General features: G+C 71.5%; 209 protein-coding genes, 5 tRNA genes and 6 pseudogenes (2 of these 220 running past the window's edge). 81 read left to right on the forward strand and 139 right to left on the reverse strand.

The window, feature by feature from the left end:
- On the forward strand, positions 1–1,459 hold the 3' portion of the coding sequence (locus ACN28F_RS16195) for a glycosyltransferase family 2 protein (protein ID WP_421358506.1). It extends 122 nt beyond the left edge of the window; 1,459 of the gene's 1,581 nt are visible here — the last part of the coding sequence; the start codon falls outside the window, past its left edge; the stop codon is at positions 1,457–1,459.
- A gap of 5 nt (positions 1,460–1,464) precedes the next feature.
- Here ACN28F_RS16195 and ACN28F_RS16200 read toward each other — a convergent pair whose 3' ends face one another.
- Positions 1,465–2,118 (reverse strand): hypothetical protein, encoded by a 654-nt coding sequence (locus tag ACN28F_RS16200; RefSeq protein WP_289208775.1) that lies wholly within the window; start codon positions 2,116–2,118, stop codon positions 1,465–1,467.
- Positions 2,115–2,732, reverse strand: coding sequence for a SigE family RNA polymerase sigma factor (locus ACN28F_RS16205; RefSeq protein WP_289208776.1), 618 nt, complete (start codon positions 2,730–2,732; stop codon positions 2,115–2,117). Before ACN28F_RS16205 ends, ACN28F_RS16200 begins: the two co-directional genes overlap by 4 nt.
- Before the next feature lie 238 nt (positions 2,733–2,970).
- Between ACN28F_RS16205 and ACN28F_RS16210 the strand changes: the two genes are divergently transcribed.
- Positions 2,971–4,080: a glycosyltransferase family 2 protein gene (locus ACN28F_RS16210; protein ID WP_289208777.1), complete on the forward strand. Its 1,110-nt coding sequence runs from the start codon at positions 2,971–2,973 to the stop codon at positions 4,078–4,080.
- Complete coding sequence (locus ACN28F_RS16215; RefSeq protein ID WP_289208778.1) at positions 4,077–6,074, forward strand: glycosyltransferase; 1,998 nt, start codon at positions 4,077–4,079, stop codon at positions 6,072–6,074. The genes ACN28F_RS16210 and ACN28F_RS16215 overlap by 4 nt, the downstream gene beginning before the upstream one ends.
- Here the strand turns inward: ACN28F_RS16215 and ACN28F_RS16220 are convergent.
- From ACN28F_RS16220 to ACN28F_RS16235, 4 genes are all read right to left on the reverse strand, one after another.
- Complete coding sequence (locus ACN28F_RS16220; protein WP_421358508.1) at positions 5,998–6,687, reverse strand: DUF5825 family protein; 690 nt, start codon at positions 6,685–6,687, stop codon at positions 5,998–6,000. The two genes, ACN28F_RS16215 and ACN28F_RS16220, sit on opposite strands and share 77 nt — an antisense overlap.
- Before the next feature lie 30 nt (positions 6,688–6,717).
- Entirely contained in the window at positions 6,718–8,688 is a 1,971-nt protein-coding gene (locus ACN28F_RS16225; protein ID WP_289208780.1) for a RiPP maturation radical SAM C-methyltransferase, read from the reverse strand.
- 308 nt (positions 8,689–8,996) lie between these two features.
- Positions 8,997–10,838: an alpha/beta fold hydrolase gene (locus ACN28F_RS16230; RefSeq protein WP_289208781.1), complete on the reverse strand. Its 1,842-nt coding sequence runs from the start codon at positions 10,836–10,838 to the stop codon at positions 8,997–8,999.
- Positions 10,835–12,163, reverse strand: a complete 1,329-nt coding sequence (locus ACN28F_RS16235) for an MFS transporter (protein ID WP_421358509.1) — start codon at positions 12,161–12,163, stop codon at positions 10,835–10,837. The genes ACN28F_RS16230 and ACN28F_RS16235 overlap by 4 nt, the downstream gene beginning before the upstream one ends.
- Before the next feature lie 393 nt (positions 12,164–12,556).
- Here ACN28F_RS16235 and ACN28F_RS16240 point away from each other — a divergent pair, with 393 nt between their 5' ends.
- From ACN28F_RS16240 to ACN28F_RS16250, 3 genes are all read left to right on the forward strand, one after another.
- The gene (locus ACN28F_RS16240) at positions 12,557–13,240 is read left to right on the forward strand and encodes a class I SAM-dependent methyltransferase (protein ID WP_289208783.1); all 684 of its coding nucleotides are present in this window, start codon (positions 12,557–12,559) and stop codon (positions 13,238–13,240) included.
- 10 nt (positions 13,241–13,250) lie between these two features.
- Entirely contained in the window at positions 13,251–14,051 is an 801-nt protein-coding gene (locus ACN28F_RS16245; RefSeq protein WP_289208784.1) for an endonuclease/exonuclease/phosphatase family protein, read from the forward strand.
- A 64-nt stretch (positions 14,052–14,115) separates the two neighbouring features.
- On the forward strand, positions 14,116–14,847 hold the full coding sequence (locus ACN28F_RS16250) for a GNAT family N-acetyltransferase (RefSeq protein WP_289208785.1): 732 nt from the start codon (positions 14,116–14,118) through the stop codon (positions 14,845–14,847).
- Here the strand turns inward: ACN28F_RS16250 and ACN28F_RS16255 are convergent, their stop codons facing one another.
- From ACN28F_RS16255 to ACN28F_RS16280, 6 genes are all read right to left on the reverse strand, one after another.
- The gene (locus ACN28F_RS16255; RefSeq protein WP_421358510.1) at positions 14,848–16,272 is read right to left on the reverse strand and encodes an ATP-binding protein; all 1,425 of its coding nucleotides are present in this window, start codon (positions 16,270–16,272) and stop codon (positions 14,848–14,850) included.
- A 241-nt stretch (positions 16,273–16,513) separates the two neighbouring features.
- Positions 16,514–16,954, reverse strand: a complete 441-nt coding sequence (locus ACN28F_RS16260) for a PIN domain-containing protein (RefSeq protein WP_421358512.1) — start codon at positions 16,952–16,954, stop codon at positions 16,514–16,516.
- Entirely contained in the window at positions 16,951–17,865 is a 915-nt protein-coding gene (locus ACN28F_RS16265) for a hypothetical protein (protein WP_421358514.1), read from the reverse strand. The genes ACN28F_RS16260 and ACN28F_RS16265 overlap by 4 nt, the downstream gene beginning before the upstream one ends.
- Before the next feature lie 360 nt (positions 17,866–18,225).
- The gene (locus ACN28F_RS16270) at positions 18,226–18,558 is read right to left on the reverse strand and encodes a hypothetical protein (RefSeq protein ID WP_289208789.1); all 333 of its coding nucleotides are present in this window, start codon (positions 18,556–18,558) and stop codon (positions 18,226–18,228) included.
- Positions 18,559–18,563: 5 nt separating this feature from the next.
- A complete protein-coding gene (locus ACN28F_RS16275) occupies positions 18,564–18,800 on the reverse strand; it encodes a hypothetical protein (RefSeq protein ID WP_289208790.1) in 237 nt (78 codons plus the stop codon).
- Positions 18,797–19,159: a hypothetical protein gene (locus tag ACN28F_RS16280; RefSeq protein WP_289208791.1), complete on the reverse strand. Its 363-nt coding sequence runs from the start codon at positions 19,157–19,159 to the stop codon at positions 18,797–18,799. Before ACN28F_RS16280 ends, ACN28F_RS16275 begins: the two co-directional genes overlap by 4 nt.
- Positions 19,160–19,481: 322 nt before the next feature.
- On the opposite strand from ACN28F_RS16280, the gene ACN28F_RS16285 reads away from it, so the two are divergent.
- The 4 genes from ACN28F_RS16285 (at position 19,482) to ACN28F_RS16300 (ending at position 22,413) form a co-directional block, all read left to right on the forward strand.
- Positions 19,482–20,798: a helix-turn-helix transcriptional regulator gene (locus ACN28F_RS16285; protein WP_289208792.1), complete on the forward strand. Its 1,317-nt coding sequence runs from the start codon at positions 19,482–19,484 to the stop codon at positions 20,796–20,798.
- Positions 20,798–21,334, forward strand: a complete 537-nt coding sequence (locus ACN28F_RS16290) for a GNAT family N-acetyltransferase (protein ID WP_289208793.1) — start codon at positions 20,798–20,800, stop codon at positions 21,332–21,334. Before ACN28F_RS16285 ends, ACN28F_RS16290 begins: the two co-directional genes overlap by 1 nt.
- A gap of 480 nt (positions 21,335–21,814) precedes the next feature.
- Positions 21,815–22,018 (forward strand): CopG family ribbon-helix-helix protein, encoded by a 204-nt coding sequence (locus tag ACN28F_RS16295; protein ID WP_421358517.1) that lies wholly within the window; start codon positions 21,815–21,817, stop codon positions 22,016–22,018.
- On the forward strand, positions 22,015–22,413 hold the full coding sequence (locus tag ACN28F_RS16300) for a type II toxin-antitoxin system death-on-curing family toxin (protein WP_289208795.1): 399 nt from the start codon (positions 22,015–22,017) through the stop codon (positions 22,411–22,413). The genes ACN28F_RS16295 and ACN28F_RS16300 overlap by 4 nt, the downstream gene beginning before the upstream one ends.
- Here the strand turns inward: ACN28F_RS16300 and ACN28F_RS16305 are convergent.
- Both ACN28F_RS16305 and ACN28F_RS16310 read right to left on the reverse strand, forming a co-directional pair.
- On the reverse strand, positions 22,403–26,470 hold the full coding sequence (locus tag ACN28F_RS16305; protein ID WP_421358519.1) for a trypsin-like peptidase domain-containing protein: 4,068 nt from the start codon (positions 26,468–26,470) through the stop codon (positions 22,403–22,405). The genes ACN28F_RS16300 and ACN28F_RS16305 overlap by 11 nt on opposite strands.
- Before the next feature lie 17 nt (positions 26,471–26,487).
- Positions 26,488–26,817: a CU044_2847 family protein gene (locus ACN28F_RS16310; RefSeq protein ID WP_289208797.1), complete on the reverse strand. Its 330-nt coding sequence runs from the start codon at positions 26,815–26,817 to the stop codon at positions 26,488–26,490.
- A 154-nt stretch (positions 26,818–26,971) separates the two neighbouring features.
- Here ACN28F_RS16310 and ACN28F_RS16315 point away from each other — a divergent pair, with 154 nt between their 5' ends.
- Together ACN28F_RS16315 and ACN28F_RS16320 are read left to right on the forward strand one after the other, a co-directional pair.
- Complete coding sequence (locus ACN28F_RS16315; protein WP_289208798.1) at positions 26,972–27,883, forward strand: hypothetical protein; 912 nt, start codon at positions 26,972–26,974, stop codon at positions 27,881–27,883.
- Positions 27,880–31,206 carry an ATP-binding protein gene (locus tag ACN28F_RS16320; RefSeq protein ID WP_421358521.1) on the forward strand — a complete coding sequence of 1,109 codons (3,327 nt, stop codon included), beginning with the start codon at positions 27,880–27,882 and terminating at the stop codon, positions 31,204–31,206. Before ACN28F_RS16315 ends, ACN28F_RS16320 begins: the two co-directional genes overlap by 4 nt.
- Before the next feature lie 152 nt (positions 31,207–31,358).
- Here ACN28F_RS16320 and ACN28F_RS16325 read toward each other — a convergent pair whose 3' ends face one another.
- From ACN28F_RS16325 to ACN28F_RS16365, 9 genes are all read right to left on the reverse strand, one after another.
- Positions 31,359–32,366, reverse strand: coding sequence for a trypsin-like serine peptidase (locus ACN28F_RS16325; protein ID WP_289208800.1), 1,008 nt, complete (start codon positions 32,364–32,366; stop codon positions 31,359–31,361).
- A 349-nt stretch (positions 32,367–32,715) separates the two neighbouring features.
- A complete protein-coding gene (locus ACN28F_RS16330) occupies positions 32,716–33,216 on the reverse strand; it encodes a VOC family protein (RefSeq protein ID WP_289208801.1) in 501 nt (166 codons plus the stop codon).
- A 28-nt stretch (positions 33,217–33,244) separates the two neighbouring features.
- Positions 33,245–33,649: a hypothetical protein gene (locus ACN28F_RS16335; RefSeq protein ID WP_421358524.1), complete on the reverse strand. Its 405-nt coding sequence runs from the start codon at positions 33,647–33,649 to the stop codon at positions 33,245–33,247.
- Positions 33,650–33,697: 48 nt separating this feature from the next.
- Positions 33,698–34,111, reverse strand: coding sequence for an HPF/RaiA family ribosome-associated protein (locus tag ACN28F_RS16340; RefSeq protein ID WP_289208803.1), 414 nt, complete (start codon positions 34,109–34,111; stop codon positions 33,698–33,700).
- 226 nt (positions 34,112–34,337) lie between these two features.
- The gene (locus ACN28F_RS16345) at positions 34,338–35,171 is read right to left on the reverse strand and encodes a hypothetical protein (protein ID WP_289208804.1); all 834 of its coding nucleotides are present in this window, start codon (positions 35,169–35,171) and stop codon (positions 34,338–34,340) included.
- Positions 35,168–35,695: a hypothetical protein gene (locus tag ACN28F_RS16350; protein ID WP_421358526.1), complete on the reverse strand. Its 528-nt coding sequence runs from the start codon at positions 35,693–35,695 to the stop codon at positions 35,168–35,170. Before ACN28F_RS16350 ends, ACN28F_RS16345 begins: the two co-directional genes overlap by 4 nt.
- Positions 35,696–35,731: 36 nt before the next feature.
- On the reverse strand, positions 35,732–36,346 hold the full coding sequence (locus ACN28F_RS16355) for a hypothetical protein (protein WP_421358528.1): 615 nt from the start codon (positions 36,344–36,346) through the stop codon (positions 35,732–35,734).
- Positions 36,347–36,362: 16 nt separating this feature from the next.
- Complete coding sequence (locus tag ACN28F_RS16360; RefSeq protein ID WP_421358530.1) at positions 36,363–37,568, reverse strand: hypothetical protein; 1,206 nt, start codon at positions 37,566–37,568, stop codon at positions 36,363–36,365.
- Positions 37,568–38,071, reverse strand: coding sequence for a hypothetical protein (locus tag ACN28F_RS16365; protein ID WP_289208808.1), 504 nt, complete (start codon positions 38,069–38,071; stop codon positions 37,568–37,570). The genes ACN28F_RS16360 and ACN28F_RS16365 overlap by 1 nt, the downstream gene beginning before the upstream one ends.
- A 225-nt stretch (positions 38,072–38,296) precedes the next feature.
- Here ACN28F_RS16365 and ACN28F_RS16370 point away from each other — a divergent pair, with 225 nt between their 5' ends.
- Both ACN28F_RS16370 and ACN28F_RS16375 read left to right on the forward strand, forming a co-directional pair.
- The gene (locus ACN28F_RS16370) at positions 38,297–39,736 is read left to right on the forward strand and encodes an acyl-CoA synthetase (RefSeq protein WP_289210778.1); all 1,440 of its coding nucleotides are present in this window, start codon (positions 38,297–38,299) and stop codon (positions 39,734–39,736) included.
- Between the two features lie 273 nt (positions 39,737–40,009).
- Positions 40,010–41,323 (forward strand): hypothetical protein, encoded by a 1,314-nt coding sequence (locus tag ACN28F_RS16375; RefSeq protein ID WP_421358531.1) that lies wholly within the window; start codon positions 40,010–40,012, stop codon positions 41,321–41,323.
- A 126-nt stretch (positions 41,324–41,449) separates the two neighbouring features.
- On the opposite strand, the gene ACN28F_RS16380 is transcribed toward ACN28F_RS16375, so the two are convergent.
- Positions 41,450–42,022 (reverse strand): hypothetical protein, encoded by a 573-nt coding sequence (locus ACN28F_RS16380; RefSeq protein ID WP_289208810.1) that lies wholly within the window; start codon positions 42,020–42,022, stop codon positions 41,450–41,452.
- A gap of 216 nt (positions 42,023–42,238) precedes the next feature.
- Between ACN28F_RS16380 and ACN28F_RS16385 the strand changes: the two genes are divergently transcribed.
- A complete protein-coding gene (locus tag ACN28F_RS16385) occupies positions 42,239–43,135 on the forward strand; it encodes a hypothetical protein (RefSeq protein WP_289208811.1) in 897 nt (298 codons plus the stop codon).
- Here ACN28F_RS16385 and ACN28F_RS16390 read toward each other — a convergent pair.
- Entirely contained in the window at positions 43,129–46,284 is a 3,156-nt protein-coding gene (locus tag ACN28F_RS16390) for a BTAD domain-containing putative transcriptional regulator (RefSeq protein WP_421358533.1), read from the reverse strand. The genes ACN28F_RS16385 and ACN28F_RS16390 overlap by 7 nt on opposite strands.
- A gap of 233 nt (positions 46,285–46,517) precedes the next feature.
- Here ACN28F_RS16390 and ACN28F_RS16395 point away from each other — a divergent pair, with 233 nt between their 5' ends.
- Positions 46,518–47,099 (forward strand): calcium-binding protein, encoded by a 582-nt coding sequence (locus ACN28F_RS16395; RefSeq protein WP_289208813.1) that lies wholly within the window; start codon positions 46,518–46,520, stop codon positions 47,097–47,099.
- Between the two features lie 45 nt (positions 47,100–47,144).
- On the opposite strand, the gene ACN28F_RS16400 is transcribed toward ACN28F_RS16395, so the two are convergent.
- The 6 genes from ACN28F_RS16400 to gyrB form a co-directional block, all read right to left on the reverse strand.
- Positions 47,145–47,217 (reverse strand) — tRNA-Ala (locus tag ACN28F_RS16400).
- Positions 47,218–47,281: 64 nt separating this feature from the next.
- On the reverse strand, positions 47,282–47,410 hold the full coding sequence (locus ACN28F_RS16405) for a DLW-39 family protein (protein ID WP_282224574.1): 129 nt from the start codon (positions 47,408–47,410) through the stop codon (positions 47,282–47,284).
- A 34-nt stretch (positions 47,411–47,444) separates the two neighbouring features.
- Positions 47,445–47,518, reverse strand: a tRNA-Ile gene (locus ACN28F_RS16410).
- Between the two features lie 171 nt (positions 47,519–47,689).
- Complete coding sequence (locus tag ACN28F_RS16415; protein WP_289208814.1) at positions 47,690–48,700, reverse strand: DUF3566 domain-containing protein; 1,011 nt, start codon at positions 48,698–48,700, stop codon at positions 47,690–47,692.
- Between the two features lie 3 nt (positions 48,701–48,703).
- A complete protein-coding gene (gene gyrA / locus ACN28F_RS16420) occupies positions 48,704–52,507 on the reverse strand; it encodes an intein-containing DNA gyrase subunit A (RefSeq protein WP_353850498.1) in 3,804 nt (1,267 codons plus the stop codon).
- A 122-nt stretch (positions 52,508–52,629) separates the two neighbouring features.
- The gene (gene gyrB / locus ACN28F_RS16425; RefSeq protein WP_289208815.1) at positions 52,630–54,573 is read right to left on the reverse strand and encodes a DNA topoisomerase (ATP-hydrolyzing) subunit B; all 1,944 of its coding nucleotides are present in this window, start codon (positions 54,571–54,573) and stop codon (positions 52,630–52,632) included.
- A 546-nt stretch (positions 54,574–55,119) separates the two neighbouring features.
- Here gyrB and ACN28F_RS16430 point away from each other — a divergent pair.
- Entirely contained in the window at positions 55,120–55,680 is a 561-nt protein-coding gene (locus ACN28F_RS16430; RefSeq protein WP_282224571.1) for a hypothetical protein, read from the forward strand.
- A gap of 69 nt (positions 55,681–55,749) precedes the next feature.
- On the opposite strand, the gene ACN28F_RS16435 is transcribed toward ACN28F_RS16430, so the two are convergent.
- The 5 genes from ACN28F_RS16435 to dnaA all read right to left on the reverse strand — a co-directional run bounded on the left by ACN28F_RS16435 (position 55,750) and on the right by dnaA (position 62,167).
- A complete protein-coding gene (locus ACN28F_RS16435) occupies positions 55,750–56,418 on the reverse strand; it encodes a DUF721 domain-containing protein (protein ID WP_289208816.1) in 669 nt (222 codons plus the stop codon).
- Positions 56,408–57,556, reverse strand: coding sequence for a DNA replication/repair protein RecF (gene recF / locus ACN28F_RS16440; RefSeq protein WP_289208817.1), 1,149 nt, complete (start codon positions 57,554–57,556; stop codon positions 56,408–56,410). The genes ACN28F_RS16435 and recF overlap by 11 nt, the downstream gene beginning before the upstream one ends.
- A gap of 7 nt (positions 57,557–57,563) precedes the next feature.
- Positions 57,564–58,439, reverse strand: coding sequence for a phosphogluconate dehydrogenase (NAD(+)-dependent, decarboxylating) (gnd, locus tag ACN28F_RS16445; RefSeq protein ID WP_289208818.1), 876 nt, complete (start codon positions 58,437–58,439; stop codon positions 57,564–57,566).
- A gap of 73 nt (positions 58,440–58,512) precedes the next feature.
- On the reverse strand, positions 58,513–59,646 hold the full coding sequence (gene dnaN / locus ACN28F_RS16450) for a DNA polymerase III subunit beta (protein WP_289208819.1): 1,134 nt from the start codon (positions 59,644–59,646) through the stop codon (positions 58,513–58,515).
- 691 nt (positions 59,647–60,337) lie between these two features.
- On the reverse strand, positions 60,338–62,167 hold the full coding sequence (dnaA, locus tag ACN28F_RS16455; protein WP_289208820.1) for a chromosomal replication initiator protein DnaA: 1,830 nt from the start codon (positions 62,165–62,167) through the stop codon (positions 60,338–60,340).
- A gap of 641 nt (positions 62,168–62,808) precedes the next feature.
- Here dnaA and rpmH point away from each other — a divergent pair.
- The 9 genes and pseudogenes from rpmH to ACN28F_RS16500 all read left to right on the forward strand — a co-directional run bounded on the left by rpmH (position 62,809) and on the right by ACN28F_RS16500 (position 70,627).
- Positions 62,809–62,946 carry a 50S ribosomal protein L34 gene (gene rpmH, locus ACN28F_RS16460; protein WP_282224565.1) on the forward strand — a complete coding sequence of 46 codons (138 nt, stop codon included), beginning with the start codon at positions 62,809–62,811 and terminating at the stop codon, positions 62,944–62,946.
- A gap of 34 nt (positions 62,947–62,980) precedes the next feature.
- A pseudogene (gene rnpA / locus ACN28F_RS16465) lies at positions 62,981–63,361 on the forward strand (ribonuclease P protein component); the annotation flags it as partial.
- A 92-nt stretch (positions 63,362–63,453) separates the two neighbouring features.
- On the forward strand, positions 63,454–63,744 hold the full coding sequence (gene yidD, locus ACN28F_RS16470; protein WP_421358539.1) for a membrane protein insertion efficiency factor YidD: 291 nt from the start codon (positions 63,454–63,456) through the stop codon (positions 63,742–63,744).
- The gene (gene yidC / locus ACN28F_RS16475) at positions 63,741–64,799 is read left to right on the forward strand and encodes a membrane protein insertase YidC (protein WP_289208822.1); all 1,059 of its coding nucleotides are present in this window, start codon (positions 63,741–63,743) and stop codon (positions 64,797–64,799) included. The genes yidD and yidC overlap by 4 nt, the downstream gene beginning before the upstream one ends.
- 184 nt (positions 64,800–64,983) lie before the next feature.
- Positions 64,984–65,598, forward strand: a complete 615-nt coding sequence (locus tag ACN28F_RS16480; protein WP_289208823.1) for a protein jag — start codon at positions 64,984–64,986, stop codon at positions 65,596–65,598.
- A gap of 61 nt (positions 65,599–65,659) precedes the next feature.
- Positions 65,660–66,364 (forward strand): annotated as a pseudogene (rsmG, locus tag ACN28F_RS16485) (16S rRNA (guanine(527)-N(7))-methyltransferase RsmG); the annotation flags it as partial.
- A gap of 428 nt (positions 66,365–66,792) precedes the next feature.
- On the forward strand, positions 66,793–68,001 hold the full coding sequence (locus tag ACN28F_RS16490) for a ParA family protein (RefSeq protein ID WP_289210780.1): 1,209 nt from the start codon (positions 66,793–66,795) through the stop codon (positions 67,999–68,001).
- A 27-nt stretch (positions 68,002–68,028) separates the two neighbouring features.
- On the forward strand, positions 68,029–69,084 hold the full coding sequence (locus ACN28F_RS16495; protein ID WP_289208824.1) for a ParB/RepB/Spo0J family partition protein: 1,056 nt from the start codon (positions 68,029–68,031) through the stop codon (positions 69,082–69,084).
- A 586-nt stretch (positions 69,085–69,670) separates the two neighbouring features.
- On the forward strand, positions 69,671–70,627 hold the full coding sequence (locus ACN28F_RS16500) for a hypothetical protein (RefSeq protein ID WP_421361418.1): 957 nt from the start codon (positions 69,671–69,673) through the stop codon (positions 70,625–70,627).
- On the opposite strand, the gene ACN28F_RS16505 is transcribed toward ACN28F_RS16500, so the two are convergent.
- Complete coding sequence (locus ACN28F_RS16505; protein WP_289208825.1) at positions 70,586–71,563, reverse strand: D-alanine--D-alanine ligase family protein; 978 nt, start codon at positions 71,561–71,563, stop codon at positions 70,586–70,588. The two genes, ACN28F_RS16500 and ACN28F_RS16505, sit on opposite strands and share 42 nt — an antisense overlap.
- Before the next feature lie 7 nt (positions 71,564–71,570).
- Positions 71,571–72,884, reverse strand: coding sequence for a PLP-dependent aminotransferase family protein (locus ACN28F_RS16510; protein ID WP_289208826.1), 1,314 nt, complete (start codon positions 72,882–72,884; stop codon positions 71,571–71,573).
- 293 nt (positions 72,885–73,177) lie between these two features.
- On the opposite strand from ACN28F_RS16510, the gene ACN28F_RS16515 reads away from it, so the two are divergent.
- Positions 73,178–73,837: a GNAT family N-acetyltransferase gene (locus ACN28F_RS16515; protein ID WP_289208827.1), complete on the forward strand. Its 660-nt coding sequence runs from the start codon at positions 73,178–73,180 to the stop codon at positions 73,835–73,837.
- A 52-nt stretch (positions 73,838–73,889) separates the two neighbouring features.
- Here the strand turns inward: ACN28F_RS16515 and ACN28F_RS16520 are convergent, their stop codons facing one another.
- From ACN28F_RS16520 to ACN28F_RS16555, 8 genes are all read right to left on the reverse strand, one after another.
- Positions 73,890–75,047, reverse strand: coding sequence for an N-acetylmuramoyl-L-alanine amidase (locus ACN28F_RS16520; protein WP_421358542.1), 1,158 nt, complete (start codon positions 75,045–75,047; stop codon positions 73,890–73,892).
- Positions 75,048–75,259: 212 nt separating this feature from the next.
- Positions 75,260–75,583, reverse strand: coding sequence for a thioredoxin (trxA, locus tag ACN28F_RS16525; protein WP_282224556.1), 324 nt, complete (start codon positions 75,581–75,583; stop codon positions 75,260–75,262).
- Positions 75,584–75,619: 36 nt separating this feature from the next.
- Positions 75,620–76,576: a thioredoxin-disulfide reductase gene (gene trxB / locus ACN28F_RS16530; RefSeq protein WP_421358544.1), complete on the reverse strand. Its 957-nt coding sequence runs from the start codon at positions 76,574–76,576 to the stop codon at positions 75,620–75,622.
- 116 nt (positions 76,577–76,692) lie between these two features.
- Positions 76,693–77,676 carry a hypothetical protein gene (locus ACN28F_RS16535; RefSeq protein ID WP_421358546.1) on the reverse strand — a complete coding sequence of 328 codons (984 nt, stop codon included), beginning with the start codon at positions 77,674–77,676 and terminating at the stop codon, positions 76,693–76,695.
- On the reverse strand, positions 77,673–78,368 hold the full coding sequence (gene sigM / locus ACN28F_RS16540; RefSeq protein WP_289208832.1) for an RNA polymerase sigma factor SigM: 696 nt from the start codon (positions 78,366–78,368) through the stop codon (positions 77,673–77,675). Before sigM ends, ACN28F_RS16535 begins: the two co-directional genes overlap by 4 nt.
- Positions 78,365–79,903 carry a protein kinase family protein gene (locus ACN28F_RS16545; RefSeq protein WP_421358548.1) on the reverse strand — a complete coding sequence of 513 codons (1,539 nt, stop codon included), beginning with the start codon at positions 79,901–79,903 and terminating at the stop codon, positions 78,365–78,367. Before ACN28F_RS16545 ends, sigM begins: the two co-directional genes overlap by 4 nt.
- Positions 79,904–80,381: 478 nt before the next feature.
- Complete coding sequence (gene murJ, locus ACN28F_RS16550) at positions 80,382–82,199, reverse strand: murein biosynthesis integral membrane protein MurJ (RefSeq protein WP_289208834.1); 1,818 nt, start codon at positions 82,197–82,199, stop codon at positions 80,382–80,384.
- A 55-nt stretch (positions 82,200–82,254) separates the two neighbouring features.
- On the reverse strand, positions 82,255–83,268 hold the full coding sequence (locus ACN28F_RS16555; RefSeq protein ID WP_421358550.1) for a hypothetical protein: 1,014 nt from the start codon (positions 83,266–83,268) through the stop codon (positions 82,255–82,257).
- A 59-nt stretch (positions 83,269–83,327) separates the two neighbouring features.
- Between ACN28F_RS16555 and ACN28F_RS16560 the strand changes: the two genes are divergently transcribed.
- Both ACN28F_RS16560 and ACN28F_RS16565 read left to right on the forward strand, forming a co-directional pair.
- A complete protein-coding gene (locus ACN28F_RS16560) occupies positions 83,328–84,827 on the forward strand; it encodes a CCA tRNA nucleotidyltransferase (RefSeq protein ID WP_289208836.1) in 1,500 nt (499 codons plus the stop codon).
- Positions 84,828–84,868: 41 nt separating this feature from the next.
- Positions 84,869–85,501, forward strand: coding sequence for a hypothetical protein (locus ACN28F_RS16565; RefSeq protein ID WP_421358552.1), 633 nt, complete (start codon positions 84,869–84,871; stop codon positions 85,499–85,501).
- A gap of 67 nt (positions 85,502–85,568) precedes the next feature.
- On the opposite strand, the gene ACN28F_RS16570 is transcribed toward ACN28F_RS16565, so the two are convergent.
- Positions 85,569–87,107, reverse strand: a complete 1,539-nt coding sequence (locus ACN28F_RS16570; RefSeq protein ID WP_289208838.1) for a flotillin family protein — start codon at positions 87,105–87,107, stop codon at positions 85,569–85,571.
- A gap of 62 nt (positions 87,108–87,169) precedes the next feature.
- Entirely contained in the window at positions 87,170–87,694 is a 525-nt protein-coding gene (locus tag ACN28F_RS16575) for an NfeD family protein (RefSeq protein WP_289208839.1), read from the reverse strand.
- A 192-nt stretch (positions 87,695–87,886) separates the two neighbouring features.
- Here ACN28F_RS16575 and ACN28F_RS16580 point away from each other — a divergent pair, with 192 nt between their 5' ends.
- Genes ACN28F_RS16580 through ACN28F_RS16590 form a run of 3 tightly spaced genes read left to right on the forward strand, consistent with a single transcriptional unit; the run spans position 87,887 to position 91,393 of the window.
- Positions 87,887–89,062: a glycosyltransferase family 4 protein gene (locus ACN28F_RS16580; RefSeq protein ID WP_421358554.1), complete on the forward strand. Its 1,176-nt coding sequence runs from the start codon at positions 87,887–87,889 to the stop codon at positions 89,060–89,062.
- Positions 89,063–89,097: 35 nt separating this feature from the next.
- A complete protein-coding gene (locus tag ACN28F_RS16585; protein WP_289208841.1) occupies positions 89,098–90,420 on the forward strand; it encodes an O-antigen ligase family protein in 1,323 nt (440 codons plus the stop codon).
- The gene (locus ACN28F_RS16590) at positions 90,389–91,393 is read left to right on the forward strand and encodes a sulfotransferase (protein WP_289208842.1); all 1,005 of its coding nucleotides are present in this window, start codon (positions 90,389–90,391) and stop codon (positions 91,391–91,393) included. The genes ACN28F_RS16585 and ACN28F_RS16590 overlap by 32 nt, the downstream gene beginning before the upstream one ends.
- Here the strand turns inward: ACN28F_RS16590 and ACN28F_RS16595 are convergent.
- Entirely contained in the window at positions 91,329–92,735 is a 1,407-nt protein-coding gene (locus tag ACN28F_RS16595) for a lipopolysaccharide biosynthesis protein (RefSeq protein ID WP_289208843.1), read from the reverse strand. The genes ACN28F_RS16590 and ACN28F_RS16595 overlap by 65 nt on opposite strands.
- The gene (locus ACN28F_RS16600) at positions 92,725–93,453 is read right to left on the reverse strand and encodes a class I SAM-dependent methyltransferase (protein WP_289208844.1); all 729 of its coding nucleotides are present in this window, start codon (positions 93,451–93,453) and stop codon (positions 92,725–92,727) included. The genes ACN28F_RS16595 and ACN28F_RS16600 overlap by 11 nt, the downstream gene beginning before the upstream one ends.
- 126 nt (positions 93,454–93,579) lie before the next feature.
- Here ACN28F_RS16600 and ACN28F_RS16605 point away from each other — a divergent pair, with 126 nt between their 5' ends.
- Together ACN28F_RS16605 and ACN28F_RS16610 are read left to right on the forward strand one after the other, a co-directional pair.
- On the forward strand, positions 93,580–94,164 hold the full coding sequence (locus ACN28F_RS16605; protein ID WP_289208845.1) for a GNAT family N-acetyltransferase: 585 nt from the start codon (positions 93,580–93,582) through the stop codon (positions 94,162–94,164).
- A 7-nt stretch (positions 94,165–94,171) separates the two neighbouring features.
- Complete coding sequence (locus ACN28F_RS16610) at positions 94,172–94,654, forward strand: methylated-DNA--[protein]-cysteine S-methyltransferase (protein WP_289208846.1); 483 nt, start codon at positions 94,172–94,174, stop codon at positions 94,652–94,654.
- A 138-nt stretch (positions 94,655–94,792) separates the two neighbouring features.
- Here ACN28F_RS16610 and ACN28F_RS16615 read toward each other — a convergent pair whose 3' ends face one another.
- Together ACN28F_RS16615 and ACN28F_RS16620 are read right to left on the reverse strand one after the other, a co-directional pair.
- The gene (locus ACN28F_RS16615; RefSeq protein ID WP_289210782.1) at positions 94,793–95,872 is read right to left on the reverse strand and encodes an inositol-3-phosphate synthase; all 1,080 of its coding nucleotides are present in this window, start codon (positions 95,870–95,872) and stop codon (positions 94,793–94,795) included.
- 23 nt (positions 95,873–95,895) lie between these two features.
- Positions 95,896–96,564, reverse strand: coding sequence for a PadR family transcriptional regulator (locus ACN28F_RS16620; protein WP_289208847.1), 669 nt, complete (start codon positions 96,562–96,564; stop codon positions 95,896–95,898).
- Between the two features lie 176 nt (positions 96,565–96,740).
- Here ACN28F_RS16620 and ACN28F_RS16625 point away from each other — a divergent pair, with 176 nt between their 5' ends.
- The 3 genes from ACN28F_RS16625 (at position 96,741) to ACN28F_RS16635 (ending at position 102,135) form a co-directional block, all read left to right on the forward strand.
- Positions 96,741–97,199, forward strand: coding sequence for a DUF5318 domain-containing protein (locus ACN28F_RS16625; protein ID WP_289208848.1), 459 nt, complete (start codon positions 96,741–96,743; stop codon positions 97,197–97,199).
- A 194-nt stretch (positions 97,200–97,393) separates the two neighbouring features.
- On the forward strand, positions 97,394–100,357 hold the full coding sequence (locus ACN28F_RS16630) for a transglycosylase domain-containing protein (RefSeq protein WP_421358557.1): 2,964 nt from the start codon (positions 97,394–97,396) through the stop codon (positions 100,355–100,357).
- Between the two features lie 149 nt (positions 100,358–100,506).
- Positions 100,507–102,135 carry a glycosyltransferase family 87 protein gene (locus ACN28F_RS16635; RefSeq protein WP_289208850.1) on the forward strand — a complete coding sequence of 543 codons (1,629 nt, stop codon included), beginning with the start codon at positions 100,507–100,509 and terminating at the stop codon, positions 102,133–102,135.
- Here the strand turns inward: ACN28F_RS16635 and ACN28F_RS16640 are convergent.
- Complete coding sequence (locus ACN28F_RS16640) at positions 102,070–104,127, reverse strand: hypothetical protein (protein ID WP_421358559.1); 2,058 nt, start codon at positions 104,125–104,127, stop codon at positions 102,070–102,072. The genes ACN28F_RS16635 and ACN28F_RS16640 overlap by 66 nt on opposite strands.
- Complete coding sequence (locus ACN28F_RS16645) at positions 104,124–104,915, reverse strand: deoxyribonuclease IV (protein ID WP_421358561.1); 792 nt, start codon at positions 104,913–104,915, stop codon at positions 104,124–104,126. Before ACN28F_RS16645 ends, ACN28F_RS16640 begins: the two co-directional genes overlap by 4 nt.
- A gap of 147 nt (positions 104,916–105,062) precedes the next feature.
- On the opposite strand from ACN28F_RS16645, the gene ACN28F_RS16650 reads away from it, so the two are divergent.
- From ACN28F_RS16650 to rplI, 5 genes are all read left to right on the forward strand, one after another.
- The gene (locus tag ACN28F_RS16650) at positions 105,063–105,245 is read left to right on the forward strand and encodes a hypothetical protein (RefSeq protein WP_289208853.1); all 183 of its coding nucleotides are present in this window, start codon (positions 105,063–105,065) and stop codon (positions 105,243–105,245) included.
- 321 nt (positions 105,246–105,566) lie between these two features.
- On the forward strand, positions 105,567–105,857 hold the full coding sequence (gene rpsF / locus ACN28F_RS16655) for a 30S ribosomal protein S6 (protein WP_289210783.1): 291 nt from the start codon (positions 105,567–105,569) through the stop codon (positions 105,855–105,857).
- 101 nt (positions 105,858–105,958) lie between these two features.
- Complete coding sequence (locus ACN28F_RS16660; RefSeq protein ID WP_282224533.1) at positions 105,959–106,474, forward strand: single-stranded DNA-binding protein; 516 nt, start codon at positions 105,959–105,961, stop codon at positions 106,472–106,474.
- A gap of 43 nt (positions 106,475–106,517) precedes the next feature.
- Entirely contained in the window at positions 106,518–106,757 is a 240-nt protein-coding gene (rpsR, locus tag ACN28F_RS16665) for a 30S ribosomal protein S18 (protein WP_091551811.1), read from the forward strand.
- A 14-nt stretch (positions 106,758–106,771) separates the two neighbouring features.
- Positions 106,772–107,221 carry a 50S ribosomal protein L9 gene (gene rplI / locus ACN28F_RS16670; RefSeq protein ID WP_289208854.1) on the forward strand — a complete coding sequence of 150 codons (450 nt, stop codon included), beginning with the start codon at positions 106,772–106,774 and terminating at the stop codon, positions 107,219–107,221.
- A gap of 65 nt (positions 107,222–107,286) precedes the next feature.
- Here rplI and ACN28F_RS16675 read toward each other — a convergent pair whose 3' ends face one another.
- On the reverse strand, positions 107,287–108,477 hold the full coding sequence (locus ACN28F_RS16675; RefSeq protein WP_421361421.1) for a hypothetical protein: 1,191 nt from the start codon (positions 108,475–108,477) through the stop codon (positions 107,287–107,289).
- Between the two features lie 144 nt (positions 108,478–108,621).
- Complete coding sequence (locus ACN28F_RS16680; RefSeq protein WP_421358564.1) at positions 108,622–110,529, reverse strand: hypothetical protein; 1,908 nt, start codon at positions 110,527–110,529, stop codon at positions 108,622–108,624.
- 614 nt (positions 110,530–111,143) lie between these two features.
- Between ACN28F_RS16680 and dnaB the strand changes: the two genes are divergently transcribed.
- On the forward strand, positions 111,144–113,432 hold the full coding sequence (gene dnaB, locus ACN28F_RS16685) for a replicative DNA helicase (RefSeq protein WP_289208857.1): 2,289 nt from the start codon (positions 111,144–111,146) through the stop codon (positions 113,430–113,432).
- A 33-nt stretch (positions 113,433–113,465) separates the two neighbouring features.
- On the opposite strand, the gene ACN28F_RS16690 is transcribed toward dnaB, so the two are convergent.
- The 6 genes from ACN28F_RS16690 to ACN28F_RS16715 form a co-directional block, all read right to left on the reverse strand.
- Positions 113,466–113,849 (reverse strand): zf-TFIIB domain-containing protein, encoded by a 384-nt coding sequence (locus ACN28F_RS16690; RefSeq protein ID WP_289210784.1) that lies wholly within the window; start codon positions 113,847–113,849, stop codon positions 113,466–113,468.
- A gap of 22 nt (positions 113,850–113,871) precedes the next feature.
- Complete coding sequence (locus ACN28F_RS16695) at positions 113,872–114,504, reverse strand: phosphoribosyltransferase (protein WP_289208858.1); 633 nt, start codon at positions 114,502–114,504, stop codon at positions 113,872–113,874.
- A gap of 90 nt (positions 114,505–114,594) precedes the next feature.
- On the reverse strand, positions 114,595–114,966 hold the full coding sequence (locus ACN28F_RS16700) for a fluoride efflux transporter FluC (protein WP_421358567.1): 372 nt from the start codon (positions 114,964–114,966) through the stop codon (positions 114,595–114,597).
- Entirely contained in the window at positions 114,963–115,388 is a 426-nt protein-coding gene (locus tag ACN28F_RS16705; RefSeq protein WP_289208860.1) for a fluoride efflux transporter FluC, read from the reverse strand. The genes ACN28F_RS16700 and ACN28F_RS16705 overlap by 4 nt, the downstream gene beginning before the upstream one ends.
- Complete coding sequence (locus tag ACN28F_RS16710; RefSeq protein ID WP_421358569.1) at positions 115,385–116,806, reverse strand: glycosyltransferase 87 family protein; 1,422 nt, start codon at positions 116,804–116,806, stop codon at positions 115,385–115,387. The genes ACN28F_RS16705 and ACN28F_RS16710 overlap by 4 nt, the downstream gene beginning before the upstream one ends.
- Positions 116,807–116,827: 21 nt before the next feature.
- Positions 116,828–119,362 carry a putative bifunctional diguanylate cyclase/phosphodiesterase gene (locus ACN28F_RS16715; protein WP_289208862.1) on the reverse strand — a complete coding sequence of 845 codons (2,535 nt, stop codon included), beginning with the start codon at positions 119,360–119,362 and terminating at the stop codon, positions 116,828–116,830.
- A 471-nt stretch (positions 119,363–119,833) separates the two neighbouring features.
- Here ACN28F_RS16715 and moaC point away from each other — a divergent pair, with 471 nt between their 5' ends.
- Genes moaC through ACN28F_RS16735 form a run of 4 tightly spaced genes read left to right on the forward strand, consistent with a single transcriptional unit; the run spans position 119,834 to position 122,511 of the window.
- On the forward strand, positions 119,834–120,325 hold the full coding sequence (moaC, locus tag ACN28F_RS16720; protein ID WP_282224523.1) for a cyclic pyranopterin monophosphate synthase MoaC: 492 nt from the start codon (positions 119,834–119,836) through the stop codon (positions 120,323–120,325).
- On the forward strand, positions 120,322–120,804 hold the full coding sequence (locus ACN28F_RS16725) for a MogA/MoaB family molybdenum cofactor biosynthesis protein (RefSeq protein WP_289208863.1): 483 nt from the start codon (positions 120,322–120,324) through the stop codon (positions 120,802–120,804). Before moaC ends, ACN28F_RS16725 begins: the two co-directional genes overlap by 4 nt.
- Positions 120,805–120,859: 55 nt before the next feature.
- Positions 120,860–122,083 (forward strand): molybdopterin molybdotransferase MoeA, encoded by a 1,224-nt coding sequence (locus ACN28F_RS16730; protein WP_421361423.1) that lies wholly within the window; start codon positions 120,860–120,862, stop codon positions 122,081–122,083.
- Positions 122,080–122,511: a molybdenum cofactor biosynthesis protein MoaE gene (locus ACN28F_RS16735; RefSeq protein ID WP_289208864.1), complete on the forward strand. Its 432-nt coding sequence runs from the start codon at positions 122,080–122,082 to the stop codon at positions 122,509–122,511. The genes ACN28F_RS16730 and ACN28F_RS16735 overlap by 4 nt, the downstream gene beginning before the upstream one ends.
- A gap of 45 nt (positions 122,512–122,556) precedes the next feature.
- Here the strand turns inward: ACN28F_RS16735 and ACN28F_RS16740 are convergent, their stop codons facing one another.
- The 5 genes from ACN28F_RS16740 to ACN28F_RS16760 all read right to left on the reverse strand — a co-directional run bounded on the left by ACN28F_RS16740 (position 122,557) and on the right by ACN28F_RS16760 (position 128,295).
- Complete coding sequence (locus tag ACN28F_RS16740; protein ID WP_421358572.1) at positions 122,557–124,050, reverse strand: glycosyltransferase 87 family protein; 1,494 nt, start codon at positions 124,048–124,050, stop codon at positions 122,557–122,559.
- 263 nt (positions 124,051–124,313) lie between these two features.
- The gene (locus ACN28F_RS16745; RefSeq protein WP_421358574.1) at positions 124,314–124,862 is read right to left on the reverse strand and encodes a DoxX family membrane protein; all 549 of its coding nucleotides are present in this window, start codon (positions 124,860–124,862) and stop codon (positions 124,314–124,316) included.
- Between the two features lie 78 nt (positions 124,863–124,940).
- Positions 124,941–126,245 (reverse strand): ATP-binding protein, encoded by a 1,305-nt coding sequence (locus ACN28F_RS16750; protein WP_289208867.1) that lies wholly within the window; start codon positions 126,243–126,245, stop codon positions 124,941–124,943.
- 133 nt (positions 126,246–126,378) lie between these two features.
- Complete coding sequence (locus tag ACN28F_RS16755; protein WP_421358576.1) at positions 126,379–127,215, reverse strand: LppU/SCO3897 family protein; 837 nt, start codon at positions 127,213–127,215, stop codon at positions 126,379–126,381.
- Between the two features lie 117 nt (positions 127,216–127,332).
- Entirely contained in the window at positions 127,333–128,295 is a 963-nt protein-coding gene (locus ACN28F_RS16760; protein WP_421358578.1) for an LppU/SCO3897 family protein, read from the reverse strand.
- 156 nt (positions 128,296–128,451) lie between these two features.
- Here ACN28F_RS16760 and ACN28F_RS16765 point away from each other — a divergent pair, with 156 nt between their 5' ends.
- Positions 128,452–129,453, forward strand: a complete 1,002-nt coding sequence (locus ACN28F_RS16765) for an EamA family transporter (RefSeq protein ID WP_289208870.1) — start codon at positions 128,452–128,454, stop codon at positions 129,451–129,453.
- On the opposite strand, the gene ACN28F_RS16770 is transcribed toward ACN28F_RS16765, so the two are convergent.
- The 7 genes and pseudogenes from ACN28F_RS16770 to ACN28F_RS16800 all read right to left on the reverse strand — a co-directional run bounded on the left by ACN28F_RS16770 (position 129,392) and on the right by ACN28F_RS16800 (position 137,471).
- Positions 129,392–130,483, reverse strand: a complete 1,092-nt coding sequence (locus ACN28F_RS16770; protein WP_421358580.1) for a hypothetical protein — start codon at positions 130,481–130,483, stop codon at positions 129,392–129,394. The two genes, ACN28F_RS16765 and ACN28F_RS16770, sit on opposite strands and share 62 nt — an antisense overlap.
- Positions 130,484–130,562: 79 nt before the next feature.
- Positions 130,563–132,347, reverse strand: a pseudogene (locus tag ACN28F_RS16775) (ATP-dependent helicase); the annotation flags it as partial.
- A 74-nt stretch (positions 132,348–132,421) separates the two neighbouring features.
- Positions 132,422–133,814: pseudogene (locus ACN28F_RS16780) on the reverse strand (endonuclease Q family protein); the annotation flags it as partial.
- Positions 133,815–133,883: 69 nt separating this feature from the next.
- Positions 133,884–135,176, reverse strand: a complete 1,293-nt coding sequence (locus tag ACN28F_RS16785) for a metallophosphoesterase (RefSeq protein WP_289208873.1) — start codon at positions 135,174–135,176, stop codon at positions 133,884–133,886.
- Between the two features lie 15 nt (positions 135,177–135,191).
- Positions 135,192–135,440: a MoaD/ThiS family protein gene (locus ACN28F_RS16790; protein WP_289208874.1), complete on the reverse strand. Its 249-nt coding sequence runs from the start codon at positions 135,438–135,440 to the stop codon at positions 135,192–135,194.
- A 2-nt stretch (positions 135,441–135,442) separates the two neighbouring features.
- On the reverse strand, positions 135,443–136,477 hold the full coding sequence (gene moaA, locus ACN28F_RS16795) for a GTP 3',8-cyclase MoaA (RefSeq protein WP_289208875.1): 1,035 nt from the start codon (positions 136,475–136,477) through the stop codon (positions 135,443–135,445).
- Between the two features lie 100 nt (positions 136,478–136,577).
- The gene (locus ACN28F_RS16800; protein WP_289208876.1) at positions 136,578–137,471 is read right to left on the reverse strand and encodes a fructosamine kinase family protein; all 894 of its coding nucleotides are present in this window, start codon (positions 137,469–137,471) and stop codon (positions 136,578–136,580) included.
- Positions 137,472–137,684: 213 nt separating this feature from the next.
- Between ACN28F_RS16800 and ACN28F_RS16805 the strand changes: the two genes are divergently transcribed.
- Positions 137,685–138,794, forward strand: coding sequence for a DUF4192 domain-containing protein (locus ACN28F_RS16805; RefSeq protein ID WP_289208877.1), 1,110 nt, complete (start codon positions 137,685–137,687; stop codon positions 138,792–138,794).
- A 136-nt stretch (positions 138,795–138,930) separates the two neighbouring features.
- Here ACN28F_RS16805 and ACN28F_RS16810 read toward each other — a convergent pair whose 3' ends face one another.
- Both ACN28F_RS16810 and fdhD read right to left on the reverse strand, forming a co-directional pair.
- Positions 138,931–139,449, reverse strand: coding sequence for a hypothetical protein (locus tag ACN28F_RS16810; protein WP_289208878.1), 519 nt, complete (start codon positions 139,447–139,449; stop codon positions 138,931–138,933).
- Between the two features lie 106 nt (positions 139,450–139,555).
- Entirely contained in the window at positions 139,556–140,437 is an 882-nt protein-coding gene (gene fdhD, locus ACN28F_RS16815) for a formate dehydrogenase accessory sulfurtransferase FdhD (RefSeq protein WP_289208879.1), read from the reverse strand.
- A 271-nt stretch (positions 140,438–140,708) separates the two neighbouring features.
- Here fdhD and ACN28F_RS16820 point away from each other — a divergent pair, with 271 nt between their 5' ends.
- Entirely contained in the window at positions 140,709–141,065 is a 357-nt protein-coding gene (locus ACN28F_RS16820; protein WP_289208880.1) for a hypothetical protein, read from the forward strand.
- A gap of 54 nt (positions 141,066–141,119) precedes the next feature.
- Positions 141,120–141,371, forward strand: coding sequence for a hypothetical protein (locus ACN28F_RS16825; protein WP_289208881.1), 252 nt, complete (start codon positions 141,120–141,122; stop codon positions 141,369–141,371).
- 30 nt (positions 141,372–141,401) lie between these two features.
- Here ACN28F_RS16825 and ACN28F_RS16830 read toward each other — a convergent pair whose 3' ends face one another.
- Genes ACN28F_RS16830 through ACN28F_RS16850 form a run of 5 tightly spaced genes read right to left on the reverse strand, consistent with a single transcriptional unit; the run spans position 141,402 to position 144,303 of the window.
- Positions 141,402–141,818, reverse strand: a complete 417-nt coding sequence (locus tag ACN28F_RS16830) for a hypothetical protein (RefSeq protein WP_421358584.1) — start codon at positions 141,816–141,818, stop codon at positions 141,402–141,404.
- Positions 141,818–142,102 (reverse strand): hypothetical protein, encoded by a 285-nt coding sequence (locus tag ACN28F_RS16835; protein ID WP_421358586.1) that lies wholly within the window; start codon positions 142,100–142,102, stop codon positions 141,818–141,820. The genes ACN28F_RS16830 and ACN28F_RS16835 overlap by 1 nt, the downstream gene beginning before the upstream one ends.
- A gap of 39 nt (positions 142,103–142,141) precedes the next feature.
- The gene (locus ACN28F_RS16840) at positions 142,142–142,495 is read right to left on the reverse strand and encodes a VOC family protein (protein ID WP_289208884.1); all 354 of its coding nucleotides are present in this window, start codon (positions 142,493–142,495) and stop codon (positions 142,142–142,144) included.
- 51 nt (positions 142,496–142,546) lie between these two features.
- Positions 142,547–143,020 carry a hypothetical protein gene (locus tag ACN28F_RS16845; RefSeq protein WP_289208885.1) on the reverse strand — a complete coding sequence of 158 codons (474 nt, stop codon included), beginning with the start codon at positions 143,018–143,020 and terminating at the stop codon, positions 142,547–142,549.
- Positions 143,017–144,303: a molybdopterin-dependent oxidoreductase gene (locus tag ACN28F_RS16850; protein ID WP_421358589.1), complete on the reverse strand. Its 1,287-nt coding sequence runs from the start codon at positions 144,301–144,303 to the stop codon at positions 143,017–143,019. Before ACN28F_RS16850 ends, ACN28F_RS16845 begins: the two co-directional genes overlap by 4 nt.
- 149 nt (positions 144,304–144,452) lie before the next feature.
- On the opposite strand from ACN28F_RS16850, the gene ACN28F_RS16855 reads away from it, so the two are divergent.
- Positions 144,453–145,517 carry an NAD-dependent epimerase/dehydratase family protein gene (locus ACN28F_RS16855; protein ID WP_289208887.1) on the forward strand — a complete coding sequence of 355 codons (1,065 nt, stop codon included), beginning with the start codon at positions 144,453–144,455 and terminating at the stop codon, positions 145,515–145,517.
- 15 nt (positions 145,518–145,532) lie between these two features.
- On the opposite strand, the gene ACN28F_RS16860 is transcribed toward ACN28F_RS16855, so the two are convergent.
- On the reverse strand, positions 145,533–146,921 hold the full coding sequence (locus tag ACN28F_RS16860; RefSeq protein ID WP_421358591.1) for a hypothetical protein: 1,389 nt from the start codon (positions 146,919–146,921) through the stop codon (positions 145,533–145,535).
- Positions 146,922–147,066: 145 nt separating this feature from the next.
- On the opposite strand from ACN28F_RS16860, the gene ACN28F_RS16865 reads away from it, so the two are divergent.
- From ACN28F_RS16865 to mobA, 5 genes are all read left to right on the forward strand, one after another.
- A complete protein-coding gene (locus ACN28F_RS16865; protein WP_421358593.1) occupies positions 147,067–147,741 on the forward strand; it encodes a glycosyltransferase family 2 protein in 675 nt (224 codons plus the stop codon).
- The gene (locus ACN28F_RS16870; RefSeq protein ID WP_289208890.1) at positions 147,738–148,439 is read left to right on the forward strand and encodes a TIGR04282 family arsenosugar biosynthesis glycosyltransferase; all 702 of its coding nucleotides are present in this window, start codon (positions 147,738–147,740) and stop codon (positions 148,437–148,439) included. The genes ACN28F_RS16865 and ACN28F_RS16870 overlap by 4 nt, the downstream gene beginning before the upstream one ends.
- Positions 148,436–149,101 (forward strand): class I SAM-dependent methyltransferase, encoded by a 666-nt coding sequence (locus ACN28F_RS16875; protein ID WP_421358595.1) that lies wholly within the window; start codon positions 148,436–148,438, stop codon positions 149,099–149,101. Before ACN28F_RS16870 ends, ACN28F_RS16875 begins: the two co-directional genes overlap by 4 nt.
- Positions 149,102–149,416: 315 nt before the next feature.
- A complete protein-coding gene (locus ACN28F_RS16880; protein ID WP_421358597.1) occupies positions 149,417–150,982 on the forward strand; it encodes a DUF1996 domain-containing protein in 1,566 nt (521 codons plus the stop codon).
- Between the two features lie 70 nt (positions 150,983–151,052).
- Positions 151,053–151,673 (forward strand): molybdenum cofactor guanylyltransferase, encoded by a 621-nt coding sequence (gene mobA, locus ACN28F_RS16885; protein ID WP_421358599.1) that lies wholly within the window; start codon positions 151,053–151,055, stop codon positions 151,671–151,673.
- Between the two features lie 3 nt (positions 151,674–151,676).
- Here mobA and ACN28F_RS16890 read toward each other — a convergent pair whose 3' ends face one another.
- Both ACN28F_RS16890 and ACN28F_RS16895 read right to left on the reverse strand, forming a co-directional pair.
- Complete coding sequence (locus ACN28F_RS16890; protein ID WP_289208893.1) at positions 151,677–151,904, reverse strand: winged helix-turn-helix domain-containing protein; 228 nt, start codon at positions 151,902–151,904, stop codon at positions 151,677–151,679.
- A gap of 27 nt (positions 151,905–151,931) precedes the next feature.
- Positions 151,932–152,285 carry a helix-turn-helix transcriptional regulator gene (locus ACN28F_RS16895; protein ID WP_289208894.1) on the reverse strand — a complete coding sequence of 118 codons (354 nt, stop codon included), beginning with the start codon at positions 152,283–152,285 and terminating at the stop codon, positions 151,932–151,934.
- A gap of 98 nt (positions 152,286–152,383) precedes the next feature.
- Between ACN28F_RS16895 and ACN28F_RS16900 the strand changes: the two genes are divergently transcribed.
- Entirely contained in the window at positions 152,384–152,686 is a 303-nt protein-coding gene (locus tag ACN28F_RS16900; RefSeq protein WP_289208895.1) for a DUF6457 domain-containing protein, read from the forward strand.
- Here ACN28F_RS16900 and ACN28F_RS16905 read toward each other — a convergent pair.
- Entirely contained in the window at positions 152,664–154,934 is a 2,271-nt protein-coding gene (locus ACN28F_RS16905) for an FdhF/YdeP family oxidoreductase (RefSeq protein WP_289208896.1), read from the reverse strand. The two genes, ACN28F_RS16900 and ACN28F_RS16905, sit on opposite strands and share 23 nt — an antisense overlap.
- 168 nt (positions 154,935–155,102) lie before the next feature.
- Here ACN28F_RS16905 and ACN28F_RS16910 point away from each other — a divergent pair, with 168 nt between their 5' ends.
- Positions 155,103–156,221, forward strand: a complete 1,119-nt coding sequence (locus ACN28F_RS16910) for a T3SS (YopN, CesT) and YbjN peptide-binding chaperone 1 (protein ID WP_421358602.1) — start codon at positions 155,103–155,105, stop codon at positions 156,219–156,221.
- 69 nt (positions 156,222–156,290) lie between these two features.
- Here the strand turns inward: ACN28F_RS16910 and ACN28F_RS16915 are convergent, their stop codons facing one another.
- Positions 156,291–156,758: an Lrp/AsnC family transcriptional regulator gene (locus ACN28F_RS16915; protein ID WP_282229482.1), complete on the reverse strand. Its 468-nt coding sequence runs from the start codon at positions 156,756–156,758 to the stop codon at positions 156,291–156,293.
- Positions 156,759–156,826: 68 nt separating this feature from the next.
- Here ACN28F_RS16915 and ddaH point away from each other — a divergent pair, with 68 nt between their 5' ends.
- Positions 156,827–157,657 carry a dimethylargininase gene (gene ddaH / locus ACN28F_RS16920; protein WP_421358604.1) on the forward strand — a complete coding sequence of 277 codons (831 nt, stop codon included), beginning with the start codon at positions 156,827–156,829 and terminating at the stop codon, positions 157,655–157,657.
- A gap of 70 nt (positions 157,658–157,727) precedes the next feature.
- Here the strand turns inward: ddaH and ACN28F_RS16925 are convergent, their stop codons facing one another.
- Positions 157,728–158,933 (reverse strand): ABC transporter substrate-binding protein, encoded by a 1,206-nt coding sequence (locus tag ACN28F_RS16925; RefSeq protein ID WP_289208898.1) that lies wholly within the window; start codon positions 158,931–158,933, stop codon positions 157,728–157,730.
- 244 nt (positions 158,934–159,177) lie between these two features.
- Here ACN28F_RS16925 and ACN28F_RS16930 point away from each other — a divergent pair, with 244 nt between their 5' ends.
- On the forward strand, positions 159,178–159,807 hold the full coding sequence (locus ACN28F_RS16930) for a bacterial proteasome activator family protein (protein ID WP_289208899.1): 630 nt from the start codon (positions 159,178–159,180) through the stop codon (positions 159,805–159,807).
- A gap of 38 nt (positions 159,808–159,845) precedes the next feature.
- Here ACN28F_RS16930 and ACN28F_RS16935 read toward each other — a convergent pair whose 3' ends face one another.
- The 3 genes and pseudogenes from ACN28F_RS16935 to ACN28F_RS16945 form a co-directional block, all read right to left on the reverse strand.
- A complete protein-coding gene (locus ACN28F_RS16935) occupies positions 159,846–160,676 on the reverse strand; it encodes an HAD family hydrolase (protein WP_289208900.1) in 831 nt (276 codons plus the stop codon).
- A 4-nt stretch (positions 160,677–160,680) separates the two neighbouring features.
- Positions 160,681–161,496: pseudogene (locus ACN28F_RS16940) on the reverse strand (HAD family hydrolase); the annotation flags it as partial.
- Positions 161,497–161,925: 429 nt separating this feature from the next.
- Positions 161,926–162,288, reverse strand: a complete 363-nt coding sequence (locus ACN28F_RS16945; protein ID WP_289208901.1) for a DivIVA domain-containing protein — start codon at positions 162,286–162,288, stop codon at positions 161,926–161,928.
- 408 nt (positions 162,289–162,696) lie between these two features.
- Here ACN28F_RS16945 and ACN28F_RS16950 point away from each other — a divergent pair, with 408 nt between their 5' ends.
- Complete coding sequence (locus ACN28F_RS16950; protein WP_289208902.1) at positions 162,697–162,915, forward strand: winged helix-turn-helix domain-containing protein; 219 nt, start codon at positions 162,697–162,699, stop codon at positions 162,913–162,915.
- Positions 162,916–163,011: 96 nt separating this feature from the next.
- On the opposite strand, the gene ACN28F_RS16955 is transcribed toward ACN28F_RS16950, so the two are convergent.
- Positions 163,012–163,938: an alpha/beta hydrolase gene (locus tag ACN28F_RS16955; protein ID WP_289210789.1), complete on the reverse strand. Its 927-nt coding sequence runs from the start codon at positions 163,936–163,938 to the stop codon at positions 163,012–163,014.
- Positions 163,939–163,976: 38 nt separating this feature from the next.
- Complete coding sequence (serS, locus tag ACN28F_RS16960; RefSeq protein WP_421358607.1) at positions 163,977–165,242, reverse strand: serine--tRNA ligase; 1,266 nt, start codon at positions 165,240–165,242, stop codon at positions 163,977–163,979.
- A 135-nt stretch (positions 165,243–165,377) separates the two neighbouring features.
- Between serS and ACN28F_RS16965 the strand changes: the two genes are divergently transcribed.
- From ACN28F_RS16965 to ACN28F_RS16975, 3 genes are all read left to right on the forward strand, one after another.
- Positions 165,378–165,809 (forward strand): OsmC family protein, encoded by a 432-nt coding sequence (locus ACN28F_RS16965; RefSeq protein WP_289208904.1) that lies wholly within the window; start codon positions 165,378–165,380, stop codon positions 165,807–165,809.
- Positions 165,810–165,887: 78 nt separating this feature from the next.
- Positions 165,888–166,241, forward strand: a complete 354-nt coding sequence (locus ACN28F_RS16970; protein WP_282224484.1) for a metallopeptidase family protein — start codon at positions 165,888–165,890, stop codon at positions 166,239–166,241.
- A gap of 128 nt (positions 166,242–166,369) precedes the next feature.
- Positions 166,370–167,062, forward strand: a complete 693-nt coding sequence (locus tag ACN28F_RS16975; RefSeq protein WP_282224483.1) for an AIM24 family protein — start codon at positions 166,370–166,372, stop codon at positions 167,060–167,062.
- Between the two features lie 41 nt (positions 167,063–167,103).
- Here the strand turns inward: ACN28F_RS16975 and pheA are convergent, their stop codons facing one another.
- The 4 genes from pheA to ACN28F_RS16995 form a co-directional block, all read right to left on the reverse strand.
- Positions 167,104–168,060, reverse strand: a complete 957-nt coding sequence (gene pheA, locus ACN28F_RS16980; RefSeq protein ID WP_289208905.1) for a prephenate dehydratase — start codon at positions 168,058–168,060, stop codon at positions 167,104–167,106.
- Between the two features lie 10 nt (positions 168,061–168,070).
- Positions 168,071–168,670: a hypothetical protein gene (locus ACN28F_RS16985; RefSeq protein ID WP_421358610.1), complete on the reverse strand. Its 600-nt coding sequence runs from the start codon at positions 168,668–168,670 to the stop codon at positions 168,071–168,073.
- A 129-nt stretch (positions 168,671–168,799) separates the two neighbouring features.
- Entirely contained in the window at positions 168,800–169,282 is a 483-nt protein-coding gene (locus ACN28F_RS16990; RefSeq protein ID WP_289208907.1) for a hypothetical protein, read from the reverse strand.
- A gap of 176 nt (positions 169,283–169,458) precedes the next feature.
- Positions 169,459–170,211 carry a hypothetical protein gene (locus ACN28F_RS16995; protein ID WP_289208908.1) on the reverse strand — a complete coding sequence of 251 codons (753 nt, stop codon included), beginning with the start codon at positions 170,209–170,211 and terminating at the stop codon, positions 169,459–169,461.
- A 167-nt stretch (positions 170,212–170,378) separates the two neighbouring features.
- Between ACN28F_RS16995 and ACN28F_RS17000 the strand changes: the two genes are divergently transcribed.
- Positions 170,379–171,587 (forward strand): arginine deiminase, encoded by a 1,209-nt coding sequence (locus tag ACN28F_RS17000; RefSeq protein WP_289208909.1) that lies wholly within the window; start codon positions 170,379–170,381, stop codon positions 171,585–171,587.
- A 55-nt stretch (positions 171,588–171,642) separates the two neighbouring features.
- On the opposite strand, the gene ACN28F_RS17005 is transcribed toward ACN28F_RS17000, so the two are convergent.
- The 20 genes from ACN28F_RS17005 to ACN28F_RS17100 form a co-directional block, all read right to left on the reverse strand.
- Entirely contained in the window at positions 171,643–172,524 is an 882-nt protein-coding gene (locus ACN28F_RS17005; RefSeq protein WP_421358613.1) for a DUF5926 family protein, read from the reverse strand.
- Between the two features lie 35 nt (positions 172,525–172,559).
- On the reverse strand, positions 172,560–172,970 hold the full coding sequence (locus ACN28F_RS17010; protein WP_289208911.1) for an ATP-binding protein: 411 nt from the start codon (positions 172,968–172,970) through the stop codon (positions 172,560–172,562).
- Between the two features lie 12 nt (positions 172,971–172,982).
- Positions 172,983–174,443: a PAS domain-containing sensor histidine kinase gene (locus ACN28F_RS17015; RefSeq protein ID WP_289208912.1), complete on the reverse strand. Its 1,461-nt coding sequence runs from the start codon at positions 174,441–174,443 to the stop codon at positions 172,983–172,985.
- Between the two features lie 125 nt (positions 174,444–174,568).
- On the reverse strand, positions 174,569–174,904 hold the full coding sequence (locus tag ACN28F_RS17020) for a rhodanese-like domain-containing protein (protein ID WP_289208913.1): 336 nt from the start codon (positions 174,902–174,904) through the stop codon (positions 174,569–174,571).
- A 9-nt stretch (positions 174,905–174,913) separates the two neighbouring features.
- On the reverse strand, positions 174,914–176,164 hold the full coding sequence (locus ACN28F_RS17025) for an LCP family protein (RefSeq protein ID WP_421358615.1): 1,251 nt from the start codon (positions 176,162–176,164) through the stop codon (positions 174,914–174,916).
- 133 nt (positions 176,165–176,297) lie between these two features.
- Positions 176,298–177,458 (reverse strand): LCP family protein, encoded by a 1,161-nt coding sequence (locus tag ACN28F_RS17030; protein WP_289208915.1) that lies wholly within the window; start codon positions 177,456–177,458, stop codon positions 176,298–176,300.
- Between the two features lie 96 nt (positions 177,459–177,554).
- The gene (locus ACN28F_RS17035) at positions 177,555–178,532 is read right to left on the reverse strand and encodes an NAD-dependent epimerase/dehydratase family protein (protein WP_421358618.1); all 978 of its coding nucleotides are present in this window, start codon (positions 178,530–178,532) and stop codon (positions 177,555–177,557) included.
- Between the two features lie 38 nt (positions 178,533–178,570).
- Positions 178,571–179,245 carry a flavin reductase family protein gene (locus tag ACN28F_RS17040; RefSeq protein WP_421358620.1) on the reverse strand — a complete coding sequence of 225 codons (675 nt, stop codon included), beginning with the start codon at positions 179,243–179,245 and terminating at the stop codon, positions 178,571–178,573.
- On the reverse strand, positions 179,157–180,854 hold the full coding sequence (locus ACN28F_RS17045; RefSeq protein WP_421358622.1) for an ABC transporter permease: 1,698 nt from the start codon (positions 180,852–180,854) through the stop codon (positions 179,157–179,159). The genes ACN28F_RS17040 and ACN28F_RS17045 overlap by 89 nt, the downstream gene beginning before the upstream one ends.
- Positions 180,845–181,630: an ABC transporter ATP-binding protein gene (locus ACN28F_RS17050; protein ID WP_289208919.1), complete on the reverse strand. Its 786-nt coding sequence runs from the start codon at positions 181,628–181,630 to the stop codon at positions 180,845–180,847. The genes ACN28F_RS17045 and ACN28F_RS17050 overlap by 10 nt, the downstream gene beginning before the upstream one ends.
- A 79-nt stretch (positions 181,631–181,709) precedes the next feature.
- Positions 181,710–183,353 carry a cation acetate symporter gene (locus ACN28F_RS17055; protein WP_421358624.1) on the reverse strand — a complete coding sequence of 548 codons (1,644 nt, stop codon included), beginning with the start codon at positions 183,351–183,353 and terminating at the stop codon, positions 181,710–181,712.
- Between the two features lie 9 nt (positions 183,354–183,362).
- Positions 183,363–183,782, reverse strand: a complete 420-nt coding sequence (locus ACN28F_RS17060; protein WP_421358626.1) for a hypothetical protein — start codon at positions 183,780–183,782, stop codon at positions 183,363–183,365.
- A 159-nt stretch (positions 183,783–183,941) separates the two neighbouring features.
- Positions 183,942–184,015 (reverse strand) — tRNA-Phe (locus ACN28F_RS17065).
- A gap of 107 nt (positions 184,016–184,122) precedes the next feature.
- A tRNA-Asp gene (locus tag ACN28F_RS17070) sits at positions 184,123–184,196 on the reverse strand.
- A 34-nt stretch (positions 184,197–184,230) separates the two neighbouring features.
- A tRNA-Glu gene (locus ACN28F_RS17075) sits at positions 184,231–184,303 on the reverse strand.
- A gap of 124 nt (positions 184,304–184,427) precedes the next feature.
- The gene (locus ACN28F_RS17080; protein WP_421358628.1) at positions 184,428–185,285 is read right to left on the reverse strand and encodes a polysaccharide deacetylase family protein; all 858 of its coding nucleotides are present in this window, start codon (positions 185,283–185,285) and stop codon (positions 184,428–184,430) included.
- A 147-nt stretch (positions 185,286–185,432) separates the two neighbouring features.
- On the reverse strand, positions 185,433–186,476 hold the full coding sequence (locus tag ACN28F_RS17085; protein WP_421358630.1) for a MerR family transcriptional regulator: 1,044 nt from the start codon (positions 186,474–186,476) through the stop codon (positions 185,433–185,435).
- Positions 186,466–187,050, reverse strand: coding sequence for an isopentenyl-diphosphate Delta-isomerase (gene idi / locus ACN28F_RS17090; protein WP_289208924.1), 585 nt, complete (start codon positions 187,048–187,050; stop codon positions 186,466–186,468). The genes ACN28F_RS17085 and idi overlap by 11 nt, the downstream gene beginning before the upstream one ends.
- A complete protein-coding gene (gene crtI / locus ACN28F_RS17095) occupies positions 187,050–188,567 on the reverse strand; it encodes a phytoene desaturase family protein (protein WP_289208925.1) in 1,518 nt (505 codons plus the stop codon). The genes idi and crtI overlap by 1 nt, the downstream gene beginning before the upstream one ends.
- A gap of 33 nt (positions 188,568–188,600) precedes the next feature.
- Positions 188,601–189,842 (reverse strand): polyprenyl synthetase family protein, encoded by a 1,242-nt coding sequence (locus ACN28F_RS17100; protein ID WP_421358633.1) that lies wholly within the window; start codon positions 189,840–189,842, stop codon positions 188,601–188,603.
- A 79-nt stretch (positions 189,843–189,921) separates the two neighbouring features.
- Here ACN28F_RS17100 and ACN28F_RS17105 point away from each other — a divergent pair, with 79 nt between their 5' ends.
- Genes ACN28F_RS17105 through ACN28F_RS17120 form a run of 4 tightly spaced genes read left to right on the forward strand, consistent with a single transcriptional unit; the run spans position 189,922 to position 194,920 of the window.
- Positions 189,922–190,902, forward strand: coding sequence for a phytoene/squalene synthase family protein (locus ACN28F_RS17105; protein ID WP_289208926.1), 981 nt, complete (start codon positions 189,922–189,924; stop codon positions 190,900–190,902).
- A gap of 2 nt (positions 190,903–190,904) precedes the next feature.
- On the forward strand, positions 190,905–192,221 hold the full coding sequence (locus ACN28F_RS17110) for a cryptochrome/photolyase family protein (RefSeq protein WP_421358635.1): 1,317 nt from the start codon (positions 190,905–190,907) through the stop codon (positions 192,219–192,221).
- Positions 192,222–192,271: 50 nt separating this feature from the next.
- A complete protein-coding gene (locus tag ACN28F_RS17115) occupies positions 192,272–193,636 on the forward strand; it encodes a dihydrolipoyl dehydrogenase family protein (RefSeq protein WP_289208928.1) in 1,365 nt (454 codons plus the stop codon).
- A gap of 48 nt (positions 193,637–193,684) precedes the next feature.
- The gene (locus ACN28F_RS17120) at positions 193,685–194,920 is read left to right on the forward strand and encodes a glycoside hydrolase family 1 protein (RefSeq protein ID WP_289208929.1); all 1,236 of its coding nucleotides are present in this window, start codon (positions 193,685–193,687) and stop codon (positions 194,918–194,920) included.
- Positions 194,921–194,963: 43 nt separating this feature from the next.
- Here the strand turns inward: ACN28F_RS17120 and ACN28F_RS17125 are convergent, their stop codons facing one another.
- Positions 194,964–195,233 (reverse strand): hypothetical protein, encoded by a 270-nt coding sequence (locus ACN28F_RS17125; RefSeq protein ID WP_281552277.1) that lies wholly within the window; start codon positions 195,231–195,233, stop codon positions 194,964–194,966.
- Positions 195,234–195,255: 22 nt separating this feature from the next.
- The gene (locus ACN28F_RS17130; RefSeq protein ID WP_289208930.1) at positions 195,256–195,546 is read right to left on the reverse strand and encodes a hypothetical protein; all 291 of its coding nucleotides are present in this window, start codon (positions 195,544–195,546) and stop codon (positions 195,256–195,258) included.
- A 253-nt stretch (positions 195,547–195,799) separates the two neighbouring features.
- Between ACN28F_RS17130 and ACN28F_RS17135 the strand changes: the two genes are divergently transcribed.
- Together ACN28F_RS17135 and ACN28F_RS17140 are read left to right on the forward strand one after the other, a co-directional pair.
- Positions 195,800–196,564, forward strand: coding sequence for a helix-turn-helix domain-containing protein (locus ACN28F_RS17135; protein WP_282233120.1), 765 nt, complete (start codon positions 195,800–195,802; stop codon positions 196,562–196,564).
- Positions 196,564–196,749: a DUF397 domain-containing protein gene (locus ACN28F_RS17140; protein WP_278174709.1), complete on the forward strand. Its 186-nt coding sequence runs from the start codon at positions 196,564–196,566 to the stop codon at positions 196,747–196,749. The genes ACN28F_RS17135 and ACN28F_RS17140 overlap by 1 nt, the downstream gene beginning before the upstream one ends.
- Before the next feature lie 523 nt (positions 196,750–197,272).
- Here ACN28F_RS17140 and ACN28F_RS17145 read toward each other — a convergent pair.
- On the reverse strand, positions 197,273–198,463 hold the full coding sequence (locus ACN28F_RS17145) for a hypothetical protein (RefSeq protein ID WP_289208931.1): 1,191 nt from the start codon (positions 198,461–198,463) through the stop codon (positions 197,273–197,275).
- 262 nt (positions 198,464–198,725) lie between these two features.
- Complete coding sequence (locus ACN28F_RS17150) at positions 198,726–199,262, reverse strand: DUF6985 domain-containing protein (RefSeq protein WP_421358638.1); 537 nt, start codon at positions 199,260–199,262, stop codon at positions 198,726–198,728.
- Positions 199,263–199,709: 447 nt separating this feature from the next.
- Here ACN28F_RS17150 and ACN28F_RS17155 point away from each other — a divergent pair, with 447 nt between their 5' ends.
- Together ACN28F_RS17155 and ACN28F_RS17160 are read left to right on the forward strand one after the other, a co-directional pair.
- The gene (locus ACN28F_RS17155) at positions 199,710–200,150 is read left to right on the forward strand and encodes a DoxX family protein (RefSeq protein ID WP_289208933.1); all 441 of its coding nucleotides are present in this window, start codon (positions 199,710–199,712) and stop codon (positions 200,148–200,150) included.
- Between the two features lie 239 nt (positions 200,151–200,389).
- On the forward strand, positions 200,390–201,241 hold the full coding sequence (locus ACN28F_RS17160; protein ID WP_421358640.1) for a Rieske 2Fe-2S domain-containing protein: 852 nt from the start codon (positions 200,390–200,392) through the stop codon (positions 201,239–201,241).
- 33 nt (positions 201,242–201,274) lie between these two features.
- On the opposite strand, the gene ACN28F_RS17165 is transcribed toward ACN28F_RS17160, so the two are convergent.
- The 4 genes from ACN28F_RS17165 to ACN28F_RS17180 are packed head-to-tail and all read right to left on the reverse strand — an operon-like array spanning position 201,275 to position 205,880.
- Positions 201,275–202,612, reverse strand: a complete 1,338-nt coding sequence (locus tag ACN28F_RS17165) for a sensor histidine kinase (RefSeq protein ID WP_289208935.1) — start codon at positions 202,610–202,612, stop codon at positions 201,275–201,277.
- On the reverse strand, positions 202,612–203,295 hold the full coding sequence (locus ACN28F_RS17170) for a response regulator transcription factor (RefSeq protein WP_421358642.1): 684 nt from the start codon (positions 203,293–203,295) through the stop codon (positions 202,612–202,614). Before ACN28F_RS17170 ends, ACN28F_RS17165 begins: the two co-directional genes overlap by 1 nt.
- Positions 203,296–203,349: 54 nt before the next feature.
- Positions 203,350–204,801, reverse strand: a complete 1,452-nt coding sequence (locus ACN28F_RS17175) for a cytochrome P450 (RefSeq protein WP_421358644.1) — start codon at positions 204,799–204,801, stop codon at positions 203,350–203,352.
- Complete coding sequence (locus tag ACN28F_RS17180) at positions 204,798–205,880, reverse strand: alpha-hydroxy acid oxidase (protein ID WP_289208938.1); 1,083 nt, start codon at positions 205,878–205,880, stop codon at positions 204,798–204,800. Before ACN28F_RS17180 ends, ACN28F_RS17175 begins: the two co-directional genes overlap by 4 nt.
- 269 nt (positions 205,881–206,149) lie before the next feature.
- Here ACN28F_RS17180 and ACN28F_RS17185 point away from each other — a divergent pair, with 269 nt between their 5' ends.
- A complete protein-coding gene (locus tag ACN28F_RS17185; RefSeq protein ID WP_421358646.1) occupies positions 206,150–207,709 on the forward strand; it encodes a class I adenylate-forming enzyme family protein in 1,560 nt (519 codons plus the stop codon).
- Here the strand turns inward: ACN28F_RS17185 and ACN28F_RS17190 are convergent.
- The 12 genes and pseudogenes from ACN28F_RS17190 to ACN28F_RS17245 all read right to left on the reverse strand — a co-directional run bounded on the left by ACN28F_RS17190 (position 207,697) and on the right by ACN28F_RS17245 (position 217,250).
- Positions 207,697–208,896: a LysM peptidoglycan-binding domain-containing protein gene (locus ACN28F_RS17190; protein WP_421358648.1), complete on the reverse strand. Its 1,200-nt coding sequence runs from the start codon at positions 208,894–208,896 to the stop codon at positions 207,697–207,699. The genes ACN28F_RS17185 and ACN28F_RS17190 overlap by 13 nt on opposite strands.
- Positions 208,897–208,926: 30 nt before the next feature.
- Positions 208,927–209,358, reverse strand: coding sequence for a pilus assembly protein TadG-related protein (locus ACN28F_RS17195; protein WP_289208941.1), 432 nt, complete (start codon positions 209,356–209,358; stop codon positions 208,927–208,929).
- Positions 209,355–209,840 (reverse strand): TadE/TadG family type IV pilus assembly protein, encoded by a 486-nt coding sequence (locus ACN28F_RS17200; RefSeq protein WP_289210791.1) that lies wholly within the window; start codon positions 209,838–209,840, stop codon positions 209,355–209,357. Before ACN28F_RS17200 ends, ACN28F_RS17195 begins: the two co-directional genes overlap by 4 nt.
- A 9-nt stretch (positions 209,841–209,849) precedes the next feature.
- Positions 209,850–210,266: a TadE/TadG family type IV pilus assembly protein gene (locus ACN28F_RS17205; RefSeq protein ID WP_289210792.1), complete on the reverse strand. Its 417-nt coding sequence runs from the start codon at positions 210,264–210,266 to the stop codon at positions 209,850–209,852.
- A 56-nt stretch (positions 210,267–210,322) separates the two neighbouring features.
- Positions 210,323–210,583 carry a hypothetical protein gene (locus tag ACN28F_RS17210; protein ID WP_289208942.1) on the reverse strand — a complete coding sequence of 87 codons (261 nt, stop codon included), beginning with the start codon at positions 210,581–210,583 and terminating at the stop codon, positions 210,323–210,325.
- Between the two features lie 40 nt (positions 210,584–210,623).
- The gene (locus tag ACN28F_RS17215) at positions 210,624–211,493 is read right to left on the reverse strand and encodes a type II secretion system F family protein (RefSeq protein ID WP_421361426.1); all 870 of its coding nucleotides are present in this window, start codon (positions 211,491–211,493) and stop codon (positions 210,624–210,626) included.
- A 14-nt stretch (positions 211,494–211,507) separates the two neighbouring features.
- Positions 211,508–212,416 carry a type II secretion system F family protein gene (locus ACN28F_RS17220; protein WP_289208943.1) on the reverse strand — a complete coding sequence of 303 codons (909 nt, stop codon included), beginning with the start codon at positions 212,414–212,416 and terminating at the stop codon, positions 211,508–211,510.
- Positions 212,413–213,911: pseudogene (locus tag ACN28F_RS17225) on the reverse strand (CpaF family protein); the annotation flags it as partial. The pseudogene ACN28F_RS17225 and the gene ACN28F_RS17220, both read right to left, overlap by 4 nt.
- 473 nt (positions 213,912–214,384) lie before the next feature.
- Positions 214,385–215,185: a ParA family protein gene (locus tag ACN28F_RS17230; RefSeq protein ID WP_289208944.1), complete on the reverse strand. Its 801-nt coding sequence runs from the start codon at positions 215,183–215,185 to the stop codon at positions 214,385–214,387.
- 3 nt (positions 215,186–215,188) lie between these two features.
- Positions 215,189–215,839, reverse strand: coding sequence for an SAF domain-containing protein (locus ACN28F_RS17235; RefSeq protein ID WP_421358651.1), 651 nt, complete (start codon positions 215,837–215,839; stop codon positions 215,189–215,191).
- Entirely contained in the window at positions 215,836–216,795 is a 960-nt protein-coding gene (locus ACN28F_RS17240) for a hypothetical protein (protein ID WP_421358653.1), read from the reverse strand. Before ACN28F_RS17240 ends, ACN28F_RS17235 begins: the two co-directional genes overlap by 4 nt.
- Complete coding sequence (locus ACN28F_RS17245) at positions 216,789–217,250, reverse strand: hypothetical protein (protein WP_421361428.1); 462 nt, start codon at positions 217,248–217,250, stop codon at positions 216,789–216,791. Before ACN28F_RS17245 ends, ACN28F_RS17240 begins: the two co-directional genes overlap by 7 nt.
- Positions 217,251–217,916: 666 nt before the next feature.
- On the opposite strand from ACN28F_RS17245, the gene ACN28F_RS17250 reads away from it, so the two are divergent.
- Complete coding sequence (locus tag ACN28F_RS17250) at positions 217,917–218,648, forward strand: prepilin peptidase (RefSeq protein WP_289208948.1); 732 nt, start codon at positions 217,917–217,919, stop codon at positions 218,646–218,648.
- A complete protein-coding gene (locus tag ACN28F_RS17255; protein WP_289208949.1) occupies positions 218,645–219,154 on the forward strand; it encodes a class I SAM-dependent methyltransferase in 510 nt (169 codons plus the stop codon). The genes ACN28F_RS17250 and ACN28F_RS17255 overlap by 4 nt, the downstream gene beginning before the upstream one ends.
- Positions 219,155–219,215: 61 nt before the next feature.
- Here the strand turns inward: ACN28F_RS17255 and ACN28F_RS17260 are convergent, their stop codons facing one another.
- Entirely contained in the window at positions 219,216–220,727 is a 1,512-nt protein-coding gene (locus ACN28F_RS17260) for a hypothetical protein (RefSeq protein ID WP_421358655.1), read from the reverse strand.
- A gap of 385 nt (positions 220,728–221,112) precedes the next feature.
- On the opposite strand from ACN28F_RS17260, the gene ACN28F_RS17265 reads away from it, so the two are divergent.
- From ACN28F_RS17265 to ACN28F_RS17275, 3 genes are all read left to right on the forward strand, one after another.
- Positions 221,113–222,507 carry a nitronate monooxygenase gene (locus ACN28F_RS17265; protein ID WP_421361430.1) on the forward strand — a complete coding sequence of 465 codons (1,395 nt, stop codon included), beginning with the start codon at positions 221,113–221,115 and terminating at the stop codon, positions 222,505–222,507.
- A gap of 55 nt (positions 222,508–222,562) precedes the next feature.
- Complete coding sequence (locus ACN28F_RS17270; protein ID WP_421358657.1) at positions 222,563–223,471, forward strand: DUF2993 domain-containing protein; 909 nt, start codon at positions 222,563–222,565, stop codon at positions 223,469–223,471.
- Between the two features lie 191 nt (positions 223,472–223,662).
- Positions 223,663–225,669: an AAA family ATPase gene (locus ACN28F_RS17275; protein WP_289208952.1), complete on the forward strand. Its 2,007-nt coding sequence runs from the start codon at positions 223,663–223,665 to the stop codon at positions 225,667–225,669.
- A gap of 26 nt (positions 225,670–225,695) precedes the next feature.
- On the opposite strand, the gene ACN28F_RS17280 is transcribed toward ACN28F_RS17275, so the two are convergent.
- Both ACN28F_RS17280 and ACN28F_RS17285 read right to left on the reverse strand, forming a co-directional pair.
- Positions 225,696–227,735 (reverse strand): AAA family ATPase, encoded by a 2,040-nt coding sequence (locus ACN28F_RS17280; RefSeq protein ID WP_421358659.1) that lies wholly within the window; start codon positions 227,733–227,735, stop codon positions 225,696–225,698.
- Between the two features lie 91 nt (positions 227,736–227,826).
- Positions 227,827–228,405 (reverse strand): hypothetical protein, encoded by a 579-nt coding sequence (locus ACN28F_RS17285; protein ID WP_289208954.1) that lies wholly within the window; start codon positions 228,403–228,405, stop codon positions 227,827–227,829.
- Positions 228,406–228,587: 182 nt separating this feature from the next.
- Here ACN28F_RS17285 and ACN28F_RS17290 point away from each other — a divergent pair, with 182 nt between their 5' ends.
- A protein-coding gene (locus ACN28F_RS17290; protein WP_421358661.1) for an ATP-dependent RecD-like DNA helicase crosses the window boundary here: on the forward strand, positions 228,588–229,777 show its 5' portion. It continues 1,060 nt past the right edge of the window; only the first 1,190 of its 2,250 coding nucleotides appear in the window; it begins with the start codon at positions 228,588–228,590; its stop codon lies beyond the right edge, outside the window.

Here is a 229,777-nt window from a genome sequence, read left to right on the forward strand (position 1 = left end):
CGACGGGTCCACCGACGCGTCGGGCGAGATCGCGCAGGACTACGCCCGGCGGTCGACCGGGGTGCGCTACGTCCGGCAGTCCAACGCCGGGCTCGGCGCGGCCCGAAACCATGGGGTACGCCTGGCCACCGGCGACTACCTGGGGTTTCTCGACTCCGACGATCTCTATCCGGACGACGGACTGGACCACCTGATCGCCGTCGCCACTGCGGCGCAGGCACCGATCGCCGTCGGTGACATGCACGGTTTCCCGCCACGACCCAGCCCGCCGTGGCGCGCCGAGATCGTCGGGGCGTCCCGGGTGATCGAATCCGTCGCGCAGGCACCCCTGCTGGTCGGCAACCCGTCGGCCTGCAACAAGGTGTTCGCCCGGGACTTCGTCGCCGACGTCGGTGCCACCTTCACCGAAGGCAGCGCCTTCGAGGACGTCCTGTTCACCCTGCCGCTGCTGCTGCGCGCTCCGCGTACCGTGCTCAGCCCCCAGCTGGTCTACCTGTACCGCCAGCGCGGCAACGGCTCCTCGATCATGGACAGCCGGTTCCAGCCGGCCAAGATCCTGCAACACCTGACGATCATCGAACGACTCGTCGCCGACCTCGACGGCGTCGACCCGGCGAGCCTGCCGGCGGTGCGCCGGTGGGTCGCGTACATGCAGCTCAGCTACGCCCGCCGGGCCGCCGTGAACCTCGACGACGCGCAGCTGGCCGACTTCACCCGCCGGATGTCGACACTGCTCGCCGACATCGCCGTCCCGGTAGCCGCCGAGTTCGTCGGGGATCCGGCCGCCGGGCTGCGGGCGGTCGCGCTCTACGAAGGACAACCCGATGCGGTACGCCGACCGCGCCACGACGGCCCGGTCCGGCTGCACGGCGGACAGCTGCACCTCGACCATCCCCACTTCGACCGTTACCGGGAGCTGCTGCGGGTGCCCCGGCCCACGGTCGCGGTGCACCGCGTCCGCCGAGGCGACCCGGTAACCGGCGAGTCCGTCCGGCTGACCGGCCACTGCGCCCTGCCCGGTCCCGGCGGCGCACCCGGCAGGGTGCGCGACGACCTGCTGCTGGAGGTGGGCGACACCCGGCTACGGCTGCCGCTGGTGGTCGCCGACGGTGACCCCGACCGGCTGCGCTGGCAGGTCGACCTGCCGCTCGACGGGCTGCCCCGGGGGCGCTACGCGCTGCGCGTGGTGGCCCGCGACGGCGGTGCCGAGCTGGTCCTGCCGCCGGCGGGTGGGACACCGGGCACCCGGGCCGCGCTCACCACCCGGGGCCGGGCGGTGTGGGTCGCGCCCGGCCGCCGTGGCCTGCGGCTGGTGGTCACCGACCCGCTGGTCACCGCAGCAGCGACCCCGGCCCGGTGGACCCGACTGGCCCGGCACCGGGCCGAACGTGCGGCCCGGCAGGGCGTGCGGGCCGCGCGGCACGGCCGGCAACACCTGCGTCGGCTCACCGGACGCTGAGCCGGTCATCCGGCCAGGGCGGTGGCCATCTGGTCCAGGGTTCGGATGACCGCCGGCACGGAGCCGGGATCCGGCAGGCTCAGCGTGGCGACCGTGTCGCCGTGGCGGACCGCCAGGAAGTAGGAGACGGTCGGCGCGGACTGCGGATGGTCGATGCGGCCCCGGACCAGCAACGCAGCCTCCCGCTCGGGGTCGAGCAGCTCGAACGTGATGGTGCCGGGCCCGAACCGGTACGTCGGGCAGGTCCGTACCACCTGCTCGGCGTCGGCGATCGCCCGCGCCGCCCAGTCCGGCTGGAACACCTCGACGACGGCGAGCGCCAGCCCGGTGGCGGTCGGGTGGTGGTAGCGCCGTTGCGCGGCGGCTACCCGGTGCAACTGCGCGGGATAGTCCGCGTCGCGGTAGGTCGGGCAGTCGTCCTGGGCCCAGGGCCAGCGGGGCACCCCGAGCTGTCGTGGCTGGTACGACCAGCCGGGACCGAGCGCGGTGGGGGCGACGAACCAGGTGTCGCGTACCGCCGGGGTGGTGGTGCCGCCGGCGGCCCCTGCGGCCGGCGCGGAGCCGGCACCCGACGCGGCCCCGCTGTCCGGCGTCGCGCATCCGGTGATCAGCAGGGTGGCCACCAGCACCGCCCCGACGAGCCGGGCCGGCGGTGTCACGACTCCTCGACCAGCAGGTCGGCGCGGCTGTCACCGAGCAGCTCCCGCAGCCGGGCGAGGGACCGTCGGCTCTGGGTCTTGACCACCGACACCGACACGCCCAACGTCTCCGCCACCGTCTCCACGCTCTGGTCCTCCCAGTAGCGCAGCACCACGATCGCCCGATCGCGTGGCGGCAGGCAGCCGAGCGCGTCGATCATGGTGAGCCGCAGTGCGGGCTGCTCCGGCCGGGCCGGGTCACTGTCGAGCGCCGGCCCGGGCACCACCAGTTCCTGACCGCTGAGCCGGCGACGGTGGTCCAGCACCACCCGCAGCAACACCTTGCGGCTGTAGGCGTCGATGTTGTCGGCCCGCACCACCCGCGACCACGCCGCGTACATCTTCGCCAGGGCGGTCTGGGTGAAATCCTGTGCCAGATGCCAGTCCCGGCACATCAGGTAGGCGGTCCGACGCAGCCGGGGCGCGGCCGCCTCGGCGAACGCCACGAACTCCTCGTCCGAGGCGTCGGCCGACGTACCCGCCGACGACCGGACCCGGGCCGCCGCTTGGTCCACGGCCGGCCGTGGCTTGCCCACCAGCGGCGCCGGCAGCGTCACCTCAACCGCGCCGTACACACTGCACCCTCATGCCTGGGCACCCCTCCCCGGTGTGGTTCCTCGGTGTCCGCCCCCGCAGACATAGACGTCGCACCGTCGGAAGAAGGTGACAGGCCTAGGGTTCTGCCTGACGTTCACTCTCCGCTCGCTGCCTGTTAGCTTTGCGATAGGGCCCCCTTCCCCTGCCCGGCGGATGCTGTCCGCCCACCGGCCGACTCCTGCGCCGGACCGACGGTATGGAAGGCGAGCTTCTCCGATGGCCCTGTTGAGCCTGATCATCCCGGTCTACCGGGTCGAGAAGTACCTCGCCGCCTGCCTCGACTCGATCCTCGACCAGCAGTGCGACGAGGTGGAGATCGTCGCCGTCGACGACGCCTCCGACGACCGGTCGGGCGCGATCCTGGCCGAGTACGCGCAGCGCCACCGGCAGATCACGGTGGTCACGATGGACCGCAACTCGGGGCTGGGCGCCGCCCGCAACGCCGGGATCGCCCACGCCAGCGGGCGCTACGTCTGGTGTGTCGACAGTGACGACTGGCTGCCGGCCGGGTCGCTCGCGGCGGTGGTCGAACGGCTCCGCCGGACCGACCCGGAGATCCTGATCACCGGGTACGCGCGGGTGTACCCCGACGGCCGGGCCGAGGAGCACCCGGTCACCGACATCGCGCCGGGGCGGCAGTTGCCGGCGGTCTTCTCCTTCGCCGACGAGCCGGGTCTGCTCGACGTCCTGTGGATCGCCTGCAACAAGATCGTCGATCGGGAGTGGCTGGCCGGGACCGGCATCACCTTCCAGTCCGGCTGGTACGAGGACGTGTCGTCCGTGATCCCGCTGATGGTCGCCGCCGACCGGATCGCCGTACTGGACCGGGACTGCTACGCGTACCGGCAGCACCACGACGGCGCGATCACCCGTACCGTCAGTGACCGCCACTTCGAGGTGTTCGACCAGTGGCAGCGGGTCTTCACCTACCTCGACTCCGACCCTGGCCGGGCCGCACCGGTCCGGTCGTTGATCTTCGGCCGGATGATCTGGCACTGCCTGCAGGTGCTCGGCCACCCGCACCGGGTGCCCCGGTCCAGCCGGCGGCGCTACTTCCGCGGCACCGCCGCGCTGTACCGCCGGTACCGGCCCGGCGGCGCCTACCCGGTGCCGGGCGGCGCCAACGAGGCGGTCAAGCACCGGCTCGTCGCGGCGAACGCCTATCCTCTGTACGAACTGCTGATGGCCTGCTGGCTGGTGCGGAAACGGCTGTTCGGCTCCCCTGCCCGGGGGATGGCCGCCGCCACGCGACCACGACCTGCGGCGATGACCGGTGCCGGGGCCGGAGCCGGTGGCGGGCAGAACCGGGAGGAGACCCTCAGGTGACACGTGGTGCCGGATCCGACACCAGCGGGCCGGCCGGCGTCGAGGTCACCTGGCGACTACGCGGGCTCGCCCCGCCGCGTCCCGCCGAGCGGCTCGGCCGCGCCGTGGGCCTGCGGGTGCTGCGCGTACCCGGGACCGGGCAGGCCCTCGTCGTCGCCGGCACCGTGGACCGGCTCCGCGACCTGACCCACCATCCGGCCGCCGGCTCGCCGGTACGGTCGGTGACCGTGGTCGTCGCCTGGTGGCGGTCCCCCCGGGTCGGCTGGGGCGGTACGGTCGGCATGCTGCCGCGACTGCGCCGGCACCGGGTGGGGCTGCCCCGGCTGCGTCGGGGCGCGGCCACCGTCCGGCTCGCCGTCGCCGCCCCGGTGGCGCTGCGCGATGCCGTACGGTCGGCGCTGAACGCCCTGGACGGTGCCCGGCCGATGCCGGCCCCCGGCAGCCCGGACGTCACCGGCGTCGTCCCCGCCCGCAGCGGCGGCAGGGCCGGTGGCCGCAGCGGCGGTGGGCCGGCGTTCCTGTCGGCGACCGCGACCGTCACCACCGGTGAACTCACCGCCCGTGACGAGATCCGCGCCCACGACCTGGTCGTCACGCCGGCAGCGGTGGCGCCCCGACCCGACGACGCCGGCACCGTGCTGGCTGGCACCGTGCTGGCCGGTAGCGGACACCGCGTCACCGTCACCGAGGGTGCGCCGATGGTGCTCGTCGACGCCACCCGGATCAACCCACGGGGCCGACCAGTGACGGCGTACCGGTCTTCGGCGCCCGAGGCCACCCTGGAGTTCGCCCGGGGCGGCCGGTCGGCGGCCCGGTTCCGCGCCGACCCGGCCACCGGGCCGGCCGGTGGCCGCACCCTGCAGGGGGCGTTGACCGGGCCCGGCCTGGACGCGACCGCGCTCGCCGCGCTGCGCCAGGTCCGCGCGGTGCACTGCCGACTGGTGCCGGGCGAACACCCGGCGCAGACCGCCGGGCTGCTGGTGCAGATCGCCGCCACCGGGGTGCTGCTGCACGCCCCGGTGCTGCCACCGGCCGTCGCCGACCTGCTCGACCCGGACCTGCGGGCACTGGTGAGCACACCGCCGCCGACCCCCGACCACGACGACCCGGCCGGCACCGCGCTGGCCGTCGAGGCGCGCAGCGTACGGCAGCGCCGGGCCGCGCTGCGCGGGCACGCCGCCGGGCTGCGGCTACCCGCCCTGGCCACCGGCGGGCTGCCGGTACTCGGCCAGCCACCCTCGGTCAGCGCGATCCTGGTCACCCGCCGGGCGGAGCTGGTGCCGGTGGCGCTGGCCGCGATCGCCGCGCAGACCTACCCGGAGTTGGAGATCGTCCTCGGGCTGCACGGCATCGACCTGCCCGAGCCGGCCCGGCGGATGCTGTCCGACTGCGGCCGCCCGTTCGAGGTGGTCCGACTGCCGGCCAGCGCCGACTTCGGCGCGGCGCTCGGCGCGGTGACCCGGCGCGCCCGGGGCACCCTGGTCACCAAGTTCGACGACGACGACAGCTACGGCGTCGAACACGTCTGGGACCTGGTCCTGGCCCGGCACTACTCCGGCGCGGTGCTGGTCGGCAAGGGTGCCGAACTCGTCCACCTGGAACGTGAAGGGGTCACCCTGCGCCGCAGCTCCGGGGTGCCCGAAGCGTACGGCGACGTGGTGGCCGGCGGCACGATGCTGCTCGCCAAGGGCGATCTGGAGGCCGTCGGCGGGTGGCGCCCGGTGCCCCGCTCGGTCGACCTCGGCCTGATCGAGCGGCTGCGCGCGGCGGGGGCGAGCGTCTACCGCACCCACCCGCTCGGCTACCTGTACCACCGCCGACCCACCGGGCACACCTGGGATCCGGGCGAGGCGTACTTCGTGGACAGTGCGTACGCCCGCTGGCCCGGGGTGCCGCCGGACGCGATGGCCGACCCGGTCAGATCACCATCGACGGCAGCGGCCAGCGACGCAGCCGGTGCGGCAGCCACACCAACTGGTCCCCCACCTTCGTGACCAGGCCCTCCTCCCCGAACTCGCGGGCGATGTCGATGTCCACGCCGGTGACCGGTGCGCCGTCGACCAGTTGCGCCAACACGGCAAGGTAGGCCGGGTCGTCGATGGTCAGCAGGTTCAGCTGACCGGTGCGCCGGTCCCGTACCTGCACGAAACCCGGGCCCTGGCGGTAGGTGCACTTGTCGAAGTAGAAGGCGTCCCGCCAGGCGGTGGTGGCCGCCGCCGACGTCGCGGCGTCGGCCCCGACCAACTCGACGGCGACCGGCGGGCGCAGGTGCCCGTACACCCGCCACAGGTCGTCGTCGCCGCCGGGCAGCCGCACCGACCAGTCGATCTCGATGGCGTGGCTGGTCGCCTCCCGGACCAGCACGAGTCGGCGTACCGCGTCGGCCGCCGCCGCCGGATCGGCCACGGTGAGATCGACGACGCCGGGCAGGACGAGCTTGCGGACACCGTCGGCGTGCCAGTCGGCGACGGCGTCACCGACCGGCCCGGTCACTTCGGCCGGGCCGAGGTCGATGCCGGGGATGTCGGCCACCGCCGGATCGTGGTCGCGGTGCCGCCGTACGGTGATCGGCCGGGACGGCCCGGCGGCGACGGGGGTGGTGGTCAACGGGCTGCTCCTGTCAGATGGCGGTTCCGGTCAGACGGCGGTGAGCGCGGGCACGGGCTCCGGCGCGGCGTTACCGGCGGCCCCGACGGCGTCGGCGGACGCTGCCTCTTCCTGCGCGGCGGCCCGCTCCTGATGCAGGTGGTCGATCCGGATCAGCTCCTGGTTCATCGCCCTGGGGGCGATCTGGATGAACTGGTCCGCGTCGGCGAAGACGATGCCGAGTTCCCGCCAGCGGGCCAGCAGTGCGGCGACGGCCGGCTCCGGTACGTCGATGCGCCGGGCCAGTGAGGCGACGCTGTGCGGCTGGTCCAGTTGGCGGAACGCGGCGATCTCGGCCGGGTCGGTCAGCCGCAGTACGTGCCAGTCGAAGTGCCGGCGCTGGCTGACCAGCACGATCTCGTCGCCGAGGTCGTGGTGGGTGAGTCGGCTGCGGGCGTACTCGTGCTGCCAGTGGGTGACGGCCCGGTCCAGCTCGTCGCCGACGTCGTCGCCGATGCCCTGGGTCGGGGTGTCGAAAATGTATGCGAGGTCCATCAGCTCGGATTCGGGCAGGTCGTAGATGAGCCGGTACTGGGCGGCCGGGCGCAGGTCGGTGAAGCCGAGCGCCGGGTTGACGAAGTACGGGCTGAACCGTTCGATGGCGATCCGGGTGCTGCCGTCGGCCGGGCACAGGTGGTGCAGGGCCGGCATCTGCTCGATGATCGACCGGTAGTCGGCGTCGGTTTCGCCGGGGAAGCCGTACAGGTAGTTCCAGGCGATGGTGATGCCGCTGGTCTCGGCGTCGCGCAGCATCCGCACGTTGAGGCAGCCGGTCACCCCCTTGTCCATGATCTTGAGTACCCGGCTGTTCAGGTTCTCGATGCCGGGCTGCACGCTGACCAGGCCGGCGTCGGCCAGCGCCTGCACCTGCGGGCCGCGCATGTTCGACTTGATCTCGTACTGCAGCCGCAGGTCGTAGCCGGACTCGGCCAGTCGGGGCAGCAGCGAGGTCACGTAGCTCATGTCGAGGATGTTGTCGACGACGAACATGTCCAGCACCTGGTGCCGCTGCACCAGGTCGATGATCTCGTCGTAGAACCGCCCCGGATGCTTGCTGCGGAACTGCATGAACGACCCGTTGAGGCCGCAGAAGGTGCAGTGGTGCTTCTCGCCCCACCAGCAGCCCCGGGCGCCTTCGACGACCAGCCGGGGTTCGACCCAGTGGTTGGCCCGGGAGCTGGCCAGCCGCTCGAAGTAGCCGGTGTAGTCGGGGCTGACGATCTCGGCGGGGGGCAGCGGGGCGGTGCTCATCGGGTTGGCCACGTGCCGTCCGGCGGCGTCGGCCCAGCAGAGACCTTCGATCCCGGCCAGGTCGGGCCGACTGTCGGTGTCGATGCCTGTGTCGGTGTCGCGCAGGGCGGTCAGCAGCTTCGGGAACGCCGCCTCGCCTTCGCCGCGTACCACGTAGTCGATGAAGGAGAAGTTGCGGTGCATCGCCGCGCCCTGCTCGCCGTCGCAGTTGGCGCCGCCGAGCACGGTACGGATCCGCGGGTCGAGCCGCTTGACCGCCCGCGCGGTGGCCAGGGCGGCGGCGTTCTGCTGGAACGTCGAGGTGAACCCGACGATGTCCGGCTGCCGCTCGACGATCCGGGCGGCCACCTCGGCGACGAACTCGGGCACCGTACGGTGCAGCTCCAGGTTGCGGGTGAGGTCCCGTTCGGACATCTGGCCCTGCACCCGGGTGACGAACTCGTCGACCCGCCACTGCGGATCGTCGTAGAGCGCGGAGGAGAAGACCCAGTCGCCGCAGCCGGAGAAGTAGGTGAACAGCGAATAGTAGTAGTAGTCGCTCAGGCCGAACTCGGTGCGCTCGACCACCCAGTCGACGAAGTCGAGGTTGGCGTGCATCACGTCGACCTGCGCGTCCGGCACCTTCTGGCGGACGCTGTTGGTGAGGATGCCCAACGCCAGCGACGGGACATCGATCGATGACCACGGCATGTTGACCAGCAGGATCCGCATGTGCCCTTCTTCTCCTCGTCGGACTTGTTTCGATCGCACCAAGGTGTGGTGGGACTCGCGTGCGGTGGGACTCGCTCGCGCAGTGGATGGAGGCGGTCGGTCGCGCCGGCAGACAGCGGTGGTCCGCCCGCCTCCACCCCGTACGGCCGGATCAGAACTTGATCTTGACCGTGACCGTGACCTGGACGCCCGCGCTGCGAAGCTGGTCGCGGTTGCCGTTGATCGGGTCGTTCTCGACAACGTTCTTCCGCATGCCGTTCACCTCCTCTCCGATCGACGATGGACCTGTCAACGTGCGGAAACGCGGGTCAACCGACCGGCCTGGCCATCGCAAGCGCGACCGGGGTCCCCTCCTCCTGCACGCCGTCGAAGTGCCGCTGCATGAACAGCAGCACGGTCTGCGTCAACGCGAGATGGCTGTGCGCGTCGAAGTCGTCGTGCCCGGCCCGCCGCCGGACCACCTGGTGCGGCACCCGCCGCGCCGCGAGCAGACCCGCGTACCGCTCCACCGGCTCCGGCGGGCAGCGCACGTCGTCGCTGGAGACAGCGAGCAGCACCGGCGCCCGGACCTGGTCGACGTAGGTCACCGGGGACGACCGGGCGTACGCCTGCGGCACCTGCTGCGGGCTGCCGCCAAACAACGTCACGTCCAGCGCCTGGACCGCCGGCGAGGCGGCGTGGAACGCGGCGACGTAGTCGGCGACCGGGCTGATCGCCACCCCCAACCGCCACAGCTGCGGCTGCACACCGAGGGCCAGCAGCGTCAGGTAGCCGCCCCACGACGTACCCCACAGGGCGACCCGGCCGGACTCGATCGCGCCGGCCGCGACCAGGTGTTCGCGGACCGCCGCGAGGTCGGCGATCTGGGTCAGCCCGACCCCGTCGCTGAAGTCGTTGCGCCACGCCGAGCCGTACCCGCTGGACCCCCGGTAGTTGACCCGCACCACCGCGCATCCGGTGCTGGCCAGCACCTCCACCAGCGGGTCGTACGCGTCCCGGGCGTGCTGGGACGGCCCACCATGGACCAGGAAGACGGCCGGATGGGTGGCACGACCGTCGTTCGGCACGGTCAGCAGGACGTGGATCCGTCCGCCCGGACCCGGCACCCACAGCTCCTGGCGGGTGTTGTCGTCGACCGGCACCGCCGCCGCGGCCGGATCCGACTGCGCGCCGCTGTCCGGCAACCGCACCCCGCTGTCCGGCAACCGCACCCCGCTCGCCGACCGCAGCTGAGGGGGCGTCAGCGAATCCGTCCAGATATAGACGAGCTCGCCGTCGGGCCAGACCGCCGCGTCGAGCACGCTGCCCGCCGGGGTCGGCGACACCACACTGGTACGGGCGGTGAGGTCCGCCTCGTGCAGCACCGTCCGCGCGTACCGGTCCTGCCGGATCAGGATCCGCCGACCGTCCGGGAACCAGCTCGCGGTGATCTCGGTGTCGTACCAGCACCATTCGTACGTGGTCAGTCCGCCGTCGGCGGTCCAGGTCGCCGGGAAGTAGCGTCCGTCGGACTCGACCACCAGCAGCAACCGCGCCTCGCCTCCGCCGGGCGCGAAGCCCAGCGCCCAGACCCGCCGACTGGTGCGGCCGGCGATCCGGCTGACCGGCGTACCGTCGCGGTCCAGGACGGTGACCGCGTCGGGGGCCGCCGCGTCGGTGCCGACCACGGCGAGGTCACCGGCCGGATCCAGGTCGACCAGGTACGCGTACCCGTCGATCCGGGTCACCTCGGTGATCCGGCCGTGCGGCTGGCGGCGGTGCAGCGTCAGACCGTCGTCGTCGGCGAGCCCGACCAGGGCCGTCCCGTCGTCGGCCATCGCGATGCCCGCGTGCCGGGCGGGCGCCACCCCGGGCAGCGCCGGCGTCGTGGCGAAGCTGGTGGTGGGGCCGTCGGGAAAATCGGTGGTACGCCAGACACCGACCCCGGCCAGGTCGTCGTCGAACCACCACACCGTTTCACCGGCCGGGTCGAGCGCAGCCCGGATCGTGCCGGTCGGCCGGTCGGTCAGCTGCGTCAGGGCACCGGCCCGGCGGTCCCAGGCGAAGATCTGGCACCGCCCGTCGGCGTCACCGACGTACACCAGCCGGTGCGGTGCGTGTTCGGCGACGACCGGCAGCGCCGGGTAGAACAGCCGGTACTCGCGACTCATCGACGTGCCTCCTCGACCTGTGACTCCGGCTTGGGCTCTGCCTCGGACTCTGGGCCCGACGACGGCTCGGGCCCGGGGGGCGGTTCGCTCCCGTCCTCGCCCTCTTCCGTGCCGGCACGCAGATGCCGCAGGCTGGCGGTGGTGTAGACGGCCAGCAGGGCCAGCAGGGCGGCGAACACCAGCGCCACGGCCGACGGGCTGTACCACGCCACCAGCAGCCCGGCGAGCAGCGGCGCCGGGGTCTGCAGCACCTCCCCGGCGGTGCCCATCACGGTGCCGACCCGGCCCTGCAGCTCGTCCGGGGTCAACGCGATGACCCGGGACTGGAAGATCACCCCGAGCAGCGGGCTGAGCAGGAACACCAGGCCGAACAGCAGGCCGTACGTCCAGGCCTGCCGAGCCTGTGACATGGCGACGACCAGGGCCACCATCGCCCATGACGAGACGACGATGACGGTCATCGGTCGGACCCGGGCGAACACGGCCGGCGCTGCCAACGCGCCGGTGAGGCCGCCGATGCTGGCGACGGCGAGAATGAGCCCGATCGACGCGGCCGGAGCGCCCTGCTGGCCAGAAGTCAGAATTGCGTAGTAGATCAGTGCGCCGAAAGTGAAGTTGATGGCGGCGGCCCAGATGGTGACGAATCTCAAGAATGGCTGCTGCCAGACGAAACGCAACCCGTTCCGCAGATCAGCGAGAAATGACGTACGTTCCGCGCGCACCGGTGTGAGGTCGGTACGAATTGCCGACACCAGACAGGCGGAGACGACGTAGGAAACCGCATCCACCAGAAATGGCACCCATCGCCCGAGCTGGTAGAGCGCACCGCCGATCACCGGCCCGACGACCTGTACGGCGTGATTGCGCGCCTCCAGCCGGGACAGGGCCAGCTTGTCGTCGGCAGGGAGGACCCGCCGGATGGACCCGGCACCGGCGGCCTCGTACCCGCTCTGTGCGACGCCTTCCACGAACGCCGCACCGGCCAGCAATGCCAGGGTGACCGCGCCGACGGCGACCCCGGCGAACAGAGTCGCCATCACCACGGCCGCCACCACCAACGAAACGACCATCATCTGCTTGCGTGGCAGCCGGTCGGCCAGGACGCCGGCCACCGGAGCGGCGGCCAGCCGGCCGGCCAGCGCGAGCGCGCCGACGAGTCCGGCGGCTGCCGGCGACCCGGTGACCGCCAGCGTCACCAACGGGAACACGATCCCCGATGTCTGAGATCCCAGTTGATCGACCGCACCAGCGATCCAGTACAGACGGAAATCTCTTCTTCGCGTTGCTTCAGCTGCCGTCACATTCGGCGTCGAGGACGCGTGCATCAGATAGACCAAATCATCGGCGTCAGTGTCCCAGATCGTTGATTGAGACTTTCCCTACGAACGCTGATCAGGCGCATTCAATCGACTGGCCGCCCCCGATGTGGCCGTGCACAGAGGCTAACAGCGACACCAGCCCAAAGCAAGCATGTAAATACGTTGAGCCACCGGACAGCAGTTCACCAGGTGATTCAATCTGAACTTATGGTCATTCATCCTGAGAATCGATGCTAAGCCGCAGGACCGACTATTACGGAACGTCCCATACACAACAACGACGCGCGGCCATCTTTACCCGCCAAGTAGCCGATGTCAGTCGCAAGACCGGCATCGGTAATATTGTAGGGACAAGACGGTTGTCTACCGTAAGTCGGATTCTGCCCGGGAGGGGAGCAGTTGACCACCGAACGCATCCCCGACCAGCAGCCACTATGGGATGCCTGGCATGCCTCGGGCAGGTCCACCGGGCGGTACGCCGGCCATCAGCGGCTGCGACAGACCTTCACCGAGCGAATGACCCGGCTGCCGGCCGCGCGACGGGTACTCGACGTCGGCTGCGGACAGGGCCACGACATGCTGGCCATGGCGGCGGCCGGCTGGCACGTGACCGGCGTCGATCTCTCGCCGGAAGCGATCCGGTTGGCGCGGGCCCGCGTACCTGAGCAGTCAGGCCAGCCGGACGCGGCGGCGACCGAACTCCACGTACACGACATCGCTGCGGGCCTCCCGTTCGCCACCGGCCGCTTCGACGGGGTCTACTCGCACCTCGCGCTGCACTACTTCACCGAGCGGACCACCCAGCACGTGTTCGATGAGATCGGCAGGGTGCTGCGGCCCGACGGCGTCCTGGCCTTCTGCGTCAAGTCGACCGCCGACCCCAACTACGGCAAGGGCGAGCAGTTCGGTCCTCGGATCTTCAGCGTCGACGGCCATGTCCGGCATTTCTTCGACGAGGAGTACACCCGTAAGTTGCTCACCGGCTGGCGCATCGAGATGCTGGACCACTACGACGGCAGGTTCGAGTCCGGCCGGTCCAGTGCTTTCATAGGTGTCGTCGCGACACGGGCCGACGCCGGTTGACGCCAGCGCGATGCGGATCGTCAGTGTGAACACCTGGGGCGGGGCATTGGCCGACGAACTGCTGCCCTGGCTGGCCGACTGCGCGGCGGACGTCGCCTGCCTGCAGGAGGTGACCCGGACGCCGGGCCTGACCGGCTGGACCCGTTTCGACGACGGCGACCGCGCCCTGCCGCAGCGCGCGAACCTGTTCGACGACGTGCGCGCCGTACTGCCCCGCCACCAGGCGTTCTTCCTGACCAGTGACTCCGGGCCGGTGACCGACGGGACGGGTGCCCGGCACCGGCAGGACTTCGGCGTGGCGACGATGACCGCCGAGCGGCTGCCCGTCGTCGGTGTCGACTCCGCCTTCGTGCACGGGGAGTTCATCGCCCATGGCAAGTGGACCGTCGCGGACCGTCCACGGGTGGCGCTCGCTGTCGGGACAGTCGGCCGCGCCGACGGTCGGCGGGTCTGGGTGGTGCAGGTGCACGGGCTACGTGATCCGGCGGGCAAGGCGGACACCCCGGCACGTCGGGCCCAGGCGGTACGGCTGGCCGAGCTGGTCCAGCGGGTACGCGACCCGAACGATCTGGTGGTGGTGTGCGGAGACTTCAACCTGCTGCCCGACAGCGCGACGTTCGACGTACTGGGTGATATCGGACTGACCGAGCTGGTCGGCGCGGCGGACACCCGTACGTCGCATTATCCGAAGCCGGTCCGGCACGCGAGCTATCTGCTCGTCTCCGACGTCGCCGCCGTCGAACGGTTCGAAATCGTGCGTCAGCCGGAAGTCTCCGACCACCGCGCCCTGCTCCTCGACCTGCGGGGCTGACCTCGTCGGACGCCGGCTGTTCCCGCCCCGGTATGACCGCCCTGACGGTGGGTACCCATCGGTCATGGTAGGCACCTCCAATACCCTGTCGCGGTCCCGCGCCGAGGTGACGAGGTCGGGTCGCAGCGAAGCCGCCGTGCGGCCGGCCGGGTACGCCGATCTGCCCGTCACGGCCCGTACGCATGTGGAGTTCCTGCCGGTCGGGCTGTTTCCGTCGCTCGGGGCAGGCTTCGTCCGCCGCTGGCACCGCACCTACCTCGACTCCCGGCACGGTGTCGGCTACGTGGTCACCGACCCGACGACACCACACGGTGACGTTGTCGGATTCCTGCTGGGCACCACCGACCAGGCCGCGCACATGGCGGCACTGTTCGCCGATCGGCGGGCGCTGGCCGCACTGTCGGTAGCCGGTGCTGGTGCCTTGGTCCGCCGCCCACGGCTGGCCAGTCAGCTGGCTTCCCGGGCCGTTCCCTGGGCCCGCCAGATCGCGCAGCGCCGGTCCGGCCAGCCGGCTCCAGCAGCCGGGCCGGCCGACAATCCGCAGGTCGCGGTAATGGTCGCGGTGGCGGTGCAGCCGCAGTGGCGGGGCAGCGGAATCGGGGCGGAACTCGTCCGCCGGTTCGTCGAGGACGCCCGGCGCGCCGGGGCGGCGGAGGCCGAGCTGGTCACCCCGGTCGGGTCGGCCGGGGCGACGGGCTTCTACGAACGGCTCGGCTGGGAGCTCGGGCCGTGCTGGCACACCCGCGACGGTGACCAGCTTCAGGCGTACCGTCAGCGCCTTGACGCCGACAACTGATCAGCCGCCGGCCGGTTGCCAGGCGGCGAGCAGGTCGATGGGCTGGTAGAGCACGTCGAGCCCACGGCAGGACGCGCCGCTGCGGGAGACGGCGACGGTCGGCACCGGCTCGTCGGTCAGTGCTGCCCGGTGCCGGAACAGCGCGGACAGGTCGTGCCCGTCGAACGGCGCCTGGTCATGCCATTTGATCGAGCCGACGAAGTACAACTCGCGGGCGATCGGTGCCCGGTCGGCACCGACGATGTCGATCTCGACGTCGTTCGATCTGGTCCAGTACGCCCCGATGGCGGGTGCCGCCGGCAGCGAGTCGTCGGGCAGCAGCCGGGCGAGTGCGTCGCGGATCAGCGGCTCGACCGCCCGGCCCCGCCAGCTCGGGAAGCTCGTCCGGATGCGAGTCAGGGTCAGGTCACCCCGGCCGCGTTCGATTTCCGGCATCGCGGCGGCGAGAAACCGCAGCCAGAAGCGCAGGTACGGGTCGACGATCCGGTAGCGGCGGTCCTTCGACGGGCGGGTGGACAGCGGTAGTTCACCGGTGACGAGCCGCTTGACCTGCAGGGTTTCCAGGGATCGGTGCAGCGACGTAGCTGACATTTCGCCGGCCGTACGGGCGATGTTGGTGAACGTCCGCTCGCCGGAGCCGATCGCGGTCAGCACCTTGCGGGCCTGGAGCTGGGCGGGGAACTCGGCGGCGAGTGACCGTTCCGCGGAGACCAGCAGCGCCGATGTCGGGTCGGCCAGCGCCGCGCCGAGGAAGTCCCAGAGGCTGGCGCCGGGCGGCCATTCGGCGGCGACCAGCGGCAGCCCACCGGTGATCAGGGCGGCGTCGATCGCGTCGGCGGGTGGCAGGTCGAGCATGGTGGCAAGGTCGGCCGGGTTGAGCGGGCCGAGCACCATCTCGCGGCCACGCTGGTGGAACGGCCGACGGTAGTCGTTGAGCGCCTCCATCATCGCCAGGTCGGAGCCGATGAGGACGAGCAGCACCGGCTTGCGGGACAGCAGCCGGTCCCAGGCCCGCTGCAGGATGCCTTCGAACTGCTGCTCGGGATCCATCAGATAGGGCACTTCGTCGAGGACGACGACGCTGGGAGTGTCGTCGGGTAGCGCCGCTGCCAGCAGCCGGAACGTGGCGTCCCAGTCCGACGGGTTGGCGGCGGCGATCAGGTCCCGGCCGGGCAGGGTGGATTCGGCTGCGTCGGCGACGAGTTGCCGCAGCTCGGTGGCGGTGCCGGCACCGGCGGCGGTGAAGTAGAGGTACGGCACCTGCGCGTCGTCGACGAACCGCTCGACCAGGCGGGACTTGCCGACCCGCCGCCGCCCTCGGATGAGCAGGCAGCGGCCGGGCCGGTCGTCCCGGGCCGAGGCGATGCGGTCCAGCTCGGCGGCGAGGGTGCCGAGTTCCCGGGTACGCCCGACGAAGCCCGCCACGCTAACTCCCATGTTAGTAACACTGATGTTAGTAACATCCAGGCTAGCTCAAACGTGAGGTGATGCGCCACCACCGCGAGGACTGCAATATTCGGCTCAGCTACTGCAAAACTTGCCTGTACGACTAATATTGCAGAAGGCAGCGAAATTTCGCAGCAGGGAGCGGTGGCTAAAACGAACAAGTCTCACAGTCCTTGCTGACCCTGCCACACCCCACACAGACCGTCCGGAGATTGCGACCTCACAAATCAGGGTGAATGAGTCTCAGGTCAGGGAAAGATTTCGAGATCGTCCCGAAGTCGCTCAGGTTGTTCGTGGCGACCGGCAGTTGCGGACGAAGCGCCAGGGCACACGCAGCGGTCCAAAGGTCGTTCGTGCCGCCCTTCTGTAGATGCCCGGAGAGCTTCGCGTGCATCTCTGCCCAAAGCTCTACGACCTGGTAGGTGTAGGGAACCACGACAAAGGACTTGAGCCGGCTGCGCAGGTCCTCTATGCGACGAGCACCCCACCGTCGACGGTGGGCGTTGGCGAGCAGCTCACCGTACGTAGCGAAACTCACGGCTTGCTCGTGACCTGCAGTGAGGCTAATGAACGCCCTGCCATGATCGGCCCCCATCAGCCAATAGCTCACAACGTCCGTGTCAATGAGCAGTGGCCCATTGGGGACGTCCTCCGGCCTCATTCGGCGAGAGCCGCGAGGAATGCGGCTCGCTCATCGTCCGTCAAATCGGTCATCCCTAGCTCGGCCGCGTTGACCCAGCCGTCCGTTCCTTGTGCTGTCTGGAGTCCAGCAAAGGTCTGGGGCTCCCAGAACGAGTCAACGTCAAGCTCCAGTTGGGTGCTTCGGGAGACTGCGCGCAGGTCGACGCTGGTAGCCTGCGCTGTCCGAGGGTGGTAACGCACGTAGCCCTCAAGATTCGCGCGGGAGCGCAGTGCCTCCTGAATCTGGTCAGCAAGCTCGGAGGAGAAGTTGACTGCTACAGCGTCGCCGCTGGCAAGACGCAACCGAGCGGTGTGGCTTTCGAAATCTGCCTCGAAAAGCACCCCGGTCAGGGTCTCATCCCTGCTCGTGGGCACCCGGTCACCGATGCGCTGCAGGCGTTCCCGAACTGCAGCATCGATAGTCGCTTGGCGTGAAGCCTGTCCCGTCGACATCGGGGAGTCATCGATCAAGGTCATCGCTGTGTTTCGGTCGCCGATCCCTAGATCTGCGGCTAACCGAGCGACCGCGGCGGCCAGCTCCGCGTCTGTTTCCGGGCCACCGCCGGTGATCACGGCTAGCAGCCGATCAAAAGCAAGAGAACTCAGGTCCGCGACGGAGATAGGCAGCTCGTCGTCGTTTGGCTCTGCCGCTTCCGGCAAGGCGAAGACTCCGACAAAGCTTCCGCTCTGGATATCTACCATGCGGAGTCGCGCCGCGCTTTCGATAGCCTGGACGTGCCGACCGGTCCCACGCCGGGCCTTTCCGAGGACCAAGTACGCCGCGTGGGCTATGGCACGTTCAAGACCAAGAATCATGCGGGCGACGTCGGCCGCCGCGACGCGGCCGGGCTGGGCGTTGACGCCTTCCAGCTTCGCCCGGACGATCCTCATGAGCCGCGACTCCTACATCTGATCCCTGTCGTCGAGGACCTGGTGCCTCGCCATGCAGTCTAGAAGGAACCACGCAGGGTCGTGGTCCCCTGACCGGCCGACGACAGACCTTGATTCGCCGGTCGGCTGGGGCAGCCGCCACAGGGCGGCAGGTGACTCGACCGGCCGGCGCTGGTTCGTCACCGTCGACGATCTGACGCTGCGGCGGCACTCGGATCACGAGCCGCCGCTGGCGGCGTACCGCCGGTTAGAGACCCGCGCTCGGCGCGGCGGGTGACTTGCGCGTGGGGGGTGGCAGATGCTGCGTGACTATCTGGAGCCGATGACCGGCGACGGCGCTGCCGGTTGAGACCGGCCGACTCATCTGACGGTTCGTCGGGCCTGTTCGGCTCGCCACAGCAGTTCGCCCTGCTCGGCGGCTGCCTCGTTGGCGGCGATCCATTCGTCGATCTCGGCCCGGTGGTCGGCGTAGTAGCGCAGCGCGACGTCGACGCTGTGCCGGGTCAGCCCGGTGCTGGCCATCATCTCGGTGACCAGCTCGTCGCCGTCCAGCTCCGGGGATGCGGCCTTGATGGCGTGCCGCGCGGCGATGACCTCCCACACGTCGGGGCCGCCGGCCAGCGCGGCCCGCTGCCCGGCCGGCCCGTCGCGCACCAGGATGCCGGGGTACGTCGCGCCGTCGTACAAGCTCATGGGAGCTACTCCTCCTCGTCGGTAGGAAGTGCGGGTCCGTCGTCGGTGACTCCGTCGGGGAGCCGGCCGGCGGCGGCAAGCCGCTCGTACGCCCAGCGCCAGTCGTCGCAGCGGCTCCGCAGGCAGGACACGCAGACCTTGAGCGTCGGCGAGTCGGTATGGGCGGCCAGCATGTCCCGGTAGACGGCGACGAGGTCTTCACGGACCGGCACCGCCTCCCCGACGGACGGCCCGCTGCTCACCGTGCGCCCGCGTAGTAGTGGTGCTGGCCGTTGGCCTGCCGCTGCGGGTCGAACCGGGCCTCGAACTGCTCGGTCTGCCATTCGCGCAGCGCGTTGCGCACCCGGTCGGCTTCGGTCCAGGCCATCCGCAGCTCACGGCGCAGCTCGTCGACCTCGTCGGCGACCCGTTCCAGGTAGCCGTACACCTCGTCCGGGTCGAGGCCGCCGCGCCAGCGGCGCGGCAGGAACCGCATGGCGCGCACCGCCGGCCCGGTCAGCCGCGATCGCCGTACGCCGTTGCGTCCGCTGTTGCTCTGGTAGTCGCCGCCGGTCGCCGCCGTCAGCCGGTGCCGTACGGTCGCCGCGTTGCGCCTGAACACGTCGTGCCTCCTTGGGGGAAAGAATCGTGGAGAGGCGCCGGGGCGGGCGGGATCACGCCAACCGAGTTTGCAGACCTGGGAGCCGCGTTGCCGGGCACCCGCCCCGGGCCGTGCCACCACAATGCCGGGCGCACGCGGCTCGCCGGCAGATGCATTTCTGTAGCATTCCTGGTGCACTTCTGTTGCATCGCTCGCTGACCTGCGAAAACAGGTGTACGTCAACCTACCCGCATCGCCGTGGAATTTCCACGCCAAGTCCAGCGGAAGAGTTATCCACAGCCCATTGCATTGATCTTGTAAATCTGTGTGTACTACGTGCACCGTGGACATTGGTCCGACGCGACGGGAGGGCGTCCAGGTGACGGCACGGCGGCACGACCTGGTCAGGCAGCGCAGGACGGCAGGCTTCAGCCAGGAAGGACTGGCCAGGCTCCTACAGGTCGATCGCACGACGATCGCCCGGTGGGAGCGCGGTGACACAGATCCACACCCAGCGGTACGGGCACGACTCGCCGAAGCCCTTGACCTGCCAATTGATCAGCTCGACGCACTGTTCAGCGCCGAGCCGACGAATCTCGCTCTGGACAGCACCGATTCCGGCGGTACGGTGGCATTTGGGGATACCGATGGAGGTGATCTTGTGAACCGCCGTGCTTTCGCGATCAATACTGCTCTCGCCGGCCTCGGCATCGCCACACCGCTGCGCGACTGGATCACATCGCCGCAGGTGCCGCAGCACCTCGGCATGGAGCACATGCAGCAGGTCTCCGAGACGATCCTGGCCTTCCGGCGTGCCGACGCGGCGGTCGGCGGCGACAGCCTGTGCGACGTCGCTATCGCCATGCACCGCCGCCTCACCCGCTGGGAGCGCGAGGCGAGCTACAGCCGCCAGGTCGGCGAGGCCCTGCAGGACTGCCTCGGTGATCTGGAGGTCCAGACCGGCTGGCTCGCCCTGGATGCCGAGCGACGTCAGGAGTCCCGCCACTACCTGCACGAAGCCTTTGTCCGCGCCCGGCTCCGCGACGATCCTCGACTTGAGGTGCGTGCGCTGCAGCAGCTCTCGATGCTGGTGCGGGATGCCAATCCATCGGAGTCGTTGCGCTTCGCTGACGCGGCCCAGCGGATCGCCGCACCCTGGGCCACGCCTCGCTTGAAGACCCTGCTTCACCTGCGCGCGACGCTGGCCCACGCCAAGGCCGGCGACGCATCCGGCTTCGGACGCGAGCTGGTCAAGGCCAAGACCCAGTTCGACCGAGGGACGGCAGTCGATGACCCGCCATATCTCCAGTTCGTCAACACGTTGGAGATGACTGGTATCGAGGGCGCCGGTCATCTCGCCCTCAACCGACCAGACCGTGCATCCAGCCTCTTCGCTGAAGGTCTCGTGGATCCCGATCCCCTCTTCCGACGGAACCTCGTCCTTACCAGGGTTGACGTCGCAGATGCCCTGTACCAGCAGGGCGATTACGTCGAAGCCGGCAGAGTTGCGAACGACGTCGTGCCTGCCGTCGCCTCGATTGAATCTCGGCGGACGCGGAAGCGACTGGCGTCCCTGCGTGCCGACCTCGGGCAGACGGCTCCACACGTGCCGGCGGCTCGTGACTTCATCGAGGCGTACGACGCCGCAAAGGTCGCCTGATGGCGGTCGACGGTCTCAAGCTCGACGTCTACGACGCCGACCAAGCGAAGGCGATCCTCGACGACCTGGTCGGCGTCTACATCGAGATCTACGACGAGCCAGCCGACGCGTTCCACGGCGAGGACCGCTACCGCAGGCAGATCAACGGTCACATGACGCTGCCCGGCTGGAAGCTCGTCACCGGCAGGGTCGGCAACGAACTCGTCGGCTACGCCTACGGCTTTCCGCTCTCATCGGACCGCTGGTGGACCGGGCTGCTCACGCCCGTACCGGACGGCTTCACCTCAGAGGACGGGCGGCGCACCTTCGCGATCAGCGAGCTCATGGTCCGTAAGTCCTGGCGGCGACAGGGCGTTGCACGCGCACTGCACGACGAGTTGCTCGGCAACCGGGAAGAGTCGAGAGCCACCCTGCTCGCCGATCCGAAGAACGCCCCGGCGCAGGCCGCGTACGCCTCCTGGGGCTGGCGCACCGTCGCCCAGCTCCGACCGGGTTGGGAGAACTCCCCCATCTACGACGTCCTCATCCGCCCGTAGCGCGAGTAGGCCGCCCCACCACGACCGTCTGCTCACTCTCGGGCAGAACGCTGCCGACCAAGTGCGATCAGGGTGATCAGCACGGCTGCCGTGCCGCCGAATACGACGCCGACCCAGCCCGGAAGGTCGGCCAGTCTGCCAACCGCGTACCCCAGGCCGGCACCAGTCAGACCGGACAGCGCGACCGCCGACCAGCCCACCGCGTTCAACTGGACCCGACGGACCGGACGTGATGCACGTCGGCGAGCCCTCCACCGCGACGTAGGGCGATACTCGCTGTATCGACGTCGCATGAAGACCTCAACAGCGGTGCGTGAGAAGCGGTCATCGGTCTCGCCCATCCTGACATGGCAGTCCAGGGTCGGCGAGGTGAGGCCTACGCACCCTAAAACGGACTCGTGAGGTATCTGAGCCTCACCTCGACGAAGACACGTACCGGCTGCGGGTCCAAGTGGCGCTTGAGAGTCGTATGGTTTTCCTATGGTTACCACAGTCAACCTGCCGGACGATCTGCACGCGAGGCTCAAGCAGATCGCTGAGACCGAGCACCGGTCGGCCAACGCCACCATCGTCGTCGCCATCGAGGAGTACGTCGCGAGGCACAGCAAGCGGTCCAAGGTGCGTGGGTTGGCCGCAGATGTGGCCGAGCGCCACCGCGAGCTGCTCGACCGACTGACCCAGTGACCGCCTACCTCGACGTCGAAGACCTGCTGGAGATCGGCTCGATCGTCTTCGGCACGCCAGCCAAGGTCCGCGACTACGGACTGCTCGCCTCCGCCGCCGCCCGACCGAGCACGATCGTCTTCGGGCAGGAGGCCTACCCCGACCTCGCAGGAAAAGCAGCCAGCCTGCTGCACTCGATCTGCGGCAACCACGCACTCGTCGACGGCGACAAACGCCTGGCGTGGGCCGCCGCACTGGTCTTCATCAACCTCGACACCGGGACGCCGATCCCGGACGTCGACGTCGACCGCGCCGAGGCATTCATGCTCGCAGTTGCCGACGGCAGCCTGCACGAGGTCGACGCGATCGCAGCGGAGCTGCGACGGCTTGGGGTCCTCGACACACTCAGCTCGTGATCGTGAGCGCCAGCAGGCCCTGGTCCAGCCCGATCAGTAGCGTGTCGTCGACGGTGCAGCATGCCAACGCCGGATGGAGCACCGGAATCGTGCGTACCGCGCGAGCGGTCGGTACGTCCCAGACCCGGACGGTGCGGTCGTGGCTGGTCGAGGCGAGCAGGTCACGCCCACCCACCCGGACCAGACTCAGCCCGGTCACCGGCCCCGTGTGCCCGGTCAGCCAGTGGATCGGCTGACCCCGCTCGGCGTCCCACAACCGGATCGTGTGGTCCGCGCTGGCCGATGCCAGCGCCGGACGGCCGGCGACCACGAGCCCGCAGAGTGCGTTCACCGCGTCCTGATGCCCCTGCTGCGACCAGAGCTGCGTGCCGTCGGTGTCCCAGAGCATGATGGTGCCGCTCTTGTCTGCGGAGGCGAGCAGCTCGCCGGCCGGCCCGGCGACCGTGGCCAGCGTCGTCACCCAGGCCAGGGTCACGTGCCCGAGCAACACCCGGCGCACCTCGCCCGAGTACGGACGCCACAGCCGGACAGTCTGGTCGTCGCCGGCAGAGGCCACCAACAGCTCCGCGTCGTGCTGCACCGGGCAGACGGCGGCGACGCGCTCGTAGTGGCCGTTCATCTCCCCCTGCAGTGTCCCGTCCCACGCGTCCCACAGCTTGACGACTCGATCGTCGCCAGCGGTCAGGATGCGCGGCTCCTCCTCGTCGGGTACGACACACAGCGCATTGACCGGGCCGTCCGACGCGCGGAACTCGCGCTGTTGGGCACCGGTGACCGCATCCCAGATCCGTACCTGCCCGTCCAATCCGGCGGATGCGACCAGCCGGCCCTCGGCGCCCGGCACCGGGCACACCGCGGTCACCGCCCCGATCCGGTCGTGCTCGGCGACCGCCCCCGGCGGTCCGCCGCCCGGATCCCACAGTCGCACGGTCCCATCGTCGCCGGCGGTGGCGAGCATCCGGTTGTTCGCCGTCGGCAGCTCGCAGACCGCTCGGATCCAGCTGGCATGCCCGCGTAAGCTCGGTCGGGGAATCCAGGTCTGCTGCGGGGCGCCGGTCGGCACCTCCCACATCCGGATCAGTCCGTCCTCACCAGTCGAGACCAGCAGGCAGCCGTCGCTGACATCTACTGTGCACAGATCGGTCAGCGGGCCTCCGGTTCGCAGAACCTGGACGCATGCCCCGGTCACGGGATCCCAGATCCGCACTGTGCCGTCGTAGCCGGCCGAGGCGAGCAGGGTACGGCCGGGGGTACGCACCGCGTACAGAGTGTTGACCCAGCCGAGGTGACCGGTGAGGACTTCAATCGGCTCCCCACCGGTCGCTGGGTCCCACAGCCGCACCGTGCCGTCGTAGCCGGTGGAGGCGAGCAACTGTCGGTCCCCGACGGGCACGTGGGTCACCGCCGTCACCCAACCGGTGTGCCCGCTCAGCACATGGCCTGGTCTGCCCGTGTCCGGATCCCACAACCGCACCGTCCGGTCGTCACCGGCGGAGGCGAGCAGGTCACCGTCGGGCATTGGGATCGCGCAGATGTTGCGTACCCAGTCGCCGTGGCCACGCAGCTCGTGCCGGCGGTGCCCGGCACGCGGATCCCACAGCCCGATGGTGCCGTCGTGACTGGCCGTGGCGAGCAGCACCTCACCGGTGGCGAGGCGCACCGCGCAGACGCTGTGGATCGTGTCGTCGTGGCCGGTGAACGCCTGCTCGGCCTGGTTGGTCAGCGGGTCCCAGAGTCGCACTGTGCCGTCGTCGCCGGCCGAGGCGAGCAGCCGACGCCCGTCGATGACGATCGCCGCGACGTCGTAGACGGCCTCGGAGTGTCCGTCGAGGATGCTGCGTTCCTGCCGGGGCGGGGTGTGCGCCCAGCCTGCCCGGTACGGGGCGGCCGCCGCCGTGATCCCGTTGTCCAGGCCGTCGAGCCGGTCGACGACGGAGAACAACGCGGCCCGCTCAGCCGGCGCGGCTGCCACCGCCAGCGGGGTCCGTTGCAGGAGCCGGGCACGGGTGACGGCGAGTGGCGCCTCGGCCGCGTCCGCCACCGTGAGCAACCGGTCCAGGTGGGCGTGCAGCAGATAGTCGTCGTCGGTGAGCAGGTCGTCGACCGCGCCGGCGCCGGCCGCGTGCTGCGGCAGCGACCGCAGCAGGTAGTCGAACGCGGTGGCCCATCCGGTAGCTCGCGCGGCGGCGGTCCAGATCGCCAGCAGCCGGGCGTGGTCGTCACGCCGCGAGGCCTGCGCGTCCCGATCGGCCAGCAGCGCGTCGTTGAGCGCCTGGTGGAACAGCCGGTACACGGGCTGAGCGCCGCCGCCGGTTTCGACGAGGAAGTTCGCCGCCGAGGTACGCGCGAAATCGGCGAGTTCCGGCTCGGTGACCGCCCCGCCGAGGGCTTCGATCGCGGACTGCCACAACGTCAGTGGCAGTCCCGGCGTCTCGGCGTACGCCAGGGCGGTCAGCGCCAGCCGGGCCGATGTCCGGCCGGCGGTCGGCAGCCCGGCCAGATAGGTGTCCAGGGCGTGCGCCACGGTAGCGGTGAACGACACCTCGTCCGGGTCGATCGCGGTGTTGTCGCGCAGTGCGTGAGCGCGGGCGACCAGGCCGGCGACCAGGAAGTTTCCCTTGGCGAGGGCGGCGATGCGGCGGGCGAGCGGCGCGGCGACGGGCGAATCGGCGTACGGGTTGCCTGGTCGTTCGGCACCGATCAGTTGCAGCGTCGCCTGGGCGTAGTCGGCCAGGTCGGATTCGGCGAAGTACTCCGGCGCGTCCAGGTCGACGAGTTCCGCGTTGCCGCCGAAGCGGCTGATCAGGTCACCGTGGTCGTCAGAGCGCCGGGTGCCGATCACGATGCGCAGGCCGCGAGGTCCACAGTCACGGGCCAGGGGCATCAGGACGTCGTCGATGACCATGCGGGCCTGCGCCGGGTCGGTAGCCTCGTCGAGTGCGTCGATGACCAGGGTGAACCGGGCCGGCCGGTGGGCCAGCTGATCGCGTACCACAGGCATCAGATCAGCTGGTACGCCTGGCAGCTCGACGGCGACGGCACGGGCGATCTCGGCGGCGACTTCGAGAGCGGTCTTGCCCTTCACGTGCACCGCGCATGAGACCGCACCGACCGGAGCTCGGACGGCCACGTCGGTGTCGGCCAGCTCCCGGCTGATCTGCTGGTCGGCGGTGGTGACGATCCGCCCGAGTACGGCTGACTTGCCGACTCCCGGTGACCCGGTGACGATCAACGGCCGGCTGACCGGTTCGGCGCTGTCGATCCAGTCGACGATGCGGTGCAGGGCGGCGGCCCGGCCGCGGAACCGCGCGCCGCCCTCGGTGTCGACCGCGACCCCGCGCGCCCTGGGCAGCCAGTGCCGGCCTGCCTCGCCGTCGGTGGCCAGGGCCCATCCCCAGGCGGCGAGGGCGGCGTCGTCCGCGTCGGCGGCCCGCCAGGCGGACAGAGTCGCCAGCTTCATGTCCGGTAGCTGCTGGTCGGCGTAGTGCAGGGTCACGGCCTGGCCGCCGCCCTGGGCGTCGGCGGTGACGACGACGCCGACCACCGCCTGGTACTCGGATGACCAGACCGCACCGCCGCTGAACCCTTTGCTCAGCTGGGTGGCCGGCGAGGTGTGGATCATGACGCGGCCCCACCCACCAGGCTGGCCGACACTACCTTCGGCATGGCAGCCGCCGACCACGTGCGTCGGGAACCCGTACGTCCAGTAAGGACTTCCCGCCAGCGGCTTGGCGGGCAGACAACGAAGTCGGGCCGGGGTCACCGATGCCGGTACCGGCTCCACGAGTTCAAGCATGACCAGGTCGACCTTGGCATCCCGCATTCCGTCGTGCAGGCAGCTGCCGATCCGGCGGCGGTCGAACCAGGTGACCTTCTCGGCCAGTGGAAACGAGATCCAGAGGTCGTCGTGCAGCTGCCCGTCGTTGCCGAACGCGACATGGTGGCAGGTCAGCACCAGGTTGCTCTCCACAACGACGCCGGTACCGACGGGGGTGTCCTGGTGCTGCCCACGGTGCAGGGCGACCAGCCAGGAGCAGTCGTCGGGTCCTGCGGTCACCAGCCGATCCGTCCCGGTCAGCGCCGCATCGTGGTGCCGGCGTCCGGCGGCCCACCCGGATACCAGCTGAGGGTGACTTCGAAATTCCCTTCAGCCGCTGCCTTGGCGACCACCCAGTTGGTCGTGCCGGTCGCCTTGATGCCGAACTTCACCTCGACGGCATCCGGAGAGACAGCTTTGACCTGGTCCAACAACACGCTGGCGGCGGCGATGGCAGGTGCGGCGGACTCCCGTACCCAGCCAACGACGTCGCCGACCCCGGCCGGCTGAAAACCCACCGGCGGATCGATCTCGACCATCGCTACCGTCTTGTCGTCGACCTGGTAGCGGACCACTTCGGACTGCACCGCACACCTCCGCTGCCCGACAGAAACGGGCATAAGTCCGCAGCCCGCGCTTTGCGGGCCGCCACCCGGGTTGCACCGACCAGCCATGCTGCCTCTCACCGACGAGATTTGGCAACGGTTCTATTCATGATCACTTTCCGGCCACTGCGAACAGGTGTTTCAGGCGACCTCCTGCCCTGCGACATTGAAGATCCACTCATGGCGGAGTGTCAGCTATCTGCACCGGCCGGACGGACCTTGCGCCGGTCCGGCGGTATCGGCAGAATCGGCCAGTGCCCAGGCCACCCCCGGCCCGACACCTCATCTTCCCGGCCACCCCGAGCTATTGATCATCGCCATGTCGATGCGACCGCTCACGCCCCTTGAGGAGCACCGCATGTCGGAGAAGGAACTCACCCTCGTCGAGCGGTGCGTACTCATCAACCTGATGGTCAAGGCCGCTCCGCTGCAGCAGAGCTACCTCATCAACGTCGCGGGCGTCACCGGGCTCAAGGCGACCCATCGCCGCGCCCTGGAAGCCCTTGGGCTGATCGAGGTGACGGAGAAGCCGATCACCCTGCACCTGACCGACAGCGGGTGGGAGGCGGCCAAGGCGGAGTTGAGCAAGGACGAGCCACCGAAGGGTGCCGGTACCGCCGGTGCGACGCTCTACACGGTGCTCGACTTCGTTCGCCGGCTGATCGACCACTCGGGCGTACGAGCGGACGACCTGTTCCGGATGCAGTTCAAGCCCAACGAGATCGCCTCCACCATCGACCCGGCAGAGCCGGTCGCGTCTCCGGCCAGCGGCAGCGAAGCGAGCCAGGTCGACGTGGCCACGCGGATCCGGCGGGCGTACCACGAGCTTGTCGACCAGCCCGGCGACTACGTCATGCTGGCCGCGCTGCGGGCCGCGCTCGCCGATCTGCCGGGCGATGATCTCGACGCCGCGCTGATCAAGCTCAACCAGGACCCCGACGTTGACCTGATCCCGGAATCCAACCAGAAGTCACTCACGCCACAGAACCGTGCTGCAGCAGTAAGCATCGGCAACCAGGACAAGCACCTCATCGCCATCTCGTCATGATCACGGAACAGGAACGGCGCGCCCTCGCCGCGCTCCGGTTCAACTGGGCGCCCACCCCGGACGATGTCTGGAAGCCAGCCCCGTTTCACGTCGACGGGCTGCACCACGAAATCGTCCAGCTGGTGATGGAGAGCTTTGCCGAAGCCCACCACACGATCGACTCCAGCCCGGTGGGACTGGCGATCCTGGGGCAGCGCGGCACCGGCAAGACGCACCTGCTCGGCGAGGTGCGCCACCGCGTGCAAGGAGCCGGAGGCTTCTTTTTCCTGGTAAGCCTGCTGGAGGCTAGCGCCTTCTGGCGCAGCGCGGCGCTGTCGATGATAGATGGTTTTGCTCGGCCGCTGCCCGACGGTACGACCCAGGTACGCGGCTTCCTTCTCCGGCTGGCAGACAAGATCAAGGCGCCGAGAGCCGTCCGCCGGGCCATCACCGGCGATAGTGAACTCACCCGGCATGCCCTTGACGCCTTCGTCGATCAGATTCGCAAGGCCGACCGTCATATCGGCACTGAGTGCCAGGACACGGCACGGGCGCTGGTCCTGTTCGGCTCAGACATCGGCACTGCGCAGGATGTCGGCCACGACTTCCTCTGCTCGAACGACGAGGAGGAAGTCGGCGCTCGGACCGACTGGGGTATGCGGCGCCACCGGCGGGCGCCACAGGAAGTGGTTCGCGACACGTCCCGACTGTTGGCGATGGTTGGTCCGACAGTCGTCGCGGTCGATCAGATCGATCTGCTCGTCGCGCAGTCGGTCAAGTCGACCAGCCTCGAGACCCGTGGTGAGGTCGACTGGCAGGCTTCGCTGCTCTTGGAGCAGGCGGCAACCGGGTTGATGTCACTACGGGAAACAATGCGTCGCTCACTGTCAATTGTCTCCTGCCTGCCGCACACCTGGCAGAGCATCAAGGAGCAGGCCACCGACACCGTGCAGGACCGGTTCCGGGAGGCGGTGCGGCTCAAGGAGATCCCGTCGCCGGAGATCGGCCGAGAGTTGGTGGAGAAGCGGTTCGGCCTGGTCTTCGACGAGCTGGGCTTCACCCCGCCGTACCCGACGTGGCCGATTCATCCGTCCGCCTTCACTGAGGTCGTCCAGTTCACGCCGCGCGAACTGCTCCGTCGGATCGACACCCACGTGCGCTCCTGTCTGGCCGACGGGCAGGTGCGCGAGCTTACCCATCTGCTGCATGCGCGGTCCGGAGACAACGGCCCGGCCAAGAGGTCCGATGCCGTTCCCACACCCGATCGGTCCGACAAGTCCGAGGTGCGGGACGACACGCAGCCGGTGCCGGCCGAGTCCGACGAGCTCGCCAAGATCGACATCAGCTACGCCGAGTTGATCGAGTCAGCCGAGACCGTGAGCGCGGTGCAGCAGTCCAGCGAGGACCTGAGGGTGCCGGCGCTGCTACAGGCCGGGTTGACCGCGTGGATCGCCGCCCAGGGCGGATCGGCCGATGAGTTCAGCCTCGACCCGCTACCGTTCAGCGGCAAACCGGCCCTGCACGCCCGGTTGCGGCGGACGCTCGACGAGGAGACCGAGGACGAAGAGCACTGGTCGTTCCGGGCCGTCTGCGCCCCGCACCACATCGCGGCGCTCAACCGGATCCGCAACGCCATGACCACCGCCGGGTTGACCGAAGGGGTCACCAAGCGGCGACTCTTCCTGCTCCGCAGCGCGGGCTGGTCCGCCGGTGCACGTACCCGGGAACTGCTCGACGCGTTCACCAGAGCCGGCGGGCGGACGCTTCCCTTCCCCACCGCGGACATCAGGCGCCTTGCCGCCCTGGAACAGCTGATCCAGCAGTACGGATTGGAACGACTACGGCCTTGGTTCGCCTCCCGGCAGCCGGCCTCCACCGTCGCTTTCCTGCGCGACGCGCTCGATGGCGGCGCCGACGCCAACAGGGAAAGCCATGCCGACAGTCACGACACGACGGCACCAACCGAGCCCGATCCGGCCATGCAACCGGTCGGCCCGCCGGTGCGGGCGGTCGGTCGGGCCTCCGTATCGGTGCGGCCGGCGGCTAGCGAGAACTCGTCCACTGGTCGCGGGGGGCCCGCCGAGAAGCCGGCGACGCTGGCCGGGATCGACCCGCCCCAGTTGACGATCGGGTCCGTCGCCGGCCGGGCGGACCCGGTCAAGATGGACTTGGAGTCGATGCGTCGGCATACGGTGATATTCGCTGGCTCGGGATCCGGCAAGACGGTGCTGATCCGCCGGCTTGTCGAGGAGTGCGCGCTGCGGGGCGTGTCCGCGATCGTGCTTGACCCGAACAACGACCTCGCCCGGCTTGGCGATGCCTGGCCGGAGCCGCCGACCGGCTGGGGTCCGGAGGATCCCGATCGGGCTGCTGCCTACCTCGCCGGCACCGATGTGGTCGTCTGGACGCCGGGGCGTCGTGCTGGTCGCCCGCTGAGTTTTCAACCGTTGCCGAACTTCGGTGACGTGCTCGACGACCCCGACGGGTTCCGCGCCGCCGTCGACTCAGCCGTCGCCACGCTCGCGCCACATGCCCGGGTCGACGGCGGCACCGACAAGGCGAGGCTGGGGCGAGCCGTGCTGCGCGAGGCACTGATTGGTTACGCCCGCAACGGTGGCAGCGACCTGCAGGCGTTCACCGATCTGTTGAACGACCTACCGGACGGGGTCAGCCAGCTCGACAGCGCACCGAAGCTGGCAGCAGGCATGGCGCAACTACTCAAGGCAGCGTTGATCGATGATCCGCTGTTCGGCGGTGACGGCACTCCCGTCGACCCGGGCACCTTACTCACGCCGCCGCCGGGGCGACACGCCCGCATCTCGGTGATCAGCTTCGTCGGACTGCCACACGACCACCAGCGCCAGAGCTTCGTCAACCAGTTGCAGCTCGCCCTGTTCACGTGGATCAAGCGAAATCCGGCCGGCGACCGACCACTCGGCGGACTGTTCGTGATGGATGAGGCCCAGACCCTCGCTCCATCCGGCTCGGTCACAGCCTGCACCCAGAGCACCCTCGCGTTGACGTCGCAGGCCCGTAAGTACGGGCTCGGTCTGGTCTTCGCGACCCAGGCCCCGAAGGCGCTGCACAATCAGATCCCCGGCAACGCTGCCACCCAGTTCTTCGGCCTGTTGACCGCACCGGTGCAGATCGAGGCGGCCCGAGACGTCGCGCGGGCCAAGGGTGCCGACATCCCTGACGTCGGCAAGATGGCTACCGGACAGTTCTACGCAGCGGTGGAGGGCGCGCGGTTCGTCAAGCTACAGGCACCGATGTGCCTGAGCCACCACCCACGCAGCCCGTTGACGACCGAGGAGGTCGTGCAACGGGCCGCTGTCCACCGGTGACCATATCGGTGACGATGACATTGGTTCGCGGCGCGAGACAGGTCACGCCAATCAGCGAATTGGCAGCCACCGACGGACTCACGGCGGAGGTAGCCCCGGCCATATCGGCCGAGGCTACCTTTGGACGGGACGGATCAGGTGGACGGGACGGATCAGGCCGGAGAGATGCCTTCGGCGAAGTCGTACAGGCTCTTGATGTCGTTGTCGAAGTACGGGCCGTCGAATTGACCGTTGCCCGGGTTGTCACCGTGGCTGACCACGCTGTTGATGTACCCGTAGCCGGTCGTGTCGTTGTATTCCTGCAGCCAGGGTCCGCCGCTGGAACCGTACGTCATGTTGCAGTACATCCGGATCTGCTGGCCGCCGGGGTTCCACGTGGTGCCCTGGCAGTAGTACTGACTCTCGCCGCCACCCAGGTTGGACGGGTAACCGAGAGCGGTGACATAGACGCTGTAGCTGTAGTTCCAGCGCAGCCCGTGGCCGCCGACGGTGTCGACGACCTTGGCACCGTAGATGCCGCCGTTGTTCATGATGGCGATACCCATGTCCTCGGCGTAGCTGCCGCTGTTGATCCAGGCGGTACGGGTGTTGAGGCTGGACGCCACGAAGGTGCCGAACGGGCGCGAGCCGTTGCGGTAGCGCGGGACGAACTGCCAGTTGCTGTACCACTGTCCGCCGGGGCCCTGGTGGACGCAGTGCCCGGCGGTCATGACCAGCCGGCGCTTGCCGCTGGCGACCGTGCTGGCCGAGCAGGAGGCGGTGCCACCCGTGGGGGTGGTGAAGTAGACCTTGCCGACGGCGAGCGACTCGTTGACCATCAGTCCGACGTCACCGCGGCTGCCGAGGCTCGGAGCCAGCGGCGCCACCGCGCCCGCCGGCCCGTTGGGCTTGGCGTCGGCGATCGACGCTCCGGCGCCCTTCGCCGACCCGGCGAAGGTCATGTCGACCGCGGACGCCATCCGCTCCTCGGTCCAGAATTCGCTGACCTCCTTCGCGATCTTCGCGTTGGTGATCGCCCGTCCATCGAGAGTACGGGCGACGGTGGATGTGTTGCCGTTCACGTCGATCGGTGCGGGCTTCGCCTGAGCGGCGGGTGCGCCGGTCAGAACGAGGGTGAGCGACAGTCCGACCAATGCGGACCAACGCAGGGTTGATTTCAACAGGACCTCCCTTGTCCTTGGTGCCCGTCTGGGCCTTCCGCAGCATATTTATATGCCTCCATTGATCACAATGCCGAAAACCTTGACGGATCATGGACACATTCAGGGAGAAGCGCTTTCACCAGCGACTACACAATTGTCGATCACCACTCGTTGCCCACATTCGAATCGCGCTGACTTGAAGAAGTCAGAACATCGACATGATAAAAGCAGAATCGACAATGCGAATCACGTGAAACGTGATGGATGGCGGCGAGTTGCGCGCCCTGCGCCTACGTCGTACCGGTTTGGTCTGCGACGCCCCGACGACGGACCCGCCGGCTACGCGTCGACGACCGGGGCCCGCCGGCTACGCGTCGACCGGGCCGAGGGTGACCGTGCCGTCCGCCGCGACCTGCCAGCCCGGGTTGTACGCGACCTCCCAGACCGTGCCGTTCGGGTCGGCGAAGTGCCCGTGGTAGCCACCGAACGCCGCCTGCCGACCGGTCTTGCGGATCGTCCCACCGGCCGCCACCGCCTCGGTCAGCACCTGGTCGACCTCCGCCGGCGAGGCGACGTTGTACGCCAGGGTGAAGCCGGCCGGCGTCACCGCTGCCTCGACCCCCGCAGACGGCGCATCGACCGTCGGAGACGGCACAACCGGGACGTCGGCCGGCACCGTCGGATCCATGTCGCGGCCGAACGCCGTCGCCTCGAAGAAGCCGAGGATCATGCCGGGACCGATCTGAAAGAAGATGATCTCCCCTGGTACGTCGAGCGTCGGCCGCCAGCCCAGACCGTCCCGGTAGAAGCGACGGGCCGCGGCGAGATCGGCAGTGGCCACCGTGATGAAGTGCACCTGCTGCCGCACGCCGCGGCCTCCTTTCGCCTGCGCTTGCTCAGTCCCAGGTCACCGACCAGATCGTCATGCCGTCCGGCACCGCTGGGACGTCGACGTACTCGTCGACCAACCCGTCGATGATGCCACTGGACTCCAGCCCGTCCAGCCACGACTCGCAGGTCGCCTCGTCAGCGGAGGTGCAGATGGCGACCGCCTCGCCCAGCACCTCGTCGGTCTCGAGCGTCTCCGGATGCAGTTGCACCCGCACCCATGCCACGTCGTCGCGCTGCTCGATCTCCCGGAACCGTTCGGCCAGTTCCGCCAGCGGCGGACGGCCGTACTCCCACTGGTTGGGGGCGATCGCCCCCTCCTCGTCGTTGCCGTGGAAGAATTCCCCGATGGTCACCAGCGGCAGGGCGTCGTCGTCCCCGGACCGCCGCACCAGCTCTGCAATCGAGATCACGATGCGCAGTCTGCCACCGGCGTCCGGCCGCCCGCCGCCCCGGTTCGATCAGTCCGCGCGGTCCGCCACGGCGGCGGGGTCGAGCAGATCCGGGTCGAGCAGATCCGGACCGGTTTCCCGCAGGTGCCGGTTGTTGCGCGGCTCCTGTCGGGTCTTCGTGTCGTTGAGCCGCCGGCGCAGATCGTCGCGTACGTCGTGCAGCGCCGCCCGCAGGTCCTCCTCCGTCGACGTCGTGACGATCTTCGGCCAGCCGGCGATCCAGCACTCCAAGGTGACCTTCTGACCGCGCGACTCGCGGTCCTTCACCGACAGCTCCAGCTCGGTGCTGTCGGCCGGGAACGCCGCGAGCCGACTGTCGACGGCCGCGAACTCGCTGACGATCCATCCCCGGTCGCGCTGGCCGAAGCCCGCACCCAGACGCAGGCACACCTCGACGGTCGCCGGCTCGGTCGGGGTGCTCATCGGCGCGCTCATCGGCCTGCCCCCGACCGGGTGCCGGCGCTCGCGCGGAGTGGAGTGTGGTTCGGCATCACGTGACCCTTCGTCCGGACGGTGCCGACGATGCGCCGACGCCCGTCGTGGTTCGTCGTGGGTCAGCTCCATACCCGGCCCGGTGCCGGTGGGAAACCCTGGGCCGCCGAGCATTCGCGTCGTCAGCCGTACGGCCGCCTGCCGCGCCGTCGGCCGGTCAGCCGTACGGCATGCCGAGCTGTTGTCGGACGGCCGCCAGCTGGGCGTTGGCGTCCGCGACGACGTCGCCGGCCTCGGCCCTGGCCGCTGCCAACCCTTCGTGGTCGTCGCCGAACCGCTGCGGCGCCTGGGCCATCACCTCGTGCACCAGCTGGACGCCCCGGTCGACGTGCCCCACGATCAGGTAGAGCCGAGCCAGGTACAACGCCTCGAACGTCAACCGGGGGTCGTCCCAGCCCGGCCGGCGTCGGGCGCGGCGCAGCAGCTGCTGCTGCTTCTCGACCGCCTCGAACCCCAGCCCGCGGCGGACCAGCTGCTCCGCCCGCTGGCCCAGCACCCGCAGATCGTGTTCGACGTCGCGGGGTGCGGCGACGGCGGCACCGACCACCAGCACCGCGGCGAGGATCGCGACGTACACCCCGACGCCCGGGCCGATGTCCAGGGTGGCCCCGTCCGGCCCGGCCACGTCACCGATCTCCGCCTGGTTCAGCATCGCCCAGCTGAGCGCCAGGAGCCCGGCACCGGCCAGGGTCACCTGTTGCCAACGCCGGGCCCGACCCAGCGCGTACCAGACGGCGAGGGCCACGGCGACGGCACCGGCCAGCAGGGTCACGAACGCGTCCCCGCCGGCCAGGCCCGCGCGCGAGCCGAGCGCCGACCCGGTCCCGGTCGCGGCGGCGCCGTACGTCACCGCGTCGGCGTCGGGACCGCCGACCCACGGCAGCACCGAGCCGAGCAGCAGCAACAGCCCACCGGCTGCGGCCAGCCCGGCGGTGAGCAGGCCGCGCAGCGACGTCCGGAGCCGGGAGACCAACTGCAGCAGTACGGTCACGACGGCAACCTCACCAGGTCGGCGGTGGCGGTGAGCTCGGTGACGTAGCAGACCACCGGCACCAGCAGCAGGGCCGCCGGCATCAGGATCAGCCGGGCGGGCAACCGCAGCGCGGTCGGCTGCAGCCGGGCGGCGAGCACCGCCAGGCTGCCCGGCACCAGGAGCAGCAACGTCACCAGCGACAGCAGATAGCGGGCCGGACTGTCGCCCGGGGCCGGAAACAGCGGTGCCAGCACCGACTCCGTGGCCAGCCAGGCCGTACCCCGGGTCAGCCCGGACAGCACGGCACCCAGGACGACCACCGGCAGCACCAGCAGCAGCAGGTTCCACAGCCAGCCGGTACCGACACCGGCGGCCGGTCCCCGGCCCGGCCGCCGGACGGGGACGGGGTTGGCCTCCCGTTCCCGCAGCTGGCGTTCCTGCTCGCGCCGGTAGGTCTCCTGCTCGGCGCCGCTCACCCCACCCCACCGGGCGCTGCTCAGCTCGGCATCACTCAGCGACTGCAGCGGCTTGTCCGGATCCACCGGGTCCCACCTCCATCCGGTCAGGACGTCGTGTCGTCACATGCTTGCGCGGCGGGTGGCGCGTTGGCGCAGCACCACCGTCATGAGGCACACCAGCAGGCCGGCCACCGAGGTGAGCAGGCCGCCGGCGAAGACCCGGCCGTCGGCAGCCGTCGGCAGCGGACCGACCGCCAGCCCGGCGACACCGGGACCGGTGTACGCCTCAGCGTCGACGAGCGTGATCTGGTACTCGCCGGGGGTCAGGGTCATCTCCCCGACGCCCCAGCCCTGCAGTTGCGCCGACTCGGTGGTCACCCGGTGGTCGTTGCCGAAGGTCGGCCCGACCGGCACCGGATCGCCGTCGGGTCCGGTCACCCGGACGTCGACCAGCCGGATCTGCGCCGAGTCGAGCAGCCGCCGTACGGTCTCCGGACGCTCACCGCCGACGGTGGTCTCCAGCCAGACGCCGTACCCGCCGGCCTCGGTGACCTGCACGACGACCGGTTCGGCGAGGGCGGCACGCTGCAGCGTCTCGGCGGCGTCGTCGCGCTGCGACTGCAGGGTGTAGCCGTACCCGAACAGGCCAACGAAGCCCGCCACCCACAGTCCCAGCCCGACGACGTACCACCAGCGGGACGGACCGAGCCGGAGAAAGTAGCCGCGCGGGTTCACCGCGGTGCCCCGTCGGTCACGGCTGCCACCCGATGATCTGGTCGCCGACCCGGCCGGCGCCCGGGGCCACCTGGGCGAGGGGTGCCGGCTCGCCGCCGTCGATCGGCAGCAGGCTGAACTGGGTCACGTCGAGGTCGTCGACCACGCCACTGGCCAGCAGCACCTGGGTCGCGTCGGGGCTCAACGCGGCCTGCCGGATCGCCGGGCGCCGAGGCCCGTCGGAGTCGGTGATCAACGCCTGCTCGGTCAACGCCGACCCGGCGATCGTCAGGGCGTAGACCTGGTCCTGGGCGTACGCCAGCAGCGTCTGCTCGTCGACCCAGCTGACCAGCGTGTAACCGGGCGAGGCGAAGCGGGGCGCGTCGGAGATCTGGTACGGGTCACCGATCTGGGCGCCGGCACCGGCCAGGACGTACTTGGCACCGACCGTCCCGGTGTCGTCGACGACCATCACCTTGCCGTCGTCGTACGTCGGCACCGCGACGGCGGAGTCCGGGAAGTAGAATGGTTGGCCGACGACGGTCCTGGGCAGCTTCTCCTGGGTCGCCGCCTCGTGCCGGCGGTCCTGCCCGTCGAGGCCCACCGACATGAGCCGCCGCTGCCGGTCCTGATACTGCCAGTACCAGAGCCGGGCGGTCGCGTGGTGCACGGCGGGGTGGGACTGGACCGCCTTGTCCGGGTCGGTCGCGCCGTATCCGGACAGGTCGGTGAAGGTGCCGTCGATGGCGAGCAGCCCCACCCGGGTGGTGAAGCCGATCGGCTCGGCCGCTTCCTTGCGGATCACGACCAGCTGCCGGTAGTCCGGAGTGAAGTCCTCCCGTCGGAGCTGGCTGCTCGCCACGTCCTGGACCGGGTTGTCGGCGTACACCTTGGGGGTGAAGCGCCAGTTCTCGGTCACCGTGCCGTCGTCACCGACACTGTAGAGGACGAACTCCTCCTCGGTGAGGGTCTGCACCACGATCGCGCCGGGCGCGACGGTGTCGCGGGCCGCAGCCCCGCCGCCCTCGGTGAACGACACCGGCTCCGGGTCGGCGGACGGGCTCGTGACGGCCGCTGCCGACGGATCCGCCCCGTCCGACGCTTCGGACGCGGCGGTGACCGGGGCCGCCTCGTCGGTCGGGTCGCCGCCGCAGCCGGTGACCAGGAGCAACGCGCCGACGGCGAACAGGGCCGCCGCTTGGAAGGATCGGGTCGGGCCGGTGGATCGGGTCGGGCCACCCATCAGCAGACCCGGCCGCCATCGTCCTGACCGGACGGGCTGTCGTTCACCAGATCCAGGGCGGTCGTCGGTTCGGGATTCGGTACGTCCTCGCGCCCTTCTGGAGTGACCGGTCCAGCGTTTCCCATGGCGTGCGAAACGTAGAAGTCGTCGCCGTCCCATTCGAGCCACAGGTAGCACCTGGTGAACGCCATGTCGGCCTGGACCTTCCACTGGCCGTCCACGTCCACCGGCTCACCGAGCCCGGCGTACCCGGCGTCGGTCAGCGCCTGCAGGAACTCGTCCCGCTCGGCCTCACTGTTGGCGCCACCTGCTCCGATGATGCCGCAGCCGGCGATCGGAACAGCAAGGACAAATGACGCCAGCGCGTACGCTATCTTTCTTTTCTGCATTTTATCGAGATCCCCACCGAACGGTTGGCGTGCGTCGCGGTACGTTTCCTTGGTCGCCGGAACGTCACCGTATCCCGCCCCCGCAAGACCACTCGACCGGCCAGTGATCCACATCACACAGAGTGTCCACGAACGGACCAATTGGGGCTGGAAAACAAGTCGGGAATCGGCGATAGGACGTCGAGTCCGATCGGCTGATCGGTCGGCACACCGACGGCGGGCCAGACCCGCCTGCCTCCTGTCGGAGTTGCCGGCGGAACGAACGGCCGATCGACACCGCCGGTCCGGCACCATTGATCCTTGACCCCGCACCGGAGCGACCACGTGGAGGGCCGGTCAGTGCTGCTGAGCAATCTGGGGTCGGTCGACGTACCGGCCGCCGTCACCGTCGACGGACGGGCCCTGACCAGCGGAGAGCTGCTCGAGGCCGCTGGCGCGGTCGCCCGCGACGTCGCCGACGCCAGCGTGGTCGCCATCCGGGCGACCGCCAGCCCGGAAACGGTCGTGGCGGTCACCGGATGCCTGCTCGCCGGCGTCCCGCTGGTCCCCGTACCGCCCGACGCCGGCCCGGTCGAACGCGACCACATCCTGCGCGACTGCGCGGCCGACCTGCTCCTCGACCCTGGCGCCGGAGCGCGCTCCGCCGTCGGGGTCGGCCCCCGCAGCCCAGGACCGCGCTCCGGCTCCGACGGCGGACCACCGGTCGTGCCGGTCGTGCTCAGCCGTCGCGCCGACCCGCCGCCCGGGGCGGTGACCCCCGAACGGACCGCGCTGATCCTCTACACCAGCGGCACCACCGGAGCGCCCAAGGGCGTCCCGGCCACCCATGCTGCCATCGCCGCCGGCCTCGACGCCCTCGCCGAGGCATGGGCATGGAGCCCGGACGACGTCCTGGTCCACGGGCTCCCCCTGTTCCACGTGCACGGCCTGGTGCTCGGCGTCATCGGCGCGCTGCGCACCGGAAGCCGACTGGTCCACACCGGGCGACCCACGCCGCAGGGGTACGCGGCTGCCGGCGGCAGCCTCTACTTCGCGGTACCGACCGTCTGGTCCCGGGTCTGTGCCGATCCGACCGCCGCCCGTGCGCTGCGCGACGCCCGGCTACTCGTCTCCGGCAGTGCGGCGCTGCCGGTGCCGGTCTTCGCGGAACTGACCCGGCTCACCGGGCATCAGCCGGTCGAGCGGTACGGCATGACCGAGACATTGATCACAGTCAGCAGTCGGGTGGCCGATGACCGTCGACCAGGTTGGGTCGGTACGCCGCTGACCGGCGTACGGACCCGGCTGGCCGGCGAGGCCGGCGAACTCCTGCCGCACGACGGCGAGTCCGTCGGCGAACTGCAGGTGCGCGGACCGATGGTGTTCGGCGGCTACCTGGGACGGGCCGGTCGGGACGACTTCACCCCGGACGGCTGGTTCCGCACCGGCGACGTGGCGCGGATCGGCCCCGACGGCTGGCACCAGATCGTCGGCCGCGCCTCCACCGACCTGATCAAGAGCGGCGGCTACCGGATCGGTGCCGGCGAGGTGGAGAACGTCCTGCTGGCCCACCCCGCCGTACGCGAGGCTGCGGTCGTCGGCGCGCCCGACGCCGACCTCGGCCAACAGGTGGTCGCGTACGTCGTGGCCGACGGCGTACGGCCGCAGCAGCTCATCGATTTCGTCGCGACCGAACTCTCCGTTCACAAACGACCGCGCAAGGTGCACATCGTGGATCGACTTCCGCGCAACGCGATGGGTAAGGTGCAGAAGAAGGCGCTACTCGACGACAGTCGGTGACAGACAGTCACCGGCTGGTTGACCAGGGCGGTTGCGGCCCGACATCATCCGTTCGGCTGATGTCTGCGGTTCAATGTCGAGGTCATAAGTTTTCATTACCTTCGGCTCAAGAATCGATCATTTCTCGCTGGGAAGTTGATTCTTGATTGAACCGATCCCTAACGTATGCGTGAGGCCCGGCCGGCCACACTCACCGCCATCGGCGTCCCGCCGCACGGCCGCCGGCCAGCACAGCGACAATCACAGTACGGTGAGCGTTCGGAAGGTGTACACATGGGACGATCGGCTCACAGAAACGCCGCCACACCGCGCGCGGGCAGTCGGGTGCGCCGCGCCGTCATCGCGACCGCTACCCTCGGCGCGTTCGGGATCCTGATCGGCGTCAGTCAGATATCCAACGCCCAGACCGACCGTACGGCCACCACCCAGGTCAACGGTCTCGAGGTCATCGGCAACGGCTGTGAGAACAGCGCGTTGACGCCGCACACCGGGTTCCAGGAAGGCAGTCGCTGCGTCTCCACCGCCTTCGGTGAGGTCGGCGACGACGACCGTAACCCCACGCTGCTGATCACCGACGCCCCGCAGACGGTCGGCGTCGGCGAACCGTTCCAACTGCAGGTGAGCACCCGCAACCTGGTCCGCGACCGTTTCCTCCCCGCCGGCCAGGGCGGTTACTACATCGAATCGGCCCTGCTCACCGGCGAGGGCCTGACCCGCGGCCACTTCCACACCGCGTGCCGGATGCTGTCCAGCACCACCGAGGCGGTCGACCCCGCGCCGGTGCCGGCGTTCTTCGTCGCCACCGAGGACGGTGGCGGCGGGTCGGAGCCGGACGTGGTCACGATCCAGGTGCCGGGCCTGCCGCAGGAGGGCATCGCCCAGTGCGCGTCGTGGGCAGGCGACGGTTCCCACCGCATCCCCATGATGCAGCGGGCCAACCAGACGCCGGCCATCGACGCGGTCCGGATCCGGGTCCAGGCCGACGGTGCCGGAGAGCCCCCGGTCGAGGAACCTCCCGTGGAGGAGCCGCCGGTGGAGGAACCCCCGGTCGAGGAGCCGCCGGTGGAGGAGCCTCCTGTGGAGGAACCGCCCGCCAACGAGCCCCCGGTCGAGGAACCGGTCGAGGAAGAGCCGGTCGAGGAAGAGCCCGTCGAACAGGAGCCGGCGCCCGAGAGCCCGGCGGCGACGCCGTCGGCCCCGGCCAGTCCACAGGCTGAGGTCACCGAGTCTCCGGAACCCGCACGAGGCGACGCCGACCGCACCCCGGAGCCCACCGACCCGGCGACACCCGATCCCGAAACAGACGTCAAGGAAAAGGAAGAGGACGTCAAGGAAGAGGGCGAGCAGGATGTCGAGCCCAGCCCGTCGGCACCGGCGACCGGTGGCCTGAACGCCCCGGCCACCGACAACCTCGCCGACGTGACGGACGACGCGAACGAGGTCGACAGCCCCGAGGAGCTCGCGGACCGACTGGCCCTCACTGGCGCGAACACGATCAACATCATGGTGGGCGGTCTGGTGCTCGTCGCCGCTGGCGTCGGGCTCGTGTACCTCACCCAACGCCGCCGCGACCAGTACCGCCGCTGACGGCACCCGCCCCGCCGCACCAACGCCGCACCGCAACGCACCGCGCCGACCGGTCCCGAACCGGTCGGCGCGGTGCGTCGGAGCAACCCGATGCGTTCGGCGAAGCCGGTGCTGCGGCGTACCGGGTCAGGCGCTGAGCTGGACGGTGAGCTGGTAGTCGTCCAGGGTTCCGGTGAGGACGCTGCCCGCCGCCTGGTCGATCACCTGCCAGACCACTGTCACCACGTGATTGCCCTGGCCCACCCGCTTACATGCCTGGGTGGCGGTGGACTGGCCGACGTCCGTGGTGAACATCAGGTCGTTGTCCGGCGGCATCGGTGCCCCGTCGAGCAGGATCTGCACCTGAAGAAAGTCCACCGGAGTGGCGAAGGTGTTGGGTTGGCCGGTCAGCCGAGCCTCGGCATCGAACGTCACCAGGACCTGGGCACTGTTGCCTGCCGGCACCACGAACGGGACCACCGCACCCGGCACCTGCACCGGGTTGACGGTCTCCCCGGTGGAGACCGGGCTGTCGTTGAGGCGCACCATGCTGGCGATCTGGGTACCGCCGTTGCAGGCCACGACCCCGCTGCCGTCGGCCGCATAGGCCAGGTCGTCGTCGACCAACTGCCGCGCGGTCGCGGGGGCCTGCCCGACCAGCACCGCACCGAGTGCGAGCAGCACCAGGCCCGGAACGATTGCGGTACGTAGCTTCTTCATGACTTTTCCCCTCTGGGTGAGCGCCGGACGTCGGCGCACGTCACAGTGCCGCCACGGGGTCAGGGTGAAGTCATGCCCCGGTCACGGGCACGGGCACGGGCCGGGCCGGGCCGGGCCGGGCCGGGCCGGGCCGGGCCGCGCACCATGACGCCACCGTGGCGCGGCGGCGCACCCTGGGTACGCCCAGATCGTCGCCCCGGCAAGGGAGAGAGCACCATGAGCAGGAAACGGAACTGGCAGATCGCCGCAGCGGTGGCGCTCGTGATCGCCCCGGTCGCCACGGTGGCGACTCCGGTCACGGCGGCCCGGCCGGGTGAGCTACCCGACCTGGCGGTGCTCGTCAGCGGACACGACCCCGTACCGGTGAAATCGGTGACCGTGCACTGTCCACAACCTGGACAGTCGGTCTTCGGGGCGGGCGGCCGGATCATCGACGGCGCCGGCGCCGTGGCACTGACCGCGATCACCCCCGACCAGACGCTGTCGTCGGTGACCGTCGAGGCCACCGCCCGGGGCGGTCACGCCGCCGACTGGTCCGTGGAGGCCATCGCCGTCTGCGACATCTCGTCGGACCCACCGCACCGGCAGGTGTCGACCACCCTCGACGGTGCCACGGCCATCGTGAGCTGCCCGGACTCGACCCGGGTCACCGGCACCGGCTTCCGGGTCGACGGTGCCGTCGCCGCCGCCCACCTCGACGAGGTGGCACCCGACCAGGACCTGCGGCGGGTGCGCGTCCACGTCGGCGGCACCACCCCGGCCCGGGTCACCGCGTACGCCATCTGCAAACGGCCGACCAGCGTCGACGGCACGCCCGGCATCCGGCGCAGCGCCACGACCGGGACCGACGCCACCTGGCCGAAGACCGTCACCGTCGGAGCCGCCGGCTCGGGCGAGCGGGTGTACGGCGTCGGCGCGAGCGTCCGGGGCCGGGGCGCGATGCTCACCGCGCTCGTACCCCACCCGGTGCTGAACCTGGCCGGTGCCCGGGCGGACCAGGTGCCCCGGCCGGATCAGCCGACCTGGGACGGGACCGGGGCACGGCGGTACGACGCCAGCGACGACGGCGAACTGACCGGGTACGCCATCCTGCTCAGCCCCACGTTTCACTGAACCGCACCGGCGCCGGGACGGGGCCGGGTGGGCATCAGCAGAAGTCGGTCCGGTGGCCGTACGCCGATCTCACGCATCGCCTCGGCGTACCGGTCGAAGGCCCGGCGGGCCTCGCCGTGCTGGCCGGCCGCGACCAGAGCACGGACCAGTCCACGATGGGCCGGTTCGTCGTACGGATCCCGCTCCAGCAGCCGGAGCAGACAACCGACGGCGTCGGCCCGGTCCGCTCGGGCCAGCATCCGCAACATGTCCAGGTACGCCGCCCGCGCCTGCTCCCGCAGCGGCCGGGACCAGTCGTCGTACGGCTCGTCCTCGAACACGTCCGCGCGGTACTCCCGGTCGGCGGCACGCAGCATCGTGCGTGCCTGTTCCAGCATCGCGCGCTCCAGCAGCCGCCGGCCGTGCGCGACCTGGGCCAGGAAATCCTCGACGTCCACCCGGACGTTCGTCAGGTCCAGGGCGATGCTGCCCTGGTCGGCGACGATGAAATGGTCAGCCGGGAGATCCTTCGCCGGATCGAGCACTCCCCGGACGATGGAAAGCAGCACCGACAGTCGGTGCCCGGTCCGCTCCGGCTCGTCGCCCGGCCACAGCAGTTCACTCAGCTCGCCCCGGGGCACCGGGCGCCCCCGCCGAGCGACCAGGATTCGCAGCAGGTCACGGGCCTTGCGGGACTGCCACTGGGACGCCGGCACCGGCCGGCCGGCGAGCCGGACCTCGAAGCGACCCAGCGCCCGGATCGAGACCCCGCCGCCATCCGACGGTCCAGTGCCATCCGACGTCCCGGTGCCGGCCGACGCTGCGGTGCCGGCTGGGGGTGTGGCCCGGGTTCCGGGCCGGTCCACCTGGGCACCGGCAGCCGCGAGCCGCTCAGCCGCGAGCAGGCCCTCCAGCCGGTCGTCGGTGCCAGCGGTCGACAGCCGCCCGAGCACGACGAGCAGCCGGTCCGCCTCCAACCGTGCCCCGGTCCCGCTCCAGATCGCCTGTGCCTCGCGCAACGACTCGCGGACCCGGACCGGACTGGTCGCCGTCGCCGCCCGCAACTCCAGCGCGTCGGCGAGCCCCGCCCGGTCCCGCCGGGCCCTCGCCAGCTGCGCCGCCCGGTCGGCCAGCGCGGCGGCGTCGGCGAGGTCGCCGCCGCGTCGGGCCACCCACCCCCTGGCCAACAGGGCCGGTACGGCGAACTCGTCCACGGCCAGGTCGGTGGCCCGGTCCGCGTAGCTGGCCGCCGCGGTGGCGTCGTCGTCCAGCACCACCAGGGCCAGTCCGGCCAACGCCGGCACCAGCACGTACGTGTTGCCGATGGCCTCGCCGACGCGGACCACCTCCTCGTAGCCGGCGCGGGCCTGCTCCCGCCAGCCCCGGCGGCGGTACAGCTCGGCCATGCCCAGCATGGCGTTGGCGAACCGGCGCGAGCCTGCGCGCTGGTAGCGGGTGAGCGCCGTGGCGTACCGGGCGGCCGCCTCGTCGTAGCGGCCGAGCATCGCCAGCGCCTCCGCTTCGTTGCTGATCGCGATGGCGTGCAGGCTGGGCGCGGCGGCGACGGCCGCGTACCGGGCGGACAGCTGCGCGGCCACCAGCGCCTCCGCGTACCGGGCGGTGCGCAGCAGCTGGTAGGTGCGATTGGTATGGATGCGGGTGAGCAGCAGCACGTCGCCGATCCGCTCGGCGATCGGCTGGGCGATCGCGAAGTGCTCCTCGCTGCCGGCGGCGTCGCCTGCCACCGCCCGGCACAGCGCCATGCCGAGGTGCGCGGTGGCCAGTGCACCGTCACTGCCGACGCTGTCCCCGGATGCAGATGTGGTGGTGGCTGCTGCGGCGAGCGCCTGCCGGGCGTACCCGGTCGCGACCTCGACCTCACCGGCCAGCAGTTGGGCGTGCGCGGTCCAGGCCAGCAGAAGAACCACGTCGGGCGACGAGGATGGCCGACCCCCGTCGGCACTGTCCCGGCCACCGCAGGCACTGTCCCGGCCACCCTCGGCACAGGCACGGGCGAAGGTGTCCAGCGCCGCCTGGGCGTCGCCACGCTGGTAGTGGATGCGCCCCACCCGCCAGGCCAGGCCAGCGTCCCACTCGGGCCCTGCCGCCGCGTCGTACGCCTGTTCGGCAGCGGTCAGGTCACCGATCGTACGCAACGCATCGCCGAGCAGCAGACGTAGTCGACGGCTGACCAGAGGCTCAGGCAGCCCAGCGACCAGCTCCGCGACCTCGGCCGCCTGCCCGGCGGCGAGCATCCGGTCGCCGTGCTCGGCGAGGACGCGAGCGGCTTGCGCGTCGACACCGGCCCGCCGGTAGGCACGGGCCGCAGCCACCGGCGGGCCGTGCTGGTCGTACCAGGCGGCGGCGTTCGAGGCAAGGTCCACATGCTGCCGGGTCGGTTGCCGCTGCCGGACCACCTCGGCGACAACCGGCACGACGCGCTCCATCGGAGCCGACGCACCCGGTACGACCGGTGCCGCCCCGACGCGCGTCAGCAGTCCGATGCGGCGCAGCAACCGTACGGTCACCGTCGCCTGCCGGTGGCCCAGTGCCCGACCCAGGTCGGCGCTGAACGGTGCCAGGTCAGCGGCGCACCGCAGCAGCCGGACCGCCGACGACGGCAGTCCGGCCAGCACCTCACCAGTCAGATATGTCGCCAGTGGGCTGCCAGGCTGGCTGACGGCCCGCACCAGGTCGCCCGGCGGCACGCCGTCCAGCCGTAGCGTCTCGGCGGTCAGCGCGACGAGCGCCGGCCAGCCTCCGGTCGCCCCGTGCACCTGGTCCGCGAGGCCCGGATCGGACAGTCCATGTTCGACGGCGAGGAGCTCGGCGACCGCCTCCGCAGTGAGCGCCAGGTCGGTCGGACCAAGCTCCTGCCACCGGTGCCGGCCGACCCCGCTGGCCACCGGAGCCGCCAGCGGCCAGCGGCCGGAAAGCACCACCGTCGCGGTGTGCGGCAGGTCGTCGACGACCGCCGCCATGGCCTGCGCCTCGTCGGCGGACAGCCGGGGCAGGTCGTCGACGATCACTGGACGGTCGTCGGCGGTCGACCGGGTCTCGTCGAGCAGCCGTTGCGGTGTCGTGTCCGACCCTCGCCACCAGCGGGCGCTCGACGGCGGGAACCAGCGGAGCAGTGCGGTCGTCTTGCCGTAACCAGCGGCGGCGACCACGATCCGGCAATCCGGACGTCGATGCCCCGGACCCGACGAACGCACCGCAGCTCACCTGCCTCTCCGGTGGGCTCCCTCTTCGGGCAGAAACAGGCTGGTCCGCCACCGGCCCCGGCGGCAAGACCTGTGTCGGCAATCCGGCCGTGACGCGACGCTGAGCCGTCCGTGATCACCGTCGCGATCCTGATGGCGCCGGTCGCGGACGGCGGCCCGGCAGAGCGGAAGGAGCAACGGTGAGCAGGTACGTAGGTATCGGAATCCTGGTGACCATCGGCACGGCGATCGCGGTGGTCGGACCGGCCGGGCCGGCCGTCGCGACCCACACCTGCGACGGCGAGGCGGTGACCATCAGTGGCTCCGGCACGATCAACGGGACGAGCGGGCGGGACGTGATCCGTGGCTCGTCCGGCAGCGACATCATCGACGGCCGGGGCGGCAACGACGTCATCTGTGCCGGCGGCGGGGTGGACGCCGTCTACGGTGGCCAGGGCGCGGACCGCATCTTCGGAGAGGGCGGAGACGACTTCCTCTGGGGTGAGGGCCTCGGCGTCGTGGTGACCGGTGGCGCCGACGAGATCTGGGGTGGTACCGGCGACGACACCATCTACGGCCAGGTCGGGGGCGACACTCTGCGCGGCAACGAGGACAACGACGACATCTACGGTGGGGACGGGCCCGACACCATCTTCGGTGGGATCAACATGGCCGAGACCAGCGGCGCGCAACTCGACGCCTGCTACGGCGACAGCGGCAACGACACCATCCGGTCCTGGCTGACCGGTCACCCGGCGGAATGCGAGGTCGTCGTCGACTGATCACCGGTTGGGGTGGCCGAGGTTGAACCGTCAACGAGCTGTGAGTGGAGCCAAGGGGACTCGAACCCCTAACCCCTGCCTTGCAAAGGCAGTGCTCTGCCAGTTGAGCTATGGCCCCGTACGGTCCCCGCGCGACACTCCGACGGCTGCCGGCCGCGGTGCGGGAGGGACCAGGGTGCGGGTCAGCGCAGGTCGGGAGCGGTGGTCGCCTCGTGCCACAGCGCACGTTCGTCACTGGTTTCCTTGACCTTCTTGGCGATCAGCGCGGCTACACCGATGACCGCCGCGATGATCAGGAGCTTCTTGGCCATGGGGCTGATCCCCTTACGCTCGACTGTCGTGGAGTGGGGCTAGCTGGAATCGAACCAGCGACCTCAGAGTTATCAGCTCTGCGCTCTAACCGACTGAGCTATAGCCCCGTACGCGACGAGCAAGGTTACCGCACCGGCCGTACGACACCCAACTCGGGGCCGGGTCCGCCGGATGGCCGACAAGTGGCGCGCCGGACACCGGAAGACTACCGGGCGACACGTGGCCGGGACGAGCAGGTTTCGCCCGTCCCGGCCACGTGTCCGGATCCTCCGGACGGGTCAGTCCCGCTCGGCCAGGGTCAGTTCGATCCCGCCGACCAGGTCGGCGCAGACGTTGTAGATGAACGCGCCGAGGGTGGCCAGCGCGGTGTAGAGCACGACGTTCACCAGACCGAAGAGCGCGGCACTGCCGATCACACCCTGGGCGGTGACCCGGAACGTCGGGCCTTCGCCGGTACCGGTGCCGATCAGGTCACCGAGGCTGGTGTTCACACTCTCGAAGACACCCATCGCGTCCAGCGCGAGGTAGAGCACGGACGTCGCCACGATCACCACGATGAACAGCACCAGGGAAACCGCGAACGAGAACTTCATCACCGACCACGGGTCGATGCGCTTGAGGTTCAGCCGGGCACGGCGGGGACCGCGCGACGCCGCCGAGCTGACTCCGGGGCGGGCGGTCCGGGCGCCGTCGCCACCGACCCGTGCCGCGCCGACGGCGGCGGAGCCGGCCGCCGCCGTACCAGCGGCCCCGACGGTACGTACGGTCGGTGATCCGAGTCCGCTGCGGGAGCCCGGCGCGGAGCCTGTCTTCGTGCCACCCACCGTGCCGAGCGGCTGGGTGGAGCCCACGCCGAGACCGGGCCGGGTGGCGGTGCCACTGGCGGCGGTGGCACCGAGTGCCCCGCCGGTGAATCCGCTACCGGAGCTGGCCGGTGGGGCGGAGGAAACTGGAGGTGCCGACGTCACTGGCGTGGCCGACCTTCCGGACGAGGCGGCACCGCCGCCAAGCGTGAGCGCGCCACCAGTGGCGCGGTCGCCGGTGCCGCCGGCTCGGGCTGATCCGTCCTCGGCACCGGCGTCGCTGCCGGGGTCGTCGGCGGGCTTGTCGGGTGGGGGCGGCATGCCCGGAGCCCGGGTGAACTTCGGCGCCGGCGAGTCGGCTGGGACGCTGGCCCGGCCGACGGCGGCCCGCCCGGTGGCCGTTGCCGGGCCTCCAGCGGCGGACTCCTCGTCGACCGGGGCCGCCGAGGCCCCCGTGGCCCCCGACTTCGCCTGGGTCTCCGTCATCAACTAGTCCTGTTCGTCAGGCTCGTCGGCATTGCGAGCAATCGCCACGATGGTCACGCCGTCCGGGAGGTCCATGAGCTTGACCCCCATTGTGTTCCGATCCCGCGTACGTCGCACAGGCTTCACCGGAGTCCGGATCACGCCACCGTTGCTGGTGATCGCGAAGAGCTCGTCATCCGGACTGATCACGACCGCACCGACCAGACCACCGCGGCGTTCGGTGATCTTGGCAGTCAGCACGCCCTTGCCTCCCCGGCCCTGGACCGGATACTCCTCGATCGGGGTGCGCTTCGCGTACCCGCCGTTGGTGGCCACCAAAACATCCAGGTCCATACCTTCACGGACGACCGCCATTGCCAGCAACTCGTCCGTGTCGGTGAACCGCATCCCGATCACCCCGGAGGTGGCCCGGCCCATCGGCCGCAGCGCCTCGTCGGTGGCGTTGAACCGGATCGCCTGGGCGTTCTTGGAGACCAGCAGCAGATCGTCGGTCGCCGAGGCCAGGGCGGCGCCGACCAGCTCGTCGGCATCACGCAGGTTGATGCCGATGATCCCGCCGGACCGGTTGGAGTCGAACTCCTCCAGCTTGGTCTTCTTGACCAGACCGTTACGGGTGGCCAGCACCAGGTAGGGCGCCACCTGGTAGTTCGGGATCTGGATGACCTGGGCGATGTGCTCGTCCGGCTGGAAGGCCAGCAGGTTGGCGACGTGCTGGCCGCGGGCGGTACGCGACGCCTCCGGCAGCTCGTACGCCTTGGCCCGGTACACCCGGCCCTTGTTGGTGAAGAACAGCATCCAGTCATGGGTGGACGCAACGAAGAAGTGGCTGACGATGTCGTCCTGGCGTAGCGTCGCCCCGCTGACGCCCTTGCCGCCCCGACGCTGTGAGCGGTAGAGGTCGACCTTGGTCCGCTTGGCGTACCCGGTCCGGGTGATGGTGACCACCACGTCCTCGCGGGCGATCAGGTCCTCCATCGAGACCTCGCCGTCGAACGGCACGATCTGCGTCCGTCGCTCGTCGCCCCACTTGGCGACGATCTCGCCCAACTCCTCGGAGACGATCTTCCGCTGCCGCTCCGGCTTGGCCAGGATGTCCTTGAGGTCGGTGATCTCCAGCTCGATCTTGGCGAGCTCGTCGATGATCTTCTGGCGCTCCAGCGCGGCGAGCCGGCGCAGCTGCATGTCCAGGATCGCGGTGGCCTGGATCTCGTCGACCTCGAGCAACCGCATCAGACCCTGGCGGGAGTCCTCGACCGTCGGCGAGCGCCGGATCAGTGCGATCACCTCGTCGAGCATGTCCAGCGCCTTGACCAGACCCCGCAGGATGTGCGCCCGCTCCTCGGCCTTACGCAGCCGGTACGCGGTCCGCCGGCGGATCACGTCGATCTGGTGCTCGACGTAGTAGCGGATGAACTGCGCCAGGTTCAGCGTGCGCGGCACCCCGTCGACGAGCGCCAGCATGTTGGCGCCGAACGTCTCCTGCAGCTGGGTGTGCTTGTAGAGGTTGTTGAGCACCACCTTGGCGACGGCGTCCCGCTTGAGCACCAGCACCAGCCGCATACCGGTACGCCCGGACGACTCGTCGCGGATGTCGGCGATCCCGCCGATCTTGCCTTCCTTGATCAGCTCGGCGACCCGCTCGGCGAGGTTGTCCGGGTTGACCTGGTACGGCAGCTCGGTGACGACGAGCGCGGTCCGCCCCTTCTTGTCCTCCTCGACCTCGACCACGGCCCGCATCCGGATCGAGCCACGACCGGTCCGGTATGCGTCCTGGATCGGCGTGGTGCCGACGATCAGCCCGGCGGTCGGGAAGTCCGGACCCTTGACGATCCCGAGCAGTGCTTCGAGCGTGTCGGCCTCGTCGACCTCCGGGTTCTCCAGACACCACTGCACCGCCGCCGCGATCTCCCGCAGGTTGTGCGGCGGGATCTTGGTGGCCATACCGACCGCGATGCCCTCGGAGCCGTTGATCAGCAGGTTGGGGATCCGGGCCGGCAGGATCACCGGCTCCTTGGCCCGCCCGTCGTAGTTGTCCTGGAAGTCGACGGTGTCCTCGTCGATGTCCCGCAGCATCTCCATCGCCAGCGGGTCGAGCTTGCACTCGGTGTTGTGGCTGACGAATCCGTCGGTGACGAAGGAATGGTCGTCGGTGTCCACCCGGAGGCTGTAGACCGGCTGCACGCCCGCGTCGGCGACCTCGGCGACCTCGGCGTAGTAGAAACGGCCGTCGACCAGCGGCTCGACGACGTCGCGCACCTCGCGTTCGGTGATCCGGGCGAGAATCTCGGACCGGTCACGCTCCCACCGTTCGATCCGGTCGACGTTGTGCCGGCGCAGCCAGTCACGCTCCGTCCAGCGGGTCGCGCCATGCGCGCGGATGAAATCGGCCAGGTAGGGAACGTGGTCGCTGGACATCGCACGACTGGTACGCGGCACGGCGCGCAGCTCGCCGCGCAGCTTGTCCTGCTTGCGGCCGAGGAACCCGATCCGTTGGGCGAAGATGCGGGCGTCTCGCCGGTTGGTCACCACCAGCTTGATCTCGCCGTTGCGGTACTCGCACTGCCGGCTGACCACACCGAATTCGAGCAGCAGTTGCTGGACTTCGTCGGCCAGGCGGTGGCTGCGGGTCGAGTAGCTGATCGCAATGGTGCCGCGTGGCAGCAACGACGACGACCCGTCGCCGGTGAACAACGCCTGCAGGAACGCGCGCTTGACCGCCGCCGGCCCGCGCCAGATCAGCTCGGGGACGAACTTGCCGGCGCTGCGGACGTCGACCAGATCGGCGAGCAGACTCTGCCGCAACGCGGCGACATCCTGCACGTCCAACTCGTACAGGGTGCTGCCGGAGGCGATGATTCGCTGGCTGACGTACCGTCGGCCGCCAACCGCGACGTCGTAGGCGGCGACCACCCGGGCGAAGAATTCCGGGTCGACGTTGTTGAATCCGGCACGGTTGGTCGAGAACCAGCCTTCGCTGACGAACGCACCGGCCAGCAGCGCGGCCTCGACGTGATCCGCCATCGGGTACCCGAACTCGTCGGCAACCACCCGCTGCATCGCGACCCGGTCTCCGCCGCGCACCTCACTGAGCAGCTTCCACAGCAGCGTCGGGACGCCGGCGACCTCGACCAGGCAGAGCACCGGATGGTTGTGGGTGCCAGTGAGCGCATAGCCTTCGCGGGTGCGCAGCCGCAATGTCGGATGCTCGCCGGAGTGGAACAGACGGTCAGCGCGGACCAGGTCACCGTTGCGGTCGCGGACCTTGAGGTCGATCTCCGTCTCGGAGGAGGGCGCGGCGTCCGGCGCGATCTGATCGATTCGAACCGTGCCATCCGCAGTACGGACCCGTACGTCGCCGGTGACACAGTAGCGCATCGCCGCAGCCGGATCGTTGCCCGGGGAGCCGAAGTTGCCGTTGCCGTCGACCAGTGGGTAGCGCAGCGACCAGGGCTGGGCCATCCGGACCAGCGCGTCGTAGATGGCCGAGTCGCCGTGCGGGTGGAACTGGCCCATCACGTCACCGACGACCCGGGAGCACTTCACGTAGCCCCGGTCCGGCCGGTAGCCGGAGTCGAACATCGCGTAGAGGATCTTGCGGTGGACGGGTTTGAGGCCGTCCCGTACGTCCGGCAGCGCCCGCCCGACGATCACGCTCATCGCGTAGTCGAGGTAGGAGCGCTGCATCTCGACTTCCAGCCCGACCGGCTCGATGCGGTCGTGGCCGGCGACCGCTGCGGCGGCGGGGGTGGCCGCTGCGGCTGCTGCGCTGTCCGACTCGCTGTCGAAGGACTCGGGAGTATCCGTCACAGTTAACCCTTATCAGACTTTATACCGTCATACCGCTGTGGATAACGGCTGTGGAATCTCGCGAAGCTGTGGATAACTCGGTCGGGCCGGTCCGGGTCACGGGTCGGGACCGACCGAGGTCGCTAGATGTCCAGGAACCGGACGTCCTTGGCGTTGCGCTGGATGAACGACCGTCGCGCCTCGACGTCCTCACCCATCAGGACGCTGAACAACTCGTCGGCGGTTGCGGCGTCGTCCAGAGTCACCTGACGCAGCGTACGCGTCGCCGGGTTCATCGTGGTGTCCCACAGCTCCGGGTAGTTCATCTCACCCAGACCCTTGAACCGCTGGATGTCGTCCGGCTTGGCGTTCGGCTTCTTCTGCTGCCGCAGCGCGATCAGACCGTCACGCTCGCGGTCGGAGTAGGCGTACTGCGCGTCGTCGCCCTTGCGGTTCCATTTGATCTTGTACAGCGGCGGCGCCGCCAGGTAGACGTGGCCGAGCTCGACCAGTGGCCGCATGAACCGGAACAGCAACGTCAGCAGCAGCGTCTGGATGTGCTGACCGTCGACGTCGGCGTCGGCCATCAGCACGATCTTGTGGTACCGCAGCTTCTCGATGTCGAAGTCGTCGTGGATGCCGGTGCCCAGCGCGGTGATCAGCGCCTGGACCTCGTTGTTCTTCAGCACCCGGTCGATCCGGGCCTTCTCCACGTTGAGGATCTTGCCCCGGATCGGCAGGATCGCCTGGGTCCGTGGATCCCGCCCCTGCTTGGCGGAACCGCCGGCCGAGTCACCCTCGACGATGAAGACCTCGGACTCGCGCGGATCGGTCGACTGACAGTCGGCCAGCTTGCCCGGCATCGACCCGGACTCCAGCAGCGACTTGCGCCGGGCCAGCTTGCGCGCCTGCTGGGCGGCGATCCGGGCGCGCGCCGCCTGGGTCGCCTTCGTGATGATCATCTTGCCTTCGGCCGGGTTGCGGTCCAGCCAGTCCACCAGCCACTCGTTGCACACCCGCTGCACGAAACTCTTCACCGGGGTGTTGCCCAGCTTGGTCTTGGTCTGCCCCTCGAACTGCGGGTTGGCCAGCTTGACCGAGATGATCGCGGCGAGCCCTTCCCGGATGTCCTCGCCGGAGAGCTTCTCGTCGCCCTTGAGCAGCTTCTTGTCGGTCGCGTACTTGTTGACCACGCTGGTCAGGGCGGACCGGAAGCCCTCTTCGTGGGTGCCACCCTCGTGGGTGTTGATGGTGTTCGCGAAGGTGTAGACCGACTCGCCGTACGACTCGTTCCACTGCATGGCGATCTCGACCGACATGCCCTCCTCCTCGGCCCCGAACTCAACCACACTCTTGTGGATCGGGTTCTTGGAGTTGTTGAGGTGACGGACGAAGTCCGAGATGCCGCCCTTGTAGCAGAAGGTGACCTCGCGGTGCTTGCCGTCCTCGTCGGTCGCCCGCTCGTCGCGCAGCTGGATGGTCAACCCTCGGTTCAGGAACGCCATCTCCTGCAACCGACGGTAGATCGTCTCGAAGGCGTACTCGGTGGTCTCGAAGATCGTCGGATCCGGCCAGAAGGCGACCGCGGACCCTGTCCGGTTGGTCGCCTCGCCCTTGTCCAGGGGTGTCGGCTTGGAGTTGTGGTACTGCTGACGCCAGACGTGGCCGTCCTTGTGGATCTCCACCTCCATCTTCACGGAGAGTGCGTTCACCACCGAGACACCGACACCGTGCAGACCGCCGGAGACCGCGTACGCCTTGCCGTCGAACTTGCCACCGGCGTGCAGCACGGTCAGCGCGACCTCGACCCCCGGCTTGCCCAGCTTCGGGTGCAGGTCCACCGGGAAGCCACGGCCGTTGTCGGTGACCCGCACCCCGCCGTCGGCCAGCAGCACCACGTCGATGGTGTCGCAGTGGCCCGCCAGCGCCTCGTCGACCGCGTTGTCCACGACCTCCCAGACCAGGTGGTGCAGGCCACGTTCACCGGTGGAGCCGATGTACATACCCGGCCGCTTGCGGACGGCCTCCAGGCCCTCCAGCACGGTGATCGACTCGGCGCCGTACTCCTGCTTCTTCTGCGCTGACACCCTCAGCCACTTTCTCGCGCACCTGGCCACGGGCGGGCACAGGGACGCGGGGTTCGGCGGACACCCGGCAGCGGGGCGGGCGCGGACCGGCACCATGGCCGACAACCCGCAACTTCGGGTGGATCGCCGACGGGTGGCGAAACGCGCCGTACGCCGCAGAGCACCCGCGGATCACGAACGGCTGGGTCCCGCGCGTCTCGACGCACGGGTCTCCCTCGTCTCTACCTACGATCCTACTGTGCCGAGCCGACATAACAGGGATGCGGCACCCCCGTAAAGCGCCTGAGAGGTTCGTAGCCGGCCGCACCCCACCCACCGCGACCACCCCCACACGGACCTGACCACCCGGCGAGGATGATGCGGGGCCGTCCGACACCTGTGGTCACCACGCCGGCACCGGTCACCGCACCCACCTGTGGTGAGGCCCCGGACCCGCTGCCGCTACAGTGCCGCTACCGCTCAGGCGCGCCGACAGCGGCACTGCGGTGCAGTCGACCCGTCCGCTGAACCGGCCGCGCCATCAGCTGCAGAAGGGTGACGTGTGCGATGGGGCTGGACAACGTCGCGGTGCAGTGGCCACGGGTCGGCGAGTTCTACGAACCGGTGGCACCGGCCGAGTTCGTCGATTTCGGTGACCTCGCGGAGCAGGCCGACGTCGCCGCGCCGACCGCCGCGCTAGCCGGGTACGTAGCCAAGACCGGCAGTGTCCGGGCCACCGCGTACACCGAGCTGGTGGACCTGCTGCTGGGCCTGACCGGGGTGCTGTACGCCACCGAGGCGGCCGCCGAGGACGAGGACCCGGTGATCGACCCGGACGGCTGTGCCTGGATCGCCGGCGGGCTGGAGCGCTTCGTGGCCGGCCACGACCGGTACGGCGACACCGTCACCTTCGACACCGTCGGCGCGGTCCTGCGCGATGCCCTCGCCGACGCCCGCCTCGCCGAACAGCAGCTGCGCTGGCTGGACAGCCGACTCGACGCGCTGCGCGACGAGGCCGGCGACGCGCCGCAGTGGAGCTTCCCCCGCTCCGAGCTCGCCGTGCTGTCCCGTTTCTACCGCCGCTGCGCCGACCGGGGCTTCGCCGTCTACGCCGACGCCGAGGCCTGACCCGAACAGCCCGACCCGACCCGACCCCACCGGGCCCGAGCCGGCGGCGGGTGCCCGGGTCGGGCCCGGTCAGCCGTACGTGTCGCGGGGCCCTCGGCCCCGGACCCGCCGTGGCCCTTTCGACCACGACGGCGCGGCCGGACCGTGGATGTGCAGCTTGCGGACCACGTTGTGGCCGACCTCCTTGGCGATCCGATGCAGTAGAGACCGGGCGAGCAGCCGCAGCTGGGTCGCCCAGGCGGTCGACTCCGCCTCGACGGTCAGCTCACCGTCCTCGAGCTTGACCGGCCGGCAGTGGGTGGCTATCTCCGCGCCGACCACCCGCTCCCAGGCCCCGAAGACGGTCGCCTCGGCGGTCGGCCGCTGCCAGCCGCGGGCAGCCACCAACCGGGCCAGTACGTCGCCGAACAGCTGCGGATCCCGCGGATCCGGCCCCGGTCCCGAGTAGCCGCGCAGCCGTCGCCCGCTGCCGGCTCCCGCACCAGCGGATCCGCCCCGGCCGTCGCCCGCACCACGCCGCGACCGCCCTGCCTCCCGACGGGCCCGGGCGGCGTCGAGCACCGCGCGGGCCAGCTGCGGGCCGGTCGACGGCGGCGGCAGGACCACCGGCTGCTCCGCCGCAGCCGGCTCGGCAGCCGGCTGCCGGTCCTGAGCCTTAGGCTGCCGGCCCTTTGCCTGCCGAGGGGACGGTGCGGGCTGCCGACGCGTCGGATCGGTCGGTGTCGGTTCAGCCGGCATGCCGGACACCTCCCGGGAAGACTTCGAAGCGTGCTCCGCGCAACGCTACCGGTACGTCGTCGGCGACGGCACAGGTCACCAGCAGCTGGCTGGCACCGGCCACCAGATCGGCCAACCGCTCCCGGCGGCCGGTGTCCAGCTCGGCGAAGACGTCGTCGAGGACCAGCACCGGCTCGATTCCCTCGCCACGCAACAGGTCGTACGCGGCGAGCCGCAGCGCCAGCGCGCACGACCAGGTCTCCCCGTGGCTGGCGTACCCCTTGACCGGCAGGTCGCCGATTGTCAGGTTCAGGTCGTCGCGGTGCGGTCCGACCAGGGTGACACCGCGCTCCACCTCGCTGCGCCGCGCCTCCTGCAGTGCCGTACGCAGTGCCGACTCCAACGCGGCCCGGTCCGGCAGACGGGCGCCGCCGTCGGCGGCCGGCAGGTCGACGGCACACCGGTAGGCGATGCCGGCTGGCGCGGACCCGGCGGCGACCGCCGCGTACGCCTTGGCCACGTGCGGGGCCAGGGCGTCGACCAGCTCCAGCCGGCCGGCCAGTAGCTCGGCGCCGTGCCGGGCCAGGTGGGTGTCCCACACGTCCAGGGTGCTCAGGTCGCCGCCGCGCGTACCACCGGTCTTGCGGGCCAGGTAGGCGCTGCGCAGCAGCGCGTTGCGCTGCTTGACCACCCGGTCGTAGTCGGCCCGGACGCCGGCGAACCGGGGCAGTCGGGCCACCAGCAGGTCGTCGAGGTAGCGGCGGCGTTCGGCCGGATCCCCTCGGACGATCTCCAGGTCCTCGGGGGCGAACAGCACCAGCCGCAGCGCGCCGAGCACGTCGCGGGCCCGCCGGGCCGGGGACCGCCCCAGCCGGGCCCGGTTCGCCCGGCCCGGCACGATCTCCAGCTCCACCAGCAGCTCCCGCTGGTCGTGCATGATCAGGCAGCGGATGATCGCACTGTCGGCCCCGACCCGCACCAGCGGCGCGTCGGTGGCCACCCGGTGGCTGCCCAGGGTGGCCAGGTAGCCGAGCGCCTCGACGAGGTTGGTCTTGCCGACCCCGTTCGGCCCGACCAGGACGCTGCCACCCGGATCGAAGGTGACGTCGACCCGCTCGTACGAGCGGAAGTTGATCAGTTCGAGCCGACGGACGTACACCGGGGCGTCAGGGGCTGGACTGGACGGCGTGCCCGCCGAACTGGTTACGCAGCGCGGCCACCGCCTTCATCGCCGGGGAGTCGTCCTGCCGGGAGGTGAAGCGGGCGAACAGCGACGCGGCGATCACGTTCATCGGCACCCCGAGCCGGATCGCCTCCTCGACCGTCCAGCGCCCCTCACCGGTGTCCTCGGCGTAGCCGCGCAACGCGGCCAGCTGCGGGTCCTCGTCGAGGGCCGCGTCGAGCAGGTCCAGCAGCCAGGACCGCACCACGGTGCCCTCGCGCCACGACTTGATCACCCCGGGCACGTCGGTGATGAGGTCGGACTGCAGCATCAGCTCGTAGCCCTCGGCGTAGGCGTGCATCAACGCGTACTCGACGCCGTTGTGCACCATCTTCGCGTAGTGGCCGGCACCGACCGGGCCGGCGTGGGCGAAGCCGTGCTCGCCGGGCGGCTTGAGCGCGTCGAAGATCGGCATCATCCGCCGTACGTGCTCGGCGTCGCCGCCGACCATCAGGCCGTAGCCGGCCTGCCGACCCCAGACCCCGCCGGAGACGCCGACGTCGAGATAGCCGATGCCGTGCTCGGCCAGCCGGGCGGCGCGCGGCGCGTCGTCGCTGAACCGCGAGTTGCCACCGTCGATCACCAGATCGTCGGGGGCCAGCAGACCGCACAGCTCGTCGACGACCGACGAGGTCACCGGTGCCGGCACCATGGTCCAGACCGCGCGCGGGGCGTCGAGTCGGTCGACCAGCTCGGCGAGGCTGCCGACGTCGCTCACCGCCGGATCCCGGTCGTAGCCGTACGCCTGGTGGCCGGCGTCGCGCAGCCGGTCCCGCATGTTGCCGCCCATTCGGCCCAGGCCGATGATGCCCAACTGCACGGTCTGTCCCCTTTCCGTCGCCGCGATCGTCACGGTTGCCGGCGGATGATCGTCGTGGTGCCGATTCCCGCGCCTACCGGGTTACCCGGATGGGCATGATCAGATAGCGGTAACCGGGGATGATCTGGTCGTCCTCGCCGGCCGGCGAGATCACCGCCGGTTTGAACGCGTCGACGAAGGCGAACACGGCGGTGGCCGACCCGAGGTTCTGCAGGCCGTCGATCAGGTACTGCGGGTTGAAGCCGATGGTCAGCGGCTCGCCGGTGAAGGTGGCCTCCATCGCCTCGCTGGCCCGCGCCTCCTCGGTGTTGCCGGCCTCCACCACCAGTCCGTCGGCGCTGAAGCTCAGCAGCACCGGCGTGGTGCGTTCGGCGACCAGCGCCACCCGGCGGACGACCTCGACGAGGCCGGCGACGCTGACCCGGGCCTCGGCGTTGTGGCTGGCGGGGAAGAGCGACCGGACCGGCGGGTAGTTGGCTCCGTCGAGCAGTCGGCTCGTCGTCCGGCGGGTACCGCCGGCGAACCCGATCATGCCTTCACCGGCACCGCCCTGCGCCAGGGCGATGGTGACCTCGCCGCCGATCGGCCCGAGGGTCTTCGCCGTGTCGGCGAGGGTACGGGCGGGCACCAGGGCGTTGAGGCTGATCCCGGAGTCGTCCGGCTGCCAGTCGATCTCGCGGATCGCCAGCCGGTACCGGTCGGTGGCGAGCATGGCGAGCTTCGGGCCGTCGAGCTCCAGCCGGACGCCGGTCATCATCGGCAGCGTCTCGTCCCGCCCGGCGGCGACCGCCACCTGGGCGACGGCGGCGGCGAAGGTGGGGGCGTCGACCGTACCGGCGCTGGAGGGCATCTCCGGCAGCGTCGGGTAGTCCTCGACCGGCATCGTCGGCAGGGTGAACCGGGCGCTGCCGCAGACCAGCTCCAGATGCGCCCCGACGGCGGCGATGTCCACCGGCTTGGCCGGCAGCGACTTGGTGATCTCCGCCAGCAGCCGGCCGGAGACCAGGGCCGCGCCGTCGGCGTCGCCCTGTACGTCGACGGTCACCTGGCTGGACACCTCGTAGTCGAACCCGGAGACGTGCAACGAGCCGTCGGTGACCCGCAGCATGGCTCCGGCCAGTACCGGCACCGACGGCCGGTTCGGCAGGCTCTTGGCCGTCCAGGCGACCGCGTCGGCGAGCGCATCGCGCTCCACCCGGAACTTCATCCCTTGCCTCCGCACTTCATGGGCGTGCCTCCGCGTCGACTCGAACGATCTTCTATGACACCGGGCGGCGAGGGTGACCGCTTCGCCCGGTGCGGCTGCTGTCGGTCAACGGACCTCACCGAACGATAGGCCAGAGCGTGGCGGTGGCGCGTCCGCCCCCAGGCTTGGCCGGTCTCCTCCTCCTGCGGTGGACCGTCGCTGCGCTCCATCCACACAACCCCCAACGCCGATGATTGGGTTTTGTTGTCTAGAAGATAAAACTCATCGTCTTCATCGGTCCTGTGCACTCTGTGGACATCTCACGTTTACGCAGCTCAGCTGGGTTGGATGGGGGTGGATGAGCTGTGGATGAGGGTGGGTACAACCCGCCCCGTCATCCACAGGCCGTCCGGTCGCACACAGGCTCCCCAGGTTATCCACCGGTTATCCACCGGTTATCCCAAGGGTTCGTCCCCAGCTGTGGACAACCTTTCGACGATCGCGGGTCCGGTCGTCCCCAGAACCTTCAACAGGCCGTCCACAGCCCCCCACCGAGCTGTGGACAAACAATCACTCCGAGTAACTGTCCACAGCGGTTTCCCCAGCCGTCGTCCACAGCCTGTGGACAACGCTCCACCATCGGGGTGCCGACGGCAAGGGGGTTGTCCACCGACGGTGGACAACCCCCTGTGGAAAACCTGTGGGTACGGGGTCAGGCGGTCTGCTTGATCCGGTTGGTCAGTTCGGCGATCTGGTTGTAGAGCGACCGCCGTTCGGCCATCTGCTGACGGATCTTGCGGTCGGCGTGCATCACCGTGGTGTGGTCCCGGCCACCGAACGCCTGCCCGATCCGGGGCAGCGACAGGTCGGTCAGCTCCCGGCACAGGTACATCGCGACCTGCCGGGCGTTGACCAGGACCCGCGACCGTGAGTGCCCGCGCAGGTCCTCCAGGCTGACCCCGAAGTAGTCGGCGGTCGACACCATGATCTGGTCGGCGGTGATCTCCGGTCCGGCGCCGTCGGGGATGAAGTCCCGCAGCACCTCCTCGGCCAGCGCCAGCTCCACCGGCGATCGGGTCAGGCTGGCGAACGCGGTCACCCTGATCAGCGCGCCCTCCAGCTCCCGGATCGAGTTGGCGATCCGGGACGCGATGAACTCCAGTACGTCCGGTGGCGCGTACAGCCGCTCCTGGGCCGCCTTCTTCTGCAGGATGGCGATCCGGGTCTCCAGGTCGGGCGGCTGGATGTCGGCCAGCAGCCCCCATTCGAACCGGGTCCGCAGCCGGTCCTCCAGCGTGGCGAGCTGCTTGGGCGAGCGGTCCGAGGTGATGACGATCTGCTTGTTCGCGTTGTGCAGCGTGTTGAAGGTGTGGAAGAACTCCTCCTGGGTCCGTTCCCGGTTCTCCAGGAACTGGATGTCGTCGATCAGCAGGATGTCGACGTCCCGGTAGCGACGCTGGAACGCGCTGGTCTTGTCGTCGCGCAGCGAGTTGATGAAGTCGTTGGTGAACTCCTCGGTCGACACGTACCGCACCGACCGGGCGTGCCCGAGCGTGGTCGCGTAGTGACCGATGGCGTGCAGCAGGTGGGTCTTGCCCAGCCCGGAGCTGCCGTAGATGAACAGCGGGTTGTAGGCCTTGGCCGGTGACTCGGCCACCGCGACCGAGGCGGCGTGCGCGAACCGGTTGGACGAGCCGATGACGAACGTCTCGAACATGTACTTCGGGTTCAACCGGTTCCCGCCGGTGTCCACCCCTGGACCACTCAACCGACGGTCGTCGCGGCCGGTGCCGCGATGGTCGTAGCCACCCCGGCCCGGGCCGTTGTCCGGCGGACTGCCCACCGGGTCGGCGCGCGTGCCGTAGCGCTGGTCCGGTGGCCGGTAGTCGGCCGCCGGCGGCGGCCCGGACAGCGGCGGTGGTTCAGGCCCGGACGGGGGCGGATGCTCGTCGCGCGTGCCGGTGCCGCCGCGGGCCTCCCCGTCGGCACCTGGCGGATCGACGTCGACCACCCGGGCGTACTCGTCGCCGAAGAGCGCTCCCTGGTCACCGCTGCGGGCACCGGGCACCACCGGTCGGCCGCCGCCGGGGTGCGGTCCGGGACCGGGGTGCGGTCCGGCGCCCGGCTCGGGTCCGGGTCGGGGCCCGTCCGCCGGGTCCGCACCGGGCCGGTCCGCAAGCGCCGGTACGGCGGCACCGAGATCGGTCGTTCCGAGCTCGGTCAGCCTCGGCTCGACGGTGGCGGTGCCGTACACGGTGCCGACCGGCCGGCCGTGACCGTCCTCGGGCGGGCGGACCGTCACCGCCACCTGGATCGGCCGGCCGAGCCGGCGCGACAGGGCGTCGGTGATCGCCGGCCGTAACCGGGACTCGATCACGTCCCGGGTGAAGGCGTCGGGTACGGACAGCAGCGCGGTGTCGTCGACGATGGCACGCAGCCGGGTGAGCCGCAGATAGGCACGTTGCTGAGCGGAGACGATCTCGTCCGCCAACTCGTCCGTGGTCGCCAACCAGACCGCGCCGAGGTCGATCGTCTCGGCCACCGTTGCGCCACCCCCATCGCATCCGAGTACCCCGGCGCCGCCACTGTCGGTGGCTGGCTGCCGGTCGGGACCGGTCCCGCTCTCGAACAGGTACGACGAGCATGCCGCGGGCCGCTCAACTGACCGTCATCCACAAGTTATCCACAACCTGTGTGTACTGCTGACCCGGCTCCCCCGTCGGCCGCCCCGAGTCGCCCCCCCACCGGTCCGGCGCCCCGGTGGTCACCGGTGTCCGCGACCGACCTGGCTGGTCGATCCTCGCCGATGAACCGGTGCCAGGTGTCGCCTGGTGCGTGACCGGCAATCGCGCACGCTAACAGCGTCGTCCACGACCGTTCAACCGGCGGTGCCGGGCCGCCGTTGTCGGTGTGCGGCAAATCGGTGACGGTGCCGCTGGCCGGGTGGTCCGGATCCCGGCGGCCAGGTGGTGCGCCGGTGGGCCGGGCAGGTCAGGGGACTGGATCGCTCTGGTAAGCTCGACCGGTGTGTTGTGCCTGCACAGGCAGGCGCACTGGCAACCACAGACCGGTGACTGGTAACCACAGGCCGGTGACCAGCACCACCCGGTTATCGAGTACCACCCGGTTTGACGACACCGACTCCGGTCCCCGGCCGGGGCCACACCTGACGGAGTGACTGACGTGAGCAAGCGTACCTACCAGCCGAACAACCGCCGGCGTGCCAAGACCCACGGCTTCCGGCTGCGTATGCGTACGCGTGCCGGTCGGGCCATCCTCGCCACCCGTCGCGCCAAGGGCCGCGCCCGCCTGTCGGCCTGACGGCCTTCGCCGGCGTCGCGGGGATGTAACAGCCATGCTGGCCGCCGCACAGCGCGTCCGACACCGTGCCGACTTCTCCGAGGTCGTACGCGGTGGTCGGCGAGCCGGCCGGGGGTCACTCGTCGTGCATCTGCTGCTTCCACCGGGCTCTACGGTCACCGAACCCGGCGCGGCCGCTCCCGTCCAGGGAGCCCGCGCCGGGTTCATCGTGTCCAAGGCGGTGGGCGACGCGGTGACCCGCAACACGGTGCGCCGCCGGCTGCGACACCTGGTCCGGCCGAGGCTGGCGGGCCTGCCCGCCGGTGCGACGGTCGTGGTGCGGGCGCTGCCGCCGGCAGCCGGGTGCTCCTCTGCTCAACTCGCCACTGATCTCGACGCGGCGCTGGCGGCGGCCCACCGGCCGTCCGGTGGACGGGGGCCGCGCCGTACCGCCGGTGTCGCCCGGCGGCCGACCGCCGGTACCGCGTCAGCGACCGACGACGGCCGACAGCGGCCCGGGGAGGCGCGATGAACTCCGCCGACGGACTGCCCCGGCCGGCGACACCGGGTGGCCGCCTGCTGACAGCGGCGATCGTCGCGTACCGTCGTTGGATAAGCCCGGCTCTGCCGGCCCGCTGTCGGTTCTACCCGTCGTGCAGCGCGTACGCCCAGGAGGCGATCGCCCGGCACGGTGCACTACGGGGCGTGCTGCTGGCGGGCGGGCGGTTGCTGCGATGCCATCCCTTCCACCCCGGTGGATATGACCCGGTACCGATGCCGGGCGGCCGCCGTGCCGATGCGACTGGAGCCCCGAATTGAGTCTCGACTGGATCTACTGGGCGATCTCGTGGATCCTCCTGTTCTGGCACTCGGCCTGGGACCGGATCGGTGTGCCGTCCGGGGAGGTTCTCGGCACCAACTGGTCGTGGATCCTGGCCATCATCTTCCTGGTGGTCACCGTCCGGGTGATCCTGTTCCCGGTCTTCGTCAAGCAGATCAAGTCGCAGCGTGCGATGCAGGCACTGCAGCCGAAGGTCAAGGAGCTCCAGGAGAAGCACAAGGGTGACCGGGAGACGCTCCAGAAGGAAATGATGGAGCTGTACCGGGTGGAGAAGGCCAACCCGTTGATGGGCTGCCTTCCGATGTTCCTCCAGATCCCGGTCTTCATCGGCCTGTTCCACATCCTGCGCCGGCTCAACCCGGAGCGCACGGTCAACACCGACCTCTACGGCTGGACCACGGACCAGTTCCTCGACGCCTCCCGGGCCAACCTGTTCACCGCGCCGATCGCCGGCAAGTTCGGCTCCACCGCCGAGGAGCTGGCGGCGATGGGCGCCAACGGCACCACGGTCAAGGTGATCGCCGGAATTCTGGTGCTGGTCATGATCGTGACGACCTACCTGACCAGCCGGCAGATGATCCTCAAGACCGGATGGGCCGAGGACCCGCAGCAGAAGATGATCCAGCGGCTGATGCTCTACGGCATCCCGGCCTCGCTGCTCGTCTCCGGCGCGATCTTCCCGATCGGCGTGATCATCTACTGGGTGGTCAACAACCTGGTGACGCTGGGCCAGCAGCAGTGGGTGCTGCGCAAGTTCCCGCCACCGCCGATGCCCGCCGGCAAGGGCAAGCCGGCTGACCGGTCGTCGGGTGCCCGCTCGTCGACCCGCCCCGCCACCGGTGGCTCGGGCCGTACCGCTGCCGCCGCCGCGGACACCAAGCCGAAGTCGGGCGGGATCTTCGCCCGCAAGGCCAACGGGGCCAAGGCGGAGCCCGAGCCGCAGCCGGCTCCGGTCAACGAGGCGCTCAAGCCCAAGCCGGGTGCCAAACCGGTCAACCCGAAGAAGCGGCGCCCGGCCAAGCGTCCGGGGTGACCGTCCGGCTCGGACGTTTCGCGGTGACCGGTACGGTCCCGGTCACCCGCCGATGTCCGTCCGGGCCACCACCCGCCCCGACTGCGGGAAGCACAGACGTCCCCAGAGGCTCGGCGCCCGTCCGCCGGCCCCTGGGAAACCAGCGGACCGACCGGTCCCGCCGAGCGAGTACGGAGATGACACCGTGACCGATACCAGCCTGCCCAGTGCCGACTCATCCGTGGATGAGGAGGTGGCTCCGACCGGGGCCGCGGTGGACGCGGAGGACGACATCGACGACGCAGATGACGCCGACGCGGCGGGTGAGGCAGCGGCACCGCCGGCTGCGGCGCCGAGCGACAACGACCTGTTCCGGCAGAGCGAGATCGCGGCGGACTACGTCGAGGGTCTGCTGGACATCCTCGACTACGACGGCGACATCGACGAACTGGTGTCCGGCGGACGGCCGGTGGTCGAGGTGGTCGGCGGGCAGCTCAACGCGCTGGTGGGACAGCGCGGTGCCACCCTGGAGGCGCTGCAGGAGCTGACCCGGCTCGCGATCTTCCGGCAGACCGGTACGCCGAGCCGGCTGCTGCTCGACGTCGGCGGCTACCGGGCAAGCCGCCGCAAGGAGCTGGCGGCCGTCGCGAAGAACGCGGTGGAGAAGGTCAAGGAGTACGGCGAGCCGGTACGGCTCGAGCCGATGTCGGCGTTCGAGCGCAAGTGCGTCCACGACGTGGTGAACGCGCTCGACGGCGTACTGAGTGAGTCCGAGGGTGTCGAACCGACCCGGCGGATCGTCGTCCGGCCGGCCGACTGACACCATGACGCCTCAGCCCGAGTCAGACGACCGGGCGGCCACCGGCCCGGACAGGGACCACCTGTCCGGGCCGGTTCCGTCCACGGCGGTACCTGCGGCGGCCGCGGAGATCTTCGGCCCGCAACGGCTGCCGCTCGCGGTCCGGTACGCCGACCTGTTGGCGACCGAGGGCACGCTCCGAGGCCTCATCGGCCCGCGTGAGGTGCCCCGGCTGTGGGACCGCCACCTGCTCAACTGCGCGGTCCTCGGCGAACTGGTGCCGACCGGTTCGACGGTGGTGGACGTCGGCTCCGGCGCGGGGCTACCCGGGTTGGCGCTCGCCATCGCCCGACCGGATCTGTCGGTGATGCTCGTCGAACCGCTGGCCCGACGTACCGCGTTCCTGGTCGAGGCGGTCGATCTGCTGGGTCTCGGCGGATCGGTGGAGGTGGTCCGGGGCCGAGCCGAGGAGCTGAGCCGCAGCCGTCCGGATGGCGCTGCCCCGATCGTCACCGCGCGGGCGGTAGCGCCGCTGGACCGCCTCGTCGGTTGGTGCCTGCCGTTGGCCGAGCCGGGTGGCCGGCTGTTGGCGATGAAGGGCGGCTCGGCTGCCGCCGAGGTGGCCGAGCACCGGGTCGCGGTGGTCCGCGCGGGTGGTGCGGAGCCGGTGCTGCGGACGTGCGGTGAACGGTGGCTCGACCCTCCGACGACGGTGGTGGAGATCGGCCGGGTGGGTGGCCCGGCCGGTCCGGCTCCTGCTGCCCGGGGTCGGACCGCAGCCGGGCGCGGCCGATCACACCGCAGCGGTCGCGCCGACGGTCAGGGCCGATCCCAGGGCCACGGTCGGTCCGACGGTCAGGGCCGATCCCAGGGCCACGGTCGGTCCGACGGTCAGGGCCGATCCCAGGGCCACGGTCGGTCCGACGGTCAGGGCCGCGCGGGTGGTGGACCGGGACGAAGCGCCCCGCGTCGGGGCAGCTCCTGATCCGCGACCGACCACCCGTCCTGCCGTGAAGGCTGCGACACGTCGGACAGTCGGCCGTGGCCACGCCGGCCCTGATCCCCGTAGGCTGGCCGCGCGTCGATAGTGTGGACCGGGCGGCATCGTGTAACGGCTCGATCATGCCGCCTCTTGCTGGTCCGCACGCCACGCCCGAAAGCGCGGACGTGAGCGCTGGCGGTGCCGATCCATCCACGGCGGGCAGGGATGACACGGTGCATGACAACGGTAGGTACGACGATCCACGGCTGACGGGCGATCGCCAGGGCGGTGACCCTGCGGTGGTTTCACGTGAAACCTCGTACGCCCCCGACTGGTCGAATGGGAGGACCGGATCGATGGCTGACGCCGGTGCACCACCGACCACACGGTCAGCGCCGGTCGCTGTGCCGACGGCGCCCGTGGGACCACCGACAGCGGTACCGCCACAGGCCGGGGAACCGGTGCCGGCGGCTGTGGTGGGTCCCGGGCCGCAGGCCCCGCCGGGGGGACCTGGCCCGTCGGCCGTCGACGCCCCCTACGTTTCACGTGAAACACCGAACCGGGAAGAGGATGATCCCCCCTTGGCAATGGAGGCTTTGCGCGCCGTGCAGATTCTGAACCCGAGCGGCGAGGTGACCATGCCCCGGCCGGACCGGACCCGGGTGATGTGTGTCGCGAATCAGAAGGGCGGCGTCGGAAAAACGACCACCACGGTCAACCTCGCCGTGGCGCTGGCGTTGCACGGAAACCGGGTCATGGTCGTGGACCTCGACCCGCAGGGCAACGCCTCGACCGGACTCAACGTCCCGCACCACGCCGGCGTGCCCGACGTCTACGACTGCCTGATCGACAACGTCCCGCTGACCGAAGTGGCGCAGCCGGTCGAAGGCATCCCCAACCTCTGGTGTGTGCCGGCGACCATCGACCTCGCCGGTGCCGAGATCGAGCTGGTCTCAGTGGTCGCCCGCGAATCGCGGCTGTCCCGGGCGATCACCGCCTACCCGGCCGAGCTGGACTACGTGTTCATCGACTGCCCTCCGTCGTTGGGCCTGCTGACGGTCAACGCGCTGGTCGCCGCCCAGGAGGTGCTGATCCCGATCCAGTGCGAGTACTACGCGCTGGAAGGGCTCAACCAGCTGATCAACAACATCAACCTGGTCCGGCAGCACCTCAACCCGACACTGGACGTTTCGACGATCCTGTTGACCATGTACGACCGCCGGACCCGGTTGGCTGACGCGGTGGAGCAGGACGTCCGCAACCACTTCGGCGAGAAGGTTCTGCAGTCGGTCATCCCGCGCAACGTCCGGGTCTCCGAGGCACCGAGCTACGGGCAGTCGGTGATGACCTACGATCCCGGTTCGCGGGGTGCGACGAGCTACTTCGAGGCGGCTCAGGAGATCGCCGAACGTGGGGCGGCACGGCGTGTGGGCAATGTCTGACACTGTGGGTAGTTCGGGAGGCAGGGCATGAAGAACCGTCCCAAGGGCGGGCTCGGTCGAGGGCTCGGCGCCTTGATCCCTACGGCGGCACCCGCCCCTGCCCAGACCGGTACGCAGGTCGCGCCGCCGCCGGCTGTCCGGCCCACCGGTCCGGTGGCACCGGTGGCGACCGCCGACCGTCTCGACCCGGCCCCGCCGTACCCGCCGGAGGCACCTCCGGCCCCGGTCGAGGAGGCACTCTCGCCGGTGCCGGGTGCCCGATTCGCCGAGTTGTCGGTGAATGCGATCGTCCCGAACCCCAAGCAGCCGCGGCAGGTCTTCGATGACGAGGCGCTCGAGGAGCTGAAGGTCTCGATCGAGCAGGTCGGCTTTCTTCAGCCGATCGTCGTGCGGCAGCTGGACGGCGGCGAGCAGTACGAGCTCGTCATGGGCGAGCGTCGGTGGCGGGCCGCCCAGGCGATCGGCCGGGAGAGCATCCCGGCGATCGTCCGGGAGACCAAGGACGACGCGATGCTCCGGGACGCGCTCCTGGAGAACATCCATCGCGCCAATCTGAACCCGCTCGAGGAGGCTGCCGCCTACCAGCAGTTGCTGGAGGAGTTCGGGGCCACGCATGAGGAGCTGGCGCGGCGGATCGGCCGGAGCCGGCCGCAGATCTCGAACACGATCCGCCTGCTGAACCTGCCGGCGCAGGTGCAGCGGCGGGTGGCGGCCGGCGTGCTCTCCGCCGGACATGCCCGTGCGTTGCTCGGACTCGACGACACGGAGGCCCAGGACGCGCTGGCGCTGCGGATCGTCGCCGAGGGTCTGTCGGTACGGGCGACCGAGGAACTGGTTGCCCTGGCGGCTACCGAGGAGCCCGCCAAGCGTCCAGGCACGCCCCCACGGCGTCCGAAGGCGCACGCGCCCGCGCTGGCGGACCTGGCGGACCGGCTCTCCGACCGGTTCGACACCCGGGTGAAGGTGGACATCGGTCGGAGCAAGGGCAAGATCACGATCGAGTTCGCCACGGTCGACGATCTCGAGCGGATCGTCGGGATCATCGGCATGGACGGTGAAGAGGTTCCTGCCGACCAGGACTGACCGTCGGTACCACGTTTCACGTGAACGGCCCCACCCGCAACCCTCGGGTCGGGGCCGTTTCACGTGAAACGCCAAGCCCCCGTTCCACGTGAAACGCCAAGCCCGCCCGTTCCACGTGAAACACCGGCGGCCTGACCCGGGCCGCGCGTACGCGACTCGCCCGACAGGAGCCCCGCGGTGTGTGGTCACCATCGCGGGACTGGATCGTTGAGGACCGGGGGCCACCGACGACCCGGTCGACGCTGACTCCGCTGGCAGAGGCCGGACCGGGTCAACCGGGATCCGACAAGCGTCAGCAGGCGGTGTGAGTAGGTAGCGCGTTGTCCACAGGCGTTGTCCACAGGGCGCGTCGTTTCACGTGAAACAGCGGGTGGATCGGGTTGTCTGCCTGTGGATAACTTCTGTGGACAACGCTGTGGATGGCGGCGACGACCGCCGTGGCCGGTGTCTGCGGCCGACCTCCAGGGGCGGTCCGGCCCGCTTGGCGGGACGGGCACGCACGGCGGGCGGCGGCCGTCCGAAACGGGGAACGACAGGTCGGGCAGACTCGGTTAGGGTCAGCGTCGTGCCCCACACCCCAGACGCGATTCCCGACTTTGCGCGATGGCCCTCCTTCCCCTTCGAAGGTGACCTGCGGGTCAAGCAGCTCGACGACCCGGTCGACGTCGAGCCGCCACGCAAGGGGGAAGGTACGGCGGAGTGCTCGTCCTGCGCCGCGCCGGACGACGCCTACATCTGGGTGAGCGAGCGTTGGCGGGTCCGGGCCATGGACCGGCCGACCGGTCTGCCGATGGTGCTGATCCTGGAGTCCCGGTCCCACTTCGACCTCGGGGACCTGCCGAATCTTCTCGCCGCTGAGCTGGGTGTGCTGACGGTACGGCTGGAGCGCGCCATCCGGTCCCTGGACGGGGTGGCGCGGGTGCACGTGAACCGGTGGGGCGACGGCTCCGCACATCTGCACCTGTGGTTCCTGGCCCGTCCGTACGGGCAGCTGCAGCTACGGGGTACGTTCCTCTCGCTGTGGGACAGCATCCTGCCGCCGATCTCCGAGTCGCGGTGGCGGGAGAATCTGGCGTTGGTGGCGGCCTGGCTCGCCGAGTTCGGCGGGCGGCCGTTGGCCGAGCCACCGCGCATCGAGTGGCGCGCCCCGTCGAGCCTGACCGAGCAGGCGAGTCACCCGATCGACCCGGACACCAACTTCGACGAGGACGCGCCCGCCAGCGGCCCAACCGACGGCGACGGGTCGGTGGCGGTCGCCGTACTGCCGATCGAGAGTATCGAGCCCGCTGCTGACCTCGACGAGCTCGCCGTGCAGGCGCTGACCGGGCGGGCCGAGAACGCAGTCGGCGAACCGGCCGACGTCGATCGCGCCGCTGCGGACCCGGACGCCGCCCGGGAGGCGGACGAGGCGGACGAGGCTACGACCGGGCCGGAGACGCCAGTGGCGACGCAGCCGCCACGGGCACCAGCGGCACCAGCAGGTGCCGCTGTCCCTGCGGGGTCACCGACGGGCGGCGGCCCGGTCGACCAGGGCGGCAAGTAGTCGGCCGAGATCCAGCCCGGCGGCCTCCACCGCGAGCGGCAGCAACGAGGTCTCGGTCATCCCGGGGGAGACGTTGACCTCCAGCACGTGCGGCTGACCCTGCCGGTCCACGATCAGGTCGACCCGGGAGACGTCCCGCAGGCCGAGCGCCCGGTGTGCGGCGACGGCGGTGGCGGCCACCTGACCGGCCACCTCGTCGTCGAGCCGGGCCGGGGCGTGCCAGGTGGTCAGGCCGGCGGTGTACCGGGCCGCGTAGTCGTAGACCCCGTTGCGCGGCACGATCTCGACCGCCGGCAGGCTCTCCGGCCCGTCACCCCGGTCGACCACCGACACCGCGACGTCCATGCCGGTCACGTACCGCTCGACCAGTGCTGTCGAGTCGTACGCGAAACAACCGACCATGGCGGCGGACAGTTCGGCGGCCTCGCGCACGACGGCGGCCCCCAACCCTGAGCCGCCCTGCGCCGGCTTGACCATCAGCGGCAGGCCGAGGCGTTCCACGATCCGTTCCAGTACGGCGACCGCGCCCAGCTCGGAGAACCGGTCGTGCGGCAACGCCACCCAGTCCGGGGTAGGGATGCCGGCCTCCCGCAACACCGCCTTCGCCGAGGGCTTGTCCCAGGCCAGCCGGGCCGCTCGGGCGTCGCAGCCGACGTACGGCACGCCGCACAGGTCGAGCACCCCGCGCAGCGACCCGTCCTCCCCGGTGGCACCGTGCAACGCGATCACGACGGCGTCCGGCGGGTCGGCGCGCAACGCCGGCAGCAGGGTGACGTCGGCGTCGCGCAGTTCGGCCTCCACGCCGGCCGAGCGCAGCGCGTCCAGCACCCGGCGGCCGGACTTCAGGGAGACGTCCCGCTCGTAGGACAGGCCGCCGGCGAGAACCAGTACCCGCAGGTCACGGGCGGCGGCGGTGGGCTCGGGCTGTGGGCTCATGCCCGAATCATGCCAAGTCTGGCCCGGGGGTGTCCGCGCCGGGGCGTCGCCGCCGGGCACCGGCACCGGTGACCGGGCCGAACACCTCCCGCATCGCGGCCTCGCGTTCCATCACCCCGGCGAGTCGGCGGACCCCTTCGCGGATCCGCTCCGGCGGCGGGAAGGAGAAGTTCAGCCGCATGTTGCCGGCGCCCGAGCCGTCGGCGTAGAAACCGGTCCCGGGCACGTACGCGACCCGCGCGGCGATCGCCCGGGGCACCATTGCCTTGGCGTCGAGCCCTTCCGGCAGCGACGCCCAGACGAACAGGCCACCACTGGGCCGGGTCCAGGTGGTGCCGGCGGGCATCAGATCGGTGAGCGCGTCCAGCAGCGCGTCCCGCCGCTCCCGGTACACCTCGCGGTACGTCTTGAGCTGCTCCCGCCACGGCATCGTCGCCAGGTAGGTGGCGACGGCGGCCTGCGCGTACGCGCTGGGGCAGAGGATCTGCGCCTCGCTGGCGATGACCAGCTTCTCGCGTACCGCGTGCGGCGCCAGGATCCAGCCGACCCGCAGGCCCGGCGCGAAGGTCTTGGAGAACGTACTCAGGTAGAACACGCCGTGCCGGCGGCGGGCCCGCAGCGGCGCGGGGGCCTCGCCGTCGAAACTGAGCTGGCCGTACGGGTCGTCCTCGATCACCAACAGGCCGGCGCGTTCACAGATGTCCAGCACCCGCTCCCGGCGCTCCTCGGTGAGGGTCACCCCGGCCGGGTTCTGGAACGTGGGGATCGTGTACAGGAACTTCGCCCGCCGCCCCGACCTGGCGACCTCGGTGATCGCCTGCTCCAGGGCCTCGGGGATCAACCCGTCGGCGTCCATCGGTACGTGCTCCACCTGGGCCTGGGCCGCCTGGAAGACGCCGAGGGCACCGACGTAGGTGGGCCCCTCGGCGAGCACCACGTCGCCCGGGTCCAGGAAGAGCCGGGCGACCAGGTCGAGGGCCTGCTGGCCGCCGACGGTCACCACGACGTCCTCCGGGGAGGCACCGGAGGAGACGTCGATGCCGGACAACGACATCACCTCGCAGATGCGTTCCCGCAGGTCGAGGGTGCCCTGACCGATGCCGTACTGCAGGGTGGAGGTGCCGGTCTCCGACGCCAGCCGGCCGAGCATCTCGCCGACGGCGTCGAGCGGCAGCGCCGCGACGTACGGTGCCCCACCGGCGAGCGAGACCACCTCGGGCCGACTGGCGACGGCGAACAGTGCCCGGATCTCGGATGCGGTCATGCCGCGGACCCGGCGGGCATAGCGGTCGGTGTAGTCGTCGAGCGTCGTGCCGGTCATGGGCTTCACCTCGATACGCGTCGCTCCGGTGGTGCCGGGGATGGCCGACCGCGACACGCACTGATCGTTTGATGGTAGTCCGGCGTGTCGCCGTACCGCGTCGGCATTACCGCGCGGGCCCACATGTCGGACCAGCCGATCGGGATTGGCCCCACCGGCCATTCTCAGCCTGTCCGACCCCTCCCCGGACGGGCGGTTGCGGCGTACGATCGCTCGTTGGGGACGAAGAGACGGCGCCTGGTGGAACTCGGCGGGTTTCACGACATGATCCGGTGGGGTGTGGGGGAACGCGCATGTCGCGACGTCTGGTCAGTCTGACGCTGGACACGCTGGAGGAACTGCCCGGCTCGTGCCGGCAGTGCGTCTTCTGGGAGCTCGATCCGGTCGCCGCCGACCGCGCCCGCGCCTGCGGCGATCCCGGCCTGGAGAAGGAGGCCTGGGTCTCCCAGACGCTCCTCGAGTGGGGTTCCTGCGGCAAGCTCGCCTACGTCGACGGGATGCCGGCCGGCTTCGTCATGTACGCCCCGCCGGCGTACCTGCCCCGGTCGATGGCCTTCCCCACCTCGCCGGTGTCGGCCGACGCGGTGCTGCTGACCACGGCGCACGTGGTGCCACCGTTCGCCGGCGGCGGCCTGGGCCGGATGCTGGTGCAGGGCGTCGCCCGGGATCTCACCAAACGGGGCATCCGGGCGATCGAGGCGTTCGGCGACGCCCGGCCGGTCGACCCGGACCTGGCCGACGACGGGCCGTCGAACTGCCTCGCCCCGGCCGACTTCTACCTGTCGGTCGGCTTCAAGACGGTCCGGCAGCATCCCCGGTTCCCCCGGCTGCGGCTGGAGCTGCGGACCGCGCTGTCGTGGAAGTCGGACGTGGAGTACGCGCTGGAGAAGCTGCTCGGCTCGATGAGCCCGGAGAGTCTGCTGCGCCCGGCGACCCGGGCGATGACCAACTGACCGGCGGTCCGGGCGATGACCAACTGACCGGCGACCCGTCGACCGGGCCGACTCAGGCGTCCGCCGTGGCCTCCATGGCGGCCCGTAACGTTCGTACGTCGATCGACCCGGTCGGCACGTCCAGCTCCGTCGGGTAGTACATCCGCTGCACTGCGGCCACCAGCGCCTCGGCGACCTGGTCACGGAAGCCGGGGCGGACCAGCCTGGCCCGGTCCCCGGCGCAGGTGAGGTAGCCGACGTCCGCTCGGACCGCCGGCATCCGGGTCAGCCGCAGCAGCTCCCAGCTCTTGGCGTGCACCCGGCAGTCGTGCAGCCCGGTGCGGACCACGATCTCCCGCTGCACCAGCCCGGCGAGGCGCTCGCCGACCGTTGACGTGGCACCGGTGCCGGTGCCGTAGTGGTACGTCGCGACCCCCTCCGCCGCCGGGTTGGTGTGCCCGTCGACGTGCAGCGAGATGAACAGGTCCGCACCGAGTTCGTTGGCGGTCCGGGTGCGCTCCAGGTCGGTCACGGCGGTCTCCGCGTACGGGCCCCGGGTCAGGTGGACCCGCATGCCGGCGGCGGCCAGCCGGCCCTCCAACCGGGCGGCCAGGTCGAACGCCAGGTCCGCCTCGGCCCAGCTCAGCTCGCCGTCGGTCACCACCACGCCCCGGTCGGGGCCGCCGTGGCCGGGGTCGACGACGATGGTCTTGCCGACGAGGGTCGGGCCGGACTGGCGCAGGGCGTCGGACTCGCGCAGCCACTGCGGCCGGCCGCCGACGACCTTGCGGCCCAACCGGCGCAGTGCGTGCATGGTGTACGGGCCACAGGTACCGTCTGCGGTCAGCCCCACTTCCCGCTGGAACTGGGTGAGGGCGCGGGCGGTCCGGCCGCCGTAGACCCCGTCTGCCCGCCCCACGTCGTAGCCCATCTCCAGCAGGCGTTCCTGCAGGGTCCGTACGTCCTCGCCCACCAGCGGATCGGCGACGGAGTGGTAGAGCGCCCGGTCGCCGAGGCGCCACCGGGCGGCGTCGAGTGCCCGCCAGGTCTCCGCGCCGACCCGGCCGTCGATGCTCAGGCCACGGCACTGCTGAAAGGCGCGTACGGCGTGTTCGGTGGCCGCGTCGAACCGGTCGGCTCCGGGGTCGGGGGCGAGCAGCTCCAGGTTGACCAGGATCGAGCGGATCTCGGCCACGGCGGGACCCTGATCGTCACGGCGGATGGGACGCACGGGACCCCGACCTCCCCCCTGGATCGAGCGGGACGTCCGGAGCGTAACCCGGTTGCGCGGCGACCGTACCGGGGTTGCCCCGATGCGGACCGGACGGGTGCCCGGTCACGGGCCAGCGGCGGCGACACGGGTACGGGCAACGAGATGGGCACGGAAACGACGCCGGCCCGGTGCTGTACAGCACCGGGCCGGCGTCGTCAGGTCGGTACGGATCAGAAGGCGGACTCGATGAGCTTCACCAGGTCGCCCTTGGGCCGGGCACCGGCGACGGACTGCACCGGCTCGCCGCCCTTGAACACGGTCAGCGTGGGCACCGACATCACCCGGTACTTGCGGGCGATCTCCGGGTTCTCGTCGATGTTCAGCTTGACGATCTCCACCTTGTCGCCCATCTCGGCGGCGATCTCCTCCAGCAGTGGTGCGACCTTGCGGCAGGGCTGGCACCATTCAGCCCAGAAGTCCACCAGCACCGGCTTGTCGGACATGAGCACGTCGCTGGTGAAACTGGCTTCGGTGACCGCTCGGGTAGCTCCCACGAAATCCTCCTCCTCGACCGCCCGCGACGCAGGTGGTCAGACCTCTTCGAGTGTGGCGAGGTAGCGCTCGGCGTCGAGCGCCGCCGCGCAGCCGCTGCCGGCAGCGGTGATCGCCTGCTGATATGTGTGGTCGACCAGGTCACCGGCGGCGAAGACGCCCGGGACGCTGGTCCGGGTGCTCGGCGAGTCGACCAGCACGTAGCCGTTGCCGTCGAGCTCCACCTGGCCGCGGAACATCTCACTGCGCGGGTCGTGGCCGATGGCGACGAAGACCCCGGTCACGTCGAGCGTCGTGGACTCACCGCTGTGCGTGTTACGGATCCGGACCCCGGAGACTTTACCGTCGGTGCCGAGGATCTCCTCGACGACACTGTTCCACTCGACCCGGATCTTCTCGTTGCCCAGGGCCCGGGCCGCCATGATCCGGCTCGCCCGGAACTCGTCGCGACGGTGCACGATCGTCACCGACTCGGCGAACCTGGTCAGGAAGGTCGCCTCCTCCATCGCCGAGTCGCCGCCGCCGACCACCACGATGTGCTGGCCGCGGAAGAAGAACCCGTCGCAGGTGGCACAGGAGGAGACGCCGTGGCCGAGGAACTCCTGCTCGCCGGGGACACCCAGCGGACGCCACGCCGAGCCGGTCGCGAGGATCACGGCCTTGGCCCGGTACGCCGTCTCGCCGACGTAGACCGTGCTCGTCTCGGCGGAACCCGGCGTGCCGGTGTCGGCCAGCTCCACCCGGGTGACGTCGTCGGTGACGAACTCGGCACCGAACCGTTCGGCCTGCTTGCGGATCGAGTCCATCAGCTCCGGGCCCATGATCCCGTCGGGGAAGCCGGGGAAGTTCTCGACCTCGGTCGTGGTCATCAGCGCGCCGCCCGACTGCACCCCCTCGATGACGAGCGGCTTCAGGTTGGCGCGTGCGGCGTACACCGCGGCGGTGTATCCGGCCGGACCCGAGCCGATGATGATCAGGTTGCGGACCTCGTCCACTGCCGACTCCCAAGGTGTGATGTTGCCGATCGGCGACTGTTGATTCAAACGTCACGGTGTCGCGGCGGCATTCCCGTCCCGGCCGGGCGTGGCTCACGTCACGCCGTGCGTCCCGGTCACCCTACCTGGGTCGAGTATCGGGTGTCCGCGCCGGCGGCGGGCACCCCACAGCGGGATCCGCTGACCCAGATCCAGGCGGCACCGGCACTGTCGGTGAACGAGATGACCAGCGCCGGGGCGCCTTCGAAGAGTGCGAGGTCGACCACGCCGACGCCGAGCGCGCCGGTGCCGTGTTCGGCGGTGACGCTCGCCAGGCAGTCGGCCAGCGCGGCCTGGTCGGTGAAACGGCCGAGGGCGGCCGACGGGGTCGGCTCCTCCTGCAGGACGACATCGTCCGGGCTCTGCTGCGTGTAGTCCTCGCCGGCGCGGCCCACGGCCGCCTCGACTGCCGGTGCGAGCGTCGCACGCTGGTAGTCGGTCCCCGAGGCCAGGATGCGCGGCGCGGTGGGGGCACCGGGCTCCATCATCGTGTTCGGCGACCCCTCCTGCTGAGCGGACTCCACCCCGCCGGCGCTGTCCGGCGCGCCGCCGGCCGTGGTGCTGGCCTCGTCGGTGAAGCCGCCGCCGAGCAACTGCTGCAGACCGAGGCCGGCGAGCGCGGCAGCAGCTGCGGCGACCGCGACCGGGGTGGCGTACCGCTGCCACCGGCGGCGCCGACCGTCCCGGCGGGTGCGGTCGCGGCCGGTCGCGCTGGTGATCTCCACCGGCGGTGCCAGGTGGTCGGCTGCCGTACCGGTGCGGTCGGCCAGCGGTGCCGCAACCATGGCCGGTACGGCGGCGGGAAGGGGCTCGGCGGCGAGCGCCGCGGTGATCCGGTCGGCGACGCCCTGCGGCATCGGCTCTGCCTGACTGCCCCACTCGGCCAGCGTCGACTGGACCAGGCGGGAGGCGTCGACCAGCTCGTCGTGGGCGGTCCGCCAGGCCGGGTGCTGAGCGATCAACCGGTCCACCACGACCTGGTCCGGGGTGCCGTCGAGCGCCCCACCGACATAGTCGGCGAGCAGGTCCCGATCGACCTCGGCGAACCGGTCGGCGGTCACCGTTCCTCCTTGGCGCTGTCGCCGCGTGCGGACCCTGATGGGACGTCGTCGAGTCGGCTGGGGTTCCGCGGCGTGAGCGAGGGCACTGGCCCGCAGGGCGGTGCGACAGCGACGTCCGCCCGGTGCGGGCGGAGATGTCCGAGTAGTCCGGCGAGGCGCGCCCGCCCGCGGGCGCAACGGCTCTTGACCGTACCCTCGGCGACGCCGAGCAGCACCGCGACCTCAGCGACCGGATAGCCCTGCACGTCGACCAGGATCAACGCGGCCCGCTGCTCCACCGGCAGTTCGGCCAGGGCCTGCCGGACGACGAGCGCGGTGTCGTGGTCGACCGCCGGTGCGGCCGGTTCGACGCCACGTACCCCGTCGTCGTCGTCGTGGCTGCCGTCGGGCAGTGGGACCGTCGGATGGGTCCGCCGCCGCCGCAGCCGGTCCAGGCAGGCGTTCACGACGATCCGGTGCAGCCAGGTGGTGACCGCGGAGTCACCGCGGAAGCGGGCAGCCCCCCGGTGCGCCGACAGCAGCGCGTCCTGCAGCGCGTCGGCGGCTTCCTCCCGGTCCCCCACCGTCCGCAGCGCCACGGCCCAGAGCCGGTCCCGGTGCCGGTTCACCAGCTCGGCGAACGCCTCCGGATCGCCCTCGACGTGCGCCCGGAGCAGTTCGTCGTCGCCGAGGTCAGCCCGGCGTTCGGTCATGGCCCCTCTACCGTTATCTCCTGGACGCCAATCTGGTACTTCTCGCCGCCGATCGGCGGGAGCTTGGTGATCCACACCATGAGGTACTGGTACGTCTCGTCGGGCGAGAAACCGCTGAAGGTCAGGGTCGCGCCGTCGGCGTTCTCGAACGGTTCGCCGATGCGTTGGGTGAAGGTGTCGACCACCTCGTTGTCGCCGTCCCGGCTCGACCCGGGGTCGGCCGGGCCGACCAGCAGCTCGGCGGAGCTGCCGGAGGCGGAGAGTTCCACCCGGACGCTGGTCACCGACCGGGGCTCCTGCAGGTCGATCAGCACACCCATGCCCCGCTTGAGGTTGCCGAAGTTCGGGTTGCGCTCGTAGGCGTCGGTCAACCAGCCGGTGCTGGTGTCCCCGTCGACCGTGGCCTCGGCACCGTCGAGCTCGTCGCGGGCCCCGTCGGCGTCGACGATGCGCACCTGGTCGGCGGTGAGCGGGATCGGCTTGGGCGGTGCCGGGGCGGCGGTCTCCCCGGTGCCGGGCGTCGCGCTGGTCTGGGTCTGCGGTGCGGGTGACTGGCCGTCGCCGCCGTCACCGTCGCCGCCGAGGGCGCTGATGCCGAAGAAGAGCCCGATCACCGCGATCACGACCAGGCCGGCGATGCCCGCCGCGATCTTGCGCCGGGAGGCCTGCGCCGGCTCGCTGGGATCGTCGGCCGACGCGGTGAACCGCAGCGGGCCGACGCTGTCGAGGTAGTGCTCCTCGGTGGCCGCGTCGAGCCGGCTCAGCTCGGCCGCGAGCACCTCGGACGAGGGCAGCGCGAGGCGCGGGTCGAGCAGGTCCATGGTCAGGTCGTCGACGTACGCCGGCACGCCGGGACGCAGCTGCCGGGGTGCGACCACCGCACCGGTGGTGTCGCGGACCGCGTCCGGCAGGGCGGTGACGCCCGCCTCGCGATGTGGCCAGTGGCCGGTCATCGCGAAGTAGAGCACCCCGCCGATGGCCCGGATGTCGGTCTCGTAGGTGTCGGAGCTGTCGGCACGGGCATCGGCGAGGACCACCCGACCGTCGTGGCCGATCATCACGGTGCCCGGGTGGATGTTGCCGTGCACCATGCCGGTGGCGTGCACCGCCGCGATCGCCGAGGCGACCGAGTGGGCGATCATCGTCGCGCGGGCGGCGTCGAGCGGCCCGGCGGCCGCGATCACCTCACGCAGGGAGTCGCCGTCGACCCACTCGCGGACCACGTACGCCCGCTGACCTTCGTCGATCGCGTCGTAGACGCCGACGAGGTTGGAGTGGATGACCCGACTGGCCCGTACGGCCGCCTGCAGCATCTCCATCGCGGAGTCGCCGCCGGGGTAGCGCAGCACGACCGCGACCGGACGACGGAGCACCACGTCGACGCCACGCCAGACCTGCCTACCGGCGCTGTCGTCGTTGACGTGCGCAGCCAGCTGGTACCGCTCGGCGAGGATCTCGCCGACGGTTGGCGCTCCGAAGGCCATCATCGGCGGACTGACCTCGTCCGCCTCTTGGCCTTCGCCGACCTGGGTCACCCGTCCTCCCTTGTTGATCGTCCGGTCCTTGTTGATCGTTTCGGTCGAACGGCCGCGCCGCTGCTCGCACAGTGTCTGTCGCTGCCCGCGCGGGTGCCGGTGGGACGTTGCTTCCTACGATAGATGTCGCACGCACCCGTCCAGAGCGACCTTACCTGTGTTCCGCGACGACCAACATGCCAGCTTCCCGCAGCACCTCGGGGCTCGCCCGCACTGCCCACCGGGCCGCTGCGGCCATCTGGGTCAGGCCGACCCACCGGACCGCGATCATCCGCATAACCTCTGCGGCTGATAATACGTTGTACCGCCCGGACGGGCTCGGGCTGACCGACGAGGTCCGGACACCGCCCGTAACGAGGATCTTGTTCCTGAGTTATCCACAGCCTCTGACCTGCTGTCGAGCGTGATAGCCGAAGTTATCCACAGGTTGGTCCACAGGGCGTGGGTACGCCGTACCGCTGTGGAGTCGCCGGCGGTCTCAGCGCCCCAGCCGGCGGCGCACCATCGACAACAGGTCGCTCACCTCGCGGATCCGCAGCACCACGGCGAGCCCGAGATAGACCAGCCCGATCACCGCGCCGCCCACGAACAACTGGACGAAGGCCATGATCTGACTGGGCGAGTCGCCACCCGGCAGCACGAACAGCACCAGCCACCCGGCCAGCGCGGCACCGACCGCCGCCAACGCCACCTTGCCGAAGGTGACCATGATGGCGCCGAACCCGATCCGGCCGACCCGCCGACGGACCAGCCAGGCCGACAGCACCGCCGCCGCCAGGTACGACACACCGTTGCCGATCATCAGCCCGGCCGCCGCGAACTGCACCGACAACGCGGCGAACAGCCCGATCTGCACCAGCACCCGCAAGCCCACCACCGGGATGTTGATCAACGCCGGGGTCCGGGTGTCCGGCAGCGCGTAGAACGCGAAGGTGAACAGCTGACTGACCGCGAACGGCACCAGGGCCAGGGCGGCGGCGAGTAGCACCACCGAGGTGGCGGTGGCCGCCTCCGAGCTGAAGGCGCCGTACCGGAACAGGGCGAACGACACCGGCGTGGCCAGCACCGCGTAACAGACCGCGATCGGTGCGAGCACCGCGGTCACCGTGCGGGTGCCGCGCGACAGGTCGGCCGCGACGTCGTCGAGCCGGCCGTCGGCGGCGGCACTGCTCATCCGGGGCATCAGCGCGGTGATCACCGAGACCGCGATGATGCCGTGCGCCATCATGAGCAGCAGGAACACGTTGTTGTAGATCAGCGGGCCGGCCTTGTCCTCGTCGCCGGCACGGTTGAGCAGGTTGAAGAGCACCACCAGGCCGAGCTGACTGACCGCGACGTAGCAGAACATCCAGGCACCGAGCCGGCCCAGCTCGGCCAGCCCCAGCTGCCGGAAGTCGAACCGCCACCGCCACCGGAACCCGACCTTGCGCAGGGCCGGGACCAGGCCGGCTGCCTGCACGACGACGCCGAGCAGGGTGCCGCCGCCGAGCAGCACGATCCGACCCGCCGTCATCTCCTCGGGGCTGACGATCCGGGCACCGAAGACCGCGATGTACGTGCCGAGGGTGGCGATCACGACCAGGTTGTTGAGGATCGGCGCCCACATCGGGGCGGCGAAGTGCCCCCGGGTGTTGAGCAGCGCGCTGACCAGCGCCGACAACCCGGTGAAGAAGATCATCGGCAGCATCAGGTACGACAGCAGCGTGACCAGCCGCCGGAACTCACCGGTGGTCTCGTCGCTGGAGTACAGGATCGTCAGCAGCGGTGCCGCCGCCATCGCGACCAGCGTCGCCACCGCGAGCGCGAGCACCGCCAAGGTGAGCAGCCGCTGCGCGTACGCCTGCCCCTGGTCGGCGTCCGACTTGCGCCGCCGCATCAGCACCGGCACCAGAACGCTGGTCAGGATGCCGCCGAGCAGGAACTCGTAGACCATGCCGGGGAAGATCTGCGCCGTGGTGTAGGCGTTGCCGACCAACGCACCGCCGAGGGCGGCGGTCAGCACCAGGGTGCGCAGGAACCCGGTGCCCCGGCTGACCAGGCTGCCCAGCGCCATGACCGCGCTGTTGGTGGCCGCGCTGCCGCCGCCGTTCGGATCCGCCTCGGCACCGCCGGGCCGGTCACCCGGCACGTCCGGACCGGCGGCACCGGTGAGCACCGTCGGCGGCTCGGCCGGCGGCGCCGACGCCTCCACCAGCGGCTGCCCGCCCGGACCGACCGAGATGACCGTGGCACCGTCCGGATCCGGGCCGCCCCGGCCGGGGCCGGCGTTCGCGCTCCGGTACAACCCGTTGCCCATCGGACCTCCACCCCGTCGGTACGCCGGAATCGCCACGCCGGATGCCGGCACGAGCCTATCGGCCGTCGTCGTCGGCCGGGACGATGCCCGACAGTGCGTCGACCACCCAGGCCGCCTCGGCCGGCACCACCGGCGCGGTCAGCGCGTCCAGCAGGGTCGGATGGTCGCAGCCGGCGTCGGCCAGTGCCCGGCCGAGCGCCGGCACCGCCGCCGGGTCGCCGGACTCGCGGACCCGCTGCAGCAGCGGAGCGATCCGCGGTGCCCGCCGCCAGGGCGCGTCGAGCAGCCGCCGGTGCCGGGCGGCCGCCCGGCGGACGAGTTCGGCGACGTCGTCGAACGGGAACGACTCGGCGCCGAGGGTCCGCAGTGGCGTACCGCCGCCGTCGGCAGGCCCGGCCGCCACCCAGCCCCAGCCGGCCGCGTACCGCCAGTGCACCCCACCGGTGTGCGCCAGATGGTCGCCGACCTGTCGGGCCACCGCGTCGTCGTCGAAGATCCGCGGGTCGTCGGCGACTGGCGTCGGCCACCAGCGGGGATCGTCGAACAGCGCCAGCGGCGGCTGGTCCGGACCGGCCGCGGGCATCTGCTCCGGCTCCGGGTCGGCCGACCGGGACAGCCCGCGAAGCGCGGTGGCCAGCATGGTCGCCGGCCGGTCCGGCGCGGCCATCCGATCGGCGGACACCTGGTCGGCGGCCACCTGGTCGTCCGCCGACGCGTACCGGTGCAGCAGCGCCACCAGCAGCCCAGGGTGCCGCCACTGCGGGTCGTCCAGGGCGAGCAACTGACCGATCAGGTCCAGCTCCGCCCAGCGCAACACGGTCGGGTACGGCCGGCCCGGGTCGGTGCGGGCCAGCGGCAGCGGCTCGGTGGCCCCCGGCTGACGCAGCCCGAGATGACACTCGCCGTACGCCAGGTCGATCTCCAGCACCAGCCCGTAGCCGCCGGCCACCGGCACCGACACCCGCAGCTCGGCGTGGTGTCCGGGCACCGGCTCGCCGGCCGGCGGCAGGTACGCCGCCCAGAACGCCGGATCGGTGGTCAGGCCGCGCAGGCTCTCGGGAATCGACACGGTGGTTCATCCTGCCCGCCGGCTGCCGGGGCGGCCACAGCGGATAGTCTGGCGGTCCCATGTCCGAGACCTCCGCGCCCCGCGCCACCGATGCCCGTACCAGCACCGATGCCCGCACCAGCACCGACTCCCGTACCGTCGTGCAACGCAACGCCGTCGCCGAATTGCTGCGGGTGTCACCCGTCGCCGACGAGCTGGGCCGGCGGTTCGTCGCCGCCGGGCACGAGTTGCACCTGGTCGGTGGCTCGGTCCGCGACGCACTGCTCGGGCGCCTCGGCAACGACCTCGACTTCTGCACCGACGCACACCCGGACCAGACCCTGGCGGTGCTCAAGGGCTGGGCGGAGGCGACCTGGGAGACCGGTCGCGAGTTCGGCACGATCGGCGCCCGACGCGGCGGCCTCACCCTGGAGATCACCACGTTCCGGGCGGAGGCCTACGACGGGGTGACCCGCAACCCGGTCGTCGCCTACGGCAACGATCTCGGCGACGACCTGCGGCGGCGTGACTTCACCATCAACGCCATGGCGGTCAGCCTGCCCGACCACGATTTCACCGACCCGTACGGTGGCATCGCCGACCTCGCCGCGAAGATCATCCGGACACCCGGCACGCCGCAGGAGTCCTTCGGCGACGACCCGCTGCGGATGCTGCGGGCCGCCCGGTTCGCCGCCCAGTTGCGGTTCGCCGTGCACCCCGACGTCCGTACGGCGATGAGCACGATGGCCGCCGACCTGGACCGGATCACCGCCGAACGGATCCGTGACGAGTTCACCAAGCTGCTCTGCGGCGCCGACCCGGTCGCCGGTCTGCGGCTGCTGGTCGACGCCGGACTCGCCGACCGGTTCCTGCCGGAACTGTCCGGCCTGCGGCTGGAGATCGACGAACACGCCCAGCACAAGGACGTGTACGAACACACCCTGACGGTGGTGAACAACGCCGTCCGGCTGGAGGACGACGGCTGTGACTTCGTGCTGCGGATGGCCGCGCTGATGCACGACATCGGCAAGCCGGCGACCAAGGCCGTCGGACCGGACGGCCGGGTCAGCTTCCACCACCACGAAGTCGTCGGTGCCCGGCTGACCCGGCACCGGATGAAGGCCATGCGCTACCCGAAGGAGACCACCGCCCAAGTGGCCAAGCTGGTCGGCCTGCACCTGCGGTTCTACGGGTACGGGCGGGGCGAGTGGACCGACTCGGCGGTCCGGCGCTACGTCACCGACGCCGGTGACCTGCTGGCCCGACTGCACAAGCTGACCCGTTCCGACTGCACCACCCGCAACCGGCGCAAGGCCGCCGGGCTCGCCGCCGACTACGACGCGCTGGAGGAACGGATCGCCCGGATCCAGGCCGACGAGGACCTGGCCCGGGTGCGACCGGATCTCGACGGCAACGCGATCATGGAGTTGCTCGGCGTACCGCCGGGGCCGATCGTCGGCCGGGCCTGGCGGCACCTGAAGGAGCTGCGGTTGGAGCAGGGCCCACTCGACCGGGACGCGGCCGAGGCAGAACTGCTGCGCTGGGCCCGTGCCGAAGGAATCGGGCCGGCCACCGACTAGCGTCGACCACACTGCCGGCGACAGGGCCCCGGGGAGGTCGGATGCAGCCGTACCCGCCACCGTCCGGACCACTCCCGTTCCCGCCGCCGGCCGGCGGCCGGTCCCCGCAGATGCCGCCAAGTGGTGGCCGGTCCTACCTGGTGCCGATCGTCGCGCTCGCCACCACCTTCGTGCTGCTGGTCGCGGCGATCCTGGTGGTGCTGGTGGTCCGGTACGGCGACCGTGTCGGCGGCGACCAGCGGGTCACCGCCGACGGCGATCCCTGCGTGGTCGGCAGCTGGCAGGTGGACGACTACCAGGAGGACGTCGCGCTGCCCGAGCCGTTCGGCCGCGCCCGGTTCACCGGGACCGGGCCGGGCGCCCGGGTCGAGCTGCGCGCGGACGGGTACGGCAGGACCGACTACGGCGACGGTACGACGTTCGCCGGTGTGGTCTCCGGGGTCGCGCTGACCCTCACCGTCACCGGTGAGGTCACCTACCGGTACCGGGCCGTCGACGGCACTGTCGCCTTCACCGACGTCGTCGCCGACGGCACGGTCACCCTCACCGGGGCCGGCGTCGCACCCCAGCGTGACGCGCTCACCGCCGACTTCGACCCGGCCAGCTACGACTGCAGCGCTGACACCCTGATTCAGCAGACCTCGCTCTACTCGGCCCGGATGTCGCGCCGCTGACCACCCGTCGGCAGGTGGGCCGACGGGCGGCCAGCGGATCTCCGGCAGTGCCGGCGTGGCCGGCGGCTCAGCCGCGACCGGCGCCGTCGGACGGACCGGCCACCGGGGTGCGGTCGGTACGCCCGGCGGCGACCGACTCGGCGCCGGCGCCGCCCAGCCGGGCGAGCAGACCGGCCAGGTCGATCCCGGTCAGGTCGTTGCCCAGCTGCAGACCCTGCGCCACGTTGTTCGCCACCGACCTGGTCAGCGACGACGCGCCGTCGGTGGAGATGACGGTCATCTTGTCGATCGAGCCCATCGGGGCGCTCGCCGCCTCCACCACCTGCGGCAGCATCTTGACCAGCAGGTCGAGCACTGCGGCCTCGCCGTACGCGGCGAATGCCTCGGCCTTGCGGGCCATCGCCTCGGCCTCCGCCTCACCGCGGGCCCGGATCGCCGCCGCCTCGGCGCTGCCCTCCCGCTCGACCGCGTCGGCGATGGCGGTACGGCGCCGCTGCTCCGCCTCACCTTCCTTGGCACCCTCGATCGCGTTCGCCTCCGCCAACGCGGCCCGTCGGGCCCGCTCGCCCTCACCGGTCAGCCGGGACTGTTCGGCGGCGGCCTGGGCGGCGGCGATCGTCGCCTGCCGGTCGGCGTCGGCGGCCAGCACCGCCGCGCTGCGCGCCGCCTCGGCCTCCTGCTCCACCCGGTACCGGGCGGCGTCGGCCGGCTTGCGGACCTCGGTGTCGAGCTGGCGTTCCTTCAGCTCCGCGTTGCGCTCGGCGACCTTCTGCTGCTCGGAGAGGATCGCCTGGTCGCGTTCGGCCTGGGCGAGCGGACCGGCCGCCGCCGACCTGGCCTTCGCCGCGTCGATCTCGGCCTGGATGGCCGCCTGCTTCAACGACAGGTTGCGGTTGGCCTCGGCGATCGCCTCCTCGGCCAGCAGCCGCTCCTGCTCGGCGGCCTGCCGGGCCCGCGCCTCGGCGATCGCTGCGTCCTTGAGTACCCGGGCCGCCTCCGGCCGGCCCAGGTCCTGCAGGTAGGAACCCTCGGCGATGATGTCCTGCAGCTGGAAGGTGTCCAGCACCAGTCCCTGGTTGGTCATCGAGTGTTCGGCTTCCTCGGCGACCGCGCTGGCGAACGCCGCCCGGTCCCGGATGATCTCCTCGATGGTGAGCCGGCCGACGATCGAGCGCAGCGCACCGGCCAGCACCTCGCGGGTGAAGTCCTCGATCTCGTCCTGCTGGTGGAGGAACCGCTGAGCGGCGGCCCGGATCGCGTCCTCCGTACCGCCGATCTTGACGATCGCCACGCCCTGCAGGTTCGCCCGGATGCCCTGCTTGGAGACCGCGCCGGTGATCTCGACGTGGATCCGGCGGCTGGACAGGTCGAGCACCTGCAGCTTCTGCACGACGGGCAGGACGAACACCGAGGCACCCATGACGACCTTCTGCCCGGACAGGTCGGTGGAGCGGGAACCGTCGAGCGCCTGGGTGGTGCGGCCCTTGCGCCCGGTCACGATGAAGGCCTCGTTGGAGCCGGCGACCTTGATCCGGGAGAGCACGAACAGGATGAGGACGAGCACCAGCGCCGCGGCGCCGATGATCGCGATGAGCAGTGGGGTCACGGTGTTCCTCCAGTGGGGCTGCCCCGGACGACCTCCGCCGGCGGGGCTGGGTGGGTGGGCCGTCAGCCGGCGGACGGGGTCTGCTCGACCACGACGCTGGTGTCGCTGACCGCCTCGACGACGAAGACTTCGGCACCGAGTGGGATCGACCGGTCGGCGCGGGCACTCAACTTGACCGGCTGCCCGCCGAGGCGGACCCGGATCTCCCCGTACCCGCCGGGGTGGATCGGGGTGATCACCACGCCGATGGCGCCGACCAGGTCGGTGCGGTGCGGGGTCGCGTCGGTCGGCATGTTGCGGGCGGCGCGGGACAGTCGGGCGGTCAACCAGCCGACCGGCACCGCTGCGGCGACGCCGATCGCTGCGGCGGCCACGGTCAGGCCGGCGCTGTCGGCGCCGATCAGTTCGTTGGCGATCGCGGCGGCGAATCCGAACGCCCCGGCGAAGCCGGCGACCACCTCGAGCGACACCGGACCGTCGGCGCTGACGTCACCGAGGTGCAGCAACTCCCCGCCGAGCAGCCCGATGGCGAGCACCGCCACACCGAGACCACCGATGACCAGGAATACGAGCGTCGCTGTCTGCACACTCGGCACGGTAGCCGTCACCCTCAACCGGACCGCCCGGCAAGCGATCCGGGGCCGGCGCGGGGTCCCAGGCCCACCAGCCGCCGATCAGGCGTTTTCTGACAATAGTCTGTTTTGCCGGCGTTAGCCGGTTAGCGTTACTGATGCCTGGCTTGACCCTGGGGATACGGCGACGCGTAGCGGAGACGAGGGATGGTGCACGTCAAGAACGATGTCGTGAACCGGCCGGCGCCCGCTGCCGCTCGCGGCCGCCGGGTCGTGGTGGTCCGGGTCCTTGGCGTGCTCGACGTCGGCGGGACCGAGCTGAGAACGATCGAGCTCATGCCGCTACTGGTCGAGGCCGGTATCGAGCTGCACTTCGTCACCTTGTCCGGTCGCGAGGGGGTGCTCGCGTCCCAGGTGCGACAGCTGCGTGGACATGTACACGCGATCCGGCTGGCGCCAGGCTTCCCCGCACGTTTCCTCGCCCTGCTGCGAGCGCTGCGCCCGCACGTCGTGCATTCCGACGTGGCGACGTTCTCCGGCGCGATTCTGCTCCTCGCAGCCCTCGCCCGGGTGCCGGTCCGCATCGCCCACTTCCGCAGCGACGGTGACGGTCGACCCGACAGTCCGCGTCGCCGCCTGCAACGGTGGCTGCTGCGCGCGCTCATCCGCAGGTGCGCCACCAACGTGGTCGGCGTGGCGCCGGGGGCGCTCCAGCACGGGTACTCGCCGGCCTGGAGATCGGACCCGCGATGCCGGGTCATCCCGAACGGGGTCGACCTCGACCGCCTCGGCCGCGCATCGAGCCGTGACCTCCGCGCGGAGATCGGTGCACAGCCGGCGGACGTCGTGTGCCTGCATGTCGGCCGCCCGTCCGGAGCGAAACGCCGCTGGCTCATCCCACCGGTGGTGGCGAGGGCGCGAGAGGCCGGCCTGCCGGTCCGCGCTGTGCTGGTGGGCACCCGGAACGCAGCTGACGACGCGCAGGTCCGCGCGGTCGCGGACGAACACCGGGTCGGCGAGTACGTCCACCTGCTCGGGCCGACCGAGGACGTCGGCGCCCTGATGCGCCAGGCCGACGTCGTGATCCTGCCGTCGGCGCGCGAGGGCCTGCCCGGGGCCGTCCTCGAAGCAGCGGCTGTCGGCACCCCGGTGGTCGCCTCGGACCTTCCCGGTACCCGGTTCATCGCCGAGCGACTGGCCGGCGTCACGCTGGTCGCCCCGGACGCACCCGCCCAGGTGTGGGCCGAGGCGCTGCGGCGCGCCACCCGACGTCGGGTCACCGGGCAGGACCGCGCGGCTGCGGTCGCCGCCTGCGCCGGGAGCGACTTCTCCGTGCCGGCCGCCGCCGCAGCCCACCTGGCGATGTACCACGGGCGCGGATAGCCGTAAGGGGACAAGGAGTGTCGCAGAGTGATCCGGTGACGCGCGTTCTTCTGATCGCCGTGGTGGTGTTTCTGGGCACCTGGCTCTTCGTCTCGGTAGCGCGCTACCCCAGACATGCGGTCCTGATGGCGATACCCGTCCTGATGTGGCCGGTTCCGCTCCGGATCGACGGGGTGGCCCTGCAACAGCCTCTGACTGCAATTCTGCTCTGTGGCGTCATCTTCGGCGTCCGACGCGAGTTGCGGAGACACTGGGTGCTCACGGCACTCGTCGGGTCCTTCGCTCTCCTCGTGGTGGCGAGCGGATTCTTGCGCGGTCCGACGAACGTCATGGAGGTCAGTGAGGCCAGGAACCATGCGCTGACACTCGCCCTCAACGCGGGGTTGGTACTGGCCGTCGCCCTGGCCTCACCGAATGCGCTGTCCTGTTTGAAGGCGATCGGCCTGTCCGGCGTACTCATCTCCGCCTACCTGCACGGCTTCGGTGAAGTGCGAGGTGGGCGTACCATTCTCGATGGGTTCAATGCAAACGCCGGAGGGCATTCTCTGGCCATTGCCGTGGTGACACTCGCTGGCCTTTCGGTCGTGACCCGGCAGGTGCGGTGGCTGCTGGTCGCAGCCCTTCCTGTCTCCGCTCTGTTCGCGACCCAGTCGCGTGGTGCGTTCATCGTTCTGGTCGTCGGACTGGCGGCCCTGTGGCTCGCCGTGGAGCGCGCCGCGCTGCGCCTGACCGCACTCGCTGCAGGTCTGGTTGTCGTACTGGTTGCCGGGCAGAACTTCGTCGACCTGGTCGAGCGGGAGGTGTTCCGGTTCAGGGACCAGTCCTTCATCGAGAACGAACATCGGATCTGGGTACTTGAACTCGCATTCAACCTGGTGGAGAAGGATCCGCTTTTCGGAGCTGGATACGGGCAGTTTCTCGACTATTCGCAGCGGATGCTCGGTTATGCGATCAACACGCACAACGACTGGGTTCGAATTGCGGCGGAATGCGGTGTTCCCGCCTTCGTTCTGCTCGTCGTGATCGCGCTGGTCCCGATGCTGCGGATAGATGTCACGGAGGTGGCTGGCCGAGCTCTCCGCGGAGGTCTCGTTGCGATCTGCGTGTCGTTCCTGTTTGCCAACACGATGACCGACCTTCGAGTGTCCCTTCCAATGTGGGTCTTTCTTGGTCTCGCGTGGTCGGGGTGGCTGCGGGTGTCGAGCGCGGCTGAGCGTTCCGGCGGTGAGGGCTGGTCGTGGCTGCGCCCGCAGGGAGAAGCTGACTGGCTCTCCTGGACACGGTGTGACGAGCCCGGAAACTCGATCGAAGAAGGTGAGGACGGACATGCGCGTGCTCTTCATCGGCGGCATCAGTAGGAGTGGAAGTACCCTCCTTGAGCGGGTCCTTGGTGAACTGCCGGACACCTGCGCGGTGGGCGAGGTCGGCAACCTGTGGCGCCGTGGCCTACGGGACGACGAGCAGTGCGGCTGCGGCTGTCGGTTCTCCGCGTGCGAGTTCTGGCAGGCGGTCGGCGAGCAGGCGTTCGGCGGCTGGCAGAAGGTGGACCCGCACCGGGTGACGAGCCTCAAACGTACCGTCGAACGTGTCCGGCACCTCCCGCTGCTGGCGCGCCCGAAGCTGACCACCGGATGGGCGGCCGTGGTCGAGGAGTACGCCAGCTACTACACGCGCGTGTACGCCGCCGCAGCCGCGCTCACCGGCGCGCGAACCGTCGTCGACTCGTCCAAGTCCGCGATGCTCGCCCTGACTCTCCGGTGGGCACCCGACCTCGACCTGCGGGTCGTCCACCTGGTTCGCGACCCCCGGGGCGTCGCCCACTCGCTCACCAAGCGGGTGCCACGCCTGCCGGGTTCGCCGAGTGCGGCGACCATGATGCGCTACCCGCCGGCCCGCACCGCCCTCGAATGGAACCTGTTCAACGGAGCGTTCGACCTGCTTGGTCGATTGCCGGGCACGGACGTCGGAAGGGGAACCGGTGGTGGTCCGCGTTGCGTGCCGGTGACGCGGATCCGGTACGAGGAGTTCCTGAACGACCCCCGTCGGGTCGTGGGCGATGTGGCCAGCTACGCCGGCATCGACGCCACCGACGCCGCGCTGTCCTACCTGACCCGCGAGCACGCCGAGCTGGGTACCGTACACAATCCTTCGGGGAATCCGATGCGGTTCGCGACCGGGCGGGTCAGCCTGCGCCGGGACGACGCGTGGCGCGCCTCGCTTCCGTCGCGGCACCGCTGGCTGGTGAACGCCATGTGTGCCCCGCTGCTCACCGCGTACGGGTTTCCGCTCCGGGTCCCGCACCCCCGCGACTGTGCGGCCCTGCCGAGGTGAGCGCGGGGTGGCGGTCGGGGGCCCCCGACGCGGCGGTCTGCCGGGTGGGCGGGTGCACCGCAGGTGTCCGAGTCGTCGCGTGCGCGTCGCCCGGCGGCGCGGGTACGACGGTCCGGAGAGCGGGTACGACGATCCGGAGATAGGCAACGGCCTGCTGCAGGCCCTTGACGAGTGCGCCGACGAGGACCGCGACGGCGGCGCCCATCATCCCCATCCGTGGTACGGCGAGAAACGACGTGACCACGACGGCGGCGACGGCGACGAGATGGATCGGCAACTGCACCCGGAAGACCCGGATCGCGTCGAGCGCGGTGCCGACGAAGACCGTCGCGTAGCCGATGGTCCCGGCGACCATCAGCACGAGAAGCACATCCGTGTGCCGCCCGTATTCGGGGCCGTAGAAGATCTCCAGGGCGGGCCGCCCGACGACCACGACGGCGAGCACTCCGGCGAGGCCCAGCGCCGCACCGAGCCCGACCGCAGACCAGAGCAGCCGGTGGAAGGCACGCACGTGGCCTTCGTTGCGGTGGCTGGCCAGGCGTGGGCTCACCGCGAGCGCCAGGGCGCCGACCACCGTGCTACCGGTGACCGTCAGGTACGCCAGCGCCGCGAAGATGCCGACCGCCTCGGTGCCGTGGGTGCCGGTAAGGACGTACCTGGGTACGTTGACCAGCAGTGACGCCAGCGCCATGGCGATGCCGAGCGGGATGGCGATGGCTGCGAGTCGCCACAGCAGCCGACGGTCGAAGCGGGGCCGGACGTCGAACCCGAGGGCGCGTACGCGGGCGATCTCCACGGCGCTCTGCGCGATGGTGAGCAGCGCCGCAGCGCCGGCGGCGAGTTCGACCCGGCGCGTCGTGACCACGACGACGGTGAACAGCAGCAGACCCCCGACGGCGCGGACGGTCAGGGACCGGGCGACGAGCTGGAGCTGTTCGCGTTGCTGGATCGCGCCGTAGCAGACATCGATGATCGATTCGCCGCCCTTGCCCACGGCGACCGCCGTGAGGACGAGGGCGCCCTGGGGCGACAGCGGGAGTGCGCCGGCGGCGACCACGACGGCGACGGCGGCCAGTAGCCCGGTGATCAATCGGAGGGCGAGGTAGTGCCCGAAGCTGAACTGCTGGGCGAGGTCGGTGGCCTGGATCTGGCGCAGTTTCAGGGTGCTGAGGGCGAAGATCGGGCCGCAGATGGCCAGTGCCAGCATGAACTGGCCGACCGCCTCGGTGGACGTCGTCCGTGCGAGCACGGCGACGATGCCCATCTGGGCGGCCGCGTAGAGGCCGTTGCCGTACAGGCCGCTGACCAGATTGCGGCGCAGCGGCCGGGAGTCAGGCCGCACGCTTCGCCGAGATGATGAAGTGGCTGTTGGTGAGGTAGCCACCGACCCGGTTGCCGAGCACGAGCTGACCGAGTCCGCGCAGTCTGCTCGGTGAGTCCCAGCGCACCCGGATCGTCTGGAAGCCCGCCCTGCGCATCAGGCCGGCCCAGACGTCGGGCTGCTGGTGGATGCGCCAGTCGATGCTGGGGGCGAAGACGTTGGGCAGCTGGAGATCTCCCCAGAGGTTCCGTCGGGCGCAGTCCGTGACGATCAGATCACCGTCGTCCGTCATCAGGTCTGCCAGTTTGCGGAACACCTGCTCGTAGCTGCGCGCGGCGGCGGACGCGGGAAGCGCCGCACACGCCTCCTCGTCCAGGTGGTTGATGGCGTTGTGGATCAGGACGATGTCGAACTTCCGGTCACCGGGCCCGAGATCCTGGAACCGCTCGTGACGGAGCTCGACGTCCACCCGGGTGCCCAGTTCCGCTGCCATCAGCCGGTACTGGCGCTCCATGGCGACGTTCGATCCGGCTGCGGCCGGCTCCAGGCAGACGACGGGGCCGGCACCCCGGGCCGCCGCGTAGAAGCTCATCACGCCGTTGCCGCCGCCGATGTCCAGCAGGCTGCGTCCGGCGAGGTGGACGCCTCGAAAGAGCAACTTCTGGTACGCGGTGAACCGGGTGGGCGAGGGAACGACCGGACGCACCGCAGACCGGTAGATGTCGATTGTCTGGGTCACCACCAGAAGGTACCGTGCGAAAAGTAGTGATATAGGGCAATCAGGAGTAGTTTGTGCGTGGACCGGGACGCGGGCCACGTACCCGCGACATCCGGTCCGGGGTCGTCCGCGTGCGACGATGCGTCGGTGGAGATCAGGATTCGCAGCCTGCTCGGCGCGACCGAGCTGGCGGCGCTGCGACTCCTCGACACCTCCTACTCCACCGAGCTGGTCTACCAGGTCACAGTGGATGACGGCGGGTTCGTGCTGCGCGAGGTGCCGGTCGCCCCTGCGCTGCGTAAGCGGTACGACCTGACCGAGGGCGTCACCGTCGGCAGCCGACCGTGGGACCTGTACGCGGTGGCGGTCGTCGACGCCGCGCCGGTCGGGTTCGTGGCGACGACGTACGAGCGGTGGAACGGCCGGCAGGTGCTCAACGAGTTGCACGTGGCACCGGCGTACCGACGTCGGGGTCTGGCCCGGGAACTGCTCGGGATCGTGCGCGTCACCGCCCGGGACAACGGTGCCCGGGAGATCTGGTTGGAGACCCAGAACGTCAACGTCGGGGCGGTACGCGCCTACCGTCGGCTCGGGTTCACCCTGACCGGCATCGACACCACCCGCTACCTGCCGCCGTACGACGACGAGGTGGCCCTGTTCATGTCGGCGCCGGTGCCACCGGCCCCGGCGTCGGACGGTGCGGCCACGGTGCCGCGGACGCCCGGCGGATAATCGGCGGATGCGATGGGCGGTGCTGGAGTCCCCGATCGGTGACCTGTCGGTGGCAGTCGACGACGTCGGTGTCTGCGGGGTGCGGTTCGGCCGGGTCGACGCGGTGGTGCAGGCCACGGAACCGGACCCGGCGCTACGGGCGGCCCTGGCCGAACTACGCGGCTACTTCGCCGGCGAGCTGACCGGATTCACCGTGCCGCTGTCGGTGCGGCAGGGCTCCGCGTTCGAACGGGCGGTGTGGCGAAGGATGACCGGGATCCCGTACGGGCAGACCGAGACGTACGGCGAGGTCGCCGCCGCGTTGGGCGACCCGCTCGCGGCGCGGGCGGTCGGGGTGGCCTGCAACCGCAACCCGATCCCGGTGATCGTGCCCTGCCACCGGATCGTCGGCGCCGGCGGCAAGCTGGTCGGCTTCGGTGGCGGGCTGCCCCGCAAACGCCACCTGCTGGAGTTGGAGGCCGGGGTGGCGTTCCGTCAGGAGTGGAGCTGATCCACTGCGGCCCGGTGCGGTCGGGCGGTACGCGCGTGGGGCGGTCCACCAGGTCATGGCGGACCGCCCCACGCGGTGTCGGCGGCAAGCGGTGGCTCGACGCCCGGTCGGATCGGCTCAGCGCCCGATCAGGTCGGCTCAGCGCTCGATCTTGTTGGCGATGAAGTCCTCGACGGCCTGCCGTGCGTCGTGGTCGGCGTACTGCTCCGGCGGCGACTTCATGAAGTAGGAGGAGGCCGAGAGGATCGGGCCGCCGACGCCGCGGTCCAGGGCGATCTTCGCGGCGCGCAGCGCGTCGATGATCACACCGGCGGAGTTGGGCGAGTCCCAGACCTCCAGCTTGAGCTCGGCGTTGAGCGGCGTGTCGCCGAAGGAACGACCTTCCAGCCGGATGTACGCCCACTTGCGGTCGTCGAGCCACGGCACGTGGTCGGACGGCCCGATGTGTACGTCGCTCTTGGCCATCTCGTGGGGCACCTGGGAGGTGACCGACTGGGTCTTGGAGATCTTCTTGGAGACCAGCCGGGTGCGCTCCAACATGTTCATGAAGTCCATGTTGCCGCCGAAGTTGAGCTGGTAGGTCCGCAGCAGCTCGACGCCGCGGTCCTCGAAGAGCTTGGCCAGGGCACGGTGCACGATGGTCGCGCCGACCTGGCTCTTGATGTCGTCGCCGACGATCGGCAGCCCGGCGTCGGTGAACTTCTGCGCCCAGGTCGGGTCCGAGGCGATGAAGACCGGCAGGGCGTTGACGAACGCACAGCCGGCGTCGATGGCGGCCTGGGCGTAGTACCGGGCGGCCTGCTCGGAGCCGACCGGCAGGTAGCAGACGACGACCTCGGCGCGGGCGTCCCGCAGGGCCTGGGCGACGTCCACCGGCTGCTGGTCGGATTCCTGGATCATCTCCTGGTAGTACTCGCCGACCCCGTCGAAGGTGGGGCCGCGCTGCACCAGCACCCCGGTGGGGGGTACGTCGCAGAAGCTGATCGTGTTGTTCTCGCTGGCGTTGATCGCCTCGGCGAGGTCCATGCCGACCTTCTTGGCGTCCACGTCGAACGCCGCGACGAACTCCACGTCCGAGACGTGGTAGTCGCCGAAGGTGACGTGCATGAGACCCGGGACGCGGTCGGTGGGGTCGGCGCCGCGGTAGTACTCCACGCCCTGGACCAGGGACGAGGCGCAGTTTCCGACACCGACGATGGCGACGCGGACGGAGCCCATCGCGTTTGCCTCCTTCTTGTTCGTCACAGCCGCTCCTGCTCGTCTCCGGGTTGTCCGGGCGGAGCTTCCCTGGTCGGTCCAGGCGGAGGCGGTTCGCTTGCTGCGGGTTCGGATTTCGTGGGTTCGTGGTGGCCGGTGCGTGGGGCCCGACCGGACCGCTCGTTGGCGATCAGCTCCTCCAGCCACCGCACCTCGCGTTCACAGGCGTCGAGGCCGTGCCGTTGGAGTTCGAGGGTGTACGCGTCGAGGCGTTCGGCGGCGCGGCCGAGCACGTCGCGGAGACCTTCCCTACGTTCCTCGATCTTGCGTCGCCGGCCCTCCAGGATCCGCAGCCGGGTGGCCCGGTCGGTCCGGGAGAAGAAGGCGAAGTGCACGCCGAACCCGGTGTCCTCGTAGGTTTCCGGGCCGGTCTGGGCGATCAGTTCGGCGAACCGCTCCTTGCCCTCGGCGGTGATGGTGTAGACGACCCGGCCGCGGCGGCTGGTCAGCGCGGGGATCCCCGCCTCGGTGCCGGGCGGCTCGTCGGCCTCGGCGATGAGTCCGTTGGTCTGCAGCCGGCGCAGGGTGGGGTAGAGCGACCCGTAGCTGATCGCGGCGCGGATCGCACCGAGCTTGGCGGCGAGCTCCTTGCGGAGCTCGTAGCCGTGCATCGGAGACTCCTGGAGCAGGCCGAGGATGGCGAGTTCCAGCACGCCGCACCCCTCCCACCAGGTCGTCTTCTCCGGTTCACCGGCTCGATGTATCGCACCGATACATCGTCACGGTAGACGGGATTCCGACAACGGGCAAACTGTTCCTGAGCACCCGTACGACTACTGATCGTGACGGCAGTCGCCAATGTCAACCTGGACCGCGTACCCTCGGGGCCATGCGTTCGCAGCGGCAGATCGTCGACTACTCGCTCCAGCGGCGAGCAGTGCTGCGCGAGGTCCACTCCGGCCGGGTCGGCGCCTACGAGGTCTGTGACGCCTCGCCGTACCTGAAGAACGCCGCCCGGTTCCACGGCGAGCCGACCGACCAGCGCTGCCCGATCTGCCGCCGTGAGAACCTCATCCACGTGCACTACATCTACGGCGACGAGCTGAAGCAGTCCGCCGGGCAGGCCCGCAACCGGGCCGAGCTCTCCCTGCTCGCGATGACGCTGCGTGAGTTCCAGGTGTACGTCGTCGAGGTGTGCCGCCTGTGCAACTGGAACCATCTGGTCGAGCAGTACCTGCTCGGCCGGGACGGGCTCGGCGCTGGCGACAGTGGTTCGCCGGCCGGCGCGGCGCTGGCGGTGGCCGGCGGCATGTCGATGGGCCAACGAAGGCGAGAGACCGACCGATGAACCACCTTGCCCGGCCGCTGCGTAGGCACCAGAGAGTGGGCAGGGCAATGTAAATGGTTAACCGGACAAGTCACGATATTTCTGATGAAGTGGCTTTCGGCTGCTGGTGCCGCTGCGGTGCCGGCAGTGGGCCAACTCACGGCAGACCGGTGGTGTCGCAGCCGCGCATCACCGCAACCGGCAGGGTGTGACACATGAACTCGTACGGCGAACCCCACTCCGCCTCCGGGCGTGCCTATGGATCAGGCACCGGCGGCGGATACGGATCAGAGCCGGATGACCACCGCTGGAGCCACGGCCCGGACGATGCCGGACAGGCACGTTCCCGCGCCCGGCGGGCCGACGCGGACGCCGGATGGCACGGCGGCGACGCCCCCGCCGGGCCGGGTACGGCCGGCCGCGCCTCGGTCGGTGGCAGCGCCCCGGTCAGCGGCGGCCGGGCCTCGGTCGGTGGCAGCGCCCCGGTCAGCGGCGGCCGGGCCTCGGTCGGTGGCAGCGCCCCGGCGGGTCGGGCCTCGGCGGGTCGGGCCTCGGTCGGTGGTTCGGCGGGCCGCGCCTCGGTCGGCGGCGTGGCCCCGGTCAGCGGTGGCCGCGCCTCGGTCGGTGGGGTGGCCCCGGTCAGCGGCAGCGCGTCCGTCGGTGGCAGCGCCGGCCGCGCCGGAGTCGGCCGGGCGACGGTCGGGCGGGCCAGCGTACGCCCGGTCTCGCCTGCCGGCGGATTCGGCGGCGGTCCCGGCGGCCCGGACGGGCCGGGTGGGCCCGGCGGACCCGGCGGACCGGGTGGTCCCGGCGGACCGGGTGGTCCCGGCGGACCGGGTCGGCGCGGCCGTGGCGGCCGCAACGATCCCGCCGCGATCAAGAAGGCCAAGCAGCGGCGGCGGATCAACCTGCTGATCGCCTCCTTCGCCATCCTGATCATGCTCACCGGTGGCGCGGTGGTCGGTGGGACCTACTACACGACCACGGTGGCCCTGCCGGAGGAGCTGCCGTTGCCGTTGGCCAGTTCGATCTACGCCAACGACGGCAACACCCGCATCGCCAAGCTCGGCGAGTTCAACCGGGTCTTCGTGCCGGTGGAGCAGATCCCGGAGCACGTGCAGCAGGCGGTCGCCTCGGCCGAGGACCGCAAGTTCTACGACCACTCCGGCATCGACTACGTCGGCATCGCCCGCGCCGCGTGGAACAACTTCACCGGCGGCAGCCGGCAGGGTGCCTCCACGATCACCCAGCAGTACGCGCGTAACGCGATGGACCTGCAGGAGGTCTCCTACGCGCGGAAGGTCCGTGAGGCGGTGCTCGCCTCGAAGCTGAACGACAAGTACGAAAAGCACGAGATCATGGGGTTCTACCTGAACACCATCTACTTCGGCCGGGGCGCGTACGGCATCGAGGCCGCCGCCCAGCAGTACTTCGGCAAGTCGGTCGCCGACCTGTCGGTCGCCGAAGGTGCGGTGATCGCCGCCGTGATCAAGCAGCCCGAGCCGGACGCCACCACCGGTCACCAGGGCTTCGACCCGGCGGTCAACGAGGCCGAGGCCCAGGGGCGTTGGGGCTACGTGCTCGACGGCATGGTGGAGAAGGGCTGGCTGCCAGCTGCCGAACGACCGACCGAGTACCCCGAGGTCAAGGTGGTCGACCCGAACAGCTGCATCATCGACTGTGGGATCAACACGCCGGAAGGCAACGTGATCAACTATGTCCGGGACGAGATGGTGCAGCTGGGCATCTGCACCCCGGACACCTGTTCCGCCGAGCTCCGGCAGGGCGGTTACAAGATCACGACGACGATCGACCCGAAGATGCAGGACGCGCTGGAGAAGGCCATCTGGCGGCAGGCCGAGGGCTCGGCGATGGACGGCCAGCCGGAGAACCTGATGGCGGCGATGGTCGCGATCGAGCCCAGCACCGGCCGGGTGCTCGCCTACTTCGGCGGCGACAACGGCACCGGCCACGACTACGCCGGGCGCAACTACGAGAACGGCCAGTGGACCGGCGGTCACTCGCCCGGCTCGACGTTCAAGATCTACACCCTGGCCGCCGCGCTGGACAACGACATCTCGGTCGACTCGCGGTGGACCGCCAAGCCGTTCAAGGTCGAGGGCACCGAGATCGAGGTGCAGAACGCCGGCCGCAACGCCAGCTGCGGTGAGTACTGCACGCTCGAAGAGTCCACCGTCCAGTCGTACAACGTGCCGTTCTACCACGTCACGGAGCAGATCGGCGCGGACAAGGTCGTCGGCATGGCCAAGGCCGCCGGCATCAACACGATGTGGAACACCGCCGACAACAAGCCCTACGACCTGACGAGCGTCGACCCCAAGGAGGTCGCGCCGTCGCCGTTCTTCAACGTCGTCGGGTACGGGCAGTACCCCGTGACGGTGCTCGACCACGCCAACGGGGTGGCCACCCTGGCCAACCGGGGTGTCTACAACAAGGCCCACTTCGTGGTCTCGGTCGAGCAGAAGAACCTCACCACCGGCGAGTGGCTCAACGTCGGTGGCGAGCAGCTCAAGCCGGAGCAGCGGATCCGGCAGGAGGTCGTCGCGGACCTCACCGACGTACTGACCAAGATCCCCGACAACATCAACAAGGATCTCAGCGGCGGGCGGGCCGTCGCCGGCAAGACCGGTACCTGGGAGCTCGACGAATCCAGCGGCGAGAACGGTGACGCCTGGATGGTCGGCTACACCCCGCAGATCGCCGCCGCCGTCTGGGTCGGCAACGTCGGAGACCGCAAGGCGATCCGCGACAAGAACAACAACAAGATCGGCGGTAGCGGGCTGCCCGCCACCATCTGGCAGCGGTTCATGAACGAGGCGCACAAGGGCATGGACCTGGAGCGCTTCCCGGCGGCCCGGCAGATCGGCAGCGTCGACGCCGGCAACGGCAAGTCGCCGGCCCCACCGACACCGGAGCCGGGCCGGGGCGGCGTCTGTGACGGGCCGTTGGGCGTCATCTTCTGCCCCGACGGCACCCCGCCGGCCAACGGCCAGGGCAACAACGGTGGCCAGGGCAACAACGGCGGCCAGGGCAACGGTGACAACGGTGACGGCACCGATCCCAACAGCGGAGGGCAGGACGGCGGCGGCGACGGCACCGGATTCAACTTCGGTGGCGGTGGCGGCGGCGTGACGACGCTGCCGACCCCGACCGGCTGACGACGCCCGCACGGGCCCCGCACCAGCACCGGTGGCCGGCGGCCAGGTCAGGTCGACCTGGCCGCCGGCCACCGGTGTCTGAGCCGGTCACGACGACATGCCGGACGCGGGCAGACGAAAGGCAGTCGGGTACGGCAGGATTCCTGTTCATGAGCGTGCAGCCACCGAACAGCATCGATGAAGCTCAGCGCGACGAGCCAGTCGGGCAGCCCGGCACCGGCACCGGCGTCGATCCGGACGCGGCACCGGTCGACTACCCGTCCCGGGCCGACGGCTTCGTCCGCGGCCTCTCCGAGGCCATCGGTGGCCCACTCGGCCGGCACGCGGCCGGGCAGGACGTGGTCGCCGCCCGTACCGGACGGTTCTGGACCGCCGCCCGGGTGGTGCTGGCGCTGATCTGCCTCAGCCTGGCGGCGCACTGGGTGCAGAAATCGCCCTGCATGGACGGAGGCTGGCACAGCAACGTCCAGTACACCCGGTTCTGCTACACCGACGTCCTCGCCCTCTACTACGCCGAAGGGCTCAACGAAGGCAAGGTCCCCTACCTGGACCACCCCGTCGAGTACCCGGTGGTGACCGGCTACTTCATGGGCGTACTCGGTCTGCCGGTGCACGCGCTCGGTGCCGACCGGCCCGACCTCAACCAGGCGATGTGGTTCTACAACGCCAACGCGTTGGTGCTCTGCGCGCTCGCGGTGGCGGCGGTGGCGACGATCCTGGCGCTGCGCCGCCGCCGACCATGGGACGCCGCCATGTTCGCGCTCGCCCCGGCCCTGGTGCTGACCGCCACCGTCAACTGGGACATGCTGCCGATCGCCTTCGCCGCGTTCGGCCTCTACGCCTGGGCCAGGAAACGCCCGGTGCTCGCCGGCATCCTGCTCGGCATCGGCGGCGCCGCCAAGATGTGGCCGCTGTTCCTGCTCGGACCGATCCTGGTGCTCGGCCTGCGGTCGGCCCGGATCCGGGCGACGGCCACGGCGATCGCCGTGGCGGTGGCCACCGTCGTCGCCGTCAACCTGCCCGTCTACCTCTGGGCCAACGACGGCTGGCGGCGGTTCTTCGAGCTCAACTCGGAGCGGCCGATCGACTGGGGAACGCTCTGGTACATCGGGCGCTACCTCGACGGCAAGTGGGCCGCCGGCGCACCCGGCGACCAGGGCCCGTTCCAGTGGCTCAGCGCGAACATCCCGACCCTCAACACCCTGTCGTACGTCCTGTTCGGCCTGGCCTGCGTCGGCGTCGGAGCGCTGGCGCTGCTCGCCCCGCGCCGGCCCCGGCTCGCCGCGCTGGCCTTCCTGGTCGTCGCCGCGTTCCTGATCTTCAGCAAGGTGTGGTCCCAGCAGTTCACCCTCTGGCTGCTGCCGCTGATCGTGCTGGCCCGGCCCCGCTGGGGCGCGTTCCTGGCCTGGCAGGCCGCCGAGGTCGGCTATTTCTTCGCCTTCTACGGCCAGCTCCTCGGTGCCACCAACGGCAGCCCGGTGATCCCCGAAGGGGTCTTCGTGCTGGCCGCCACCCTGCGGCTGGCCACCGTGGTGGCGCTGTGCGTGTTCATCATCCGTGACATTCTCGCCCCGGAGCGTGACGTGGTACGCGGCAACTACCTCGACGACCCCGACGGCGGGGTGTTCGACGGTGCGACCGACGCGGCCTGGATCAGTTCGCTGCGCCGCTGGTTCGGCTCCGGCGGCCCAGGTGCCGGGGCACGCGCACCGTCACAGCCGGAAGACGACCGTGTCGCCGATGTCGGCGCGCTCGATGCCGAGCCCGTCAACCGGTAGGTCGATCGTGGTCTGCCACGGCGTGCCGGCGACCCGGTCACGGCGCAGCACCACCGTCCGTACCCCGAGCTCCCGCAGGTAGGAGATGCTGGCCTGGTCGGGGAAGGTCCGGGTCAACTCGCGTACCTCGGCGAGCCGGTCAGGGGTGAAGCCGCTGCCGCCGTTGACCACCGGCTGGAACCGGGTCGTCGACCAGAGCATCACGTGCTGGTCGAGGTTCTGGCCGCTGGGCAGCACCAGGATCGGGCCTTCGTCGACCCGCATGATCTGCGGCTGTTCGGGCACCTCCGGATGCGGGGTGGTGTTGAGTCCCTCGACCAGGACCAGCAGCAGCGGTAGCAGCGTGGCCAGCCGCAACCACCCGCCGGGGCGCCCGGTGACCCGCTGCCGGGCGATGTCGTCGACCCGGCGGACGAACGCCCCGACGGCGCCGGCGGCGAGGATCGCCAACAGCAGCGTCGTCCACAGCATCATCCGGCCCGGGGTACGGATCCCGTCCCAACCCGGCAGATACTCGAACAGCAGACCGTACGTGTAGGCGCCGCCGAAGAACTCGGTGCCCATCGCGAGGATGCCGCTGAGCAGCACTCCGGCGAGCAGCAGCAGGCGCTGCCGCAGCGTCCAGATGGAGAAGACCAGCCCGGCCAGGGCCAGCGCGTACAGCACGAACCCGGGCAGCAGCGTCATCTCCGGATGCCAGGGCATGGTGGCGCGGGCGTCGGCGTGCCGGTCACCCCACAGCAGCGACTCCTGCGGCGCGGTGAAGAAGCCCACCAGCGGCGGCGAGTATGCGGCCAGGTCGTCGAGGGTGCGCGCGGCGTCGGGGTGCAGCTCGGCGACCCGGAAGTACGGGATCGCCAGCAGTACGCCGACCGCGGCGAACAGGGCACCGCCGGCAAGATCGGTCAACAGCAGGACGGCACCGAACGGCCGGCGGGGCCGCCAGAACCAGGCGCGCCGGACGACGTACATGGTCAGGGAGACCAGGCAGACGACCGCCAGGATGTAGATGAACGGCAGCCCGATGCCGAAGCCGAGACTGATCTGCCAGGCCGCGGTCAGCCAGCCGGCCAGCGCCCAACCGATGCTGCGCCGCTGCGGGCGGTAGCCGTACCGCAGCGACCAGCCATGACCCCGGGCCAGCATGGCCAGCGCCAGCGGGATCCCGCCGTTGGAGACGATGTGCAGGTGGCCGGCCTGGGCCAGCAGCCACGGTGCGTACGCGTACGCGGCACCGCCGACCGCCGCTGCGGTACGTCCGGCACCCAGTTGCCGGATCAGCGCGTACGCGCCGAGCGTCGCCAGCGCGTGGGCGAGCACGAAGATGATGTTGTAGCGGAGGACGGCCGCGACGGGTCCGTCCCCGATCATCCCGGCCGGGGCGTAGCCGAGGAGCGTGTCGGAGAATGCGAAACTCCACGGCTCGGGATAGAACGTGTTCGACCGCCACAGTTGGGTGGGGTCGGTCAGCAGGATGTGCCCGGACCAGGCCATCTGCCAGGCCTGCAGGGTCGGATCGAAGGTGTCCTGCGGGATCGTGTACAGCGGGTAGCGCAGGGTCGGCCAGGTCATCACCACGGCGACGACGAGGGCCGACACGGTGGCCAGGGTCCACTCGTGGACCAGCACCCGGGCGACGGCCCGACCCGCGCGACGAAGCCGACCGGGCTGACGTTCCGGCTCCGGCGCGAAGGACACGAACGGGTCAGCCGGCTCAGCTGGCTTGTCGGTCTCAGCCGGCTTGTCGGTCTCAGCCGGCTTGTCGGTCTCAGCCGGCTTGTCGGTCTCAGCCGGCTTGTCGGTCTCAGCCGGCTTGTCGGTCTCAGCCGGCTTGTCGGTCTCAGCCGGCTTGTCGGTCTCAGCCGGCTTGTCGGTCTCAGCCGGCTTGTCGGTCTCAGCCGGCTTGTCGGTCTCAGCCGGCTTGTCGGTCTCAGCCGGCTTGTCGGCCTTGGTCGGCTGGTCGGGAGCGGCCGTGGGGTTCTCGTCGGTCATCGCGGCGGGTCCTGCTGACCCAGGCGGTGCCGGAGGTAGTCGATGTCGGCTGACTGGCCCTCGGCCCCGCCTGGGGTCTCGACGATCACCGGTGCGTCGGCAGCGCGGACCGCCGCGACGATGAGCTCCGGGTCGATCGACCCGGCCTGGAGGTTCTCGTGCCGGTCCCGGCCGCTGTCGAAGCCGTCCTTCGAACCGTTGGCGTGGATCAGGTCGATCCGGCCGGTGATCGCCTTGATTCGGTCGACGATGCCGACAAGGTCCTCGCCGGCAGCATGGGCGTGGCAGGTGTCGAGGCAGAAGCCGGGGTCGAACTCGCCGATGGCATCCCACAGCCGGGCGAGCGATTCGAACCGGCGGGCACAGGCGTTGTCGCCACCAGCGGTGTTCTCGATCAACACCGGGAGTGGGAATCCGCCCTGCTCCTCGGCGTAGGCGAAGGTCTTGCGCCAGTTGGCGAAGCCCACCGCCGGGTCGTCGCCACGGTTGACGTGTCCACCGTGCACGATGAGGCCCTTGGCGCCGATCTCGCGAGCGCGGGCGGCGTGGCTCACCAGCAGCTTGCGACTCGGAATCCGGATCCGGTTGTTGGAGGTGGCGACGTTGACGACGTACGGCGCGTGGACGTAGACGTCGACGCCGGACTCGCGCAGCCGGTCCGCGTCGGTCCGCGGCGTCGGGGCCTGCCAGCCCTGCGGATCGGCCAGGAAGAACTGGACGGCGTCGGCGTGCCGGTCGGTGGCCTCGGCGAGCGGGTCGGTGGGGTCGACGTGGGCTCCGATACGCATGGGGGCGAGCCTACGTGGCCGGGCCGACCGTCGTCGCGCGCCGGCTGGCGTCACCGCCGACGGTGTGCGGTCGTTGGTCCTGGTGGACGTCCGGCCCGACCGAGCCCTCGGTTGGCGTGCCGGCCCGCCGTCCGGGCAGGAGAGACCATGTCGACGCAGCTGTCCTTCAGCCTCGGACACGCCGACTCGTGGCTTGCCGATCTGTCGGGTCATGAACAGCCAATCGGACTTTTAGCGCTTGTCGCGTTAATTACGGTGATTGGCACGTCTGTAGCTGCGATCAGGGTTATTATCGTGCAACACAGGCAGAAGGCACGACATCTGCCCTGATGGCCGGCTCTGCCGGACAACTGCACAGGCTCCGCGGGGCGCTTCTCGTCCAACCTCGTCGGTGTGGTCGTTCCTCCCCAGGTCCCACCCAAAGAATGCGGACAGGGCGCCCCGCGGCTCGTGCATCCCGTGCCACCGGCCGCAGCCGGTGACGCCCCGACTGCCAGCGGCCGGGGTGGACCGATGTTCGTCGCCGACGACCAGCTATCCTTGTCCGGTTGCGCAGTCGCCAGGTCACCTGATCTGCCGCCCGCGCCACGACGCTGGACCTCCTGCCACGGAAGGACCGTGGCCGCCAAGCCCACAGGAGGTGAGTACGTCTTGCGTCATTACGAGATCATGGTGATTCTCGATCCCAGCCTCGAGGAGCGCACGGTCGCGCCCTCGCTCGACACGTACCTGAACGTGATCCGGACCGCTGGTGGCTCAGTCGAGAAACTCGACGTCTGGGGCCGTCGCCGCCTCTCCTTCGAGATCAACAAGAAGGCGGAAGGCATCTACGCCGTCATCGACCTGCAGGCAGATCCGGACGCCGTCGCCGAGCTGGACCGCCAGCTGCGGCTCAACGAGTCGGTCCTGCGCACCAAGGTCATTCGGCCGGAAACGCGCTGACCGCGTCCCAGCAGGTACGCCCGACAGCCGCCGCATCGAACCTGTCACAGGGCTCTGGCAGCCTTGAGCCAGGGATCGACTGAGCGCGCGAGGAGATGGTCATGGCAGGAGATACCACCATCACGGTCATCGGCAACCTGACCGATGATCCTGAGTTGCGTTTTACCCCTTCCGGAGCGGCGGTGGCCAAGTTCCGGGTCGCCTCGACGCCCCGGTTCATGGACAAGGCCTCCGGCGAATGGAAGGACGGCGAGCCGCTCTTCCTGTCCTGCACGGTGTGGCGCCAGGCGGCCGAGCACGTCGCCGAGTCACTCCAGCGGGGTGCCCGGGTGATCGTCTCGGGTCGACTGCGGCAGCGGTCGTACGAGACCCGCGAGGGCGAGAAGCGGACCGTCATCGAGCTGGAAGTGGACGAGATCGGCCCGTCGCTGCGGTACGCCACGGCGAAGGTGCAGAAGATGTCCCGGTCCGGAGCTGGTGGCGGCGGCTTCGGTGGTTCCGGAGGCGGTGGTAACCAGGGCGGCGGAAACTTCGACGACCCCTGGGCCACGGCCGCGCCAGCTGCCTCGTCTGCTCGATCGGGCGGCGGGAACTTCGACGAGGAACCCCCATTCTGATATGGCTAACAACGCCCGTGATCGCAAACCAGGAGCAAGATCAATGGCCAAGGCTGCGGCACTTCGCAAGCCGAAGAAGAAGGTGAACCCGCTCGACAAGGACGGGATCACCTATATCGATTACAAGGACACCGCTCTGCTGCGCAAGTTCATCTCCGACCGTGGCAAGATCCGCGCCCGGCGGGTGACCGGAGTGACCTCCCAGCAGCAGCGGCAGATCGCCCGTGCGGTCAAGAACGCCCGCGAGATGGCGCTCCTGCCGTACACCACGACGGCTCGCTGAGCGGAGGCACCGATATGAAGATCATCCTGACTCAGGAGGTGTCTGGGCTCGGTTCCCCCGGGGACATCGTCGAGGTCAAGAACGGCTACGGCCGTAACTACCTGCTGCCCCAGGGCTACGCGATCACCTGGACCAAGGGCGCGGAGAAGCAGGTCACCTCGATCAAGCGGGCCCGGTCCGCACGGGAGATCCGCGACCTCGGCCACGCCAACGAGGTCAAGGGGCAGCTGGAGAACCTCACGGTCACCCTGACCGTGCGGGCCGGCGAGGGCGGTCGACTGTTCGGCTCGGTCACCCCGGCCGAGGTCGTTGACGCCGTCCGTACCGCCGGTGGACCGGCGCTGGACCGTCGACGGCTCGAACTGCCCGGCCACATCAAGTCGGTCGGCGCCTATCCGGTGAAGGTCAAGCTCCACCCGGACGTCACCGCGTCGTTCAACCTCAACGTGCTCCAGGCCAAGTAGGTCCGGCCACCCGAGCGCAGCTCAGCGAAGGGACCACACCGACCGGTGTGGTCCCTTCGCCGTGATCAGCGCAGGGTGCTGGAGACCACCACCGGTTCCCCCGCACCGAGAAAGAAGATCCCCGGGTAGCCGGCCGTGGCGAAGCCGTCGTTGACGTTGCGCCGCAGCACCGAGCCGGTCACCTCCAAGGTGCCGGACCGGTCGTTGCTGACGAAGAAGATCGCCCCGCCACCCTCCTTCGCCGTGTTCTCGGCGACCACGCTGCCGGCGACGGTCACCGTGAACCGGTTGCCGTCGGCGTAGATCGCGCCACCGCTGCCACCGCCGGGGGTGCCCGGCTTCGCCGGGTTCGCGCCGTGCCCGACCGCCGCGTTGTGGGTCAGTACGCTGTTCAGAACGATCCACGAGACGCCGATGCTGCTCAGCGCGCCACCGTTGGCGCACACGCCGCCGTCGTCCGGCGCTCCGCCGAAGGTGCTGCCCACCACGTACACCGGTCGGTCCTGCCACTGGTCCAGCACCCGGATCGCGGCGCCACCCAGGTCCGGACCGGTCGGGTCGCAGCGGTTGCGGACGAACCGGCTGTCGACGACCCGGAACCGACCGCCGCGTACGAAGATCGCTCCACCGCCACCACCGTCGACCCGTTCGCCGGTGGCGTCGCCGTCGGCGAACGTCAGGTTCTGCACGACCAGCTCGGGATGGTCCTGGTCGTTGCAGTGTGAGGTCGTCCAGCCCTGCGTCTCGTCACAGGTGTTCATGTAGAGGATGCGCCGTTCGCCGCCGCCGCTGAGGGTGACCAGACCGCCGCCGTCGAGCACCACCCGCCGGCTGGCCGCGTTGCGGACCTTTGCCGTCTGCTTCAGCACGATGACCACCGGCCGTGGACCACAGGCGAAGGTGATGATCCCGCCGGCGGCGACCGCCGACACGACCGCGTCCGAGGTGCAACTCGCCGGCGTACCGTCGCCGACGGTCCGGGTGGGTCGGCTGGTGTCCACCGCCCGCGCGTGCGACGGCACGTCCGCGCCGCCGTCCGGATTACCGGGGGGCGGGCCGGCGGCACCGCCGTCAGCGGTCGGCGGGTCGGCCGGGGCGGTCGGCGGCGGGGCCGGACCGAGCCCGGCGTCGCCGCCGCGCGGCGCCACGGTCGCGGTGGGATCCGGCGGTGCCGACGCTGGTGCGTCGGTCGCCGCACCGACCACACCGGCCGGCCCGGACCCGGCCGCGTCGCCGCAACCGGCGAGCAGCGCCATCGTGACAAGGCCGGTCAGGATGTGCCTGACCGCCCGAGGTCTGCTGGGCACCGACCGATGGTACGAGCGGGTACGCCGCCCGGACCAGCGCGATCAGTCGTCGAACCGCCACCGCCGGGGCAGCCGGCCGCCACCGAACGGCCGTCAACCGATCGGCTGACCGGTGATGGCGCTCGCCACCACCTGCGACATGCCACCTCCGATGACGGCCGCCGCCAGGCCGACGCTCGACGCCCGCCAGGTCCCGCTCACCCACCGGATCAGGACGGCGAGGACCAGAGAGATCATCAGTGCGTACGCGAAGGCGGGTGCCGCCGCGAGCAGCGAGCTGATCGCCTGGGCACGGGCCGACAGGCAGTCGCCGTCCACGCCCAGGACGCAGTCGTTCGTGGCGGGGGTGCCGTCCAGCGTGAGGCTCCAGATCAGGAACGCCACCACCGGCAGGGCGTACCAGGCCGCCGTGTAGAGCAACGACGACAGGTAGCCGCTCTGGTCGGCGTCGATGAGTTCGTCGTCGATCCGGTAGGTGAGCCGCCGCTGCGACGGTGGTTCGTACCGGGGCCGTGGCCGCTGCTCGGGCAGCACCCGCGAGCGTGGGGCACTGGGCAGCGCCACCACGGGCGACCGGGGAGCGGACGACGGCGTCTCGACCCACCGGGGGTCGTCGGCGGCCAGCCGGGTGCCGGACCAGAAGGTGCCTTCGCGGCCGGGTTCGACCTCGGGCCACGGGTCGACCGGCGGGATCTCGTCGGCGTACCCGCCCGCCTCCAGCGCACGTCGCTTGCGGGCCCCGGTCCGACTTCCGGTTGGCCAGCTCTGCGGATCGTCGTCGCGGTCCCACTGCTGGGTGTAGTCGCTGGCGGCCCGCCAGCCGTCGAACAGCGCCGGGTCGTCCCCGGCGTCGCGGTGGCCCCGGCCCACGCTGGTCGACGCCGCCGAAGGGCCTGGGCCGATCGCGCGCGGCGCCGACGCGGTACGCGACCAGCCGTCGATCTCGCGTGGCTGCTCCCGCCTCGGTGCCTCGATCTCCCGGCGGGCGGCACGGGTACGGCGAGCGGCCCGGCCGGACTCGCGTTGCTGATCGTCGGTTGGCGGCCGGGACCATTCGCTGGTGTAGTCGGCTGCTGCCGCTGACCACGCATCGTCGCGGGACCATTCGCTGGTGTAGTCGGCTGCTGCCGCTGACCACGCGCCGTCGCGGGACCAGCCGCCGGTGTGCTCGCCTGGTCCGCTGTCGCGACGGCTGTCGATCGCGCGCTGCCGGGGCACCGGTCGTCGGGCGCTGTCAGTACGCCGGCCCGGTGGGGCGTCGTCGGGCAGCCACTGCGCCGGGTCGTCGTACCCGCGTCGCGACGCTGCCTCGCCACCGCGTCGCGACGCTGCCTCGTCGCTACGTCGCCGTCGCCGCCGGGGCGGCGTGTCGGCCCGGTCGTCCGGTTCGCGGGCCAGGCCACGGGAGAGCCAACTGTCGTCGTCGGCGGGGCGGTCACCGGGTGGCGGCGACCATCTTGCCGGGGGCGCGGACCAGGACGTGCGCGGTTCGTCGGACCAGGCGGTACGCGGTTCGTCGGACCACGACGTGTGCGGTTCGTCGGACCAGCGGCTGACCGGCCCGGCGTCGCTGCGCGGCGGGTCGCGCTGCCAGCCACGACGACCGCCGGAGGTCGGGGCCGGGGAGACCGGCCCACCCGAGGTGGGGCTGCCGGAGACCGGGCCACCGGAGATCGGGCCGCCCGAGATCGGATCCTCCGGTGCGCGACGCCGGCCGACTGTCCGGCGGCGACTACGCGTCGGTTGCTCCGGGATCTGCCACGAACCGTCGCGATGCCGCCCGGCCCGCCCGCCCCGGTCATACTGGTCGGCCCGGTCCGGGGCGGCCGCCGTGTCGTCCCAGCCGGCCGGTCGGCCACGGTCCCAGGACCGGTCCCCGTCCCAGGACCGGTCGGCCGCCCCGGATCGGCTGCCGTGGTCGGCCGGTGGCCGGTGGTCGGCGGAGGACGGCCCGGCGGGCAGCGCCCACCGTGCGCCGCCCGGTGCAGCGCGCCTCTCCACTGGCTCGTCTTCCGGGTCGTGGCGTCGGCGACGCCCTCGCGGCGGTTCATTGGCATCATCCGGTGCGGCGTACCGGGCGCGACGCGACCGTGGCGTCGGGTCGACCTCGGCGTCATCGGACCAACGAGGAGCAGGCCGCCGCTCACGCGGAGCGCGGTCGCCGTACTCCCAATCCCGGTAGTCCACCGCCGGAGCCTCGCCCCTTCGCTATCCAGCCATGATCGGCTGAGCCGGCGACACAGTCACCGCCGATACTAGCCGGTACCTGGGCCAGCAGCCTGGTGACGAATTTTGTCCACCGGCTGTGGACAGCGTAGCCCCAGCTCAGCAGGGGGTCGACCGCGCGGCGAACGAGTTTTCCACAGCCTGTGCACAAGGTTGTGCACAGGCTGCGGCCGGCTGTCCACAGCTTGTCCAGAGGTTCATCCACCGCGCCGTTTGGGTCTGCCGCCGGGGAGTCCGTATCGTTCACGCCAGCCCTCCCGCTACCAGCGCGACGTCCCCCGGTCGCCCGACCTGTGGCAGGTCGGCCCGGTGGACCGCGACGTGCCGCAGCGGATGTCGTACCCGCGACGTTCACTGGCACCACAGGCGACGACGAAGGGGGGTGGCGGATGTCCATCACGGATGACCGGCAGACCGACGCCCGGCCGGCGCGCCCCGCCGGCCCACCTGGGCCTCCGACGCCACCACCGGGCCCACCCACCGGCGGCGGGTTCGACCGCACCCCGCCGCAGGACATCGCCGCCGAGCAATGCGTCCTCGGCGGAATGCTGCTGTCCAAGGACGCCATCGCCGACGTCGTCGAGATCCTCAAGTCGCACGACTTCTACCGGCCGATCCACGCGACCATCTTCGACGCGGTGCTCGACCTGTACGGTCGCGGTGAGCCCGCCGACCCGATCACGGTCTCCGCCGCGCTCGCCGACTCCGGTGACATCGGCCGCGTGGGTGGCGCGCCGTACCTGCACACGCTGATCGCCAGCGTGCCGACCGCCGCCAACGCCTCCTACTACGCCCGGATCGTCGCCGAGCGTGCCGTCCTCCGTCGGCTCGTCGAAGCCGGCACCAAGATCGTCCAGCTGGGCTACGGCTCCGCCGCCGGCGGCGGCCGCGACATCGACGACGTGGTCGACCTGGCCCAGCAGGCGGTGTACGACGTCACCGAGCGCCGGGTCAGCGAGGACTTCGCGGTGCTCGCCGACATGCTGCAGCCGACCCTCGACGAGATCGAGGCGGTCGGTGCCCAGGGCGGCGTGATGACCGGCGTCCCCACCGGCTTCACCGACCTGGACAGGCTGCTCAACGGCCTGCACCCCGGCCAGCTGATCATCGTTGCCGGCCGGCCGGGTCTGGGCAAGGCACTGGCACTGGACACCCCGCTGCCGACCCCCACCGGGTGGACCACCATGGGTGAGGTCGCGGTCGGTGACCAACTGCTCGACGCGGACGGCCGGCCGACCACGGTCGTCGGCACCTCCGAGATCCTCCTCGGTGGTCGGTCGTACCAGGTGGAGTTCAGCGACGGCTCGACGATCGTCGCCGACGCTGACCACCTCTGGCAGGTGACCCATCAACCCGCCGGCCTGGCGTTGGCCGGTGCCGGTCCGGCCGGTGGCACCGTACCGGGCTGGCGTGGGCCGGCGGCCACGGCGGCGACCGAGGTGCTGACCACCGAACAGCTCGTCGACCTGCTGGGGCGCGACCCGCAGGCCACGTCGGGCATCGCGGTACGCAACAGTCGGCCACTGGTGCTGCCCGAGCGCACCGACCTGCCGGTGCCCCCGTACCAGCTGGGGGTCGAACTGGCCGGGGGTGAACCGCCGTCCGACGGCGACCCCGACGAGCGTCGCGTCCCCGACCTGTACCTGCGCGCCAGCGAGGCGCAGCGCCGGGCGGTGCTCGCCGGCCTGCTCGACACCGCCGGCACCTGCGGCGTCGGCGGTCTCGTCGAGTACCGCACCACCGGCCGTCGGCTGGCCGATTCGGTGCGGGAGCTGGTGGCGACCCTGGGCGGGCACTGCACGGTGACGGCCGCCACCGTGCCGGGCCGGATGACCGCGCCGTCGACCTTGTACACGGTCACCGTCGGCGCGGACACCGACCGGGAACGGTTCGTCACGGCGATCCGGCCGGTGCCCAGCGTGCCGGTACGGTGCGTCACCGTGGACAACCCGGACCACCTCTACCTGGCGGGGCGCACGATGGTCCCGACCCACAACTCCACCGCGTCGATGGACTTCGCCCGTAACGCCGCGATCCGGGCCGGCTGCGCCGCCGCCATCTTCTCGCTGGAAATGAGCAAGGTGGAGATCGTCATGCGGCTGCTCTCGGCCGAGGCGAAGGTACCGCTGCACGTCCTGCGTTCCGGTCAGCTGTCCGACGACGACTGGACCAAGCTGGCCCGGAGGATGGGCGAGATCAGCGAAGCGCCGCTGTTCGTCGATGACACACCGAACATGAACCTGATGGAGATCCGGGCGAAGGCACGGCGGCTGCGTCAACGGCACGACCTGAAGATGATCGTGGTGGACTACCTGCAGCTGATGAGCTCACCCAAGCGGACGGAGAGCCGGCAGCAGGAGGTCGCCGAGTTGTCGCGAGGGCTGAAACTGCTGGCCAAGGAGGTCGAGTGCCCGGTCATCGCGGTCAGCCAGCTCAACCGGGGCCCGGAGCAGCGGACCGACAAGCGTCCTCAGCTGTCCGACCTGCGGGAGTCAGGCTCGATCGAGCAGGACGCGGACGTGGTGATCCTGCTGCACCGGGACGACTACTACGACAAGGAGTCGCCCCGGGCGGGAGAGGCGGACTTCATCGTGGCGAAGCACCGTAACGGTCCCACCGACACGGTGACCGTCGCCGCGCAGCTCCACCTCTCCCGCTTCGTCGACATGGCCATCTGACGCGTCGCGGTGCGGCCGTAGGCCGGCGCGGGGTCAGTCGAAGAGTTGGTTCAGGAAGCTCTTCTGCCGCTTGTGCCGCTTGTGCCCGTGGTAGCCGTGGTGGCCGTAGGCGGGCGCCGGCGGGTAGGCCGGTGCCGGCGGGTAGCCGGGCTGGTGGTGAACCGGCGGCGGGTAGCCACTGGCCGGCGGGGGCGGCGGCGGGTAGCCACTGGCCGGCGGTGCCGGCGGACGGGCCGGCTGACCGGGCTGACCCGCCGAGCCGCCACCGTTCCAGGCAGCCTCCGCGTCGAAGAGCCGTTCGAGTTCGCCCCGGTCGAGGAAGATGCCCCGACACTCGGTGCACTGGTCGATGGTGATTCCGCTGCGCTCGTACTGCCGCATGGAGCCGTGGCACTTGGGACAGTTCATCTGCATGATTCGACGGTACCGGCTGCTGTCCTCACCCGCCGACAGGCAACCCGACGACCTCGTCGTCGCCGACCTGATGGAAGTCGTCGTAGTACTGGCCGACAGCCTGGAAGTCGTCCGGCTGCAGCGGGCAGACCAGGCCGTCGACCACGTCGCGCAGGGCGGCGACGGCTGCGGCGGAGCCCACCGGCACGGCCACCATCACGCGCGCGGCGCCGAGACCCCGACAGACCGCGACGGCGGCCCGGGCCGTCGCGCCGGTGGCCAGGCCGTCGTCGACCAGCACGGCCGTACGTCCGGCCAGGTCCACCGCCGGTCGGTCGCCCCGGAAGCGGCGCTCCCGGCGGTGCAGCTCGGCCGTCTCCACTTCGGTCACCTGGGCGATCTGTGCGGCGTCGAGGCGGTCGGCCACCTCCCGGTTGATCACCCGTACGCCGCCGGAGCCGATCGCGCCGAACGCGACCTCGGGGGCGGCCGGGAGCCCGAGTTTGCGGATGACGAGCACGTCGTAGGCCACCTGGAGCCGGTTGGCGACGACCGCCGCGACCGGTGCCCCGCCCCGGAGCAGGCCCAGTACGACGACGTCCGGCCGCCCGGTCAGGCTGGCCAGGTCGCGGGCGAGCCGCGCGCCGGCGTCTTCGCGGTCCCGGTACACACTGTCCATGGCCTCAGGTGTACGCCGGATCCGCCGTCGTCGCCGGGTGGTCGGGCGAAATCCGTCGATCGGGCACCCCGCGTCGCCGCCATGTCGCTGCTATCTGGCGAGCGCTGCGGCCATCGCGTGTGCCGTCACCAGGGCGGTGAATCCGACCGTCAGGGTCGCCGCCGCGTAGCCCGCTGCCCACCAGCGGTCCCGGGCGCCACCGCCGGCCAGCTGCACCACCTCGTAGGCGAAGGTCGAATAGGTGGTCAGCGCACCACACAGACCGGTGGCGAGCAGCCGGGCCAGCGGGCCGTCGAGTGCCGTACCGGTGCCGGCGATCCCACCGAGCAGCGCCGCTCCGACGACGTTGACCGCGAACGTGCCCCAGTAGCTGGGCCGGCCGGCCCCGACCACCACCCGGTCGACCAGGTAGCGCAGCACCGCCCCGACGGCACCGCCGGTCATCACCAGCAGCAGTGTCACGACCCGGCTCCCGCCCACCGGTCGGCGACCGGCCGGGCCGCCGCACCGCCGATCAGCACCGCGACCAGCGCTGCGGCGAGGGTGCCGAGGGCGTAGCCGCCGGCCAACCAGGGGCGTCCGGTGGCGAACAGTTCGGCGACCTCCAGGGTCTGGATCGAGAAGGTGGTGAAGCCGCCGAGCAGGCCCGCCCCGAGCAGCGGCCGGAGCAGGCGGTGCGGCCGGGGCCGGGCGGTGACGACCCGCATGAGTACGCCGATGAGGGTGCAGCCGACGAGGTTGGTGACCAGGGTCGGCCAGGGTGGGCCGTCGGCGGCGACGGGCCAGGTCAGGGCGATGCCGTACCGGGCGGCGGCACCGACGGCACCGCCGACGGCGACCGCGGTCAGTACGGCCGGCGACACCGACCCGGCGGGCAACTTCACGGGCCGCCACCGGTGACGGCCCGCTCTCCGGCAGCTGCCCCCGGCTGGCCGGTGCTGGACCCACCGTTGCTGGACCCGGCGTTGCTGGACCCTGCGTCGCTGGACCCTGCGTCGTACAGCACCGGCACCCAGCTGAACAGCGCGATCGGGTACAGCAGATATCCGAACCGGGTCGCCGGCAGCAACATCGTGGCGACGAGCAGACCGGCCGCGCAGATCGTCGCCGCCCCGGCGACGGTACGTGGCGGCTGGTGCCGCAGGCGTACCGCGATCGCGAGGCCGACCAGGATCAGCAGCGTGCCCGCGACGAACCGACCGCCCGGTAGCCAGTCGGCGATCAGGTGACCGGGCAGCGGCGACGCCGCCGGAGTGTCGACCACGCCCGCCCCGAGCGGGAAACCGACGACGTTGTGCGCCAGCGCGGCATGGTCCACGGCGGCCACCGGGACCAGGGCGAGCAACGGCAGCCCGACGCCGGCGGCGGCGACCTTCACCAGCTCGCGCTGCCCCTTGGCGGCGGCGTGCAGTGCCACCACGACCAGGATCGGCCAGGCGAACAGTTTGAGCGCGGCGGCGGCACCGACCGCGAACCCGGCGGCACCGTACCGGCCGGTGGCGCAGAGCGTCAGCCCGAGCAGGGCCAGCGCCAGGACCGGCAGGTCGTTGCCTCCGGTGCTCAGGGTCAACGCGGAGATCGGCAGGACCGCGCTGAGCTGCACCGTCCGTACCAGGGTGGCGCCGTCGACGCCGACCTGCGCGCGCAGCAGCACCAGGGCGGTGCCGCCGAGGACGACGGTGGCGAGGGCGAACCACACCCGGGCATCGGTCCACCAGGCCACGCCGGCCAGCGCCCGGGCCATGCCGAACAGCACCATCCCGGGCTGGTACGGCAGGTAGCCGAGCAACTGCTCGTCGCTGGGCAGGGCGGTGATCTGCTGCTCGGACAGGTACGGGGTGTCGTGGGCGAGCAACCTGCTGGCCCCGTCCTCGACGACCAGGACCTCTTCCTGCGCCCGGTCGGTCCGTCCGCCCGCGCGTTGCGCGGACTGCACCAGCAGCGGTACGGCGACCACCGCCGTCCAGGTGAGTCCGGTCAGCCAGCCACGTCCGGCGACGGGGACGTCCGGCCCGATGGCGGCGGCTCTGCGGAAGGCGAGCTGGCTGAGTACGACGAGGACGGCGGCGCCGTACCCGACGGTGGCGACGGTGCCCCAGGCCCGGTGCGGGGCGAGGGTCGACGTGGTCGCGGTGATCCCGGCGAAGGCGGCGGAGAGTCCGTAGACGGTGAGGTCGCCGACGAGCCCGGCACCGGCCCGGTGCAACCGGTTCCACCGTCGGGTGACGTCGGCCCGCCACCGCCGGGCGGAGTCGGCCGGGCGGCGCGGGCGGGTTGCGGGTCCGGCCGACGCGACGGTCACGTCGCAAGTCTGGCAGAACGGTCACGCCGGTAGGTGCGGTACCTTCTCGGTCCGCTGCCGTTGATGTGCCCGGCGGTTCTGATCGAGCCGGATGACGGCACCCTCGTCGTGCAGCGGCCCGGCCAGGCTACCGGGGCGGCCGCCGGAGCCGCACTGCAGTGCGGTCAGCAACCGGTGGGCCGGCATCGGGCGGGCGAAGAGGTGGCCCTGACCGGCGGTGCAGCCAAGTGCCCACAACGCCTGGCGCTGTGGTTCACTCTCCACGCCTTCGGCGACGACGGCCAGGCCGAGGCTGCGGCCGAGGTCGACGGTCGACCGGATGACGGCGACCGCCTCGGCGGAGGTCTCCATGCTCCGCACGAACGACCGGGCGATCTTCAGTTCGTGCACCGGCACCCGCGACAGCATCGACAGTGACGAGTAGCCGGTGCCGAACTCGTCGAGGGCGAGTCGGATCCCGGCGTCGCGGAGTTGGCCGAGCACCTGGTCGACCACTTCGAGTTGACTGATGGTGAGCGTCTCGGTCAGCTCGAGGACGAGCCGGCTGGGCGGGATGTCGTGGGCGCGGAGCCGGGCGAGGACGGCGCTGGGGTAGCGCGGGTCGAGCAGGCTGCGCGGGGACAGGTTGACCGCGACGGGCAGGGCGAAGCCGGCTTCGGCCCAGGTGGCGGCGGCGATCAGGGACTGGTCGAGGACCGCGTCGGCGAACGCGGGGAGCAGCCCGGACCGTTCGACGGTGTCCAGGAAGCGTGGCGGGTCGAGTCGGCCCTGGTCCGGGTGCTGCCAGCGGGCGAGCGCTTCGGCGGCGATCACTTCGCCGGTGCCGAGGTCGACGATCGGCTGGAAGGCGACGCTGAACTCGTGCTCGGCGACGGCGCGGGGCAGGTCTCCACCGAGGGCCAACCGGCCGACGTCGGCGGTGTCCCGGCCGCGGGCGTACGAGGCGATCCGTCCGCCGGACCGTTTCGCCTGGTACATGGCTACGTCGGCGCGACGCAGCAGCTCGGGCATGCCGCCGTTGCCGGGGGCGACGGCGATGCCACCGCTGGCTTCGACGTTGATCCGCATGCCGTCGAGGTCCATCGGGGCACAGATCGCGGCGAGCAGGGCATCGGCCCGGTGGGTGGCGATCGCGGGTGCGGGCAGGCCGGTCAACAGTACGGCGAACTCGTCGCCGCCGAGCCGGGCGACCATGTCGCCCGCGTGCGCGGTGGCGCAGAGCCGGCGCGCCACCTGGATCAGCACCTCGTCGCCGGCGGCGTGCCCGAGCGTGTCGTTGATCTCCTTGAAGTGGTTGAGGTCGATCAGGAGCAGGGCGGTGATCCCGCCGGTGCGCCGACCGCCGAGGAGTTGCGCGCCGTGGTCCATCAGCCGACGTCGGTTGGCCAGTCCGGTGAGCGAGTCCTGCGCCGCCTGCCGGGCATGCCGTTCGGCCTCCTCGTTGAGCTGCTGGTAGAGGGTGGCGTTGCGGACCGCCGTACACAGTGCCGAGGCGAACGTACGCAGGGTGTAGTGCTCGCGGTCGGAGAACTTGACCGGGCCGGCCAGGCACAGCCGTAGGGTCCCGACGCTGACGGTGCTGTCCGGACTGGCGAGCGGGACGGCGATCACCGTACGCATGTGCGGGGTGGGCGCGGTATCGGCCGGGCCGTCGTACTGCACGCCGTCGCTGTTGCCCTGGACGAGCCGGTGCGGGCTGTTGAGCTCCACCTCGACCCGGTCGGTGGAGAACAGGTCGGCGGCCTGCACCACCGCGGTGGACAGCACCACGTCGAGGTCGATGACGTTGAGTGCGTCGGTGGCCCGGGCCAGTCGTTGCCAGGCCTGCTGGTCGGCCCGGGAGCGGGCCTGACCGGCGTAGGCCAGGTGGATGCAGAGCACCACCGGCGGGATGGTCACCAGCAGCCATTGATCCGCCTTGAGGATCAGCAGGGTGGCCAGGATCAGCGGAAATCGGATGACCGCGCTGGAAATGCGCAGGCCGAGGTCTTGTCGGAACATGACCCGCAGCCGGGTCCGGGTGGCGCGGGCGATGACCGGAAGGGTCAGGACCTCGTCGAGTACGACCGCCACCACATAGGCGCCGGCGAGTGGTCCGAAGAACGTGATGCTGGAGATCGGTTGGGCCAGGTCCCAGTTCAGCGCGTGCAGGACGCCGCCGGCGGCTGCGGCGAGCAGCATGTTCTTGGCGACGGCGAAGGTCGCTTTTATCCGGGCGACCCGTTGGACGATCATCACGAGTCCGACGCCGAGGCCGGTGCAGAGCAGAACCAGGGTGGCCGGGGCCACCGCGAGGCCGACCAGGATGGCGACTTCGCTCCAGGCGATGGCGTGGGCGGTGGAGCGGATCCGTACGTGCCACTGGACGGTCACGCCGACTGCGGCGAGGAAGACGAGTGCGGCGACCAGCGCGAATTGGTCCGGGGTGGTGACCAGGGATCCGGCGACGAGAACAAGAGAGGCGATTCCGACAGTTGCCGCACAAACGGCGACGAGACCGACGAGCAGCAGGAGCTGCCGATCGGTCTCAATGTCGCGTCGAACTGTGCGGGTCACGCCCGTTCCTGATCTTGTTGCCGTGCGTACCCCGCGAGACTACTGCTTGTCATCGGGAGATGACAGTATCAGAGCCATTCGTGACTGCGCATGGTGTTCTCCTCCACTCGATCGGGCAGTTGGTGCTGCCGTTTCCGTGACGGGAGAACCATAGAGTTGCGATATGCCACTTGCATACGAATAAATGTCCATATGCGCATGATTAGTGAAGATGGTGGTGGTTTGTCACTGATCGTTATTGGCTGCCGACGGAATGCGTTCGAACGCCTTCGTTCATAACCTTAAGCATTCCTTATGGATGCACCATTTGGTCATGTAACTAGGTATCCGCGAAACTGATCCGGTAAGCGTGTCGAGAGCACCATGGACGGTCTGGTCGCCCGTACCCGTGACCAGGGTGTCAGGTCGACTCTGCCGGTGGACAGGGCCGTCGGGCCAGAGTCGACCGGTCAGCTCGCTAGGCTCGTTCAGGTGACCGAGGTGCCGAACCTGACCCATGTCGACGACGCGGGTGCCGCGCGGATGGTGGACGTGACCGCCAAGACACCGTCCGTACGCCGTGCGGTGGCCGCCGGCCGGCTGCGGACCACCCGCGAAGTGACCGATCTGCTCCGCCGCGACGGGCTGCCGAAGGGCGACGCCCTGGCGGTCGCCCGGATCGCCGGCATCATGGGAGCCAAACGCACTCCCGACCTGATCCCGCTGTGCCACCCCATCGCGCTGCACGGGGTGACCGTCGACCTGGAGATCACCGACGACTCCGTCGAGATCACCGCGACCGCCCGGACCGCCGACCGGACCGGCGTCGAGATGGAGGCTCTGACCTCGGTCGCGACCGCCGGCCTGGCGTTGATCGACATGGTCAAGGCCGTCGACCCGGCGGCCACCCTCGACGCGGTCCGGGTGCTGACCAAGTCCGGCGGCAAGACCGGCGACTGGCAGCGACCGGCGGACCGGCCGTGACCCCGTACGCGCGGGTCGTGGTGGCCTCGAACCGGGCCGCCTCCGGGGTGTACGCGGACACCAGCGGCCCGCTGCTCGTCGCCGGCCTGCGGGACCTCGGCTGCCGGGTCGACGACCCGGAGGTCGTGCCGGACGGGGAGCCGGTCACGCAGGCGTTGCGCCGGGCCGTCGCCGACGGCGTCCAACTGGTCCTGACCAGTGGCGGTACGGGGATCACCCCGACCGACCGCACCCCCGAGGCGACCCGCTCGGTGCTCGACTACGAGATCCCGGGGATCGCCGAGGCGATCCGGGCGGTCAGCCGTACGGCGGTGCCCACCGCTGCACTGTCGCGCGGTGTCGCCGGGGTGGCCGGCCGGACGTTGATCGTCAATCTGCCCGGCTCCACCGGTGGTGCCCGCGACGGACTCGCCGTACTCGGGCCGATCCTGCGGCACGCGCTGGACCAGTTGAGCGGCGGCGACCACCCCCGTGGCTGACCGATAGGCTCGCCCGGTGACCGCCGAACCGTCCGCCGGTGTGGCTCAGCCGGCCATGGACCACCGCCCCGTCGACTGGGCGCACGCCCGTGCCCTCGTCCACGCGGCGGGCCGGACCGCCCGTCGCCCGCCGGTGCAGGTGCCGTTGCCGCAGGCCGACGGCCACACCCTCGCCGCCCCGCTGGTGACCCTGACCGACCTGCCGGCGTTCCGGACCTCCAGCGTCGACGGCTGGGCGGTCCGTGGTGCCGGGCCGTGGCGGGTGGTGGGCCGGATACTGGCCGGTGGGGTGCCGTCGGCGCTCGGCGACGACGGGGTGGCGGTGCAGATCGCCACCGGTGCGATGGTGCCCGCCGACGCGACCAGCGTGCTGCGGGTCGAGGAGTCGACCGTCGACGAGGCAGGGCTGGTGCACGGCGACCCCCGGCCGCAACCGGAGTGGCGATCGCCGGGCGAGGAGGCCACCGCCGGTGAGGAACTGCTGCCGGCCGGTACGCCGGTCGACCCCGCCGTGATCGGCCTCGCCGCCTCCTGCGGCTACGACACCCTGCCGGTGCACCGTCCGGTGCGGGCCGCGCTGCTGGTCTTCGGCGACGAACTGCTGACCGGCGGGCCACCCGGGGCCGGCCGGGTCCGCGACGCCCTCGGCCCGTCGGTGCCGGGCTGGCTGCGCCGCTACGGCTGTGAGCTGCCCGCCGACGCCGTCGTCGGCCCGGTCGCGGACACCCTCGACGCGCACGTCGACGGGCTGCGTACGGCGTTGGCCGACGCCGACCTGGTCTGCACCACCGGCGGCACCATGCACGGCCCGGTCGACCATCTGCATCCGGCGTTGGCGCAGCTCGGTGCCGGGTACGTGGTCAACACGGTCGCGGTCCGTCCCGGGTTCCCAATGCTGCTCGCCCGGGTGTCCGGCTGCGACGGCCGGGACCGGTTCGTCGCCGGTCTGCCGGGCAACCCCCAGTCGGCCGTCATCGCCCTGGTGTCCCTGGTCGCGCCGCTGCTGGCCGGGATGCACGGGCGGGCGCTGCCCGCTCTGCCCCGGCACCGGCTCGGTGCCGCCGTACCCGGCCGGGGCGACTTCACCCACCTTGCGCTGGTACGGCTGGACCCGGTGACCGGTACGGCGTACCCGGTGCCGCACGTGGGGTCGGCGATGCTGCGGGGGCTGGCCACCGCCGCCGGCTTCGCGGTGATCCCGCCGGGGGGTGCCGGCGCGGCCGGTGACGAGGTGTCCGTCGTACCACTGCCGATGCTGCCCGGGGAGCGACTGCCGTGACCGTACCGATCCGACCTGTCCTGGTGGCGGTGACCGCGACGCCGCTCGACCTGGCGGCGCACGAGGCGGCGGTCGCGGACCACCGCGCCGGCGCGGTGGTCTCCTTCCAGGGGGTGGTCCGCGACCACGACCATGGCCGGTCGGTGACCCGGCTGGAGTACGAGGGCCACCCCAGCGCGGCGGAGATCCTGCACGAGGTGGCCCGGGAGGTGGCCGCCGACCCGGCGGTGTACGCGGTCGCGGTGTCGCACCGGCTCGGTCCGTTGGCCATCGGTGACGTGGCGTTGGTGGCGGCGGTGAGCACCGCGCACCGGGCGGCGGCCTTCACCGCCTGCGCCCGGCTGGTCGACGAGGCGAAGGCCCGGTTGCCGATCTGGAAGCGGCAGTTCTTCGCCGACGGCACCGAGGAGTGGGTCAACTGCCCGTAGGACCGCCTCGCGCCGATCGGCGCGAGGCCGGCCGGTGGGCGTAGGTCAGCTGCCGGTACGTGCCCGGCCGGTGGGCGCGGTGAGCCGGCGCCGGATCTGCGGACGAGGGTCCAGGTAGAAGGCCGGCTCCGCGCCGGGCCGCCACGGCAGGGCGGCGACGAGCGCGATCAGCGCCAGGCCGAGCGAGTTCTCCATCAGCACCCCCCACAGTCCGTCGTGGTAGTGCGACACCTGCGGCAGCTTGTGCTCGTAGGGCCAGATCGGGGAGATCAGGAAGAGCAGGTAGAGCGCGACGGCGGCGGCCGCGTGCCGCAGCCCGGTCAGCGCCGGGAACCAGATCGGGGTACGCAGCCCGGCGACGCCGCTGATCCCCGGGCCGGTCGGCGGGTAGGTACGCCGTGAGATCAGCCCCTGACTGGCGCTGCGTCGGCGCAGCGCCGCGTCGGCCAGCACGATGATCGCCGGGATGACGAAGACCAGGTGGTGTGACCAGCTGATCGGGCTGATCACGTTGGCGGTGAGGCCGATCAGGGTGAACGCGGTCAGTTCGTCGCCGTCGGCGTGGGCGTGGGCGGCCCGGCTGAGCCCGAGGGCGAGCAGCAGGGCGGCGAACGAGAACCAGAGCAGCCCCGGGGTCTGCATCGAGTCGTAGAGCCGGGCCAGGACGCCGGCGAGCGACTGGTTCGGGGTCATGTCGGCCACGCCGACCCGGCCGGTGTCCCAGAGCACCGAGGTGAAGTAGGCAGCCGACTCCTTCGTCGCGACGACCATCGCGCCGACGGTGACCAGCGCGGCGGTGCCGATGGCCGTGGTGGCGGCGCGCCACTGCCGGGTGACCAGCAGGTAGACGATGAACAGCGCAGGGGTCAGCTTGATCGAGGTGGCCAGCCCGATGCCGGCTCCGGCCCAGATGCCGCTGAAGAAGATCCGGCGCAGCGGTCCGCCGGTGGCCAGCCGGTGCGGCGTCGGCGCGGCCCGCCAGCGCAGCGCCACCAGGTCGGCGATGATCAGGCCGAAGAGCAGCAGGTTGACCTGGCCGTAGCCGAGGGTCTCGCGGGCCGGTTCGATGGCCACCGCCAGGGGGACCGCCAGACCGACGGCGAACCAGCGCGGCCACCCGCAGCGGTCGGCGATCGGCCCGAGCAGGACGGCGAGGACCAGGGCCAGGGCGGTGATGCCGAGCAGGACGTTGATCCATCCGGCGGCGAGCATCGGGACCAGCGCCATCGGCAGCATGGTGAGCCCGGCGAACGGTGGATAGGTGAAACCGAGGGTGGTCTCGGGGGCGATGAACTCGTACAGCTCGCCGCCGTTGGTCCACCACAGCATCGCTCCGTGGTAGATCCGCATGTCGAAGAAGTTGTACGGCCGGCCGAACAGGCCGATCGCGTACCAGGCGGCGTAGCAGGTCAGCGCGATCAGGCCGAGCCGTAGCAGGGTGGCGCGGTCGAGCCCGCGCCACGCGTCGCGGACCCGCCCCAGCTGGCGGCGGCGCAACGGGGTGAGACGACGGACCCGCTCACGGACGTCCGTCACCATGATCCACCCACCCCCGGTTGTCGATCGCAGAGAAATTCCGTCTGTCCGTCCGAGCCTAGAACGCAGTGTCGTCCCCGACCGCGCGCGTTACCCTACCGTGTCCGATCCCACACTAGTTCGCGACATTTCCACCGCGTTAACGCTGTGTGGCGCCTTCTGTATGGTTCGTGGTCTTCAATGGTCAACTAAACATTGAAGTCCGATATTCACCGACGACGCTGTGTCATCCCCGCAGGCCCGGGCGCAGGACCGGCAGCGTGTCGTCACCGGCCCGGCAGCCGGCGGGCGGTGGCCGCCGAGCGGACCGCGATCCGGGCGTCCCGGCGCGCCGACCGCACGGCCCGCCGTACCGACCGCCGGCCGGTGCGGACCGCGTGACCGGTACGCCACCGCAGCCCGGGACGACCTCCAGTATCCGCCGCAGCCAGCAACAATCCGCCGAGAAGGCCCAGATTCTTCAGGAAGTGCACCTGATGGAGCTGCCGCTCGGCCGGATCGGTGGCCGACCAGAACGGATGCCCGGCGACCGTGGTCGGCACCAGGGAGGCGGCCAGCACGGCCGCCGCCGGACGGGTGGCGTGGCCGGTGGCCAGCAACAGCCCGCCCGCGAGCTGGGTGGCACCGTGCAGCCGTACCAGGTTCTCGGTGTCGGCGGGCAGGCGCGGCGCGGCCCGACGGATCGTCGGAGCGACCCGGTCGGTGACCGGCCGGGCCCGCTCGACGTACGGGCCGGGGTCGGCGACCGCGCGGGTGCCGCTGACGATGAAGATGCCGCTGAGCAGGGCGCGGGCAATGGTGCGTACGGGTCTCATGCCTCAGTCATACCCGGTTGGCCGGTCTGTCACCCGGTAAACGCCCGGCCGCCGCGATCCGGTGCGGCCCGCACCGGTTCAGCCGGGCTGGGTACGCAGATAGCGGCCGAAGTGCGGGACGGTGAAAGCGACCGTTCCGCGTTCCCCCGAATAGATCAGCCCTTTTTTGATCAAGGCGTCCCGGGCCGGTGACAGGCTCGCCGGTTTGCGGCCCAGCGCCCGGGCGATCTCGGCGGTCGACACCGCCGCGTCCGGATCGGCGGCGTCGTCATCCGACAACCTCCCGCCCGATGACGGCTGCCTCCCGCCGCCCGATGACGACGGCGGTCCGCTGATCGGGTCGGCGGTGCCGGCCAGCGACGCCATCGCCCGCATGTACTCGCGCTCGGCAGGAGTGGCGCGCTCGAAGCGGGAACCGAAGAAGCCCACAGCCAGCTCGGCCTCGGCGTCCGGCGCGGCCATCCGTACGTCGGCGGCGGTGATCGGCGAACGGGGCGCGTGGTCCCAGGTCGCCTTGCCGTACGCCTGCACGAAGTACGGGTAGCCGCCGGACTTGTCGTACAGCAGGTCCAGGGCCTTGGGCTCGTACTCGACCTGCTCGCGCTGCGCCGGTGCGGTCAGGGCCTGGTCGGCGGCGACCCGGTCCAGCCGGTCGATCCGTTGGTAACGGAACAGCCGTTCGGAGTAGGACTTGGCAGCGGACAGCACCGCCGGCAGGTGCGGCAGCCCGGCGCCGACCACGATCAGTGGGCCGCCGAGCTGGGACAACTCGTGGCAGGCGGCGCAGAGCGCGGAGACGTCGTCGGTGCCGACGTCCTGCATCTCGTCGATGAACAGCGCGATCCCGGTGCCGACGTCGGTGGCGACGGCGGCGGCGTCGGTGAACAGCTCGACCAGGTCGATCTCGATGTCGCCGGAGTCGGCCCGCCCGACGGCCGCCGGCACGTCGATGCCGGGCTGCCACCGGTCGCGCAGCCGGGTCGTCCCGCCGCGTCCGCTGGCGGCCGGCGGGTTCGCACGCAGTGCAAATGCCTTGAGTACGCCGAGGAAGTCGTCGATCCGCTCGGGTGCCCGGTGCCGGGGGGCGAGTTCGCGGACCGCCATGTGCAGGGCGGCGGCGACCGGGCGGCGCAGCGACTGGTCCGGTCGGGCCTCGATCTTGCCGGTGCCCCAGAGCCGGTTGATGGCCTGGGACCGCAGGGTGTTGAGCAGGACGGTCTTGCCGACGCCCCGCAGTCCGGTGAGCATCAGGCTACGTTCGGGCCGGCCCCGGGCGACGCGCTCCAGCACGATGTCGAAGACGTCGACCTCGCGGCCCCGGCCGGCGAGTTCGGGTGGGCGCTGGCCGGCGCCGGGGGCGTACGGGTTGCGGATCGGGTCCACTCTCGCACCGTATCGGGTCGTCTAGCGTGATCGCTAGAACCCGGTAGAAGTGGCGAGAGGTGCCGGCTCAGAAAGCCTAGGGCTCTCTAGCGTTGACGCTAGAGAGCCCTAGGATCTGCTACGGACGGCCCGCTCAGAGTTCCTTCATGCAGAGCACGTAGTCGAGGATGGTCTGTTCGCTGTCGAACACGTAGGTGGTGTCGGTCTCCTCGTGGCCGAAGACCGGGTCGTCGCAGCGTGCGGTGTCGGTGGTCAGCGGGATCCGGGCGAGCACCTCGTACGAGCCCGGCTCGCAGGCCACCTTGCGCAGCTCGGCGTCGTCGTCCGTACCGTCGTTGACCACGCAGTCGCCGACCACGATCAGGCCGCTGTCGCCGGTCGCCGGCGGAGCCGACGACGCGGGATCGTCGTCCGGGGCCGGCTCCACCTCGACCGTCGGTGCGGGGGCCGGGTCACTGGCGCTCGAGTCGCTCTCGCTGTCGGCCAGCGCTCCGATCGCCACGAGCGCGCCGCAGCCGCAGAGCACCAGCAGTACCACCGCGCCGATCACCAACCCGATGATCAGGCCGGTCCGGGACTTCTTCGGCGGCTGACCGCCAGGCATCCCCGGCGGGGGCGGACCCCAGCCCGGCGGGGGCGGTGGCGGCGGGAAACCGCCCGATCCCGGTGGCGGCGGGTACGCCCCACCGCCCGATCCCGGTGGCGGGTAGGCCCCGCCACCCGAGGTCGGCGGCGGGTAACCGGCCGGCTGTCCCGGATCCGGGTAGCCACCGCCGGGCGGGTACGACGAGTAGGGGGTCGTCGGATCGGGGTAGCCGCCGCCGGACACCGGCTGGGCACCGGGCGGTGGGTAGCCGGCACCCGGCGGGTAGGCCGGACCCTGCGGCGGATATCCGGAGTGACCCGGTGTGCCGGCCGGGTCGTCGGGCTGTCCCGCACCGGGGTAGCCCGGCGGACCATAGCTGGACATGATCTCCCTAGCGTTGTCGCTGCGGTGGGTGGGATGGTCGGGCAGCGTGGCGCGGACCAACCGTGCTACCGGAGACGGTAACCAACGGTTGCCAGTTCCCGGTCAGTGCGGTGGGTCTCACCTTTGCTTCAGGCAGAGCACGAAGTCCAGGGCGTCCAACTGGCTGTTGAAGAAATACCAGTTGGTGTAACCGGTCACATCGGCGCACTTGGTCTTGGCGTCCTCCTCGCCGTCGGTGACGCCGTCGAAGCGGGCGAGCACTTCGTATGCTCCTTCGTCACAGTCGGTGATGGTGAGTACCGGGGTCTCCTCCTCCGCCACCGCCTCGTTGCGGACACACTGGCCGACGGTGACGAACCGCGCGTCGTTCGACGACGTGGGCGTCGGCGTCGCGGTGGCCTGGTCCGGATCGGGCGTCGCGGTCGGCTCCGCCGGGGGCTCGGCCGACGGGTCGACCTGCGGCCCGGCGGTCGGCACCGCCAACTCGTCCTGGTTGCCCTCGGTCGAGTCCGGCCGGGTCATCAGGTAGACCCCGGCCGCGCCGCCGCCGCAGAGCAGCAGCGTGACACCGATCAGTACGGCCAGCAGGCCACCGCTCAACCCGCCACCGCTGCGTCCCGCCCGCCCCGGTGCGGCGGTGGGCTCCCAGGCCGGCGGCTGTCCGGCCGGCGGCGGCTGTCCGGCCGGTGGGCCCGACGGGGACTGCTGCCAGGTCTGCTCCGTCGCACCCGCCCAGCCGGTGCCCGTCGGGGTGTGCCAGTTCTGGTCGGCAGAGGACGGCTGCTGACCGTACCCCTGCCAGTCGGAGCCCGCCGGCGGTGGCTGACCCGCTCCGCCCTGCCAGGTCTGCTCCGAGCCGCCCTGCCACGGTTGCTGATGGCCTGCGCCGCCCGGCCAGGCCTGCTCGGTCCCGCGGTCCTGCCACGGCTGCTCCGCCCGGCCGGTCGGGGTGTCCCCCCAGGGTTCGTTGCCACCCCACGGGTCGGACGGCTCCCGGTACGGCTCCGACGGCTGCCGGTCAGCCCACCGGTCCGGCTGCTGGTCCGGGTACGGCCCGCCCGGCGGTCCGTAGTGCGACATGTCCTGTCCTCCTGCGCGGCGGCGTTCGACGCTGGCCACCCACTGATTCCGACGGCGATGACGTCACCGTAGCGTGAGCCTCCGATGGACTCACCTCCCCGAAGTACGCCAACTCCCGGCGAGCCGCCCGATTCGCGGGGACTTGCCGGGCCGGTGGTGACCGCGACCACTGCCGTGTCGGCAACCCGACCAGCGCTGATCTGGTCGGCCCTGATGATCGTCTACGTCGTCTGGGGCTCGACCTACCTGGCGATCCGGGTGGTGGTGGAGACGATGCCACCGATGGCGGCGGCGGGTGCCCGGTTCGGCCTGGCGGCACTGCTGCTCGCGGTGATCCTGCGGGTCAGCCGGGGTCGCGGCGCGCTGCGGGTCACCGCCCGACAACTCGCCGGTGCGGCACTGGTGGGCGTACTGCTGCTCACCGGCGGGAACGGCTTGGTGATGCTGGCCGAGTCCGGGCCGCCCGGGGTCGCCGTACCGTCCGGGGTCGCCGCGCTGCTCATCGCGATGGTGCCGTTGCTGGTCGTGGTGTACCGGCTCGCGGTGCGGGACCGTCCCCGGCCGACCACCGTCGTCGGCGTACTCGTCGGCCTGGGTGGACTGGTCGTGCTGATCGCCCCGACCGGTGGCGCGGCGGCCGCGCCGCTGACCGGGTCGCTGGTCGTGGTGGCCGCCGCCACCGCCTGGTCGGCCGGTTCGTTCATCGCCGGCCGGATCAGCATGCCGACCGACGCCTTCGTCACCACCGTCTACCAGATGGCCGCCGGCGCGGCCGCGCTGGTGGCGTTCGGTGTGCTGCGGGGCGAACTGCGCGGCGTCGACCTGACCCAGATCTCGGCGAGATCCTGGTGGGCACTGGCGTACCTGCTGGTGGCCGGCTCGCTGATCGCGTTCACCGCGTACGTGTGGCTGTTGCAGCACGCGCCGATCTCGCTGGTCGCCACCTACGCGTACGTCAACCCGGTGGTCGCGGTCGCGCTCGGCGCGCTGCTGGCCGCCGAACCGGTCACCCCGCGCATCCTGCTCGGCGGCCTGGTGATCGTCGTCGGGGTGGCGCTGGTGGTGACCACCGAACGTCCGCGCGTCAGCGGCCGGGTCAGCGGACGAACAGGGTGGCCCGGCCGTCGCGGATCCCGACGATCTGTCCCCGGACGTTGACGTCGACGACCCGGTCGGTGGGGCGCAGGCCCAGGGTGGTCAGGTCGACCATGGTGCCGTGCTGCCAGCGGAACGGATGGCTGGCGCCGGTCGCGGTGTCTGCGTGGCCGATCACCACGCCCCGGTCGCTGATCGCGACGGCGGAACTGTCGGCACCGCCGAGGGTGCCGAGATCCCTGATCGCGCCGTCCCGCCACAGGTAGGCGTGCCATTGCCGGTCCGCCGTCGTCGAGCCACCGACGATCTCCCGCCGGTTGTTGACGTCGGCCGGTTGGTTGGGCCACAGCCCGTCGCCACCCAGGGTGCCGAGGTCGGTCCGGACGCCCCGGTGCCAGCGGTAGCCACGGCAGTTGCACGGGTACCCAGGGGTCGGTTCGTACTCGCCGACGATGTCGCCCCAGTTGTTGATGCCGGTCTGCGCCGCGTACGCGTTGTTGTGCCAGAGCATGGTCAGCTCGCCCCGGTGCCAGAGGAAGCTCTGGTCCGGTGAGGTCACCTCGGCGGTGCCGAAGACCACGCCGAGATCGTTGATGGAGACCGCGTACGAGGATCCGGCATCGGGAATCTCGATCGTGGTGAATGCGCCTCGATGCCAGACCGCCACCTGGGAGAGTCCGGTGGCCGTGATCGCGTTGCCCACCACCATCCCCGCCTCGTTGATCTCTGCGGCGTGGAACCGGTCGAAGCCGTCGGGTGCGCCGAGCGGTGTCAGTTCCCCGGCCTGCCACAGGTGACCGCCGCCGACGACCTGGCCCCGGTCGTTGATCGCCAGGCTCCATTCGGTCGCGGCGAAGCCGAGATCAACCGCCCGGTACGGACGGTCCGTCCGGCTGGCAGCGGCACCGTCGGCCGTCGGGCCACCGGCACCCGCCGCCGATGGCCCGGTGGCACCCGCCGCCGACGGACCGACGGCCACGCCGATCGACATCGCCAGCGTGGCGACGAGCACCGTGGCGACGCGCACCGTGGCGACGCGCACCGTAGCGACGCGCGGACTGGTTCGGGGGAACGTCCGGAGTGACTGACCCATGGTGGTCAGGGTGCTAGCTGAGCGTAACGCTCGTCAATGCGTGTCGGGTGTCTATCGGTGAGGTGACAGTTGCCCATTGTCACAACAGACGTAGTTGGCGATCCTTCGGGCGGCGCGGACCTTCCGCCCCGAGCCGGTCGAACAGGCCGGCGTCGATCGCGTCCAGGAACGGTGTCGGCCGCATGTCCCGCTCCTGGCCGTGCCGCAGCCGCCGACCCGCGTGGGAGACGTACAGCCGGTCCTGCGCCCGGGTCAGCCCGACGAAGAACAGCCGCCGTTCCTCGGCGATCTCGTCCTCGCTGGGCGCCCTACCGGCGAACCGCAACGGCAGCAGGCCGTCCTCGCAGCCGACCAGGAAGACCACCGGGAACTCCAGGCCCTTCGCGGCGTGCAGGGTGAGCAGGGTGACCGCCTCGGCCCGAGGGTCCAGCGCGTCCACCTCGGCGCCGGTCTCCAGCTGCGCCAGCAGCAGCGACAGGTCCTCGCCGCAGCGGTGCGCCAACGGGGTCAGCAGCTCCACCGCCGCCCAGACGTCCGCCGGCACCAGCTGCGGCCCGGTCGGCGTGTCCAGGGTCGGCGCGGTCAACCGGTCGGCCAGCACCTGACCAGCGGCCCGGACCCGGGCGGTGAGGGCGGCGTCCGGCCCGCCGGCACCGACGTGGCGCAGCTCCCGGGCGATCGCCAGCACCCCCGGACGGTCCCGCAGCCGGTTGTGCGAACGCTTCTGCACCGGTACGCCCGCCCGGGTCAACGCCTCCACGATCGGCCCCGACTGGGCGTCGGTGCGGTACAGCACGGCGATGTCGGAGAACGACACCGTCGACGACTGCCCGTCGATGCGCCCCGAGTCCAGCGACCGGTGCGACACCCCGCCGACCAGCTCGTCGACCGTACGCACGACGAACGTCGCCTCGTCGGCGGCCGTCGCGGCCGGGTACAGCCCGATCAGCGGTGCCTGCGGATCCAGCCGGGCCGGCTCCAGCCGGCGGCCGCGTACCAGCGAACTGGGCGCGATGGCCTGCACGGCGGCGGCCAGGATCGGCGCCGCCGACCGGTAGTTGCGGGCCAGCCGGACCAGCCGGGCGTCGACGAAGTCCTCCGAGAACCGCAGGAAGTAGCGCACGTCGGCGCCGCGGAACGAGTAGATCGCCTGGTCCGGGTCGCCGATCGCGCAGAGGTTGCCGTCGGCCGGGCTGAGCAGCCGCAGCAGGTCGTACTGGTCGGCGTCGACGTCCTGATACTCGTCGACGAAGATCCACCGCCAGCGGTCCCGGTAGCGCGCCACCAGCTTCGGGTCCTCGCGCAGCAGCCGCAGCGGCAGGGTGACCAGCTCGTCCAGGTCGACCAGGCCGGCGGCGCGCAGCAGCTTGGCGTACGTCGCGTCGTCCTCGCCGGCCTCGGCGCGGGCCTGGTCGCGTTCGGCGTCGTCGGCGATCCGGAAGCCCTTCGGCAGCCCGGCGGCCTTCGGGTTCTCCCGCAGGATGGTCAGTCCGAGCGAGTGGAAGGTGGCCACCGTGACGTCCTCGGCGACCGGGCCGAGCAGCCCGTCGAGCCGGTGCCGCAGCTCCTCGGCGGCCCGCCGGGTGAAGGTGATCGCCAGGCAGTGTTCGGGGAAGACGTTGAGTTCGGCGCAGAGGTACGCGATCCGGTGGGTCAGCGTCCGGGTCTTGCCGGTGCCCGGCCCGGCCACGATCAGCAGCGGCCCGCCCGGCGCGGACGCGGCGACCCGCTGCATCGCGTCGAGCCGGTCCAGCAGCCCGGTGCCGACCTCCTCCATGCCGGCCAGCATCGGCTCGAACGGCTCGTGCGGCGACGGCGTCGGCGGCGGCGGGATCGGCGGCGGCGCCGGCTCCGTACCGGCCCGGCCGCCACGGGACGCGCGGCCGGTAGCGGCACGGCTGGTGCGTCGGGCACCGGCCGGTGCCGCTGCGCCGGCGGCCGCCGACTCGCTGGGCGGTCGCTGCGCCGGCACCGGTACGTCGAACAGCGCCTCCGGCTGACCGGCACCGCCACCGGTCGCCAACTCGCCCGGCGCGAACAGGGTGATCACCCCGTACTCGCCGTCGTAGCCCGGCACCCGGTGGACCTCGCCGCGACGCAGCCGCCCGATCGCCTCGGCGAGCAGTTCCCCGCCGACCCGCCGAATGTCGTCCACCGGCACCGTGGTCAGGATGTCCAGCTCCGGGCCGAGCGCGGCGACCAGGTTGACCACCTGGCCCTCGACGGTCTTGGACCGGGCACCGACCCGGTGGATCTCGCCGACGATCTCCGGCAGCGCCACCAGGTGGGTGACCTGCTTCGCGTGCGCCGGCCGGTGCCCGTCCGGCCGGTCGGCGAGATCCTCGACCCGGCTCAGCACTCCGACGGTCAGCGGCTTGCCGCACTGCGGGCAGCGGCCGGCGGCCTGCCGGGTCTGCTCCGGCGACCAGTTGACGCCACAGTTGCGGTGCCCGTCGGCGTGGTACTTGCCCTCCTCCGGGAAGAACTCGATCGTGCCGACCAGCCCGTCTCCGGTGCGCAGCGCCTCCCGTACGGCGTAGTAGTCGAGCGCGCTGTCCAGCACGGTGGCCTCCCGGGCCAGCGCGGGCGGCGAATGGGCGTCGGAGTTCGACACCAGCTGGTATTTGTCCAGATGGGACACCCGCCAGTTCATCGCCGGGTCCGACGACAGGCCGGTCTCCACCGCGAAGATGTGCCCGGCCAGGTCGGCGTAGCAGTCGGCGATCGCGTCGAAGCCGGACTTGGAGCCCAGCGCGGAGAACCACGGCGTCCAGATGTGCGCCGGTACCAGGTAGCCGTCCTCGCTCGCCGCCAGGGTGATCTCCAGCAGGTCGCGGGAGTCCAGCCCGAGGATCGGGCGGCCGTCGGAGCCGAGGTTGCCGATGCGGCCCAACGCGGTGTTGAACCGCGCCACCGCGTCCAGATCCGGCAGGTAGATCAGGTGGTGCACCTTGCGGGTGCGGTCGTCCCGCTTGTAGATCGTCGAGATCTCGACGCTGAGCATGTAACGCACCGGGTGCGCTTCGGCCTCGCTGGCCAGTCGGGGCGGCAGTCGGCGGGCGACGTCGCGCTCCGCCTCCGGGCTGAGCCGGTACAGCCCCGGCTCGGCCGGGCGCAGCGACTCACGCAGGTGCTCGAACCACGCCGGGTGGGTGAAGTCGCCGGTGCCGAGCAGGCTGACGCCCTTGCGTCGGGCCCACCAGGCCAGGTTCGACATGTTCAGGTCGCGGCTGCAGGCGCGCGAGTACCGGGAGTGGATGTGCAGGTCGGCGACGAAGGACCCGGGACCCGTGGCGGAGCCGGGGGAGGGCACGGCGCGGTACGGGGGCACGCCGCATCCTGTCACGAACGCCGGCCGGGCGCAGGGTCGCCACGCGCGCGAACGCACGAGACGTGACTCTCACTCGCTGCGCAGCTGCACCAGGGAGACCTGCGGTGGGGCGCCGACGCGCACCGGCGGGCCCCAGAATCCGGCGCCGTTGGTCACGTACACCTGGGTGCCGTCGACCGTCGCCAGGCCGGAGACGACCGGCTGGACCAGCCGTACGGCCAGGTTGAACGGGACGATCTGACCGCCGTGGGTGTGCCCGGACAGTTGCAGGTCGACGCCGTACCGGGCGGCCTCGTGGGCCTGCACCGGCTGGTGGGCGAGCAGCACCACCGGGCGGTCGCGGTCCCGGTCGCCGAGCGCCCGGTCGTAGTCCGGGCCGGCCAGTGGACCGTCCGGCGGGCCGGCCTGCGCACCGGCGGGCGGGCTCGCCGTCGCGCCGGTCGGGTCGTTGACCCCGGCCAGGTCGAGCACCCCGCCCGGGGTGACGATCTCCCGGCGTTCGTTGACCAGCACCTGCAGGCCGAGCCGCTGCACCTCGGTGACCCACTCCTGCGCGCCGGAGTAGTACTCGTGGTTGCCGGTGACGAAGAAGCTGCCGTACCGGGCCCGCAGCCCGGCCAGCGGGGCGGCGGTCGGGCCGAGCTCGTCGACCGTGCCGTCGACCAGGTCGCCGACGACCGCGACCAGGTCGGCGTCCAGGCTGTTGATCAGCTCCACGATCCGGGCGGTGTGCCCGACCCCGGTCAGCGGTCCGATGTGGATGTCCGACACGGTGGCGATCCGCAGCCCGTCCATGGCCCGGGGCAGGCGGGCGAGCGGGATCTGCACCCGGTCCAGCTGGGGCGGGCCGAGCGCGGTCCGTACGCCGTAGCCGGTGACGCCGGCGGCGGTCAACCCGGCGAAGATCGCCGCGCCCCGGGCGATCAGCAGCCGCCGGCCCGGGTCCGGCACGATGTCGGTGGCGGGTCGGCCGCCGGGCAGCGCGGTCGGCGGCGGCGGGGCCGCCGCGGCCGCCGGGGCGGTCACCGGCACCGAGTCCAGCGTGCCGACCTGCCGGCCGCGCGCCCGCCCGACCAGCCGGACCACCAGCAGCGGCAGCTCCAGCGCCAGCAGGACGACCAGCAGGTAGAACATCACCGCCAGCCACACGTATCCGGGCCAGGCCAGCCAGGACATCCCGGCGGACCGGGTGCTGACCATCGTCGTCGGCACCAGCACCGCCAACCCGAGGGCCAGCAGGCTGCCGGCCCGCCGCCACCGGCCCGGCCGGGTGGTGTCGCGCACCAGGCGTCGCCACAGGTAGAGGTGGATCAGGCCGGTGATCAGCGTCAGGGTGCCGACGAACCCGAGTACGGCGAGCACAGCGTCGGACTCTCCTCAGCCGCCGGCAAATGGTGGCAGTACGTCGACCGTGGCACCGGCCGGCAACGGTGTGTGACGATCATGCCAGACGGTGCCGTCGACCAGGAAACTCGCCACCGCCAGCACCCGGCCCAGCCCGTCGCCGTGCCGGCTGGTCAACTCGGTGACGAAGCCGTCGCGGTCCAGCCCGGCCGGTACGGCGTCGCTGGTCCGACCGGCCGCCGCCCGCGCCCCAGCGAAGTAACGCACCGTCACCGATTCCATGCTCAGCCGCCAATCGCCGACATCGGGCGGGCCGGCTGCAGGAACGTCGGGTCGTCGATGCCGTGCCCGGCCCGTTTTCCGGCCATCGCCACCCGCCAGCGCCGGGCCAGCTCGGCATCGTCGGCCCCGGCCCGCAACGCGCCCCGAAGGTCGGACTCGTGCCGGGCGAACAGGCAGTCCCGCACCTGGCCGTCGGCGGTCAGCCGGGTCCGGTCGCAGTCGCCGCAGAACGGCCTGGTCACCGTACCGATGACACCGACCCGGGCCGGTCGGCCGTCGGCGGCCTCGGCTCCGTCGACCAGCCACGTCTCGGCGGGTGCGCCACCACGTTCGGCGGGATCCGGCAGCAGGGTGAACTCGGCCTGCAGCGCCGCTAGGGTCTCGGCGGCGGTGACCATCTGCGCCCGGTCCCAGGACTGCTGGGCATCCAACGGCATCTGCTCGATGAAGCGCAGCTCGTAGCCGTGCCGCAGGGCGTACCGCAGCAGGGCCGGTGCCTCGTCGTCGTTGACGCCGCGCAGCAGCACGGCGTTGATCTTGACCGGGGTCAGCCCGGCCGCCGCCGCCCCGGCCAGCCCGGCGAGCACGTCCGGCAGCCGACGCCGGTGCGCCAACCGGGCGAACCGCTCCGGATCGAGGGTGTCCAACGACACATTCACCCGGTCCAGCCCGGCCGCGCGCAGCCCCGGCGCCAACCGATCCAGCCCGATCCCGTTGGTGGTCAGCGACAGCACCGGTCGGGGCCGCAGCGCCGCCACCGCCGCGACGATCCGGGACAGGCCGGGACGCAGCAGCGGCTCCCCGCCGGTGAACCGCACCTCGGTCACCCCGAGCCGGGTCACCGCCACGGCGACCAGCCGGATCACCTCGTCGTCGGTGAGAATGTCCGCGCTGGGCAGCCAGGGCAGACCTTCCGGCGGCATGCAGTACGAGCAGCGCAGGTTGCACCGGTCGGTCAGGGACACCCGCAGGTCCGTGGCGACCCGTCCGTACCGGTCGGTGAGCCGGCCGTCGACGGGCCGCGCGCTCGGTTCCATGCGCCGACGGTAGCGCGCCGGTCCGACGTCCGTGTTTCGGCGGGATGCTCAGCCACGGTGCGCTGGCAGGTCCGCCGCGCAGCGCAGGTTCGCGGTGCGGTCAGCCACGCAGCGCGGCGCGGGCCGCGTCGGCGACCGCCGAGCGGTACGCCGCCCCGAACAGCGCGGTGTGCACCAGCAGCAGCTGCAGTTGGTGCAGCGGCACCCGGGCGGCCCAGCCGTCGGCCAGCGGCCACTGCTGCTGGTAGCCGGCCAGGATCCGGTCCAGGTGCGGGGCACCACCGAAGAGGGCCAACTGCGCCAGGTCGGTTTCCCGGTGACCGCCGTGCGCCGCCGGGTCGACCAGCCGGACCCGCCCGTCCGCCCCCCACAGCAGGTTGCCCGGCCACAGGTCACCGTGCACCCGGGCCGGCGGCTCGTCGCCGCCGTACTCGTCGATCCGGTCGATCAACTGCTCGACCAGAGCGACCTCGGCGGCGGTGAGCGCGCCGCCGTCGGCCGACATCCGCAGGTACGGCACCAGCCGGCGCTGGGCGAACCACTGCGGCCACGGCTGACCGGTCGTCGGGGTGTTGTCCTGCGGCAACGCGCCGATCACACCCGGCCAGTCGGCACCGAAACACGCCGCGCCGGCCCGATGGGTGATCGCGAGCTCCCGGCCGAACCGTTCGGCGGCGGCGGCGTCCGGCTCGCCCGGCTCGACCCACTCCAGGGCCAGCAGCTGCGGCAGGGCCACGATCACCTCGGGCACCGGGGCGCCGCCGGCCGCGCCCAACCAGCGCAGCCCGGCGGCCTCGGCGGCGAAGAAACCCTCGGGCACCGGCGCGGCGGCGGTCTCCGGCCAGGTCTTCGCGAACACCGAGTTGCCGTCGTCGAGCGTCAGCCGGCTCGCCGCGCAGATGCTGCCACCGGCCACCGGGGTCTCCCGGATGCGCTGATGGGTCAGGAAGGTCGGCAGGTGCTCCGGGTGGGCCCGCAGGTACGCCAGATCCATGCCGGCACCGTAACGCCGGATCGTGGGCACACCGCACCGGGGCCGACCGACGCCACGCCGACGACGCCGCCACCCGCTTGAGGGCATCCGGAAATCGCCCTACCTGCGCCAATACGGAGCGTAGCTGTGGATAAGTCGGCGTGTCGCCGGCCGGCGGCCCCGTTGTCCACAGGGGGTCGGTGTGCTGCCGTCCCGGCCGGAACAGTTGTCCACATGACGCCCATCGATCCCGCCCCTGCCGCGCTGACCGTCCGCGAGCCCGCCGACCTGATCGCCGCCGTGCCGTACCTGATCGGCTTCCACCCCACCGACAGCATGGTGGTGGTCGGGATGCGCGACGCCACCGTCGTCTTCGCCGCCCGCGCCGACCTGCCCGACGACACCGCCAGCGCCGAGCTGCGCGCCGCCGCCACCGCCCAGCTGACCACGATCGTCGACCGACAGCAGGTGGACGCCGCCGTACTGCTCGGCTATGGCCCACCCGAGGCCGTCGCCCCCGCCCTGGCGGCCACCACGGCGGCCCTGCGCGACCAGGAGATCGTGCTGCTCGACGCGCTGCGGGTCACCGACGACCGCTACTGGTCCGCGTTCTGCGACGACCCGACCTGCTGCCCACCCGAGGGCCACCCCATCGACACCCGGTTCAGCCCGCTCGCCGTGGCCGCCACCGTCGCCGGTCAGGTCGCCCTGCCCGACCGGGCCGCCCTGCGCCGCCAGGTCGAGCCGGTCACCGGGGCCGCCCGCTCGGCGATGCGGGCCGCCACCGAACGGGCCCGCGCCCGACGCCGCGCACTGCTCGACGAAGCCCCGCCCGGTGACCTGCTCGGCGCCCGCACCCTGCGCCGGGCCGGCGAGAAGACCGTACGGCTGTTGCTGGACCGGCAGCGACGTGGCAGCGCCCCGACCGACGACGACGTCGCCTGGCTCAGCCTGGCCCTGACCGACCTGGAAATCCGCGACTACGCCTGGGAACGGGTCACCGAGGAACCCTGGCAGGTCACCTTCTGGCAGGACGTCGCCTGCCGCGCCGAGCCGGACCTGGCCGCCGGGCCGGCCAGCCTGCTCGCGTTCGCCGCCTGGCGAATCGGCAACGGTGCCCTCGCCCGGGTCGCCCTCGACCGGGCCCTCGACGTCGAGCCGCAGTACTCGATGGCCCGGCTGATGGACGACGTCCTGGTCCGGGGCATCCCGCCGGCGGCGCTCGGCCCGTGGCCCAAGCCGGGCCGCAAGGGCCGGCCGGGCCGCTCCGGCACCCGCCCACGCCGCCGCCCCGACGGCGAGCAGCGCGACCGCGCCCGCCCCGCCGGTCGCCGCCGCCCCTGACGGAGGCAACGACCGGGCCTGCGCCGGTCGGTCACCCGCCCGGCCACAGGTCAGGACGTGGGCTGGCCCGATCCGGCGCATCTGGCCCGGCTTCCCGGGCTCTGATGCGCCGGCGCGGGCTGCCCGGGTGCGGTGGTCACCTGCTGGCCACAGACCGAGCATCTACCTCTTGGCGCCACGAACGGACTCCTTCCGGGATCTGGTAGTCCGGGTACGGGTCCTCGTTGGGCTCCCCTGCGATGCCGCCGGGTCCGGTGGTCGAGGTCGCCCGGAGGAAGACGGCGCTGCCGTCCCGGCAGGTGATCTTCACGCCGGACGGAGACATGTGCACGCCAGGGAAGGCGCACGGCTCCCACGACGTGAACTCCTCAGGGCGCGCGAAGTCCAACAACTGCACGGCGAACGCCAACGTGCGACGCGCCCGCTCACGCGGTGCCGGCATCTCGGCCGGTAACGCCGCCGATGCGGGCGCGGGCTTGCCTGCGGCAGCCCACAGCATCCCGGTCGATCCGGTCGAGTAGTAGACCCGTACCCCGGCCGGTGAGTTGCCACCGGGCTCGGAGTCCTGCCCGTACCGCCGGACGTCGGTGATGTCCGGGTGCTTGCTGCTCTGGAACAGTGCTTCGAGCACGCCCAGGACTTCGGCGACCTGCATGGCCCGCGTCTCCGATCTTGGCTGTCTGCGCTGTTCAGCGCCGGCAAGTCTAGACGCGGTCGGGATCTTGTGGGGGCTGCCGCGCCCGTCGTGGCCGGCAGTCTGGTCAACCCAGGGGCTGCGCCAGCCGGTCCGCGCCGGCGTAGACGTTCATCGTCGCGTCGCGCAGGAACCCGACCAGGGTCATCCCCGCCTCCTCGGCGAGGGCGACCGCCAGACTGCTCGGCGCGGAGATCGCGGCCAGCACCGGGATGCCGGCCATCCACGCCTTCTGGGTGAGCTCGAAACTGGCCCGGCCGGAGACCAGCAGCAGATGACCCCGCAGCGGCAGCAGCCCTTCCCGGGCGGCCCAGCCGATCACCTTGTCGACGGCGTTGTGCCGGCCGACGTCCTCGCGGACCACGCGTACCTGCCCGTCGGCGGTGAACAGACCGGCGGCGTGCAGCCCGCCGGTGCGGTCGAAGCCCTGCTGGGCGGCGCGCAGCCGGTCCGGCAGCGCGGCGAGCAGCCACGGGTCGAGTTCGAACCGGTCGGCGGCGACGTCGAACCGGGACCGGGTGCGCACCGCGTCGATGCTCGCTTTGCCGCACACCCCGCACGAACTGGTCGTGTAGAAGTTGCGGGCCGGGTCCGTCTCCGGCGGCGGCACGTGCCCGGCGAGGGTCACGTCGACGACGTTGTACGTGTTCGGCGTGTCGGTGCCGGCGCACAGTTGAGCGGTCACCACGTCGTCGGCCGCCCCGATCAGCCCTTCGGTGAGCAGAAAACCGATCGCCAGGTCGATGTCGTTGCCCGGCGTACGCATGGTGACCGCCAGCGGACGCCGCCGGGCCGGTCCGGCCGGCCCGACCCGGATCTCCAGCGGCTCCTCCCCGGCGACGGTGTCCATCCGGCGTACCTGCCGCGTCGATCTGCCCGTGCCGGCGGCGCCACTGCCGTCGCCGACCTCGATCCGCAGCACCGTGCGGCGCTCACTCGCCCTGCCCATGCCACCCATCCTGCCGCCGACCTCGGTCGACAGCCCACCGGTCCGACGCGTCCCGGCTGGCGGGACACCGGCGGCGGATGTGGCCGGCGGTGTCCCGCCGGCGGTGCGATGAGGCATCTGTGGTGCATCTGTGCGGCAGAGAGCCTCGCTCGGTGCCTCTCCCGTACGCTGGATCGCAGTCCGTGGATGCGTCGAGGTGCAGGACCGCTGGAGCGAGTCGAGGCCAAATCCGGTGGCCGACGTCGCAGCCCTGAGGAGAGTCAAGCCGATCATGAGTGACGAAGCGGGTCGTCTGTTCCGGGAAGCGTGGATCGCCGGAGTCCGCAGGCACTACCCGGGGGAACCGAAGCCCGGGTACGTGGCCTCGTGGGACACCACCCCGGAGTGGGAGCGGCAGGCGGCGGCTGCCGTGTGCGGTCAGATCCGTGACTTCGTACGGGTCAGCTCGGGGGCGACCGCGAAGCTGAGTCGGGAGCAGAAGGGCCGGTTCGTCGCTCTGTGCTGGATCGCGCAGATTCACAAGCACTTCGACGACCCGAAGCCGTCGTACGTCGCCGACTGGGACGCGCTGCCTCGCTGGCAGCAGGAGACCGACGCCGACATCTTCGAGTACGTCGCGGCGAGTTAGCTGGCAGCACGCCGCCGGAAGCGCTGGCGGTATACCTACCGAAGGGCTCGGGCGATGACGGTGAAACGCTCAATCGACATCCCCGACGATGTCGCCCAGTGGCTCGACGGACAACCCAACGCCAGCGCCGCCATCACCGCAGCCCTACGCGCTCAGATGGCCGGCACCCAACTTGACGAGGTGCTGCGCCGCGCCGGCATCGAGGTCACCGGTGCGGGCAAGAGCCGCTGGCGCGACCGCCTGGCGGCACCCATCTCTGTCGAAGCCCTTGCCGAGGGACGGCGCATGCTCGACGGGGCGGTGTGAGCGTCGAGCCGATCGCCGTGGCCAGCCGGGTCAGATGTCGTCGGCCGGAATGGAGTGGACCTGGTCATCGGGAACCACCGTCGGCGTCAGGTGCGGTTCGCTGGTGAGGTAGTAGGCGCCGTGGTCGAGCGCGGCCCACACCGCGTGGGCGCGGGCGAGGTCGCCCTTGACGAGAGGGGCGATCGCGGCCGCGTCGGACGCCTCACCGGCGTCCAGCGGCAGCACCGCGACGCTGGGCAGGGTGGCCAGCACCCCGAGCCGGGCGCGGGCGGGCGCGTCGCTGACCCGGGTGTAGGCGTCGAGCAACGCCACGGCGGGCAAACCGGTGTACGCGCCGTCGTCGGCGATCTCGACCAGCAACTCCCCGACGTGCACGTGCCCTCGGGCGTAGGACAACATCGCGGACGTGTCGAGCACGGCGCGGATCTCGACGTCTTCGTGGGCCATCAGGCGGCGGTGTCGTCGGCCGGCCAGGTGCCTGCGCGCACCATGTCCCGGCGGCGCTGATTCTCCGCCCGCTGCTCAGCGGTCAGCTGCGGCAACGCGCCCCGGACCCGGTCACGGCCGGCGTCGGTGACCTCGATACCCACCGTCCGCAGCATCTCCACCGTCGCGGCGGCCCGATTCATCCGTGCACGCACCGCTTCAGTCACCGCAGCCGAAACGTTCTCCTCCCGGTCCAGGTACGCGGCGACGTCGTCGGGCAGGCTCACCGTCACACGCTTAGTCATACTCGGATCATACTCGCGTCGGGAGCGTTGCCGAGGTCGCTAGTCGAATTCGAGGCAGAACGGGTGGCCGGCGGGGTCGGCGTACACCCGGAAGCCCGGCTCGACGTCGGAGAGCTTGGTGGCACCGAGCGCGAGCACGGCCTGCTCCGCACGGTCGATGTCGTCGACCCGCACGTCCAGGTGGATCTGCTGCGGCCGGGCCGGGTCCGGCCAGCGGGGCGGCTGGTGGTCGGGGGCGTGCTGGAAACTGATCCGTGGGCCGTCGCCGGCGGAGATGTCGATCCAGCTGCCGTCGACCCGGGTGATCTCGTACCCGAGCAGCTCACAGTAGAACCGGGCCAGCCGCTGCGGGTCCGGGCAGTCGAGCACGATCGCCGAGAGTCGTCCGATCATCGGGTCAGGCTACCGCCGCCGCCGGGGCTGCGCTGCGCAAGCACGCGCGGCCTACCCGGCCCGCCGCCGAGCCCGGTGCAGCGTCAGCCGGGCGGCGGCCAGCAGGCCGCTGGCGGCGAACATCGCCGCGCTGACCAGCAGCCAGCGGCGTAGGTACGGCTCCTGGGTCAGGCCCGTGGCGCGGGTGAAGGCACCGTCGCCGAGCCGCAGGATGCCCGGCAGGTACACGAGGAACAGCAGCGCCGTGCCGAGCGTCGGGACCCGGACGTGGTTCACTATCGCCCGCCGTACGGCCGGTCGGAGCCGGCCGCCGATGCCGGCGACGGCGACCAGGACCCGGTCGGCCGCTGCCGCGAGCGGATAGAGGATCAGGTCGTGGGCGACGACCGCGGCCACGAACCAGACCGCCATCCGTACGGCGGTGGCCTCACCGGACAGGCGCGCGACGACCCATCCGGTGACGGTGAAGCAGCCGACCAGCAGCGGCAGCTGCCAGAGCGGTGCGCCGTACCCGAGCCGGGTCATCGGCGCGACCCCTGGAACTCGATGGCGCGCACCCACTTGGTGCACCGCACCCCGGGCAGGGCGGGCACGATGATCCGGGCCGGGAAGCCGTGGTCCGCCGACAGATCGACCCCGTTGACCCGCAGGGCCAGCAGCGAGTCACCGTCGAGGACCTGGTTGCGCTGCAGGATCGCCGTGTTGAACAGCCCGCCGCGCTGGATCGAGCGGACCAGGGCCGCCGTCGGCTCCGGCACCCCGGCGAGGGCGGCGAGGTCACGCAGCCGTACGCCGGTCCAGGTCTGCAGCGTCGACCAGCCCTCCACGCAGGCGATCGGCAGCCGGGCGGTGTGCAGCGGCATGGCGAGCAGCTGGTCGCGGTCCAGCCGTACCGTCCGGCCGGCGGCGTCGCGCAGCTCCAGCCGCCACGCCGGGCCGGTGTCGGCGGGCCGGATGCCGGCGGCGACCGCCGTCCGGTTGACCGGGAAGCCGTTCGGTCCGTCGTCGGGTTGCCGCCCCCGGGGCAGTAGGAACGCGAGTCGCCGCCACGGGCCGTCGAGGCTCTGCCCGACCGTCGTCACGCCGAGCAGCAGCGACCCGCCGCCGGTCAGGGCGAGCAGCCCGCGCCGGCTGATGGTCGCCGGACCGGGGCGCGGGGCGACCAGCTCGTCGGGCTCGACCCGGCCGGTTCGGGACCGCAGTACGGCGATCATCCGGGGCAGTTTGAGTGCGACGTGGACGACGAACGCGGCGGTGAACACCCAGGCCCCGAAGTAGTGGGCGGTGTAGAAGTCGAAACCGAACAGGTACGCGTACTGCACGTTGAGCACGCCGGTGACGGTCTGGAACAGGATGCCGCCGACGAGCAGGAGCAGCGAGAGGCGTTCCAGCGCGTGTGCCGCCGAGCGGACCGGCGGCCAGGCGAACAGCTTCGGAATCACCGACCAGAGTTTGACCAGGATCACCGGGATCAGTGCGATGCCGAGGGCGACGTGCAGGCCCTGACTGACCCGGAACAGCCAGGAGGGTCGGGTCGGCCAGTCGACGTACGGCAGCCGCAGCCAGCCCACGTCGGCCGGCATCGCCTGCGGTCCGTAGGCGACGTGGTCGAGCAGCCCGGTGACGACGACCAGCGGCAGACCGACCAGCAGTACGGCACCGAGGACCGAGGTCAGCCAGGCACCGCGCAGCGGGCTGCGCCACCGGACGAGCGCGGTGCCGCCGGCAGCCTCCGTGGCATCGGCAGCCTGCGTGGTGCCGGCCGCACCGACGGGCGGCGGTGCGGGTGCGGGTTCGTCGACGGGCACGATCGTCTCCTCAGGACGGTCTCGGTACCGACCGGTGCCTGCAGGCTATGCGCCGCAGCCGGCGACGATGGCCGCTCCGGCGCTTACGGATTCCTTACGCGGCCCCGTTGGCGGTGCTCGCCGACCGCGACCGGCCATACGGTGACCGGATGCGGATTCTGCTCACCGGCGCGGCCGGGTTCATCGGCTCGCACATCGCCGACCTGCTGGCCGACGACGGGCACGACGTGCTGGCGGTGGACGCGCTGCTGCCGCAGGCCCACGATGGCGAGCCTCCCGAGTGGACCAGCCGGCACGACCTGGTGCGGGGCGACGTCCGCGACGGCGAGCTGCTCGACCGGCTGCTGACCGGCGTGGACGCCGTCTGCCACCAGGCGGCGATGGTGGGCCACGGCCTCGACCCGTCGGACGCGCCGGGCTATGCGGGCCACAACGACTACGGCACCGCCGTCCTGCTCGCCGCGATGCACCGGGCCCGGGTGACCCGGCTGGTGCTGGCCAGCTCGATGGTCGTGTACGGCGAGGGCCGGTACACCTGCGCCCGGCACGGCATCGTACGGCCGCAGCCACGCCGCCCGGCGGACCTGGCCGCCGGCCGGTACGACCCGGGCTGCCCACACTGCGGCGACGCGTTGTCGTGGGCGACGGTCCCGGAGGACGCCCCGCTGGAGCCGCGCAGCACGTACGCGGCGACGAAGCTCGCCCAGGAGCACCTGGCGGCGGCGTGGGCCCGTCAGACCGGCGGCGGCTGCTGGGCGCTGCGCTACCACAACGTGTACGGCCCTCGGATGCCGCGCGACACCCCGTACGCCGGGGTGGCCTCGATCTTCCGGTCGGCGCTGGCTGACGGCCGGCCGCCACAGGTGTTGGAGGACGGTCGGCAGCAGCGTGACTTCGTCCACGTCGCCGACGTCGCGCGGATCAACGTCCGAGCGTTGGTCGCCGAGCCGCCGGTGGGCGACCTGGTGCCGTTGAACGTCTGCTCCGGCGAGCCACGGACCGTCGGCGAACTGGCCGGGACGCTGGCGACCGCGATGGGCGGACCCGCACCGGTGGTCGTCGGCGGCGCGCGGGCGGCCGACGTACGGCACGTGGTGGCTGATCCCCGCCGGGCCACCGAGCTGCTCGGCTTCACCGCGAGCGTCCGGTTCGCCGACGGGGTGGCGGCGTTCGCCACCGATCCGCTGCGGGCACCGGCGGTCGGCGTCGGCTGAGCCGCCGCCCGCTGGTCAGGAGAAGGTGAGCAGCAGGTGGTTGACCGCCAGCGCGGTCGCCGCCTGCCCGGCCAGCCACCAGCGGTGGGTACGTGCCGGCAGGTGGGCGGTGGCGATCAGCAGCCAGACGACGAACGGCAGCCAGATCCGTTCGACCTCGGCCTTGCTCAGCCCGGACAGGTCGGCCGCGACGATCGCCAGCGCGGCGGTGAGCGGCAGCAGGATCGTGGGCCGGGTCGCGGCGTACCGCCATCCGCGCGCCACCGTGCCGTCGCCGGCCGGGCCGCGCCAGGCGTGGCGGGCCGCGACGATCGTGCGGCGCAGCGCCGGGCCGGTGACCAGCCCGGCGGAGAGCAGCATCGCGGCCAGGTTCGCCCACACCCAGTAGGCGTACGGACGTTCGGCGGCCCACCCCTGGTAGTAGCGCACCACGACCAGCTGGTAGCCGTCCCACCACCAGAAACCGGCGGCGGTGAAGGCGGCGACCACGGCGGCGACCCCGGCTGCGGCGGTGAGCAGCGCCGGCAGGAACCGGCCCGGCCGTAGCACCAGCACCGCGACGGCGAGCAGTCCGATCAGGACGAACCCGTACGACAGGTAGAGCGCGAAGCCGAGCAGGATGCCACCGGCGAGCGGCGCGACCGGATGCCGGGCGGCGAGCAGCGCCAGCCCGGCGGCGACGACACCGGTGAAGACGCCGTCGCCGGAGGCACCGATCCAGACCGCTCCGGGCAGTAGCACCAGGAACGGCAGTACGGCGCGGGCGGCGTCGGCCGCACCGAGCCAGCGCAGCGCCGCCGGGATCGACACCACCATGGTCGCGCCGATCAGGATGCAGGCCATACCGGCGGCGGCTCCACCGCCGAGGCCGATGCGGTCCAGCCAGACGAAGACCAGCAGCGCGCCGGGGGGATGGCCGGCGGTGTGCGTCGACCACGATTCCGGCTGGAAGTCGACGATCCGGCCGCTGAAGCCGGCCAGCATGGCCGGGATGTCGGTGATCCGGTGTACCTCGTGCAGGTACTCCGCCTGGTTGGTGAGCCGCCTGGCGACTCCGGCGGACCAGCCGTCGACCAGGGCCAGGGCCAGGGTCCAGGCGACGGCGGCGAGGTAGCCGGCCCCGAGCAACGGACCCCAGCGGGCGGTCCGCGCCCACCGTACGCCCCAGATGATCACCACGGCCGCGACCGCGACCGCGACCGGCGTACCCCAGCCGACGTGTGGCCGCCAGAAGGCGTAGATCGGGGCGGTCTCGGCGTAGAGGCCGACGCCGCGCCGGTTGAGGACCACCCCGACGACCACGGCGGTGGCGATCAGGGCCAGTTCGACACCGAGCACGACCCAGTCGGCGCGGGCGGGCCGCCGCACCTTGGTCGGCGAGGAAGACGAGGAAGACGAGGACATGATGGCGCACCGTACGGCCTGCGGTGGGCCTGTCGGTGGGTGGCGACGCGGCCGTAAGCAAGCCGTAAGAACCGACCGTCGCGTAAGGATTCCGTAAGCACTGACGGGCCACCGTACGGTGGTGGCGCGCCCTAGCGTCGGCGGTATGCCGACACCGATCGACGTGGTGCTGCCCTGCCTCGACGAGGCTGCCGCCCTGCCCGGCGTACTTGCCGCCCTGCCGCCCGGCTACCGGGCGATTGTCGTCGACAACGGTTCCCGGGACGGTTCGCCGCAGGTGGCTGCCGCCCACGGGGCCTGGGTCGTGCACGAGCCCCGTCGCGGCTACGGCGCGGCCGTCCACACCGGGCTGTTGGCCGCCGAGACCGAGCTCGTCTGCGTCCTGGACGCGGACGGCTCGTTCGATCCGCGGCAACTTCCGGCGCTGGTCGAGCCGGTGGCGGCCGACCGGGCGGAGCTGGCCGTCGGCCGTCGCCGACCGGTCTCGGTGTCGGCCTGGCCCTGGCATGCCCGCGTCGGGACCGCGCTGGTCGCGGCCCTGCTGCGGCACCGGGGCGTACCGCTGCGTGATCTGAGCCCGATCCGGGTGGCCCGCCGGCGGGCGCTGCTGGACCTCGGGGTCGCCGACCGGGCGTTCGGCTACCCGTTGGAGCTGCTGGTCCGGGCGGCCGGTGCCGGCTGGCGGATCGTCGAGCTGGATGTCCGGTACGCGCCACGGGCGGCCGGCACCCGGTCGAAGGTCTCCGGCTCCGTGCGGGGCACGTACCGCGCGACCCGCGACTTCGTCGGGGTGCTGCGTACGGTGGGCAACTCCCGGTGACCGTGCTGCTGGTGATGGCGAAGTCGCCGGTCGCCGGGCTGGTGAAGACCCGGCTCTGCCCACCGGCGACGCCGACCGAGGCGGCCCGGATCGCGGCGGCGGCGCTGCTGGACACGATGGCTGCGGTACGGGACACCGCCGGGGTCGAGCCGGTGCTGGCCCTGGCCGGCCGGTTCGCCGACGCCGACGTCACCGCCGGAACGGCCGCCGAGTTGACGGCGGCGACCGCCGGCTGGCGGGTGCTGGTGCAGCGCGGGTCGGGGCTCGCCGACCGGTTGGCGAACGCGCACGCCGACGTGGCGGACGCCTGGCCGGGGCGGCAGGTGCTGCAGATCGGGATGGACACGCCACAGCTGACGCCCGCGCGGTTGGCGTCGGCCGTCGACCGGTTGACCGAGGCCGGTGCGGTGCTCGGCCCGGCCGCCGACGGCGGCTGGTGGGCGCTGGGCCTGCGGGATCCACGCGACGCTGACGCGCTGCGGGCCGTACCGATGTCCACTGCCCGGACCGGACGACGCACCTGGCTCGCCTTGGTCGGGCGCGGCCTGGCCCCGGTACGCCTGCCGGTGCTGCGCGACGTCGACGAGTGGCCCGACGCGGTGGCGGTGGCGCGAGGTGTCCCCGGCAGCCGGTTCGCCCGCCAGGTCGCGGCGGTGCGGCGGTGCCGGCCGGCGATGTCCGCCGAGGCCGATCGGTGACCGTCGGCGTCCGGCAGCGGGCCGGCGACAGCGGCTTCGTGGCCCCGCTCGGCGCCGTCGTGCCCGGTGGGCACTGGCTGGTGCAGGGCGACGGGACACGGTCACGGCTGCCGGTACGGCGGTGGCACGGTGCCGCCGAGCCGGCGGTCGACGCGGTGGTGGCCCGCTGCGGCGGGCCGACGATCGATCTGGGCTGCGGGCCGGGTCGGGTCACCGCGGCGCTGGCCCGGGCGGGGGTGACCGCCCTCGGGGTCGACGTTTCGGCGCAGGCGGTCGCCTCGACCCGGTCCCGTGGCGTGGTCGCGACCCACCAGGACCTGTTCGACCGGCTGCCCGGCGAGGGCCGCTGGGCGCACGCCGTCCTGCTCGACGGCAACATCGGCATCGGCGGCGACCCGGTTGCCCTGCTGCGCCGCTGCCGCGCACTGATCCACCATCGAGGGTCCGTACTGGTCGAGCTGGAGCCACCCGGCGTGGGGGTGTGGCGGGGGCAGGCGTACGTGGCCGCTGTGGCCCGGCGGGGCCGGCCCCGGCCGGGGCCGGTCTTCCAGTGGGCGCGCCTGGACGTCGTGGCGGTGCGGGACACGGCCGCCGACAGCGGTCTGACCGTCGGTGACCTGTTCAGCATCGACGGACGGTGGTTCGGGGAGCTGCGGCCCTAGGTATTACCGGGTGCTTACGTGCCGCCGGATCACCGACCCCCACACCTGCCCACCGCGTACCCACCAGCGCAACCGGCAGTCGTCGCGGCTGCCGGAGACATGTGGCGCAAGGTAGGGAGAAGCGCGAATGAGAACATCACCGGGCCGGTTCCGATCGATCGGAACCGGCAAGGCCCGAGCCGTCACGTTGTCGATCGCCGTGGTGAGCCTCGGCGCTGTCGCGACGGTCACCTTCGTCTCCGGTGGCGGGCGCAACACCGCCGCCGCCGAGGTCGGCCTGGACGACTTCGTCCGCATCAGAACGTCGCACCGAACGTGGTCGCGATCCCGCCCGGCCGCAACGCGTCCACCGGCGTGTTCACCGTCGACTGCGGAGTGAACGCCAACGGCAAGTTCAGCTCCGACAACCCGGTGGCGCAGCCCGGCATCAGCCACGGCGCGGAGCACCTGCACGACTTCGTCGGCAACCTGGCGATCACCGCCGACACCAGCGACGAGGCGTTGGCCGCTTCCGACACGACGTGCCGCAACGGCGACCGGTCGTCGTACTTCTGGCCGGTGGTCCGGATCGACCGGTCCGTCCGGGACCAGGCCGCAGACCCCGGCCCGGCGACGGTCGCCTGCCCACGGGCCATCGACCGGTTGCCGTCGGTGCCGTCCCCGGCGGTCGTCGAGGTCCGGCGCGGCCTGATCGCGCTCGACGAGCAGATCGCCGAGGCGAACCGGCGGCTGGCCGGCAGCGAGGGCATCGACGTGCGCCGCAACAACGCGGTGCTGGACTGGCTGCGGGTCCGCCGCGCCGAGACCCTGAAGCGGATCGCCACCGAACTCGGCCGGCACGGTGCCCGGCCGACCGGGATGGTGTCGATGGTCGACTGTGCCGTGTACTACGGCGGGACGCACGGCGGACACTCCGGTGGCGCGGCGACGGTGAGTCCACTCGCCACGCCTACGGTGGACTGCCCCGGGGTCCGGGACCGGCTGCCCGCGGTGCCGCCGCAGGCGGTCGCCGAGGTGGACCGGAACCTGCAGCTGCTGGACCAGCAGATCGCCGAGGCCAACGCACGTCTGGTCAGCACGGCCGGGCAGGGCGGCCCGAACTTCATCGACAACGCGATCCTGGGGCCGCTGCGGGACAAGCGGTTCGCCACGCTCGACCGGATCGAGATCGCGATCGGCCGCAACGCCGCGCGGCCGACCAACCTGACCCCACTGGCCGGCTGCACCCTGGCCGGCAACCCCAACGGGGGCGGCAACGGCAACAACAACGGCAACGGCGGTGCCGGCCAGGGCGGGGAGGCGGCGGAGCTGCCGGTGCCGTCCGGTCCGAACCTGGAGCTGCCCGGTAACACCGGCGAGATCGTCCGCCCCGCCGAGGTACGCATCGAGTACCGGGGTAACCCCACCAGCAAGGTCACCCCGATGCCCCGGTTCCTGCGCGCGCTGACCGGTGACTCGAAGCCGATCAGCCGGTGCCCGGCGAACGCCCGTAACAGCTGGACCTGTGCCGGCTTCGCCGACCGGCTCGCCGGCAAGTACCCGATCTGCCCGGACGGCAGCCAGGTCCTGCGGGTGCACGACTTCCCGGGCTGCTGGGACGGCGAGAACATTGACAGTGAGAACCACCGGTCGCACCTGTCGTTCGCCGACGCCACCACCGGGGCCTGCCCGAGCGGCTTCGTGGCGATCCCCCAGCTGCGCATCACCATCGCGTACGACATCCCGCGCGACGTCCAGCTCAACGGCCAGTATCTGCTCGACTCCTTCCCGGAGGAGGACCACAACCCGTTCTCGGACCACAACGACTTCATCAATGTGAACTCCGAGAAGCGGATGCGGAAGATCGCCAAGTGCATCAACACCGGCCGTAGCTGTCGGTGACCCGTACCGCCGGTCGGCCGCCCGCCCAGCAGAACCTCGACGGGGCGGGCGGTCGACTACGGTGGACGGGATGACCGGATTCGCGGCGGTGGTGCTGACCGGCGGGGCCGCGCGCCGGATGGGCGGCGTGGACAAACCAGCCGTACCGGTGGGTGGGGTGGCCATGCGGGACCGGGTGCTCGCGGCCGTCGCGGCCGCCGACCCACGGATCGTCGTGGGCCCGCTCGCCGACCCACCGCCGGGTGTCCTGGCGGTACGCGAGGAGCCGCCCGGCGCCGGTCCGGTGGCCGCCACCGCCGCCGGCCTGGCCGCGCTCGCCCCGAGCACCGCCACCACCAGCGGCGACCTGGTTGCGGTGCTCGCCGGTGACCTGCCGCTGCTCACCCCGCACGCGGTGGAACTGCTCGTCGTCGCCGTCCGGCAACGCGACGTCGACGGGGCGCTGTACGTCGACGACACCGGCCGACGGCAGCTGCTCTGCGGAGTGTGGCGCACCGCCCGGCTGTGCGACGCCGTCAGCCGGCTCGCCGTAGCGCGCGGTGGCGTACTTGCTGGGGCGTCGATGCGGGCGTTGTTCGCCGACCTGGCCGTCGCCGAGGTGACCTGGCGCGACACCGGCCCGCCACCGTGGTTCGATTGCGACACCGACCGCGACGTCCGGCAGGCGCAGGAGTGGACCGGATCTAGCTAGGGCTCACTTGGGTTCGGCGACGAACACGCCGACGCCGTGAGCGCTCTCGACCAGGCCCTCAGTGCGCAGGGCATGCATTGCGTAGCGGATCACCGAGTCCGAGATGTCGTGCTCGGCCTTGAGCTGGGCAGTTGACGGGAGCTTGTCGCCTGGCTGCAACTCGCCGCTCCTGATCTGAGCGCGAATGTGGTCGGCAAGCTTCTCCCACGCGCCCTCGTGCCGGCCGGGCACAAGTAAGGATGTCGGTTTCCTGCCGGATCAGTCCTCGCGCTGGCTCGGCCGGTTGGCAGCGATCCAGGCCGCCACCTCGTCGCGACTCCAAATGCGCATCCGGCCGTTGCCCACCACATCGATCGGCTCGGGGAATCCCGGCCGGCGGACGATCTCCACCGTCCTGGTTCGCGACACGCCGCCGAGCATCGTAGCGATGTCTGCCAGGGCGACGAGCTTCACGCCCTGAACGTAGCGGTAGACCGGAAGTGGACGTATCAGGGCTGGTGCTGGCTGACCGGCTATGCGATCGACATCGACGGAAACGCCGCCGAGCGGCGGGAGATATTCGTACAGCGTCGTGGGCTCTACCGACTGCCCGCACGCCAGACGTCTGAGCATCGATCGAGGAGTGCAATGATCACCGAGAGGAAGCACGGATGACGTGGACGGGCCACACCTCGATGCTCCGTAGCCGAACCGGTGACAGGGAGTCAGGGATGAGTGACACGATGGACGAGTGGGTGGCGGTTGCCACCGCCGAACTCGGGCTCGACCCGGGTGACGTGCCGGTGCCGGTGGTGCTGGACCTGGCCCGCGACGTGGCGCACAACGTGCTGCGCCCCGGCGCGCCGGTCACCGCGTACCTGCTGGGGTTGGCGGTTGGTCGTGGCGCCGACCCGGTCGAAGCCGGCACCCGGCTGGCCGCGCTGGCCCGCGCCTACGGCGGCGGCGAGGCCGGGCCGAGTCCAGGTGAGGTCAGTCCGGCGCCAGGTGAGGTCAGGCCCGCTCCAGGCGGATGATGATCTGCTTCGACGTCGGGGTGTTCGAACCTGCGGCCGTCGAGTCCAACGGCACCAGCACGTTCGCCTCCGGGAAGTACGCCGCCGCGCAGCCGCGCGCCGTCGGGTAGCTGACCGCCCGGAACGCCTTCGCCCGGCGTTCGACCTGGTCGGACCACTCCGATACCAGGTCGACGACGTCACCGTCGGCGACCCCGAGCGCGGCCAGGTCGTCCGGGTGCACGAAGACCACCCGCCGTCCGCCCCGGATGCCCCGGTAACGGTCGTCGAGCCCGTAGATCGTGGTGTTGTACTGGTCGTGGCTGCGCATCGTCTGCAGCAGCAGCCGACCCGGCGGCACCTCGATCACCGTCAACGGGCTCACCGTGAACGCGGCCCGGCCCGACGGCGTGGCGAAGGTGCGCCGGTCGCGCGGCGGGTGCGGCAGGACGAAACCGTCCGGCTCGGCGACCCGGCGTTCGAAGTCGGCGAAGCCCGGCACCGCCCCGGCGATGGTGGCCCGGATCGTCGCGTAGTCGGCCTGGTACGCCTCCCACGGCACCGGCGAGTCGGGCAGCGTGGCGCGGGCCAGCCGGGCGACGATCGCCACCTCGGAGAGCAGGTGGTCGCTGGCCGGGGCGAGCCGGCCCCGGGAGGCGTGCACCGCCGACATCGAATCCTCGACGGTGACGAACTGCTCGCCACCGGGCTGCCGGTCCCGTTCGGTGCGGCCCAGGCAGGGCAGGATCAGTGAGGTCCCACCGGGCACCACGTGCGAGCGGTTCAGCTTCGTCGACACGTGCACGGTCAGCGCACACGAGGCCAGGGCGGCCTCGGTCACGGCGGTGTCCGGGCTGGCGGCGGCGAAGTTGCCGCCGAGGGCCATGAAGACGCGGACGTCGCCGTCGCGCATCGCCCGGATCGCGCCGACGGTGTCCAACCCGGTCGCGGTCGGCATCGGTACGCCGAGTTGCCGGCCCAGCGCCGGCAACCAGGCCGGCGGCTCGTGCCAGATGCCCATGGTCCGGTCGCCCTGCACGTTCGAGTGCCCACGGACCGGGCACAACCCGGCACCGGGCTTGCCGATCATGCCGCGCAGCAGCTGCACGTTGACGATCTCGCGGATCGCGTCGACCGAGTCCTGCCGCTGGGTCAGCCCCATCGCCCAGCAGACGATGGTCGCCTCGGAGTCGGCGAACAGCTTCGCGACCTCGACGATCTGGGCCCGGTCCAGCCCGGTGGCGGCGGTCACGGTCGGCCAGTCCACCTGGGCGCGGGCGGCACGGTAGTCGGCATACCCGCTGGTGTGGGTGTCGACGAAGTCGGTGTCGACCGCGTCGGTGGCGACCAGCAGCGCGCCGATCGCCTGGAACAGCGCCAGGTCGCCGCCGATGCGGATCTGCAGGAAGTGGTCGGCCAGCGGGGTGCCGGCACCGACCAGGCCGCCGGGGCGTTGCGGGTTGCGGAACCGGATCAGCCCGGCCTCGGGCAGCGGGTTGACCGCGACGATGGTGGCCCCGTCGCGTTTGGCCCGTTCCAGGGCCGACAGCATCCGGGGGTGGTTGGTGCCGGGGTTCTGCCCGACCACCACGATCAGCTTGGCCCGGTGCAGGTCGTCGAGGGTCACCGAGCCTTTGCCGATGCCGATGGTGCTCAGCAGTGCGACGCCGGACGACTCGTGGCACATGTTGGAACAGTCCGGCAGATTGTTGGTGCCGAGTGACCGGGCGAACAGCTGGTAGAGGAACGCGGCCTCGTTGGAGGTGCGGCCGGAGGTGTAGAAGGCGGCCCGGTCCGGAGAGTCGAGTGCCCGCAGCTGGTCGGCGATCAGCCCGAACGCCTCGTCCCAGTCGATCGGCGTGTAGTGGTCGGCACCGGGCCGGCGGACCATCGGGTGGGTGAGCCGGCCCTGCTGGCCGAGCCAGTGGTCGGAGCGGGTGGCGAGTTCGCTGATCGGGTGGGCGGCGAAGAACTCCGGGGTGACCCGGCGCAGGGTCGCCTCCTCGGCGACGGCCTTGGCTCCGTTCTCGCAGAACTCGGCGTGGGCGCGGTGCTTCGCGGCCGGCTCCGGCCAGGCACAGCCGGGGCAGTCGAAGCCGCCGGGCTGGTTGACCCGGGCCAGGGTGAGCGCGGTACGGCGTACCCCCATCTGTGCGACGCCGGCGCGCAGCGCGTGGGTGACGCCCGGCAGCCCGGCCGCGCTGGTCGCCGGCTCACCGACGGTCAGGTCGCGGTCACCGGCGTCGTCTCGAGGGGCGGAACGGGCCATGCTGCCAGCCTCTCACGGCCGGCGACCGGCGGGCTACATCGGAAAGCGCAGGCCAGCGGCGGTACGGCGGGGTCGTCGTGACGATGGCGGCAATCCGACCGCCGCTGGGGCTAGCCGGCATGGTGGCTCACCTGGGTAGGGTGTGCGCACAGTGGGACTGAGTTGATCATGGTGGGGGAGCAGGTGCCGGGGACAGCAGACCAGGTGAGCGGGGACCAGACGACTGGGGACCAACCAGCGGCGCCCGAGCCGCTCCTGCTCGACGAGCCGAGCACGGCCGACCTGCGGGAGAAGGTGACCCAGGCGTGGCGTGACTTCGCCGCCGCGCTCGCCGCGACGCTGCCGACCCTGCCGGCCGGCGGCCAGGTGGAGCTCACCCTCGACCCGACCGCGTCCGGCACCGGGGACGCGATCTACTCGGTGGGCGTACGGATCGGCCTGCAGGACCGGCTGAACGCCTCGGCGGTCAGCAACGCGACCCTGCCGGCGGAGTACCGGATGAACCGGGACGCGGTGGCCGAGCTGGTCGCGCTGGGCTGGTCCCCGCCGGGCGTGGTGGCCGGGTCGGGGGACAACTTCGGGCTGACCACGACCACCGCCGACGTGAGCCGGCTGGCCTCGGTGATCACCCACACGCTGCGTCAGGTGTACGGCGCACCGCATCCGGCGTTCGTCGTCTACGCGGTGCACGACGCCAACGACGAGCCGATCGAGGTGGAGCCGCTGGGTACCGCCCGGCCGCAGTCGTCGATCGGTGACACCTTCGGGCTGCCCACCGACGACGATCTCGTCGGCACCGGCGACGACGTCGACCCGGCCGACGCGCTGCCACTCGACGACCAGGTCCGCACGGTCGTCGCGACGATGATGCGCAGTACGCCGGAGCACCTGCACGTCGACGCCGACGGCGACATCGGCATCCGGGCCGGCTCGGCGATGGTCTTCGTCCGGATCCGCGACAATCCGCCGCTGGTGGACGTCTTCTCGCCGGTGCTGACCGAGGTGGAGCCGACCGAGCAGCTGTACGTGAAGCTCTCCGAGTTGACCAACCGGATGCCGATCGGGCGGCTGTACTGCACCAACGACACCGTCTGGGCGTCGATCCCGGTGTTCGGCCGCAACTTCCAGGCGACCCATCTGATGCTCGCCGTCCAGGTGATGACCGGGCTGGCCGACGAGCTGGACGACCGGCTGCATGGCGAGTTCGGCGGCAAGCGGTTCTTCGGCGACGGGGACAAGCCGTCGCGCGGCGACACCGGCGGTCACCGTACCGGCATGTATCTCTGACGCCGGCGTGTGTCTCTGACGCCGGCCGGTGTCTCTGACGCCGGCCGGTTGCCGCCGCTGGCGGACAGGTCAGGCCGGCTGGTCGGGGACGGCCACCGGCGGCGGGGCGTCGACCAGCCGGGACAGCACGATCATGCTGCGCGTGGAGGTGACGAACGACTCGGCGCGCAGCCGTTCGAGGGCCTGTTCCAGGTGGGCGATGTCGGCGGCGCGCAGGTGCACCAGGGCGTCGGCCTGGCCGCTGACCGTGTAGGCGCCGACGACCTCCGGATGGCGGCGGGTGGCGGCGGCGAGCTGCGCCGGGGTGGTCCGTCCGGTGCAGTACAGCTCGACGAACGCCTCGGTGGTCCAGCCCACCGCCGCCGGGTCGACCACGGCGGTGAAACCCCGGATCACGCCGGCCGCCCGGAGCCGGTCCACGCGGCGTTTGACCGCCGGCGCGGACAGCGACACCCGGGCCCCGATGTCGGCGTACGAGGAGCGGGCATCGGCCATCAGCGACGCAATGATCCGCTGGTCCACGGTGTCGATCTGCAACGTTCGACCCTTCACGCGCAACGATCGTGGCTTCTTATTGTGTAACAGCGTACCTACTCTTGGTTCCCGTGACCGTCGCGCGTGCCGCCACCGACCCGTCGCGGGTCTACCTGATGTGCCCGCCCGAGCACTTCGGCGTCGAGTACGTGATCAATCCCTGGATGGACCCGCAGCAGCCGGTCGACGCCGAGCTTGCCCTCAAGCAGTGGCAGTGTCTGCGGGAGACGTTGACCGGGCTCGGCCACGAGGTCCACGTACTGCCGCCGCGACCCGGCCTGCCCGACATGGTGTACGCCGCCAACGGTGCGTTCACCGTCGACGGCACCGCGTACGGAGCCCGTTTCGCCCATCCCCAGCGGGCCGCCGAAGCGGGCGCACACCGCGACTTCTACCAGGACCTCGGCTGGCGCTACGTCCGACCGACCGAGACCAACGAGGGCGAAGGCGACTTCGCCTACCTGCCGACGGCGTACGGCGGAACGATCCTCGCCGGCTACGGCTTCCGCACCGACCCCGACGCGCACCGACGGGTGCAGGAGACGCTCGGCCGCCCGGTGGTGTCGCTGCGGCTGGTCGACCCGCTCTTCTACCACCTGGACACCGCGCTGGCCGTCCTCGACGACGAGAACGTCGCCTACTACCCTGCGGCCTTCTCCCCCGCCTCCCAACGGGTGCTGCGCCAACTCTTCCCGGACGCCCTGCTGGCCAGCCGTGCCGACGCGCTCGCCTTCGGGCTGAACCTGGTCAGCGACGGCCGGCACGTGGTGCTCAACGACGCGGCGACCGCGATGACCGCGAAGCTGGCCGCCGCCGGCTACCAGCCGGTCCCGGTGGAGTTCACCGAGCTGCACAAGGGCGGCGGCAGCGTGAAATGCTGCGTCGCCGAGCTCCGCGGCTGAGCCGTCGCGCTGCCACGACCCCGCTGCGGCCGGGTCGCCGACCCCGCTGCGGCCGGGTCGCCGGGCCGGCTCAGCCGAGAGTGGCCAGCTCGGTGATCAGGACGTTCGACAGCACCGGGCCGTCGCGGAGCACCTCGCGCAGGTACCACTTCTGCTGCGGCGTACGTGGCTGGTTGAACTGCCACGGTCCGCGCGGGCTGTCGATCTGCCCGATCCGCCCGAGCGCCAGGTTCAGCTCCTGCGCCGTCACCCCGGCGCCGGCGGTACGGATCGCCTTGTCCAGCACGTGCGCCGCGTCGTACGACGCCATCGCGTACGTCGTCGGCGACGCCCCGTACCGCTTGCGGTAGCCACTGGCGAACCGCAGGTTGGCCGAGTTGTCCAGGTCGGCGGAGTAGTTGAGCGCGGTGATGATCCCACTGGCCTCGTCGCCGAGCTGATCCACGACGTTGCCCTCGGTCAGGAAGCCCGGTCCGTAGATCGGCCCGTCGTAGCCGGCGTCGCGCAACTGCCGGACGAACTCGACAGCGGCGGTCCCGGTGAAGAAGCAGTACACCGCCTCCGGATCCCGGTCGACGACCTCCTCGATCGGTTCGGAGAACGTGTCCCGGCCCGGGTTCGGCGTCGAGTCCGCCCAGATCACCGGAGCCGAGATCCGCTCGTCACCGGTGCCGAAACCCTCCCGGAAACCCTGCACCAGGTCCCGGCCGGCCGGCTGGTCGGCAGCGACGATCGCGACCTCGCCGTCGTCGCTGATCTCTCGGGCCAGGTACGCGCCGAGGGCCAGACCGGCCTCGTCGGCCACGTACGACGTGCGCCAGATGTAGACGACGCTCTGCAGGTTGCGTGGGGAGGCGTTGGACCCGATCAGCGGCACCCGGGCCTCCTCCACCCGGTCCCGGATGGCGAGCATCACCGCGGAGTTGGCCACCCCGGTCAACGCGAGCACCTGCTGGCTCAGCAGCGACTCCACCGCCGCCAGCCCGGACTCTGCGGTCTCCCCCTCGTCGGCGATCACCAGGTCGACCGGCCGACCGCCGAAACGCCGATCGTTGTTGTCCAGGAACAGCTGGAAGCCGTTGAGCATCTCGTCGCCGATCGGCTTGTAGCCGCCGGTCTGCGGGACGATGAGGCCGATCCGTACCGGAACGTCGCTGACCAGGCCGTCATCGTCGGCCGAGTCGTCGCCCGTGCCGATGCTGCACGCGCTGGCCAGCCCGGTGGCGCCGAGCGCGGCCAGCAGCTTCAGAGCTTGCCGGCGGTCGATGTGGGGCACGGGGGGTCCTCTCGCAAGGGGTGCGACGGGGCTGGTCGACGGCCCATCCGGCGTTCTACCCGCTCGGCCGGGCGGCGTCAATGCTATGTGACTGACCAGGCGGCGCGGCCGACAGCCGGGGCCCGGGGCGGACCCGGCCAAGGCTAGCCGGCTTCCCCGGGGCGGACCGGTCAAGGCTAGCCGAGGCGGCGGGATCGGGGGACCGCCGAGCGGGCGGTGCGGATGCTGCGTCAAGATGGATGGCATGACCGATACACCAGAGGCCCCGGAAGTGACCGAAGAGTCCGCTGCGACCGGTGGCCGGCCCGGTGCGGTGGTGGTGGTCGGCCCGGACGGCCGACCGATCGGCACGGTCGGCACCGGTGCGGCCGGCGGTGCGGACGACGATGCCGCCGATCCGGACGACCCGTCGCGGCTGATCGAGCAGCCGGCCAAGGTGATGCGGATCGGCAGCATGATCAAGCAGCTGTTGGAGGAGGTTCGGGCCGCCCCGCTGGACGAGGCCAGTCGGCAACGGCTGCGTGAGATCCACCAGCGGTCGATCACCGAGCTGGAGGACGGGCTCGCCCCGGAGCTGCGCGAGGAGCTGGAGCGGATCTCCCTGCCGTTCGAGGACGGCGCGACGCCGAGCGAGGGTGAGCTGCGGGTCGCCCAGGCGCAGCTGGTCGGCTGGTTGGAAGGGCTGTTCCACGGCATCCAGGCGGCGCTGATGGCCCAGCAGATGGCGGCCCGGCTGCAGCTGGAGCAGATGCGTACCGGCAACCGGCCGGCGCTGCCGATGGGGCCGGGCGGGATGATCCCCGGCATGCCGGGTCAGCAGGGGCAGCCCGGGCAGCCCGGTGACGGTAGTTCCCGCACCGGCCAGTACCTCTGAGCCGGCCGCCGCTGCTGCTGCCGCTGCGCCGCTGCGCCTCAGGCTGACCGACGCTGCTGCCGCTGCGCCATGAGCTCCTCCAGGTAGGCGGCGACGCCGTCGTCGGCGTTGGACGCGGTCACCGCGTCGGCGAGGTCCCGTACCGTCGGGTGGGCGTTCGCCACGGCGACCGCCCGCCCGGCCCAGGTCAGCATCGGTACGTCGTTGGGCATGTCGCCGAAGGCGACCACCTCGGCGGCCGGCACGCCCAGCCGGGCACAGAGCCAGGCCAGCCCGGCGGCCTTGGTCACGCCGGCCGCCGAGATCTCCACCAGCCCGGACTTCGACGAGTGGGTGGCCTCGGCGATGCCGGCCAGCGCGCCGGCGACGATGCGGACGAACAGGTCCGGGTCGTCGTGACTGCTGCGGACCAGCAGTTTCACCGCCGGTGCGGCGAGCAGTTCCGCCGGGTCGGTGACGACCCGGGCGGTCGGATGGTCGCTGTTCCAGTGCTCCGGCCAGTCGACGCCGTGGCGCATCAGCCGGCCGTCCTCGACCTCGACGGCGAAGACGACGTCGGGCACCTCGGCCCGCAGCCGGCGGGCGACCTCGGCCATGATCTCCGGGGCGAGCGGGTCGGCGCGCAGCACCGTGTCGGTCTGCGGGTCGTAGACCACCGCGCCGTTTGCGCAGACCGCCGGTACGGGTTCACGCAGCTGCTCGTACACGGCGGGCAGCCAGCGCACCGGACGGCCGGTGACGAGCAGGATCTGCCCGCCGCTGGCCCGGAAGGCGTCGAGCGCAGCCGCGGTGCGGGCGCTGAGCGACTTATCGGGCCGCAGCAGTGTCCCGTCGAGGTCGGTGGCGACCACGCGTGGATGCACTTCCATCACCGGACATTAACCGATCCAGGTAAATCGCTACGCCGTCATCGTCATTACGCAGTGTAATCTCATCGGCGGCTCGGCGTACTGTCGGATGGGCGTTCGACACCGCGACCCGTCCCCACCCGGCCCAGGCGAACATCGGCAGGTCGTTCGGCATGTCGCCGAAGACCAGGACGTCCACCGGGTCGACGCCGAGGGTCTCGGCGACCACCGCCAGCCCGCTGGCCTTGTCCACTCCGGGTGGGCAGATCTCGATGAAGCCGAGACCGGCCTGGGTGACCGTCGCCAGCGTCGGCGGGATCAGCCGGATCGCGGCGGCGAGCAGCGCGTCGACATCATGTGACGGGGTCCGCGCGAACGCCTTGATCACCTCCCCGGACAGGCACTGTTCTCGGGTGCGGGCCTCGAACCGCTCCGGGTAGCGCCAGTGCGGGTCGAAGTCGCCCCACAACGGGGCGTCGTGCTCGTCGGACGCCTCGACCATGACGGTGAGCGGGCCGACCGCCGCCTCCAGGTGGGTGACGATCTCGGCCAGGGTGTCACCGGGCAGCCGTTCGTCGCGCAGCACCCGTACCCCGGTCGGGTCGCTCTGGTCGACCACCCGGCCGCCGCCGGCCATCACCAGGTAGTCGGCGGCCCGGATGTCGTTGCGGGTCAACTCGATCAGCCGCGGCCCGCGCCCGGTCGCCCCGACGACCGGGATGCCGAGCGACCGGGCCCGGTCGAGCACCTCATGGGTGTACGCGGAGACGGTCTCGTCGCTGCGGACCAGTGTGCCGTCAAGGTCCGTGGCGATCAGCTTGGGTAGGCCGGGGCGCGGCATGCTGTCCTCCTTGATCCCCAAGGTCGACGATCTCCAAGGCGACGCTCTCCTTGGTCGATGATCTCCTCGGTCGGCGGGGCAGCAACCGTACCTCGCGTACCGTGACCTGACCATGACTTCCGCGCGAAGACCGCGTGCACACTGACCAGGCATCGGTGTCCGCCGTCACAGCACGATCCAGTACCGCTGGACCGACCCGAACGCGGCATCACGCACGCCTTCGAGGACCCCGCCACACCGTGAGCATCCGGCTCAGCGCCCAGGTGGCCAGCTCACGCCCCCGTGCGGACGGTCGGATGCCGCAACCCACGTGCCCGGCCCACCGCACGTAGTCGTCGTCGCCGTGCCGGGCCAGCCTGGGTCCCCATTCGGCATGACGTCGAGGTGAGGCTCATCCACGTCAAACTCGACAGATGACGTGGATGAGCCTCACCTCGACGCTGCCTCAACCTGGCTGGACTGCCAGCGGCGCAGGGCGTCCTTGATCCGGTCGTTCTGTTCGTAGGTGCGGTCGAGTTCGGCGTACAGGATGCCGAGGTCGTGGGCGACCCGTTCGAGGAAGGCGGCGACCTCGCCGGGGTCCAGGCCGCCGCCGCGCCGGGGGACCGTCGGGAAGCGGTGGCTGCGCACCTGCCAGGGCCGGATCGGCCGGTACGCAACCGGTCGCTGGTTGCGGCTGCGATCGGCCGGTACGCGGTACACGCCGCTGCCGTTCGGCCAGTCACGCGGTGGCGTGCCGGCCATCGTGCGGCGTTGCCGCCTTAGTCGCCAGCGTCGCCAGAGCTCTCGCATCACGTGTTACCTCCTGTCGGTGGGCTTCCTCGCTCGTGCTTGTCTCGGGCGTTCGTCGGCCTGGCCGGTGGATGGAGTGGTCGGTGGATGGGGTGGCCGGTGGATGGGGTGGCCCCGCCGCTTGCCGATCCGGCGGGGCCACCCCGGCCGCCGATCACCGCAGCCCTCCTCGGCAGTACGGCGACCAGGGCACATCTTCGGGGCCGGGACGCCCGACGGCGTGACTCGCCGACCGCCCCGACCTGCCGCGTGGTGTCCTCTGCGGGTTGGAGACCAAGGAGGAAACCTCGCACCAGGAACCTAAGCGAAGTAGTTCGCTTAAGTCAACAGCACTAGTCCGCTGTACCGGCATCTTGCTGCCTGTACTGCGAACGTGTTCTCATGGTCGGCGGAGACCAAGGAGTGCCCATGCCCGCCACCAAGTGGGAGAAGCTTGCCGATCACATCCGCGCTCAGATCAAGAGCGGCGAACTACGACCCGGCGACAAGCTCCCGTCAACTGCCCAGCTCAAGGCTGAACACAAGATCTCGGATTCGGTGATCCGCTACGCAATGCACGCCCTGCGGACCGAGGGCCTGGTCGAGAGTGCCCACGGCGTCGGCGTGTTCGTGGCTGAACCGAAGTAGGACGTTTACGTCAGCGACCCCTGCCGCCTTCTGGCGCCCGGGCCCGCCAAGATCAGTTGTTGTGAATACGGACGACACGCCGGTGCCGCTCTGGTTTTACATCAACTGATCTTGAAACGCGGGTCGCCAGAGCCAGCGCAGCGCATCCGGCAGCAGCGCGCCGGGGTGGTTCGGGCTGTGCCCACCGTCGCCGAGCACCAGCCGGAAGTCGTATCCGGACTGCGCCAGGGCGGCCGCGACGTGCAGGTTGCTGGCGAGCCAGTTGCGCTCCGGCTCGTTCCAGTTGATGTCCCGGTGCGCGGCCTGCAGGAAGATCCGCAAAGGCTTGCGTGGGATGTCCCGGATCAGCTCCGGATAAGGGTTGCCGCCGGGCATCTGGGCGAAGCTGGACAGGCAGCAGAGCACCCGGCGGAACCTGTCCGGGCGCAGCCAGGCGACAGTGAAAGCGCAGTTGCCGCCGCTGCTGATCCCGCAGATCCCCCACTGATCCGGGTCATCGGTGATCGAAAAACGCCCTGTCACCTGGGGGATGATCTCGCTCAACAGGAAGGTGGCACAGCGGTCGTCGAAAGCGTCGTACTCGACGTTGCGCTGCTTACGCCTGCCGCCGCCAGCAGCGCCACCGTCACCAGCGCCGCTGCCGCCGTCACCAGGGCCGTCACCAGCGGCAGCGCCGTCAGGCATGGACCCAGGGTCGACGAACACACCGATCATCGGAGGGAGGTCGCCGTTGTGGATCAGGTTGTCCAGGACGACGGCGCCACGGACCTCGCCGGCCGGGTCCAGGTTCCACCAGCCGTCCTGGAACACCAACAGGGCGGCAGGGCGGGACGGGTCGTACTGCGCCGGCAGGTGCACCCAGAACTTCCGCGCCGTACCCGGGTAGACGGCGCTGTCCGCCCAGTCGAACTCGATGGTCCGGCCGACCGGGACACCGGGTAGGCGTACCGAGTCGGGGCCGTGCCGGTAGCGGACGTCGGACTGGTCGACCGGCAACTGCCGGTACGGCACGTCCACCCGCAGCCGATTCACTCCGTCGCGCCCAGCAGAGCGGGTAGCGGTCAGGCGGTGGCCAGGGGTTCCAGGACGTCGCGGCCGCCGAGGTAGGGCTGCAGCGCCTTCGGCACCCGTACCGAACCGTCCGGCTGCTGGTGGTTCTCCAGGATCGGGATCAGCCACCGGGTCGTCGCCAGGGTGCCGTTGAGGGTCGCCACCGGCTGGGTGCGGCCCTCGGCGTCGCGGTAGCGGATGTTCAGCCGGCGGGCCTGGAAGGTGGTGCAGTTCGACGTGGAGGTGACCTCGCGGTAGCGGCCCTGCGACGGCACCCACGCCTCGCAGTCGTACTTGCGGGCCGCGCTGGTGCCCAGGTCGCCGGCGGCGACGTCGATCACCCGGTACGGGATCTCGACCTTGGCCAGCATCTCCTCCTCCCAGGCGAGCAGCCGCAGATGCTCGTCGTGGGCCTGCTCCGGCGGGCAGAAGGAGAACATCTCCACCTTGTCGAACTGGTGCACCCGCAGGATGCCGCGCACGTCCCGGCCGTACGAGCCGGCTTCGCGCCGGAAGCACGACGACCAGCCGGCGTAGCGGACCGGGCCGTCGAGGGTCAGGATCTCGTTCGAGTGGTACGCCGCCAGCGGCACCTCGCTGGTGCCGACCAGGTACAGGTCGTCGGCTTCGAGCCGGTAGATCTCGCTGGCGTGCTCGCCGAGGAACCCGGTGCCCTCCATCGACTCCGGCTTGACCAGCACCGGGGTGATCGTCGGGGTGAGGCCGTACTCGACAGCCTGGGCGATGGCCAGCTGCAGCAGGCCGAGTTGCAGCAGCGCGCCGACGCCGGTCAGGTAGTAGAACCGGCTGCCGGAGACCTTCGCGCCGCGTTCGACGTCGATCGCGCCTAGCGCCTCGCCGATCGCCAGGTGGTCGCGGGGGCTGTCGATGTCGGGCCGGTCACCGACCTCGCGCAGCACGACGTAGTCGTCCTCGCCGCCGGCCGGCGCCCCGTCCTCGACCAGGTTGGGGAAGGCCAACTGCGCCCGGCGCAGCGCCTGCTCGGCCTCGGTCACGGCCGTTTCGGCCGCCTTCACCTGGGCCGACAACTTCTTGGTACGGGCGAGCAGCTCAAGCTTCTCGGCCGGTTCGGCCCGGGACAGGCGCTTGCCGAGTTGCTTCTGCTCGGCACGCAACGCCTCGAACGCCTGCACGGCCGTCCGTCGGGCCTCGTCGGTGGCGATCAGATCGTCCACCCGGGACTCGGACTCACCGCGGGCACGCTGGCTGGCACGGAAGAGGTCCGGGTCGTCACGGAGCAGGCGGAGATCGATCACAGCAGCCAACGATACCGGCAGCGCCGGCCACCTCGCGCGCAGGTTTACGCCAGGCCGGTGTGCGCACTCCAGGTGGGTCCACCTTTGCACCGGGCTTCGTCGCAGCGGCCATCGCCGTGAGCTAGCGTCATGGCCATGCCTATCCGTACCGCATCAGCCCGCTGGCAGGGCAATCTGACCGAGGGTTCCGGCACCATCCGCACCGGCAAGGGCGGATACGAGGGGAACTATTCGTTCAAGTCCCGTTTCGAGGAGGGCGAGGGCACCAACCCGGAGGAGCTGATCGGGGCGGCCCACGCCGGCTGCTTCTCGATGGCGTTCTCCAAGGGGCTGGCGGACGCCGGCTTCACGCCGACGTCGGTGCAGACCACCGCGTCGGTGCACCTGGACAAGATCGACGCCGGGATGACCGTCACCCGCATCGACCTGGAGACGGTCGGTGAGGTCCCGGGCATCGACCCGGACACGTTCCAGAAGCTGGCCGAGGCCGCGAAGGCCAACTGCCCGATCTCCCGGCTGCTGTCGCCGGGCGCCGAGATCACCTTGAACGCCAGCCTGTCCGTCTGACGAACCACATCGAAGCGCACGATCCGATTCCACGTCCAAGGTCGTCCCCGGCGACGAGCGGTGCGGCAGAATGGACCGATGCCGGTCGAGATGAGCCGCGAACGCTTCGAGGAGCTCGTCGGGGAGGCCCTGGATGAGGTGCCTCCGGAGCTGCTCCGGTTGATGAGCAACGTGGTGATCCTCGTCGAGGACGACACCCCGGCCGGTGAACCGGAGCTGCTCGGACTCTACGAGGGGCACGCGTTGACCAGCCGGGGCTGGGACTACGCCGGGGTGCTGCCGGACCGGATCCTGATCTACCGCAATCCGATTCTGCGGATCTGCGACACCGAGGCCGACGTGGTCGAGGAGGTGGCCATCACGGTGGTCCACGAGATCGCCCACCACTTCGGCATCGACGACGAACGGCTGCACGCCCTCGGCTGGGGTTGAGCCCCGCCTCCGACCTTTCGAGCTGGCCTCCGACCTTTCGAACCGGCCTCCGGCCGGTTCGGCGATGACCCTCCTTGCGCTGGTCACCTACCCTTCGGGGCGATCGACCTGACCAGGAGGGACCCCCCATGCGCAGTGCCCTGTTCTCCGCCGAGCACCTGGAGAAGGAGTCGGCCCAGCCCGGCATGCGGCTGCAGAACTCCAAGATGCTGAAGATCGAACTCAACGGGGAGGCGATGGCCCGGACCGGGTCGATGGTCGCCTACCAGGGCCACGTGCAGTTCCAGGCGCTCGGTTCGGGCGGGCTCGGCAACTTCATCAAGCAGCGGCTCACCGGCGAAGGCGTACCGCTGATGAAGTTGACCGGTCAGGGTGACGTGTTCCTCGCCAACGAGGCCAGCGACGTGCACATCATCGACCTGGAACCGGGCGACGCGCTGTCGATCAACGGGTCCAGCGTGCTGGCCTTCGACTCGACCCTGCAGTACGACATCCGGATGGTGCAGGGGATGGGCTTCGCCTCGTCCGCCGGGCTGTTCAACTGCGTCTTCACCGGTCAGGGCCGGCTCGCCATCACCACCAAGGGCACCCCGGTGGTGCTGACCGTGGACCAGCCGACGTACGTCGACCCGCAGGCGGCGGTCTGCTGGTCGGCCAGTCTGCAGACCGGCTACCACCGGGCCGAGCAGTTGGGCATCGGTACGCTGCTGGGCCGCCGTACCGGTGAGGCGTTCACGATGAGCTTCGCCGGGCAGGGCTTCGTGATCGTCCAGCCGTCGGAGGAGCCGCCGGTGCGCGGCGCCGGCCACCAGCAGCAGTAGCCGGCACCGGCACCGGCACCGGTAGCGGTAGCCAGCGTCCGTCAGCCGGGCTGGCCGGAGCGGATCCGGGCCAGCCATTCGGCGGCACGGGCGTACCCGTCGTCACCGCGCAGGGCCGGGCCGTCGACGGCCCGGCCGCTGCCGGCCGGCGGCCAGTCGTGCCGTGGGTAGGACCCGAGGAACCGGACGTCGGCGCAGACCCGGTGCAGACCACGCAGCGCCTCGCCCATCCGGTCGTCGGCGACGTGCCCGGAGCAGTCGAGAAAGAACGCGTACCGGCCGAGGGCCTCGCCGGTGGGGCGGGACTCGATGCGGGTCAGGTTGACCTCGCGTACCGCCAGCTCCATCAGCACCGCGAGCAGCGCGCCGACCCGGTCGTGGGCGATGTAGACGGCCAGCGTGGTGATGTCGTCGCCGGTGGCCGCCGGCAGCGGGCCGGGCCGGCGGACCAGCACGAAGCGGGTCACGGCGTCGCCGTGGTCGGCGATCTTGTCGGCCAGTACGGTCAGCGCGTGCCCGCTGGCACCGATCGGCGCGCAGATCGCCGCGTCGAACTCGCCGTTGGCGACGCCGGCGGCGGCCGCCCCGTTGGACAGTACGTCGACCACGGTCGCGTCCGGCACCTGCCGGCGCAGCCAACCACGGCACTGGGTCGACGCCTGCGGGTGCGCGGCGATGCTGCGGACCCGCTCCAGCGCCACCCCGTCGCGGGCGGCCAGCACGAACTCGACCGGCAGCACCACCTCCTGGGTGATCATCAGCGGGTCGCCGCCGGTCAACTCGTCGAAGGTGACCCCGACCGCCCCGCCGATCGAGTTCTCCAGCGGTACCAGGGCGGCGTCGACGGTCCCGGCACGGACCGCGTCGAGCGCCTCGGGCACGCTGCGGGCCGGGATCCGCTCCGCGCGTTGCGCCGCCGGGATGCTCCGCAGCGCCTGTTCGGCGAAGGTGCCTTCCGGGCCGAGGTAGGCGAACCGGGTCGGTGTGGCGACGGACATGCCGGCCAGCTTACGGAGTGGTCGGCGGGATCGGCACCGACTCGCAGGCGAGGGTACGGATCCCGGCCGGCGCGCCGACCCGTACCGGGATGACACAGACGTCGGTGCCGGCGGTGACCAGCGTGATCGACTCCGGCGATCCTTCGGTGACCACCTGCAGCGGCTCACGCGCGGGGATCTGCACGACGGTGTACTGCCAGCTGCCGGCGCAGCGTGGCGCGACCCGTACGGTCGTCCGGGCGCCGGCGGGCAGCAGCCCGTCGGCGCGCAGTACGGCGATCACCCGATCGGCGCTGGGCCGGCCGGCACAGTCGACGGCGATCGCCACCGGGAACCCGGTGGCGGTCGGGGTCGGCACACCTGGCGGGGTGGCGGTCGGGGTCGGCGTCCGCGTCGGTGTGGCGGTCGGGGTCGGCCCGTCCGGCGGCGTGCCGGTGTCGCCGACACCGGCCGGCAGGGAGATCTCGGGCGCGGGCTCGGCGAGCCCGGGTGGCCGGCCGCAGCCGGCGACGGCGACGGCGCTGATCAGCAGCAGACCGAACCAGGCCGGCAGGTTGCGCCGCGACCGCTGCGGCCCGCTGCCCCGACGTGGCCGGAGCGCGGATGTCACCGGCTCATCGTAGGTGCTGCGACGGTGCCTGTCGGCCCCGGCGAGCCGGCCGGATCAGGGCCGGCCGGATCAGGCCCGGCCGGATCAGGCCCGGCCGGATCGAGGCCGGCCGGATCAGGGCAGGCCGGATCAGCTGGCCGAGAAGGCGGTGGAGATGGGGGCGAAGAAGGTCAGCGACCCGGCCACCTTGTTGCCGCTCCACACCGGCGTGGCGACGGCGTCGACGGTGCCGTCGCCCTGGCCGTCGACGATGGCGGTGGCGACGCGCAGCAGCCCCCGGGCGAGTCGACCCGAGGTGAGCGCGAGCAACGGCGGGATCTTGTCGATTTCGGTCTCGTCGAGTTCGCTGCGGGCGGCGGTGAAGTCGACCAGTCGCAGGCCGGCCAGCAACGGGCTGCCCTCGACGGTGCCGGGATCGCCGAGGCCCAGCAGCTCGCAGCAGGAGCGTGACGCCGCGACGATCCGGTAGTCCTGGTCGATGACCAGGCACGGCTCCAGCGCGACCGCAGCTGTGGCGACCCAGAGCTGGAAATTGTCGGCGCGCATCGGCTCCATCGGCTCGCGGGCCTGCGGCACCAACGGTTCCGAGATTGAGAGCTCGACGTGCGCCACCGCGCCTCCCCTGACTCCGCCGGACACCCGCAACGCTAACCGGTCTCTGCGGCGTCCGTCGACTGGTGCCGGTCAGGGCCACCAAGGGGACGGGAAGCGGCAAACACGCGCGGTCGTCACATGTCCGATTTCAGCGGATGTACGTCGCAGAGAGGCGGTCAGCGCCTGCGCCGAGGCTACCGCCGGCCGGCAGGCTTGTCAGCCGCCGTTCGGTCGGCCCCGTACCACCGGTAGTCGGCGGCCTGGCGGTACGGAGCGTTGACCCAGGTGCCCGGATGGCGGGCGACCTGGGACAGCTTCTCCGCGGTGGCGGCGCTGATCCGGGTGCCGCCGGCGATGAGCAGCCGGTCCAGCTCCCGGTGGGTGGTGACCATGCACTCCTTGGGCAGCCCGTAGACGCTGATCACGCCCGAGCCGACGAAGGTGAGCACCGGGGCGACCGGGATGGTGTGCCCGATGGCGGCGGACATCGCCTTGCTGGCCCGCTTGGCGTCGCGGCGGGCCTCGGCGACGTACGGCGGGCGCTTGCCGTTGATCTGCACGACGTCGCCGGCGACGAGCACCCGGCTGCGTCCATGGTCGACGACGGTGACCGCGAACAGCCCGCTCGGGCCGATGGCGAGGAAACCGGCGCGCTCACCGCGGCCGACGGTGTCCAGACCGAGTACGTGGTCCGGGCTGTCGGTACGCGGCCAGTTGACCACGTGCCAGGCGGGCCCGAGATGGTCGAGGCGGTGCAGGGCACGGGCCCCGGCGGCCTCGATACGGCGGGCGCCCCGCTCGGCGCGGCGGCGGCGGGCCCACTCCATCGGCGAGGGCCGGATGGCCTCCAGCGTTCCGGGCGGAGACTCCTCCATGGGCCGTGCTTCTGCTTGGCGGGGCAGGGCCCGCTGGGCGGGCAGTACGCGGCGCTCATGGAACACAGTCATCACGACCTCCGGCAAAAGGTCCCCTGGACGATGGACTACCCACTACCGTACGTGGCGACACCGGTACTGAAGCAAGACGCCGAGCCGGAGTGAGTAGGGATGAATGCCCTATTCACCCAACGACTCTTTCGACAGATGGTGCCAAACGACTGCCCTAGGCTGCGAGTGTGACGCACTACGTCGACAGTGAGGTCGGCCACCTTCGGACCGTTCTGCTGCACCGCCCCGGCGCCGAACTCGCCCGGCTGACCCCGCGCAACAGCGGCAGCCTGCTCTTCGACGCGATCCCCTGGGTCAGCCGCGCCCAGGCCGAACACGACGCCTTCGCGGCGGTGCTGCGCGAACGCGACGTGGAGGTGCTCTACCTGGAACAGTTGCTCGCCGAGACCGTCGCCCACCCGGACGCCCGCGCCGAGGCCGTGACGACCGTCCTCGACGGCGCCCGACTCGGCGTCAGCCTGCGGCAGCGGGTCGCCGATCAGCTCGGCTACCTCGACCCCGCCGGACTCGCCCGGGTCCTCGTCGCCGGCATCGCCCGCGGCGAACTGCGGATCCGCGCCGACCAGCCGCCCGGTCTGGGCTACACCCTGATGGACCCCCACGACTTCGTCATCGCGCCGCTGCCGAACCTGTTGTTCACCCGGGATTCATCCGTCTGGATCCGCGACCGGGTCGCGGTGACCAGCCTCGCGATGCGGGCCCGACGACGGGAGGGCCATCTCACCGACCTGATCTACCGGCACCACCCCCGGTTCGCCGGCACCGAACTGCTGCACCGCCCCAGCGGCGCCCACGTCGAGGGCGGCGACGTCCTGCTGCTGGCACCCGGGGTCCTCGCGATCGGCGTCGGCGAACGCACCACCCCCGCCGGAGTGGAGCAACTGGCCCACCGGGTGCTGTGCGCCGGGCTGGCCCACACCGTCCTGGTGGTGCCGATCGCCCAACGGCGGGCCACCATGCACCTGGACACCGTCTGCACCCTCGTCGACGTGGACGCCGTACTGATGTATCCGCCGATGGCCGACAGCCTCCGCGCGTACACGGTGATCCTCGACAGTGCCGGTGAGCTGCAGGTAGACGGCCCGGCACCGTGGCTGCGGGCCGCCGCCGACGCCATGGACCTGGACCGGCTGCGTCTGGTCGGCACCGGCCTGGACCCGGTCACCGCCGAGCGGGAACAGTGGGACGACGGCAACAACACCCTGGCCCTGTCGCCCGGGGTGTGCGTCGCCTACGAACGCAACACCGCCACCAACGCCCAGCTGCGCCGGGCCGGCATCGAGGTGGTCACGATCCCCGGTGCCGAACTCGGCTCCGGGCGGGGCGGCCCCCGGTGCATGTCGGCCCCGTTGGTCCGCGACCCGCTCACCCGCTGAGCCGCTGCCCGTGCCGGACCGCTGCCCCGGCGGCCCTCGGCGGGGGCGGAGCGGGTCAGCGCAGCGTGAGTTGCCGGCCGAGCAGGCCCTGTCGGGCCCGCCGGGCGGCCGCGTCGAGCGCGCCGGAGTCGGTGGCCGCCTCGGCGTACCGCTTGGCGAACTCCGCCAGCGGACCCTCCCACTCGCCGGCCGACGGCGCCGCCGGCAGATCCCAGACCGGCACCAGCATCCCGTGCGCCCGGAACATGCCGGCGAACTTGGTCTGCGGCCCCAACGGCAGGTCCCCGGCGGCGCTCAGCCGGGCCAGGGTGTCCAGCGCCCGGTCCTCCTCGTCGCCCAGCACCCAGCGCACGTGCGCCCGGTCACCCACCCGGCACCAGTACGCGGCGGTCGCCGCCGCCATCCGGGTGGTCGGGTAGACCGACGCGTCGGCGCGCTCCAGCGACGCCTGCACTGCCGGATCGTCGGCCGCCTCGGGGGTCACCCAGAAGCTGAAACCGTCGTGCACGGTCACCGACAGCGCCCCGTCGGCCAGCACGTCCTGCAGTCGAGGGCCCGGCCCGGGCAACGGCGGCACCACGACGGTCTCGCCCGGCGCGGTCTCCAACGCCGACAGCAGCGCGGCGGCCAGGTCCCGGGACACGTCACCGGACTGGGCGTGCCGCTGCAGTCCGAGCATGACGTGCCCGTCGGCGCGCACCAGCGCCGGCACCGCCATCGGCAGGACGGTCGCCAGCGTGACCGTCCGGTCGGCGTACTTCTCGGTCAGCTCCGCAGCCAGGACCAGCGGGGCGGTGCCGGCCGGGACCAGCTCGCGGAGCGCGACCCAGTCCGGTTCGTCGGCCAGCCCGGCGAACGGCCGGGGCACGAATACGTCGCGGATCTTCTCCCGCTTGCCGCCGCTCGCGGCCCGGTCCTGCTTTCGGCGCTTGCTCACGGCCAGTCAGCCTAGAGGATTCCACCGCTTCGCGGTCAGCGGAGTTCGGCCCAGACACACCGGCCGGCACCGGACTCGGCCACCCCCCACCGCCGTGCGAGCGCCGCGACGATGCCCAGCCCCCGGCCGTTGAGCGCCTCCGGCGTCGCCGGGCGCACCTGCGGTGCGTCGGCCGAGCCACCGTCGGTGACCTGGATGCGTACCGTCCGGCCGGGTTCACGCAACATCAGTTGACAGGTGATCCGGACCATCCCGTCGGGCAGCGGTCGGGCATGCCGTACCGCGTTGCCGACCAGCTCCGCGACGACCGTCATCACGTCAGCCAGCAGACCGGGTCGGATCCGGTCGGTCAGGCAGGTGGTGAGCCGGTGCCGGGCGAGCCGTGCACCACTGGGATGGTGCGGCACCAGGACGCTCCAGGTCCGTCCCACCAGTGCCGCCTTCACGCCTGTCTCCTCTCACCCCCGGGGCAGTCGCACCTCCGCGACCGTCCCCCCGCCGTCGCGGGGTCGTAGGGACACCCATCCGTGTTGTCGCTCGACGATCTGCCGCACGAGGTAGAGCCCCAGGCCGGCACCCGGGTAGCGGCGCTGATCGCCCTGTTCGCCCTGCCAGAACCGGTCGAACGCTCGTTCCACGTGCTCTGGACGTACCCCGATGCCACGATCGCTAATCCGGAACACCACGGTGCGTTCGTCGGCGTCGGCGGTCAGCTCGACCGCCGTGCCGGGTGGTGAGTACTTGTCGGCGTTGGTGGCGAGCTCGGTCACGACGGTGGCCAGGCTGCCCCGGTCGCCGCACGCCTTCGGCAGGTCCTCCGGCAGGTCGATGGTGAGCCGGCGACGCAGCCCGGCCGGCAGGTGCTCGGCGGCCGTGCGCAGGGTTTCGACGAGGTCGAACGGGGCCGGCGGGCTGCCGACCGCCGGCCCGGCGTCGTTCGCTGCGGACAGCAGCCGGTCGACGAGCCGGGCCAGTTCGGTGGCGCGTTGGCCGAGCACCCGGGCCGCGTCGCGGCGGTCCGCGTCGGTGAGCTGATCCCAGTGCTCGCTGAGCGTCTCGGCGTAACCCTTGATCACGGTCACGGGTGTCCGCAGCTCGTGGCTGGTGACGGAGATGAACAGGTCGACGTCGTGGTCGCGGCGGTGCTGGTCGGTGATGTCGCGGAAGGTGACGACCCGTGAGGCGACGACGCCGGGCAGGTCCCCGGAGGTCAGCCGCAGCCAGCGGCCGTCCGACAGCTGGTGGTCGACGACCTGACCCGGTGGCGGCACCGGGAACGGGATCGGCCGGTGCAGTCGCTGCGCGGCCGGGCTGCCGGTGAGTCGTTCGGCGGCCGGGTTCCACAGTCGTACGCAGGACTCGTCGTCGATGATCGCCAGTCCGTCGGCGAGCGCGGCGACCACCGGGCCGTCGCCGTGCACCGGCAGGCCGGTCTGGTCGCCGTACATGTGCGCGATGCAGGACGACAGGTACGCGATCAGGGTGTGGTGGTCGGGGCTGGCCTCGCCGTCGGCGTCCGGATAGTAGGCGTGCAGGCTGCCGATGAGGACGCCGCCGATCTCGGCGCGGGCGGTCAGCATCCGGTGCAGGCCCCGCCCGGTGATCTGGTCGGCCTGCTCGGCGGCGAGGGCCGAGACCGGAAATTCGATCGTACGGGGGCCGGTGAGCAGCCGCGCGGTGGCCGGGTTCGCCAGGTCGACCGGGCGGCCGATGGACCACTCGGCGGCCCCGGCGGCGGCGATGATCCGGCCGCTGGTGGGGCCGTACTCGGCGAAGGAGGTCCCGGCGGCACCGAGCGCCCGCTGTGCCAGGCGCAGCAGGTGGTGCAGCACCGGCAGGCCGGACTCCCCGTTGTTGATCATGTCCAGGACGACGGTGTGTCCGGCGATCAGGCTCGGGTAGTCGGGGCGTTCCGGCATGCCTGTGAGTGTGCCGTGTTCGGGCCGATTTCGGCAGTGGCCGCCGACCGCCGTGCGTCCGGTGGTGTCCGCCCGTCGGCGTACGGTGGTGTCCGCCGCCTGTCGGCGTACGGTGCTTCGGCCGGTCAGAGCACCTGGGCCGGCTGTCCGGTCTCGCTGACCATCGCCCGGCCGTTCGCCGCCCAGCTCTGCATGCCGCCGTCGAGGTTGCGGACGTTGTCCCACCCGTGCTGGCGCAGGTACGCGACGACTTTGCCGGAGCGGCCGCCGGAGCGGCAGACGACCACCACGTCGCCGTCGGAGGGCACGTCGGCGAGCCGGTGCGGGATCTCCATCATCGGCAGGTGGTGGGCACCGGGGGCGTGCCCGGCGGCCCACTCCTCGGGCTCGCGGACGTCGAGCAGATAGGCGTCGTCGGCGACGTCCGGGGCGGCGACGACGGGCACAGCAGGTCCGAACATGCCGTCAGCCTATTGCTGACCGGCGAGGACGGTGGGATTGGCCAGGATGAAGTCGTCCAGAGTGTCGTTCTTCACGGCGCGGAACATCTCCATGGACAGCGGGGTCAGCTCCTCACGGCCGGAATCGTTGCCGTTGAAGCTGCCGTCGTTGGTGCGCAACATCACCAGGTCGTTGGCGGCCACCCCACGCATGGTGAAGACGAAGTCGGCGACCGGTACGGGGCCGGTGTCCAGCACGAAGGCCTTGCCGGCCGACTCGATCAGCTGGGTCAGCTTCAGCGGGTTGGTCATCACACCGTCGGCCATCGCCTTCTTGGCCATGCCCTTGAGCAGCTTCTGCTGGTTCTTCTGCCGGTCGTAGTCGCCATTGGCCAGGCCGTACCGCTGCCGGGAGAAGTCCAGCGCCTCCCAGCCGGCCATCTCGCGGCAGCCCTTCTTGTGCACGACCTGCTGCTTGTCGCCGTTGGTCTGCTCGGCGTCGGAGTTCCACATCGGCTTGCCGTCGACCAGGGTCATGTGGGCCGACGGGGTGTCCTCGTCGACGCAGATCGGGATGGTGCCGAGGCTGTCGATCACCGACTTGAAGCCGCTGAAGTTGATGATCGCGGCCCCGTCGAAGCTGATCCCGGTCATGTTCTTGATCGTCTCGGCCATCAGCTGCGCACCGCCGGCGTGCCCGGCTCCGTTCTGGGCGCCGTGGAAGAAGGCCTCGGTGGCCTTGGCGACCCCACCGGGGTACCCGCTGGCCGGGAAGGCCGGCACCTCGACCTCGGTGTCCCGGGGGATGGAGATCAGGTAGGCCTGGTCGTGAGTGGCCGGGATGTGCAGGATGATGATCGTGTCGGCGCGGGTGTCCGACTCCTCCCAGCTGGCCCGGTGGTCGATGCCGAGCAGCAGCATGTCGATCGGGCCTTCGAGGTTGTTGCCGCCCTCGGCCTCGGTCTTGCCGGCCACCCCGAGCAGGTTGGACTGCTCGATGCCACCGGTCGCCCGGTCGATCAGCCACTTGCTGCCGACGATGGTGGTGCCGCTGAGCATCATCAGCAGCGCGCCCATGATGACCATCGTGCGGGCCCAGATCGGGTCCTTGCGGCGCGGCCGCTTACCGCCGGTGGTGGTGCCGCGGCCGGAGCGTGCGGCCGAGCCGCCGCGGCCGGCCGGACCGGTCCGCGCGCCCGACTGCCGCACCGACGAGGCCCGGCCGGAGACGGCTCCGGTCGACTCGTTCGACGCCGAGCGTCGGCGGGACTGAACCGGCATGCCTGCTCCTGGGGGGCGTGACAATAGGGCGAGCCCACTGTACGGATGTTTGATGGATAAATCGACCCTATGAAGGTTTCAGATTCGTGTCGGATTCGATCGGTCACTCAACGAAATCGGTGATCATGGTCACTCAGTCACTGGCGCCTGGACTGGGCGTGACATTGGTCTGCACCCAGGCCGTCATCTGGTCGGCCGCCATCGCCTGATACATGGTCAACGCCTTCTCCCGGTCCGAGACGACCACCGACTCGCCGTTGATCGTCTCGCTGCCGTTGTGCGGGCTGGTGAGGAACTGCAGGTTCTCCCCACGCAGCTTGCGGAACTGCAGCGCCATGTCGACCAGGGAGAACCCCTCGTCGACCGTCACCGCCTTGGTCGTCGCCTGAAGAAACGCGTTCAGCTTGGCCGGGTTCGACAGTGTGCCGGAGCTCACAGCCTTGTCCATCAATGCCCGGAGGAACTCCTGCTGGTGCCGCATACGCGCGAAGTCACCGTCCGGGAACTGTTTGCGCTGACGGACCCAGTCGAGCGCCTCGGCGCCATTCATGTGATTGACACCCTGGCTGAACTGCCGGTACGGCTTGTGGATCGAGGTGACGTCCTGCTCGACGGTCAGCTCCACCCCGCCGAGCGCGTCGGTCACCTCGACGAAACCGCCGAAGTCGATCGCCATCACGTGGTCGATCCGTACGTCGGTGAAGCACTCCACGGTGCGTACCGCCAGCGGCATGCCACCGAACGCGAACGCCGCGTTGATCTTCGCCCGCTCCCCGGTCTCGCACGGGGCGCTCGCCTCGGCGGGAATCGGCACGTACAGGTCGCGTGGGATGGAGACCAGGTAGGCCCGGTCGTGCGAGGACGGGATGTGCATCACGATGATCGTGTCGGCCCGCCACCGGCCGGCGGTGTCGAGCGGGGCGTCCGGGTCCCGCGAGTCGGTGCCGATCATCAGGATGTTCAACGCGCCGTCGACCGCCGCCGGTGGCCGGCCCTCGGTGATCGCCGAGAACGGGTCGGTGCGGCCCAGATCGTTGTCCAACCCCCGGGCGTACGCCCACAGCCCGCCGCCGGCGACCAGCGCCAGCAGCAGCAGCGACACCACACCGACGAGAGCGATCCGACCCCACCGGGGGCGCGCCCGGCGCGGCGGGCCGCCGTAGGACCGACCGGTCGCACCGCCGCCGGGCCCGGGCACCCGGGCGCGTCCGGCGGTGCCGGCGGGTACGGGTCGGGCGCGCCCGGCACCGGGGACATGTCCGGGCTGGTGGCCGTGGTGACTGCTGGCTGACATGCATCCAGCGTACGGACTGCGCGCTCGCTGACCGCCGACTCGGCACACCGGGACCGGTACGGGCAGGTCAGCCCGGCTACGGGGTCCGGCTACGGGCTAGCCCAGCCGTTGGCGGAAGTACGCGATCGTGCGCCGCAGCCCGTCCTGCGGACCGACCGTCGGGGTGTAACCGAGCCGGGTGCGGGCCAGGGTCAGGTCCGGGCGGCGCATCTCCGGGTCGTCCGATGCCCGGGTGACCAGGTCGACCGTCGAGGAACTGCCGACCAGTTCGATGATCGTCTCGGCGAGCCGGCGCATCGACATCTCGTGTTCGGTACCGCAGTTGATCGGCCCGACCTCGGTCGAGTCCAGCAACGCGACGATGCCGGTCACCAGGTCGTCGACGTAGCAGATCGACCTGGTCTGGTCGCCGGTGCCGTGCACGGTGATCGGCTCGCCCCGCAGCGCCTGGCTGATGAAGGTCGGGATGGCCCGCCCGTCGTCGGGGCGCATCCGGGGCCCGTACGTGTTGAAGATCCGCACGATCCCGGCGTCCACGCCCCGGTACCGGTGGTACGCCATCGTCGCCGACTCGGCGAAGCGCTTGGCCTCGTCGTAGACGCTGCGGATGCCGATCGGGTTGACGTTGCCCCAGTAGGTCTCCGGCTGCGGGTGCACCAGCGGGTCGCCGTACGCCTCCGACGTCGAGGCCATGATGAACCGGGCCCGGTCGGTGACCGCCCGGTCCAGCAGGTGCAACGTGGCGACGGAGCCGACCCGCAGGATCTCGACCGGCAGGGTGCCGAAGTCGGTGGGGCTGGCCGGCGACGCGAAGTGCATGATCGCGTCGAAGCGCTGCTGCACCGCTGGATGGTGGTCCGGCACCCCGTCGGAGATGTCCGCCTCGACCAGTGTGAACCGTGGCTCGTCGGCGAGATGGGCGACGTTGTCCTTCGAGCCGGTGACGAAGTTGTCCACCGCGACGACCGTGCAGCCGCGTGCGACGAGCCGGTCGACCAGGTGGCTACCGACGAAGCCGGCGCCACCGGTGACCAGCACCCGGTGACCGTCGCCGAATCGGGGAACAGGCAGCATGCCCTGAGCCTAGTGGTAGCCGGACCCTGTGGTGCCGGTCAGCTCCCGGCAGCGGGCCCGGACGGTCCGGTCAGCTCCCGGTAGCGGCCCCGGTAGTGCAGCAGCGGCCCAGGATCGGGCTGCTCGGTCACCGTCACCGACTCGACCGTCGCCTCGACCAGCATCGACCACCCGTACGGCCGGGCGTCGTCCAGCCGGCAGCCGGCCCAGCTGGTGACCTGCGGATGCACCGGGCCGTACGGCGTGTCCTGCCAGTCGACGCCGGTGAACGGGCCGCCCGGTGCCGGCATCAACCCGGCGAACCGGTCCGCCAGTTGGCGGTGGGCCGGACCCAGTGGGGCGACCGTGAACCGCCGCGACTCGCGGAGCACCTCCCACAGGTCGGACTCCTCGTCGAGCAGGCCGATCAGCCGGGCGGGCTCCCCGTCGGCGAGCACGGTGGAGGAGACGGTCAGCCCGGCCGGCGTACCGTCGGCCGGGTCGACGGCGGTCCAGAGGGTGACCGGGGCCGCCAGCCGGCCCCGCAGCCGGCGGGCCGGCGACCGCTGGTCGGGTGCGGTGGCGAACGGGTCGCGGTAGTGGATCTCGGCACCAGGCTCGGGATGATTCACGTGAAACATTGGATCACCGCCGGGACGCCACCGTCGCCAACAGTTCCGGCATCCGTCGGTCGAGCAGGTCGCCGGTGATGTAGAGGCCCAGCAGCACCGCACCGAACCCGTACCCGACGCCGACCGGCAGCGCGAGCCACTGCCAGACGTCGCCGAGCAGCGCGGTGGCGACCACCATCGGTACGGCGGCCGCCGCCGACGCGATCATCGCCAGGAACGCCAGCAGACTCTTGGCCATCCCGGCCCCGCTGTTCAACGCGAACGGGTTCGACGTCTCCGGCAGCGAGTAGGCGCCGATCACCGAGATGGCCAGGTTCACCGCCAGGCCGGCGCCGTACGCGGCGAACAGCGTCCCGGCGGCGACCGGGATCCAGCCCGGCTCCTGCAGGAACAGCCCGAGCCCGGCGGAGATCACGACCAGCATCGGCACGATGTAGAGCGAGAAGGCGACCACCCGGGCCCGCAGTTCCAGCCGACCCGGTACGCCGGCGATCACGTTCGCGGCGTACGCGCTGCCGTCGAAGCCGAACTGGTTGGCCAGGGTGACCGCGGCCAGTGCGCCGACGAACAGCATCGAGAGGCTGACCGAGACGGCCGACGCCGTCATCCGGAGAGCGTCGGGGTCGGCACCGAAGGTGAAGCCGCCGACGTTGACCATGACCGGTACGAAGACCCCGACCACGGCCACGGTGATCAGGTTGGCCCGTCGACGCATGTCCCGCCACCAGTAGCGCGCCTCGCGGGCGACCAGGGCACCGTACCGGTCGCGGGGGAGCCGGCCCAGCAGGCGGGGGAACAGCTGAGCCACCGGTGCGCCCGGCTCGCCAGCGGCGGCCTTCGTCGGGCCGGCGTTGGCGGTACCGACCATGGCCGACTCGAGCGACCGCGACCACCAGGCCAGCAGCGCGACCACGGTCGCCGCCGTGATGAGCAACTTCACCGGTACGGCCCACGCCCGGCCCTCCACCACGTCGAATCCGACCGTGTACGGGGCGGCCAGCGGCGTCCAGCCGAGAACCCGGGCCACCTCGGCGAGCCGGTCCCAGTCGGCGTTGCCCAGCCCGCCGATCACCAGCAGTTGCAGCGGGCCGAGCAGTGCGGCCAGCACCGCCAGCAGGACGGCGGCCAGGTCACGCACCTTCCGGGAGCGCAGCATCCCGGCGAAGGCGCTGGTGATGGCCCGGCTGCCGGTCACGCAGACGAGCAGGCCGGCGGCGACGCCGATCAGCTGGACCAGCCCGGCCAGGGCTCCGCCGAGCAGCAGGGCGCTGACCACGATGCCGAGGGTGGCCAGCCCGGTGGCGATCGTCGGGGTGCCGACCAGGGCCGCCGCCAGCAGGCCGCTGACCAGGGTGCGGCGGCGCAACGGCAGCAGCGCGAACCTGGCGGGGTCGAGGGTCTCGTCGACGCCGAAGAAGACCAGGGGCAGCAGCAGCCAGCCGACCACCAGCAGGGCCCCACCGAAACCGGCGGTGAGCAGCATCCCCTGCGGGTTGTCACCGAAGCCCGGCGCGGCCAGCATGAGGAAGGCGGTGCCGGCGAACCACAGCCCGGCGAGCAGGCCGCCGATGAACAGGCCGACCCGCCAGCCCTGGCCGCGCAGGTTGTTGCCCATCACCCGCAGCTTGAGCCGGATGAAGTGCCGGGGGCGGACCGGCCGGGGCGCGGCGGTGCCGGTGCCGGTGCCTCCGGTGGGGGCGATCACAGCCATGACAGCTCCTCGCCGGTTGCCGTACGGCCGCCGACGACCTCGACGAACACCTCTTCCAGGGACCGGCCGGACCGCACCTGTTCGAGGGTGCCGACCCGCTTGATCACCCCGTCGGCGAGGATCGCGACGTCGCTGCAGAGCCGCTCGACGACGTCCATCACATGGCTGGAGAAGATCACCGTGCCGCCGCCGGCGACGTAGCGCTGCAGGATGTCGCGGATCAGCGCCGCCGACACCGGGTCGACCGCCTCGAACGGTTCGTCGAGGACGAGCAGGCGTGGCCCGTGCAGCAGCGCGCAGGCCAGGCCGATCTTCTTCTTCATCCCGGCCGAGTAGTCCACCACCAGGGTCCGTCCGGCGTCGTCGAGGGCGAGCACGTCGAGCAGTTCGCGGGCCCGCTGGTCGACCACGGCCGGGTCCATGCCGCGCAACAGGCCCTGGTAGGCGAGCAGTTCGGCACCGGTGAGCCGGTCGAACAGCCGCATCCCGTCCGGCAGTACGCCGAGCATCCGCTTGGCCTGCACCGGGTCGGCCCAGACGTCGTGACCGAGGACGTGCGCGCTGCCGGCGTCCGGGCGCAGCAGACCGACGGCCATCGACAGGGTGGTCGTCTTCCCGGCCCCGTTCGGGCCGAGCAGGCCGTAGAACGAGCCGACCGGCACGTCCAGGTGGACACCGGCCACCGCGATCTTGTGGTCGAACCGCTTGGCGAGCCCACGCAGGGCCAACGCCTGCGGGCCGGGTGCCGGGGAGGCTGACTGCTGCGCGTCGGTCATGGGCCGACGGTAACCACTGGGCGGGGGTCGTCAAACCCGCTCAGGGACGAACCGTCGCTCGTACCCAGGCACGAGAGGGTCAACTGCGCAGGCTCTCCGGGGCGTGCAGGCGCAGCATGACTGAGTTCACGTTGCCGGGCAGCCGCCGGCGGCTGACCAGTGACACCAGCACCATCACCGCGAACGCCAGCGGCACGGTCCAGGCGGCCGGCTGGGCGACGAGGACCGCCGGCCAGCCGGTCAACGCCGGCCCGAGCATCGTCCACAGCACCGCCCCGATGGCGGCCCCGCCGCCGGCGACGATGCCGGCGGCGGCCCCGGCGTCGGTCAGCCCCCGCCACCAGATGCCCAGCACCAGCAGCGGGCAGAAACTCGACGCCGCCACCGCGAACGCCAACCCGACCACCTGTGACACGTCGAGGCCGGAGACGTTCAACGCCAGCACCACCGGGACCGCACCGGAGACCAGGGTGGCCAGCCGGAAACCCCGTACCGAGGGGCGGCGCAGCACGTCGGTGGAGACGGCGCCGGCCACGCTGGTCAGCAACCCGGACGAGGTCGACAGGAAGGCCGCGAAGGCACCGGCGGCGACCAGCGCCGCGAGCAGCTGGCCGAGCAGGCCACCGCCGAGCGCGGCCTCGGGCAGCAGCACGACCACGGCGTCCGACCGGCCGGTCATCAGCAACTGCGGGGTGTACACCCGGCCGAGTACGCCGTACAGGGTGGGGAACAGGTAGAAGAGGCCGACCAGGGCGAGCACCACCAGGGTGGTCCGGCGGGCGGCGGCACCGTCGGGGTTGGTGTAGAACCGCACCAGTACGTGCGGCAACCCCATGGTGCCCAGGAAGGTCGCCAGAATCAGCGAATAGGTGGCGAACAGCCCCTGGTCGCCGCGTTCCGGGTCGCCCGGCAGCAGCCAGGCCAGCCCCCGGTCGACGTCGACGCCGGAGACCTCGGGCACCGGGTCGCCGGCGTCGAAGGCCAGGCTGGTGCCGGCGTCGACCTGTTCGGTGCGCCCGTCCGGGAAGGTCAGGGTGGCCTCCCGCTCGACGACGACGGTGGTCGCCTCGACGAAGGTCGCCCCCTGCGGCGGGCTGACCGGCGGCCGGCCGTCGGCCTGCCACTGCAGCGCGAGGAAGATCGCCGGTACGGCGAGCGCGGTCAGCTTCAACCAGTACTGGAACGCCTGGACGAAGGTGACCGCCCGCATCCCGCCGAGCGCCACGTTGGCGGTCACCACGCCGCCGACCAGCAGGGCACCGAGCGGGTACGGCGCCCCGGTGACCGTGGCCAGGGTCAGCCCGGCGCCCTGCAGCTGGGGCAGCAGGTAGAACCAGCCGATGAAGATCACGAAAGCGGTGGCCAGTCGACGCAGCCGCCGCGAGCCGAGACGGATCTCACAGAAGTCCGGCAGAGTGAAGGCGCCGGAGCGGCGCAGCGGGGCCGCCACGAACAGCAGCAGGGCCAGATAGCCGGCGGCGAAGCCGACCGGGTACCAGAGCACGTCCACGCCGTACTTGAGGATCAGTCCGGCGATGCCGAGGAACGACGCCGCCGACAGGTACTCCCCGCTGATCGCCGCGGCGTTCCAGGCCGGGCTGACGGTCCGGGAGGCGACCAGGAAGTCCGACGTCGTGCGGGCCAGCTTCAGCCCGTAGAAGCCGATCGCGACGGTCACCAGGGTGACCACCACGAGCGCCGGTACCACGTACGGATTGGTCATCGGGCCGGCTCAGCGCTCCGGCCGCCGCACCAGGGCGACGAAGTCCTGCTCGTTGCGTTCGGCGAGGTGGACGTAGGCGAGTCCGACGACGACCAGGAACGGGAACGCCGCCACCCCGAGCAGCAGCCAGGCCAGGTTGACCCCGGCGACCTTCAGCCCGCCGAACGCGGGGGCCAGCGAGAACAGCAGCGGCAGCGCACCCAGGGCGATCGCCACGACGGCCGACAGCCGTACCGCCAGCGCCAGTTGGGCCCGGACCAGGCCACGGACCAGAGCCTCGCCGACCTGGCTCTGCTCGGTCAGGTCGGTACGGAGCCGGTCGGCGTCGCCGCGTCGGCTCACCTCGCCCAGCACGACCCGCACCCGGCGCGGCGGCGTCGCCGGGTGGTCGGACGTCGCCGGATCGCCGGCGCCATCGTGTTCGGCCATGCCGGCAGTCTCACGGCCCGTCGCGGATTGTCAAGCGCGGGTACGCGGTCCGTCCGGTTCAGGCCGGTTCGGCGAGATACCGCCGCAGGTTCGACGACAAGCGAAGCGCCCAACCGCAGGAGGCGATTGGGCGCTTCGAAAGCCCGGCGAGAGGCTCTGTGGCCAGGGGCGGGGTCGAACCGCCGACCTTCCGATTTTCAGTCGGACGCTCGTACCAACTGAGCTACCTGGCCAGGTGTCCGGGCCATCATACCTGCCCGGAGAAGTGACCACCGGGTGGGTGGACGGCACCGAAAACGAATCGCCGCGCGAAGCGTGCCGCACGGCGATCATCGTTGCGCGGTCCTGACGGGACTTGAACCCGCGACCTCCGCCTTGACAGGGCGGCGAGCACTCCGACTGCTCCACAGGACCTCGGTGTTGCTCCGGCCGGTCGGTCGGCCGGTAGTGCCCCCAACGGGATTCGAACCCGTGCTACCGCCTTGAAAGGGCGGCGTCCTGGGCCGCTAGACGATGAGGGCGGCCCCGTCATCATCGCACATCATGACTCTGACGGTAGTGCTCCCATCCGGCCCCGCCGGAAGCTTGCGAAAGCATACGTGACGAGTATGCCCCGGACCAAACCAGATCGGCGAACCGGACGGATCAGGGGGAAAGGCTAGCACCGAGCAGGGTGATCCCGTACCGCTGCCTCAGGTCGTTGATCACGGCCGGCAGCGCCGCGACGGTGGCCGACCGGTCGCCGCCGCCGTCGTGCAGCAGCAGCACCGAGCCGAGCCGGACCTCGTCACGGACGTGCGCGACGATCTCGTCCCGGGTCGGCTTGCGCCAGTCCTGCGGGTCGACGTCCCAGTCCAGCGCCGCCAGCCCCAGCTCCTCGGCGACCGCCACCGCCTCCGGGGTCCACAACCCGCCCGGGTGCCGGAAGTGCGCGACCGGCACTCCCGGGACCACCCGGTGGATCTCCTTGGTGGTCCGCGCCAGGTCGGCCCGGATCTCGGCGGCCGGCCGGGTGCCGAGCTCCAGGTCGTGGTCCCAGCTGTGGTTGCACAGGGTGTGACCTTCCCGCACGATCCGGGTGACCAGCGCCGGGTACCGCCGCACCTGGCTGCCGACCACGCAGAACATCGCCCGGACCCCGGCGGCCCGCAGCTCGTCGAGAATCAGCGGCGTCCACTGCGGATGTGGGCCGTCGTCGAAGGTCAACGCCACCTGCCGGATGCCGGTACGGCGCTGCAGCAACCCAGGGTCCACGGTGGTGCGAGGGGAGGCACCCGGATCGCCACCGGCCGGCGGTGACCCCGCCGGATCGCCACCGGCGGCGGGCGACGGGTCGGGCGCTGCCGCCGGAGCGGTCGGCTCCGGGGCCGACCGGCCGACGGCGTCGTCGGGCCGGACCTCGGGAGCCGGGCCGAGCCCGACGACGGCGGGAAGCTGCGGCGGTACCTGCCGGGCAGCACGCACCGCGACGAGACTCTCGCTGCCGACCAGTAGTGCGAACACTGCCAGACCTGCAGCGAATACGGCACGTTTCGCCATGTCGACTCCGAGTGAGGGGGTGGGCGGAGATCGAATGCCCCCACACGCTAGTCGATCAACAGGTACATTTCGACCCTGTACCCGGCAGTGGTGCCGGGCGTCGCCGGGTGACTAGTGGACGGTGGGTTCGTCGGTCCGGTGACCGGCGACCTCGTCCGCCGTACGGCACCGGTCCACCGCGTCGGCCAGACCTGCGCAGTGGTCGACGCCGGCCGGCAGGTCCGCCACCGACCAGCCGGGCCCGATCGCCAGCACCAGCACCGGCCGGTGCCGCCCGGACCTCGCGGTCAGCAACTGGTCGGGGTCGGCCGTCGCCGAGGTGTGCGACCAGAGCACCACAGCGGACGGCCCGGTCCGCTCGATCGCGGCGGCCAACGCTGCCGGCGGAACCCGGGCACCGAGCAGCCGGCTGGTCACCCCGGCCTCGGCCAGGGCCGCGGAGAGCGCCTCCAGCGGCAGCGTGTGCTGCTCCTCGTCGGCGCAGGCCAGCAGCGCGCCCGGTCCGACCGGGTGCCGGGAGTGCCAGCCGCCAGGTGCGCCGCCGTGGTCGCCGGCACCGTCGTCGTCGCGGTTGCGGGGCCGGGCCCGGGGGCGGTTCACCAGGGCGAACGCCTCGGAGACACACCGGGACAGCAGATGCTCCACCTCGACGAAGCCGGCGGTTGCCGCGTACCGGTCGCCGACCCCGGCCAGCACCGGGCGGACCACCCGGTCCCAGGTGGCGATCACCCCGTCGGTGTGCAGCGCCCGTTCGAGGATGTCGCGCATCGCCTGGTTGTCCAGGCGTACCGCCGCCCTGGCCAGGCCACGGGCGGCCGGGCCGGCCGCCCCGACACCGATGGTGAAGCCACCGCCGGCCCGGCCCGGCTCGACGATGTCGAACGGGACCGGCTCAGTGCCGGCGGCCCCGTCCGGGCCCAGGGCAGAGCCGACGCGGCGCGCCCAGCGGGCCGCCTCGGCCGGCGCCACACCCTGCGCGGTGAGCCGCCGCATCACCTCCAGGCGGGCCAGGTCGTCGGGGCCGTACCGGCGGTGGTGACCCTTGACGTGCCGGGTCGGGCCCAGGCCGTACCGCTGATGCCAGGTCCGCAGCGTGGTCACCGCCACGCCGAGCCGGCGTGCCACGCTGCCCGCGCTCAGCGCGTCATCGCTCACCCGGCCGCTCCACGGCCGCGCCGTGGTCCGGCTGCCCCAGAGCGAACAACTGCTCGGCCACCCCGGCGAGCCACGGGGCGTACCGGTCCGGCTCGTCGGCCAGGCCGGCCCGCAGCCGCGCCGGCTCGACCCAGCGAAGCTCGGCGACCTCGGCCGGGTCGGGCCGCAGCGGGGTCCGTGGGTCGAGACTGCCCAGCAGTACGTGGTCGTACTCGTACTCGGTCCGTCCGGTGACCGGGTCGGTGGCCTGGTAGGTGTGCACGCCGATCTCGGTCAGCGCCACCGGGCCCACGCCGACCTCCTCGCCGAGGCGGCGGTTGGCCGCCACCGACAGGTCCTCGCCGGGCAGCGGATGGCCGCAGCAGGTGTTGGCCCAGCGCAACGGGAACCGGGTCTTCACAGCGGCCCGCTGCTGCAGCAGCAGCCGTCCCGCGTCGTCGACCAGGAGCACCGAGAACGCCCGGTGCAGCTGACCCGGCGGCTGGTGGGCATCGGCGACGGTGGCCGCGCCGACCGGCTGCCCGGCGGGGTCCACCAACTCGACGAGATGGCTCTCGCGGGACGCGACGGACATCAGGCACCCTCCAGGCTGCTGCGGCTGCGGGACCGGCCACCGGTGGAACCGGTCACCCGTCCGGCGGCCAACTTGCCGGAGATCAGCACCATCGGTACGCCGACCCCCGGCTGGGTCCCGGAGCCGACGAAAACCACGTTCTCCAGTGTGGGATGCAGGTTACCGGGGCGGAACGGGCCGGTCTGGAACAGGCTGTGCGCGGCGGCGAACGGCGTACCGGCGGCCATGCCGGCGTCGGCCCAGTCGGCCGGGGTCACCACCTCACGGACCTCGATGCCGTCGGCGAAGCCCCGGTAGCCGCGATCCTCCAGGGTGGCGACGAGCTCGTCGGCGTAGCGCTGCGGCAGGTCGCCGCGCCAGTTGAGCCGCCCGCTCTGCAGGTTGGGCACCGGTGCCAGGACGTAGTAGGTGTGCCCGCCCACCGGGGCCACCGACGGGTCGGTCCGGCTCGGGTTGGTGACCAGCAGCGACGGGTCGCTCATCAGCTCACCTCGGCGGATCACCTCGTCGAAGGTGCCCTTCCAGAGCCGGCCGAAGTGGATGTTGTGGTGGGCGATCTTGTCGTAGCCCTGCCGGGAACCGACGTGCAGCACCACGCAGGAGGGCGAGTAGCGCAGCCGCCGCTGCCGGCTGGGCGGCAGCAGTTCGGCGTAGGCGACCGGCAGGTCCGGGTTGAGCACCACGACGTCGGCGGGGATCCGCTCGCCGTCGGCGGTGCGCACCGCGCGGGCCCGGCCGGCGGAGGTCTCCACCTCGGTCACCGTGGTGCCGTAGCGGATCTGCACGCCGTGCTTCTCGGCCGCCCCGGCCAGGGCCCGGGGCACCGCGTGCATCCCGCCGCGCGGGAACGACACTCCGGCGACCGAGTCCAGGTAGGCGATGACGGTGTAGATGGCCAGCGCGTCGTGCGGCGCCAGGCCGGCGTACATGGCCTGGAAGGAGAAGATCCGCCGGGTACGGGGATCCGCGAAGAACTGGTCGATCTTGGTCTGCATCCGGCGGAACGCCCCGGCGGCGAGCAGCCGCAGCAGGTTGCCGGTGAGCAGGTCCGGTGGGCTGTCGAGGTTACGGTCGATGAAGTCGGCGCGTTCCAGCTGCCACAGCCGGCGGGCGTACTCGACGAACCGCAGGTACCCGTCGGCTTCCCGGGGCCCGCAGACCCGGGACACCTCGGCGGCCATCCGGGCGGTGTCGGTGATGACGTCCAGGGTGGACCCGTCCGGGTAGTAGGCCCGGTACGCCGGCTCCAGCGGGGTCAGCTCCAACCAGTCGGTGAGCTCCTCGCCGACGGCGGCGAGCGCCTCGGCGATCAGCTCCGGCATGGTCAGCACGGTCGGCCCGGTGTCGAACTCGTAGCCGGCGACCGCCCGGCGGCCGGCCCGCCCGCCCGGCACCGCCTCGCGTTCCAGCAGGGTGACCTGCCGGCCGGCGCCGGCCAGGTGCAGGGCGCAGGCCAGGCCACCCAGCCCGGCACCGACGATGACGACCCGCTCGCTCGCCCCGGTCACGGTACGCATGCCGCGACCACCTCCTTCTGAGCAGTGCTCACCTTATGTCTGGCGGGTCGTGGCGGTCACCGCGAGGCCGGTGAGCGCGGTACGGGCGGCGTCGTCGATCGGCGCGGCGTCGATCGCGGCGACCGCCGTCGCCACCCGTTGCTCGATCATGCGTTCCACCCGGACGGCGGCACCGGTCTCGACGACGATCTCGGTCATCCGCGCGACCGCCGCCGTACCGTTCGGTCCTGCTGCCGTGTCCGGTCCGGCTGCCGTGTCCGGTCCGGCTGCCGTGTCCGGTCCGGTGTCGCCGGCCGGCGACACCGCGTCGAGTTCGGCGCGCTGGGCATCGGTGGCCAGCTCGCGGGCGATCAGCAGCAGCGCGGTCGGTTTGCCGGTCCGCAGGTCGTCGCCGGCGGGTTTGCCGGTGCGGGCCGGATCCCCGAAGACGCCGAGCAGGTCGTCGCGGAGCTGGAACGCCTCGCCGACGTCGGTGCCGTAGCGGCGGTACGCCGCCCAGACCGTCGGGTCGGTGGCCGGGCCGGCCAGCGCCGCGCCGAGGTGCAACGGGCGCAGCACGGTGTAGCAGGCGGTCTTGTACCGGGCCACCCGCATCGCGCGGTCGATCGACCAGTCGGCCGACTCGGCCTCACCGAGGACGTCCAGGTACTGCCCGGCGATCGTCTCGACCCGCATCTGGTCGTAGCAACGGCGTACCGCCAGGAGGGTCGACGCCGGCAGGTCGGCGGTGGCCAGCAGCCGGTCGGCCCAGACCAGGCAGAGGTCGCCGACCAGGACGGCGGCGGCGTCGCCGAACCGGTCGGGGTCGCCGGCCCGACCGGCGTCCCGGTGCTGGCCGGCGAGCCGGCGGTGTGCGGTGGGCAGGCCGCGTCGGGTGGCGGAGGCGTCCATGACGTCGTCGTGGACCAGGGCGAAGGCGTGCAGCAGCTCCAGCGCGGCCAGCGCCGGTAGGACCGGGGTCACCGGCGGTGCGGTGCCGACCACGCCACGCCAGCCCCAGTGGGCGAACATCGGGCGTAGCTGCTTGCCGCCGCCGAGCACGGTGTCCCGCGCGACCTGGGCGAACGGCCGCAGCGACGAGTCGATCCGGTCGAGCATGGACAGTTCGGCGCTGAGGAAATCGATCAGTGTGTCGGTGACCGCGGCGGTCAGCTCGCGGCCCTCGCCGGTGGGCGTCGGCCCGGCGACGGCCGGGGCGTGCACCGTGCTGCCGACACCGGTACCCACGGTATCGCCGGATTTCAGGGTATTGCCGGCAACGGTGTGATTGGCCACGCGATCGAGCGTACCCTAGGCTGTGAAATTGCGTCGATTCTTGCGTCGAAAGTTCTGCGTCGAAATATGAGGGGGGCCGGTGGTCACGGACCTGTCAGCTGCCTACGCCAGCTGCCGCGAGCTGCACAAACGGCACGGCCGTACCTACTATCTCGCGACCCGGCTGCTACCGCAGTGGAAACGACGCCATGTTCATGCTTTGTACGGATTCACCCGGTACGCCGATGAAATCGTCGACCGTACCGACGCGCTCCCTGCCGCCGACCGGGCCGCCGCCCTCGACCAGTGGTCCGAGCGGTTCCTCGCCGGCCTGCACGGTGCCGCCGTCGACGACCCGCTGCTGCCGGCGGTGCTGCACACCATCGCCGTGTTCGACCTGGACACCGCCGACTTCACCGCGTTCCTGCGCAGCATGACGATGGACCTGACCGTCACCTCGTACCCGCGCTACACCGACCTGCTCGACTACATGGAAGGCTCGGCGGCGGTGATCGGCACCATGATGCTGCCGATCCTCGGCAGCACCGACCGGGCCGCCGCCCGCGAACCGGCCCGCCAACTCGGCTTCGCCTTCCAACTCACCAACTTCATCCGCGACGTCGGCGAGGACCTCGAACGCGGCCGCACCTACCTGCCCGACGAGGACCTGGACCGGTTCGGCCTGACCCGCGCCGACCTCGTCGAGGCCGCCCGCCGGCGTCGGGCCACCCCGGCGATCATCGAGCTGATCCAGTACGAGATCGCCCGCGCACAGGCCCACTACACGGCCGCGGCACCGGGCATCACGATGCTCGAACCCGCCTCGCAGGCCTGCATACGCACCGCGTACGCCCTCTACGGCGGCATCCTCGACGAGGTCGCCGCGCAGGGCTACGACGTGTTCCGTCGCCGCGCCACCGTGCCGCACCGGCGCCGCGCGGCCGTCGCCGCCCGCGCGCTGCTCACCCCGACCGGCACGCCGGTGACGATGCCCGGCCCCACCCTCACGGTCCGGGTCGACCCGCCGACCCGGCGGCAGCCCGAACTGGCCGCAGTCCCCGTGCCACCGGCCGCGCCGTAACCGTGCGTACCGCCGTCGTGCTGTTCACCCGCGACCTGCGGGTGCACGACCACCCGGCACTGGCCACCGCCTGCGCCACCGCCGAGCGGGTCGTGCCGCTGTTCGTGCTCGACCCCCGGCTCGCCGGGCGCAGCCCCAACCGGGACCGGTTCCTGCACCAGAGCCTCGCCGACCTGCGGACCATCCTGCGTGGACGCGGCGGCGACCTGGTGCTGCGCCACGGCGACCCGGTCGCCGAGACGATCCGGCTCGCCCGCGACGTCGCCGCCGACGGTGTCGCGGTCTCCGCCGATGTCAGCCACTACGCCCGGCAGCGGCAGCGGCGGCTACGCGACGAATGCGAGCGGCACCGCATCGCGTACCGCGACTTCCCCGGCCTGACCGTCGTCGACCCGGCGGCGCTCACCCCGACCGGCGGCGACCACTACAAGGTCTTCACCCCGTACTTCCGGGCCTGGAGCGCCGCCGACTGGCGGAGCGCCTGTGCCGCCCCGGACCGGGTGCCGACCCCCGAGGGCCTGACCGTCGGCCGGCTGCCGGCGCTGCCCGCCGGCGAGTCGCCGCAGCCCGGCACCGGCGGGTCGCCGCAGGTCGCCGTCGGGGGCGAGACCGTCGGCCGGCGCCGACTGCGCGACTGGCTGGGCAACCTCGACCAGTACGGCGACCGCCACGACGACCTGCCCGGCGACGCCACCTCCCGGCTCAGTCCGTACCTGCGGTTCGGCTGCCTGTCCCCGCTGGAGGTGGCCACCGCCGCCGGTGACCGCGACGGGCCGTTCGTCCGGCAACTGTGCTGGCGGGACTTCCACTACCAGGTCGCGTACGCCTTCCCCGACCTGGCCACCACCGCCTACCGGCGGGGCGCCAAGGAGGAGTGGCGCTACGACGCCGCCGCGCTGGACGCCTGGCAGACCGGGCACACCGGGCTGCCGATCGTCGACGCCGGCATGCGACAGCTACGGGCCGAAGGCTGGATGCACAACCGGGCCCGGCTGATCACCGCCGCGTACCTGACCAAGGAGCTCGGCCTGGACTGGCGGGCCGGCCGGGCCTGGTTCGACCGGTGGCTGCTCGACGGCGACCTGCCGAACAACTCCGGCAACTGGCAGTGGGTCGCCGGCACCGGCAACGACACCCGGCCCAACCGGCGGTTCAACCCGCTGCGCCAGGCCCACCGCTTCGACCCGGCCGGCGACTACGTCCGCCGCTGGGTGCCGGAGCTTGCCGACGTCACCGGAGCCGCCGTCCACGAGCCCTGGCGGTTGCCGCTGGCCGTCCGCGCCGGCCTCGACTACCCGCCGCCACTGTCCGAGCGCTGAGCTTCGCCGCCCGGTCGGTGGCGGTTCGTGCCCTCTGACATGCTGGGCCCATGCGTGAGCCGGAACAGGTGGACGTCGTGGTCGTCGGGCTCGGGGTCGGTGGCGAGGAGGTCGCCGGCCGGCTCGGCCAGGCCGGCCTGACCGTCGTCGGCGTCGAACGCCGACTCGTCGGCGGCGAATGCCCCTACTGGGGCTGCGTGCCGAGCAAGATGATGATCCGGGCCGCGAACGCCCTCGCCGAAGGGCGGCGCATCGACGGCCTGGCCGGCACCGCCAGCGTCCGTCCGGACTGGACACCGGTGGCGCGGCGGATCCGCGACGAGGCCACCGCCGACTGGACCGACACCGCCGCCGTGGACCGGCTCACCACCAAAGGGGTACGGGTGCTGCACGGCACCGCCCGGCTCACCGGACCCGGCCGGGTCGACGTCGACGGGCAGTCCTTCACCGCCCGCCGGGGCGTCGTCCTCGCCACCGGCACCGTCGCCGTGGTGCCACCGATCGACGGCCTCGCCGGTACGCCGTACTGGACCAACAAGGAAGCCATCGAGGTCACCGAGCTGCCCGAGTCGCTGGTCGTCCTCGGCGGCGGCGCGATCGGGCTGGAGCTGGCCCAGGTCTTCGCCCGGTTCGGCGTACGGGTGACCATCGTCGAGGCCGGCGAGCGGCTGCTGTCCCGCGAGGAGCCGGAGTCGTCGGCGCTGGCCGCCCGGGTCCTCGGCGACGACGGGGTACGGATCCGGCTCGGCAGCCGTGCCGAGTGGATCGAGCACCGCGACGACACGTTCGCCGTACACCTGTCCCAGGGCGGCCCGGAGAGCGGACAGCGACTGCTGGTCGCCACCGGCCGGCGCAGCGACCTCGGCGACCTCGGCCTCGACACCGTCGGCCTGGACCCGGCCGCCCGGCACCTGCCGGTCGACGAGCGGATGCGCGTCGGCGACGGGATGTGGGCGGTCGGCGACGTCGCCGGCCACGGCGCCTTCACCCACCTGGCCATGTACCAGGCGGACGTGGCGGTCCGCGACATCCTCGACCAGGGCGGGCCGGCCGCCGAGTACCGGGCGGTGCCCCGGGTCACCTTCACCGACCCGGAGATCGGCGCCGTCGGCCTGACCGAGCAGCAGGCCCGCGAGCAGGGCATCGACGTGCGGACCGCGATCACCGACGTCGCGGACTCGTCCCGCGGCTGGATCCACGGGCCGGGCAACGACGGCTTCGTCAAGCTGGTCGCCGACGCCGACCGGGGGGTGCTGGTCGGGGCGACGTCGGCCGGTCCGACCGGCGGCGAGGTGCTCGGCGCGCTCGCCGTCGCCGTCCACGGTGAAGTGCCGCTGACCAGCCTGCGACACATGATCTACGCGTACCCGACCGTGCACCGCGCCATCCAGACCGCCGTAGCGCAACTCACCTGACCACCGACGTACTGCAATCCGGAGCCGGGCAAGGAATGATGGTCGTCCATGAGATACTTCCCGGACGGCTTCCTCTTCGGCGTCGCCACCTCCGGCCACCAGACCGAGGGCGACAACACCAGCAGCGACACCTGGTTCCTGGAGAACATCGCGCCGACGGTCTTCACCGAACGCTCCGGCCGGGCCTGCAACAGTTGGGAACTGTGGCAGGAAGATCTGGATCTGGTGCAGGCAATGGGGCTGGGCGCGTTCCGGTTCTCCATCGAGTGGGCCCGGGTCGAGCCGCAGGAGGGCACGTTCGCCAGCGAAGCGTTGGACCACTACGCGGCGATCGTCGACGGCTGCGCGCAGCGGGGCCTGGCAGCGGTGGTGACGCTCAACCACATGACCTGCCCGCACTGGTTCGCCAAGCGCGGTGGCTGGCTCGACCCGGCCGCACCGGAGCTGTTCGCCCGCTACTGCGACCAGGTGATGCGCCACCTCGGTGACCGGATCGCGGTGGCCGTCACCCTCAACGAGCCGAACCTGCCGCAGCTGCTCTCCTGGACCGATGTGCCCGAGTCGGACCGGAAACTGGAACGGGCCACCCTGGAGGCGGCCAGCGCGGCCGCCGGGGTGCCCCGCTACCGGGTCAGCAACATCATGCTGCCGGAGGAGTTCGACGCGATGCGCGACGGCATGACGGCCGGTCATCTCGCCGCCCGTACGGCGATCAAGGCCAGGCGGCCCGACCTGCCGGTGGGGCTGTCCATCGCCATCGTCGACGACCGGGTGACCGGCGACGACGCCACGCTGCGCGACCGCAAGCGCGCCGAGGTGTACGACCACTGGCTGCGGCTGGCCAGCGCCGACGACTTCATCGGCATCCAGAACTACGAGAGTGCCGGCTACGACGCCAACGGCCTGTTGCCGCCGCCGCCCGGGGCCACCCTGCACCAGCTGGGCTCGGCGATCGACCCGACGTCACTCGGCGGTGCGGTGCGGTACGCGTACCAGGTCAGCGGGGTGCCGGTCTTCGTGACCGAACACGGCGTCGGTGTCGACGACGACGCCCTGCGGGCCGACTTCATCGCACCGTCGCTCGCCGGTCTGCTCGACGCGATCGACGACGGCGTACCGGTGCTCGGCTACTGCCACTGGACGCTGCTGGACAACTTCGAGTGGGCCGCCGGCTACCGCTTCCACTTCGGCCTGCACATCGTCGACCGGGAGACCTTCGCTCGGACCCCGAAGCCGAGCACCGCCCGGTACGCCGCCGTCGCGACCAGCCGCGCCCTGCCCTGATCATCCAGCACCCTCCACTCATCATCCGGCGGGACCCCGCCGGTCAGCTCACCCGGTGCGGCGGCAGCCGGTAGCCGAGTTGCTGGCCGTAGGTCATCAGTGGACGCAGCGTCGGGACCAGGACGGTAGCCTCCGTCGACCAGTGGCGTCCCCGGTTTCCGTCGAGTCGACGGTGCCGGGCCGTCGTACGGCCGCGTTGGTGTTGTCCGTGCCGTTCGCGGCGCAGGTATTCGAGTCGCCTGGACGCCGTGGACCGGCCGGAGCGCCAGTCGAGCCAGCGCAGCCACCAGTCACGTACCATCTCGGTGATCATCTTTTCTCTCCTTGATCAATTGCTATGTCGACTGCCGTTTGGCCAGTCGGTAGAGTCCGTCGCGTTGCACGAATATCTCCCGCCGCTCGGCGGCGTACCCACGTTCGTCTATGACGTAGCCGGTGAGCCAGACCCAGCCGTCGTAGGTCGGTTTCCGGTCCACCGAGATGACCCGAAATCGAACTCTCCGGTCGCCGGCGAACTGCATGCGCGCTTCCTGGCCGACCAACAGCACGTCCCCTGGTTTCGGCTCCGGCGTCCGCAGCAGCCGGCTACCCATCGGGCCTTCCATCGCCTCGTGGCCGTTGGACACCGTCGGCGCCCCGCTCCATCGGCCAGGTCGCGCGCCCGCAGCTGGGGCACCATCTGGATTTGACTTTGAACGACCACAGCCCGGCGCAGAAGCCGAGCAGCGCCGCCCCGACGAGCGCCCCCACCTCCACCGTCGCCCCCTCACTCGTCGAGTCAATCTCCCGTCGTGATCCACCCTGGACTCCTGCCCGAACATAGGGCAACATGAAAATCGCAGAGATAAAGATGAGCCCGAGTTATTGGAGGTTATAAACATGACTGAACTGCCTGTAGAGCTTCGACGGCTCCGGCTGTCCCAGCGCATGAACCAGACCCAGTTGGCCAAAGCGGCAGGCGTGTCGAAGTCGCTCATCGCCAGCTTCGAGACCGGCCGGCTGGTGCCCAAGGAGGACACCGCGAAGGATCTCGACAAGTTACTGAACTCCGGTGACCAGCTTCAGCAGCTGTCGAGAGAGGGCAGAGAGGACCGCCAACCTTGGCTGCGCTCCTGGGTCGACCACGAGCGACGCGCGGTGCTGCTACGGGCCTGGGAGCCGACCCTGGTTCCTGGGCTGCTGCAGACCGAGGCGTACATGCGGCAGGTCTTCACGGGCGTGCCGTCCAACCGGGGCCGGCTCGAGGAGGTGATCGCGACCCGTCAGGAGCGGCAACGCGCGGTGCTGGACCGCGATCCCCCGGTGGACCTGGTGGTCCTGGTCGAGGAGACCGCGTTGCGTCGTGGTCCGCGCGAGGTGATGAAGGACCAGCTTGCCCACCTGGTCGACCTCGGGCACCGGCCAACCATCCGGATCCGTGCGGTCCCCGAGTCGGCCGGCCTCCACGCTGGCCTCAGCGGACCTCTGGCGCTGGCCACCATGAGCGACGGGAGGCGGGTCGGCTATCTGGACGATCTGCTGCGAGGACGCCTCGCCACCACCGCTGGTGACGTACTCGAACTGGAACTAATCTGGGAGGCAGTCAACGAGTTGGCGCTGTCCGCCGACCAGACCCGAGACCTGATGTTAAGGATGATCCAGTGATCAATGAACCAGCATGGCGGAAGTCGTCGCGGTCGAACGGTGCATCCGGCAACTGCGTCGAGGTGGCCGACAACCTGCCCGGCCGGGTGCTGGTCCGGGACACCAAGGACCGCGACGGCGGCACCCTGGCCTTCGGCCCGTCCGCCTGGCGCTCCTTCGTCGAGCTGGCCAAGCACCACCACTGACCAGCCGCGCCTACCACTCCTCCGCCGACAATATCGAGAAGCGCCTGCCCTGGTCTCAGGGGATGGAGCCGTCCCGTACGCCCGCCGGACCGCCGGCGTAGCGTGACCGCAAATCGCGCATCTCGGTCTATCGAGTCTCGGTGCGCCGTCGAGTGGAGGGCTCAGGCACGTTATTCGCGCGAGTAACGTGCCTGAGCCCTCCACTCGAAGCAGCGTCGCCGATCGCGGGCGTCCGGATCTGAACCTGCCACCACGCGCTGCTCCGGCGGTCGACGGTGCCGGGGCGGTACAGCGAGATCCGCTCACGCCGCGAACCGATCGTCCCAACGGGTGATGGCGGTGCCAGCTGCCGGCTCCGGACGCGCCGAGATCAGCACAGCTGATCATCCCGATGTTCGTACAGGTGCCCCGCTGGCAATCGTTTGCGCGACCCGACCACAGCCCACGCCGATGGTGATGTCGTTTCTCGCTGCCGACCACCAAACCGCGATGCGCAACTCGGCGCGACGTCTTCGCGTTGAGGTTAGGTAAGCCGGTTCATGGCAGCCCGGATCTTCAGCCATGACGGGTCGCTGTCTGATGCGTCGGTGACCGTTTGCAGATCGCTGGGCTGCCAGATCCGGTTTCCATCGGTGAGGTCAAGTTGGTTCATGTCGATGACCGAAGCCTCAGAGGTGCCGGCAAGGAACTCGGTTACTGCGGCGGTTGATGCCTCGGCTGGGCCGGCCCGTCCCCCCGACAGCACCAGAAGCGTGCCGTCGCGGCCGGCAACGATCAACTCGCCTGTAGCGGCGGCCGCCAGGGCCGTCACCATCGACCCGGGCAGCGCATCAAACTCGGCCGCCCTTTTCCCGTCGATCTCGAACTCGATGACGGCACCCTCCGGCGTACCGATCCAGAGAACACCCGGAGCTGGCCCGAACGCGACGTTGTGGCGCGACCAGGCGCGCATATTGTCCACCCGCTCCTGCGGGTACGGGTACTCCGGACTTGGGTCCCCGAGTGTCAGGCCGAGAACGCGACGCAGCGAAGGAAACTCGAACACCTCCAGCGATTCTTCGTAGGCGTTGCCCCGCACTACGAAATACCGCCCATCCGGGCTGAAGATAGGTGTCTCGTATCCGTCGCAGTCGAGGACCAACACCCGCCGCAATGGCCGCAGCACCGGCTCATCCCGAGAGAAGAGCACCAGCGTGGCACCCTGCTCGCTTTGTAGAGTGGCTAAGAGGCCACCGCCCGGATACGCCGCGACTCCGGTGTCCCAGCGCGGGCCGACTGCGGTTGCGCCGGAGGCGAGGTCGAGCGCGATGGAGGACTCCCAGCCGTTCTCTCCGCCGCTGGGCGACAACCAGAGCGTCTGACCGTCCGGACCGAATGCCACTTCCCGTTGGTACTCAGTCGGCGGAACGCCATCGATTGTGGTGATGCCCAAAGGAGTCCAGCAGGCCGTACTGTTACCGTCCGCTACGATCAGCTGCGGCTCGTCCGGATGCCAGGCGGCGGAGGGTGTCCGCTTGCGCCGGGCATAGTCGGGGGCGTCGTAGACGGCCGAATCTGCACCGACACCGCCAACCTCGCGCAACTGCCCGACCGTGTACTCCCAGATCCGGATCGCCGGGCGTTCGGTCTCCCAACCGGCTATCAACGGCAGCCTGGGATGGCAGAGCAACCGTTCGAGCGTGGTTACGGACCGCATCTGCGCCAAGATTTCCACCGGCGCATCGTACCGGTGAGAATCGCTCATGGACGGGCTACCGGGCCAGCGGATATGACCTTGAACTCGCCGACCTGCCGCTGCTGTCTGGATCTGCTGCGGATCGGGCGTTCAGGGGATCCGAGGGGGTAGACGGCGTCCGTGCTGCTGATCAGTTCGTCCAGCGGCCACCAGCGGTGTCCGACGTGGTGTCGGCCCAGCCGAGATCGGCGTACCCGGAGCGCTTCGGGTGCGTCGAGCGCAGGCGGGTCCAGCTACACCGTTACCGGGAACTGTGGTAGACGACGCCATCGAGTTCGTCGTCGGCGTAGGCGGCCGAGTTGGTGAGGTGTCCATCGTACGGTCCCACCTTGGTCACTGTGACACCGTCGCGGAACACGATCTGCAGGCCGTGCTCAGGTTCCCAGGCACACTCGCCCCCGATCGAGACATAGACGCGGCGATCGTCGTAGGGGTCGCGCACGACGATCGGCTCGTTGCCAAGCTGGACATGGGCCAAAACCTCGTCGGGGCCGCTGATCCCAACGTGCCACTCGTCGTCGCCGGCGGCCAGGAGGTCATCCGCGACATCGCGGTAGTAGGCGTAGATCGATGGCGCAGCCACCGCCAACGCCGATCGGTCGAGCGCGAGGAAGTTGCGAATCGCGGCGTGGAAGTCCTCCTGCGCCGGGTCGTCGTCGTAGCCGTCGACCCGGATGCGGCAAGACCCACCGCCCAACACCGGCACCGGTATCGGCGCACTGCGATACCAGCCCGGCTCGGCGGTCTTCGTCACCGTACCGAGATGGGGAATCTGCACACCACCACCGTAGTCCTCGCGGTGAGGCAGCCTCTGATGAAGCATCCGCACCTGCCGCCGTCGGGCGTCACACCGAGTCGCAGGCGGCAATCGAGGCACGACCTTGCCGATGGTGTCGAGTCGTCGCAGGACGACGACGGCCACCTCCGCGAACGATTTGCGGACGTGCCCCTCCCCGCGGCCCCCTCCGCGGCCGACAAGGCGACCCTGGTCGATGAACTGGCCACCACCTTGCGAGGCAAGACGGCACGACCCGTGCTCCGGGTCAAGCTCGGGCGGCGGCCGATAGGTCCAGGCCGAGCTCAGGCGGGAGATTGTCGGTACGCGATGCTCTGCTCTTCTCGGCCTTCCGTCAGGGTACGGACTCATGCGGCAAGCCAAACTTGTCATTGACAAGATGTCCGCCCTGGACGATATCTTGTCAGTGACAAGATATGGAGGTACGCGATGGCTCCCCTGGTCGCCCTCATCGGCGGCTGGCTGGTCCTGCGCATGGCTGGACTGCTCGGCATCGACGCGCTCGACGACTGGCAGCCGGCCCTGCGTGGCGGACTGGCCCTCATGTTTGTGCTGACCGGTGTGGCCCACTTCAGTGCGAAGCGGCGCCACTCACTCATCGCGATGGTGCCGCCCCGGCTGCCCCGGGCACCGTTGCTGGTCACCGTCACCGGGGTCCTTGAGCTGGCCGGAGCCGTCGGCCTCGCGTTCCCGTCGACCGCACCGGTCGCGGCGATCTGCCTCGCGCTCCTGCTCCTGGCGATGTTCCCCGCCAACGTGTCGGCGGCACGGCGTCAGCTGACGATCGCCGATCGGCCGGTCACGCCGCTGGTTCCGCGCACGATGCTGCAGGTGCTCTTCGTCGCCTGCTGCATCGCCGCCGCGCTCTGACCACAGGATGGCATCGAACGGAGCTGCCGCACCGAGTGCGCGGGCGTCTGGTCCCGGGCGCGGACCGGTACTGCGGCAGCCCGGTATACCTGTGGGGAATATTCATACCTCTGAGGAATACTGTCCGGACGGATACCTGGTGGGTGCCCGTCACGCACAGTGATGGAGTGCGGCGGCATCCTGCGTCGCCGGCTGCGCCGCGCCGGTTTGGCTGGACGCCAGGTGGGAACGTCGCAGCGATGCGGGCACTGTTGATGAAGATCGAGCAGGCGGCCGGGCTGGACCGGATCGGTGACCGGCTGCAGCGCTCCGTCCAGCGGCGGATCAGCAGCGAACGCGTCCGGGACCTGCTGCACGGGGTGTGGCTGGGGCATCCGCTGCACCCGGTGCTCATCCAGGTGCCGATGGGTGCCTGGCTCAGTGCCGCCGTACTCGATGTGCTGCCCGGCCAGCGACGGGCCGCGACCACCCTCGTCGGCGTCGGCACCGTCGCCGCGCTCCCGGCGGCAGTGGCCGGGGCGAACGACTGGGCGAGCCTGTCGCGCGACCAGCGCCGGGTCGGCCTGGTGCACGCGGTCGCCAACACGGTCGGCGTCGCCTGCTACGCCGGCTCGCTGCTCGCCCGGCTGCGCGGGCAGCACCGCACCGGCCGTACGCTCGGATTTGTCGGCCTGGCCGCGGTCGGAGCCGGCGGCTTCCTCGGCGGACACCTGGCCTACAAGCAGGCGGCCGGGGTGAACCAGGCGGCACCCGACCTGCACCGGATCTCCGCCGGCTGGCATCCGGTCGTCGACTTCGCGGGGTTGCCCGAGTCGACGATGGTCTCCCGCCGGGTCGACGACGTGCCGGTGCTGGTCTACCGGCACGGCGAGGACGTGACGGTGCTGCTGGCGCACTGCGCGCACCAGAACGGGCCACTCGACGAAGGTGCGGTCATCAGCTCGAACGGGCACGCCTGCGTGGTCTGCCCGTGGCACGGCAGCGCGTTCCGGCTCACCGACGGTACGGTCGCGCACGGGCCGGCCGCCACCGACCAGCAGGTGCTGCGCAGCCGGGTGGTCGCCGGTGTCGTCCAGGCCCAACTGCCCTGAAACACAAGCCCCTGAAGAGCAGGGACGCCCCGGTCAGGGTCGGGACCGCCAGGCGCGGCCGAGGGTCACGCCGCCGGTCAGGAACCGGCCGGCGGTCGACGCCGGGCGGGTCACGTGTCCGCCGGCAACCGGAAGCCGTACGGTGAACCGCGCGCCGGCCCCCGGATGGCCGGTCGCCTCGATGGTGCCGCGATGCGCGGTCACCACCTCGCGCAGCAGCGCCAGGCCGAGGCCGGTGTGCCGGCGGTCCGACCCGGGACCTCGATGGAACCGGTCGAAGATGCGTTCGTCGGGGTCGAAGCCCTCGCCGGTGTCGGCGACGGTCAACTCGACGGTGTCGCCGGCGGCGGACCGGCGTACGTCGACGTCGATCCGGCCGCCGGGGCGGGAGTGGCGCAACGCGTTGGTCAGCAGCTCGGAGACCACCCGGCGCAGTGCCGACGGAACCCCGGTAACCGGTAGCGGGCCGTCGGCGGCGGTCAGGGCGATGACGACGCCGAACTCCTGCGCCCGGTCGGTCTCGGCGTCGACCGCGCCCTCGACGACGGCGGCCAGGTCCACCGGGGCGTCGGCGACCCGGTCGGGGGCGGCGGCGAGCCGGGCGGAGAGCAGCAGGTCGTCGACGACCTCACCGAGCTGTCGGGTGGTGCCGACCAGCCGTTCCAGGTCGGCGGCGTAGCCGGTCGGCAGCGTACCGTTGCGGGCCCGACGGGCGAGCAGTTGCGCGCGGGTGTGCACCTGTGCGATCGGTGTCCGGAGTTCGTGGCTGGCGTCGGCGATGAAGCGCCGCTGGCGCGTCAGCGCGTCGGCCAGCGGCGCGACGGTGAGCCAGCCGACGACGAGCCCGCTGATCAGCGCGGCGATCAGCCCGATCGCCTCGGTGACGGTCAGCGCCAGCAGCAGCTGCCGGCGGTCGGCGAGGTGGTAGCGGGCGTCGAAGACCGCCTGTACGGTGTCGTCGCCCTTGGGCTGGGTCAGGACATGGTAGACGGTGCCGTTGCGTTCGATCGTGGTCGACTGCGCGACTCCGGTGGCGGCGACGGCCTCCATGGCGGTGTGCAGCGGGAACCCGGCGGGGACGGGCGGCGACGGTACGCCGCTGCGCAGGTGGTCGCCGCTGCGCAGGAACATCCAGGTGCAACCCGGTGGCCCGGCCGGGTCGACCCGGCTGGCGGCGTACCGCAGCTCACGGTCGATCTGCTTCTCCTGGCCGTGGACGAGCATGCCGTACGCGATGCCACCGACCAGGGTGACCAGCGCGGTGACCGCGAGGCCGACCAGGACGCCGACCCGCAGCCTGGCCCGCGCGAGGACGGTACGTTCGGCGGCTGCCCAGGAGGTGCCGTACGGTTCGGCCGACGATCGTGACATCAGAGTTCCCCGATCCGGTAGCCGAGTCCGTGCACGGTCCGGATCACCGACCGGCCGAGCTTGCGGCGCAGATAGTAGACGTACGTGTCGACGATGGACGTAGCGTGGGCATCGTCGAAGACCTGCCGGCGCAGCCCCGACCGGGAGTGCACCCGGGTCGGTGCCGTGGCGATCACCCGGAGCAGTTCGAACTCCCGCAGCGACAGCGCGACCCGGGAGCCGTCCGGCAGGACGGCGTCGCGCAGCCCGAGGTCGAGCCAGCCGGCGCCGATCCGTACCGTCTCGGCGGTGTGGACGCTGCGCCGGCACAGTGCCCGCAGCCGGGCCGCCAACTCGTCCAGTTCGAACGGTTTCACCAGGTAGTCGTCGGCGCCCGCGTCGAGCCCGGCGACCCGGTCGTCGACCGCGCCGAGCGCGGTCAGGATCAGCGCCCGGGCTCCGACCGCGCGGGAGCGCAGCCGGGCGAGCAGGTTCAGCCCGTCGATCGCCGGCAGCATCCGGTCGATGACCATGACGTCGTACGGTCGGGTCAACCCCAGATGCAGTCCCTGTTGCCCGTCGCGGGCGGTGTCGACCCGGTAGCCTTCGTCGGCGAGCATCTCGGTCAGCAGACCGGCGAGCTCGGCGTCGTCCTCGATGAGGAGCAGGCGGTGTGCCGGTGGCGACGTCACGCTTGCCGTCATCACCCGCCGAGAATCGCACACAGGGCACGGTTGCCCATAGGGTCTAATCGATTTCTAGGGACTTCGGTGGGGCAGGGTGGACGGTTCGGCCCGGTCGAAGTGGTTGGCGCACAACCGCAGTCGGCGCGCGTGCAGCACCATCACGGTGCCGAGCACCAGCTGGACCAGGCTGCACCACACGTCGGCCCACCGTTCCCCGGTGCGCATCGACCACAGTCGCAGCCGGCCCGGTGCCGCGCCGGCGGTGACAACAGCGGCGTCGGCTGGCGGCCCGGCCACTGCGTCGGCCGGTGGCCGGGCCGGGACCAGGTAGCACGGGCCCCGGCTCGGCAACGACCGGTCGTGGCGCACCGAGGAGACCAACGCGTACCGGCGCAGCACCTCGCGGGTCACCGCGCGCATCATCACCGGTGCTACGCCGCGCGCCGGACAGGCCCGGTTCGCGGTGACGCCGAACGGCAGGAAGTGCGCCTCCCGCCGGGACAGCCGCAGCCACCGGTCGGGGTCGAAGTCCTCGTCTGCCGCCGGCCCGGTCCGCTGGTAGGCGAGATAGTTGAACAGCAGCACCGAGCCGGTCGGCAGCGTGACGTCGGGGGTCACCTCGATCGGCGCCGAGGTGATCCGGTGCGCCACCCCGAACAGCGGATGCACCCGCATCGTCTCGTCGATGACCCGGTCCAGCAGCCGGTCGGCGTCGGCCGCCGGCCCGTCCAGCGCCCGGCGGAGCGCGAGCTGCGTCGGCGGATGCTGGGCGATGGCCAGCAGCAGATGCGCCATCGCCTCGGACATCTGCACCACGGCCGTGTTGAAGAACGCACCCTGCAGCCACCAGGCGGTCTCCTGCGCGGTGAACGGTTCCGGCAGGACGACCGGGGAGGTGCCCGCGTCGACACGGGCCCGCAGGTAGCGGGTCAACCGGTCCCGTCGGTCCATGTGCCGCAACCCGCAGCACTTCAACGCGGTCACCACGTCGTCGGCGTTCGCCACGATCAACGCCCGGGCGTCCGGCGGGCACGGCTCGCCGAAGACCAGCTCGTAGTAGGCCTCGGCCCAGATCGGCATCGTCAGGTCCCGCAGCCGGACCCGGCTGACCCGGTCGGCCGGTAGCCGGTCCAACTGCCGGCGGGCGGCTTCGGCGGCCAGCTCCGTCGACCGGTCGTGTGACACCGCCAGCACCCGCCGGGTGGCCCGGGCCACCGTCCGGTACCGCTCACCCGGCTCGAGATGCTCCTGATGCATGTGCGGCCCCGGTGCCAGCCAGTACCAGAACAGGTCGGACAGCCCGGCACCCCGACTGCGCCCGTCCGCCGCCGGGTTCGCGTACACCTTCTCGAAGTGTTCCGCGCCGACCAGTGGGCCGGGCACCGGGATCCCCTCGGTACCGTTGACCCGGGCGAAGACCCACTGGCGCAGCCAGATCACCGCCGGCGGCAGCCACCGGGGCAGCGTCCAGAGCGCGGCCGCCGCCGCGACGGCCAGCAGCACCGGTACGGCGAGCCCGGTCACCGCCGTACCGCCGGTCTGATCAGGTCCGGGGTGACGTCGGCCGGCCGGGCGACCCCGGCCAGCGCCATCGCCCGGTCCAGGTCCGACCGCAGCAGCTCCAACACCTGTCGTACGCCGGTCTCGCCGTCGGCGGCCAGACCCCAGAGCGCCGGGCGGCCGACGCCGACGGCGGTCGCGCCCAGCGCCAGTGCGGTGAGGACGTCGGTGCCCCGGCGCACCCCGCCGTCGAGCAGCACCGGAAGGCGGCCGGCGACCGCGTCGACGACGGCGGGCAGCGTGTCGAGACTGGCCGGTACGCCGTCGAGCTGCCGTCCGCCGTGGTTGGACACCAGGATCGCGTCGACGCCGTGGTCGACGGCCAGCACCGCGTCGGCGGGATGCAGGATGCCCTTGAGTACGACAGGCAGTCGGGTGATGCCGCGCAGCCACTCGATCCGCTGCCAGTCCAGGCTGGCGTCCATCGTGATCGGCCGGATCTCGCCGGTCTCCGGGTCGCGCATGTTCTCGCAGCGCAGCCCGTCCGGCAGGTCCAGGAAGCCGTGCCGCAGGTCCCGTTCGCGGCGGCCGAACACCGGCGAGTCGACGGTGACCACCAGGGCGGCGCAGCCGGCCGCCTCCGCACGGCGGATCACCGACTCGGTGAACGCCAGGTCCGGCTGCGGGTAGAGCTGAAACCACAGCGTCGTCGACGCGGCGGCGGCCGCGATCGCCTCCACCGGGGTGGTCGCGGCCATGCTCACCACCATGATCGTGCCGGCGGCGGCAGTCGCGCGGGCACAGCCCACCTCACCGTCGGGGTGAGCCAGCCGGTGGAAGGCCGTCGGAGAGACCAGGACCGGCATCGACATCGTCGCGCCGAACAGCGTCGTCCGCAGGTCCCGTGCTCCGATACCGCGCAGCACCCGGGGCAGCACCCGGTAGGAGTCGAAGGCGGCCTCGTTGTCCCGTACCGTCCGTTCGTCGCCGGCCCCGCCCGCGAAGAAGTCGTCGTGGGCCGGGTCGAGCCGGCGCCGCGCCGCCGCCCGCAGGTCGGCCAGGTTCACCGGTGCGGCGGGGACGGCCACCAGGTGCCCGTTCATCCGCGCCCGGCCCGCGGCGACGAACGGCCACCCCGCACCCGGCCGCGTATCGCCGCAGTCACTCCGATGTGCACTGCGGCAGCCACGCGCCGTAGGTTGGCCGGGTGCAAGGGGCCGGTCGGGTCGATGACACCGAGCCTGGTGGCCGTATGACGGGTCACCTCGCTGACCGTATCGACGGATTCTCAGAACGCTCTCAGTACGGCTGCCCGCCCGCCGGACAGAACGGTCTGAGGAATCTCTGATTCCGTACCGCTAGGGTCGCCGCCATGGCCCCCGACCGTCACCCGCAGGCGATCCTGGACCTGCTCGCCGCAGCCGCCGACCGTCCGGTGTTCGAACACGGCCAGCGTGTCGTCACCGGGGCCGAACTGCTCGACGCCGTCGGGCGGATCGCGACCGGCCTGCGTAGCGCCGGGATCGGACCGGGCGACGGGGTGGCGATGTCGCTCGGTGTCGACCCGGTGGCGTTCGCCGCGATGATCGCCGCCCAGGTGGTCGGTGCCCGGGTCGCCGGTGTCCGGACCGGACTGACCCCGGGGCAGTTGCGGCACGTCCTCACCGGTGGCGCCAGTGCCCCGGCCAACCGGGCGGTGGTGGTCGACCGGTCGACGGCGACCGACAGCCAGCGGGCCGCCGCCGACGGCCTCGACCTGCTCGCCGTCGGCCCGGTGGACGGGGTCACCGATCTGCTCGCGGCGGCGGCCTCGTCGAACGCGCTGGACTGCGCGGGCCGGCCGGACGACATCGGGCGGATCACCTACACCAGCGGCAGTACCGGCGACCCGAAGGGCTGCATGGAGACCTACGCCGGGCTCGGCGCGGCCTGGGCGCCGTACCCGGACCGGTGGCCGTCGGTCGTCCGGAACCTCGCCGCCCAGCTGGACCGGTTCCTGGTCTTCGGCTCGCTGAGCAGCCTGGTGATGATGGAGTACACCACGCTGGCCCTGGCCGCCGGCGGCACCGCCGTGGTGGCCGAACCGACGGGCGGCCCGGAACCGTTCCTGCCGCACGCGATCGCCCGACTGCGGGCCACCGCCAGCGTGACCGCCGTACCCCGACTGCATCAGCTGGTCACCGGCCAGCTCACCGACCCGGTCGACCTGAGCACGTTGCGGGCCCTGATGGTTTCCGGCTCGCCACTGGAGCCCGGCAGGCTGGCGCAGGCCCAGGCGGTGCTGGGGCCGGTGGTCTACCACGGGTACGGCCAGACCGAGACCGGTCTGATCACCCTGATGACGCCGGCCGAGACCGCCGCCGTGCCGGCCAGGCTGGCCAGCGTGGGCCGGCCACCCGAGGTGGTGCGGACGCAGATCCGGGACAGCGCCGGCAACCCGGTGCCGACCGGCGAGGTGGGCGAGCTGTTCGTCCGTACCCCGTCGCAGGCGGTCGGCTACTTGGCCGACCCGGCCGAGACGGCGGCCGTGTTCGTCGACGGCTGGGTACGCACCCGCGACCTCGCCCGCTTCGACGACGACGGCTACCTGTACCTGCTCGGCCGCACCCGGGACGTGATCATCGTCAACGCCGACATCCGCTACGCCGGCCCGATCGAACGGGTCCTGGCCAGCGATCCCGCCGTCGCCGAGGCGTACGTCGTGGGACGGCCCGACGAGCAGACCGGGGAGGCCGTGCACGCCTTCGTCGTACCCACCACCGCCGAGCGGCCGGACCCGACGGCGCTCGCCGAACTGGTCGCCGACCAGCTCGGCGAGGGCAGCCGGCCGCGCACGGTGACCTTCATCGACGCGGTGCCGGTCGGTCCGAGCGGCAAACCGGACAAGCGGCAGCTGCGTGTGCCCGGTGCCAGCCCGGTTCAGTCGCGGTAGCGGCGGTGCCGGCCGGAGTCGGTCGGTGCCCCGGCGGTCCGCCGCTTGAGCCCCAGTACGGTGCCGATCTGCGCGCCGACGATGCTCGCCGCAGTGATCACTGCGGCGACGGCGAGCGGTCGGTTGAGGTTCTGCTGCGGCCCGGACGACCCGGCGGAGACCCCGCCGCCGAGGTTGCCGGCGGCCCCGTCGTCGCCGATCGGCCAGGCCGGCCGCTGCGTCGGCGCGGTGCCGGCGTCGGACGGTACGTCGACGGTCGGCGGCGGAGTCGTCGGCTGCCCGGCGGGCGGCTGCTGCGCCGCCGGGGGTTGCGGTGCCGCCGGGGGTTGCGGTGCCGGCTGCTCCGCCGCCGGTGGTGTGGGGGACTCCGGGGCCAGCACGGTGCCGTTGGCGTGTGGCCGTACCCCGGTGTCCGTCGCGTCGGCCGGCAACCGCAGCAGCTGGCCGGCCCGGATCCGGTCCGGGTCGTCGATCTCGTTGAGCGCGGCCAGTTGCCGGTAGTCGCCGAACTCACCCAGGTAGCGGTCGGCGATGTGGCCCAGGTAGTCGCCCTTGGCGACCCGGTACACCGGGTCGGTGGCGTCAGCGTCGGTGCCGGGCCGATCTGGTGTGGACGCCGTTGCGGTGGCGAGCGTGTGCAGCGCGGCGGGCGAGACCAGCGGCCCGGCCTGGCCGGCACCGGCCAGCTGGTGCGGGGTCGCCCGGCCGGCAGCGGCCGGCGCGTCGGTGGGCGCCGCACCGAACCCGGTGCTCGCCGCCACCACCGTCGTCGCCTCGACCGTCCCCGGTGCGGCGAACGCCGCCGCCGGGCTGGCCACCAGGATCAGCGAGATCGACCCGATCAGTGCGGCCGCGACCCGCTGCTGCCGGTTCAGTCCGGGCAGCCGGGGTGCCGGCCGGCGCAGTAGCCGCGCCGGCACCTCCACCAGTACGGAGACCAGGAACGTCGCCCAACCCAGCCAGCCGACGACGGCCAACGCCCGCAGGAACAACTGGCCGTCGTCGCGGCTGGTCAGGGCGGCACCGATGGCGGCGGCCGACGGCACCTCGTCGGGCAGCGGGTTGCCGGCGAACGCGAGCAACGCGACCGGTGCCCCGGCGAGCAGGATCAACAGGACGATCAGGGCGCCCAGGCCGGTGACGACCTGCCCGAGCCGCCGGGCGGGGGTGACGCGCGTCGTGCTCATGTCCGCTCCTATCGAGGGGTTCGCGGCCTGCTAGGGCTCCGTCCGTAGCAGGGCGGTGGCCTGCCCGGTGACCGGGATGGCCGACGGGAAGCCGAAGAGGCTGAGCATGGTGGTTTCGTAGGACATGTCGACGGTCACCGTCAGCTGCTGCTGATCGGGGGCGACGGTGACGGTGTGCCCGGTGACCAGCGGCAGGTCGTCGAGGTAGGCGTCGACCGCTGCTGTCGCCGCCACCACGTCGAGGACCGCGCCGTCGCCGCCGACGGCGAGCCCGATGTCGATCTGCTGCCCACCGGTACGGGCGGCCTCGGCCGCCAGGTTGTCGGCCCGATGCTGGGTGCGGTACTTGCCGGCGGCGTCCACGGTGATCCCGATGACGGTGGCCACCGCCATGAACGCCACGGCCAGGAAGACACTGACCCGACCGGCGTCGACGGCGGCCCGGCCGCCCGCCGGCTTCACTGCCGCCCCCGGAACCGGTCCAACGGGGACCGGAACTCGGCGCTGAGCAGCCGGTCGTCCGGCACCCAGGGCAGCCCGAGGTCGTCGAAGCGCACCGCGCAGGTGATCCGGACGTGGATCAGTGCGGTGGCGGCACCGGGCGGGCTGTCGAACGCCGCCGTGAGGGTGTCCACCCCGTCGTGCTGGAAGTTCGGGACCGGTTCGTCGGCGCAGGCGATCCCGGCCCAGTCCAGCCGCTGCTGTACGGCGTGCGCGGCGTGGGTCTGCGCCTCGGCCTTCGTCCGGGAGATGGAGGCGGCGCGGGCGGCGTCGTGGGCCGCCGCGTCGAGGGCGTTGCGGGCCACCACGGTCCGCCCACTCACCCAGGCGACGACGATGAGCAGCAGGAACACCGGGGTCAGGATCGCGACCTCCACCGAGATCGACCCGCGCTGCGCCGCACCCGCCGCGTCGGTGCCGCGCCGCGCCGCCTGTCGTCGCATGGTCACCCCCTACTGCTCGAACCGTTCGATCTCGCCGGTGGCGGTCTCGCTCACGGTGAAGGTCACGCCGGGCACCAGGGACAACGCCGTACCGCTGACGGTGTAGGAGACGTAGCGTCCGGAGGAGTCGACCACGGGCTCGGGCAACGGGTCGGGGTCGAGCCAGTCGCCGGCACCGGCCAGGAACGCCGCCGCCCGCTGCGCGCCGACCCCGGTGTCGGCGTTGCCGCTGCCCAGCACGTCGTAGCCGCGTTCGGCGCTGACCGCCTGCTGGGCGGCGGTCAGCGCCACCGTCCGGGCCAGGAACAGGGACGCGACCTGGATCGAGGCGAACAGCAGCACGAGGATTCCGGGCAGCAGGATCGCCAACTCGACCGGGGCGGCCCCCCGGTCCGGGCAGGCGCGTCCGCCGGGCCGGGCCACCACCGGGTCAGCGGTGGCCCGGCCCGTGCGTCGGTCGGGCGGGCGCGGCACGGTACGGCTCAGCCGCCGGTGCCGTCGCCGCCGTTGCCGCCGGGGATGTTGTTGGGGTCGGGCAGGTCGTTGCTCGGGTCCGGGTTGGCGTTCATGAAGTCGAAGGCCAGGTTGGAGGCCCAGGCGAGGACGGCGATGGCGACCAGCGCCAGGCCGACGATGATCACGGCGGTCGGCACCGGGCTGTCGCCCCGGTCGCGTTCGGTGGCGTCGCGCAACTCGGCGAGGCGTTGCGCCACCACTACCTGAAGGCGGGTCAGTACCTGCATGTCGGGTCCTTTCGGGAGGGGCTGGCGGGGGATACCGCGGTCAGATGCGGGCCAGAAAGGGATAGAGGACGAATCCGATGAGGACGAAGACCAGGAAGGCGCCCGGGATGTCGAGCCGACCGGTGACCGCTTCGGCCCGGGCCAGGTTGTCGGTCCTGATCTGGTCGCGCAACGAGTCGGCGCGGCTGCGCAACGTCTCGTGCACCTGGGCACCTTCGGTGCCGGACGACTGCATGATCGATCCGACGTCGCCGAGCTCCGGTACGCCGATCTGGTCGGACAGGTCCCGCAGCTCGTCCCAGGGCGAGTGCATCTGCAGCTGGGCCAGCCGCAGCGCCTCCCGGATCCGCTCGAACACCCATCCGTCGCACACCTTCGCCGCCCGTTCCAGGGCCTGGACCGGCCCGTGCGCGGCGGCCATCTGCAGGGCGACGAGGTCCAGGTAGGTGCAGACCGCCCGGCTGAACTCCCGTCGGGCCTGCGCGGCCCGGCTCAGCACGTCCTGGTGGGCCAGCACGGCGGCACCGGCGGCCAGCGCCAGCCCGGCGATCACCGGTACGGCGACCGGCAGGTCGATGCCGACGACCCCGAGGGCCATGGTGAGCACGGTCGGGGCGGCCAGCCCGATCAGCGCCGACAACAGCAGGGAGAGGGCGTACTGCTCCGGGGTGCGCCCGAGCAGGGCGAGTTCCTTGTGTGGCGGCCGTAGCCAGCGGACCACCCCGGTCAGCCAGGCCAGGTCGCCGTCGGCGGCGACCGCCCGGGGCCTTTCCTGGGCCTGGTGCAGCCGGCGCAGCGCGGGGCCGAGCGCCGGCGTCGCCGGGCTGGTCTCCCGGACCAGCAGAAACACGCCGAACCCGACCAGTGCGCCACCGGCGACCGCGATGGTCGTCTGCCAGTTGAGGAGCAGCTGCCAGTCGAAGGTCACCGCAGCACCTCCTCCGGTTCGGGCGCGGCGAGGAACCGGGCCGGGCGGGGCGGGATGCTCATCTGCCGCACCCAGACCAGCAGGGCGACGAACAGGCCACCGAGCGCGGTCATCACCAGCTGTCCGGTGGGAGTGCCGTACGGGGCCATGTAGGCCGGGTTGACCAGCCCGTACCCGAGGACGACCAGGGTCATCACGGTCAGGAACCGTACGGCGAACCGGGGCTGGGTCCGTTTGGCCTCCACCTCGCGGCGGGTGGCGACCTCGGCGGCGGCGGCGTTGGCGATCGACCCGAGGACGTCGCCGAGGCGTTCACCCCGGTCGGTGAGGTGCAGGATCAGCGCCGCGACGACCTGGTCGCAGACCGGGTCACCGATCTCGTCGGCGAACGCCAGCAGCGCGCTGCGGCCCAGCCAGCCGGCCTGCAGCCGGGCGGCGAGGTCCCGTACCTCGGAATTGATCTCGGCCGGCGCGGTCGCGACGGTCCCGATGATCGCCTGCTGCAGCCCCTGGCCGGTGCCGGAGACGTCCTTGAGCCGGCGGGTCCACTCGCCGACGGCTTCGATCCGGGCGATCGCCCGGCGTTCGGCCTTGCCGACGCTGAACAGCCACGGCGCGCCCGGCACCGCGACCGCGACCAGCAGGCCGGCGATCGGCAGCCCGGTGATCAGGAAGGCGAGGACGCCGGCCAGGCCGGCGGCGATCAGCAGCGCCTGGTGCTGGCGTTGTTCGCGTTGGCCGGCCCCGGAGCCCTGCCAGATCCGCGCGACCAGCCGGCCGGTGCGCGACGGCGGGCCGGGTGGCCGGCTGGTGCCGATCACCGCGACGATGGTGAGGACCAGCCCGCCGACGCAGGCCGCGCCGGCGATGACCGCGATCACCTCGATGTTGGCGGGCAGGTTCATCGGCCACCCCGCAGCACGCTGTGCCGGGGCCGCCGCCAGCCACCCACCCCGGCTTCGATGTAGCGGGTCAGGCCGCGTACGTCGTAGCCGACCCGCATCAGCTGTTCGCGGATCCGCTCCGGCAGGTGCCGGGGGATGGCCCGGCCGTCCGGTCCGGGACCGAAGACGGTGGTGGTGGCGATCCGGCCTCCCTCGCCGACGCCGATGACCTCCTCGACGTGCGAGACGAACCGGTGCTTGCGCCCGCCGATGCCGGTCTCGTCCTCGACGGTGACGTAGACGATCAGGTCGAGGGCGTTGCCGGCCATCCGTCGGGCCTGGTCGACGGTCATTTCCCGGCCGTGTGACAGGGCCAACTCGACGATCCGTTCGCCGACCCCGGACGGGGTGCGGGCGTGGATGGTGCACATCGAACCCCGGCTGGTGGTCATCGCCTGCAGCATCGGGACGATCTCCCGGGAGCGGACCTCGCCGACGATGATCCGCAGTACGCCCATCCGCAGCGAGACCGGGATCAGGTCGGCGATGCTGACCTCGCCGGCGGGTCGGCCGTCGAGTCCCCGTTCGCCGTGGCCTTCGCGGGCCTCGAAACTCATCACCGCGCGGTGCCGTTCGGTGCGTTTCGCCGGCAGCAGCTCCCGGCTCTCCTCCAGCAGCACGTACGGCTCGTTGGCCGGGATCTCGTTCATCAACGCCCGGATGACGGTGGTCTTGCCGGCCCCGGCGAGCCCGGCGACCATGATGTTCAGCCCGGCCCGCATCGACGCCCGCAGGAAGTCGCGGACCAGCACGTCGATCATCTCGTCGAGGTCGGCCCGGCCGCCGGCCACGTCGTCGAGGCTGATGTCGAGGGTGTTGTGTTTGCGGATCACCGCGTACGGCCGGTGGCTGACCAGGTAGACGGCGGCGAGCCGGCTGCCGTCGGGCAGTTGCAGGTCCAGGGTGGGTTTCGAGGTGGACAGCGACCGTTCGGTGGCGCCGGCCCGGCGGGCGGCGGCCTGCAGGATCTCGACGAGTTCGTCGTCGCTGTCGGCGATCGGATCGTGCCAGTCGACCTGCCCGTCGCGGCGGGTGATCCGGACCTGGTCGCAGCCGAGGATGTGGACCTCCTCGATGGTGTCGTCGACCAGCAGGGTCTGCAGCCGGCCGAGGCCGACGAGTTCGGCGGTGACCTGGTCGAGCAGGACCCGTTCCTCGTGGGCGGTGAGCGGGGTGCCGGCCCGACGGACCTGGTCGGCGTACTCGGCGACGACGGCGATCGCGATCCGGGCCCGCTCGACGTCCTCCTCGTCGATGGTGAACTCGCGGCCGCGCTGCCAGCGGGTCAGCCGGGTGCTGAGCTCGCGGCGCAGTTCGCGCACGAGCGCGAAGTCGGTGCGGGGCCGGGGCGGGGCGGCGGCGGTCGGGGTGCGGACACCGCCGCCGGTCTGCGGGGCGCGGGCACCGCCGCTGGCCGGCGGGTGGTGGCCGTTGGTCGGCGGCGCGGTGGGCCGGCCGGGTGGTGCGCCGCCGGGTCGGCTACCCGGCCGGGTCGGCCCGGCGGTACGCGGTACGGGTACCGCCGGCACGCCCGGTACCGCTGGGGTGCCCGGTGCCGCTGGGGTGCCCGGCACTGCGGGGGTGCCCGGCACCGTCGGGGCGGTGAGCGCCGCCGCGATCGGGGTCGACAGGCCGGGCGGAGCCGGTGGACCGGGCGGGGCGAGCAGCGGCCAGTTGCGCCGGCCGGCGTACGTCGTCGGCACCTGGTCCGGCCCGGTCTCGCCGGGGATGCCGTTGGGGCCCAGCGGCGGCGTGATCGAGGTGACCGGGTCCGGCCGGCCGGACCACGGTCGCGCGGGCTGGTCGGTCCCGACCGGCTGATCGGGCCAGGTCGGCTCATCTGGCTGCGCGGTCTGGTCTGGCTGTGCGGGCTGGTCGGGTCGGGCCGGCTGCTGGACCGGGTGGTCGCGGGGGTCGCTGGACACTGGTTCAAACCGCATGCGGGACCCCTTCCAGCGCGGGCCAGCGCAGCCGCGCCTGCCGGCGTTCGATCAGCGACCGGACCGGGACCTCCAGCGCCCCGGCGGCGCGCAGCAGCGGCCGGTTGAGCTTGACGGTGCCGCCGTGGCTGAGCACTTCGGCGGTCCGGGGGTCGGCCGGCAGCCGGGCGATCACCGGCAGCTGCAGGGCCTTGCTGATCTCGGCACGGCTGTGCCCGTCACCGACCAGCAGCAGCCGCAGCGATCCGGGCGGCACCCGGTGTTCGGCGAAGTCCCGCTCGATCGTGGCGACCGCCGAGCGGGCGCTGGACAGGTCGGGCAGGTGGGCGGCGGCGACCACCAGGACGATCGTCGCCGCCCGCAGGATCGGCCACGGTGGGTTGGCGACGTACAGCCGACCACAGTCGACGATCACATCGTACGGTGGTCGACCCTGCTCAAGGCCGACGAAGAAGTCCGCGAAGCGTTGCCACAGCGGGGTGACGCTGCCGATCTGCGCGGGGTCGACGACCCCGGGCAGCAGCAGCCGCTCCCGCCGGGGCGCGTCCAGGTCGACCAGCTGGCTCCAGAACGCCTCCTCCAGGTTGCCGTCGCGTAGCTCGCTGACGGCGAGTTCGCCGATGCCGCGGGGGCCGGCCAACGCGCCACCCAGGTAGCCGGCCATCAGCGTCCCGCCGGCCGGGTCGCACTCGGCGAGCACCACCCGGTGGTGCCAGGAGAGGGTGCAGGCCAGCGCGCTGGTGGTCACCCCGGGAGACCCCTTGGCCGAGACGAGGGCGACGATGGCCATCCGTCAGGCCGCCGGGGTCAGCACGACCGCGACCCGGTTCTCGGCGGCGAGCACCACCACGGCTGGTACGTCCCGGGCGGCCAGCGCCAGGTAGGCGATCACCCCGCCCCGGTCGTCGGCGGCCACGTCGATCACGGTCGCGTCGAACCGGGTGACCGCGGCATCGCCGGCGTTGCGCCCCGGGGTGCCGACGAGCAGCAGTTTGTCGCCCGGGTTCAGCCGCCGGGCCGGCACCTGCTCGGCGCGTAGCCCGAGGGCGATCTGCTGCTGGTCGGGCCCGATCATCGGTTCGTTGGTCAGCTGCGCCGGGGTGAGCAGGCTGCCCGGCACCAGGGCCACCGCCGCCCGCAGGCCGATCACCTGGTCGAGCTGGCTGGCTGGCACCGGCTTGATCGCCTGCCCGCCGGCCACCTGCACGGTCACCAGGTCGTCGGCGCTCAGCACGGTGCCGACCGGCACGTCGCGGGCGATCGCCAGGTAGGAGCCGGTGGCCCGGACCGAGGTGACCGCGAACGCCGAACCGAGCCCGCCGAGGGCGATCAGCAGGACCGCCAGGCCGAGCAGGCCGGGCCGCATCCGCCGCTGCCGGACGATCTTCGGCGGGGTGACCGGGGCGTCGGTGCCGGTGCCGGTGCGGGTCGTCGCCACGGTCATTCGCGCACCACCTGAAGCTCGTCGATCTCGATGGTGACCGGAACCGACTCGAAGTCGAGGGTGGCGAAGGTGCCCTGCGGCTCACCGTTGATCGTCCAGGTCACGTTCCAGGTGACGGTCGCGGTGACCGCGTACTGTCCGGGGGCCCGGTAGCCCGGCAGGTATCCGCAGCTGGGATCGAGCGGGTCGTCGACGCCCGGCTGGTAGGCGTCGAAAAGGTCACCGGGGGCGCATTCGACGCTGTCGCCGTTGCCCATGTCGATGGTGACTCCGCTGACCTCGGCGCGGACGACGACGCTGACGTCGCGGTCGCGTTCGGACTCATCGAGCGGCCCCCAGGCGGCCTCGGTGCGCTCGGACCAGACCCAGACCGGCAGGCCGACCAGGCCCGGTGCCTGGTCGGGGTCGGGCGCGGTGTGCAGCGCCGGCCGTTCGAAGTCGATCCGGGCGTACGCGCGGCGGCGCAGCTCGGCCGGGTCCGGCGGAGCCTCGTACCCAGGCGGCGGGTTCTCGAGCCATTCCGGTTCGAGGGAGACCTGCCCGGCTACGCAACTGATCTGATACGCCGTCCAACCCTCCCGGCCGCCGGGCGGCTGGGGTTCGGCGGCCTTGTAGTAGCACTCGTCCTCGCGGTTGAACCAGCCGACGATGTCGTCGTAGCAGGGCAACTCGACGCCGTCGCGGTAGCAGGGGCCGGCCCCGCCGCCGTCGCCACCACCGGAGTCGCCACCGCCGTCGTCGCCGGGCCCACCGGGGGTGCCGGGCCCCTCGCTCCAGCCGTCGCAGTGTGCCTGGGTGATCGTGCACTGGCTGCCGGACTGGGCGGCGACCGGCGCGGCGGCGACCAGCACGGCGGCGCCGGCCAGCACGGCGACTCCGGCGACTGCCGTGAGCAGGGTGCCGACGGCCCGGCCGGCGAGCCGGCCCGGCTGCTTCGGGTCGGCGGCGGTCAGCATGGCTGGTCCGGGTGGGCGACGCCGCTGCTGATCAGCCAGCGACCGTCGTCGTAGCGGGTCGCGGTGGCGGTGGCCAGGTAGCGGCCGACCTCGGTGCCGGGGACGACCTTGTCGGTGTCGTCGGCGTAGACCATCCGGTAATTCTTGGCGTCGAGGCAGTCCTGGATCACCACCGTCACCGGCACCGAATCAAGATTGACTTCGGTCACCGTCGGGTCGGAGATGAGTGAGCCGGTACGCATGGCTCCACGCTCCTTTGCGTCTCGAATGCCCAGCCGGACCTGCGTCAGGAGAGGATCCGCCAGATACTTCTTCAAATCGGGGTGATGCGGGTCTGCCTCGTGTTCGGCGTCCTCGGCGACGGCGAGGTACCCCTCGTACGCGGCGAGGGCGGCGTCGGCCGCCTGCGCGGCGGCCGGGTCGTCGGTGGCGGCGGGTGCGGTCAGCGGCGGCAGCGCGGCGGTCGGTTCGGTGGCGCACGCGGTGAGGCCGACAGCCGCGAGCGCCGACGCGACGAGCGTCGCTGCTGCCCAGCGTGGCGCGGTGAGCCCCACGGTCCGTCCTCCTCGTGCCTGCCGGGCCGGACGTCGCGGCGTACGGTGACCGACACTATTACCAACGTCGATGTTTCGGGGTGCGGTCGCACTCCCCGCTGGAATGTGCCTCCGGTTGCCTCCGGCCGCGCGCTCACCTCCGCCAACGACACAATTCAGCCGGTGGAGTCCGATGTTTCCCGGCAGTAGTGCATCGCTCAAGGGGGGAGCATAGGCTGACGCTCGCGACAGCAACAGGGGCAATTCAGAACAACACTCAGAGTCACGATCTTTGGGTTCGGTGGCGATGGAAGGAGGAGTGCCGTCCGTCTATTCCTGTTCATCTCCCGGAGCCGGGGGTGGTCGCGCTGTCAAGCGATGACAACTGATCGAAAACGGCCATCGGCGTTAGCGAATTGCCGGCAACGTTCGCGTTCTGTCCGATTTGGAAGTCGCCGTCGATGGGGTGGAGTCTCGGTCCGGCGGTCGGTGGTGCTGGATGGCGCGAGTGGTTCGGCCCGGCGCGTCGGGTCCGGTGCCACGCAGGGTCAGCGATCATGAAACTACTGAGAGTGAGGTGTTGGTCGGATGCTTCGACCCGGTCTGGTCGGCGTACCGGTGATCACCCCGGTGCTGCGGTGGGCCGTCGCCGCCCACGCGGTCCCGGCCGGTGAACCCTGGCGTACCGGCTGCCCACGGTGCCGGGCCCCGATCGGACCGCGCCGGTCCCCCCGGACGCTGTCCGCCCTGGCCCGCTGCGACGGCTGCGGTACGCGGATCGGTGCGCCCCCGTTCGCCGTCGAAGCCGTCGGGCTCGTCGTCGGGCTCGCGGTCCTCGCCGCCGGCACGCCCTGGCCGGTCACCATCGCACTGCTCTGGTGGGCCGCCTGGATGGTCCCGCTGGTCTTCGTCGACCTCGCCGTGCACCGGCTGCCCGACCGGCTCACCTACCCGGCGGCGGCCGGCACCTGGGCGCTGCTCGGCCTCGCCGCACTGGTCACCGGCCGGCCCGACGCCGGGCTGCGCGCCGTCGCCGCCGGTGCGGCCGTCGCCCTGCTGTTCGCCGCCACCACGGTGATCTTCGGTGCCCGGGGCTTCGGCCTCGGCGACGCCAAGCTGGCGTTGAGCATCGGCGCGGTGCTCGGCTGGTTCGGCTGGCCGACCGTCCTGGCCGGACTGCTCGTCGCCTTCGTCGGCTCCGGCGCGGTCGCGGTGGGGCTGCTGCTGCTCGGCCGGATCCGCTGGTCGCAGCAGTTGCCGTTCGGGCCGTTCCTGGTGGCGGGCACCGTCGCCGCGCTGACCCTGGTGGGACAGCAATGATCACCATGGACACCGTCGGGCTGTGGGCGGAACGGCTGATCGTCGGCAACAGCCGCCCCTGGCTGTGCCGTCGGGCGACCGGCCGGACCCTGGAGATCGCCGTCGGCACCGGCCGCAACGTCTCGTTCTACCCATCCGACGTCGAGTTGGTGGCCATCGACGTCGACCCCGGCATGCTCGACGTCACCCGGCGTCGGGCCGCCGCCGCCGGCCGGCGGGTCGCCCTCGGGCAGGCCGACGCCGCCGCGCTGCCGTACGCCGACGAGTCGTTCGACACTGTCGTCTGCACCCTGGCGCTCTGCTCGGTGTACGACCGGGCCGCCGTACTCGCCGAGATGCGCCGGGTGCTGCGACCCGGCGGCCGACTGCTCCTGCTCGACCACCGCGAACACCGGTGGCGGCACGCCCACCCGGCCGACCTGGCGCTGCGCGGCGGCTTCGTGGCCGAGGGACGCCGGCGGCTGTGGTTCGGCCTGATCGAGCGGCTGGCCGCCCGTCGGCCGTGACGAACGGCGGATGCCGCCGGGCCAACGGCCCGGCGGCATCCGTCAGTGCGCAGGCGTACGGTCAGTCGACGACCGTGACGATCCGACGACGGCGGAACATCAGCACCGCCACCGCGCCAGCGGCGACCAGGAGCGCTCCGGCGCCGGCCAGCAGCGCGGCCGGGGCACCCGTGACCGGCAGCCCGTCGCCGGCGCCGCCGCCACCGCCCGTGCCGAGGGCGATCTCCGCGACGTCGTTGCTGGTGTCCGGATCCTGTACGCCGCCGTCGACGACGACCGTGCCGACGGCACCGGCCGCGCCGACGATCTTCACCTGGAATGCGAAGAGGTACGACTCACCCGCGACCGGGCTGTGCGTCGGGAAGCACAGGTAGACCAGGCCGACCGGCTTGCCCCGGTCGTCCCAGACCGGCTGGTCGTCCACGACCGGCGTGCAGCGCTCGTCGACGGTCACCGCCTCGACTCCGTCCGGCAGCGTGACCAGTGCCGACGGTGCCCACACCTCGTTCGGGGAGTTCAGCCTGGCGGGCCCGTCGTTGCGCATCCCCACCTCGATGTCGACCGTGTCGCCGACGCTGCCGTCCACCGTGGCACCGACCGCGACGGTGTCGGCGGGCTGCCTGGGGATGTCGACGAGGAAGTCGGTCCAGTTGTCGGAGTCGTTCAGGTCCCACAGCGGCTCCACCGAGGTGAGCCGCAACTGCTCCCCGGCCGCCTCGGCGGACCGGAACCCGAGCGCGGAGACCTGCTCGTCGCCGAGCGGGTGCACCACGACGTTGACGATCCGCTCTCCCGGGCCAGGTGCGTCGTCGGCGACCTTCACCCGCAGCGGGGTCTCCTCGTGCAGCGCGAAGACCTCCCCCGGGCCGACCTCACCGAGGATCTGGCAGGTCAGCTCCAGGAAGTTTGCGTCGTAGTCGCAGTTGTCGTACCGGTCCGGCAGCTCCAGGTCCAGCCCGACGCTGAGCACCACCTCGACCCCGGCGGCGGCCACCGTACCGACGTTCGCGGCCTCGACCGGCACGGCCATGCTCTGGCCCGGCTCCAGCGTCACGTCGTCGATGGGGGCGACGACCAGGTCGACCCCGGGCCAGGCCAGCTGGACGTACCCCTCGGTCTGCTGGTCCTGCGGCATGTTCGCGGCGGAGGTGGTGACCTGGATCAGGCCCTGGTACTCGAGGACCTCGAGATCGCCGGGGAGGGCGTCGATGGTGTAGACGTGCGACGAGTCACCCGGCAGTTCGTCGAGAACGCAGGTGGCGACCTTCCCGGCGACCGTGCAGCCCTGGTCCGTGCCCGGCAGGTCGAGCTGGAACGCGTCCGACACCATCGAGGCGTCGATCGTCACGGACACGTCCACGGCCGTGGTGGGGACGCTGTTCTCAACGGCGACCTTGACCGGCTTCGGGATGGTCGCGTCCATCGCGATGTTGACCACGTACTCCATGTACGGCTGGGCCCAGGCGACGTCAGCCGGCTCGGTGGCCCGCGCCGGTGTGGCGATCGACAGGCCGGCGAGGCCGGCGGCGAGGCCGGCCGCGGCGATCCGCCGGAAAGGTGTCCTGATGTGCATGCGCTGTTTGTCTCCCCGCTGGACGATTCAACGAATGTCGCTTCGCACGGTCTATTCACGAAGGACAGCGCACGGTAGCCATGATCCATCCAGGACCGCAACTCCCCTGACGATTCGTCGCGGAGATCCGAAAGGCGCGCAACATAGGTCTTCGCCGGCATATGACGCAGACACTGGCTGCCCGCTGCCCGCTGCCCGCTGCCCGTGGCCCGGCCTGCCCGTGCTGCCCGCTCCCAGGACATACCGGCCAGCGGTAGAGGCGTTGTGCCCGACGACACCGGGCGGCGATCCCCTGGCCGGCCGGCGTCGCAGCGACCACGCTGAACGGGTGGCACACACTCCGACGCCGGCCGCGACGAGCCTGCCGGCGGTCATACAGGGTGGGATGGGCGTCGGCGTGTCGAGCTGGCGCCTGGCCCGCGCCGTCGCCCGGACCGGCCAGCTCGGCGTGGTCTCCGGCGTGGCCCTCGACGTACTGCTCGCCCGTCGCCTGCAGCGTGGCGACCCGGGCGGGCACGTCCGACGGGCACTCGCCCGGTTCCCGGTGCCCCGGATCGCGCAACAGGTGCAGGACCGGTACTTCGTACCGGACGGGGCGTCGCCGACGGCCGCGTACCGGCCGGTGCCCCGGCTCGGACTGCGGACCGCCCGCCACGGTCAACTGCTGGCCGTCGTGGCGAACTTCGTCGAGGTGGATCTGGCCCGCGAGGGCCACGACGGTCCGGTCGGGGTGAACTATCTGGAGAAGATCCAGCTGGCGACCCCGGCGGCGGTGTACGGTGCCATGCTCGCCGGGGTGGACTACGTCCTGATGGGTGCCGGGCTGCCGACCGAGATCCCGCGCCTGCTGGACGGGCTCGCCGGACACCGTCCGGTACGGCTGACCGTGCCGGTGCACGGGGCCGTTCCCGGGGAGGAGCACCACGTCCGCTTCGACCCGGTGGAACTGCTCGGCGAGGCCGTCGGTGACCTGCGCCGCCCCCGGCTGCTGGCGATCGTCTCCTCCGCGACCCTGGCCGGGTACCTCGCCCGCGACGAGGTCACCCGCCCCGACGGCTTCGTCCTGGAGTCCCCGGTCGCCGGTGGCCACAGTGCCCGCCCACGCGGGCGGCTCACCGTCGACGACGACGGCGAACCGGTGTACGGCCCGCGCGACCAGCTCGACGTGCCGAAGGTGGCCGGTCTGGGGCTGCCGTTCTGGCTGGCCGGCGGGCAGACCGGCCCGCAGCGGTTGGCCGAGGCCCGCGCCGCCGGGGCCGCCGGCGTCCAGGTCGGTACGGCGTTCGCCCTGTGCCGCGAGTCCGGGCTGGACGAGGCGATCCGCCGACGCATGCTGCACGAGGCCGGTCAGGGCGCACTGGTGGTGCGCAACGACGTACGGGCCTCGCCGACCGGGTTCCCGTTCAAGATCGCCGCATTGCCGGACACCGTCGCCGACGAGCAGATCTACGCCGACCGGCCCCGCCTGTGCGACCTCGGCTACCTGCGGACCCCGTACCGCCGTGACGGTGGTGGTGTCGGGTACCGCTGCCCGGCGGAACCGGTCGACGAGTACGTACGCAAGGGCGGGTCGGTCGAGGAGACCGTCGGCAGCCGCTGCCTGTGCAACGGCCTGGTCGCGGCGGTCGGCCTCGGCCAGCACCGGCCGGACGGCTACGCCGAGCCGCCGCTGGTGACCCTCGGGCAGGACCTGGCCTTCCTGCGTCAGCTGACCCGCCACGGCGTCGACTATTCGGCGGCCGACGTCGTCGACCATCTGCTCGCCGCGGCACGGTCTTAACGGACTTTCATCTTCCTCCCGTCCGGCTCCCATCCGTGGCGGGTGTGATCGGGGCATGCGGATCTGGAGACCACGTAGTCGGCGCCCGTGGCTGGCGGTCACAGCGGTCGGGCTCGTCCTCGCCACCCTGCTCGTCGCCGACCGGGTCGCGGCGCGGCTGGTCGCCGGGCGGCTCGCCGACGCCGTGGCCTGTGCCACCGGGATGGCCGAGCCGCCCCGCGTCACCGTGCACGGCTTCCCGTTCGTCAGCCAGCTGCTGACCGGGCGGTTCGCCGGGCTCACGATCACCGCCGACGAGCTCGGCGGCGGCGAACTGGACATCGGCGGTGGGCTGGACATCGGCGGTGAGCCGCTGGTCGCCGGGGTGACCGTGCGGCTGAGCGACGTCGAGATCGTCGGTGACCTGACCAGCCCGTCCGGCGTGCGGGTCGGTCAGCTGTCCGCAGCGGCCACCATCGACCTCGGCCGGCTCACCGAGCTGGCCGGAACCCTGCCGGACGGCGGCGCGGCGGACGACACCACATCGGATGACACCGCGCCCGACGCCGGCACCGTGTTCGGTGGTGGACTGTTCGACGCGTCCGACCTGCGCATCCGGGGCACCGACAACGGTCAGCTCGTGGTGGAGCTGACCGCGCAGATGCTCGGCCAGGCCCTACCGGTCACCGTGTACGCCGTCCCGGAGCTCGACGGGCGGATGTTGCGCATCACCCCGGTCGAGGTCGAACTGTTCGGCCTGCGCCGCAGCGCCGACCAGCTGCCCGGTGCCCTCGGCGAGCGCCGGATCGAGCGGGAACTGCCCGAGTTGCCCGCCGGGCTCACGTACCAGGAACTGACCGTGACCGCCGACGGCCTGCTCCTGGCGGTCGGCGGGGAGTCGATCGATCTCGACGACATGGCCCGGCTGCGCCCCACCGCGTCGGCCGGGAGCAACGACACCGAGCCATGCCGGGAGCAGGGGTGAGCACCCACCGGCAACCGGCACGGTCCTTCGTGGACGAGCCGCTCACCGACCACTCCCACCGGTACGCAGAGCGACGACCGATTACCGGCTGGCGAGCCGATCCGGCCGCTGAGCGCGTGAGCGGGGCTGCCGTGCACCGGTGGTAGTAACGCAACGTAGTATGCCTCCAGGGCTGGAACACAGGGGGTGCGGTGGCGGGGCGGCTGGCGGACAGACTGGGAGCGGCCCGCGACGAGGCGTTCGTCGGCCGTACCGCCGAACTTGCCGCCTTCCGGGCCGCGCTCGCCGGGGCCGCCGACAGCCTTCCGGTGTGGTACCTGCACGGGCCCGGCGGCATCGGCAAGTCCATGTTGCTGCGTCGCTTCGCGGCGCTGGCCCGCGACGCCGGCCGGATCGTCGTCCAGATCGACAGCGCCGGGATCGACCCGTCCCCGGCCGGGTTCACCGCGGCGGCGTACGCGGCCCTCAGCGGCGCGCCCTCGGTGCTGCTGGTGGACACCTTCGAACGCTGCCAAGGGCTGGAAAGCTGGCTACGGGACCGGTTCCTGCCGCGCATCCCCGACGGCGTGCTGGTGGTGATCGCCAGCCAGCACCCGCCGGACCGGGAGTGGACCTCCGACCTCGGCTGGTCCGGGCTGCTGCAGGTGGTGGGCCTCGACGAGCTGCCGCCGGAGTCCGCCACCGAGCTGCTCGACCGACGGGGCGTCCCGCCGGAGCTGTGGGACGGGCTGCTGCGGTTCGCCGGCGGGCACCCGTTCGCGTTGAATCTCTCCGCGACGGTCGCCGTCCGCGACGGCCAGGGAGCCGCCAGCTGGGCCCCGTCCCCGGACGTGGTCGCGACGCTGCTGCGGCAGCTCGTCGGCGAGGTGCCGTCGGCGCAGCACCGGCTCGCCCTGGAGACCTGCTCACATGCCCTGACCACCACCGAGGACCTGCTGCGGGCGGTGGTCGGCGAGCCGGCCGCCGAACTGTTCGCCTGGCTGCGTCGGCTGCCGTTCGTCGAGTCCGACCAGGACGGAGTGATGCCGCACGACGTGGTGCGCAGTGTGCTCGACGCCGACCTGCGGTGGCGCGACCCGCACGGCTACCAGGTGATGCACGCCCGGGTCGCCGCACACCTGCTCGACCGGGCCCGCGCCGCCAGCGGCGACGCGGTGCTGCCGGCGGTCCGCTCGCTGTACCACATCCTGCAGGACAGCCCGATCATGGCGCCGTACGCGATGCGTCGCGCCGGTGGCGCGGTCTACCCGGACCAGCTGCGGGTCGCCGACCGCACGACGCTGCTGCGGATCGCCCGCGACGCCGACGACGGGGGAGCCGACCTGGTCGCCTTCTGGCTGGACCGCCAGCCGGAGGCGTTCGACGTGTACCGCCGTTCGGTCGACGCCGTCGTCGCCGGCTTCCAGGTGACGCTGCGGCTGACCGGGCCCGACCCTGAGGAGGTCGCCGTCGACCCGGTGGTCGCGGCAGCCTGGCGGTACGTCGCCACTGCGCCGCCCCGGCCGGGCGAGCACATCCTGCTGACCAGGTTCAGCTACCCGCTGCCCCGACAGCGGAGCTCCGGTGTGCGGGACCTGATGCACGTGCGCACCCTGCAAGGGTGGATCAGGTCGGAGCGGGTCGCCTGGTCGTTCGTCAGCCTCGACCCCGAGGCGGTCGGGGTCGCCGAGTTCATCGACCACCGGCTGGTCGAGCCGCGGCCGGTCGTCGGCGGCCGACCCTTCGACATGTACGCCCACGACTGGCGGGCGGTGCCGGTCGACGTGTGGGCCGACCGGATCACCGCCTGGCCCCTGGCCGGCGCACCAGGGCCGACGGTCGACCCGCCGGCGCGTACCGTCCTGGCCCGGCCGGACTTCGACAAGGCGGTCCGCGCCGCCCTGCGGCACCTGCACGACCCCGCCCGGCTACGGGGCAACCCACTGACCCGCAGCGCGGTGGTGACCCTCAGCTCTGGGTCCGGTGCCATCGACCCGGCCGAGGCGCTGGGTACGGTGCTGACCGCCACGGCACGGTCGATGCGGGACGACCCCCGGGACGCGAAGCTGCACCGGGTGCTGGCTGCCACCTACTTCGACGGCCCGACCACCCAGGAGGCGGCAGCCGACCGGCTCGGCCTGCCGGCCTCCACCTACAAGCGACACCTGCGCGGCGCCATCGACCGGCTGAGCGACCTGCTCTGGCGCGCCGACTCGTAGCCGGCCGGCATCGTCGCATGGTCAGCTCAGCCGTGCACCTCGTGGTCCCAGAGCAGATCGCTCAGCCGGTCCAGCCCCCTCGTCAGGTGCCGACGGTAGGTGCTGAACGGCAGCCCCAGCCGGTCGGCCGCCGCCTCCTGGGTCGGCGTACCGTGCACGAAGGTGGTGACCAGCACCCGGTGCAGCCGGGAATCGTCGCGCAGGTCGTCGATCGCCGCACCCAGCACGTCGCGCAGCGCCGCCACCGGGTCGGCACTGCCGTGGTCGGCCACCAGCCGGCTGCGGGTCAGCGGGTTGGCCGCCAACTCGTCCGGGCGACGCCAGGCCCGGACGGCGGAGCGGACCGCCGCGTCGAACTCCGGCCGGGACAGCACCAGCAGGTCCGCGCCGGTGTTCGCCGGCCTCGGCTGCAGGCCGTACAGCAGTTGCTGCTGGTTGTGGGCCAGCCACTGCATCAGCGGCGTCACCCGCCAGTCGTGGAAGAACAGGTGGTACGCGCGTGCGCCGACCCGGGGCGGAGCCTCGCCGACCGGGTGGTCGTCGAAGTACGTCACGTGGGCCGCCCAGAACTCCGCGTCGTGCAGCACCAGGTAGTGCAGGGCGAGGCCCTTGTCGTGGAGGAAGTGGGCGAGCATCCGCATCTGCATCAGGTCGTTGACCGGCGACGGACGCTGATAGGCCGGCGGGTGCACCATGAACCGGGCGATCCCGATGTGCTCGGCGGCCCGCAGCGGAGCCGTCGACCGGCAGTGCCGCCAGGCCCGGGCCACCACCGGATCGGCGTCCAGTTCGGCCTGGTCGGGGTCGGTCAGCCGCAACCAGACCAGAAAGGCGACCACCTCGTCGGTCGCCGAACTGCGGTAGACGTAGCAGGTGTCCGGCTGGCGGGCCAACCAGAAGTCGACGACGGCGGCGGACTGTGCGCCCTCGGCCTCGGTGGCCAGCCGCAGCACCGCCGTCCGGTCCGGCGGCCGGTAGACGTCCTCGTAGACCTTGCCCTCGCCGCCGAAGGTGAAGTACCGGCGGATCACCTGGGCGTGCCGCTGCAGGTACATCATCGCGCCGACGGCGGGCAGCACCGCCGCGCCGGTCGCCGCCAACGCCTGCTCCAGCAGGTAGTCGTGCAGCCGCCGGTGCATGGTCTCGTAGCCCTGCGGATCCCGCCAGCGCAGGTCGTCGTCGAGCGCGTCGCGGACGACGTCGTGCGGGTAGAGGCCCCGGGCGTCGGACTCGATGAACGGCAGCTCCCGCAACCAGGCGAAGATCGGCCCCGGTTCGACGTCCAGCACGGCCCGCAGCAGCCCTTCGGTGGTGGTCCGGGCGTGCGCGCAGATCTCCAACGCCAGCCGGTGCTGCGGCGACGGGGTCTCCCCGATCAGCTGGGTGAGCAGCGTTTCCACCACGTTCAGGCTGGGCCGCCAGGTGGCGGTGACCGCCGGGGTGTGGGTGACCGCCACCTCGGCGGCGAGACGCAGCGCCAGCGGATGCCCGCCGGCGAAGGCCAGCACCGATTCGTGCAGCTCCGCCGGTACGCCCCGGCGGGTCAGCAGCGCCACCGCGTGCTCCCGGGCCAGGTCCCGCAGCGGTACCACCTTGAGCAGGTCCCGCCATGCCGGGTCGGCCCGCCACTGCGGGCCGGGCACGGAGCGCCCGGCCAGCACCACCGGTACGGACTCGGGCAGCCGGGGCAGGAACCGGTTCCGCAGCCAGTCCTCCAGCCCCTGGCAGTACTCGAAGGAGTCGACGAGCAGGACGGCCGACTCGTCGGTCAGCGCCGCTGCCGCGGCGGCCTCGAACCGGGCCGGGGACGGGCTGACCGCGCGACCGTCGACGTGCACCACCCGCCGCCCCGCTGCCGTCGCCTCGTCACCGAAGTAACGCAGCAGGGTCGACTTGCCGACGCCACCGGATCCGTGCAGGTAGAGCACGCTGAACGGCTCGGGCGCCCGAGCCAGGGCCTGGCGGAGCAGGTCGAGTTCCGCTACCCGGCCGACGAAGTAGCGCTCCCGGGTCTGCTTCAGCCGCTGGCCCAGACTGCTGGAAACTTCGCCACATCCGGCTGTCACAAATCGATATCTTAGTGAGGACGGCTCACCTGCGGCCGCCCGGTCCGCCCGCCCCGACGGGGCGGTACGCGGACCGGGCCCGGCGAGGCCGTCAGCGCGACTGCAGGGCGTCCAGCGCGACCGCCATGACGATGACCAACCGCCGGTCCAACTGCGGGTGGTGGATGTCGACCAGATAGCTGTCCCGCAGACCCCACTTGCGGACCACCGAGAACGCCGGCTGACCGTCGATCGTGAAGTCGAAGTGGTACGGCAGCCACGACAGCATGTCGCTGAGCCGCCGAAGGATCGCCACCGCCATGTTGCGTTCCGCGCCGGTGGCCACGCCCAGGCCGGGCTGCTCCAGGTGCCAGGTGGACCGCAGCAGGGACTTGGCGAAGTCCTTGCGGAACAGTCCGATCGGCGTGCCGGCGGCGTCGGTCACGTCGTAGGTGGCGCCGAGGTCGATGACCTGCCGGGCCTTGAAGCCCAGCAGCGGCTGCTGCCGCTGGTCGTCGGCGTAGAGGGTGACCTGCTCCCGGAAGGCCATCCGCTTCTGCTGGGCGAAGGCCAGCAACGGACCCGGCGAGCCGTCGGGCTGCGCCGCGCACACCTCGTACTGGTTGACCATCAGCCGGATGCGCTGCCGTACGAGCAGCTGTCGTTGGGATTGCAGGAACTGCTGGTCCATCGGTCGCCGACCTTCTCTTGCGCAAAGGGGTGGGGATCTGGCGGTACGGCGCCGGTGCTCCCGCGCCGAGCAGGCAGTGTGCCACGTGCCGGCCAGGCAGTGTGCCCCGCGCCGGCCAGGCAGTCTGCCCCACCGGCCAGCGCTACCGAGGTCGGTGCGGTGCCGATCGGCATAATCGACCGGTGACCGCCACCACCGGACGACCCGCCGCCGCGCCGCCGGCTGGCGCGGCGCGGCCCGGTGCCGTCCTGGACGCGGTCCTGGAACGGATCACCTACGCCAACGAGGAGACCGGCTACACCATCGCCCGGGTGGCCACCGACCGCTCCGGTGCCGACCTGCTGACCGTGGTCGGTTCGCTGCTCGGCGTACAGCCCGGGGAGAGCCTGCGGCTAGTGGGCCGCTGGGGGTCGCACCCGAAGTACGGCCGGCAGTTCGAGGTCCACTCGTACACGACCGTGCTGCCGGCGACGGTGCAGGGCATCGAACGCTACCTGGGGTCCGGGCTGATCAAGGGGATCGGGCCGAAGATGGCCGGCCGGATCGTCGCCCACTTCGGTGCCGACACGCTGCGGGTCATCGAGGAGGAGGCGGCCCGCCTGGTCGAGGTCCCCGGGCTCGGCCCGAAACGGACCTCGCTGATCGCCAAGGCGTGGATCGAACAGCAGGCGATCAAGGAAGTGATGATCTTCCTGCAGGGCGTCGGGGTCACCACCTCACTCGCCGTACGGATCTACAAGAAGTACGGCGACGCGTCGATCTCGATCGTGCGTAACGAGCCGTACCGGCTGGCCGCCGACGTCTGGGGCATCGGGTTCAAGACCGCCGACACCATCGCGCAGGCGGTCGGCATCCCGCACGACAGCCCGGAACGGATCAAGGCCGGCATCCAGTACACCCTCTCCGAGGCCGCCGACAACGGGCACTGCTACCTGCCGGAACCGAACCTGTGCACCGACGCCGCCGGCATCCTCGGCGTCGCCGTCGAGCTGGTCCGCGACGCGCTCGCCGCGCTGGTCACCGAGGAAGGCGTGGTACGCGAGGCGGTGCCGAACCCGACCAGCGACGGCGGCACCATCCCGGCGGTCTACCTGGTGCCGTTCCACCGGGCCGAATGTTCGCTGGCCGGCAGCCTGCTGCGGCTGCTGCACTACCGGGCCGACCGGCTGTCGGCGTTCGCCGACGTCGACTGGGCAAAGGCGCTGGCCTGGCTGCGTGCCGGGACCGGCGCCGACCTCGCCCCCGAACAGGAGCAGGCGGTACGCCTGGCGCTGACGTCGAAGGTCGCGGTGCTCACCGGCGGTCCGGGCTGCGGCAAGTCGTTCACCGTCAAGTCGATCATTACGTTGGCTGCCGCCAAGGGTGCCAAGAT

Source organism: Solwaraspora sp. WMMA2101 (genome assembly GCF_049179175.1).
In the GTDB taxonomy this organism is placed as follows: domain Bacteria; phylum Actinomycetota; class Actinomycetes; order Mycobacteriales; family Micromonosporaceae; genus Micromonospora_E.

Excerpts from the sequence above, each read along its gene's own strand:
- ACN28F_RS16210 (WP_289208777.1), top strand. The coding sequence starts at position 2,971 with ATGGCCCTGTTGAGCCTGATCATCCCGGTCTACCGGGTCGAGAAGTAC.
- ACN28F_RS16225 (WP_289208780.1), bottom strand. The coding sequence starts at position 8,688 with ATGCGGATCCTGCTGGTCAACATGCCGTGGTCATCGATCGATGTCCCG.
- ACN28F_RS16230 (WP_289208781.1), bottom strand. The coding sequence starts at position 10,838 with ATGAGTCGCGAGTACCGGCTGTTCTACCCGGCGCTGCCGGTCGTCGCC.
- ACN28F_RS16235 (WP_421358509.1), bottom strand. The coding sequence starts at position 12,163 with ATGCACGCGTCCTCGACGCCGAATGTGACGGCAGCTGAAGCAACGCGA.
- ACN28F_RS16245 (WP_289208784.1), top strand. The coding sequence starts at position 13,251 with ATGCGGATCGTCAGTGTGAACACCTGGGGCGGGGCATTGGCCGACGAA.
- ACN28F_RS16250 (WP_289208785.1), top strand. The coding sequence starts at position 14,116 with ATGGTAGGCACCTCCAATACCCTGTCGCGGTCCCGCGCCGAGGTGACG.
- ACN28F_RS16260 (WP_421358512.1), bottom strand. The coding sequence starts at position 16,954 with ATGAGGCCGGAGGACGTCCCCAATGGGCCACTGCTCATTGACACGGAC.
- ACN28F_RS16265 (WP_421358514.1), bottom strand. The coding sequence starts at position 17,865 with ATGAGGATCGTCCGGGCGAAGCTGGAAGGCGTCAACGCCCAGCCCGGC.
- ACN28F_RS16270 (WP_289208789.1), bottom strand. The coding sequence starts at position 18,558 with ATGAGCTTGTACGACGGCGCGACGTACCCCGGCATCCTGGTGCGCGAC.
- ACN28F_RS16290 (WP_289208793.1), top strand. The coding sequence starts at position 20,798 with ATGGCGGTCGACGGTCTCAAGCTCGACGTCTACGACGCCGACCAAGCG.
- ACN28F_RS16295 (WP_421358517.1), top strand. The coding sequence starts at position 21,815 with ATGGTTACCACAGTCAACCTGCCGGACGATCTGCACGCGAGGCTCAAG.
- ACN28F_RS16320 (WP_421358521.1), top strand. The coding sequence starts at position 27,880 with ATGATCACGGAACAGGAACGGCGCGCCCTCGCCGCGCTCCGGTTCAAC.
- ACN28F_RS16340 (WP_289208803.1), bottom strand. The coding sequence starts at position 34,111 with ATGAGCACCCCGACCGAGCCGGCGACCGTCGAGGTGTGCCTGCGTCTG.
- ACN28F_RS16360 (WP_421358530.1), bottom strand. The coding sequence starts at position 37,568 with ATGGGTGGCCCGACCCGATCCACCGGCCCGACCCGATCCTTCCAAGCG.
- ACN28F_RS16365 (WP_289208808.1), bottom strand. The coding sequence starts at position 38,071 with ATGTGGATCACTGGCCGGTCGAGTGGTCTTGCGGGGGCGGGATACGGT.
- ACN28F_RS16375 (WP_421358531.1), top strand. The coding sequence starts at position 40,010 with ATGGGACGATCGGCTCACAGAAACGCCGCCACACCGCGCGCGGGCAGT.
- ACN28F_RS16380 (WP_289208810.1), bottom strand. The coding sequence starts at position 42,022 with ATGAAGAAGCTACGTACCGCAATCGTTCCGGGCCTGGTGCTGCTCGCA.
- ACN28F_RS16385 (WP_289208811.1), top strand. The coding sequence starts at position 42,239 with ATGAGCAGGAAACGGAACTGGCAGATCGCCGCAGCGGTGGCGCTCGTG.
- ACN28F_RS16405 (WP_282224574.1), bottom strand. The coding sequence starts at position 47,410 with ATGGCCAAGAAGCTCCTGATCATCGCGGCGGTCATCGGTGTAGCCGCG.
- ACN28F_RS16415 (WP_289208814.1), bottom strand. The coding sequence starts at position 48,700 with ATGACGGAGACCCAGGCGAAGTCGGGGGCCACGGGGGCCTCGGCGGCC.
- ACN28F_RS16430 (WP_282224571.1), top strand. The coding sequence starts at position 55,120 with ATGGGGCTGGACAACGTCGCGGTGCAGTGGCCACGGGTCGGCGAGTTC.
- ACN28F_RS16435 (WP_289208816.1), bottom strand. The coding sequence starts at position 56,418 with ATGCCGGCTGAACCGACACCGACCGATCCGACGCGTCGGCAGCCCGCA.
- dnaN (WP_289208819.1), bottom strand. The coding sequence starts at position 59,646 with ATGAAGTTCCGGGTGGAGCGCGATGCGCTCGCCGACGCGGTCGCCTGG.
- yidD (WP_421358539.1), top strand. The coding sequence starts at position 63,454 with ATGAACTCCGCCGACGGACTGCCCCGGCCGGCGACACCGGGTGGCCGC.
- ACN28F_RS16495 (WP_289208824.1), top strand. The coding sequence starts at position 68,029 with ATGAAGAACCGTCCCAAGGGCGGGCTCGGTCGAGGGCTCGGCGCCTTG.
- ACN28F_RS16505 (WP_289208825.1), bottom strand. The coding sequence starts at position 71,563 with ATGAGCCCACAGCCCGAGCCCACCGCCGCCGCCCGTGACCTGCGGGTA.
- ACN28F_RS16510 (WP_289208826.1), bottom strand. The coding sequence starts at position 72,884 with ATGACCGGCACGACGCTCGACGACTACACCGACCGCTATGCCCGCCGG.
- ACN28F_RS16515 (WP_289208827.1), top strand. The coding sequence starts at position 73,178 with ATGTCGCGACGTCTGGTCAGTCTGACGCTGGACACGCTGGAGGAACTG.
- sigM (WP_289208832.1), bottom strand. The coding sequence starts at position 78,368 with ATGACCGAACGCCGGGCTGACCTCGGCGACGACGAACTGCTCCGGGCG.
- murJ (WP_289208834.1), bottom strand. The coding sequence starts at position 82,199 with ATGGGCAACGGGTTGTACCGGAGCGCGAACGCCGGCCCCGGCCGGGGC.
- ACN28F_RS16560 (WP_289208836.1), top strand. The coding sequence starts at position 83,328 with ATGTCCGAGACCTCCGCGCCCCGCGCCACCGATGCCCGTACCAGCACC.
- ACN28F_RS16565 (WP_421358552.1), top strand. The coding sequence starts at position 84,869 with ATGCAGCCGTACCCGCCACCGTCCGGACCACTCCCGTTCCCGCCGCCG.
- ACN28F_RS16580 (WP_421358554.1), top strand. The coding sequence starts at position 87,887 with ATGGTGCACGTCAAGAACGATGTCGTGAACCGGCCGGCGCCCGCTGCC.
- ACN28F_RS16590 (WP_289208842.1), top strand. The coding sequence starts at position 90,389 with ATGCGCGTGCTCTTCATCGGCGGCATCAGTAGGAGTGGAAGTACCCTC.
- ACN28F_RS16610 (WP_289208846.1), top strand. The coding sequence starts at position 94,172 with ATGCGATGGGCGGTGCTGGAGTCCCCGATCGGTGACCTGTCGGTGGCA.
- ACN28F_RS16615 (WP_289210782.1), bottom strand. The coding sequence starts at position 95,872 with ATGGGCTCCGTCCGCGTCGCCATCGTCGGTGTCGGAAACTGCGCCTCG.
- ACN28F_RS16625 (WP_289208848.1), top strand. The coding sequence starts at position 96,741 with ATGCGTTCGCAGCGGCAGATCGTCGACTACTCGCTCCAGCGGCGAGCA.
- ACN28F_RS16630 (WP_421358557.1), top strand. The coding sequence starts at position 97,394 with ATGAACTCGTACGGCGAACCCCACTCCGCCTCCGGGCGTGCCTATGGA.
- ACN28F_RS16635 (WP_289208850.1), top strand. The coding sequence starts at position 100,507 with ATGAGCGTGCAGCCACCGAACAGCATCGATGAAGCTCAGCGCGACGAG.
- ACN28F_RS16640 (WP_421358559.1), bottom strand. The coding sequence starts at position 104,127 with ATGACCGACGAGAACCCCACGGCCGCTCCCGACCAGCCGACCAAGGCC.
- ACN28F_RS16645 (WP_421358561.1), bottom strand. The coding sequence starts at position 104,915 with ATGCGTATCGGAGCCCACGTCGACCCCACCGACCCGCTCGCCGAGGCC.
- ACN28F_RS16650 (WP_289208853.1), top strand. The coding sequence starts at position 105,063 with ATGTCGACGCAGCTGTCCTTCAGCCTCGGACACGCCGACTCGTGGCTT.
- ACN28F_RS16660 (WP_282224533.1), top strand. The coding sequence starts at position 105,959 with ATGGCAGGAGATACCACCATCACGGTCATCGGCAACCTGACCGATGAT.
- rpsR (WP_091551811.1), top strand. The coding sequence starts at position 106,518 with ATGGCCAAGGCTGCGGCACTTCGCAAGCCGAAGAAGAAGGTGAACCCG.
- rplI (WP_289208854.1), top strand. The coding sequence starts at position 106,772 with ATGAAGATCATCCTGACTCAGGAGGTGTCTGGGCTCGGTTCCCCCGGG.
- ACN28F_RS16675 (WP_421361421.1), bottom strand. The coding sequence starts at position 108,477 with ATGGCGCTGCTCGCCGGTTGCGGCGACGCGGCCGGGTCCGGGCCGGCC.
- dnaB (WP_289208857.1), top strand. The coding sequence starts at position 111,144 with ATGTCCATCACGGATGACCGGCAGACCGACGCCCGGCCGGCGCGCCCC.
- ACN28F_RS16695 (WP_289208858.1), bottom strand. The coding sequence starts at position 114,504 with ATGGACAGTGTGTACCGGGACCGCGAAGACGCCGGCGCGCGGCTCGCC.
- ACN28F_RS16730 (WP_421361423.1), top strand. The coding sequence starts at position 120,860 with ATGGACCACCGCCCCGTCGACTGGGCGCACGCCCGTGCCCTCGTCCAC.
- ACN28F_RS16740 (WP_421358572.1), bottom strand. The coding sequence starts at position 124,050 with ATGGTGACGGACGTCCGTGAGCGGGTCCGTCGTCTCACCCCGTTGCGC.
- ACN28F_RS16745 (WP_421358574.1), bottom strand. The coding sequence starts at position 124,862 with ATGAGACCCGTACGCACCATTGCCCGCGCCCTGCTCAGCGGCATCTTC.
- ACN28F_RS16755 (WP_421358576.1), bottom strand. The coding sequence starts at position 127,215 with ATGTCCAGCTATGGTCCGCCGGGCTACCCCGGTGCGGGACAGCCCGAC.
- ACN28F_RS16760 (WP_421358578.1), bottom strand. The coding sequence starts at position 128,295 with ATGTCGCACTACGGACCGCCGGGCGGGCCGTACCCGGACCAGCAGCCG.
- ACN28F_RS16770 (WP_421358580.1), bottom strand. The coding sequence starts at position 130,483 with ATGGGTCAGTCACTCCGGACGTTCCCCCGAACCAGTCCGCGCGTCGCT.
- ACN28F_RS16790 (WP_289208874.1), bottom strand. The coding sequence starts at position 135,440 with ATGGAATCGGTGACGGTGCGTTACTTCGCTGGGGCGCGGGCGGCGGCC.
- moaA (WP_289208875.1), bottom strand. The coding sequence starts at position 136,477 with ATGGAACCGAGCGCGCGGCCCGTCGACGGCCGGCTCACCGACCGGTAC.
- ACN28F_RS16800 (WP_289208876.1), bottom strand. The coding sequence starts at position 137,471 with ATGGATCTGGCGTACCTGCGGGCCCACCCGGAGCACCTGCCGACCTTC.
- ACN28F_RS16805 (WP_289208877.1), top strand. The coding sequence starts at position 137,685 with ATGACGCCCATCGATCCCGCCCCTGCCGCGCTGACCGTCCGCGAGCCC.
- ACN28F_RS16810 (WP_289208878.1), bottom strand. The coding sequence starts at position 139,449 with ATGCAGGTCGCCGAAGTCCTGGGCGTGCTCGAAGCACTGTTCCAGAGC.
- fdhD (WP_289208879.1), bottom strand. The coding sequence starts at position 140,437 with ATGGGCAGGGCGAGTGAGCGCCGCACGGTGCTGCGGATCGAGGTCGGC.
- ACN28F_RS16820 (WP_289208880.1), top strand. The coding sequence starts at position 140,709 with ATGAGTGACGAAGCGGGTCGTCTGTTCCGGGAAGCGTGGATCGCCGGA.
- ACN28F_RS16825 (WP_289208881.1), top strand. The coding sequence starts at position 141,120 with ATGACGGTGAAACGCTCAATCGACATCCCCGACGATGTCGCCCAGTGG.
- ACN28F_RS16830 (WP_421358584.1), bottom strand. The coding sequence starts at position 141,818 with ATGGCCCACGAAGACGTCGAGATCCGCGCCGTGCTCGACACGTCCGCG.
- ACN28F_RS16835 (WP_421358586.1), bottom strand. The coding sequence starts at position 142,102 with ATGACTAAGCGTGTGACGGTGAGCCTGCCCGACGACGTCGCCGCGTAC.
- ACN28F_RS16840 (WP_289208884.1), bottom strand. The coding sequence starts at position 142,495 with ATGATCGGACGACTCTCGGCGATCGTGCTCGACTGCCCGGACCCGCAG.
- ACN28F_RS16845 (WP_289208885.1), bottom strand. The coding sequence starts at position 143,020 with ATGACCCGGCTCGGGTACGGCGCACCGCTCTGGCAGCTGCCGCTGCTG.
- ACN28F_RS16855 (WP_289208887.1), top strand. The coding sequence starts at position 144,453 with ATGCGGATTCTGCTCACCGGCGCGGCCGGGTTCATCGGCTCGCACATC.
- ACN28F_RS16860 (WP_421358591.1), bottom strand. The coding sequence starts at position 146,921 with ATGTCCTCGTCTTCCTCGTCTTCCTCGCCGACCAAGGTGCGGCGGCCC.
- ACN28F_RS16865 (WP_421358593.1), top strand. The coding sequence starts at position 147,067 with ATGCCGACACCGATCGACGTGGTGCTGCCCTGCCTCGACGAGGCTGCC.
- mobA (WP_421358599.1), top strand. The coding sequence starts at position 151,053 with ATGACCGGATTCGCGGCGGTGGTGCTGACCGGCGGGGCCGCGCGCCGG.
- ACN28F_RS16895 (WP_289208894.1), bottom strand. The coding sequence starts at position 152,285 with ATGCTCAGACGTCTGGCGTGCGGGCAGTCGGTAGAGCCCACGACGCTG.
- ACN28F_RS16900 (WP_289208895.1), top strand. The coding sequence starts at position 152,384 with ATGAGTGACACGATGGACGAGTGGGTGGCGGTTGCCACCGCCGAACTC.
- ACN28F_RS16905 (WP_289208896.1), bottom strand. The coding sequence starts at position 154,934 with ATGGCCCGTTCCGCCCCTCGAGACGACGCCGGTGACCGCGACCTGACC.
- ACN28F_RS16910 (WP_421358602.1), top strand. The coding sequence starts at position 155,103 with ATGGTGGGGGAGCAGGTGCCGGGGACAGCAGACCAGGTGAGCGGGGAC.
- ACN28F_RS16930 (WP_289208899.1), top strand. The coding sequence starts at position 159,178 with ATGACCGATACACCAGAGGCCCCGGAAGTGACCGAAGAGTCCGCTGCG.
- ACN28F_RS16935 (WP_289208900.1), bottom strand. The coding sequence starts at position 160,676 with ATGGAAGTGCATCCACGCGTGGTCGCCACCGACCTCGACGGGACACTG.
- ACN28F_RS16945 (WP_289208901.1), bottom strand. The coding sequence starts at position 162,288 with ATGCGAGAGCTCTGGCGACGCTGGCGACTAAGGCGGCAACGCCGCACG.
- ACN28F_RS16950 (WP_289208902.1), top strand. The coding sequence starts at position 162,697 with ATGCCCGCCACCAAGTGGGAGAAGCTTGCCGATCACATCCGCGCTCAG.
- ACN28F_RS16965 (WP_289208904.1), top strand. The coding sequence starts at position 165,378 with ATGCCTATCCGTACCGCATCAGCCCGCTGGCAGGGCAATCTGACCGAG.
- ACN28F_RS16970 (WP_282224484.1), top strand. The coding sequence starts at position 165,888 with ATGCCGGTCGAGATGAGCCGCGAACGCTTCGAGGAGCTCGTCGGGGAG.
- ACN28F_RS16975 (WP_282224483.1), top strand. The coding sequence starts at position 166,370 with ATGCGCAGTGCCCTGTTCTCCGCCGAGCACCTGGAGAAGGAGTCGGCC.
- pheA (WP_289208905.1), bottom strand. The coding sequence starts at position 168,060 with ATGTCCGTCGCCACACCGACCCGGTTCGCCTACCTCGGCCCGGAAGGC.
- ACN28F_RS16995 (WP_289208908.1), bottom strand. The coding sequence starts at position 170,211 with ATGACTGTGTTCCATGAGCGCCGCGTACTGCCCGCCCAGCGGGCCCTG.
- ACN28F_RS17015 (WP_289208912.1), bottom strand. The coding sequence starts at position 174,443 with ATGCCGGAACGCCCCGACTACCCGAGCCTGATCGCCGGACACACCGTC.
- ACN28F_RS17020 (WP_289208913.1), bottom strand. The coding sequence starts at position 174,904 with ATGTTCGGACCTGCTGTGCCCGTCGTCGCCGCCCCGGACGTCGCCGAC.
- ACN28F_RS17025 (WP_421358615.1), bottom strand. The coding sequence starts at position 176,164 with ATGCCGGTTCAGTCCCGCCGACGCTCGGCGTCGAACGAGTCGACCGGA.
- ACN28F_RS17030 (WP_289208915.1), bottom strand. The coding sequence starts at position 177,458 with ATGTCAGCCAGCAGTCACCACGGCCACCAGCCCGGACATGTCCCCGGT.
- ACN28F_RS17035 (WP_421358618.1), bottom strand. The coding sequence starts at position 178,532 with ATGCTGCCTGTTCCCCGATTCGGCGACGGTCACCGGGTGCTGGTCACC.
- ACN28F_RS17045 (WP_421358622.1), bottom strand. The coding sequence starts at position 180,854 with ATGGCTGTGATCGCCCCCACCGGAGGCACCGGCACCGGCACCGCCGCG.
- ACN28F_RS17050 (WP_289208919.1), bottom strand. The coding sequence starts at position 181,630 with ATGACCGACGCGCAGCAGTCAGCCTCCCCGGCACCCGGCCCGCAGGCG.
- ACN28F_RS17055 (WP_421358624.1), bottom strand. The coding sequence starts at position 183,353 with ATGACCAATCCGTACGTGGTACCGGCGCTCGTGGTGGTCACCCTGGTG.
- ACN28F_RS17060 (WP_421358626.1), bottom strand. The coding sequence starts at position 183,782 with ATGGCCGAACACGATGGCGCCGGCGATCCGGCGACGTCCGACCACCCG.
- idi (WP_289208924.1), bottom strand. The coding sequence starts at position 187,050 with ATGTCCGTCGCGTCCCGCGAGAGCCATCTCGTCGAGTTGGTGGACCCC.
- crtI (WP_289208925.1), bottom strand. The coding sequence starts at position 188,567 with ATGCGTACCGTGACCGGGGCGAGCGAGCGGGTCGTCATCGTCGGTGCC.
- ACN28F_RS17115 (WP_289208928.1), top strand. The coding sequence starts at position 192,272 with ATGCGTGAGCCGGAACAGGTGGACGTCGTGGTCGTCGGGCTCGGGGTC.
- ACN28F_RS17120 (WP_289208929.1), top strand. The coding sequence starts at position 193,685 with ATGAGATACTTCCCGGACGGCTTCCTCTTCGGCGTCGCCACCTCCGGC.
- ACN28F_RS17125 (WP_281552277.1), bottom strand. The coding sequence starts at position 195,233 with ATGATCACCGAGATGGTACGTGACTGGTGGCTGCGCTGGCTCGACTGG.
- ACN28F_RS17135 (WP_282233120.1), top strand. The coding sequence starts at position 195,800 with ATGACTGAACTGCCTGTAGAGCTTCGACGGCTCCGGCTGTCCCAGCGC.
- ACN28F_RS17155 (WP_289208933.1), top strand. The coding sequence starts at position 199,710 with ATGGCTCCCCTGGTCGCCCTCATCGGCGGCTGGCTGGTCCTGCGCATG.
- ACN28F_RS17160 (WP_421358640.1), top strand. The coding sequence starts at position 200,390 with ATGCGGGCACTGTTGATGAAGATCGAGCAGGCGGCCGGGCTGGACCGG.
- ACN28F_RS17165 (WP_289208935.1), bottom strand. The coding sequence starts at position 202,612 with ATGTCACGATCGTCGGCCGAACCGTACGGCACCTCCTGGGCAGCCGCC.
- ACN28F_RS17170 (WP_421358642.1), bottom strand. The coding sequence starts at position 203,295 with ATGACGGCAAGCGTGACGTCGCCACCGGCACACCGCCTGCTCCTCATC.
- ACN28F_RS17180 (WP_289208938.1), bottom strand. The coding sequence starts at position 205,880 with ATGAACGGGCACCTGGTGGCCGTCCCCGCCGCACCGGTGAACCTGGCC.
- ACN28F_RS17185 (WP_421358646.1), top strand. The coding sequence starts at position 206,150 with ATGGCCCCCGACCGTCACCCGCAGGCGATCCTGGACCTGCTCGCCGCA.
- ACN28F_RS17190 (WP_421358648.1), bottom strand. The coding sequence starts at position 208,896 with ATGAGCACGACGCGCGTCACCCCCGCCCGGCGGCTCGGGCAGGTCGTC.
- ACN28F_RS17200 (WP_289210791.1), bottom strand. The coding sequence starts at position 209,840 with ATGCGACGACAGGCGGCGCGGCGCGGCACCGACGCGGCGGGTGCGGCG.
- ACN28F_RS17210 (WP_289208942.1), bottom strand. The coding sequence starts at position 210,583 with ATGCAGGTACTGACCCGCCTTCAGGTAGTGGTGGCGCAACGCCTCGCC.
- ACN28F_RS17220 (WP_289208943.1), bottom strand. The coding sequence starts at position 212,416 with ATGAACCTGCCCGCCAACATCGAGGTGATCGCGGTCATCGCCGGCGCG.
- ACN28F_RS17230 (WP_289208944.1), bottom strand. The coding sequence starts at position 215,185 with ATGGCCATCGTCGCCCTCGTCTCGGCCAAGGGGTCTCCCGGGGTGACC.
- ACN28F_RS17235 (WP_421358651.1), bottom strand. The coding sequence starts at position 215,839 with ATGACCGTGGCGACGACCCGCACCGGCACCGGCACCGACGCCCCGGTC.
- ACN28F_RS17240 (WP_421358653.1), bottom strand. The coding sequence starts at position 216,795 with ATGCTGACCGCCGCCGACCCGAAGCAGCCGGGCCGGCTCGCCGGCCGG.
- ACN28F_RS17250 (WP_289208948.1), top strand. The coding sequence starts at position 217,917 with ATGCTTCGACCCGGTCTGGTCGGCGTACCGGTGATCACCCCGGTGCTG.
- ACN28F_RS17255 (WP_289208949.1), top strand. The coding sequence starts at position 218,645 with ATGATCACCATGGACACCGTCGGGCTGTGGGCGGAACGGCTGATCGTC.
- ACN28F_RS17260 (WP_421358655.1), bottom strand. The coding sequence starts at position 220,727 with ATGCACATCAGGACACCTTTCCGGCGGATCGCCGCGGCCGGCCTCGCC.
- ACN28F_RS17265 (WP_421361430.1), top strand. The coding sequence starts at position 221,113 with ATGGGCGTCGGCGTGTCGAGCTGGCGCCTGGCCCGCGCCGTCGCCCGG.
- ACN28F_RS17270 (WP_421358657.1), top strand. The coding sequence starts at position 222,563 with ATGCGGATCTGGAGACCACGTAGTCGGCGCCCGTGGCTGGCGGTCACA.
- ACN28F_RS17285 (WP_289208954.1), bottom strand. The coding sequence starts at position 228,405 with ATGGACCAGCAGTTCCTGCAATCCCAACGACAGCTGCTCGTACGGCAG.